The 222580-nt window shown below is 53.4% G+C and carries 217 protein-coding genes and 1 tRNA gene (1 of these 218 running past the window's edge); 31 read left to right on the top strand and 187 right to left on the bottom strand.

Annotation, left to right across the window (positions count from 1 at the left end; all coding sequences use genetic code 11):
* The 16 genes from KIH86_RS16490 to yneA form a co-directional block, all read right to left on the bottom strand.
* Positions 1 to 977, bottom strand: partial view of a ThiF family adenylyltransferase gene (locus tag KIH86_RS16490; RefSeq protein ID WP_223087499.1) — the 5' portion only. The gene continues 94 nt to the left of window position 1, outside the view; only the first 977 of its 1071 coding nucleotides appear in the window; its start codon is at positions 975 to 977; the stop codon falls past the left edge of the window.
* Positions 978 to 1257: 280 nt separating this feature from the next.
* On the bottom strand, positions 1258 to 2811 hold the full coding sequence (locus KIH86_RS16495) for an ABC-F family ATP-binding cassette domain-containing protein (protein WP_223087497.1): 1554 nt from the start codon (positions 2809 to 2811) through the stop codon (positions 1258 to 1260).
* A gap of 159 nt (positions 2812 to 2970) precedes the next feature.
* Positions 2971 to 4521: a serine/threonine protein kinase gene (locus KIH86_RS16500; RefSeq protein WP_223087494.1), complete on the bottom strand. Its 1551-nt coding sequence runs from the start codon at positions 4519 to 4521 to the stop codon at positions 2971 to 2973.
* Between the two features lie 199 nt (positions 4522 to 4720).
* Positions 4721 to 5788, bottom strand: a complete 1068-nt coding sequence (locus tag KIH86_RS16505) for an SAM-dependent methyltransferase (protein ID WP_223087492.1) — start codon at positions 5786 to 5788, stop codon at positions 4721 to 4723.
* Positions 5785 to 6567: an ABC transporter ATP-binding protein gene (locus tag KIH86_RS16510; RefSeq protein WP_223087490.1), complete on the bottom strand. Its 783-nt coding sequence runs from the start codon at positions 6565 to 6567 to the stop codon at positions 5785 to 5787. The genes KIH86_RS16505 and KIH86_RS16510 overlap by 4 nt, the downstream gene beginning before the upstream one ends.
* Positions 6564 to 6902 carry a thioredoxin family protein gene (locus KIH86_RS16515; RefSeq protein WP_223087486.1) on the bottom strand — a complete coding sequence of 113 codons (339 nt, stop codon included), beginning with the start codon at positions 6900 to 6902 and terminating at the stop codon, positions 6564 to 6566. Before KIH86_RS16515 ends, KIH86_RS16510 begins: the two co-directional genes overlap by 4 nt.
* A complete protein-coding gene (locus tag KIH86_RS16520; protein ID WP_223087484.1) occupies positions 6899 to 7255 on the bottom strand; it encodes a cyclic-phosphate processing receiver domain-containing protein in 357 nt (118 codons plus the stop codon). The genes KIH86_RS16515 and KIH86_RS16520 overlap by 4 nt, the downstream gene beginning before the upstream one ends.
* 14 nt (positions 7256 to 7269) lie before the next feature.
* A complete protein-coding gene (locus KIH86_RS16525) occupies positions 7270 to 8121 on the bottom strand; it encodes a deoxyribonuclease IV (protein ID WP_223087482.1) in 852 nt (283 codons plus the stop codon).
* Positions 8111 to 8926, bottom strand: a complete 816-nt coding sequence (locus KIH86_RS16530; RefSeq protein ID WP_223087479.1) for an Fpg/Nei family DNA glycosylase — start codon at positions 8924 to 8926, stop codon at positions 8111 to 8113. The genes KIH86_RS16525 and KIH86_RS16530 overlap by 11 nt, the downstream gene beginning before the upstream one ends.
* Positions 8927 to 8965: 39 nt before the next feature.
* On the bottom strand, positions 8966 to 9757 hold the full coding sequence (locus KIH86_RS16535) for an HAD-IIA family hydrolase (protein WP_223087477.1): 792 nt from the start codon (positions 9755 to 9757) through the stop codon (positions 8966 to 8968).
* Between the two features lie 182 nt (positions 9758 to 9939).
* Complete coding sequence (gene rnz, locus KIH86_RS16540; protein ID WP_223087474.1) at positions 9940 to 10866, bottom strand: ribonuclease Z; 927 nt, start codon at positions 10864 to 10866, stop codon at positions 9940 to 9942.
* Positions 10867 to 11080: 214 nt separating this feature from the next.
* Positions 11081 to 14518 (bottom strand): methionine synthase, encoded by a 3438-nt coding sequence (metH, locus tag KIH86_RS16545; RefSeq protein ID WP_223087471.1) that lies wholly within the window; start codon positions 14516 to 14518, stop codon positions 11081 to 11083.
* Positions 14519 to 14807: 289 nt separating this feature from the next.
* Positions 14808 to 15593 (bottom strand): HAD family hydrolase, encoded by a 786-nt coding sequence (locus tag KIH86_RS16550; RefSeq protein ID WP_223087469.1) that lies wholly within the window; start codon positions 15591 to 15593, stop codon positions 14808 to 14810.
* Positions 15594 to 15640: 47 nt separating this feature from the next.
* Positions 15641 to 16168, bottom strand: a complete 528-nt coding sequence (locus KIH86_RS16555; protein ID WP_223087466.1) for a hypothetical protein — start codon at positions 16166 to 16168, stop codon at positions 15641 to 15643.
* A 49-nt stretch (positions 16169 to 16217) separates the two neighbouring features.
* The gene (locus tag KIH86_RS16560) at positions 16218 to 16427 is read right to left on the bottom strand and encodes a DUF896 domain-containing protein (protein WP_223087463.1); all 210 of its coding nucleotides are present in this window, start codon (positions 16425 to 16427) and stop codon (positions 16218 to 16220) included.
* Between the two features lie 152 nt (positions 16428 to 16579).
* Positions 16580 to 16987, bottom strand: a complete 408-nt coding sequence (gene yneA, locus KIH86_RS16565; RefSeq protein WP_223087460.1) for a cell division suppressor protein YneA — start codon at positions 16985 to 16987, stop codon at positions 16580 to 16582.
* A 398-nt stretch (positions 16988 to 17385) separates the two neighbouring features.
* Between yneA and lexA the strand changes: the two genes are divergently transcribed.
* The 4 genes from lexA (at position 17386) to KIH86_RS16585 (ending at position 20041) form a co-directional block, all read left to right on the top strand.
* Positions 17386 to 18012, top strand: a complete 627-nt coding sequence (gene lexA, locus KIH86_RS16570) for a transcriptional repressor LexA (RefSeq protein WP_223087457.1) — start codon at positions 17386 to 17388, stop codon at positions 18010 to 18012.
* A 178-nt stretch (positions 18013 to 18190) separates the two neighbouring features.
* Positions 18191 to 18529 carry a L,D-transpeptidase gene (locus KIH86_RS16575; RefSeq protein WP_223087454.1) on the top strand — a complete coding sequence of 113 codons (339 nt, stop codon included), beginning with the start codon at positions 18191 to 18193 and terminating at the stop codon, positions 18527 to 18529.
* Positions 18530 to 18814: 285 nt separating this feature from the next.
* Positions 18815 to 19123 carry a hypothetical protein gene (locus KIH86_RS16580; protein ID WP_223087452.1) on the top strand — a complete coding sequence of 103 codons (309 nt, stop codon included), beginning with the start codon at positions 18815 to 18817 and terminating at the stop codon, positions 19121 to 19123.
* Positions 19124 to 19861: 738 nt separating this feature from the next.
* Entirely contained in the window at positions 19862 to 20041 is a 180-nt protein-coding gene (locus tag KIH86_RS16585; protein WP_223087450.1) for a hypothetical protein, read from the top strand.
* A gap of 475 nt (positions 20042 to 20516) precedes the next feature.
* On the opposite strand, the gene glnA is transcribed toward KIH86_RS16585, so the two are convergent.
* From glnA to KIH86_RS16635, 10 genes are all read right to left on the bottom strand, one after another.
* Positions 20517 to 21845, bottom strand: coding sequence for a type I glutamate--ammonia ligase (glnA, locus tag KIH86_RS16590; protein WP_223087447.1), 1329 nt, complete (start codon positions 21843 to 21845; stop codon positions 20517 to 20519).
* 30 nt (positions 21846 to 21875) lie between these two features.
* A complete protein-coding gene (locus KIH86_RS16595; RefSeq protein WP_019910684.1) occupies positions 21876 to 22286 on the bottom strand; it encodes a MerR family transcriptional regulator in 411 nt (136 codons plus the stop codon).
* Positions 22287 to 22369: 83 nt separating this feature from the next.
* Positions 22370 to 23623 carry a methionine gamma-lyase family protein gene (locus KIH86_RS16600; RefSeq protein ID WP_223087445.1) on the bottom strand — a complete coding sequence of 418 codons (1254 nt, stop codon included), beginning with the start codon at positions 23621 to 23623 and terminating at the stop codon, positions 22370 to 22372.
* A 151-nt stretch (positions 23624 to 23774) separates the two neighbouring features.
* A complete protein-coding gene (gene hflX / locus KIH86_RS16605; protein WP_223087443.1) occupies positions 23775 to 25094 on the bottom strand; it encodes a GTPase HflX in 1320 nt (439 codons plus the stop codon).
* A 42-nt stretch (positions 25095 to 25136) separates the two neighbouring features.
* Positions 25137 to 26102, bottom strand: a complete 966-nt coding sequence (locus tag KIH86_RS16610; protein ID WP_223087440.1) for an AAA family ATPase — start codon at positions 26100 to 26102, stop codon at positions 25137 to 25139.
* A 95-nt stretch (positions 26103 to 26197) separates the two neighbouring features.
* Positions 26198 to 26845 (bottom strand): YdcF family protein, encoded by a 648-nt coding sequence (locus KIH86_RS16615; protein ID WP_223087437.1) that lies wholly within the window; start codon positions 26843 to 26845, stop codon positions 26198 to 26200.
* 3 nt (positions 26846 to 26848) lie between these two features.
* On the bottom strand, positions 26849 to 27406 hold the full coding sequence (locus tag KIH86_RS16620) for a DUF402 domain-containing protein (RefSeq protein ID WP_223087434.1): 558 nt from the start codon (positions 27404 to 27406) through the stop codon (positions 26849 to 26851).
* 275 nt (positions 27407 to 27681) lie between these two features.
* Positions 27682 to 30339 carry a transglycosylase domain-containing protein gene (locus KIH86_RS16625; protein ID WP_223087762.1) on the bottom strand — a complete coding sequence of 886 codons (2658 nt, stop codon included), beginning with the start codon at positions 30337 to 30339 and terminating at the stop codon, positions 27682 to 27684.
* A 214-nt stretch (positions 30340 to 30553) separates the two neighbouring features.
* Positions 30554 to 30796, bottom strand: coding sequence for an RNA chaperone Hfq (hfq, locus tag KIH86_RS16630; protein ID WP_223087431.1), 243 nt, complete (start codon positions 30794 to 30796; stop codon positions 30554 to 30556).
* Positions 30797 to 31114: 318 nt separating this feature from the next.
* Complete coding sequence (locus KIH86_RS16635; RefSeq protein ID WP_223110568.1) at positions 31115 to 31327, bottom strand: hypothetical protein; 213 nt, start codon at positions 31325 to 31327, stop codon at positions 31115 to 31117.
* A 303-nt stretch (positions 31328 to 31630) separates the two neighbouring features.
* Here KIH86_RS16635 and KIH86_RS16640 point away from each other — a divergent pair, with 303 nt between their 5' ends.
* Genes KIH86_RS16640 through KIH86_RS30150 form a run of 4 tightly spaced genes read left to right on the top strand, consistent with a single transcriptional unit; the run spans position 31631 to position 33324 of the window.
* Entirely contained in the window at positions 31631 to 32104 is a 474-nt protein-coding gene (locus KIH86_RS16640; RefSeq protein WP_223087426.1) for a DUF2975 domain-containing protein, read from the top strand.
* A 10-nt stretch (positions 32105 to 32114) separates the two neighbouring features.
* Positions 32115 to 32333 carry a helix-turn-helix domain-containing protein gene (locus KIH86_RS16645; RefSeq protein ID WP_223087423.1) on the top strand — a complete coding sequence of 73 codons (219 nt, stop codon included), beginning with the start codon at positions 32115 to 32117 and terminating at the stop codon, positions 32331 to 32333.
* Positions 32334 to 32375: 42 nt separating this feature from the next.
* Entirely contained in the window at positions 32376 to 33167 is a 792-nt protein-coding gene (locus KIH86_RS16650) for a DUF817 domain-containing protein (RefSeq protein ID WP_223087420.1), read from the top strand.
* Positions 33168 to 33183: 16 nt separating this feature from the next.
* Positions 33184 to 33324 (top strand): DUF5808 domain-containing protein, encoded by a 141-nt coding sequence (locus tag KIH86_RS30150; RefSeq protein WP_223087416.1) that lies wholly within the window; start codon positions 33184 to 33186, stop codon positions 33322 to 33324.
* Between the two features lie 59 nt (positions 33325 to 33383).
* On the opposite strand, the gene miaA is transcribed toward KIH86_RS30150, so the two are convergent.
* From miaA to KIH86_RS16715, 12 genes are all read right to left on the bottom strand, one after another.
* The gene (gene miaA / locus KIH86_RS16660; RefSeq protein ID WP_223087414.1) at positions 33384 to 34331 is read right to left on the bottom strand and encodes a tRNA (adenosine(37)-N6)-dimethylallyltransferase MiaA; all 948 of its coding nucleotides are present in this window, start codon (positions 34329 to 34331) and stop codon (positions 33384 to 33386) included.
* Positions 34315 to 35100 carry a class I SAM-dependent methyltransferase gene (locus KIH86_RS16665; protein ID WP_223087411.1) on the bottom strand — a complete coding sequence of 262 codons (786 nt, stop codon included), beginning with the start codon at positions 35098 to 35100 and terminating at the stop codon, positions 34315 to 34317. Before KIH86_RS16665 ends, miaA begins: the two co-directional genes overlap by 17 nt.
* A 44-nt stretch (positions 35101 to 35144) precedes the next feature.
* Positions 35145 to 37310: a DNA mismatch repair endonuclease MutL gene (gene mutL, locus KIH86_RS16670; protein WP_223087409.1), complete on the bottom strand. Its 2166-nt coding sequence runs from the start codon at positions 37308 to 37310 to the stop codon at positions 35145 to 35147.
* A gap of 27 nt (positions 37311 to 37337) precedes the next feature.
* A complete protein-coding gene (mutS, locus tag KIH86_RS16675; protein ID WP_223087407.1) occupies positions 37338 to 40220 on the bottom strand; it encodes a DNA mismatch repair protein MutS in 2883 nt (960 codons plus the stop codon).
* A gap of 266 nt (positions 40221 to 40486) precedes the next feature.
* Positions 40487 to 41968: a putative amidoligase domain-containing protein gene (locus tag KIH86_RS16680; protein ID WP_223087404.1), complete on the bottom strand. Its 1482-nt coding sequence runs from the start codon at positions 41966 to 41968 to the stop codon at positions 40487 to 40489.
* A 186-nt stretch (positions 41969 to 42154) separates the two neighbouring features.
* On the bottom strand, positions 42155 to 42712 hold the full coding sequence (locus KIH86_RS16685; RefSeq protein ID WP_223087402.1) for an outer spore coat protein CotE: 558 nt from the start codon (positions 42710 to 42712) through the stop codon (positions 42155 to 42157).
* 277 nt (positions 42713 to 42989) lie between these two features.
* Complete coding sequence (locus tag KIH86_RS16690) at positions 42990 to 43976, bottom strand: aromatic acid exporter family protein (RefSeq protein WP_223087399.1); 987 nt, start codon at positions 43974 to 43976, stop codon at positions 42990 to 42992.
* 174 nt (positions 43977 to 44150) lie between these two features.
* The gene (locus KIH86_RS16695; RefSeq protein ID WP_223087397.1) at positions 44151 to 44996 is read right to left on the bottom strand and encodes an ABC transporter permease; all 846 of its coding nucleotides are present in this window, start codon (positions 44994 to 44996) and stop codon (positions 44151 to 44153) included.
* Between the two features lie 22 nt (positions 44997 to 45018).
* Positions 45019 to 45804 carry an ABC transporter ATP-binding protein gene (locus KIH86_RS16700; protein WP_223087394.1) on the bottom strand — a complete coding sequence of 262 codons (786 nt, stop codon included), beginning with the start codon at positions 45802 to 45804 and terminating at the stop codon, positions 45019 to 45021.
* Positions 45805 to 45853: 49 nt separating this feature from the next.
* Positions 45854 to 46879, bottom strand: a complete 1026-nt coding sequence (locus tag KIH86_RS16705; protein ID WP_223087392.1) for an ABC transporter substrate-binding protein — start codon at positions 46877 to 46879, stop codon at positions 45854 to 45856.
* A gap of 175 nt (positions 46880 to 47054) precedes the next feature.
* Positions 47055 to 47507 (bottom strand): VOC family protein, encoded by a 453-nt coding sequence (locus tag KIH86_RS16710; protein WP_223087390.1) that lies wholly within the window; start codon positions 47505 to 47507, stop codon positions 47055 to 47057.
* A gap of 23 nt (positions 47508 to 47530) precedes the next feature.
* Positions 47531 to 48208 (bottom strand): hypothetical protein, encoded by a 678-nt coding sequence (locus tag KIH86_RS16715; RefSeq protein WP_223087388.1) that lies wholly within the window; start codon positions 48206 to 48208, stop codon positions 47531 to 47533.
* A gap of 95 nt (positions 48209 to 48303) precedes the next feature.
* Here KIH86_RS16715 and KIH86_RS16720 point away from each other — a divergent pair, with 95 nt between their 5' ends.
* Entirely contained in the window at positions 48304 to 48543 is a 240-nt protein-coding gene (locus tag KIH86_RS16720; protein WP_223087386.1) for a hypothetical protein, read from the top strand.
* Positions 48544 to 48646: 103 nt separating this feature from the next.
* Here KIH86_RS16720 and KIH86_RS16725 read toward each other — a convergent pair whose 3' ends face one another.
* The 5 genes from KIH86_RS16725 to KIH86_RS16745 all read right to left on the bottom strand — a co-directional run bounded on the left by KIH86_RS16725 (position 48647) and on the right by KIH86_RS16745 (position 52764).
* Positions 48647 to 48784: a hypothetical protein gene (locus KIH86_RS16725; RefSeq protein WP_223087383.1), complete on the bottom strand. Its 138-nt coding sequence runs from the start codon at positions 48782 to 48784 to the stop codon at positions 48647 to 48649.
* A gap of 258 nt (positions 48785 to 49042) precedes the next feature.
* Positions 49043 to 50125 carry a ribosome small subunit-dependent GTPase A gene (gene rsgA / locus KIH86_RS16730; protein WP_223087381.1) on the bottom strand — a complete coding sequence of 361 codons (1083 nt, stop codon included), beginning with the start codon at positions 50123 to 50125 and terminating at the stop codon, positions 49043 to 49045.
* Between the two features lie 489 nt (positions 50126 to 50614).
* Positions 50615 to 51286 (bottom strand): HAD family hydrolase, encoded by a 672-nt coding sequence (locus KIH86_RS16735; protein WP_223087379.1) that lies wholly within the window; start codon positions 51284 to 51286, stop codon positions 50615 to 50617.
* A gap of 298 nt (positions 51287 to 51584) precedes the next feature.
* The gene (locus KIH86_RS16740; RefSeq protein WP_223087375.1) at positions 51585 to 52040 is read right to left on the bottom strand and encodes a DUF3939 domain-containing protein; all 456 of its coding nucleotides are present in this window, start codon (positions 52038 to 52040) and stop codon (positions 51585 to 51587) included.
* A gap of 127 nt (positions 52041 to 52167) precedes the next feature.
* Positions 52168 to 52764, bottom strand: a complete 597-nt coding sequence (locus tag KIH86_RS16745) for a DUF2087 domain-containing protein (RefSeq protein ID WP_223087372.1) — start codon at positions 52762 to 52764, stop codon at positions 52168 to 52170.
* 215 nt (positions 52765 to 52979) lie between these two features.
* On the opposite strand from KIH86_RS16745, the gene KIH86_RS16750 reads away from it, so the two are divergent.
* The 3 genes from KIH86_RS16750 (at position 52980) to KIH86_RS16760 (ending at position 55063) form a co-directional block, all read left to right on the top strand.
* Positions 52980 to 53981, top strand: coding sequence for a YpdA family putative bacillithiol disulfide reductase (locus KIH86_RS16750; RefSeq protein ID WP_223087370.1), 1002 nt, complete (start codon positions 52980 to 52982; stop codon positions 53979 to 53981).
* 2 nt (positions 53982 to 53983) lie between these two features.
* Entirely contained in the window at positions 53984 to 54427 is a 444-nt protein-coding gene (locus KIH86_RS16755; protein WP_223087366.1) for a DUF441 domain-containing protein, read from the top strand.
* Positions 54428 to 54547: 120 nt separating this feature from the next.
* Positions 54548 to 55063 (top strand): ADP-heptose synthase, encoded by a 516-nt coding sequence (locus KIH86_RS16760; protein ID WP_223087364.1) that lies wholly within the window; start codon positions 54548 to 54550, stop codon positions 55061 to 55063.
* Positions 55064 to 55197: 134 nt separating this feature from the next.
* On the opposite strand, the gene KIH86_RS16765 is transcribed toward KIH86_RS16760, so the two are convergent.
* Complete coding sequence (locus KIH86_RS16765) at positions 55198 to 55545, bottom strand: HesB/YadR/YfhF family protein (RefSeq protein ID WP_223087362.1); 348 nt, start codon at positions 55543 to 55545, stop codon at positions 55198 to 55200.
* Positions 55546 to 56152: 607 nt separating this feature from the next.
* On the opposite strand from KIH86_RS16765, the gene KIH86_RS16770 reads away from it, so the two are divergent.
* Both KIH86_RS16770 and KIH86_RS16775 read left to right on the top strand, forming a co-directional pair.
* Positions 56153 to 57895: an ABC transporter ATP-binding protein gene (locus KIH86_RS16770; RefSeq protein WP_223087358.1), complete on the top strand. Its 1743-nt coding sequence runs from the start codon at positions 56153 to 56155 to the stop codon at positions 57893 to 57895.
* A gap of 72 nt (positions 57896 to 57967) precedes the next feature.
* Positions 57968 to 60085 carry an ABC transporter ATP-binding protein gene (locus KIH86_RS16775; protein ID WP_223087354.1) on the top strand — a complete coding sequence of 706 codons (2118 nt, stop codon included), beginning with the start codon at positions 57968 to 57970 and terminating at the stop codon, positions 60083 to 60085.
* A gap of 228 nt (positions 60086 to 60313) precedes the next feature.
* Here KIH86_RS16775 and KIH86_RS16780 read toward each other — a convergent pair whose 3' ends face one another.
* From KIH86_RS16780 to KIH86_RS16795, 4 genes are all read right to left on the bottom strand, one after another.
* Positions 60314 to 61591, bottom strand: coding sequence for an ABC transporter substrate-binding protein (locus KIH86_RS16780; RefSeq protein ID WP_223087352.1), 1278 nt, complete (start codon positions 61589 to 61591; stop codon positions 60314 to 60316).
* Positions 61592 to 61953: 362 nt separating this feature from the next.
* Positions 61954 to 62472, bottom strand: coding sequence for a hypothetical protein (locus tag KIH86_RS16785; RefSeq protein ID WP_223087349.1), 519 nt, complete (start codon positions 62470 to 62472; stop codon positions 61954 to 61956).
* Positions 62473 to 62715: 243 nt separating this feature from the next.
* Positions 62716 to 63063, bottom strand: coding sequence for a four-helix bundle copper-binding protein (locus KIH86_RS16790; protein WP_223087346.1), 348 nt, complete (start codon positions 63061 to 63063; stop codon positions 62716 to 62718).
* Positions 63064 to 63175: 112 nt separating this feature from the next.
* Entirely contained in the window at positions 63176 to 64180 is a 1005-nt protein-coding gene (locus KIH86_RS16795) for a CobW family GTP-binding protein (RefSeq protein ID WP_223087344.1), read from the bottom strand.
* A gap of 220 nt (positions 64181 to 64400) precedes the next feature.
* Between KIH86_RS16795 and KIH86_RS16800 the strand changes: the two genes are divergently transcribed.
* From KIH86_RS16800 to KIH86_RS16820, 5 genes are all read left to right on the top strand, one after another.
* On the top strand, positions 64401 to 64916 hold the full coding sequence (locus KIH86_RS16800; protein ID WP_223087340.1) for a MogA/MoaB family molybdenum cofactor biosynthesis protein: 516 nt from the start codon (positions 64401 to 64403) through the stop codon (positions 64914 to 64916).
* Positions 64917 to 65134: 218 nt separating this feature from the next.
* Positions 65135 to 66172 (top strand): ArsR/SmtB family transcription factor, encoded by a 1038-nt coding sequence (locus tag KIH86_RS16805; RefSeq protein ID WP_223087337.1) that lies wholly within the window; start codon positions 65135 to 65137, stop codon positions 66170 to 66172.
* Between the two features lie 47 nt (positions 66173 to 66219).
* Complete coding sequence (locus tag KIH86_RS16810; RefSeq protein WP_223087334.1) at positions 66220 to 67017, top strand: ABC transporter permease; 798 nt, start codon at positions 66220 to 66222, stop codon at positions 67015 to 67017.
* Between the two features lie 92 nt (positions 67018 to 67109).
* Positions 67110 to 68129, top strand: a complete 1020-nt coding sequence (locus KIH86_RS16815; protein WP_235775457.1) for an ABC transporter ATP-binding protein — start codon at positions 67110 to 67112, stop codon at positions 68127 to 68129.
* Complete coding sequence (locus KIH86_RS16820) at positions 68129 to 68944, top strand: ABC transporter permease (protein ID WP_223087330.1); 816 nt, start codon at positions 68129 to 68131, stop codon at positions 68942 to 68944. Before KIH86_RS16815 ends, KIH86_RS16820 begins: the two co-directional genes overlap by 1 nt.
* 88 nt (positions 68945 to 69032) lie before the next feature.
* On the opposite strand, the gene KIH86_RS16825 is transcribed toward KIH86_RS16820, so the two are convergent.
* The 10 genes from KIH86_RS16825 to KIH86_RS29980 all read right to left on the bottom strand — a co-directional run bounded on the left by KIH86_RS16825 (position 69033) and on the right by KIH86_RS29980 (position 82888).
* On the bottom strand, positions 69033 to 70358 hold the full coding sequence (locus KIH86_RS16825; protein ID WP_223087327.1) for a nitrogenase component 1: 1326 nt from the start codon (positions 70356 to 70358) through the stop codon (positions 69033 to 69035).
* Entirely contained in the window at positions 70342 to 71823 is a 1482-nt protein-coding gene (locus tag KIH86_RS16830) for a nitrogenase component 1 (RefSeq protein WP_223087325.1), read from the bottom strand. Before KIH86_RS16830 ends, KIH86_RS16825 begins: the two co-directional genes overlap by 17 nt.
* A 19-nt stretch (positions 71824 to 71842) precedes the next feature.
* On the bottom strand, positions 71843 to 72649 hold the full coding sequence (locus tag KIH86_RS16835; RefSeq protein ID WP_223087323.1) for an ABC transporter ATP-binding protein: 807 nt from the start codon (positions 72647 to 72649) through the stop codon (positions 71843 to 71845).
* A complete protein-coding gene (locus KIH86_RS16840) occupies positions 72646 to 73638 on the bottom strand; it encodes an ABC transporter permease (RefSeq protein WP_223087320.1) in 993 nt (330 codons plus the stop codon). Before KIH86_RS16840 ends, KIH86_RS16835 begins: the two co-directional genes overlap by 4 nt.
* A gap of 85 nt (positions 73639 to 73723) precedes the next feature.
* Positions 73724 to 74830, bottom strand: a complete 1107-nt coding sequence (locus KIH86_RS16845; protein ID WP_223087318.1) for an ABC transporter substrate-binding protein — start codon at positions 74828 to 74830, stop codon at positions 73724 to 73726.
* Between the two features lie 62 nt (positions 74831 to 74892).
* Positions 74893 to 76215 carry an O-acetylhomoserine aminocarboxypropyltransferase/cysteine synthase family protein gene (locus KIH86_RS16850; protein ID WP_223087315.1) on the bottom strand — a complete coding sequence of 441 codons (1323 nt, stop codon included), beginning with the start codon at positions 76213 to 76215 and terminating at the stop codon, positions 74893 to 74895.
* Between the two features lie 26 nt (positions 76216 to 76241).
* Complete coding sequence (locus tag KIH86_RS16855) at positions 76242 to 76598, bottom strand: NifB/NifX family molybdenum-iron cluster-binding protein (protein ID WP_223087313.1); 357 nt, start codon at positions 76596 to 76598, stop codon at positions 76242 to 76244.
* Between the two features lie 361 nt (positions 76599 to 76959).
* Entirely contained in the window at positions 76960 to 79263 is a 2304-nt protein-coding gene (locus tag KIH86_RS16860) for a thiamine pyrophosphate-dependent enzyme (RefSeq protein WP_223087310.1), read from the bottom strand.
* 25 nt (positions 79264 to 79288) lie between these two features.
* Entirely contained in the window at positions 79289 to 80299 is a 1011-nt protein-coding gene (locus KIH86_RS16865; protein ID WP_223087307.1) for a 2-oxoacid:acceptor oxidoreductase family protein, read from the bottom strand.
* Between the two features lie 684 nt (positions 80300 to 80983).
* Positions 80984 to 82888 carry a glycosyltransferase gene (locus KIH86_RS29980; protein WP_316503349.1) on the bottom strand — a complete coding sequence of 635 codons (1905 nt, stop codon included), beginning with the start codon at positions 82886 to 82888 and terminating at the stop codon, positions 80984 to 80986.
* A gap of 201 nt (positions 82889 to 83089) precedes the next feature.
* On the opposite strand from KIH86_RS29980, the gene KIH86_RS16875 reads away from it, so the two are divergent.
* Entirely contained in the window at positions 83090 to 84472 is a 1383-nt protein-coding gene (locus KIH86_RS16875; protein WP_223087305.1) for a BclA C-terminal domain-containing protein, read from the top strand.
* Positions 84473 to 84491: 19 nt separating this feature from the next.
* Here KIH86_RS16875 and KIH86_RS16880 read toward each other — a convergent pair whose 3' ends face one another.
* Both KIH86_RS16880 and KIH86_RS16885 read right to left on the bottom strand, forming a co-directional pair.
* A complete protein-coding gene (locus KIH86_RS16880) occupies positions 84492 to 85322 on the bottom strand; it encodes a hypothetical protein (RefSeq protein WP_223087302.1) in 831 nt (276 codons plus the stop codon).
* Positions 85323 to 85342: 20 nt separating this feature from the next.
* Positions 85343 to 85657 (bottom strand): hypothetical protein, encoded by a 315-nt coding sequence (locus KIH86_RS16885; RefSeq protein WP_223087300.1) that lies wholly within the window; start codon positions 85655 to 85657, stop codon positions 85343 to 85345.
* 138 nt (positions 85658 to 85795) lie between these two features.
* Between KIH86_RS16885 and KIH86_RS16890 the strand changes: the two genes are divergently transcribed.
* A complete protein-coding gene (locus tag KIH86_RS16890; RefSeq protein WP_235775459.1) occupies positions 85796 to 86821 on the top strand; it encodes a tetratricopeptide repeat-containing glycosyltransferase family 2 protein in 1026 nt (341 codons plus the stop codon).
* A gap of 44 nt (positions 86822 to 86865) precedes the next feature.
* Here KIH86_RS16890 and KIH86_RS16895 read toward each other — a convergent pair whose 3' ends face one another.
* The 5 genes from KIH86_RS16895 to ybaK form a co-directional block, all read right to left on the bottom strand.
* The gene (locus KIH86_RS16895; protein WP_223087295.1) at positions 86866 to 88326 is read right to left on the bottom strand and encodes a nicotinate phosphoribosyltransferase; all 1461 of its coding nucleotides are present in this window, start codon (positions 88324 to 88326) and stop codon (positions 86866 to 86868) included.
* A 172-nt stretch (positions 88327 to 88498) separates the two neighbouring features.
* A complete protein-coding gene (locus KIH86_RS16900) occupies positions 88499 to 89269 on the bottom strand; it encodes an NUDIX domain-containing protein (protein WP_407672296.1) in 771 nt (256 codons plus the stop codon).
* Positions 89270 to 89502: 233 nt separating this feature from the next.
* The gene (locus KIH86_RS16905; protein WP_223087289.1) at positions 89503 to 89949 is read right to left on the bottom strand and encodes a RicAFT regulatory complex protein RicA family protein; all 447 of its coding nucleotides are present in this window, start codon (positions 89947 to 89949) and stop codon (positions 89503 to 89505) included.
* 28 nt (positions 89950 to 89977) lie between these two features.
* Positions 89978 to 91561, bottom strand: a complete 1584-nt coding sequence (miaB, locus tag KIH86_RS16910; RefSeq protein ID WP_223087286.1) for a tRNA (N6-isopentenyl adenosine(37)-C2)-methylthiotransferase MiaB — start codon at positions 91559 to 91561, stop codon at positions 89978 to 89980.
* A 331-nt stretch (positions 91562 to 91892) separates the two neighbouring features.
* Positions 91893 to 92393 carry a Cys-tRNA(Pro) deacylase gene (gene ybaK, locus KIH86_RS16915; RefSeq protein ID WP_223087284.1) on the bottom strand — a complete coding sequence of 167 codons (501 nt, stop codon included), beginning with the start codon at positions 92391 to 92393 and terminating at the stop codon, positions 91893 to 91895.
* Positions 92394 to 92527: 134 nt separating this feature from the next.
* Here ybaK and KIH86_RS16920 point away from each other — a divergent pair, with 134 nt between their 5' ends.
* Entirely contained in the window at positions 92528 to 93508 is a 981-nt protein-coding gene (locus KIH86_RS16920; protein ID WP_223087281.1) for a zinc dependent phospholipase C family protein, read from the top strand.
* 220 nt (positions 93509 to 93728) lie between these two features.
* Here KIH86_RS16920 and KIH86_RS16925 read toward each other — a convergent pair whose 3' ends face one another.
* The 98 genes from KIH86_RS16925 to KIH86_RS17410 all read right to left on the bottom strand — a co-directional run bounded on the left by KIH86_RS16925 (position 93729) and on the right by KIH86_RS17410 (position 195884).
* Positions 93729 to 95057 carry an MFS transporter gene (locus KIH86_RS16925; RefSeq protein WP_223087279.1) on the bottom strand — a complete coding sequence of 443 codons (1329 nt, stop codon included), beginning with the start codon at positions 95055 to 95057 and terminating at the stop codon, positions 93729 to 93731.
* Positions 95058 to 95350: 293 nt separating this feature from the next.
* Positions 95351 to 95923 (bottom strand): phosphate propanoyltransferase, encoded by a 573-nt coding sequence (gene pduL / locus KIH86_RS16930; protein ID WP_223087276.1) that lies wholly within the window; start codon positions 95921 to 95923, stop codon positions 95351 to 95353.
* Positions 95924 to 96085: 162 nt separating this feature from the next.
* Positions 96086 to 97066 (bottom strand): dipeptidase, encoded by a 981-nt coding sequence (locus KIH86_RS16935; RefSeq protein ID WP_223087274.1) that lies wholly within the window; start codon positions 97064 to 97066, stop codon positions 96086 to 96088.
* Between the two features lie 81 nt (positions 97067 to 97147).
* The gene (locus KIH86_RS16940; RefSeq protein WP_025335291.1) at positions 97148 to 97408 is read right to left on the bottom strand and encodes a stage V sporulation protein S; all 261 of its coding nucleotides are present in this window, start codon (positions 97406 to 97408) and stop codon (positions 97148 to 97150) included.
* A gap of 207 nt (positions 97409 to 97615) precedes the next feature.
* Complete coding sequence (locus KIH86_RS16945) at positions 97616 to 98410, bottom strand: TIGR00282 family metallophosphoesterase (RefSeq protein ID WP_223087757.1); 795 nt, start codon at positions 98408 to 98410, stop codon at positions 97616 to 97618.
* A 106-nt stretch (positions 98411 to 98516) separates the two neighbouring features.
* The gene (rny, locus tag KIH86_RS16950) at positions 98517 to 100058 is read right to left on the bottom strand and encodes a ribonuclease Y (RefSeq protein WP_223087272.1); all 1542 of its coding nucleotides are present in this window, start codon (positions 100056 to 100058) and stop codon (positions 98517 to 98519) included.
* A 310-nt stretch (positions 100059 to 100368) separates the two neighbouring features.
* Complete coding sequence (locus KIH86_RS16955; protein ID WP_223087270.1) at positions 100369 to 101103, bottom strand: regulatory protein RecX; 735 nt, start codon at positions 101101 to 101103, stop codon at positions 100369 to 100371.
* A gap of 84 nt (positions 101104 to 101187) precedes the next feature.
* The gene (gene recA, locus KIH86_RS16960; RefSeq protein ID WP_038696604.1) at positions 101188 to 102249 is read right to left on the bottom strand and encodes a recombinase RecA; all 1062 of its coding nucleotides are present in this window, start codon (positions 102247 to 102249) and stop codon (positions 101188 to 101190) included.
* 433 nt (positions 102250 to 102682) lie between these two features.
* A complete protein-coding gene (locus KIH86_RS16965; RefSeq protein ID WP_223087268.1) occupies positions 102683 to 103972 on the bottom strand; it encodes a competence/damage-inducible protein A in 1290 nt (429 codons plus the stop codon).
* Between the two features lie 131 nt (positions 103973 to 104103).
* Positions 104104 to 104691 (bottom strand): CDP-diacylglycerol--glycerol-3-phosphate 3-phosphatidyltransferase, encoded by a 588-nt coding sequence (pgsA, locus tag KIH86_RS16970; protein WP_223087265.1) that lies wholly within the window; start codon positions 104689 to 104691, stop codon positions 104104 to 104106.
* On the bottom strand, positions 104688 to 106016 hold the full coding sequence (gene rimO / locus KIH86_RS16975; protein ID WP_223087263.1) for a 30S ribosomal protein S12 methylthiotransferase RimO: 1329 nt from the start codon (positions 106014 to 106016) through the stop codon (positions 104688 to 104690). The genes pgsA and rimO overlap by 4 nt, the downstream gene beginning before the upstream one ends.
* 139 nt (positions 106017 to 106155) lie before the next feature.
* Positions 106156 to 106647 (bottom strand): YajQ family cyclic di-GMP-binding protein, encoded by a 492-nt coding sequence (locus KIH86_RS16980; protein WP_223087261.1) that lies wholly within the window; start codon positions 106645 to 106647, stop codon positions 106156 to 106158.
* A 171-nt stretch (positions 106648 to 106818) separates the two neighbouring features.
* Positions 106819 to 106980 carry a hypothetical protein gene (locus KIH86_RS16985; RefSeq protein ID WP_223087258.1) on the bottom strand — a complete coding sequence of 54 codons (162 nt, stop codon included), beginning with the start codon at positions 106978 to 106980 and terminating at the stop codon, positions 106819 to 106821.
* Positions 106981 to 107064: 84 nt separating this feature from the next.
* On the bottom strand, positions 107065 to 108039 hold the full coding sequence (locus KIH86_RS16990; RefSeq protein WP_223087255.1) for a RodZ domain-containing protein: 975 nt from the start codon (positions 108037 to 108039) through the stop codon (positions 107065 to 107067).
* A 27-nt stretch (positions 108040 to 108066) separates the two neighbouring features.
* On the bottom strand, positions 108067 to 108834 hold the full coding sequence (locus KIH86_RS16995; protein ID WP_223087252.1) for a DUF3388 domain-containing protein: 768 nt from the start codon (positions 108832 to 108834) through the stop codon (positions 108067 to 108069).
* Between the two features lie 208 nt (positions 108835 to 109042).
* Positions 109043 to 109306: a DUF3243 domain-containing protein gene (locus KIH86_RS17000; protein ID WP_223087249.1), complete on the bottom strand. Its 264-nt coding sequence runs from the start codon at positions 109304 to 109306 to the stop codon at positions 109043 to 109045.
* Between the two features lie 123 nt (positions 109307 to 109429).
* The gene (ymfI, locus tag KIH86_RS17005) at positions 109430 to 110197 is read right to left on the bottom strand and encodes an elongation factor P 5-aminopentanone reductase (protein ID WP_223087247.1); all 768 of its coding nucleotides are present in this window, start codon (positions 110195 to 110197) and stop codon (positions 109430 to 109432) included.
* Positions 110197 to 111477 (bottom strand): EF-P 5-aminopentanol modification-associated protein YfmH, encoded by a 1281-nt coding sequence (gene yfmH / locus KIH86_RS17010; RefSeq protein ID WP_223087244.1) that lies wholly within the window; start codon positions 111475 to 111477, stop codon positions 110197 to 110199. The genes ymfI and yfmH overlap by 1 nt, the downstream gene beginning before the upstream one ends.
* Before the next feature lie 3 nt (positions 111478 to 111480).
* Positions 111481 to 112761, bottom strand: a complete 1281-nt coding sequence (gene yfmF / locus KIH86_RS17015; RefSeq protein ID WP_223087242.1) for an EF-P 5-aminopentanol modification-associated protein YfmF — start codon at positions 112759 to 112761, stop codon at positions 111481 to 111483.
* A 162-nt stretch (positions 112762 to 112923) separates the two neighbouring features.
* Positions 112924 to 113772 (bottom strand): spore cortex-lytic enzyme, encoded by an 849-nt coding sequence (gene sleB, locus KIH86_RS17020; protein WP_223087239.1) that lies wholly within the window; start codon positions 113770 to 113772, stop codon positions 112924 to 112926.
* Positions 113773 to 113999: 227 nt separating this feature from the next.
* Positions 114000 to 116678 carry an FtsK/SpoIIIE family DNA translocase gene (locus tag KIH86_RS17025; RefSeq protein ID WP_235775451.1) on the bottom strand — a complete coding sequence of 893 codons (2679 nt, stop codon included), beginning with the start codon at positions 116676 to 116678 and terminating at the stop codon, positions 114000 to 114002.
* Between the two features lie 71 nt (positions 116679 to 116749).
* A complete protein-coding gene (locus KIH86_RS17030; protein WP_223087237.1) occupies positions 116750 to 116965 on the bottom strand; it encodes a YlzJ-like family protein in 216 nt (71 codons plus the stop codon).
* On the bottom strand, positions 116962 to 117744 hold the full coding sequence (locus tag KIH86_RS17035) for a ClpP family protease (RefSeq protein ID WP_316503347.1): 783 nt from the start codon (positions 117742 to 117744) through the stop codon (positions 116962 to 116964). The genes KIH86_RS17030 and KIH86_RS17035 overlap by 4 nt, the downstream gene beginning before the upstream one ends.
* A 211-nt stretch (positions 117745 to 117955) precedes the next feature.
* Positions 117956 to 119635: a ribonuclease J gene (locus tag KIH86_RS17040; RefSeq protein WP_223087235.1), complete on the bottom strand. Its 1680-nt coding sequence runs from the start codon at positions 119633 to 119635 to the stop codon at positions 117956 to 117958.
* A 577-nt stretch (positions 119636 to 120212) separates the two neighbouring features.
* On the bottom strand, positions 120213 to 121088 hold the full coding sequence (dapA, locus tag KIH86_RS17045; RefSeq protein WP_223087232.1) for a 4-hydroxy-tetrahydrodipicolinate synthase: 876 nt from the start codon (positions 121086 to 121088) through the stop codon (positions 120213 to 120215).
* 15 nt (positions 121089 to 121103) lie between these two features.
* Positions 121104 to 122324, bottom strand: a complete 1221-nt coding sequence (gene dapG / locus KIH86_RS17050) for an aspartate kinase (RefSeq protein ID WP_223087230.1) — start codon at positions 122322 to 122324, stop codon at positions 121104 to 121106.
* Between the two features lie 195 nt (positions 122325 to 122519).
* The gene (locus tag KIH86_RS17055) at positions 122520 to 123116 is read right to left on the bottom strand and encodes a dipicolinate synthase subunit B (RefSeq protein WP_223087227.1); all 597 of its coding nucleotides are present in this window, start codon (positions 123114 to 123116) and stop codon (positions 122520 to 122522) included.
* Positions 123113 to 124012, bottom strand: a complete 900-nt coding sequence (gene dpsA, locus KIH86_RS17060) for a dipicolinate synthase subunit DpsA (protein WP_223087224.1) — start codon at positions 124010 to 124012, stop codon at positions 123113 to 123115. The genes KIH86_RS17055 and dpsA overlap by 4 nt, the downstream gene beginning before the upstream one ends.
* 209 nt (positions 124013 to 124221) lie before the next feature.
* Positions 124222 to 125262, bottom strand: coding sequence for a DUF1835 domain-containing protein (locus KIH86_RS17065; RefSeq protein WP_223087222.1), 1041 nt, complete (start codon positions 125260 to 125262; stop codon positions 124222 to 124224).
* A 106-nt stretch (positions 125263 to 125368) separates the two neighbouring features.
* A complete protein-coding gene (gene dut / locus KIH86_RS17070; RefSeq protein WP_407672298.1) occupies positions 125369 to 125821 on the bottom strand; it encodes a dUTP diphosphatase in 453 nt (150 codons plus the stop codon).
* Positions 125775 to 127058, bottom strand: coding sequence for a M16 family metallopeptidase (locus KIH86_RS17075; protein ID WP_223087218.1), 1284 nt, complete (start codon positions 127056 to 127058; stop codon positions 125775 to 125777). The genes dut and KIH86_RS17075 overlap by 47 nt, the downstream gene beginning before the upstream one ends.
* A gap of 247 nt (positions 127059 to 127305) precedes the next feature.
* On the bottom strand, positions 127306 to 128292 hold the full coding sequence (locus KIH86_RS17080) for a polysaccharide deacetylase family protein (RefSeq protein ID WP_223087214.1): 987 nt from the start codon (positions 128290 to 128292) through the stop codon (positions 127306 to 127308).
* A gap of 300 nt (positions 128293 to 128592) precedes the next feature.
* On the bottom strand, positions 128593 to 130689 hold the full coding sequence (gene pnp / locus KIH86_RS17085) for a polyribonucleotide nucleotidyltransferase (RefSeq protein ID WP_223087212.1): 2097 nt from the start codon (positions 130687 to 130689) through the stop codon (positions 128593 to 128595).
* 303 nt (positions 130690 to 130992) lie between these two features.
* Positions 130993 to 131262, bottom strand: a complete 270-nt coding sequence (gene rpsO, locus KIH86_RS17090) for a 30S ribosomal protein S15 (RefSeq protein WP_025335318.1) — start codon at positions 131260 to 131262, stop codon at positions 130993 to 130995.
* Between the two features lie 202 nt (positions 131263 to 131464).
* The gene (locus KIH86_RS17095) at positions 131465 to 132418 is read right to left on the bottom strand and encodes a bifunctional riboflavin kinase/FAD synthetase (protein WP_223087210.1); all 954 of its coding nucleotides are present in this window, start codon (positions 132416 to 132418) and stop codon (positions 131465 to 131467) included.
* Positions 132419 to 132538: 120 nt separating this feature from the next.
* Positions 132539 to 133462, bottom strand: a complete 924-nt coding sequence (truB, locus tag KIH86_RS17100) for a tRNA pseudouridine(55) synthase TruB (protein ID WP_223087206.1) — start codon at positions 133460 to 133462, stop codon at positions 132539 to 132541.
* Positions 133459 to 134436: a DHH family phosphoesterase gene (locus KIH86_RS17105; RefSeq protein ID WP_223087204.1), complete on the bottom strand. Its 978-nt coding sequence runs from the start codon at positions 134434 to 134436 to the stop codon at positions 133459 to 133461. Before KIH86_RS17105 ends, truB begins: the two co-directional genes overlap by 4 nt.
* 16 nt (positions 134437 to 134452) lie before the next feature.
* Positions 134453 to 134812, bottom strand: a complete 360-nt coding sequence (rbfA, locus tag KIH86_RS17110; protein WP_223087201.1) for a 30S ribosome-binding factor RbfA — start codon at positions 134810 to 134812, stop codon at positions 134453 to 134455.
* A gap of 19 nt (positions 134813 to 134831) precedes the next feature.
* On the bottom strand, positions 134832 to 137414 hold the full coding sequence (gene infB, locus KIH86_RS17115; protein WP_407672300.1) for a translation initiation factor IF-2: 2583 nt from the start codon (positions 137412 to 137414) through the stop codon (positions 134832 to 134834).
* Positions 137415 to 137469: 55 nt separating this feature from the next.
* Positions 137470 to 137793 (bottom strand): YlxQ family RNA-binding protein, encoded by a 324-nt coding sequence (locus KIH86_RS17120; RefSeq protein WP_038696664.1) that lies wholly within the window; start codon positions 137791 to 137793, stop codon positions 137470 to 137472.
* Positions 137786 to 138097, bottom strand: coding sequence for an RNase P modulator RnpM (gene rnpM, locus KIH86_RS17125; protein ID WP_223087197.1), 312 nt, complete (start codon positions 138095 to 138097; stop codon positions 137786 to 137788). The genes KIH86_RS17120 and rnpM overlap by 8 nt, the downstream gene beginning before the upstream one ends.
* Positions 138098 to 138121: 24 nt before the next feature.
* Positions 138122 to 139219, bottom strand: a complete 1098-nt coding sequence (nusA, locus tag KIH86_RS17130) for a transcription termination factor NusA (protein ID WP_223087195.1) — start codon at positions 139217 to 139219, stop codon at positions 138122 to 138124.
* Between the two features lie 48 nt (positions 139220 to 139267).
* Complete coding sequence (rimP, locus tag KIH86_RS17135; RefSeq protein WP_223087193.1) at positions 139268 to 139729, bottom strand: ribosome maturation factor RimP; 462 nt, start codon at positions 139727 to 139729, stop codon at positions 139268 to 139270.
* Between the two features lie 428 nt (positions 139730 to 140157).
* Positions 140158 to 144483, bottom strand: coding sequence for a PolC-type DNA polymerase III (locus tag KIH86_RS17140; protein ID WP_223087189.1), 4326 nt, complete (start codon positions 144481 to 144483; stop codon positions 140158 to 140160).
* Positions 144484 to 144664: 181 nt separating this feature from the next.
* Positions 144665 to 146113, bottom strand: coding sequence for a proline--tRNA ligase (gene proS / locus KIH86_RS17145; protein WP_223087186.1), 1449 nt, complete (start codon positions 146111 to 146113; stop codon positions 144665 to 144667).
* Between the two features lie 64 nt (positions 146114 to 146177).
* Positions 146178 to 147452, bottom strand: a complete 1275-nt coding sequence (gene rseP / locus KIH86_RS17150; RefSeq protein WP_223087184.1) for an RIP metalloprotease RseP — start codon at positions 147450 to 147452, stop codon at positions 146178 to 146180.
* Positions 147453 to 147553: 101 nt separating this feature from the next.
* On the bottom strand, positions 147554 to 148693 hold the full coding sequence (locus KIH86_RS17155) for a 1-deoxy-D-xylulose-5-phosphate reductoisomerase (protein WP_223087181.1): 1140 nt from the start codon (positions 148691 to 148693) through the stop codon (positions 147554 to 147556).
* 24 nt (positions 148694 to 148717) lie between these two features.
* Entirely contained in the window at positions 148718 to 149524 is an 807-nt protein-coding gene (locus KIH86_RS17160) for a phosphatidate cytidylyltransferase (RefSeq protein ID WP_223087178.1), read from the bottom strand.
* Positions 149525 to 149544: 20 nt separating this feature from the next.
* Complete coding sequence (locus KIH86_RS17165; protein WP_223087176.1) at positions 149545 to 150312, bottom strand: isoprenyl transferase; 768 nt, start codon at positions 150310 to 150312, stop codon at positions 149545 to 149547.
* 79 nt (positions 150313 to 150391) lie between these two features.
* Complete coding sequence (gene frr / locus KIH86_RS17170) at positions 150392 to 150946, bottom strand: ribosome recycling factor (protein ID WP_223087173.1); 555 nt, start codon at positions 150944 to 150946, stop codon at positions 150392 to 150394.
* Complete coding sequence (gene pyrH / locus KIH86_RS17175; RefSeq protein ID WP_223087171.1) at positions 150946 to 151674, bottom strand: UMP kinase; 729 nt, start codon at positions 151672 to 151674, stop codon at positions 150946 to 150948. The genes frr and pyrH overlap by 1 nt, the downstream gene beginning before the upstream one ends.
* A 156-nt stretch (positions 151675 to 151830) precedes the next feature.
* A complete protein-coding gene (tsf, locus tag KIH86_RS17180; RefSeq protein ID WP_223087168.1) occupies positions 151831 to 152481 on the bottom strand; it encodes a translation elongation factor Ts in 651 nt (216 codons plus the stop codon).
* A 103-nt stretch (positions 152482 to 152584) separates the two neighbouring features.
* Positions 152585 to 153286, bottom strand: coding sequence for a 30S ribosomal protein S2 (rpsB, locus tag KIH86_RS17185; protein ID WP_223087165.1), 702 nt, complete (start codon positions 153284 to 153286; stop codon positions 152585 to 152587).
* Positions 153287 to 153545: 259 nt separating this feature from the next.
* Positions 153546 to 154238 carry an endolytic transglycosylase MltG gene (locus KIH86_RS17190; protein WP_223087162.1) on the bottom strand — a complete coding sequence of 231 codons (693 nt, stop codon included), beginning with the start codon at positions 154236 to 154238 and terminating at the stop codon, positions 153546 to 153548.
* Positions 154235 to 154786, bottom strand: coding sequence for a hypothetical protein (locus KIH86_RS17195; RefSeq protein WP_223087160.1), 552 nt, complete (start codon positions 154784 to 154786; stop codon positions 154235 to 154237). The genes KIH86_RS17190 and KIH86_RS17195 overlap by 4 nt, the downstream gene beginning before the upstream one ends.
* A 52-nt stretch (positions 154787 to 154838) precedes the next feature.
* Complete coding sequence (locus KIH86_RS17200; RefSeq protein WP_223087158.1) at positions 154839 to 155150, bottom strand: hypothetical protein; 312 nt, start codon at positions 155148 to 155150, stop codon at positions 154839 to 154841.
* A 17-nt stretch (positions 155151 to 155167) separates the two neighbouring features.
* Positions 155168 to 156574: a DUF342 domain-containing protein gene (locus KIH86_RS17205; protein WP_223087156.1), complete on the bottom strand. Its 1407-nt coding sequence runs from the start codon at positions 156572 to 156574 to the stop codon at positions 155168 to 155170.
* A 24-nt stretch (positions 156575 to 156598) separates the two neighbouring features.
* On the bottom strand, positions 156599 to 157387 hold the full coding sequence (locus KIH86_RS17210; RefSeq protein WP_223087153.1) for a FliA/WhiG family RNA polymerase sigma factor: 789 nt from the start codon (positions 157385 to 157387) through the stop codon (positions 156599 to 156601).
* An 84-nt stretch (positions 157388 to 157471) separates the two neighbouring features.
* Positions 157472 to 157888, bottom strand: a complete 417-nt coding sequence (locus tag KIH86_RS17215; RefSeq protein ID WP_316503344.1) for a hypothetical protein — start codon at positions 157886 to 157888, stop codon at positions 157472 to 157474.
* Between the two features lie 2 nt (positions 157889 to 157890).
* The gene (locus KIH86_RS17220; protein WP_223087147.1) at positions 157891 to 158388 is read right to left on the bottom strand and encodes a chemotaxis protein CheD; all 498 of its coding nucleotides are present in this window, start codon (positions 158386 to 158388) and stop codon (positions 157891 to 157893) included.
* Positions 158381 to 158974, bottom strand: a complete 594-nt coding sequence (locus KIH86_RS17225) for a chemotaxis protein CheC (protein ID WP_262416639.1) — start codon at positions 158972 to 158974, stop codon at positions 158381 to 158383. The genes KIH86_RS17220 and KIH86_RS17225 overlap by 8 nt, the downstream gene beginning before the upstream one ends.
* Positions 158975 to 159011: 37 nt before the next feature.
* Positions 159012 to 159473 (bottom strand): chemotaxis protein CheW, encoded by a 462-nt coding sequence (locus KIH86_RS17230; protein WP_223087142.1) that lies wholly within the window; start codon positions 159471 to 159473, stop codon positions 159012 to 159014.
* 26 nt (positions 159474 to 159499) lie between these two features.
* Positions 159500 to 161575 (bottom strand): chemotaxis protein CheA, encoded by a 2076-nt coding sequence (locus tag KIH86_RS17235; protein WP_223087139.1) that lies wholly within the window; start codon positions 161573 to 161575, stop codon positions 159500 to 159502.
* 33 nt (positions 161576 to 161608) lie between these two features.
* On the bottom strand, positions 161609 to 163024 hold the full coding sequence (locus KIH86_RS17240) for a protein-glutamate methylesterase/protein-glutamine glutaminase (RefSeq protein ID WP_223087136.1): 1416 nt from the start codon (positions 163022 to 163024) through the stop codon (positions 161609 to 161611).
* A 38-nt stretch (positions 163025 to 163062) separates the two neighbouring features.
* Positions 163063 to 163941 (bottom strand): MinD/ParA family protein, encoded by an 879-nt coding sequence (locus KIH86_RS17245; RefSeq protein WP_223087134.1) that lies wholly within the window; start codon positions 163939 to 163941, stop codon positions 163063 to 163065.
* Positions 163941 to 165347, bottom strand: coding sequence for a flagellar biosynthesis protein FlhF (flhF, locus tag KIH86_RS17250; RefSeq protein WP_223087132.1), 1407 nt, complete (start codon positions 165345 to 165347; stop codon positions 163941 to 163943). The genes KIH86_RS17245 and flhF overlap by 1 nt, the downstream gene beginning before the upstream one ends.
* Positions 165344 to 167377, bottom strand: a complete 2034-nt coding sequence (gene flhA, locus KIH86_RS17255; RefSeq protein ID WP_223087129.1) for a flagellar biosynthesis protein FlhA — start codon at positions 167375 to 167377, stop codon at positions 165344 to 165346. The genes flhF and flhA overlap by 4 nt, the downstream gene beginning before the upstream one ends.
* 6 nt (positions 167378 to 167383) lie before the next feature.
* Positions 167384 to 168484: a flagellar biosynthesis protein FlhB gene (gene flhB / locus KIH86_RS17260; RefSeq protein ID WP_223087127.1), complete on the bottom strand. Its 1101-nt coding sequence runs from the start codon at positions 168482 to 168484 to the stop codon at positions 167384 to 167386.
* A gap of 19 nt (positions 168485 to 168503) precedes the next feature.
* Positions 168504 to 169286: a flagellar biosynthetic protein FliR gene (gene fliR, locus KIH86_RS17265; protein WP_262416604.1), complete on the bottom strand. Its 783-nt coding sequence runs from the start codon at positions 169284 to 169286 to the stop codon at positions 168504 to 168506.
* Between the two features lie 4 nt (positions 169287 to 169290).
* The gene (fliQ, locus tag KIH86_RS17270) at positions 169291 to 169560 is read right to left on the bottom strand and encodes a flagellar biosynthesis protein FliQ (protein WP_223087125.1); all 270 of its coding nucleotides are present in this window, start codon (positions 169558 to 169560) and stop codon (positions 169291 to 169293) included.
* Positions 169561 to 169581: 21 nt separating this feature from the next.
* The gene (gene fliP / locus KIH86_RS17275; RefSeq protein ID WP_223087122.1) at positions 169582 to 170352 is read right to left on the bottom strand and encodes a flagellar type III secretion system pore protein FliP; all 771 of its coding nucleotides are present in this window, start codon (positions 170350 to 170352) and stop codon (positions 169582 to 169584) included.
* Positions 170349 to 170873, bottom strand: a complete 525-nt coding sequence (locus KIH86_RS17280) for a flagellar biosynthetic protein FliO (RefSeq protein ID WP_223087120.1) — start codon at positions 170871 to 170873, stop codon at positions 170349 to 170351. Before KIH86_RS17280 ends, fliP begins: the two co-directional genes overlap by 4 nt.
* A 9-nt stretch (positions 170874 to 170882) precedes the next feature.
* Entirely contained in the window at positions 170883 to 171248 is a 366-nt protein-coding gene (locus tag KIH86_RS17285) for a response regulator (RefSeq protein WP_019910416.1), read from the bottom strand.
* A gap of 26 nt (positions 171249 to 171274) precedes the next feature.
* Complete coding sequence (fliY, locus tag KIH86_RS17290; RefSeq protein ID WP_223087118.1) at positions 171275 to 172564, bottom strand: flagellar motor switch phosphatase FliY; 1290 nt, start codon at positions 172562 to 172564, stop codon at positions 171275 to 171277.
* Positions 172554 to 173552, bottom strand: coding sequence for a flagellar motor switch protein FliM (gene fliM, locus KIH86_RS17295; protein WP_223087116.1), 999 nt, complete (start codon positions 173550 to 173552; stop codon positions 172554 to 172556). The genes fliY and fliM overlap by 11 nt, the downstream gene beginning before the upstream one ends.
* Before the next feature lie 30 nt (positions 173553 to 173582).
* Positions 173583 to 174053, bottom strand: a complete 471-nt coding sequence (locus KIH86_RS17300; protein WP_223087114.1) for a flagellar basal body-associated FliL family protein — start codon at positions 174051 to 174053, stop codon at positions 173583 to 173585.
* Positions 174050 to 174274, bottom strand: a complete 225-nt coding sequence (locus KIH86_RS17305; protein WP_223087111.1) for a flagellar FlbD family protein — start codon at positions 174272 to 174274, stop codon at positions 174050 to 174052. Before KIH86_RS17305 ends, KIH86_RS17300 begins: the two co-directional genes overlap by 4 nt.
* Positions 174275 to 174499: 225 nt before the next feature.
* Positions 174500 to 175318: a flagellar basal body rod protein FlgG gene (gene flgG / locus KIH86_RS17310; protein WP_223087108.1), complete on the bottom strand. Its 819-nt coding sequence runs from the start codon at positions 175316 to 175318 to the stop codon at positions 174500 to 174502.
* A gap of 106 nt (positions 175319 to 175424) precedes the next feature.
* Entirely contained in the window at positions 175425 to 175817 is a 393-nt protein-coding gene (locus KIH86_RS17315) for a TIGR02530 family flagellar biosynthesis protein (protein ID WP_223087105.1), read from the bottom strand.
* Positions 175814 to 176290: a flagellar hook assembly protein FlgD gene (flgD, locus tag KIH86_RS17320; RefSeq protein ID WP_223087102.1), complete on the bottom strand. Its 477-nt coding sequence runs from the start codon at positions 176288 to 176290 to the stop codon at positions 175814 to 175816. Before flgD ends, KIH86_RS17315 begins: the two co-directional genes overlap by 4 nt.
* Before the next feature lie 25 nt (positions 176291 to 176315).
* Positions 176316 to 177788, bottom strand: a complete 1473-nt coding sequence (locus tag KIH86_RS17325; RefSeq protein ID WP_223087099.1) for a flagellar hook-length control protein FliK — start codon at positions 177786 to 177788, stop codon at positions 176316 to 176318.
* A 38-nt stretch (positions 177789 to 177826) separates the two neighbouring features.
* On the bottom strand, positions 177827 to 178762 hold the full coding sequence (locus tag KIH86_RS17330) for a MotE family protein (protein WP_223087096.1): 936 nt from the start codon (positions 178760 to 178762) through the stop codon (positions 177827 to 177829).
* 21 nt (positions 178763 to 178783) lie between these two features.
* Positions 178784 to 179227 carry a flagellar export protein FliJ gene (gene fliJ, locus KIH86_RS17335; RefSeq protein WP_223087093.1) on the bottom strand — a complete coding sequence of 148 codons (444 nt, stop codon included), beginning with the start codon at positions 179225 to 179227 and terminating at the stop codon, positions 178784 to 178786.
* Between the two features lie 10 nt (positions 179228 to 179237).
* Positions 179238 to 180551 (bottom strand): flagellar protein export ATPase FliI, encoded by a 1314-nt coding sequence (gene fliI, locus KIH86_RS17340; protein ID WP_223087745.1) that lies wholly within the window; start codon positions 180549 to 180551, stop codon positions 179238 to 179240.
* The gene (locus KIH86_RS17345) at positions 180544 to 181395 is read right to left on the bottom strand and encodes a FliH/SctL family protein (protein WP_223087091.1); all 852 of its coding nucleotides are present in this window, start codon (positions 181393 to 181395) and stop codon (positions 180544 to 180546) included. The genes fliI and KIH86_RS17345 overlap by 8 nt, the downstream gene beginning before the upstream one ends.
* Complete coding sequence (gene fliG / locus KIH86_RS17350; protein WP_223087088.1) at positions 181388 to 182404, bottom strand: flagellar motor switch protein FliG; 1017 nt, start codon at positions 182402 to 182404, stop codon at positions 181388 to 181390. The genes KIH86_RS17345 and fliG overlap by 8 nt, the downstream gene beginning before the upstream one ends.
* Before the next feature lie 4 nt (positions 182405 to 182408).
* Complete coding sequence (gene fliF, locus KIH86_RS17355; protein WP_223087086.1) at positions 182409 to 183995, bottom strand: flagellar basal-body MS-ring/collar protein FliF; 1587 nt, start codon at positions 183993 to 183995, stop codon at positions 182409 to 182411.
* A 34-nt stretch (positions 183996 to 184029) separates the two neighbouring features.
* Positions 184030 to 184311, bottom strand: a complete 282-nt coding sequence (gene fliE, locus KIH86_RS17360) for a flagellar hook-basal body complex protein FliE (RefSeq protein ID WP_268964195.1) — start codon at positions 184309 to 184311, stop codon at positions 184030 to 184032.
* A 92-nt stretch (positions 184312 to 184403) separates the two neighbouring features.
* On the bottom strand, positions 184404 to 184850 hold the full coding sequence (gene flgC, locus KIH86_RS17365; protein WP_223087084.1) for a flagellar basal body rod protein FlgC: 447 nt from the start codon (positions 184848 to 184850) through the stop codon (positions 184404 to 184406).
* 6 nt (positions 184851 to 184856) lie between these two features.
* On the bottom strand, positions 184857 to 185264 hold the full coding sequence (flgB, locus tag KIH86_RS17370) for a flagellar basal body rod protein FlgB (protein ID WP_223087082.1): 408 nt from the start codon (positions 185262 to 185264) through the stop codon (positions 184857 to 184859).
* Positions 185265 to 185608: 344 nt separating this feature from the next.
* Positions 185609 to 187012: an ATP-dependent protease ATPase subunit HslU gene (gene hslU / locus KIH86_RS17375; RefSeq protein ID WP_223087078.1), complete on the bottom strand. Its 1404-nt coding sequence runs from the start codon at positions 187010 to 187012 to the stop codon at positions 185609 to 185611.
* A gap of 28 nt (positions 187013 to 187040) precedes the next feature.
* Positions 187041 to 187589, bottom strand: a complete 549-nt coding sequence (gene hslV / locus KIH86_RS17380) for an ATP-dependent protease subunit HslV (protein ID WP_262416602.1) — start codon at positions 187587 to 187589, stop codon at positions 187041 to 187043.
* Between the two features lie 33 nt (positions 187590 to 187622).
* Positions 187623 to 189002 (bottom strand): FADH(2)-oxidizing methylenetetrahydrofolate--tRNA-(uracil(54)-C(5))-methyltransferase TrmFO, encoded by a 1380-nt coding sequence (gene trmFO / locus KIH86_RS17385; protein WP_235775453.1) that lies wholly within the window; start codon positions 189000 to 189002, stop codon positions 187623 to 187625.
* A gap of 49 nt (positions 189003 to 189051) precedes the next feature.
* Positions 189052 to 191151: a type I DNA topoisomerase gene (gene topA, locus KIH86_RS17390; RefSeq protein WP_223087076.1), complete on the bottom strand. Its 2100-nt coding sequence runs from the start codon at positions 191149 to 191151 to the stop codon at positions 189052 to 189054.
* 505 nt (positions 191152 to 191656) lie between these two features.
* Positions 191657 to 192778: a DNA-processing protein DprA gene (gene dprA / locus KIH86_RS17395; protein ID WP_223087073.1), complete on the bottom strand. Its 1122-nt coding sequence runs from the start codon at positions 192776 to 192778 to the stop codon at positions 191657 to 191659.
* A gap of 190 nt (positions 192779 to 192968) precedes the next feature.
* Positions 192969 to 193898: a succinate--CoA ligase subunit alpha gene (sucD, locus tag KIH86_RS17400; protein WP_223087070.1), complete on the bottom strand. Its 930-nt coding sequence runs from the start codon at positions 193896 to 193898 to the stop codon at positions 192969 to 192971.
* 53 nt (positions 193899 to 193951) lie between these two features.
* Entirely contained in the window at positions 193952 to 195112 is a 1161-nt protein-coding gene (gene sucC / locus KIH86_RS17405; protein WP_223087068.1) for an ADP-forming succinate--CoA ligase subunit beta, read from the bottom strand.
* Between the two features lie 298 nt (positions 195113 to 195410).
* Positions 195411 to 195884, bottom strand: coding sequence for a MarR family winged helix-turn-helix transcriptional regulator (locus tag KIH86_RS17410; RefSeq protein ID WP_223087064.1), 474 nt, complete (start codon positions 195882 to 195884; stop codon positions 195411 to 195413).
* Between the two features lie 147 nt (positions 195885 to 196031).
* On the opposite strand from KIH86_RS17410, the gene KIH86_RS17415 reads away from it, so the two are divergent.
* Together KIH86_RS17415 and KIH86_RS17420 are read left to right on the top strand one after the other, a co-directional pair.
* Positions 196032 to 196490 (top strand): organic hydroperoxide resistance protein, encoded by a 459-nt coding sequence (locus tag KIH86_RS17415; RefSeq protein ID WP_223087061.1) that lies wholly within the window; start codon positions 196032 to 196034, stop codon positions 196488 to 196490.
* Between the two features lie 118 nt (positions 196491 to 196608).
* Positions 196609 to 198336, top strand: a complete 1728-nt coding sequence (locus tag KIH86_RS17420) for a YifB family Mg chelatase-like AAA ATPase (RefSeq protein WP_223087055.1) — start codon at positions 196609 to 196611, stop codon at positions 198334 to 198336.
* A gap of 59 nt (positions 198337 to 198395) precedes the next feature.
* On the opposite strand, the gene KIH86_RS17425 is transcribed toward KIH86_RS17420, so the two are convergent.
* The 11 genes from KIH86_RS17425 to KIH86_RS17475 form a co-directional block, all read right to left on the bottom strand.
* Positions 198396 to 198776 (bottom strand): nucleoside triphosphate pyrophosphohydrolase family protein, encoded by a 381-nt coding sequence (locus KIH86_RS17425; RefSeq protein ID WP_223087053.1) that lies wholly within the window; start codon positions 198774 to 198776, stop codon positions 198396 to 198398.
* 104 nt (positions 198777 to 198880) lie between these two features.
* A complete protein-coding gene (locus KIH86_RS17430; protein WP_235775454.1) occupies positions 198881 to 199459 on the bottom strand; it encodes a phosphoesterase in 579 nt (192 codons plus the stop codon).
* Between the two features lie 99 nt (positions 199460 to 199558).
* The gene (locus tag KIH86_RS17435) at positions 199559 to 199963 is read right to left on the bottom strand and encodes a hypothetical protein (protein ID WP_223087050.1); all 405 of its coding nucleotides are present in this window, start codon (positions 199961 to 199963) and stop codon (positions 199559 to 199561) included.
* 187 nt (positions 199964 to 200150) lie between these two features.
* Complete coding sequence (locus KIH86_RS17440) at positions 200151 to 200573, bottom strand: YraN family protein (protein WP_223087045.1); 423 nt, start codon at positions 200571 to 200573, stop codon at positions 200151 to 200153.
* Positions 200570 to 200872, bottom strand: a complete 303-nt coding sequence (locus KIH86_RS17445; RefSeq protein WP_223087043.1) for an EscU/YscU/HrcU family type III secretion system export apparatus switch protein — start codon at positions 200870 to 200872, stop codon at positions 200570 to 200572. The genes KIH86_RS17440 and KIH86_RS17445 overlap by 4 nt, the downstream gene beginning before the upstream one ends.
* Positions 200869 to 202977, bottom strand: coding sequence for a DNA ligase (locus tag KIH86_RS17450; protein ID WP_223087041.1), 2109 nt, complete (start codon positions 202975 to 202977; stop codon positions 200869 to 200871). The genes KIH86_RS17445 and KIH86_RS17450 overlap by 4 nt, the downstream gene beginning before the upstream one ends.
* A gap of 109 nt (positions 202978 to 203086) precedes the next feature.
* Positions 203087 to 203710 (bottom strand): ribonuclease HII, encoded by a 624-nt coding sequence (locus tag KIH86_RS17455; RefSeq protein ID WP_223087038.1) that lies wholly within the window; start codon positions 203708 to 203710, stop codon positions 203087 to 203089.
* 221 nt (positions 203711 to 203931) lie between these two features.
* Positions 203932 to 204798, bottom strand: coding sequence for a ribosome biogenesis GTPase YlqF (gene ylqF / locus KIH86_RS17460; protein ID WP_223087036.1), 867 nt, complete (start codon positions 204796 to 204798; stop codon positions 203932 to 203934).
* 31 nt (positions 204799 to 204829) lie between these two features.
* The gene (gene lepB, locus KIH86_RS17465; protein ID WP_223087035.1) at positions 204830 to 205456 is read right to left on the bottom strand and encodes a signal peptidase I; all 627 of its coding nucleotides are present in this window, start codon (positions 205454 to 205456) and stop codon (positions 204830 to 204832) included.
* A 205-nt stretch (positions 205457 to 205661) separates the two neighbouring features.
* Entirely contained in the window at positions 205662 to 206006 is a 345-nt protein-coding gene (gene rplS / locus KIH86_RS17470; RefSeq protein ID WP_038696781.1) for a 50S ribosomal protein L19, read from the bottom strand.
* Positions 206007 to 206150: 144 nt separating this feature from the next.
* Positions 206151 to 206576 carry a hypothetical protein gene (locus KIH86_RS17475; protein WP_223110573.1) on the bottom strand — a complete coding sequence of 142 codons (426 nt, stop codon included), beginning with the start codon at positions 206574 to 206576 and terminating at the stop codon, positions 206151 to 206153.
* A 78-nt stretch (positions 206577 to 206654) separates the two neighbouring features.
* On the opposite strand from KIH86_RS17475, the gene KIH86_RS17480 reads away from it, so the two are divergent.
* Positions 206655 to 207605, top strand: a complete 951-nt coding sequence (locus tag KIH86_RS17480; protein WP_223087034.1) for a hypothetical protein — start codon at positions 206655 to 206657, stop codon at positions 207603 to 207605.
* 67 nt (positions 207606 to 207672) lie between these two features.
* On the opposite strand, the gene KIH86_RS17485 is transcribed toward KIH86_RS17480, so the two are convergent.
* A tRNA-Pro gene (locus KIH86_RS17485) sits at positions 207673 to 207746 on the bottom strand.
* 227 nt (positions 207747 to 207973) lie between these two features.
* Here KIH86_RS17485 and KIH86_RS17490 point away from each other — a divergent pair.
* Positions 207974 to 208459 carry a hypothetical protein gene (locus tag KIH86_RS17490; protein ID WP_223087033.1) on the top strand — a complete coding sequence of 162 codons (486 nt, stop codon included), beginning with the start codon at positions 207974 to 207976 and terminating at the stop codon, positions 208457 to 208459.
* 731 nt (positions 208460 to 209190) lie between these two features.
* Here KIH86_RS17490 and trmD read toward each other — a convergent pair.
* The 8 genes from trmD to KIH86_RS17530 all read right to left on the bottom strand — a co-directional run bounded on the left by trmD (position 209191) and on the right by KIH86_RS17530 (position 215782).
* Positions 209191 to 210090: a tRNA (guanosine(37)-N1)-methyltransferase TrmD gene (trmD, locus tag KIH86_RS17495; protein WP_223087733.1), complete on the bottom strand. Its 900-nt coding sequence runs from the start codon at positions 210088 to 210090 to the stop codon at positions 209191 to 209193.
* A 2-nt stretch (positions 210091 to 210092) separates the two neighbouring features.
* Positions 210093 to 210617 (bottom strand): ribosome maturation factor RimM, encoded by a 525-nt coding sequence (gene rimM, locus KIH86_RS17500; protein WP_223087032.1) that lies wholly within the window; start codon positions 210615 to 210617, stop codon positions 210093 to 210095.
* 150 nt (positions 210618 to 210767) lie between these two features.
* Positions 210768 to 210998: a KH domain-containing protein gene (locus KIH86_RS17505; RefSeq protein ID WP_038696791.1), complete on the bottom strand. Its 231-nt coding sequence runs from the start codon at positions 210996 to 210998 to the stop codon at positions 210768 to 210770.
* Positions 210999 to 211020: 22 nt separating this feature from the next.
* Positions 211021 to 211293: a 30S ribosomal protein S16 gene (gene rpsP / locus KIH86_RS17510; RefSeq protein WP_038696793.1), complete on the bottom strand. Its 273-nt coding sequence runs from the start codon at positions 211291 to 211293 to the stop codon at positions 211021 to 211023.
* Between the two features lie 326 nt (positions 211294 to 211619).
* Positions 211620 to 213011: a signal recognition particle protein gene (gene ffh, locus KIH86_RS17515; protein WP_223087031.1), complete on the bottom strand. Its 1392-nt coding sequence runs from the start codon at positions 213009 to 213011 to the stop codon at positions 211620 to 211622.
* A gap of 21 nt (positions 213012 to 213032) precedes the next feature.
* Positions 213033 to 213389, bottom strand: a complete 357-nt coding sequence (locus tag KIH86_RS17520) for a putative DNA-binding protein (protein ID WP_223087030.1) — start codon at positions 213387 to 213389, stop codon at positions 213033 to 213035.
* Positions 213390 to 213531: 142 nt separating this feature from the next.
* The gene (gene trhA / locus KIH86_RS17525; protein ID WP_223087029.1) at positions 213532 to 214179 is read right to left on the bottom strand and encodes a PAQR family membrane homeostasis protein TrhA; all 648 of its coding nucleotides are present in this window, start codon (positions 214177 to 214179) and stop codon (positions 213532 to 213534) included.
* Between the two features lie 76 nt (positions 214180 to 214255).
* Positions 214256 to 215782, bottom strand: a complete 1527-nt coding sequence (locus KIH86_RS17530) for a carboxypeptidase M32 (RefSeq protein ID WP_223087028.1) — start codon at positions 215780 to 215782, stop codon at positions 214256 to 214258.
* Positions 215783 to 215937: 155 nt separating this feature from the next.
* Here KIH86_RS17530 and KIH86_RS17535 point away from each other — a divergent pair, with 155 nt between their 5' ends.
* On the top strand, positions 215938 to 216318 hold the full coding sequence (locus tag KIH86_RS17535; RefSeq protein ID WP_223087027.1) for an iron-sulfur cluster biosynthesis family protein: 381 nt from the start codon (positions 215938 to 215940) through the stop codon (positions 216316 to 216318).
* 24 nt (positions 216319 to 216342) lie between these two features.
* Positions 216343 to 216912 (top strand): beta-class carbonic anhydrase, encoded by a 570-nt coding sequence (locus tag KIH86_RS17540; protein ID WP_223087026.1) that lies wholly within the window; start codon positions 216343 to 216345, stop codon positions 216910 to 216912.
* Between the two features lie 201 nt (positions 216913 to 217113).
* Here the strand turns inward: KIH86_RS17540 and KIH86_RS17545 are convergent, their stop codons facing one another.
* Positions 217114 to 217461, bottom strand: a complete 348-nt coding sequence (locus KIH86_RS17545) for a hypothetical protein (protein WP_223087730.1) — start codon at positions 217459 to 217461, stop codon at positions 217114 to 217116.
* Between the two features lie 196 nt (positions 217462 to 217657).
* On the bottom strand, positions 217658 to 218278 hold the full coding sequence (locus tag KIH86_RS17550) for an NUDIX hydrolase (RefSeq protein ID WP_223087025.1): 621 nt from the start codon (positions 218276 to 218278) through the stop codon (positions 217658 to 217660).
* Positions 218279 to 218453: 175 nt separating this feature from the next.
* On the opposite strand from KIH86_RS17550, the gene KIH86_RS17555 reads away from it, so the two are divergent.
* From KIH86_RS17555 to KIH86_RS17565, 3 genes are all read left to right on the top strand, one after another.
* Positions 218454 to 218897 carry a hypothetical protein gene (locus KIH86_RS17555; protein ID WP_223087020.1) on the top strand — a complete coding sequence of 148 codons (444 nt, stop codon included), beginning with the start codon at positions 218454 to 218456 and terminating at the stop codon, positions 218895 to 218897.
* A gap of 17 nt (positions 218898 to 218914) precedes the next feature.
* The gene (locus KIH86_RS17560; RefSeq protein ID WP_235775456.1) at positions 218915 to 219184 is read left to right on the top strand and encodes a DUF2653 family protein; all 270 of its coding nucleotides are present in this window, start codon (positions 218915 to 218917) and stop codon (positions 219182 to 219184) included.
* A 262-nt stretch (positions 219185 to 219446) separates the two neighbouring features.
* The gene (locus KIH86_RS17565; protein ID WP_223087016.1) at positions 219447 to 220919 is read left to right on the top strand and encodes a DUF5666 domain-containing protein; all 1473 of its coding nucleotides are present in this window, start codon (positions 219447 to 219449) and stop codon (positions 220917 to 220919) included.
* A gap of 109 nt (positions 220920 to 221028) precedes the next feature.
* Here the strand turns inward: KIH86_RS17565 and KIH86_RS17570 are convergent, their stop codons facing one another.
* Both KIH86_RS17570 and KIH86_RS17575 read right to left on the bottom strand, forming a co-directional pair.
* Positions 221029 to 221400, bottom strand: coding sequence for an LSm family protein (locus tag KIH86_RS17570; protein WP_223087013.1), 372 nt, complete (start codon positions 221398 to 221400; stop codon positions 221029 to 221031).
* 65 nt (positions 221401 to 221465) lie between these two features.
* Positions 221466 to 222464: an aldo/keto reductase gene (locus KIH86_RS17575; protein WP_223087011.1), complete on the bottom strand. Its 999-nt coding sequence runs from the start codon at positions 222462 to 222464 to the stop codon at positions 221466 to 221468.
* Positions 222465 to 222580 lie beyond the last annotated feature (116 nt).

Below are 222580 nucleotides of genomic sequence, written 5' to 3' on the forward strand. Positions count from 1 at the left end.
TAGTCCCCATCGTTAAAGGAGACGAGGTACGGATTGCTCTCCACCTTGCCAATGCCTAGCCGTTCGAGGCGGCCGGCCGTCTCCGGGAGCGACAGCTTGCCGCGTACAGCCGGACGAATCTGTACCGTATTGCGTCCGCACAGCACATCGCTCCGCTCCGTATTCGCAGCCAGCAAATAGGGATATACCGGGTCCTGGCCGCATGAAGGGCAGTTCGCCTTGCGGGCGGCCGACACCCCGATCTCCTGATATTCGTTGCTCCAGACGTCGAAAGTGAGCAGCTTGCCGCGAAGCTTGTCCTTCTTCCCGCCAAGGAGCTTGACGGCCTCCATAGTGGCATGGGAGACCACCATCTGAACCGCTTGAGGGAGAATTCCAGCCGTGTCGCAGGTGTCTCCGCCAAGCGGAACGGTGCCGAGCAGACAGTTCAGACACGGGGTCTCTCCCGGCAAGAACGTATATGAGACACCGTAGCTGGCAACACAAGCCCCGTAAATCCAGGGTATGCCTTTCTTCTGGGCGATATCGTTCAGAATAAGCCTTGTATCGAAATTATCTGTTGCATCCATAATCAGATCCACGCCTTCGGCCAGCTCTTCAAGCTCCTCAGCCCGCACATCCAGAATATGGCTCTCCACTGTTACCTCAGAGTTGATGGCCGACAGACGGGCTTTGGCAGCCGCCGCCTTGGGCGTCCGGTTGATCGCATCCTCTTCCGTGTACAGCGTCTGCCGCTGCAGATTGCTCCATTCGACATAGTCCCGGTCGACGATGATCACCCGTCCCGTTCCGCTGCGCACCAGCGTCTCAGCCATGCCGGTCCCAAGCGCGCCCGCTCCGACGATGAGCACTGCCGAATCCGCGAGACGGCGCTGGCCTTCCTTGCCGAAGGGCGCAAACCTGACCTGGCGGGAATACCGTCCGTCTCTGCCGTCGGCCACAGCAGCGGACTTCTCTCTATCGGTTTCTCTATCCATCCCGATTCTCCTCCAAACTCAAGGATAAACGCCTTACGGCGTCCTTTAGGCGCCAAACGTTTACCAAGCAATAGAAGACCTTTTATAAGCAACAACTTATAAAGTCTTATATTTTGAAAAAAGTCCGGGGTTCCGCTCATGACTTGAGCCGCCTCCCGGACTTATTATTCAGGCTGGCATCCAACCTTCATCCCATGCTTCAAATGACTACCGCGCCTTCCGGGCAGTTGGCGGTGCTATAATACATTTTAGACATTATATACGCTCCGCCCTTATCGCGCTATACGGATTGTGTGGACCATTGCTCAACGTTCCACGTCTTCGTCACCCAGTCTTCATAGAAGTCGGGTTCGTGGGAGACGAGCAGCACTGTGCCCTTATATTCTTTAAGCGCGCGCTTGAGCTCTTCCTTCGCCACGACGTCCAGATGGTTCGTCGGTTCGTCGAAGAGAATCCAGTTGCTCTCGCGCATCATCAGCTTGCAGAGCCGGACCTTCGCCTGCTCTCCCCCGCTCAGCATGTTCAGCGGACGGGTAATATGCTCGTTCTTCAGGCCGCAGCGGGCCAAATGCGCGCGCACCTCATGCTGATTCAGGCTTGAGAACTCATTCCATACGTCGTCGATCGGCGTAATGTTGCCAGCCTTGACCTCCTGCTGGAAGTAGGCGGGATTCAGGAAATCGCCAAGATAAGTCTTGCCGCTGACCGGCGGAATAACGCCGAGAATGGTCTTCAGCAGCGTTGATTTGCCCACCCCGTTGCAGCCGACAATGGCGATCTTCTCTCCCCGCTCGATCGTCATGTTCATCTTGGGAAGCAGCGGACGGTCGTAGCCGATCTCGAAATCAATGCCCTCGAACACCGTCTTGCCGCTCGCCCGGCTCTCCTTGAACTGGAACACCGGTTTGACCGCTTCTTCCGGCTTGTCGATCCGTTCCAGTCGGTCAAGCTGCTTCTCACGGCTCTTCGCCCGGCCGGATGTAGAATAACGGGCTTTGTTGCGCGCGATGAAATCCTCCTGCTTCTTGATGAACTCCTGCTGCTTCTCATAAGCCTCAATATGCTGGGTCTTGTTGATATACGCCATATCCAGGAACTTCTCATAGTTCGCTGTATACCGGGTCAGCTTGGCAAATTCCAGATGATAGACGACATTCACGACCTTGTTCATGAATTCCGAATCATGGGAAATGAGAACGAAAGCGTACGGATAATTCTTCAGGTAGTTCGTCAGCCATTCGATATGCTCCACGTCCAGATAGTTCGTCGGTTCGTCGAGCAGCAACACATTCGGCTTCTCCAGAAGCAGCTTCGCCAGCAGCACCTTCGTCCGCTGGCCCCCGCTGAGTGCGGACACGTCCCGGTCCAGGCCGATGACCGACAGACCAAGGCCGTTGGCCATTTCCTCAACCTTTACATCGATCAGATAAAAATCACCGATTTCGAGCTGCTCCTGAATTTCGCCCATCTCCTCCAGCAGCACTTCCAGCTCCTCCGGAGTGGCGTCTGCCATCTTGTCGGTGATCGACATCATTTCCTTCTCCAGCTCCAGCAGCGGCAGGAACGCATCTTTCAGTACGTCGCGCACCGTCTTGCCGGGGGTAAGGATCGTATGCTGGTCCAAATAGCCATAGCGCACTTTCGGCGTCCATTCCACCTTGCCGCTATCCTTCAGCAGCTTGCCCGTTAAAATATTCATCAGCGTCGATTTGCCGACACCGTTCGCTCCCACCAGTCCGACATGCTCTCCGGCCAGCAGCCGGAAGGATACATTCTTGAACAGCTGACGCTCCCCGAAATTATGGGCTACGTCTTCAACAGTAAGTAAACTCATCGTTTCTCTTTAAGCTCCTATCTATATTTAAAATCAGGAATAATCCGTTATGGATACAACGATTAATTTTAGCATATTTCAGATCTTTTACGAAACTAAAAAGTTCGCTTTCCATCACTTTTCATCACATTTCATTCTACTTCATGGCTGTTCCGATACCTACCGACGCTGTTTTTGAAAAAAGCGCTTTTTCTGGAACGTCGATTGATGCTCCGCCTCTTCCGCAAAGCCACATACTAAAGGCTCCATGATGCTGCGTAGAACAGCCTCCAGCGCACCGCCGCCCGCGAAGGGATCGGGCTGGCAGGGCAGCCCGTACACGTCCCGGGACTGCAGCAGCCCGCGCAGCCTGCGCTCGTCCTTGCCGCCGGCCAGTGACAGGCCGACGACAAAGCCCCCGGCATCCGGGCGCCATTCAACCCGCTCCAGCGCCTGGAGCGTCTCCTTCAGGCGCCACAGCGATGCCGAAGCGATGAGCAGGCTGACGTCGCCCAGCCTGCGGTCCTCCTCGGCCCGGCCGTACCGGCCTGTGCCGAGGTCGAGCACGGCGAAGCGGAACCCTGCGGTCAGTTCCGCGGGATCGCTGTCCGGCTGGAGCTTCAAGCAGCGGATGCCGGACAGCTCAAAGCCTGCGCCCGCGTCCGGCCCGCTGCGGACGCCGGGCGGAGCCGCCGCTTCGCGCAGGCGGCTCCAGGCGCCGGAAGCCGGGTCGCATTCGACCCAGGCGACCGGTCCGGCGCCCGACCTGGCCAGCGCATGCGCGGCGGCCAGGGAGACATGCGTCGCGCCGAGGCCCGGCGCGGCTCCCAGCACCGCGAGCCGCCGGCAAGCCTGCGGCGGCTCGGGCTGCGCTGTCAGGCCAGGCAGCGCCGGCCTGACGCTTGCGGTGCTGCCGCGGAGGCCGCTCCGCTCCCGCGGCAGCATGCCCTGTAGCGCCGCGGATGCCTCGGCGGCGCTGCCGTACCGGTCCTCCGGCCTTGGGCGAAGCAGCTTCCGCAGGAAGGGGACCAGACCGGCCGTAGTCCGGCCTTCAAGCCGCCGCTCCATGCCCGGCGACCATTCGGTGGCTGTACCGCCTGTGGCCAGGTACAGCAGCAGCGCCCCGAGACCGTAGAGATCGGAACGGGCATCGGTCTGCCCGCCGCCGTACTGCTCGGGTGCGGCAAAACCTACCGTCCCCAGCTTGACGGTATCGCTCAAGGCATCGCTGCGGTGACGGCGGGCGATGCCGAAATCGATCAGCATCAACCCGCTCTCCGGCGTCAGCATAATGTTGGAGGGCTTGAGATCGCGGTACACGATCGGTGGATGGAGACCGTGGAGATATTGCAGCACCTCCAGCAGCTCGCCCGCAAAGACAGGCAGCACGTCGGGAGGCATCTTCCCGTTCACCGATTTCAAATACCGGTCGAGGGTCACCCCTTCGATATAGTCCATGACCAGATAGGCATAGCCGTCCTCGTCCGGCGGGAAGAAGTCGGCAATCCTTGGCAGCCGTCTGTGGGACAGTCCGGTCAACAGCTCCGCCTCGGAACGCAGCGCCTCTCCATCCGGCAGCCCCGCCGTTTCCTTCACCGCCCAGCACTTGCCGGGCAGCTTGAGATCCTTCGCCTTGTGAACATGACTTTCGCCCCCGGAACCAATCATGCCGGTAATGATATACCGCCCGCCGAGCGTGGCGCCGGGCGCAAGCTTTGTCGGATAACGCATATGCAATCTCCTTCTGAGTGCGGGATTATTATGCGCACCCATTGATTATTATCATTAATATTTAATCCTATGATCTTAACTGTTCTTGCTCTGGAACCCAGTCAGACACAACAAAAAATCCCGCCAAACCGGCGCCTGTACTATAGCGCACGATTCGGCGGGATGCTTTCCCGTCATCGGTATTAATCTTTTTATCCAATTAATATTTAATCATATAAAGAGTTACTTCATCACGGTTATGAAACAGCTGCTTCACCCGCTGAATCTGCATCCGTTCGTCCTCGAACATCGCGGTAATCTCTTTGATCAGCGCCATCGGCTTCTTCGTGAGCAGCTTGATTGTCACCACTGCCGTTCCACCGGGAACGAGGCTATACAGCAGGCCGGATACCAGCTTGGCCATCAGCTTCGGATTCCAGCTCATATCGCAGACGAGGAGGTCAAATTCATTTTCCCTAAACTTGACCTCTCCGGCATTCTTGCGGAGCACCTTAAGCGCCGGATGATTCGCAAGGGAGTCATGCATCCGCGCCGGATCGACGGCGGTAACCGACAGGCCCCTCTCGAGCAGGAACGAAGTCCAGCCCCCGGGTGCAGCTCCGATATCGAGCCCCTTGCGGAAAGCCGCAAAATCGATCCCGAATTCCTTCTCCGCTTCCATCAGCTTGAATTTCGCCCGGGAGATTTGTCCGTCCTCCCGCCGGAACCGGATTGCTCCGCCGTTCCAGTCGGATAAATTGTCCTCTGGCCGGGAAATCCCGGCGTACAGGGCGCTGCCGGCCGCGTAGACCGATACGATCCAGGCCGGCTGCTGCACGGTAAACTCCGCGGCGACGCCCTCAAGCCCGGCCTGTAGCAGCTCCCGCAGCTCGCCGGGACTCTCGGTCCAGAACGAGTCATCGGTCTTGCGCGCTTGCAGGGCGATTGCTTCACCACTCAGCTCGGTCCGGCGGCTCAAATAGACCGCCAGCCGGTCCAGCGCTTCTCTGCTGCCCTCGTCCTGGAATTGAACCGGCTGAATATGCCGGAGGAAGACCGGAGGATTGTCGCCGAGTCTCCGGGTTACTTCCTCCGGTTCGGCATGCAGCGTAGCCAGGAACACTTCGCCGGGCACCAGCAGGGTGCTTTTGACAGAACCGAATAGTCGGCGCAGCTCTTCCTGCGCGTAAGGTGCGAACCCATGGTTCGCCGTACAGATAAAGCGCGAGGAAACGCCGCTTCCCTCTTGGAGCTTGGTCTGTTCTTCGTTTGGGATATGTTCGTTCAAATGGACAACCCTCTCCGTTTTATTTTGATCCAGGGACGTTCATCCTCCCATTCGATATCCACAGGCAGCTCATAGGCGGCGAGCATCAGCTCGCTGTTCAGAACCTCCCGCTTCGGTCCGGCTCCCGCCAGCTTGCCGGCGCGGATCAGCGCCACATGGGTAAAGAGTGGCACGATTTCCTCTACATGATGGGTCACATAGACTACCGTAACGTTGCGCCGGTTCAGCTTGTCTACCTCCGTGAGCATCTTCTCGCGTTCATACAAATCGAGGCCTGCGCAAGGCTCGTCCAGGATGAGCAGTTTGGGGTCCGCCATCAGGCACCGGGCCAGCATCGCCTTCTTGCGTTCGCCCTGGGACAATGTGCCAAAAGGATGCTCCGCAAGTCCGCCCATATTCATATCCTCGAGAAGACCGATCGCCTTGGCTTTGATTTCGCCGGGAATACTCTGATAGAAGCGGAGATACGCATAAGCGCCCGTAGCCACGACTTCCCAGACGGGATCACGAAGCGTCAGCTTCTCCATAAGGGATGGCCCGATATACCCGATCTCTTTGCGGACTTCGCGCAGATCGACCTGGCCGTATGTATGACCCAATACTTGTACGGTTCCGCTGCTGGGGAAGAGATAACCGGTCATCATTTCGAGCAGCGTCGTCTTGCCCGAGCCGTTCCGCCCGAGAATGACCCAGTTCTCGCCTTCCTTAATCTCAAGAGACACGTCGTCCAGTATGAGGTTGTCTTCTCTGCGCAGCGTTAAATGCTGCAATGAAATCATGATGAATTCACACTCCTTATATAAGCCAGAACCGTCTCCACCGAATGAAAGCGATAATAAACACCAGGCAGGATACTGCGGTCCCGGTTAAAAATGAGCAGCGCCGGTATACTCGAAATCCGGTAACGGTACACCAGCTCAGGAAGCATGTTGATATTACCCGATACGACCTGAATCTCTTCGGGAATCAGGCGGCACGCTACCTCCAGCATCCTTTTGGCGACCTTGCAGGTTCCGCAAAAAGGAGATTCCAGGAACACGGCTAGCGGCCTGTCCCCTTTTGAGATCAGCGCCAATAGTTCGTTCTCGTCCAGTTCATTAATGACATCGTTCATCGCGAACTCCCTCGGGCTGGTTGATTATCTTCCAGCCTCGAAAGCCGCTCATGGGGAATGGGACCGTTCACAAGAATCGTCCCGGCAGGGCAAGCTGGATACAGCGTCTCGAACATTTCTTTTCTGCCGATTACGCTTGAGGAATGAAGGTAGACTTCTTCGGGAAACAGCTGTTCAAGCACGATCATTCGCGCGGCATGACCGCCGGTATCTTCTCCCGGCCCCATTTCGTAATCCAGAGACAGAATTCCGACCTCGCATTCCCGGAGCATCAGCAGGCATTCCTCCACCGTTCGCGCAAGGGCAAAGCCCTCGGGGGCTTTGCGCCGGTCATCCATGAAGATATGAAGCATGACCCGTTCGCCCCCTACTGAAACCACGATCGTACCGTGCCCATCTCGTCCTGATGAGTGCCGTCTTCACCCTTTTCCGTCTCCAGAACCCAGGGCTTGCCGCTGAACGGCTCCGAGACCAGAAGCTCCTTAAGACCCTTCAGGCCGATCAGCCCTTTGCCGATTCTGGCATGACGGTCCTTTTTATTGCCGAACGGATACTTGGAGTCATTCAGATGAACGGCCGCCAGCTGATCCCAATATCCAAGCCGGTTTCCCTTCTCCATCAGCTCACCGCTACGCTCGGGGTTCCAAAGACCGGACGCAAAGGCATGGCATGTATCGAAGCAAAATCCGATCTTGTCCGGATAACTGCTCAGCTCGCGGACCTTGACCAGTTCTTCCAGCGTCGTGCCCTCAAATCCGCCGTTACCCGCCTGATTCTCGATCAGCAGCTTGGCGGAGCCATGCCAGGATTCCAGCGTTTCATTCATACATTGTATAATATTTTGATAGCCCTGTAACGGCTCGCAGCTCTGAAAATGTCCGAAATGAACGACAATCCCCAGCGATCCGCAGGCTTCGGCAATATCCAGATCGTTGCGGAGCGAAGCCGCCATTACGCTTCTCCCGGGTCCGGGGCCGGTGTCTGACACCGCCATGTTGGTAGGGTAAGGGGTATGCGCAATGGAGACCAAATCTTTCTCCCGGCACACAGCCGCGCATTCGCCGGCATTCCGCGCATCGACATGCTTAAGCTGAAGGCTTCGCGGGTTCTTCGGAAAATACTGAAAGCAGTTCGCCCCGTCTCTCAAGGCGCTTCGCGCTGCCTGCGCATAACCGCCCCTGATGCTGACATGTGCTCCGATAACCGGTTTAGTGCTCATGCTGGCAGTCCGGGCAATAGAACACTTTCCGTCCTGACTGTTCTTCTTTCCGGATAGTCCCGCCGCAGCGGATGCAGGCTTCGCCGCCTCTGTCGTACACCTTGCACTGGTCGTTATAGGCTCCGGTAACGGTATCGCCCGTCATAAATGGCATTTCCATATAACCGCCAATGTCCGCCGCATCGCTCAGCGTCTTGCGCGCTGCCTGATACAACCGGCCAACCGTTTCGGCAGGCATGCCCTGGATAGGCGCCGAGGGCAGAAGCCCCGCTTCGAACGCGATTTCATCGGCGTAGCAGTTTCCGATTCCCGCAACAACATTCTGGTTCACAAGCACGCTTTTAAGCGTACCGCGTCTGTTCTTCAGTCTCTGGGCGAATTTATCTTCCGTCAGCTTCCGGTCCATCATGTCCGGTCCCAGCTTGGACAGCGCCTCGTCCATCTGCTTGACGGTCAGAAGATGAAGATAACCAAGCCGCAATCCCATGATATACAAAATTCGTTCCCCAAAATGCAGCTCAATCTGCGTCGTGCGATCCGGCCGTTCCTCTTCGGTTCCGTAGAACAGCAGTCCGCCGAGCATCAGATGCAGCAGCAGTCTTTTACCGTCCTGCAAATGAAAGATCAGATGCTTCCCTCTGCGTTCCACAAATACGATCCGCGCTCCGATCAGACTCGCCTGAAACACCTCGGGTTCTACATTGAGGGACTTGTCCCTGTTCACCGTCACACCGGTAATCGGCAGGTTGATAATCTGCTGTGACAGTAGCCTGCGGTAGTTCTCCATTTCCGGATATTCCGGCATAATTACATCTTCCTCCCTGATAATGATGCAGCTCTGCCATTATACACCAAGCAGCGTACGCAATTCAGCCAAATCGCCGCAAATCTCGTCCGGTGTTACGCCGGTAAGCTCCTTGTAATGATCCAGATTGCCGATCGTCGTCACGCCGGTCAGGACGAGAATCGTCCGGCAGCCCGCATTGGCGCCCGCCGCAATATCCGTCCGCATGTTGTCGCCTACGACCACCGCATCCAATGGCTCGATCCCGAGCCGGGCGGCCGCGTAAGACACCAAATGGCGCTCCGGCTTGCCGATCACAACCGGAACCACACCTGTTGCGGCCTCGATTGCCGCTCCGAGCGTACCCGCACCCGGCACCATCCCGTCGTCGGAAGGCAGCATGAGGTCCGGATTCGTCAGCACAAAGCTCGCACCCTCCGTAATCCATCTGGCCGCTCTGGCCAGCGAATGGTATGTAAACGAACGGTCAATCCCCTGGATGATATACTGCGGCTTCTCTTCCACAAGCTTAAGACCCGCTTCGAGGCAAGCCTGCCTAAGCCCCTCTTCCCCCAGTATCGCCACGGACGAACCGGGTGATTCTTCCGCTACGTATGCGGCTGCCGCCAGCGAAGATGTGCAGATTTCCCGCTCATGCGCTTCGATGCCCATCGACCGAAGATGCTCCGCCACACCGGACGGGGTCCGGGAGGAATTGTTGGTCACGAACAGAAACGGAATCCCCTTGGCTCTGAGCCCGGATATCAGCATATCCGCCCCGGGAATCATAACTCCGCCGTGAAACAGCGTACCGTCCAGATCCAGGAGCAATCCTTTGATTTCACTACTCATACATTTCACCTCTCCCATCTTGCACAGTTCATTCACGGGATTAAATGTCCACATACTCCGAACATAATCCGCAGTTTCTCTGACATCTACCGCCATGAGCAAGCCGAAGACCATCAAAAGTCGACGCCTGCCGCGGCTTTTGACAGCGGCCTGTCATTTCCTGCGCTTTCCCGGAAAATAATTCAGTCCGTCATCACCGGAAACAGCCGGAATTCCTCTGCCAGCAGCGTATTCGGAAATACCGTTCGCGCCTCATCCAGCAGCGGCAGCAGCTCATCCATCGAGCCGTAGCGTGAGCTGAAATGGGTCAGAATAAGCTGCCTGGCTCCCGCTTCCTTCGCCGTTTCAGCCGCCTGAATCGTCGTGCTATGATAGTATTCATGGGCCATTTTTGACAGTTCATGCTTGAAGGTAGCTTCGTGAATCAGCAGATCCGCTTCATGCGCCAGCGGGACAGTGTTTCCGCATGGACGTGTATCACCGAGCACGGTTACGATCCTGCCCTTCTTCGGCTGACTCAGCACTTCGGACGCTTTGATAACCGTGCCGTCCTCCAGACTGACATCTTGGCCGCTTTTCAGCACGCCGTACAGCGGACCCGGTTTCAGGCCATAGCTTCTCAGAAGCTCCGCATTCAGGCTGCCTGGCCGGTCCTTCTCGGTCACCCGGTATCCGTAGCTGTCAATCCGATGCTCCAGAAGAGCGGCTTCCACCTTGAAGTGATCGTCTTCGAAGATCTGTCCACCCGTATGCTCCACCACTTCCAGCTTATACGGGATACGGGATTGACTGACGGACATCGACAATTCGATGAAGCTCTTCAGTCCCGGAGGGCCATATACCGTAAGAGGAGCCGTGCCGCCCTGATAGGCTCTGCTGCTGAGCAGGCCCGGAAGGCCAAAGATATGATCCCCGTGCAAATGGGTAATGAACAGCTTCTCCAGCTTCCCGAGCCGAAGCGGTGAGCGCAGCACCTGATGCTGAGTCCCCTCGCCGCAATCGAACATCCAGAAGCTTCTTCGCTCCTCGAGCAGCCGGAGTGCGACGGACGTCACGTTCCGTAGAAGAGTCGGGACGCCCGCGTTCGTGCCCAGAAAATAGATTTCCATGTTACCCCTCCTTTCCTTCTGTCTATTGTCACTAAATAACGATTGTCACTAAATAACCCCACAAAGTGGGGCCAATGCTTCGAGGCTGATTCAGCTTAGAATCTTGGCGGGACTCCTGACAGCCTGCGCATTCTTCATGTCTAAAAAAGCCTCCCGGATACGGGAGGCTGCAATAGCGGACAGAATCCTGCTGGTTCACGTGCCGCCCTGTTGATCAGGCTTTTTCCACATTAAAATACTGGGCCTGCGGGTGGGCGAACACCATGGCGGATACCGAAGCCTCCGGCTCCATCATAAAGCCTTCGGTCAGCTGGACGCCGATATCTTCAGGCGACATCAGCCGGAACAGCGGCTCCTGGTCCTCCAGATCCGGACAGGCCGGGTAACCGAATGACACCCGGATTCCCTGATAGCGGGCTCCGTGACGCTGCTTCATCGTCATATCCGCCGGGTCCGGGAAGCCCCAGATGTCACGCATCATATGATGGACGCGCTCCGCAAGACCTTCCGCAATTTCAAGCGCCATCGCCTGAAGTGCGTGGGAACGCAGATAATCGCCTCTGGCCTTCAGCTCCTCGCCCTGCTCCCGGATTCCCTGTCCGGCCGTCACGACCATAAAGCCGACATAATCCATGATACCGCTGTCCACCGGCTTCAAGAAGTCCGATAGACAGAGATACGGCTCGACTTGCTGTCTCGGGAACGTGAAGGTATGAAGCACCTTGCTTGTATCCTCCGGATCGTAGATCAGAATGTCATTGCCTCTGGACTGTGCCGGGAAGAACCGGTACATGGCGTTTGGAGCAATCGTACCGTTAACGGTAGCTTCATGCAGAAGGTTGTCCACCGTCTCCTTCAGTTCAACAGCCCGAGGATCGCCGGATGCCAGCAGACCTTCAACGGAGCCTTTGAGCCCCAGATGGTGGCCCAGCAGCATCTGCATGTTCACATACGGTATAACATGACCAAGCGGGTAGTTCCGCAGCACATGCCGCTCCAAATCCGGCGGTACAAATACCGGAACGTCCGTTGCGATGCTCGAACGCTCCACCCGGGTCAGCTTCGGCAGCTCCGACGCCGGCTTCTCGGCGACGACGCGTTCTTTCTCTGTCTGCAGTTCCTCGACCATCTTGGCCCGCTCATCCGCATTCATGAGCTTGTTGGCCAGATCCAGACCATCCATCGCATCCTTCGCATACAGCACCAGACCGTCATATTCCGGTGAAATCCGTGTCTTGGTGAACTTACGAGTCAATGCCGCTCCTCCAACCATAATCGGTACATCGATTCCGGCGGAACGCAAATCCTGAGCGGTCAGAACCATCTGCTGCGCCGATTTCACAAGGAGGCCGGACAGGCCGATGGCGTCAGCCTTCTCGCGGCGGAACGCTTCAATGATCGTCTCCGGTGGTACTTTTATACCCAAATTGACGATTTGGTAACCATTGTTGGAGAGAATGATCTCCACGAGGTTTTTGCCGATGTCATGCACGTCGCCTTTCACGGTAGCGAGCAAAATTTTACCCTTGACCGAGGTTTCGTTCTTCTCCATAAATTGCTCCAAATGTGCGACGGAGGCCTTCATGACTTCTGCGCTCTGCAGCACCTCGGCTACGATCAGCTCGTTATTGTTGAACAGCCGGCCTACTTCCGACATACCTTCCATCAGCGGGCCGTTAATAATTTCAAGCGCGCCGTATTTCTTCAGCGCTTCGTCCAAGTCGGGTACAAGCCCTTCTTTGCTGCCTTCCACAACATAAGAAGCAAGACGCTCCTCCAGAGTCAGATTGGAGATTTTCTCCTTCTTCTCGACCTTCTTCCCCCGGAAAGCAGCTACGAATTCGGCAAGCGTCTCGTCATTCGTATTATAGATCAATTCCTCCGCCAGGCGGCGCTCTTCTTCCGGAATGGAGGCGTATCGTTCTACCTTCTCGGTATTAACGATGGCATAGTCCAGTCCGGCCTTGGTGCACTCGTACAGAAAGACCGAGTTCAGCACTTCGCGTCCCGCTTCGGGAAGACCGAATGACACATTGCTGATGCCCAGAATCGTATGCACGCCGGGCAGCGCTTCTTTGATCAGCCGGATACCATCGATCGTCTCTTTGGCAGACCCGATGTACTGTTCATCTCCCGTTCCGACCGGGAAGACCAGTGTGTCGAAAATAAGATCCTCCGGATGAAGGCCATATTTGTTCACCAGCAGCTCATAGGAACGCTTGGCGACATCAAGCTTGTCCACCGCTTTGATCGCCTGTCCATTCTCATCAATGGTGCCGACGACAACGGCCGCGCCATACTTATGAATGAGCGGGGTGACATGCTCGAATTTTTCTTCACCATCTTCAAGATTAATGGAGTTAATAATCGCCTTGCCTTGGCTGTATTGCAGCGCCAGATCAATGACCTGCGGATCGGTGGTATCAATCATCAGCGGAACCTTGACCTTCTTGACGACCAGCTCCAGAAAAGACTTCATGTCTTCGGCTTCATCACGGTCCGGGTCCTGGACGCAGACGTCGACGACCTGTGCTCCGCTCTTGACCTGGGCGCGGGCGATTTCGGAGGCTTCTTCGTATTTCCCTTCGACGATCAGCCGTTTGAACTTCCGCGAACCCAGCACGTTGGTTCTTTCGCCCACCATGTATGGACGATTATCCTGTTCCACATAGACGGGATCGATCCCGGATAGCGCGGGCGGATGGCTGCCTTCCAGCAGCCGAGGCGGATATGCTTCGAGCGCTTCAGCCATCGCCTTGATATGCGCTGGCGTTGTGCCGCAGCAGCCTCCGGCAATATTCAGCCAGCCTTTCTCGGCAAAGGCCGAAATTTTGCGGGCCAGGGAATCTGGCGATTCATGGTAGTTGCCGTTCTCATCGGGCAGTCCCGCGTTCGGATAGCAGCTGACCGCAACCGAAGACATTGCGGCCAGCGAACGGATATGATCACGCATAAACTCCGGCCCAGTCGCACAGTTCAAACCGATAGAGATCGGGTTCAGATGCTCAAGGGAAATATAGAAAGCTTCAATATTTTGTCCGGCAAGCGTCGTTCCCATGGGCTCAATCGTCCCGGAAATCATGATTGGCAGGGTGACGCCCGTCTTGTGAAAAGCATCACGGATTCCGATGCTTCCTGCTTTGACATTCAGCGTATCCTGCGAGGTCTCCAGCAGCAGCGCATCAACGCCGCCTTCAATGAGAGCTACCGCCTGCTCTTCATAGCTTGCCGTAAGCTCAGCGAACGTCACACCGCCCGTAACGGACAGCGTCTTCGTAGTAGGGCCCATCGCTCCGATAACGTAGCGGGGCCGTTCTTCCGTACTGTAGCGGTCAGCCGCTTCTCTCGCTATTGCCGCAGCCGCGAGGTTGATTTCACGCGACCTCTGCGGAATCTCATATTCGGCAAGTACCACAGAAGTAGCGCCGAATGTATTGGTTTCAATCAGGTCGGCTCCTGCTTCCAGGTATGCCTCATGTATCCGGCCAATGACTTCCGGATGAGTCAGCACCAGCATTTCGTTGCAGCCTTCAAGCTCTTCTCCGCCGAAGTCGTCGGCGGTAAGCGGAACCTGCTGAATCATCGTCCCCATGGCTCCGTCCATTATTAAGATGCGCTTCGCCAGCGCTTCCGAAAGTGTAGGTTTTGCCAACTTCAAATCCCCCTAGTCAAACATTAGAGTAAGTTTAGCAGAATAAAGGGAATTCGAAAAGTCTCCCGGCCACTCTGCAGCCCGCCGCGATCCGGGGGCATTTCGTTTTCTGGTTAATGACATCGCACGTAAGTCCTGCGTTAATAAATTTCTTTATATTATACACGGTTTCGAAGCATATGAAAGCAGGAAAACGAAACTTACCATAGAACAGCAGGGCTGTAGAAGACAAAAAGAACCTCACCTCATTATTGAGGCTCGGTCCCTTTATTTTACATCACAAATAGATTTATAAGGAATCCACAAGCGGCAGCAGTTCAGTCAAATGCTTAATCTCGTAATCCGGAACGATTTCCGGATCTGCCGGTTTGTTGGTGCGGTTAATCCAGACTGTCGTCAGACCGGCAGCCAGACCGCCGCGAATATCGGTTGTCAGCTTGTCCCCGACCATGACGCCTTGTTCAGGCTTGATGTCCAGACGTTCCAGCGCATGTGCAAAAATCGATGGGTCCGGCTTGCCTTTGCCGAAGTTTCCGGAGATCACGATATGATCAAAGAACGGAGTCAGCTCAGGGACGCCATTCAGCTTCTCCTGCTGAAGCGCCGGGCAGCCGTTCGTCAGCAGCAGAAGCTTCACTTTACCTTGGAGCGCCTTCAGTACTTCCAGCGTTTCTTCATAGATGTACGGACGGCTGCGGCGTTCAGCAGCGAAGCGGGCTGCAAGGGTCTCAGCCAGAGCCTCGTCTTCTATCCCCAAAGAGGAAAGGCCGCGTCGCCATGATTCTTTCCGGTAGACAGGAGCCAATTGCTCCAGCTTCCGGAATTCCGGCTGTTCGCCGGCAGTGAAGTTGGCCCAAAGCGCCTCAAACGGGTTGATGCCGATCATTTGGGTAAACGGGAACGTCTCGTAAGATTCGTACAAATAACGTGCTTCCTTGCGTACAGCGGTCTCCAGCAGTTTGGGATCGATGTTGTCGCCTGCAGCCAAACAAGCCTGCTCAAAAGCTTCCTCGATGCTTCGTTCATCCCATAAAAGCGTATCATCCAGATCAAATAGTACAGCGGCTATCGGCATTTCCTCCACTACTTCCTCTCTACATCCAGATTAAACGATGACTTAACTTACTCTTTCTCTAACGGAATATGGTGCAGCTTGGCAAACTGCTCCATGCGTTCACCCATGGCATCCGTATCGTAACGGTTGATCAGCCTGGAGAAGGCCCACTGTCCCCGCTTGCCTTTTGGCTTGATGCGCAAAGAAGCGCGGGATACGATAATCTTCTCGATATCGCCGGCCTCCAGAATCCGCATCCGGTTGAACTTGAAGGTGGAAACCCGGGAACGTTCAACTTTGAGATAAGGGCGTCGGAAGTAGATTAAGGCTGCGAGAGCGAAATATAGCACTACCCCAATCCAGCTCATCACCCCGCCGTTCTTCGAACCGGCTGATGCCGAGTCAAGCTGGGCAATTAAGGCATACAGAAGGCCGAGCGTCACTAGGACGACCGGGAACATAATATTTCTTCCTTTAAATACATCGCTTTGAGCCTGCGAACGGGTGGCAGAGATCGATTCCTTGCCTTCTTTTTTTCTTTTCTGGTTAAGCTGCTGTGAATTGCGTTGAACCATTCTTTCCCAAGAACGGGCCATTTCCTTTCCTCCTAGTCATCCTAAAATATCTATGAAAGGACGGGTCTCCTTAGTGCAGAGGCTTGCTGCCGTTCCCATCATTTCCGTTGTCATCCACAATCTCAATGGATTCAAGCTGAGCGCGGAAGTTGCGGCGCACATTGCCCAAGTAAATCTCGCGGAGCTTGGCGCGTTCAGCCAGTTCTTCCTCGTTAAGGCCTACGCTTTTCTGCTTGCGGGCAAGCTCATTAATCCGGTTAACCAGTTCATCTATATTCAAGACATTCCCTCCTGTCGAAACACGCGATTAGTCATTCTAACTTTGCCATGATAAAAAGAGCTTGTCAAGGCGATCCCCTGAAAGCTCTTCAACATCATTTATCCGGTTGTGGATTCGTAATAAATCGCTAACTGTCGGAGGAATCAAATACCTTACTGCTGGTAAAGAGGAACCGAAAGCACCTGGCCAGCCTGAAGTTCACTGCCTTTCAAATGGTTGTACTGTCGTATCGCCTTGATATAGACTACTGTTCTCATATTCGATGGTTTGTACTCCTGAGCGATACCCCACAGTGTGTCTCCCGCCTCTACAACGACCTTCTGTTGCTGCTCCGGCGATCGCTCTGAACTGGCGAACACCTGGTTCACAAGCGTGAACCCGGAAATAATCATTAGAAGAATCAAGGAAAGCTTGAACATATGAATACGGTTCAGCGCAGTGCCCTTATTATCTCTTCGGTAAGAGACGGATCTGTTGCCTTTGGTCGAAGAGTGGGTTTCCAGCTTAATTACCGGTGCAGATTCTTCCTTATAAATGCTCTTATATGTACCATATCTCATGGGTATCATCCTCCAAACACTTGTTCTTACTTGCAAAAATAATATAGCACGAACATGTGTTTCGATCAAGAGGTTTTTCGAACGAATGTTCCCTTAATTTTTCGAACAATTAATAAGGGTGATTTCTTCTATATAAGGCAGAGGCGTAAACTTATTCGCAACTTGTAATGGACGCGATTTGGACAAGATAACTTATTACTTGGTTATTCAACTTTCGCAGCAATCGAATACAATCCATGAAGATGGTACTGTAGACAGATACACTCATTCTGATCTACATACTCTTGCTTGAAGTCACTCCATGGGATTGATCAAATGCCAATTTAGAACTTATGTTTGTGCGAACGAAGGTTCTGTGTTATAATTTTCCCAAACATTACTACATGGGGTGTATTCCGATGTCAAAGATCTCGAGTCGCCAATTGGCGATCCTGGAGTTTATACGCAACGAAGTCCGCAGCAAGGGGTACCCGCCGTCAGTCCGGGAAATCGGCGAAGCCGTTGGACTAGCCTCCAGTTCGACCGTTCACGGTCATCTGGACCGACTGGAGAAGAAAGGCTTGATCCGCCGCGACCCGACGAAACCCCGGGCCATTGAATTGTTGGGCCAGGACGAATCCGAAAATGTTCATCAATTTGTCCAGACTGTCGCAAGAGTGCCGGTTGTCGGCAAAGTAACCGCAGGTGTGCCGATTACGGCGACAGAGAACATCGAAGATTACTTTCCCCTTCCTACCCACTATGTTGGGGACAACAAAGTTTTCATGCTCTCCGTAGCAGGTGACAGCATGATCGAAGCCGGCATTATGAATGGCGATTATGTCATCGTTCGTCAGCAGCAGACCGCAGATAACGGCGATATCGTCGTAGCCATGACCGAGGAAGACGAAGCAACAGTCAAGACTTTCTATAAGGAACGGGATCATATTCGACTCCAACCGGAGAACCCGTCCTACGAACCGCTTCGTTTGAACCGGGTTACGATTCTCGGCAAGGTTATCGGTCTTTTCCGTGATATTCATTGAGTTTGTAATAGCAGCAGAGCGTAAAGGCAGTGCCGTATAACGGCGCTGCCTTTTTCGATACAATTACCCGAACAGCTATCCATACCAATGACTCATTCAATGGGGATATTTCGTTCGTTTCCCGAAAATGCAGCCAATCCCCAAAGCCTGCATAAGATGATGAAAAGGGGGAATCCGTATGCCCAATTACCGCATTATTGTCGACCTGTCCGAACATATGCTGTATCTCCTGGATCAGGACACGGTTATTCGAGGCTTTCCCATTGGTACAGGTAAAATGCTGACCGTAACCCCGGTCGGTGAATATACCATCATCAGCAAGCAGCCCAATCCTGGCGGACCCTTTGGGGCGTATTGGCTCGGGCTATCCAGACCGCATTACGGAATACACGGCACGAACAACCCGGCCTCCATCGGAGGCAACGTGTCGCATGGCTGCATCCGCATGTATAATCAGGATGTGCTGGAGTTGGCCCACACCGTACCTCTTTATACCCGGGTAACCATCCGAAAGTAAGGCGAGTGTAATCCGTAAGAGAACCTTTTATGATTAACCTGTGCCACAGTTCCTAAGCTCAACCGAAAAGCCGCCTGATGGCGGTTTTTTAACTGTGACATTCAAAATTGCCAATTCATGATCTTCAACAGAGCCTTGCTCTCCATTCCGGACCCGCCTTCCCATCACGCTTCCCGGTTTCTTCATTTTCCGATTAACAGAACGCTCTGAATAAGCATAAGATATGTTACGGAGGATGCGCTCAATATCCATTTTCAAGACTATGCTCAGGGAGGAAGGAACATAATGGCTCCTCTCGGTAACCGCAACAATTCAGGCTCCAAGAAGAAAAGCACAGCGTCGACAGTCAAAAAAAGTAAAGGGCTTGAGGTGGCGGTGGCCGCATTATTGTTGACAGGTAAGCTTAAAGTCGATTCCGTACAATTGTTTACCGATGCATCTCTTTTCGTCAGCCTGGTGGGGAAATACAAAACATTAGGCGATATGAGCGATAGCAATGTCGATAAGCTGGTTAACTTTATGAACGATAATGGCAATTTGACATTGAACGATTTAGTGGCAGCACTTAAAAAGCAAACCGGGAATAACAAATAACTTCAAAAAGAAGGTGTCTCCGCATGAGCAGTTTTGATGGTGAAGGTTTTGCCGTGAACATTCTTCTGATCATTGTGATTACATTGCTTATAATGGGATCGACAGATATTGAGGATTTGACCGGCGCCCCTACCTCTCCCTGATGCTCCCCGGTTCAGTCCAGGCTAACCTCCTATTCATCCCTCATAATCGTTCGGCCAACATGTTTATCCCTCACTTCAAGGTGGTCAAGCCCATTTTTCTTGCGAGATCATATAACCGATACCCATTTCACATCAACACATCGCATCGTAAAAAGAAGAAATGCACCCTGAGAATTCCATTGGAAACCCTAAAGGGAAGCTCCATTGTGATTCGTAAGGGTGCATTTTCTACTAACGAATACTAACTAACCCGATTAATACAGCGTCAAATATTGACCCGCGTCAATACTATCGTTGATTCGGGTGACCTATTCGAGATTCGATCCGGCGGATTTCACAGTCTGATCAGTCTTCTGTTTCTGGTTGCTCGATCACCTCGGTTACACCCTGAAGGATCGCCGCCTCCTGCCCTGGATGCTAGGCAGCAGAGCGGATATGATGGCGCAGATTTCCTGTACCGGGTGTCGAGGGTCAAGCTCCCTAACGACTTTTGGGCATATGTTGGCAAAGCTAATCCCTTCCATTCGAACTAATGTTCTAAAGGTAATAAGCCCCTTCGTGTCGAATAGTAGCGAAAGAAGGGAGGTGCACTTATATGGACAAGGATCTAATTTCGAAACTCATCGATGAAATCACGGCTGAAGTTGTTGACAAGAACAAGAGCGCTCTCGAAGAAGATGGAACTATTCCCCAAACTGTTGAGCAGACAGTTCGTCTGTCGGCCCTTACGACAATTAAAATACTTGAGAAGCTCGAGCTTATCGATAAAGGTTAAATCATCAACATCGCTTTGTCTGAGTTTTGCTGCTCTTCATTTATCGCCATAATGGTCGCCCGAGTAACATCAGGGTGCTGGGCGGCCAATTCTTATTTCACAATCTCCCTGATCGGTGCCTCGACTCCGGTATCAGTTCGTTCTTGCAGCATCCTCCTATGTTCAATCTCCTGTCGCTCAACACAAAAAGCCCCGCCGGAATGGCGAGACTTTTCGGAAGTAGTACCTAAAAACGCACAGGAGCGCCTCGGACACGGGAGCATGAGCATCACAGCAGATGTCTACTCTCACATTCCCAAGAAAATTGAAGCCGCAAGTATTGATAAATTCGAAGCACACATGAGTAAATCCTCGAACAGCCCTCAAAAATTTTGTGGGCGTTTTGTGGGCACATCATTTTACAACCCCTAACCCAAGTTCCACACCCACACAGCAAAAAACCCTCAGAGCGTTACGGCCCCAAGGGTCTCGTCCTTTAATACAGCGTCAAATATTGATTCCGCTCCCAGTCATGAACCTGGGTCCGGTAAATGTCCCATTCAATTTCCTTCAGCTCATAAAAATGAGCCAGCGCATGCTCACCGAGAGCATCGGTAACCACAGGGTTGCGGATCAGCTCGTTCAGCGCTTCCTTCAGATCGGCCGGCAGACTCGGAATGCCTTCCTCGATACGCTCTTCTTCGGACATCACGTAGATATTCCGGTCGATCGGAGCAGGCAGATCCATCTGGCGTTTAACGCCGTCGAGACCGGCTTTCAGCATAACAGCCAGAGCCAGGTAAGGGTTGGCCGCAGGGTCCGGGTTACGAACCTCCACCCGTGTGCTGAGGCCTCTGGATGCCGGAATACGGATCATCGGGCTGCGGTTGCTGGCGGACCAGGCTACATAGCAAGGTGCTTCATAACCGGGAACCAGACGTTTATACGAGTTGACGGTCGGGTTCGTAATCGCTGCCATAGCGCGGGCATGCTTCAGCAGACCGGCCATGTAGCTGCGGGCGATGCTGCTCAAGCCCAATTCGTCGCTCTCGTCGTAGAACGTGTTCTCACTGCCCTTGAACAGGGACTGGTGGCAGTGCATACCCGATCCGTTCATTCCGAAGAGTGGCTTCGGCATGAAGGTAGCATGCAGTCCATGCTGACGGGCTACTGTCTTCACAACAAGCTTGAACGTCTGAATCTGGTCAGCGGCCTTGATTGCATTTGCATATTTAAAGTCGATCTCATGCTGACCATAAGCAACCTCGTGGTGGGAGGCTTCGATTTCAAAGCCCATTTCCTCGAGTGTAAGTACGATTTCTCTGCGGCAGTTCTCGCCCAGATCCATCGGAGCCAGATCGAAATATCCGCCCTGATCATTAAGCTCAGTGGTCGGGTTGCCTTTCTCGTCCGTCTGGAACAGGAAGAACTCGGGTTCAGGACCGACATTCATCGCGGTGAAGCCCATTTCTTCCGCTTCCTTCAGGCAGCGCTTCAAAATACCGCGCGGGTCTCCGGCGAACGGAGTTCCGTCCGGCATGTAAATGTCGCAGATGAGCCGCGCAACGCGGTCCTGCGCAACCCAAGGGAAAATAACCCAAGTGTCGAGATCGGGATATAAATACATATCGGATTCTTCGATGCGCACATAACCTTCAATGGAAGAACCGTCGAACATCATCTTGTTGTCCAGCGCCTTCTCCAGCTGGCTTACCGGAATCTCCACGTTCTTGATCGTACCAAGCAGATCCGTGAATTGAAGACGAATGAACCGGACGTTCTCTTCCTTCGCAATGCGCAAAATATCTTCTTTACTAAAGCTCACTATACCCTCTCCCTTTCGCGCTTCTGTGAATTATTTATTGAAAAACCGGGATAGCTCTCCTTGAATAAGCGAAACCTGGCCCGGTCTCTTCCCGGACACCAGCTCCTGCTTCAGCAGGCGGTGCAGCTGGGAATCGGACAGCTCGCGCCGCCGGACCTCCGTATCGGGAGTAATGACGGTCGCCTCTTCAGATTCCTTCGATACCGGATTCATCACCTGCTTGATTCCGGCAATGTTGACACCTTTTTCAATCAAAGCTTTAATTTCGAGCAGACGCTCCACATCGTTAAAAGAAAATAACCGCTGATTGCCCGAAGTACGGGCGGGTACGATCAGACTATGCTGTTCATAATAGCGGATTTGCCGCGCAGATAAATCGGTAAGTTTCATTACTATACCAATTGGAAATAATGCCATATTTCTGCGGATTTCATCACCCATGACTCATCCAACCTTCCAATGATCTTTTTCTCATCTCATTGTACATTTGGTTATATGGCGTGTCAATGGTGTGTTAGGAATACTCACAATAATTTACGATCCCGCATGCTCTGCAGAGCCATAAGTACACCGTACTTCACATGTGAATAGGTCAGCCCGCCCTGCATATAACCGATATAAGGGGCCCGGATCGGCGCATCTGCCGACAGCTCCAGACTTCCGCCCTGAATGAACGTGCCTGCCGCCATGATAACAGGATGCTCATATCCCGGCATGTCCCAAGGCTCCGGAACGACATGGCTGTCGACGGCGGCAGCCTTCTGAATGCCCTGTACAAAGGCGATCAAATGCTCCGGCCCGTCGAAAGCCACAGCCTGAATGAGATCCGTTCGGGGCTCGTTCCAGGCCGGCTTCGTCTTGAAGCCGCAGCGGGCGAACACGGACGCGGCGAAGATGCTTCCCTTGATAGCCTGTCCAACTGTGTGCGGCGCCATGAACAGCCCCTGATACAGCCCCCGCGTCGTGCCCAGCATCGCGCCGACTTCCCCGCCGATTCCCGGCGCCGTCAGCCGGTAGGCCGACAGCTCCACAAGCTCGCGGCGCCCGCAAATATAGCCGCCTGTCTCCGCCAGACCGCCCCCCGGATTCTTGATGAGGGAACCGGCCATCAGATCGACGCCGACCTGTGTCGGCTCCAGTTCTTCGGTAAATTCTCCATAGCAGTTGTCTACGAAGACGATAGCCTGCGGCGCCAGCTCTTTGATACGGACTGCCATTTCGCCGATCTGGGCCACCGAGAAGGAGGACCGCCAGTCATACCCGCGCGAGCGCTGGATGCCTACAACCTTCGTACGGGGCGTTAAAGCCCTCTCAACCGCAGTCCAATCCACATCACCCGCTTCTGAGAGAGCCACTTCCCCGTAAGTAATACCGAAGTCAGCCAGGGAACCGGTCCCGTCACCGGGCTTGCCGATTACCTTGTGAAGTGTGTCGTACGGTGTTCCGGTTATATAGAGAAGCTCGTCTCCAGGTCTGAGAACGCCGAACAGTGCGGTTGAGAGCGTATGCGTTCCCGAGGCAAAATGCGGCCGTACGAGAGCCGCTTCCGCTCCGAACACATCGGCATAGACGAGATCCAGCACCTCCCTCCCTCTGTCGTTATAAGCATAACCGGTAGAGCCCGCGAAATGAAAATCGCTGACCTGATGCCGCTGAAATGCCTGAATGACCTTCCATTGATTGTGATCTACAATCCGGTCCAGCATACGGACCGCTTCCTGAATCTCCAGTTCGGCCGCTTCCGCCGCCTGTAAAATATCTTCTGCAAACCCTGCCATCTTCCCCATTCGCTCCTAACATCTACATTCCATGGTGTTAACAGGACAAGGTAGAACTATGCCAGCCTGTCCTGCTGTAGTGTACACACCGGTCACGATTATCCAGATATCCCCTGGTAATCACGCCGCTGCCGAATTATGAGCTTCCCAGTTACTCCTGAACGTTACCGGCAGCTTCCTGCGAGCCTGTCTCGTCTTTGAAGTCGGACAGCATATAGCCCCATTTCTCATAATCGTCTTTGTTGACCCGAACCGTGTAGATCACATCGTCGCCTTCAAACGTCTGATCGACAACATCTCCCACCCGGTACAGAAGCGAAGACAGGTCCCCTCGGCTCGGGGGAATCCGAAAGCTCAACGTATCGCCTGACAACTCCGATTGGACCGTATCGGTTATCCGTTCCAAATCATCCTGGTTAAAAGCACTAACCTTCAAATACCCAGGGCCTGACGGGAGCATTTCAAGCTGTTCCGGACTGCATAGATCGATTTTGTTGAAAAGGACGATCTGCGTCTTGTCCGCTGCGCCCAAATCCTGCAGGATCGATGCCACAACCTTCATCTGCTCATCCCGCATCGGGGAGGAGGCATCCACCACATGAAGCACCAGATTTGCCTCATTCACCTCTTCCAGCGTGGCCCGGAACGATGCGACGAGATCATGCGGAAGGTTCTGAATGAAACCAACAGTATCCGTCAGAACGACGCTTTTGCCTCCCGGCAGCTCCAGAAGACGTGAAGTCGGGTCCAGCGTTGCAAACAGCTGGTTCTGGATATAAACATCCGCGTCAGTCAGCTGCTTAAGAAGGGTGGACTTCCCGGCATTCGTATAGCCGACAAGAGCGACCTGCACAACACCGCTCTTACGCCGGCGCTCGCGGTGAAGATTCCGGGTCTTGACAACTTCTTCGAGCTGGCGCTTCAACTCCCCGATCCGGTCGCGGATATGCCGGCGGTCGGTCTCCAGCTTGCTCTCACCGGGACCGCGTGTGCCGATCCCGCCGCCAAGACGGGACAGATTCTTGCCATGTCCCGACAGGCGGGGAAGCAAATACGACAGCTGGGCCAGCTCGACCTGAATGATGCCTTCGCGCGTCTTGGCACGTCCCGCGAAGATGTCGAGGATCAGCTGGGTGCGGTCGATAATCTTGAGGTCCAGCGCCTCCTCCAGGTTCCGCACCTGAGCGCCGGACAGCTCCTGGTCAAATATCGCCGTATTGGCACCGAGGCCATCAGCGGCCATCCGGAGCTCTTCCACCTTCCCCTTCCCGATAAACCACCTGGAGTCGGGCGTCTCCCGGTTCTGGCGAAGCACCTCCAGCACTTCCACACCGGCGGTCTCCGCCAACTGTACAAGCTCCTGTAGCGAATATTCCGGATCTATGCCGGTCCGCTTCACCTCATCGGTAACAAGACTGACCAGAATCGCCCTGTCCTGAATGTCCATATTCGTATCGTATGTCGTCGTCATCTGCATTCTCCTCTTGCGGATTGCGGCTCATCCGCCTCCGCATTATAGTTTAAAGTCCTCGGTCCGCAGCGTCATAAGCTCCTGCCTGCCGGGGCTTGCATGCTCGTACTGGTTGAGCAGCCTGACCGCCTGGCTCCTAACCGCCTTCTCGATTGAATTCCGCACATAACGGGCATTGCTGAACGCATGCGGGCTCTCATCCTTCTCCTGCAGCAGCCACTGCTTCAGCTTCACCATCGCCTGCGGCATCAGGATATAATCCCTCTCCTTGGCCATGAGCTCCGCGATCTGAAGAAGCTGATCAATTGAGTAATCGGGAAATTCAACCTGGATGGGAAACCGCGACGGAAGCCCCGGATTGCTCATGAGAAAATAATCGATCTCGCTGGAGTAGCCGGCAAGGATAAGCACGAACTGGCTGCGGTGATCCTCCATCGCTTTGACCAGTGTATCGATCGCTTCCTTGCCGAAATCCTTATCGCCCCCGCGGGCCAGACTATAGGCTTCGTCAATGAATAGTATGCCGCCAAGCGCCTTTTTTACAAGGTCGCGGGTTTTTTGGGCCGTATGCCCGATGTATTCACCTACTAGGTCTGCCCGCTCCACTTCGATCAAATGCCCCTTGGAGAGCACACCCATCCGCTGAAACAGCTTGGCGACAATTCGGGCGACCGTCGTCTTGCCGGTGCCGGGATTCCCCTTAAACACCATATGATAAGCCTGGCCGCCGCTTGCGAGTCCGGCTTCGCTCCGCATCTGCGCCACCTGCAGCAGAGCGTATATCTCAAACACTAGCTCCTTGATATTGTCCAATCCCACCAGTGCATCCAGCTCCCGCCCGATCTCCTGGAACAGGCCGGTATGGGCGGAGCTTTTGGCTGGCGCCGGTTCGCTGAGCGCGGATGTGCCCCCCACCGCCGGAGCATCATGGCTCCGCAGGACAATATTGATTTGACGCGACGGTCTGCCCTCATCCCGTTCGCTTGAAGCCGCGCTGCGTACACTCATAGTTTCACCTCGTCACTTAAGGCTGACTGCTCTACATCAGTCTATTCCCGGTAGCGAGATGATATTAGAAGAATTGCACTTTTGTCCTGCCCGGCTCAGAACGTCTCCTGGAGCTTCCATTTCGTATACGCGAGAATCTCCCTTGTCTTATATTTAAACATAGACATCGTTTCAGATTCAGTTAATCCAAGTTCCGGTTGATCGTATCCGAGGTACCGGGCAATCTCCAGAGCCCGTCTTCCGTGAAACGTGTGCGTCACAATAACCGCCGAAGTCCATCCTTCCTGCTGCATGATCGTCCGACTGTACAGCAAATTCTCATAGGTTGAGGTTGCCTCGTTCTCCACCCGGATTGCGCTGTCTTGAATCCCTTGTGAAATCAAATAATTCCGCATACCCTGTCCCTCGGTATACCGGTATCCAGCACGGTCCAGTCCTCCGGTCACGATAATATGCTCATATGCGCCCTGCTTGTACAATTTAATTGCATAATCGAGACGTTCCCGGAGTCCCGGGCTGGGCTGATCCCCCCACATCGCCATTCCCAGAACAATGCCGGCATCCGCTTTGCGCATCGGCTCGGTTGTCCGGGCTCCATTGATCAGAATCAGAATGTAAGCGCTCCATATCAAGCCCGCAGTTAAAATAAGGGCAACCAAAAGGAGCGGCCCTCTGCGATAACGTCTTCGGGGCCGGCTCATAAATGGCCGTATCGGACTTGTGGGTGTCATATCCCATTTCATAGCTTAGGTCTTCCTCCTGAATTCGCCATGATGAAACAGTTCGGCCCGGTGCTTCAAAGAGAGTGTGAAATAAGGGAAGGCGTGGGAGTCGATCCCCCGCATTATACTGCGGGCCGTGTCCCAGGCCAGATGGTATTCACTGTCGGTTATATCTCCGCGCTCCAGCGCTTCCTCCAGCTCATCCTCATCCAGTAGAAACACTTCCCCGTTCCACAGCACCACCACATCAAGATACAAATCGTCGAACCAGGGAACCCCCTGATCGGTGACGCCCTGAACCTTGCACGTATCGATATACCACTGAATAATGTTCTGCCGCTCGTCGAACATCGCGGTGACAATATAGTGGCTGTCTTTCGGAAAATACTGAAGCCATGAATAGCCCTTGTCCGCAATGCGGTATGTATGCCGTCCATAGCTTTTCCACAGCGGCTCTTTCAATCCATAGATAGTGTAAAGGGTAATGTAACCGCTGAATTCCCGGGTTTCCACGTAGCGGCAGGCGAACCCGCGCCGGGTAATTCGGCGCCAATTGGCACGGTCTCCGAATTTACGTTTCATATAATAATCCTCTCGGGGTATGTTGACTCCAGCTTACCACATTTAGGAGACGCACTCAAAACCCAAAGAAAAAGAAAGACGTTCACTGAACTTGTCTTGTCGGAGATATTGCCGAATCTTCTTTAGCGGTTATTTTACTTGCAATATCAGGATGTCAAATCTTTGGAGCTTATACGTTCTGAATGTTATAAAAAAGGCTCCGCCTCCGGACTTCCTGCCTGCATGGAAGACTCCGGCTGCGGAACCGCTACTTCTTCGTGATGCTTCTGCTGCTCTTACTGGGCCACGGGCGCTCCATCGGCTGCACCCGTTACATTCTGGGTGTCGGTTTCAGGAGCGGTCACACCGCCCGCCGGAGCCCCGTCAGCGGGATTGGCAGCAGGTGACGGAGACGGCGTGGTCGTAACCGGAAGCTGCTCCCCTCCCTGGCTGCCATTGCTATTGCCGTTGTTGCTGTTGCCATTTCCGTTTCCATTGCCATTACTGCTACCATTCCCATTTGCGTTGCCATTTCCATTGCCCTCGACGTTCCCGCCGCCATTCCCGTTGCCGTTGTTCGACCCGCTGCCATTGTCGCTGCCAGGAGCGCTCTGCTCCGGACCGCCTCCCGTGCCTTGATCAGGCGATGGAGTTGGCTCCTCGGATGGTGACGGAGAAGGTGAAGGCTCAACCGACGGCTCTGTCCCTTCAATCAGAACGGAAACGGTGTTGGAAGGATCGCTCTCCGTCCCTGTGTCAGGATCATAGACCGTTACATAGTACTCATAGGTCAATCCCGCCATCGCGCCGATGTCGGCCGCATTCGGTGACAGTGTGCTGACAAGCTGGGTGAAGTCTGCCTCCGACGTTTCTTTCCGGTACACGCGGTATTCTTTGCCGTCTCCCGTAACCGGATTCCAGGACAGATTAACGGTGCCGGTCGAAGCGTCATAGGCTCCAGTCAGCCCAGTTACCGCCAGAACCTGTTCGGGAGCCTGTTCGCTTGGCTTTGGAATATTCAGATTATCCGGTTTCGGGAAAGATTTCTCCGGATAATTCTTCACAACCTCGCCCATAACCTTGCCCCAGAACGCCGCGGCCAGCGGACTGCTGTTCTTCAGCAAATGCTTGCGGTCGGGATTGTCATAGCCCATCCAGACTGCTGCGGTAAGCTCCGGCGTATAGCCGACGAACCAGACGTCGCGGTTGGAGCTCACGCCGCTGTATCCGCTTTGGGTCGTACCCGTCTTGCCTGCAACCGGACGGTCGATTTTGGCTTTCTTGCCCGTACCGCTCTGCACGACCTGCTGCATCATTTCGGTCATCTGGTAAGCGGTGCTCTCCTTCATGACCCGCTCGGCGGTCGTGTTGGCTTTGTAGGCCGTTTCACCCGTGCTGTCCGCAATCGACTTGATCGCATAAGCCTGCCGCTCCTCACCGCCTGTTGCAAAGGCTGTATAGGCTTGAGCCATCTCAAGCGTGTTTGTTCCCTTCTCCATGCCGCCAAGCGCAAGTGAAAGGTTGCGGTCATTGTCGCCTACGCCGATTCCAAGCTTCTTGGCGAAATCATAGCCGGTTCCAACCCCGATCTGGCTCAGCAGCCATACAGCCGGAATATTCTCGGACTTCGTCAGCGCCTCGCTCATGCTGATGGTGTTCGAATACCCGTGAAGGTTGGTCGGACAGTAATCGCCGAAGCACTGCTTCGCGTTGCTGATCTGGGAGTCCATCGAGAACTTGCCGGACTCAATCGCTGGCGCATAGGACACGATCGGCTTGATCGATGATCCCGGCGAGCGGCGGCTGTCATTCACGCGGCTGAAGCCCTTCTTCTCATAGTTGCGTCCGCCCATCAGCGCCACAATACCGCCGGTTTCCTGGTTAATGATAACCATGGAGCCTTGAACCGGCTCGTCATCAACGCTCTTCTCGAAATTGTCAGCGTCGGCAAAAGCGTTCTCGACCGTCGTCTGGGCGTCCTTATCCATCGTGGTATAGATTTTGTAACCGCCTATATTCAGATCGTCTTCAGTCAGTCCATACTTGTTCTCGGCTTCGTCGATAACGTAGTCGATGAACGCCTGATACTTCTGCTTCGTGGCCGGCGGCTTATAGTTATAATTAATCACCTTCGCCTGATTCATTTCTTCCTGCGTAATGTAGCCCTGTTCATTCATCAGCTGGAGCACAACTCCGCGCCGCTCTTTGGAGAGCTCGGGATTGCGCAGCGGATTATAGCGGGAAGGTCCCTTCGGCATAGCCGCAAGCGTGGCGATCTGCCATAGCTTCAGCTGATTCAGGTCGCTAACCCCGAAATAATGCACGGAAGCAGCCTTGATTCCATAAATCGTGCCTCCGAAGTTGATCCGGTTCAAATACAGCGTAATGATTTCATCCTTCGTCTTGTGTCGCTCAAGCGCCATCGCAATCGACATTTCCGTCGCTTTGCGGAAGAAGGTTTTGTCCCGGGTCAAAAAGATGTTCTTGGCGAGCTGCTGTGTAATGGTACTGCCGCCTTCCACCATGCTGCGCGCAACGACGTCCTTGACCGCCGCGCGGCCGATCGACCACAGGTCGACCCCCTGGTGCTCGTAGAAACGTCTATCCTCGGTTGCTACGAATGCATCCTTGATGATTTGGGGGATCTTGTCGCTCTCGACCGGATCGCTCTTCTCCAGAGCCAGCTCGGCAATTTGATTCGCATTCCGGTCATAAATCTTCGTGGTCGGATTGACTGTCAGCTTGCCTTCATTTTCGGTCAGAAGCTTTTCTCCGTTAATAGTTACAAACAAATAGCCTCCTAGCGCACAAAAAATAGCTAATGCTGCAGTGAAAAACAATGTCCAAAGTACCTTTTTTCTGCTAAGCTTTCTCTTCTTCTTTGGTTTTGGCGGTTCTCCCCCTCCTCCGGACTTCCGGTGACGGTTCGACCGCAAAATTTCGTCGTTCGACATACTGCCTCCTGACTCCCCAATTGGCCATGCCATTGGCAAGGCCCTCTTTTTTTCTCTTGTTTCTATGCGTCTGCGGGGACCGCTATTTGTAATATGGGCAGAAATATCATTTCAATGAAAAGAACAACCTTGTTCAGGTTGCTCTCCCATGCCCTTCTATTCAAACGTTCCTCAAGCGAAAAGGTTTCGTTAACCAACTCCCGTTGCCGGGTAATTATTCTTCTGCCCCGCCGCTGTCCTGCATCAAAGATACGCTGCGCTGCGGCGTAAAGGTCGAGATCGCATGCTTGTACACCATCTGTTGACGGCCGTCGCTGTCGATCACGATTGTAAAATTGTCAAAGGCTTTAATGATCCCGCGGATCTGGAACCCGTTGGTCAAATATACAGTAGCAGGGATATTTTCTTTGCGAAGTTGGTTCAAGAACGTATCTTGGATGTTAATGGACTTGTTCATATGCCGTACCCCCAATGGTTCAATTAGATTGTTCAGAAAGTATATTCAACACCTGTGTGAAACTTTCCTGCTATTATATCACGTATTCTACAACAAGGAAAACACGCTTTAAGAGCGTGTAATTGAAGACAAGAATATAAATTTGATAATGAGATTGTTCCGGTACTTATTTGTATGTATTAGCCCCGTATCTCCTCCATCTCTATCCAGTTCCAACTCCCACTAGCTCAGCTAAAAATCTCAGGTTACCAGTCTACTGCCAATACTACCCTTTTACCCTGCCGGTCGTCAAACGGATCAGACAAGCCGTCTGCTCCATTATCTGCGTTTCCAGGTCGGCTGATGTTCTTCACGTTCCCATCCCTCCAAAATAACGGCGGTTTCCGGCGGATTTCCGGGCCTCCAGGCGATATAATGCTCGTCAGCCAGTTCCTGAAGCGCAGCCCTGATCTGAACGGAGCGGCGGCTGGATTTGCGAATGAGCTGCCTCATTGGCGGAAGCACACCAAAATGCTGGCGGTGGAAATACATGATCCTCAGGATCTTGCGGGCATTATCCGACAGCATGTCTCATAGGTGACAGCCTCCTGATCTCCACAACCTTCCGGCCTGCTCGCATATGCATAACACCCCCGACACAGGAACGTTTGTTTGTATTATATGCGAACTGACCTTCTTTATTCAATGGGAATTTATCCTCCCAAATTAACCCCGGGCTGTATTAATAATCTTGCTCTTCTTCCGCCAGACCATCATAATCGATAATTATTTATTGTAATTCGATAAATCATCTGCTATTATCAATTCACCAACCCTTATGTGAGGTGCATTTTTATGAAACAGGAGTCAGTCTTTTTAAAAATGGCTGTGTTTCTTATGGGAATTCCGATTCTTGCGTTATGTGTATTTGGATTGCCTTCCATATTAAAGGAAGCAGCAGAACATTTTCCGGCCAACTGGCTCTACCCTTTAATATCGATAATGTATGCGTCAGCGATTCCCTTCTTCATCGCATTGATTCAGGCCCTTCGACTATTAAGCTATATTGACAAGAACAACGCCTTCTCGGAATTATCCGTAACCGCATTAAAGAATATCAAATTCTGTGCTGTCACAATCAGTGTCTTGTATACGGCTGGCATGCCGTTCTTCTATCTCATAGCAGAGAAAGATGACGCTCCGGGTCTCATAGTCCTCGGATTGGTCATTATTTTTGCATCCGTTGTGATCGCGGTCTTTGCTGCCGTTCTTCAGAAGCTCCTAAACAATGCCATCGATATAAAATCGGAAAATGAGTTAACGGTCTGAGGTGAAGACAATGGCGATTATCATCAATATTGACGTGATGCTGGCGAAAAGAAAAATGAGCGTGACCGAGCTGTCGGACCGGGTAGGAATCACTATGGCCAATCTTTCGATTCTGAAAAACGGAAAGGCAAAGGCGATTCGAATATCCACTTTGGAGGCAATATGCAAGGCTTTAGACTGCCAACCCGGCGATCTTTTGGAGTACCGAAGTGATGAAGACACTCTTTAATCAGGATCTGCGCATTTGCAGAAATGTCCTGGGGAGCATAAAATGAAAGCATTCATACAATTGATTCGTTTTGGCCGTGAGCAGGCCTTGTCCTGTTTGTTTCCGGTCGTTATTTTCACCTCATTGGCGATCACTCAGCATCTGCCGCTTCCCTTCCTGCCTCGGTATGACTGGCTGCTGATTATCTGCCTTCTGATGCAGTGGCTAATGGTGCATTCCGGGCTAGAAACAAGAGATGAACTAAAGGTTATTACCATGTTCCATCTTATTGGACTTGCTCTGGAGCTGTTCAAAGTACATATGGGCTCCTGGTCTTATCCGGGGGAAGGGTATTTCAAAATATTTGGAGTACCTCTCTACAGCGGATTTATGTATGCGAGCGTAGCAAGTTATTTGTGCCAGGCATGGAGGCGGTTTGAGGTCGAACTGGTCAAGTGGCCGCCGTTATGGGTCGTTGTACCTCTTGCAGCAATGATCTATTTGAACTTCTTCACCCATCATTATTGGATTGACGTTCGTTGGTGGTTATCCGGACTTGTATTGATCGTCTTTGGGCAATCATGGGTCACCTACAAAGTGGGTGGAATTCGTTACCGTATGCCGCTTGCCCTTTCTTTTGGACTGATCGGATTCTTTATATGGATCGCTGAAAATATCGCAACTTTCTTTGGAGCCTGGCAATATCCGAACCAAACCGAAGCATGGAGTCTCGTTCATCTGGGCAAGGTGAGTTCATGGTTACTATTGGTGATTGTCAGTTTTCTTATTGTAGCGACGTTAAAGCAGGTAAAGGGAAAAATTCCGCCAGGATCGGATTCCAAATCTCTCTTATAAAGGTTGGATTGATCGTATGTCATTCAAAAAAGTGAATTTGTTTGTTCCAAAGGACTCCGGAATCGGATGGACTCTTAATATACGCCATCCTCTCACTTGGTTCGTTCTCGCTGCTCTGTTTGTAATCGCGGTGATATGTTCCTTTTATATCAAGTAATCGGAGAAAATAAAGCGCCCCGCCAACCAATCAAGGTTAGCGGGGCGTATTTATACGGTTTATCCCAGTGAAGCTGCTATTATGGACCGGATCATGGTAAAATTCCCGGAAAAATCGGTCCCTTCGCCAACGTCGACCCAGTGAATATCCTTCATGTGGCGGAACCAGGAGAGCTGTCTTTTGGCAAAGCGCCGGGTATCCCTCTTAAGCAGCGTTACCGATTCGTCATAGGTCATTTCGCCTGCGAGATAGGCGGCGATCTCTTTGTAGCCCAGTCCCTGCATGGATACGAGGCTCCTGCCGCAGCCGCGTTCCAAGAGAGCCTTCACCTCGTCAACAAGTCCGTCCGCCAGCATTTCGTCGATACGCTCTTCGATTCGCCGATACAGCAATTGACGGTCCATGCTCAAACCGATCAGGCAGAGGTCATAGGGCGACTCCGGCTTGACGGCTGCCGGAGACTGGGAGAGCGGGGTATTCGTCTGCCGGAAAATTTCAAGCGCCCGGATAATCCGCCGGCGGTCATTCGGATGAAGCCTCGCGGCGCTCTCCGGATCGACCTCCGCCAGCCTTGCGTGCAGCGCAAGCGCACCGTACTCATCGGCGTACCGGTCCATTTCGCTGCGGAACGCCTCATCCGCCACCGCCTCCGAGAAACGGAAGCCGTAGCAGAGCGATTCGATGTACAGGCCCGTTCCGCCTACAATGAACGGCAGCTTCCCTCTTCCGCTGATTTCACTGATCAGCCTGCGTCCTTCAGACTGAAATTCGGCAACCGAATACGGCTCCCTCGGGTCCAGTACATCGATCAGATGATGAGGAATCCCCTCCATCTCCTCCTGCCTGATCTTGGCCGTGCCGATATCCATCCCGCGGTACACCTGCATGGAATCTCCGGAGATGATTTCGGCATTGAGTGCGGAGGCAAGGCTGAGGCTGAGCCGCGTCTTGCCGACAGCGGTCGGACCCAACAGCACAAGCAGCCTCGGTTTAGCTTCGGTTGTCAATGACGATCACCCCATACGATGTTTTATTGCCTTGCCGAAGCTGCTCATGAAAGCCGAGCCGGTTGAATTCGCCGCTGCCCCGTTTCTCCTTCAGCACGACAGACTTGCGGGCGACCCGCAGCGCCTCGGCCACGCTTCCCTCTGAAAGCGCGGAGCTGTCGGCAAAGGAACGCAGGGGCGAGATCGCTGCGGAATCATGCAGCGGCTCCCGGAACATCGGGTCAAAATAGACGATGTCGACGCTCCGGTCGGGGAGACTGCGCAAATAATCCAGATGGCCGCTGTTCACAACCTTAATCCGTCGTAAAGCGGAATCGACCTCGGGAAGACCGGAATCGTAGCTAGCCATGCCTTCGGTCAGCAATGCATACAAGGGGAGCGAGCTTTCAAGTGCGGTCACGCTTGTCTCCTTGCCGCCGGAGACCGCTAGCACCAGTGAATCAGCGCCAAGACCCGCTGTACAGTCCAGCACGCTGTCACCCCGAGCCATCCCGGCCGCAGCCGCCAGCGGATCAGTCTCTCCCTTTATAACTCTCTTAGCCCGGACAAACCCCATGCTGGGATGGAAATGAAGCGGGGCCTTCCCGCTGCGCAGCAGCCGGACTTCCTGATGAAGGACGATGAGCAGATCATCGTAATGGTACTCCTCGAGAAGCTTCGCAACGGAAGCGCTGCCGCGCGGAGCGTAAGGGACGCCAAGACGCCCGGCTAAAGCACGGGCGCGCTCGGCAACCTCCGGTTTCGGGCGTTCGCCCGTCGAAATAATCATGGTACCTCCGTTATCAAGCAAATGCGCCTGTTGTTAATATGATGCTACATGACCCTTTTGAACAGCTTCTCCAGATCATAAGGCGAGAAGGAGATGAGAATCGGGCGGCCATGCGGACAGGTGTAAGGCTGGCGGCAAGCCGCGAGCCGGTCCAGCAGGCTCATCGCCTCCTGTTCGGTCTGCTTCTGGTTGGCTTTGATCGAAGCTTTGCAGGAGCAGAGAATCGAAGATTTCTCGCGCAGCTTCGCCAGATCGATATTCCGCTCGCTAAGGACCCACTCCGCCATCTCTTCGACGATTTCCTTCTCCTCCCCTTTGGGGAACCAATATGGGAGAGAACGCACCAGAAAAGTCTGTCCGCCAAAGTGCTCCAGATAGACGCCGGCCTGCTGGAACCAGTTCAGCCGCTCGCTGAGCTTCTGGCTCTCCGACGGCGTGAATTCCAGCGTAATCGGCAGCAGAAGTTCCTGCGAAGCCTCCGCAGGACGTCCAAACTTCTCATAGTAATACTCATAATTGACCCGTTCATGGGCGGCATGCTGGTCGATCAAATACAGCCCTTCCTCATTCTGGGCTATAATATACGTTCCGTGATGCTGACCGATATAGCTCAGCTCCGGGAACGGCGGCAGCGATGACGGGCTCTCGGGCGCAGGCGCGTACAGCTCCCGTCCCGCCTGGGGCGGCAGACTGCTGCGCCCTGCGGCAGCCGGGCCAGAAGCCCGGTAACCGCCGCCGTATGCCGAAGCATCGCGAACCCCGGGCGCGGAATTGCCGCCGGAGGAGCTGTATGGCGCTCTGTAGCTTCCGTTCTCCCGTGTCTGGAAGGCGCCGCCGGTCCCTGATGACGTAGCCGCGCGTTCAAGCAAGCCGGATGGCTCACCGGCAGCCGGAGAGTCAACCGGCCGGCTGGTCTGAGCCGAATCGGAAGCGGCGCTAATAGAGCCGGTAGAGCCGGAATACGAACCGCCGGCGCCCCTGTCATCCATCAGCTCCCGCCGGGACCCGCTTGGCAATCCGGCTGCCGGTCCGGCCGTGACATCCTGTCTTTCTGGCAGATCGAACGGTCTTCCGGCTTCGGCCCCTCTGTTGTCGGCATTCACCGTATCTTGTGAATCAGCGGCCGCCTGCGAAACCGGTTTGGTGAACGAGAACTGCTCCTGTATAAAGGAAGTGCTGCCCTTCGGTCCAATCGTCTCTCTTCCGGGACGGGGAATAAGATTCTCTCCCAGCAGCACCTTGCGGAGCTGCTGCTCCACGAACTGATACAGCTCGTTCTCCTTGCTGAACCGTACCTCCAGCTTGGCTGGATGCACATTGACATCCACCAGGGAAGGATGCATATCAAGCTTAAGCACAAGCAGCGGATACCGGTTGATCGGCAGCAGGGTATGGTAAGCCCGCATAATGGCTGCATTGAGCCCCCCGCTGCGGATGTAACGCCCGCCGACGATCGTCGTAACCGCGTTGCGGTTGGCGCGCGTCCACTCCGGGCGGCTAATATAGCCGGAAATCCGGTAGTCGGGGTCCTCCGCCTCAACGGGAAGCATCGCCTTGGCCGCCGATGTGCCGTATACGGCTGCGATCACCTGCAGCAGATCGCCCCCGCCCAGCGTATGCAGCAGCTGGTTGCCGTTATGGCGCAGCGTGAACGAAATCTGGGGGTAGGCAAGGGCCGTCCGGTACATGGTATCCGAGATATGTCCGAGCTCCGTCTGGATGCTCTTCATATACTTGAGACGCGCGGGCGTATTGTAGAACAGCTCCCGGACCGTCATCTCCGTGCCTTTGCCGGAGGCTGACGGCTCGTTCGCCATCAGCTTGCCGCCTTCGATCTCAAGCAGCTGCCCTTTGCCGTCGTCCGTGCTTGCCGTAAGCAGCGACACCTTCGCCACGGCGGCGATACTTGGCAGCGCCTCGCCCCGGAAGCCGAGGCTCGTGATCTGGAACAAGTCCCGGCCATTCTCGATTTTGCTGGTGGCGTGGCGGTAAAAGGCGGTCTCGCAGTCCTCCGGGTCGATGCCGGAGCCATTGTCCTTGACCTTGATGCTCTGCAGCCCGCCTTCTTCAATGGACACCTCGATGCGGGTGCTTCCCGCATCAATAGCGTTCTCCACCAGCTCCTTGACCACTGATGCCGGACGCTCCACTACCTCGCCGGCCGCTATCTGGTTGGCAATATGCTCGTCCAGCACATGGATTCTGGCCATTTCCGGACCGCCTCTCTTCCTCTCAAATCATGATTTCACACGAATTTTCATTTTCAATTCGTTCAACAGCTGCATCGCCTGCAGCGGCGTCATGTTCATCAGGTCCGCCGCTCCGACGGCAGCCATAATATCATCCGCAACCGTATGGTCGCGCTGTCCGGCTCCCTTGCGGCCGCGCCGCGGCTCCTCGTCACCGAAGATCGAGAGCTGAACCACTTCGCCACTCTGCTCGCTGCCGAGATCGGAATCGGGAGCAGACGAATGAGACGAATGGTATGCATTCCGGGACGACGGCTCCGGCGTCCGTGATTCATTACCCTTGGAGGGACTAGCATCCGGCAGCGCGCCCTGAGCCGCCAATGCGCCTGAACTTCCGGTCCGTGCAGCGCCAATCGGCTCTAGTGAAGAAGAAGCGGCAGCCGACCCTGCGTCTCCCTCCGAGACGATTCCCGCAGCCGCTTCACGGATCGCAGTCTCACCGACTGAGATTCCAGACCTGCTCTGAATTCCGCCAGCGGGAGAGGCCTGTCCCATATCTTGAAGAAGACCATAGGCCCGGTCGATGATGCTGCCCGGCAGGCCGGCAAGCCGCGCGCAGTAGATTCCGTAACTGCTGTCCGCCGCACCCGGTATCAGCTTCCGCAGGAAATGAACCTTGTCTCCGCTCTCCTGAACAGCCATGGAATAGTTCCGCAGCCCTTCCAGCATTTCTTCCAGATGGGCCAGCTCATGAAAATGCGTCGATACCAGCGCCTTACAACCGATCACATCATGTACATATTCGATGACCGCCTGGGCAATTGCCATGCCCTCGCCCGTGGAGGTGCCCCGGCCCAGCTCGTCGATGATAATAAGGCTGCGCGGCGTCGCCTGCTCCGTCATCAGCTGGATGTCGGCCATCTCGACCATGAACGTGCTCTGGCCGCCGATCAGATCGTCTGCGGCACCGATCCGCGTGAATACCCGGTCGATCACCGGAATTTCCGCCTTGTCGGCAGGCACGAAGCAGCCGATTTGCGCCAGAATGCAGATAAGGGCGACCTGGCGCATGTAGGTGCTTTTTCCCGCCATGTTCGGACCGGTAATGAGCAGGATACGGCCGCTTTGCTTCGATAGAGTACTGCTGTTCGCAATGAATGAGGTATCCTTCAGAACCGCTTCAACAACCGGATGGCGTCCGCCTTCGACATGCAGATCATAGCCATCGGTCAGCGTCGGCTTCACGAACCGCTGCTCGGCGCTGACAGCAGCCAGACTCTGGTACACGTCAATCTCCGCAACCTTCTCTGCAAGACTCTGAAGCCTTGGAATTTGTGTGCACAGCCGGTCTCTCAGCTCGGTGAACAGCGTATACTCCAGGTCCGTCATCTTGTCCTGGGCTTCAAGGATCAGCGCTTCCTTCTCCTTCAGCTCCGGTGTGACGAACCGCTCCGCGTTCGCCAGCGTCTGCTTGCGCTCATACCGTCCTTCCGGAAGAACGGACAGGTTGCTGCGCGTAATTTCTATATAATAGCCGAATACCTTGTTGTAGCCGATCTTCAGCGACTTGATGCCGGTTGCCTGCCGCTCCTTCGCTTCCAGCTCGGCAATCCAGCGTTTGCCGCTGCTGCCGGCCTCCCGGAGGTCGTCAAGCCGCTCATGATAGCCCGGCCGGATAATGCCGCCGTCCCGAACAGATACCGGCGGATCTTCGATGATCGCCTTCTCGATGTCCTCCCGCAGGTCGGCGCATTCGTCAATGGCTTCCCCCAGCTCCCTAAGTGTGGAAGAAGCGGAGGCGAGACACAGCTCTTTAAGCGCGGGAATCTGCGCCAGGGACAGCTTCAGCGCGTTCAAATCACGGCCGTTGGCGCTGCCGTAAGCCACCCGGCCCGTCAGCCGTTCCAAATCATAGATTTCCTTCAGAGCGAGCCGCAGGTCCTCCCGCAGAATGAACTGATTGTACAGATGTTCCACAGCCTCAAGACGCCGTTCGATCTGGTGCCGCTGCAGCAGCGGCTTGTCGATTCGCCGCCGCAGCAGCCGCGCGCCCATCGAGGTCTCCGTGCGGTCCAGCAGCCAGAGCAGCGAGCCCTTCTTGGAGCGTTCCCGGACCGTCTCGGTCAGCTCCAGATTCCGCCGCGTGAAGGGATCGAGAATCATGAAGTTGCCCGGTTCATATGAGGAAATATGACTGAGCTGTCCCAGCGAACGCCGCTGGGTCTCATTCAGATATGAGATCAGAATCGAAAGGCATTGCGCGCGTTCCTGTTCCAGCCGCGCCCAGGCGGCCTCACCGAACTGTTCGCGCGCTTTCGGCTCATCCTTCTTCTCCCAAGGTGTATAGACAACCGGCTTGGCGCCGGGGAGCGACTCGCCCTGAAGTCGTTCCAGCAGCTTCGCATCCCCGATCATTTCGGCTGGCTCGTAAGTGCCGATTTCGCCGCGAAGCCCCTCTTCGCTCGCAGGCGAAGAAGTGACATAGAGCTCGCCGGTCGTTAAATCACAGGCAGCCAGCGCCGTCATGCCATCCAGCTCGGTGACGCATACGAGGTAATTGTTGCTCTTGTCGGCCAGCGTCCGGCCTTCCATCACCGTACCGGGCGTCACGACCCGGACGATATCCCGCCGGACCATGCCTTTTGTTGTCGCCGGATCGTCAAGCTGCTCGCAAATGGCGACCTTGTAGCCCTTCTCGATCAGGCGCTGGATATAACCCTCAGCCGAATGATAAGGCACGCCGCACATCGGAATGCGCTCGTCGCCTCCTCCTTCGCGGCCGGTCAATGTAATTTCCAGCTCTTTGGATGCCAGCAGAGCGTCGTCAAAGAACATTTCATAGAAATCGCCCAGCCGGAAAAAAAGGAAGGCATCCTTCGCCCCTTCCTTTACCTTCAAATACTGTTCGATCATCGGTGTATATTTTGCCATCGGGTACCTCCAGGCCATTACATGCTTATCTGCTCATTATAACAGAACTTCCCGGACAGGGGGAATCCGAAAGCGAAACAAATGTTCTTCTTGTTCATGCCACAACAAAGCGAACCCGCTCGCTAGGCGGGTCCGCATCTGTTCTTCTGTAACCGTCTCTCTTTCAAACAAGCGTCGTGAACGAAACGTCGCAGCGTTTATCAAAAGATCAATACACAGATTGTACACGTCCAAGCTGCCAGTCTTAACCAAGCGGCGGTAAAACCCTAGCGCGACGGGCTGAATATACTCTCCGCGCTCCGGTCAAGGTCCTTCACCCGGTCGAATTCGAGGCGCCACAGTTCCCGGATGTTCCGGGACTCCTCCCACCGCCGGCCCTCCTCGACCATCCGGAGCAGCGGCTCCGCATCCCCGCGGAGCCCGGCGTATTCCGGCAGCGTCCGCAGCTGCCGGATCAGCGGAGCCGCTGCTGCGCGCAGCGTCTTCCTGCCGCCGCCGTAATAGGCGGCGTGCACCGGCTCGCGGTCCAGCGGCCGCAGCGGCAGGGCCTCATACCGGCTCACAATGAGGTGAGCCAGCGCGATCACTCCCCGGGCGATGTCCGGGGAGACCAGGAAGCTCGGCAGGGTCCGGTACTCGAAGCCGCCATGCGGCTGGAGCCGGAAATCGCCGAGCGTCCCGTAGCGGGGACGGCGGCCGGAGGCGCGCTCGTCCTCCAGCAGTGCAACCGGCAGCGCGAGATAGTTATCGAGCGCGCGCAGCAGCGGCGCCGTCAGCACGACGCCGCTGAAGTGCAAATGCCCGCCGAGGGCCCAGCCCCTCAGCGGCATCCCCCCGGCCCGCCAGCCGATGCCGGGGCCGGGAATGAGCCGGTCCGCGAGCATCGCCGCGGACCGCAGCTGCGCCATCAGCGCGCGCGGCGCGGCGCGCGGGCCGGGGCGCAGCTCGGCGACCGGGAACACGCCGCGCGTTCCCGGGGGACCGGCGTCGCAGCCTGCCGCGCCGCCCAGGGGCAGATGCCGCGACGCAGGGACGACGCGGCCGGTGTCCTCCCGGAGCAGGATGAACTCCGGGTCCATGCCCATCAGCAGGTCCGGCCGATTTGGACCCTCCCCTGCCAGCGCCAGGCGCAGAGCTTCATCCGCCTGGCGGTAAGGTTCGGGTAATGCCCGGCCCTTCGCTGAGACGAGAGGAGAAATGCCTGTCACGGTGTAGTGGCCCTCGCCACCGGCGGTAATGAGAACCTCCCCGCTATCCAGCCCGAGGCCGTACAAGGCTTTGACGGCAAGGCTGCCGAGCCGTTTGAACAACCTGCCCCGTTCCCCTGTAACTGTAACAGCCGGTGTGTCTTCCTCTGTGCCCGGGCTTGGGACACCGCGAGACGAGAGTGTAGGCTGTCCCCATATCGATTGAAAGGACATGCGGTCCATTCCCGTTCCAAGAAGTGCCGTTCCGAGCGGCTGCAGGTTGAAGACCGCAGTTCGATACCGCTGGCGAAAGATATCCTCCCTATGGGATTCCTTAGCCCGGTCCTGCCGAACTCGCTCTTCCCCGGCCGCACCCGACATCCGGCGGTTACCCTTCGACCGCGAACCGCCTGCCGAGACGAATTCGGCATGAATCCCCGCCCTCTGCAGCCGCCGTTCCCGGCCCCCGGGCGACAGCGAGAGGTATACGTCCAGTCCTTCGTTCATCCCGTCTCCCCCATGCAGAAAATATACGGAAGCTGCTTTTGCGAATAAGGCCATCTTCTTCGGCGGGCAGCTGCCCAAAATAGACAGGCCCAGTCCGAAAATTATTCAAAAAAAGGAGGGCATCCGCCCTCTACGTCCCCGCTCCCGGTTCATATGATACTGCATATCCGTTTCCGCTCTCGCCGGCACGGAGATACCCGTACCGGGCAGCGGGAGACGCCGGCGGGCGTCAAAGCCGTCTTACAGCTCATCGTCCAGCGCGTCGGGGTCCAGATCCTCATAGTCGAAGCCTTCGGACTCGTAGTCGTAGTCCTTGTCTTCCGGGTCGCTCTCGGCATCACTGACGTATACGCGGAGCTTCGTCTCCGCGACCAATTCGGCCTCGAATTCCCGTTCGACCCGAATTGTGACACTGCCGCCTCCCGAGGTTACACCCGCTTCTACACAGTTCGGTTCCTGCGTTGCGTCCGCAGATACCTCGACGGTGGAAGCCCGGTGTTTCGGATCGAGATAGGAGAGCGGAATTGGCTCCACATAGGAGACCGTCTCCTTCGCTACCTCGGTCTGTTTGTTCTTGTCATACGAATACCAGATGTTGATATCGTAAGTACCGATCACCTCGATTCCGTTTCCGGCGGCAACCGCTTCGTACTGGTGGTTGATAATCCAAGCCCCCAAAATACTCGTCGGATGATGTGGCGGAGTTACGGTATGGGTTACGGTGGAGAACTTACGACCCTTGCCGCAAATCGCTTTCGTAATGATCTCCCTTGTTTGGCGTTTATGGCCTAATGACATCTTTGAACCTCCTCCATACAATCATTCACTATGAAGTGTATGCAGGGCAAAGGCCTAGAGTGACAACTATTTTTGGATAAGTTCGAGAAGTCACTCAAACCCTTGCCGTTCAAGGAAAAAGCAGCGGTAGCGCTGTGCCCGGGAGGGGGAAATTCGTTATCCCGCTGCTTCTCATTTCTGCCAGACCGCGAGGAAGGCCGCTCTTTCCCTGTACAGGAAAAAGCGGCCTTCCTCTTGTCAGCCGATTATTAATAGATAATGAAGACGGGGCTTACGCCTACCGGCTCCCCGCATTCTCCGCAGCGGTCTGCCGGCCGGAAGCGATGGGGGCCTTATACTGCTTCGCGATCTTCAAATAGAGCGCCAGCTCCCGGCAGAGCTGGAGGATGGCGGAGCGGACCTCGAATTCCTCCCGCGAGGAGGGCAGGGTCATTTCCTTGAAGCTTTCCTCAAGCTCGGTCAACAGGCCCTCCGTCCTTCCTGTATACCCCTCGTTAAGCACATCCTGGCTCAGCTGCTCGAACAGCTCGGCGACCATTTTGCCATGAGGCAGATGCTGATACACCTGCGAGAGCAGCTGCAGCATATTCTGGATGGATTCGAGCTGCTCCTTCCGCATATAGAAGTAGACATTCCATGCCTCATCCGGATGAATGACGCTGTTCTCCATTTCCCGGGCCGCAGCCGTCAGACCGCGCTGAATCGTGCTTCCCGCCTGAATCAGCTCCTTGCCGTCCCATACGTACTGCGGGTCCCGCAGTGATTTGGCGAACTGCCGGAATATTACGGAGAACATACCGTCCACTTCTTTGCGGATTCCGTACATCATCTGATCCGATTTAGGCATATAGATCAGGTTGCAGAGTCCGGCCGATCCTAGGCCAATAATGAGCAGTTCCACCTGTTGGAGGATGATTCCAAAGTTCAGCTCAGCTTGTCCGAACACGCGAAACACGATAACGGAGCTTGTCACGATGCCTTCCTTGAAGCCTGAACGGACGATAAGCGGAAACCCCAGCAGAACGAACAGGCCGAGGACCCAGTATTCGAAGCCGAATATTGCAAAAAGAGCGCAGCCGATCAGCAGCCCGACCAGCGAGGCGATAAAACGCGCCGTTATCGTCCGAAGACTCCGCTTTCTCGTCACCTCCACGCCCAGAATGGCCAGCAGCCCGGCGCTCTGCGCATTCGGAATGTGAACAGCTGCAGCCAGAAGAACAGACAGCAGCGTCGCCGCCGCCGTCTTGATGATGCGAAATCCCATGAATAATACCCCGCCTTGTCACTTTTTCGATCCGTACCGGATGTTGGAACGTCCTTTCGATCAAGATCATGGTACTTGATTTTCAGAAAAGTCACAATACTTGACGCAAAGCGGACCCGGCGTAACCGGAACAAGAATGGATTTCGCTTCTTATTAAGGCCCGAAATACTCGGATCAGCGCCGGGTCAGCAGCAGTTTCTCGAAGTAAACGACGACTTGATACATGAGCGTGGCGACAATGGCGATGACGAGCAGGCTGGACATAACCAGTGTGAAATTGAACACCTGGAATCCGTAGATGATCAAGTATCCCAGACCCGATTTCGCCACCAGAAATTCACCGACAATGACGCCGACCCAGGACATGCCGACATTGACCTTCAGTGTCGAGATGATCGCAGGGAACGACGCCGGAAGAATGACTTTGCTGAAGACCTGACCCCGCCCTCCTCCGAACGACCGGATCACCCTCACATAATTGGGATCGACTCCCTGGAAGCTGTTGTACACAACCAGCGTCGTGACGATGACCGTGATGGAGAGCGTCGTCATGACAATCGCTGTAAAACCCGCTCCGAACATCACGATAAAGATTGGGCCGAGCGCCACCTTCGGCATGCTGTTGAAGACAACCATGTAGGGATCGAGCACAGCCGACAGAAACGGCGACCACCAGATCAAAGCGGCCAGCAGCGTTCCCACAAGCGTCCCAAGGACAAAGCCGGCCGCCGTCTCCCAGACAGTGATCCCCAGATGATGCCACAGGCTTCCGTCAAGCGCGCTCTTCAGCAGCTGGTCCCATACTCTTGACGGACTGCTGAACAACAGCCGGTCAATCCATCCCTGCCGTGCGGCAACTTCCCATAAACCGAAGAACAGGAGCAGCAGTCCGGTCTGGACGAGCCGGACGTTTCTGCGATGCTTCCGCTTGCCGCGAAGATAATCGACATGCTCGGAGGCCAGCCAGTCGCTGGCGGACGCTCTCGCCGTGCCACTCCCGCTCAGAATCTCCTGCTTCATGTTCCGCTCCTCCTTTCATTGGCTAGCCAGCCGAACCGCCGGCTCCCTCCGTCTCCATTTCTCTCCAGACGGAATGGAACAGCTCGGCGAATCCCGGCTGGTCCCGGGCATACAGCGGCGGCGTATCCGCGATGCTTCGGGGGATATCGAAGACACGGCGGATTCTCCCCGGATTCCGTCCCATCAGAATGACCCTGCTGCTTACTGCAATTGCCTCGGATAAATCATGGGTAACCAGCAGTGCTGTCTTCCCCCTGCTCCGGAGAGTCTCCGACACAAGATCCTCAAGCTGGAGCTTGATCTGGTAATCCAACGCGGAGAATGGCTCATCAAGCAGCAGCAGCTCCGGGTCGGTAGCCAGCGTCCGCACGAGAGCCACCCGCTGGCGCATACCGCCGGAGAGCTGGCCGGGGAAGGAGTCTTCCTTCCCCTTTAGTCCCATTTCGGCCAGCAGCGCTGCCGTCTTGGCACGTTCTTCCGCGTTCGGCCTGCCGGTCAATTCAAGTCCGAGCAGCGCGTTCTCCAGAATCGTCCGCCACGGGAAGAGATAGTCCTGCTGCAGCATGTACCCGGTGCAAGGCGAAGGACCAAGGACCGGAGAGCCGTTCACCCGCACCTCTCCCTTTGATGGCTTAAGCAGGCCGGAGATGATGGAGAGAAGCGTTGTTTTGCCGCAGCCGCTCGGTCCGACCAGGCTGACGAACTCTCCTTTTTCGATAACAAGTTCGATATTCTCCAGCGCCAAAGAAGCGTTCCGGTCCTCCAGATATGCATGTGAGACTGAGCGCAGTTCGACTACCGGCGGCATGGCGGCTTCCTCCTTTTCATGGCGCATTGTTGACTTCAAGACTCTGTCTTTATTTGTCTCCCTTTACCTCAGACAACGCCTTCTCCGCGAACGAGTTGTTGACGATTTTGGCGGACGGAACGCGTTCCTTCAGCTCACCCGCATTTTCCATGACATCCAGGAGATTGTTCCATTCCGCATCGTCGATGACAGGGTTCAGCGCGTACGTGTCCTGATCCTTATACCGCTTGATCGCCGAGACGAGAATATCCTTATCCGTATCCTTGAAGTATGTCATTACGGCATCCGCAATCTCCTCCGGACTGTGGGACTTCACCCAATTCTGGGCTTCTTGCAGGGCATTCGTAAATTTCTGCACCGTCTTGTCGTTCTTGCTTATAAAGCTGTTCTTCGCCATGAACACGGTGTAAGGCAAATATCCGCTCTCGACCCCGAATGATGCCACGACCTTGCCCCGTCCCTCCCGCTCGAAGATCGACGCCTGCGGCTCGAACAGCTGCACATAATCGCCCGTACCCGATGCAAAAGCTCCCGCGATATTCGCAAAATCAATATTCTGGATCAGAGTCAAATCCTTGGATGAATCGATCCCTTTCTTCTTCAGCGTGAAATCTCCGGCCATCTGCGGCATGCCGCCTTTGCGCTGGCCCAGGAAGGTCGATCCCTTCAATTCGCTCCAATCAAAATTCGACTGCTCCTTGCGGGCGAACAGGAAGGTGCCGTCGCGCTGTGTCAGTTGGGCAAAGTTGATCACCGGATCGTCGCTGCCCTGCTGATAGACATAAATCGACGTCTCCGAGCCCACCAGCGCCACATCGATCGCTCCTGACAGCAGCGCCGTCATCGTCTTGTCTCCCCCGGGAATCGTCTGAAGCTCGACATCCAGCCCCTCATCCTTGAAAAAACCTTGAGACAACGCCACATATTCGGGCGCATAGAACACGGATCTCGTTACCTCTCCGACCTTCACCTTAATTGAGGCTGACTCGCTCTTCCCGCCGCAGCCGGCGAGCATGGAGACGGCCATCCCGACCGCAAGCGCCAGCGCCGCGGCTCTGTACCCTTTACGCATCATGCGTCTCTCCTCTCTCCCCTGCCCTTGCGGGGGCTGACGCTTCCGAATATCGGATAGGAGTCATGCTCTCCCCCGGAGCTGGATAATCCAGCATATGCAGATGCCCAGTAATCGGTTATAAAAAAAGACGGCCCGGCCATGTCGGCCAAACCGTCTGCATTTTGAAATCGGTCTATCAGTCGTTCTCAAGCAGCTCCACCAGCACCTTCAGCTCATCGAACGTGTCCATATACGCGTATCTTCCGCCCGTATACTCCCCTTTTTGAATAAGCGGCATGCCATTATTCTCCAAGAGTGCGATTTTCTCCTTCATACCCTTGATGCCAAAGGCGATATGGTGAACGCCCTCCCCCTGCTTGTCCAGAAATTCTCGCCAGGTGGAAGGTCCCTCATCCGGCTGAATCAGCTCGATTTGCAGCTGACCCATATCGAAGAAGGCGAGTTTCGCCCGTGCCGGCGTCGGTTCACCAACATATTCCGTCTGCGCAAGGTCCGCTGTGTCCGTCCAGAAGGATTCCGGCTTGGGAACACCGAAGAAATCGGCGTAGCTCCGGGAGGTCTGCTCCACATCCTTGACAATAATACCGATCTGGGTAACAAACTGCGTGCCTAACCATCCATTATCCATGTACCTCACCTCATATAATTGGTCTATCTGACATCTGCTTTTCCGTCCGGCTCCCAATGCAGCAGCCAATCCAGAAAAATCGAGCAGAACAGCTCCTTGTCCACCGTCGATGCCGATACCCAGTCCTGTCCCTCTCCACAGCTCATCCGGAGAAGCCAACCGCAGCAGCGGCTGCCCAGAAAGGAAGCGTACTGAAATGTCCAGTCCCTGCCCTGTCTGGAGCCAATGCGCAGCTCGCCCGAAGTGCGTGGAGAACGGACGGTGAACGCGAACCGGATCGAGAGCCGTGAGTCTCCGGTAGTCCGCTTCACATAGCGGCACAGCTGGAGAATAGAGCCGGACGCCCGGTTCAGAATTTCCCTGTACTGCATTTTGGACATGAGCAGCGCGGGGTCTTCCCTCCCTCCGAATGGAGCTTCAGGGAGAATGATGCCCTCCAGAATGGCTTCTCTGATCGCTTGTTCATGGCCGGGATCATCCAGCGCATGACATTCAGGCTCCACTCTCCCCTTGCGGAGAATGATCACTTGCCGGGGATTGACATATATAAGCAGGTCGCAGTCCTTGTCCCCGCTTCGGTAATGCAGGCGGCAGACCCGCCTAATATCCGATTGTTCGGATGGCAGTTCACTGCTTCTTATAAGCTTGTCTCCTTCAGGCATCAGAAACCGCAAATATTTCATCGATTGTTCTTCTATCACTGAGATCGTATCCTTCCGATCTTGAATCTACCAATCTTTATGTTATCATAAGCTAATTTTAAGGTAAAATTAAGAAAAGAGAGGTATTATNTCTAATGAGAATGCTGATTACTTTCCAGAACAAGAGTGTTCCGGTATATTTTACTACAGATAACAAACAGCCAACTCAAAAAGTACTCAAACTGCTCACAAGCACGCTGGATCTCAAAATCAACAAAGGGAAAAACGCCCTCAAGAAATGCCTGAACTCCCTGATCAGCATCGAGATCAAAGGCTCCGAAGCTATCCTGCACAGCTTCAGCGAAGACGACACATTGGCACTGTCTCTCTATTAAAGATGAACTTAATCCCTTGAATATGCTAGTTTAATAAAAAAGCATCCTTCCGCCCGGAAGAATGCTTTTTTATTTGACCTGATTGTCTCCGTAGACATTCGCATCATGATCCGGTTCGATGAATCCGACTCTCCGCCTTCTCCGCCTTCTGAATCCGAAGCTGAAACAGCTTGACCAAGTTGACCTTCGTCTGCTCGTGACAGTTGTCCAATTTTTTGATTATGAAACGGTCAATGGACATGTCAATCGCTCCTTTTTCTGATCTGCAGAAGAGACAGGAAAGAATTTCCTGATCATCTGGTAATCCCTATATAACCTCGTCCGTCACATTTTAAACGAGGGCTTAACGGGTCCGGTATTGCACACTCAACGGTTAAGAGGCAGCGATACTCCATATCTAGAGGCAATACCGGAGATAAGAACGCTCCCATTCAAAGATATAGGAGAGAACGTCTGGAGGAAGCGGACATCCTGCGTAAAAAAATATTTTGGAGACCGTTCATTCATCCATTTCGGCGCGCCAGTCGTACTTCCGGGCGTGTGAGCCGGAGCTTTTGGTTCCGGCCGCTGCTGCCCCCTTGCGTTTGAGGCGCGATTCTTTCGACGCCTGAAATCGCAGCTCGCGCTGGGTCTTCCGGTAGCTCCGGAGCCGCTTCTCCGGCAGCTCCCCGCTCTCCACCGCCTCGCGGACTGCGCAGCCTTCCTCATGTTCATGGCGGCAATCGGTGAAGCGGCAGCCCTCCGACAGCCGCGCGATATCGGCAAATGCCAGATCCAGGCCGCCTTCATCCTCCCACAGCTGAAGCTCCCGCATGCCGGGCGTGTCGATGATGATGCCTCCGTCCGGCAGCAGGAACAGCTCCCGCCGCGTCGTCGTATGCCGTCCCCGGCTGTCATCCTCCCGGACCTCGCCGGTCTGCTGGAGTTCCTCTCCGCTTAGCCAATTGACGAGCGTCGATTTGCCGCAGCCCGAGGAGCCGGTAAGCGTGGCAGTTCTTCCCTCTCCGATATAGGGCATCAATTCGGCCCGTCCCAAGTCTTTCACGGCGCTGACCGCCAGCACGGGCACACCGGGAGCGGTAAGCTCCATCTCGCGCAGCTTGGACTCGGGATCATCGCACAGATCCGCTTTCGTCAGGACAATAACAGGCGACGCTCCGCTGTTCCAGGCCATAATCAAATACCGCTCCATCCGGCGGATATTGTAATCATCGTTCAAGGCGCTGACCAGGAAGAGGGTGTCGACATTGGCGGCGACGATCTGCTCCCGGGGCTGACTTCCGGCGGCCCTTCTTGAAATCTGGCTGCGCCGTTCCAGCACATGCTGAAGAATATACGGTCCGGCTTCCGATTTTCTCACCTCCGTCCAATCCCCGATTGCCGGGTAATCGCCGAAGGTCTCCAGCGAATGTCTCAGCTTGCCGGATAGCTCACCCCAGCCTTCGCCTTCCTCCGTCACGACCCGATAACGGCTTCCGAAGTCGCCGATGATGCGGGCAGGGATTGTTCCTTCGGACCGTTCTCCATTCCGGTTCCATTGCTCTTTCCATTGTTCATTCCAACCATATTTCTCTAAATTCATGTAATACCTCCATTGGTTGTGAGTTTCGAGTATTTTTCTTATTCCTTCATCGTACTTCCGGGAATCCGCACGCCAAAAAGCCCGCCGGACCTTTCGGTTCCGGCGGGCTTCTCCAACCGCTCCCGCGTTTACGCGCTTATGGAGCGGGCCGCTACAGCTTCTTCTCACGCGGATGGGAAGAATTGAAATCTCCCGAAGCTCACGCGAATGGCACGAGAAAGACGGGGATCAATCTCCCCCGCTTCCCCGGCCGCAAAAAAAGCCGCCGGAACCTGGATACGGTTCCGGCGGCTTCATGTAAGCGCGGCGAGTCAGCCGCAGCGTCTAATCAGCGTGAACGGCCTATTCCCGGAAGAGTCGTATCCCAATCAATAACAACTGGCAACAGTTTGACCATTTGAACTGTCATTACGACATCCACTCCTTCCGGTAATTAATGGAACTATCATAAACGGGAAGACCTTGTGTTGTCAACCTGCCCTTCCTGCTTCACAGAATTTCTTTGAGCTCGCAGAGCTCATCGATCGTCCGCCACGGGCGAACGTCCAGCTTCTCGTCCCAGGGATGATTACGCCGCAGCCAGATCCCCTGCATGCCGGTGCGTCCCGCTCCCCAAATGTCGTTCACGGGATGATCGCCTATGAACAGCGTTTCATCCGCAGCATAGCCAAGCTTCTCCAGTGCAAGACGGTAAATCGCCTCATCCGGCTTGGTGATTCCGGCCTCGCCAGAGATCACAATGGTGTTGAAGTAACCTTCAAGTTTCAACAGTTCGATTTTCCCCCGTTGAATGTCGCTTTTTCCATTCGTGACAAGCCCGAGGGGATAGCTTCTGCCTTTCAAATAGTCCAGACATTCCACCGCATCCTTCATCAGTGCGCCGTGTCCGGCATAATGAATATCGTAAAATCCCCTGATTTCCTCTGCTGCGACGGGCTCTTTCCAGGGCAGCACCTCACTGAGCTCACGGAAAAAACCGTCTTTATCCCTGTAACCGTCCGCATCGCGGACGATCATGTCCTCGACCAGAGCAAGCTGCTCTTCAAGATTCATATGCCCAAAATAGTGCGAAATGAATTGTGTGCCGAAGCTGCGGAACGTGGCATCACGATCCATCAGCGTATTGTCCAGATCAAATAAAAGTGCTTTTGCGGTTCCCATTCTTCCGATTCTCCCTGCCTTCGTTCTGTTCTCCAGCCTTCGCAGGATGGATTCTCATAGGCATTATACTGGAAAATCAGGCAGATTGTCAGGCGTGTTCCGTGCAAAAGGTGCTTTGTGCAAGTTTGGTATCTCAAATCTCGCTGATCCATTCGCAGCCGCCATTTTGTTAACGCTTCCATTAATAAGTGCCGGAGAAACTGTTCCTAAGTGCCCGTTCGTTACATAACCCGATTCGTTAACCCGATTGCGAGGAACCCCGCAGACGCCGGTTAAAGCGCAGCGAGAGGGCTCCCATTCATTTGAAATGATCGGACCGATGGGTCAGCATCAGCTCTTCCTCGGTAATATACAACGGAAACGGCGGAAGCTCCTTCAAATAGCGCTCGCTGGCCAGAAGGCGGCAGTGAACCTCGGGAAGCGGCGCCTCCTCGAGCAGGGGCAGTTTACCGGTGTCACTGAAATAGCTGTCCACAGCCGTTTGCACCAGATCAAGGAAGTAGGGAATTTCCCTCTCCCCTTCGTCAAAAATTTCAAACGTTTCGCGGGACATATAGAACTTCTGATCCGACACGCCTCCCAAATACCGGGTCAGACGGGAGAGGTCGATGCTCTTGTCGTCTTTGAGCAGCACGGTCCGGTTAATCTTCGGAGGCATGTCATTCTCGAATTGGCGTACAGCTTGTTTAACTTCCGGCAAGGTGACGGTGATTCGGGTCGGAGCGGCTTCTTTCTTGAACCTTTTGAAGATCATGCGAAAGACTCCTTTCTTGTCTGCCAGATTTAATATCTATAACGCTTTCAATTCCAGTTTATGCAATTCCGAAAATTTTAATCAATCATAATTAACCCGTCACAGAAACGTTCGAAACTTTAGAACATTATTTGACGGATTCCCATTTCGTCCACATCTCCCGCGGATTCAGCTCATAGATCTCATTCTCTCTATACATGAACTGGTGCATGATAAACTCCCGGCGTATCGTCGCGAAATCTTCGTGATAAGCTTTGATAAAAGTGTTGATCTCCTTCTCGCTGTAACTCACCCCCTGCTGCAGCTGTTCCACCATATGCTGAAGAGCAATAAGCTTCTTCTTGTACTGCGCCGGAATCTGCCGAAGCTTGCCGTCCTTCGAGAAAAAGTTGCGGATCACCGACTCCTGCAGACTTTGATTCTTGCTGATCTCATCCATTTCTTCCACCCCCTTATCGAAAATAAAAGATAGCGAAGCTGCGCTCCCCTTCCGGATAAACTCCGGGTTGAGCTTGAAATACACGGTGTTCTTATCCCTCCGTTCCAGGATCATCGCAGCGGCACGCAGCTTGGCCGCGTGATGGGTTACCGTTGGCTGGGACAGCCCGAGCGCTTCCGCCAGTGCCTGCCCGTGCATCTCGCCTTTGGACAGCAAGAGCAGCATCCGCATGCGGGTAGGGTCAGCCAGCGCTTTATGATAATTGACAATTTTATCGAGCTGCATGATAGCACTCCTCATTAAACAATTATGTTATTAGATATATATCTAATTATATTACACTCCTCAGGCTAAGGCAACTATTCATCCTTCGTCTGCTCCTTACTCCTGGCTTTGCCCTGGCAAACGGGCGGTATTTGCGGTACGATTTAGGTTGCGATACCGGGCGTATTCTCAGCGTATACTTTAGAACAAGAAAAGAACGGGAGGTCATTTCACATATGCATGATGTCATCATTATCGGAGCGGGACCGTGCGGGCTGTCCGCCGCAATCGAGTGCCGGCGGCTCGGACTGTCCGCCATTATCGTCGAGAAGCATTTTATCGTCCACTCCATTTATCAATATCCGACGAATATGCAGTTCTTCAGCACAGCGGAGCTGCTGGAGATCGGGGGTGTTCCTTTTACATCGCCCCATGATAAGCCTTACCGGCATGAGGCTCTGGTCTATTACCGGAAGGCCGCAGAGCTGCATGAGCTGGACATCGCGGCGTATGAGGAAGCTCTCTCCATCGAGAAGCTTGGGGACGGAATCTTTGCCGTACATACGGAGAACCGGCGCGGCGAACGCAAGACCCGGCGGGGCTCGGCTGTCATCATTTCGACCGGCTATTTCGATCAGCCGAACTGGATCGGCATACCGGGAGAAGAATTGCCCAAGGTTACGCATTATTTCGGAGAAGCCCATCCTTATACCGGCATGAAGATCGCGATAATCGGGGGCAGCAATTCGGCGGTTGATGCGGCTCTTGAGCTGATGCGGGTCGGAGCAGAAGTAGATATGATTTACCGTGGCGACAGCATTTCCGCCAATATCAAGCCTTGGGTTCGCCCGGTCTTCGAAAGCATGGTCGACAAAGGCCGGATCAGGCTGCATCTGTCCGCCCGAGTGACGGAAGTAACACCGTCCGCCGTTCAGATCACACCAGCGGACGGGAGAGCCTTCCAGCTTGAGAACGACTTCGTGCTCGCGATGACCGGCTTCCGCCCGGACCGTGGGCTCGTCACCGATCTGGGCGTCACTATGGATAACGAGATGGATAAGCCGGTCTTCGACCCGGCCACGATGGAGACGAATGTCCAGGGCGTGTATGTCGCGGGCGTTATCGCCTCCGGACGCAATGCGAACGAGATCTTTATCGAGACCGGACGGCGGCATGGCGCGCTGATCGCCGAACATCTGGCATCGAGGCGTCCAGCCCGTGCCGGGGAAAGCCGATAGATATGGACTATATCTCACTCCTTCTGCTCGGGTTCGCCGGACTCGGAATCGTGAGCAGCAATTCCACCGTTACCATTGCGATGCTGGTGCTTCTGCTCCTGAAGCTGCTTGGACTTCAGCAAACCTTTCCGTGGCTGGAGAAATACGGCCTTACGGCAGGGATTATCATTCTGCTTATCGGTGTAATGACGCCCCTCGCAAGCGGCCGTATTTCGCTGCAGACGATCGGTCAGGCCTTTCTGCACTGGAAATCGCTGTCTGCAATCGGGATCGGCATGCTGGTCGCTTACCTGGGCGGCCGGGGCTCAACTCTGCTGGGGAGTCAGCCGACGATCGTGGCAGGTCTTCTGATCGGAACGGTTCTTGGTGTTGCGCTGTTCAAGGGCGTTCCGGTCGGGCCTCTGATCGCCGCCGGTATTCTCTCTCTGATTATCGGCAGAGGATGATGCGCCCCCTGGGTCACCGGGCTTGAAGCGCCCGGTGGGCAGGGGCTTATTGACTTTTGTTCCGTACAGTGTTTTGATAATTTTATTACTGGCAGTACCCCGAACTTCAGGAGGATAATGATGTCTAGACAATTTATGACGGAAGCCGTTATGATGGCAATTTACGGCCAGTTGCTGGTTCCCGGCAGCTCTGTGGAATATATTGTGCCCTACACGACCATTCTGGAGCTGTACGAGCTTAGGGACAGCGATGAGCCGCTGATGAACATTCCGGATGAAGACCGGCATGTGAAGGTCAAGATCGGCGAATTGATCGCGTATTTCGAGGAGCCGCTCAACCAGAAGAAGATCCGGAGATGCCTGACCGTTCCCTGGGCGAAGAGTCCGGCCATCGTGCTCGGCGAGCAGGCGAGAGTTACCGTCATCAATAGTGTGGACAACGCAAGCTACGGCGAAACTTTCGATCCTATCGAGACCGAGCTTCTCCTGGCTTCCCAACGGGAAAAGATTCCGATTCTGACCGACCAGATCGAGCTGATTCACCGGATCATCGACGGAGGCGTACCCGTTACGGTGTATGATATCGATGATTTTGAATTTGCGATGGAGGAAGAGACCTTCCGCAGTTCGCACTGACCCTGATCTCCACCACCGACAGGACGCGGATACGAACCAGGCCCCAGCCGATTATGGCTGGGGCCTGGTTCATTATGCAATTGGTCCGGTATTGCAATCACCGGTACAATCTGCGGATATGGGCTGCACGTCCTTCAAGTGCGAACCGCACTCTCCGTCTCGGCGGCGTTTCCGTTCTGCGCTCCCCCCGAAACAGGGTCATAACGGTATTCGATATCATCCTCATCCTTGTCATAGAGGATCGACAAATCATGGCCTTCCATGTACCAGAGATCCTGTTCCTCCATGTAGAACATGATCCCTTCCAATTCGGCTGCGAGTCCCGGACGTCCCGGAGGCTCTACCGCAATTCCGAGCGAGAAGCCCGGATGCAGTCCGCCGCCCGAGCTGTACCGCGGGAACAGGCGGATGCTTGATCCGTTATCCAGGCCGAGCTCCCGTTTGAACCAGCCAGCCGCTTCAGAACTTACGGAAATACTCATCTATCATCCATCTCCTTTGTCAATCTGAACAAGACTATGCCCTTTAAGGTGGCAGTTGGTGGAAACCGCGAATTGGGTGAACCCAAATTCCGGACCTTCTTCGACATTACATCACTCGATGCGCCACAAGGGATTGTATGAATGTCTGTTAACTTTATCATACCCCAATCCCGCCTCTATTCCAACTTCCTGTAATCATCCGTTTGTCAATTCAATTCATGATTGCTCGAAAAATGGTTTGACATTTCTGGAGGCGGAAGTGTAAACTCATGAGTAGCGAAACGTCTTCAAGTAATTACCAAAATTCTAACGAAAGGGTGATCTTAGTGTTTAACAATATGGATACTTATCGCACTATTGTCGGCAGCTTTATCCAATTGAATACTAAGTCAGCCCTGCAGATGGAACCCTTCTTGAACACGCATTGACGATGCTGTTCACTGCTCAAGAAGAGTAATCTGTTTCACGCCGGTGCTGTCAACGCACCGTGCGCATGATACGTCCTTGCAACCAAGGCATATCGTCCGTTAGCGGATGATATGCCTTTTTTTGTTGACCGCTATCCCCTTTGCCGACACAACCTCTACCTGAAAGGAAGGGATTCTTCATGTTTTCCGTGTTAAAAGATCTTGGCTGGTTCTTCAGCCGGGAGAAAAAGCGCTACTTGATCGGACTTATCATTCTGATCGTGGCCGGCGTCTTTGAACTGCTTCCCCCGCGTCTCTTGGGGAGCGCTATTGATGAAATCGTACGCGGCTCCATTACCTCCGGCTCGCTGGCCCGGTACATTGCTATGATACTGGCTCTGCTGCTTCTCATTTACTGGATGACGTACATATGGATGCACAATCTGTTCGGAGGCTCCAACCTCGTCGAACGGCTGCTGCGTTCCCGTTTCATGGGACGCCTGATGACGATGACGCCATCTTTCTTTGAGAAGAACCGTACCGGCGACCTGATGGCCCGTGCCACCAACGATATCCGTGCCGTCTCCGTCACCGTAGGCTTCGGCATGCTGACCCTTGTCGACTCCACCGTGTTCTTCTCCGTTGTATTGCTCGCCATGGGCTTTCTTGTCAGCTGGAAGCTGACGCTCGCCGCGGTGCTGCCACTGCCCTTAATTGCCATCGCCATGGCCTTATACGGCAAAGCCATCCACGACCGCTACACACTGGCGCAAGACGCGTTCGGCGATATGAACGACCAGGTGCTGGAGTCGGTTTCCGGCATTCGCGTCATCCGCGCCTATGTCCAGGAACGGCATGACGAGAAGCGGTTCGCGGACATTACGGATGATGTGTACCGCAAAAATATGGCCGTCGCCCGTGTGGACTCCTTCTTCGAGCCCACCATTCGCTTCTGCGTCGGACTGAGCTATATCATCGGACTGACTTACGGTATCTACCTTGTCTTCCGGAATCAAATTACACTTGGCGATCTCGTGTCCTTCAATATGTATCTCGGGATGATCGTGTGGCCGATGTTCGCCATCGGCGAACTCATCAACATCATGCAGCGGGGCGGCGCCTCACTGGAACGGATTGATGAGACGCTGAATTCCGTGCCTGACGTGCGGGACCCGGAAGTGACTGTTCCGGTTGCTTCGCCGGATAAGATTCAATTTAACCATGTGACGTTTCGCTACCCTACGTCAACCATTGATAATCTGATCGACATCAGCCTGACGCTGCATAAGGGCCAGACACTCGGCATCGTCGGGCGGACCGGCAGCGGCAAGTCCACGCTGCTCAAGCAGCTGCTGCATGAATATCCGGCAGGCACCGGCACTCTTACCATCTCGGACGTTCCGATCCAGGACATTTCGCTGGACAGTCTGCACAGCTGGATGGGCTATGTGCCGCAGGAGCAAATCCTGTTCTCCAAGACCGTCCGCGAGAACATACAGTTCGGACTTGATGGTGCAAGCGACGACAAGATCCTTGAAGCGGTATCCACCGCCGCCTTCCTGGGAGATTTGGAGACGCTGGAGAGCGGGCTGGACACTCTTGTCGGCGAACGCGGCGTCTCCCTCTCCGGAGGCCAGAAGCAGCGGGTTTCGCTGTCCCGGGCATTCATCGCCAAGCCGGAAATTTTGATCCTGGACGATGCCTTGTCCGCGGTAGATGCCCGGACTGAAGCGCAGATCGTCGAGAACATCCGCTCCCGGCGGGCGGGCAAGACCACCCTGATCTCCACTCACCGCTTGTCCGCAATCGAACACGCCGATCAGATCGTCGTGCTTGACGGGGGCATGATAACCGAGCGGGGAACCCATCAGGAGCTGCTTGCCAAGGGGGGCTGGTACCGTGAGCAGTACGAACGCCAGCAGCTGGAGAATAACTTGTCCTAAATAACGTAGCTGCTGTCCGAAGCAGCTTCCCGAACTACGAATTCGACCGATTCTTGAGGAGGTGCCATCACCTTGAAACCTAATACAGGCAGGCGTCTATTGCAGTACGCCCTGCAAGCCAAAACCACATTTATCGCTGCGCTGCTGCTGCTCTCCATCGGAGTGGCGGCAGAGCTCGCCGGCCCTTTCATTGCCCGGAGCATGATCGACAACCACATGCTGGCGATTGAGAAGCCTTACTATCAGACCCAGAACGCAGAAGGAGCCGTATCCTACAACGGCGTCTATTACAAACGGGGCGACCGGTTCGAAGCCGGCGAGGCGCAAGGCCCGGAGATCCGCCTGGTCCAGATCGGGCGCAGCTTCTATTTCATCAATGAGCCCGTGAAGTCGCTGTCCGGAGACCGGACTTATTCGGACGGTCAGGTGGTTATTCGTGACGGGGGCGAGACCGCCAGCTATCCGGCTGTGAAGCTCTCGACGAATGATGTATTCGCATTTTACAAGCCCGAGTTTCCCGGTATTTATCAGCTGGTCGGTATGTACGGTCTGTTCCTCGTCATCTCGATCTTTGCCGAATTCGGCAAGACGTATTGGCTGCAATCCTCGGCCAACCAGGTTGTCCGTAAGCTGCGTACGGATGTATATGCGCATATTCAGCGGCTTCCGGTATATTTCTTCGACAATCTGCCCGCCGGCAAAGTCGTTTCCCGGGTCACCAACGACACCGAGGCGATCAAAGAGCTGTTCATCGCGGTGCTGTCGAATTTCGCTTCCGGCATCATTAACATCATCGGTGTGTATATCGCGCTGTTCCTGCTGGATTTCCGACTGGGCCTGATCAGTTTGTTCATCGCGCCGATCATCGTCGTCTGGATCATTCTGTATCGTAAAGTTGCAACCAAGTACAACACAATCATCCGCTCGCGTCTGAGCGAGATCAACGCCATTATCAACGAGTCGATTCAGGGCATGTCCATTATCCGGATTTTCCGCCGCCAGAAGGAGCGGATGGCCGAATTCGAGACCTTGAACGAGGATTACCTGAAATACCAGGACAAAATGCTTAATTTGAACTCGCTGACCTCCCACAACCTGGTAGGATCGCTGCGCAACTTCGCCTTCGTGCTTGTGCTCCTGTACTTCGGATTCGGCAGCCTGGGCGGCGGCACAATCGTATCGCTCGGTGTTCTATACGCCTTCGTCGACGTGCTCGGACGCATGTTCCAGCCGATTATCGGCATGGTCAACCAGCTTGCCAACCTCGATACCTCCATGGTATCCGCAGGCCGTGTGTTCAAGCTTATGGACGAACCGGGCGAGCCTGTCACAGACGGTGAAATGCCGCGCTATAAAGGTGATGTCGTGTTCGAGGACGTTTCCTTTGCCTATAAAAAAGATTATGTCCTGCGTGACATCTCCTTTGCAGCTCGCCCAGGCGAGACGGTCGCGCTTGTGGGGCACACAGGCTCCGGCAAAAGCTCAATCATCAATCTGCTGTTCCGTTTCTACGACCCGCAGAAGGGCTCGATCTATATCGACGGCAAGAAGACAACCGATATTCCGAAGCAGTGGCTGCGCAAGCATATGGGCATCGTGCTTCAGGACCCTTACCTCTTCACGGGTACGATCGCGTCCAACGTCAGTCTGGGCGATGAACGCATCTCCCGGGAGCGCATAGAAGCCGCGCTTCGCGAGGTAGGTGCAGACCGGCTGCTGGCCCATCTGCCGCAGGGCTTCGACGAACCTGTCGTCGAGAAAGGCAGTACGCTCTCGGCCGGCCAGCGCCAGCTGATCTCCTTCGCCCGGGCGCTCGCTTTTGATCCGGCGATTCTGATTCTGGACGAGGCGACGTCCAATATCGACACCGAGACGGAGAGCATCATCCAGCAGGCGCTGGAGGTCCTGAAGCAAGGGCGGACCACCTTTATCATCGCCCATCGCCTCTCCACCATCCGCAGCGCGGACCAGATCCTCGTCCTGCACCGCGGCGAGATTGTCGAGCGCGGCAGCCACGACGAGCTGATGGCGCTCGGCGGCCGGTATCGGCGCATGTATGAGCTGCAGAGCGGTTCCTCCGCGATGGCGGAACTGTCAGCTGCCGATGCAGCGCATGCGGCCAGTAACAAGCCGGATCGTCAAGGTTCTCCGGCTGCGACCGCTGAGGCTGCGGCTGCAGCCAAGGCATAGCCGGCGCTGCAGTCCGCGAACCGGCAGGGATAAGACTCTGCCGGCAATGATCTAGCTGCCAGATCGGGCGGAGCGCCGGAGAAGGCATGACAGAAAGAGCTGCTCCAAAATGTAGACTAATCTACACTTTGAGCAGCTCTTTTCTTTGTTCCAATGACAGCGTGCTTCCCGAGTACTAATAGCTGACGGGGTGCCCAGCTGTCATTTGTTTTTCATATCATAGTCACGTTACTTGCTGCGGCCATTTCTCCACTTCTTATTCAATTCTTCCATAATATCGTCAAAGCTCTTGCTATTAACCCCAGTGCCCGATAGGATGATCTCTCTTTTATAATCCGGAAGCCACATTCCGACCATTCCATCAGAATCAATTTGCTCTACGGATTTCTTGGCCGGACTGGTCACGCCCGATGAGCTCTCGTCAAGCTCAAAATTACGTAGATCGGACAGCGCAGCAGGCCAATCAGCGGTTTTGACTGAAGAAATCCCGTCTGCCGTTTTGTAATACCCGGATTCATTGAGAAACCAGTCCAGCCAAGCTCTTGCCGCATCTTTGTTGCTGCTGTGCTTATTGATGGCCACAGAATATCCGCCATAGCTTAACGGAATATTCTTGCCATTCACCTCAAAAGAGAAAGGTAAAAACCCGATATCCCCGGCTTTCGGAGCAATGGATCTAATATATGCCAACCCGGAAGAGTCCAGGTGCATCGCACCAACATTGCCGTGGGCCAATTCACCCATTCCCGATTGATCGGTCATGGGATCTTTCTCGATTAGCCCTTGTCTCGCGAGTTCATAGAGCAGCTTGTAAGTCTCATAATATGGAGTACCCGGCGAAAAAGGGCTGTCGCTATCCGGCATTGTGACGCTGTAATAATCGGGCTGCTTGCTGAGCGCCATGGCATGAAATTCCCAATTAAGCAAAGTCCAGCCGTTCGAGTAATTCGTGGAATACGGAATGGCATGCGTGCTCTTCTTGATCTTGTTCATCTCATCTAAGAACCGGTCGGGCTCTATTGAAACGGAGGATAAACCTGCACTTGAGAACACTTCTTTATTGTAGACAATTCCAGGGATCGCAATGGAAAAGGGAATCCCGTAGGTTAATCCGTTGCAGGAGTGGTCCTCTGCGTGATAATACGTTTTCTCAAGTTTGGTTGTCTCACCCAGCGGTTCAAAGAAATCCGGAAGATCAGCGGTTTTGATATTTCTGGGAATGAACAATACATCCCCGTATTCATTCGCATTCATCCGCAGTCTCATCATGCCCTCGTAGTCGCTCAGCGCTTCAAATTTCACATTGACATCCGGGTACTTTTGATTAAATCTTGCTCTATAATCCTCAAACCATGTATCTGTAACATCTGTACGATCGGTAATAACGGTAATATCACCATTTATAATGCCATCATCTGAGAGAGATCCTCCTGGTTCCTCCTTACAAGCGGTGATCATGAGCAGGCTACAGCAGACAAGGACAACGGGAATGAGCTTGATTAGCATGCAATACCTCCAGATTCAATGGTGTGAAAAAATGGCTGCCATTATATGATCAGCATTTTGGCATTATCCGCCGATTGAAAGCGCTTTATAGATGGATTAAAAATGTTATCAATAACAAAACTATCGATAGTAGATGTATTTGTTATTTCCAAATCCATAATACCACACACTCAATAACTACCCTGTTATAAAGATCATTCCTATCTACAAAAAGAAAATCCCGAAATAATTGCATAACATAGCAATCGCTGAAAATAACAAAAAGAGGCGTCTGAAGGAGCAATAAATGACTCCTAGACACCTCTTTGGGATAGACGAGGGAAGTTTCCCTCTCTCTACGGAGAATGGATGCGACTCCTTCGTCAATGATGCCGCCGCTTCAGATCAGCCGCGGGATAATGGCCGAGCAGTTCCTCCTCGTCCAGCTTGCCTTCCAGTCCAAGCTTCCGGTACAGCTCGGTGCAGTAGCCCTGGAGCTTGAGTTCAAGTGCTCCCGCTTTGTTCTTGAAGCGCTTCAGCTCCCGAATGATCCCGGCCCGCCCCGATGGCGTGAACGTATCCTGAATACGCTCTTTGAAATAATCATGCACAATATAATTCCGCTGCTTCCACACATGATGAAGCTGGGCTGTCTCTTCTTCCGAGAATGAGAAATGATGTTGGATTTCCTTGATGAGCTGGCCGAGTGAGTTGCCGAGCTTGCGTTGATATAAATCCGCCAAATCTGCTTCGGACGGCAGGGTTCCCTGCGACAGCTTCGTCAGCAGAAGCAGATTGGTCAGCTGCTGTTCGATCGCTTGGCAGTAATAGACGGCCAGTCCGAAATAGGCGAACAGCTCTTTGGATTGTTCACTCTCCGTTGATTGCGTATCCTCCTTCATCTGCCCTCCGTTTATTTGTTCTATAGTGATGGCTGTGTTGATGTTCTATATGTAACCTGGTAGGTCTGAATGGAAGCGAAGAGAATTGCTTACTACATAAAACTTCGCCGGACCATTCGTTTTCTCCTCCATACAGTAGAAAAAAACGGCAAGAAGATTCGGATTAAGCAGAGGAAGGCCGGCTTCAACCGAAGCCGGCCTTCCTCTGCTGCCTCTATCGGTCAATCGGTCTTCTGCATCTATTTATACCGGAACGGCTGTGGCTTCACTGACCTGACGGCAAATTTCGGCGCATCTCAGGCAGGCTTCGATGCAGTCACGGCAGTGTGTCTGCTCATAACGTTCGCATTCAGCGGCTGTGGCTTCACACACCTCTGCACAAAGAAGGCAAATTTCGGTGACGAACGGACTTTGCCGGGTCATTGCTTCGATTGCAAACGCACATATATCGGCGCATTCCCGGTCCATCCGGATACATTCCTGCAAACGTGCAAGGTCATATTGTTTCAGGCTGGAGACATAGCTAAAGTTACAGGCATTCATACATTTCAAGCATGCTTCAATGCAGTCCTGGTAATGAATTCGGGTCATAGCCTTTAACCTCCTGCAATCTATTGTAGTATGCCTTAGTATTAACCTTCGACTGTTCTACCGAATCAATCCGCAAGCCATACCGCCCCCGTACAAGTAAGCTCATTCCGACTTACAGATTGCGTCTAACCGCCGCAGGCCGGTTCGGCAGACGCCCTTCCAATCTTCGCAATTTCCTTCTCAAATCCTGTGCCGAAAAATGCTCCCCAATGAATACTGCAACATCGGCAACTTCGCCCTGCGGAGTAATTTTCAAAAAATCCGTCTCCCGGTAGGCGTATTGAAACAGAAACCGTCCGGATGTATCGCTGAAGGTCAGCACGCCTTTGGCTCTGTATACATCATTCGGCAAATCCTTGATAAATGCCTCAAATGCCTCGCTGTTCACCGGGCGCTCAAAATAATGGGTATAGGCCATCACATGATCATGCGAAGCGCGCGGTTCTTCCTGATGCTCCGTATCTGCGCTGTCAACCTCTTGTCCAAACTGTCCCGCAGCAGCGGCTTTCTCCAGCTCTTCCATCATTTTCCTGATCTCGACGTCACATTGTACTGCGGGAACGATCTCGGCATACGCGTTCCATTTGCGGACCAGATTCCGGACTTCCTCCGCTTCCTCCGGCGTTACCCGATCCTGTTTGTTCAGAATCAGCAGCGAGGCGCAGCGGATCTGCTCCTGCATCAGCCGATAGGTCGCGCCTTTCTGCTCTCTGTACAGTCCGAGCAAGTGCGCGGTGTCAACGACTGTAATCAAGCCTTTCAACTCGACCTTGCTGTACAGCGATGTCTCCGTTACATTGTCGATAATGTCAAGCGGGTTCGCCGCACCCGTTGCTTCGATAACAACGACATCCGGTGCATCTCTCTTGACCAGCGTCGTCAGCTCCATGCTGAGATCCGCGCTCGCGGAACAACAAATACAGCCAGCCAGCAATTCAGCCATCGGAACGGAGCGGTCCACCAGCATGCCGTCAAAGTTCACTTCCCCTAGCTCGTTCATCACCACGGCCGGAAGAAGATGCTGCTCCTTCCAATCATCCAGCAGCCGGTGCAGCAGCGTCGTCTTGCCGCTTCCCAGAAACCCGGACAAAATATAAACCGGAACCGTTTTATCCATTCCTAATTCTCCCTTGATTCTGTTATCACTCTTCATTCCTGTGTTAAAAGTTTACTACACCGCAAATCCCCCTGCAAGCCGACAGATTACATTGTAATTGCTTTTTTGGATATTATTATGTAATTTTATTGACTGAGCCTTTCCTTGTATTGCATGCTTGTCCTGCCAGTCCTATGATAAAATCAGCAAGGTTACACACTAACGCCAAGGAGTGAGCTCAATGAACTCAGTCGAACAGCATCGGCGCGAAGCACCGTCTTCCGTCAACTGTTTTGTTGTTACAGTTTCGGACACCCGCACGCCGGAGACAGACAAAGGAGGTCAACTGGCCGAGGCTTTGCTCGTGGAAGGCGGCTATACGGTCTCCGGAAGAGCAATCGTCAAAGACGATTATGACGAGATTCGCGAACTGTTATATAAATGCACAGCGGATGATCAGATCGAAGCCGTTGTGCTGACGGGGGGCACAGGGATCGCTCCGAGAGACTGTACCTATGAAGCGGTGGAATCCCTGCTGGACAAAGAACTTCCTGGCTTCGGGGAGATCTTCCGATACCTGAGCTTTGCGGAAGACATCGGAACCGCAGCCATCCTCAGCAGAGCGATTGCAGGCACCATCGGGCGAACGGCGGTGTTCTCCGTTCCGGGATCGGTTGGCGCGGTCAAGCTGGCTTTGACCCGATTGATTGTTCCGGAGCTCAAGCATGTTATGCGCGAGTTGTATAAAGCCAACTAAACAAGAGGCTCATTAGGCTCTACATTTCGACAATTGAATACAAAAACCGCACTCCCGGAACGGACAGGCTGCATAACAGATTCACGAAATGCACCGCTGTGACGGGAGTATTTTTCGCACCATTCACTTGACGTCACGACACTATCCACATATAATATTGAACACTTTTCGCGAAAGTGCGATTTGATTAACCAGATGGTTAATCAGAAAGGAACTGGATGAGCTCATCTCTGCAACACAAAATCAAAACGGTAGTCAGCCCTTTTCATGAACTGCTCTGCTGTCTGCATGTACTGACACAGCCCGGGCATCATCCGGGGCGTCTGGCTTGGGCCAACGCGTCACTTCAGTCGCTTCAGCAGCTTTCCCCGGGCCTTGTGGATGAAATCCGGGAAATCGGCCGGCGGACTGACGACTGGGGCGCATTGCTTGATCTGGCGGATGCCTCGGGAAAACCCAGAACCTGCGAGGAAGGAACTAAAGAGCTGCTCGCTCTGCCGGATGCAGAACTTGTTCATTTGACGCTGAATGGAAAAGTCCCGGTTAGCACTGTACTGCTGTGGATGAAGGGCGAACGGGGTGTGACGGAGGAAGGCCTGGAAGCAGACGGGATTGATCTCCTGGAGAACCTGGACAGCTTCCGATTACGTCTTGCCGCGACATTGAGGAAGGTTGAGGCAGAACTTTTTCGGGATGAATGGAAGGTTATCGAGCCTTTTTTACAAGCTGCGGCCGGAGATTTCTTGTGTGAAGCCGATCGTTCCCCCGAGCGGGCGCTAAATTCCCTTCACCCCAGGCTTCGCGCGGAAAAAGGAACGATTACTGCCCAGAAAGCGCGGGCCTATCTGTTCGACTATGAGACCCTGGAGCATATTTACATCTTCCCGAGTACCTTTATTGCGCCTCACCTGCTCCTCGGCATCCATGGCAATGATGTCTTCCTTCCGCTTGCGGTAGAAATTCCCGGGCCCGGATCCTCGGACTCGCCGCCGGCCGACCTGCTGCTGCGCTACAAAGCGCTTTCCGACGAGACGCGTCTGCGCATAATCCGCCTTCTCTGGAGAAATCCGCACTGTACGAAGCAGCTCGCGCCCATTCTTGGCATATCCGAGGCTGCTGTATCCAAGCATTTGAAGCTGCTTTCCGAGGCAGGACTTGTGCAATCCAGAAGACGGGGCAGCTACCAGTTCTACTCGGCGGTTAAAGAGGAGCTGGAGATGCTGATCGTTATGCAGCGGCAGTATTTGGAGCAATAAAAATCTTTATCATGAAAAGGCCGGGCCGTCTGAAAGGAGTTAAATGCATGTGGCATACCGCCATGGCGACGCTGCTGCGCAACCAGAGATCCAATCTGCGCGCCTATCCCTGGACTTTTACGCTGGGCCATATCATTGACGGCGTTTATCTGGTGCTTGTTTCGTATTTTTCATATGTGTATCTCATCAAGGGGGATATCGATTCCAGGTTCGCCGTTTATACAGGAACTACGGACTACGTGACATTTGCCATCATCGGAGGAGCGCTAAGCCTGTTATCGATCAGCATGATGATGAACGTATCCCGGGCGCTGATTACCGAGTGGCGGGAAGGGACGCTTGAGACGGTGCTGCTCTCGCCTTCGAGCCGTTTCGGCTACTTTGCAGGAACCGCCGTGCAGCAGCTCTACCGCTGTATGCTGGAGCTGACGGCTGCTCTGATCGTTGGAGTAATCGCCGGTCTGCGGCTGCCCGATGCGGAGTTTCTGCCCGTTCTGACCGGACTTCTGCTGTACCTGCTCTCCTGCTTCTCGATGGGACTTCTGCTTGGCTGCGTCATGCTGTATACACGGGATACCTATTTTGTGCAAAATACGCTCTTTGCGCTCACCTCGCTGCTCTGCGGATTTCAGTTCCCTAGAGAGTATTTGCCGGCCACCCTTCAAAATGCGGGCGAGGTGTTTCCGCTGACGGGTGCGCTTCAAGGTCTCAGACAGAGTCTGCTGACCGGTCAAATGCCGTCTGGTGGCAGCCTCCTCCATGTTCTTCTGCTCTCCGCCCTCTATATTCTGATTGCTCTTCCGGCGGGAAAGCGAATCGAACGGCGGATGTTCGACCGTTACTGATTGAAACAAAACGGATTGAAACAGAACGGACTGAAGCAGAACGGCGTATGGACTGATTTTTTTAAGAAAGGCTGTGCAGAAACATGATACATATGCAGGACGTGAGCAAGAGCTACGTTACCAAAGAGCGGCTGAGCCGTTTTCGTACCCGCAAGGTTGTCACCGAGGCTGTCAAATCGCTGTCACTATCCATAGCCCCGGGTCAAATTACCGGACTGCTCGGACTCAACGGAGCCGGCAAGACGACTACCATCCGCATGCTCTCCACACTGCTCGACCCGACAGAGGGACAGATCGAAGTAGACGGTCTGGATATGAGAACGTCCCGAAAGGCCATTCAGCGGAAGATCAATATGATCGCGGGCGGCGAACGCATGCTGTACTGGCGGCTCACCGGCCGGGAGAACTTACAGTACTTCGGGGCATTGTACGATCTGGATTCCCGCCTGCTCCGTGTAAGGAGCGAAGAGCTGCTTAAGGAAGTAGGCTTAAGCGATGCGGCGGACCGCCCGGTGGAGCAGTATTCCAAGGGGATGAAGCAGCGGCTCCAGATTGCAAGAGGGCTCATCAACGATCCGGATTACCTGTTTCTTGACGAGCCTACGCTCGGGCTGGACGCCCCCATTGCGCGCCAACTGCGCAGCATGGTTCGCAGATTGGCCAGAGAACAGGGCAAAGGCATTCTCCTTACCAGCCATTACCTCCAGGAGGTGGAGGAGCTGTGCGACACTGTCTATGTGCTGAACCGCGGCAGCCTGATTATGTGCGATACGCCGGAACGCATAACAACGCAGGTCGCCGGACTCCAGACCGCCCATTTTCAGCTTGAGGGCTGGTATGACGAACTGCTGCCCGCTCTGCACGACTACCTGCATGCCGAAATCGGACTCGATGCCCGCGATCTGTCCAATTTGCGGCTTTCCGGAAGCGCCGCTGAGCCGGGGCATGACGAAGGCGTGCGGCTCAGTCTCAAAAGCCGTTCCGCCGACAAGCTGATCGCAGGGCTTCTCCCCTGGACGGCGACTCACGGGGTGAAGGTGCTCTCCTTCACGGCAGAGAAGCCCTGTCTTGAGGACGCGATCATTCTGCTGTCCGAAGGAGGACGGCCTTGATGCTGCGGAGCAATCTCCAACACCTGACCGCGGAAATCCGCAAACAGCATTCGAATCGAACCAAAGGTAAGGCGGCGCTGTTCTCCATGCTGCTGTGGCCGGCGTTGACTCTGCTGACCTCTTATTACGCGATGAAGCCTTACCGTGCAGGAGCAGGCTCCGAGCTTGCAAGTGCCATCACAGGCGGAAATGTCCCTCTGTTTCTGCTGAGCGGATATTTGGTGTTCCAGCTGTATTGGACGACGGTCCAGGCGGCGTGGCTGTTCGAGCTGGAGCGGAAGGAAGGAACGCTTGAATTGATTTTTCTGTCGCCTTCCTCCAAGATGGCTTTCTTGTTCGGTCGATCCATTTACGCTCTGCTGGGCGGGATATGGATGTTCGCGGGCTTCTCGCTTCTGACCTTTCTCTTCATTGCGGACTTCACCGTTATCGACTGGGCACGGCTTATCCCTGTTATACTGTTGATCGTTGTTTCGGCCGTGATCTGGGGGGCGATGCTGAGCGCAGTGTCCCTGTTCTCACGCGATTCCGGCATTCTGTATTACGTCTTTCAGACGCCGATGGAGCTGTTCGGCGGCGTGCGCATCCCTCCATCCGTCTTCCCGGTATGGGCCAAGGGTCTGTCCCTTCTGTTCCCTGTAACCTACAGTCTTGTTCTGCTGCGAGGCGCGCTGTACGGGACGACAGACGGAGATTGGAATGTTGCGCTCGCCATTCAAATCATCGCCGATCTTCTCCTTGTTCTGATAACCCGCTATCTGCTCGCCAAAGCGGAACGCTTCGCCCGGATAAGAGGCAGTTTAGGCTTATTTTGAGAAAAAGGGGCATTCCCGGACGACGGATATAACCGTTCGACGGGAGTGCCCCTATTTTTCAAATCCACACTCAATGACTACGATAGCTTTAACGGTAAGTGTTCAGAACACGATCGTAGATATCCTCGATCAGTCGCAGCCCGCCGTTGAATCCGGCGTAACCGCCGTTCAGAATCAACCGGTAAGTGATTGGCACGCCAACGGGCAGCAGATCGCCCCGGATTTCCGTCGCCAAATCCCGCTCCCAGCCGCTGCCCAGAATAAGAGCGCGCTGCTTCGGCGCCGATTGGCGGATCTTCTCCTGAATGTCGCCGCCGTCCACCGAGAACTCCACCTTCGCCGACCTTCTGTCAGAAATGGACGCGAACTGCTGTCTGATGCCTTCCCGGTAGGATTCGGGCGTATCATCGACAATGTACTGCGTCTCCGCCGGAATGATGCCCAGCTCGTTCAGCAGAAATTTCGACAATCCGACAGCATAGGTTGCATCAAGAATCGTATAGAATACACGCGGAATACCGTAGCGGAACTCCAGCATGAAATCGGCCGTGCGCTCGATATGTGTATAGAACTTGTATTCTTCGTTGCTGATGAACGCTTCCGCCTGCTCTACATCCACGCTCTCACCAAAAGCAGCGATTTCCCGCAGGAACCGTCCCGTCTCCGCCCCGCCCACCGGCAAATAAGGGAAATGATAGAACGGCGTTCCGTATTTCCGCTTCAGCAGCTTTGCGGTCTTTAGGCCCGGCCATGCAGAGATAACGATATTGAACTCGGCGCGCGGAATCGTCAGCCATTCGGATACGCCTTCCGATTCAGGCCCGAATAGAATGTTCGGTGTAAGGCCAATGCCGCTCAGGAGCCGCTTGATCTCCTGCAAATTGCCAATCCAGTAAGGGTCCTGATACGGTATGGACGCGAATACATTGACCAGACCCGGAATCACCTGATCCTTATTCTCGGCGTACCGGTCAACATACTGCTCGATAATGGCTTTGAGAATCAGATCATGGCTGACATAGTTATTGCTCTTGAAGCCGCCGGTTTCCGCAAATACGATAGGGCGGCCTTCGTTCTGAAAATCTCTGGTCACCTGCCCCACATCATCGCCCACGATATCGGAGGTACAGCCGGTCAACACGACGAATAAATCGGCGTCGATCACCTTGAACGCCCCTTCAATGACACCGCGCAGCTTTTTCTCTCCGCCGAAGACGACTTCCGATTCGCTGGAGTTCGTGCAGGGAATGGTGCTGCCTCCGGCATAGCCCTCACCCTGGCCGAGCAGGCCGTGAATCTTCGTGCTGCATCCCGGTCCGGCGTGGACGACGGGGACGGCGCGCTTGATCGCGATTACCGACTGCTGTACACCAAGCGCGCAGGAATAACGGGGCTGCTCAATAAGCTTTGACATGCGCGTTACCTCCCAGGAAGGTGTACGGGTCCTGCTCCAGCCACCATTTGGTGTATGGCATGGAGCTGTGCTTCGCCAGATTGGTCACAAATTCCTTGTTATCCAGCGTTTCCAAAATCCGTTCGGCGTAATTGAGCAAGCCTTGATAGCCCCAGCTAAAATGCTCGTCGCCGATCAGAAGTGTCGGAATGCCCAGTTTGGCGCCCCATAGCGTCATGCCGCCGTGCCGGGCGATCATCAAATCCGGACGGACACGGTTCAAAATGTTGACCAGCTCGTAAGCCTGCTTGTTGCAGACGTTGTAGCTTTGTACATCTCCATAGGTTTTGACTGTATGATCCAGCATGTCGGCTGCGGGACTTTCGTTATCATAGATGGGATCATGATGAAAAATAGCCGCGCCTTGCACGTCGATTCCCAGCTCGCGGAGCAGGGCAATCAGCGCGTGGCCATGGGCGGACCCCGCCGTCAGATAGCAAGTCGTCCCGGTCAGCTTGGCACGGTATTCCTCCAGCTTCGGAAGCACCGCCGCTCTCTCTTCGAGGATAATCTCTTCGATTACATCTTCGCGGCCCAGCACCCGGCCGAGTTCCCGCATCCAGGCGTCGGTTCCCGCCAAGCCATAGGCCATCGGAGCCTTGATCTCGGGAACTCCGTAGACCTGCTCCAACGCTGCTCCCATGTAGGTGCCGAGCGTCGGGCAAACCTGAATGGTCGCCGCAGCCTCCGAAATCGTCTCAAGCTGGCTGACCGTAGAGAACGGGACGATATAATTTGCCTCGTAACCGAGTCTTTCCAGCAGCTTCGAGAAGACATCACTGCCCCAGAAGTTGATAATATTCACCTTGTTGGTCTTCTTGGTCGGCGGCTTCACAAGCCCGCGCACAACGGAGTGATAGGCGGAGTCGAACCCGGAGGTCCAGATCTTGGATCGGAACCCTTCACAGACACAGTTCACGACCGGGATGCCGAGCTCCTCAGTCAATTTGGTCGTGACGCTCTCTACATCTTCGCCGACGATGCCAGAGGCGCAGGAAGTTGTAATGAAGATAGCATTCGGGCTTACCCGCTCAAAGGCCAGGCGGATGGTCTTCTCAAGCTTGTTCAGTGCACCGAAGACCGTATCCATTTCATCAATATTGGTGTTAAAGTAACGGCCGATCGTCGGCGGCAGCTCCCGTTCCATCTGTCCGACACGATAAACAAAATTAAACCCGGCAAAATCGCCGGCGCAGCCGACAGGCGCGTGATTGACAACAGCGGCGTCGCGGATCATCGACAATTGGCAGAAGGCATTCCCTGAACCGCAGCCCATGCACTGGCTGAAGGAACGGCTGCCGTCCTTCAGGCAGCCTTCGTTCGAGCAGCCGACCAATTCTCCGGCCGTTCCCGCGAAGCCGGTAATCGAGCCCAAGCGTTTTTCGCGAATCGGGACCTCGGACAAGTTGAGATTGACTTTGGGCATAATCTATTCCCCTTTATGTTTACAAGTAATATTCAAGTGCTCGGCTCGTACCTCCAAAATGGAGGGATTCCAGAATTTTCGAACGGTAAGCGATGAAATCCGGACTATTCCGGTCGCGCGGACGTTCCAATTCGACATCGATTACTTCCTTGATCTTCCCCGGACCCGGTGTCATGACGACGATCCGGTCGCTGAGGTAGACCGCTTCATCGACATCATGCGTGACCAGCAGCATCGTTGTGCCCCGCAGCTTCCACAGCCGCAGCAATTCATCCTGGAGGTTCATCCGGGTAAAAGCATCCAGAGCGCCGAGCGGCTCGTCAAGCATCAGCACCTTGGGCTGATTGATCAGCGCTCGCGCCAGCGAAGCGCGCTGGGCCATACCGCCCGACACTTGATGCGGATACGCTCCGCCGAAGTCCTTCAGGCCTACCAGCTCCAGATATTGCTCCGGCTTGCCGGCGTTCTGTTTGTAGATTTTCCGGGCCTTCAGCCCGGAGGCGATATTTTGCCGCAGCGTCATCCATGGAAAAAGATTCGCCTGCTGAAAGACGTAGCCCCGCTCGTAATTCGTTCCTTTAATCGGAACGCCGTCAAGCGCCAGCTCTCCGGCGGCGCATTCGTCCAGGCCGGCAATCAGCCGCATCAAGGTCGTCTTGCCGCAGCCGCTCGGGCCAATGAACGACACGAAGCTGCCGGCCTCAATCTCCAGACTTACATCGGTCAGTGCCTCCACCCGGCTGCCTGAATCGTCGGTGTAAACGCGGCTTACCCGATCGATGGTTACGGTACCCGCCGGCTTGCCCCATTCGGTCTGCACACTCATTTGACCAATCCTTTCTGCCAGCGAAGCACTCTGTCCCTGACGCGGAAGATGATCGCCATCACAATGGAAAAGGCAATCGCCATAATAATGATCGACGCATACACCTTGGCATAATTGGACCAGCCCTTGGCCCAATTGATATACCAGCCGAGTCCCGCCTTGGCCCCGATCATTTCGGATACGACAAGAGTGGCGAATGAAATGCCGGTCGCCGTGTAGATGCCGGTAAAGATCGAAGGCATTGCCCCCGGAATGGCAACGCGGAAGATCAGAAACCGTTCATCCGCTCCAAGTGTACGGGCCGCTTCGAAATAGGTCTTCTGTACATTGGCTATGCCGACACCGGTCATGAAGGCGACCGGGAAGGCGACCGCTATTACGATCAGCAGCACTCCGGCGTAAAAGCTGGACGGCACGATAATCATAACAATCGGAATCAGCGCCGTAGCAGGCACCACTCCCATGAACTTGATAACGGGAAACATCCAGTAGCTCCACTTCTGATACCAGCCGATCAGCACTCCAAGCACAATACCTATGATCGAACCGATCACGAAGCCTACGGCCAGAAGCCGCACCGAGTAAGCAGTGCTCAGCAGCAGCGTACTCCAGTCTTCCTTCATGACCGAAATAATTTGCGCCGGCCCTGGCACGAACGGCAGCGGCAGAATATTCAACTTCGTAGACAGCGTATCCCATAACGCGACGAGCAGCCCCGCCGCCGTATAAAAGGGCGAGTCATGCAGCGCCTTCGCACGCCTCTTCTCACTGAGCGGCGCCAAGCCTGCTCGCAGCGCATACAGGACAACTGCCACAGTCAGCACATATCGGTAAGGTACCGAATCCACATCCTGACTTGTCGGCAGAAGCAGGCTTAAGCCGAGTGCTACCGCAAAAGCCACAGCAGGCAGCGACGTTTTAACCGAAGCTGGAAGGCTGAAAGATCTGCGGGTGCTCTCGAGTCTCAAATTTCGATCCACAATACTCATGTTTGCTTCCCTCCAAACCCGGCCGTTCTTCCCGTATTCGCGAGCTGCGAATTGTCAGATGAAGAACGGCACGGAATTCGAGCTATTATTTGCCGGAATTCAAAATATCGGAATAAGCATCATTCGCAAATTTCTCCGGATCCGTATCCTTTTTCAAGAAACCGGTCTTGCTGAATTGCCCTACGAAATAGCGAATGTCATCCTTGGCAGCGTCAGTCGTGTAATTAAAGTGATAACTCTTGATCAGATCGGTTACAAGCGCCAGATCATCGGTGGCGACATACTTCTTCTCGATCTCGATTTTGGCAGCCTCTTCAGGGTTCTGGGCAATCCAGGCTGTAGCCTTCTGATAAGCGCGCGCGATCGCCTGAACCTTCTCCGGGTTATCCTTGATCTGTTTACCGGAGGCATACAGGAAGCAGCAGCTCTTGCCAGCGAAGATCGGATCGGTGGAAATGTCGGAGAGCACCGTGTAGCCATTGTTATTCTCAGCCAGCTTGCCGAACGGGTCCCAGGCGGCGTAGACGTCGATCTCGCCTTTCTTGACACCCTCCTGAAGCTGATCCAGCGGATACGCCCGCCATTCCACGTCTTTCTGCGGATCAAGGCCCGCGTTGCTGAGTACCACGCTTGCTACCGCCATCGGAACTCCGCCGATCTCGTCGACCCCGATTCTCTTGCCTTTCAGATCGGCGGCCGATTTAATGCTGGAGCCCGGAGGCACAACCAGCTTGATGCAGCCGTGATGCAGCCCGCCGATCACCTTCAGGTCAAGACCTTGCTGGATGGATGTGAACCATACGAAGTCGCCGTTCGTTACCGTGAATTCACCTGTTGCAAGTCCGGCCTTCATGGAATCCATCGAGCCGCTGACCAGTTCAACATCCAATCCCTCTTCGGCAAAGAAGCCTTTCTCATATGCAATATAGCTTGGCGCTCCGCACACGGCGCCGCTCAGTGCCTGTATCTTCAGCTTGCCGAACTTATACGAGGCCGGCTTCGCCGCCGCAGCCGTGCTTGCGGCGGACGCCGACGGTGATCCGGCGGTACTTGCACTCTGTGTTGCCGTATGATTCGCGTGATCCTCCTTGTTAGTTGCATTTGTTGCTGATTGATTATTCCCGCAAGCGGTGATTGCCACCAAGGCTGCCGTAACCAGCAGTATGGCTGGCAGCTTTATTTTGTTCCTCATGATCCCTAGATCCTCCCTATTTGTGCTTGTTTCTTCTCTGTTTTTAATTTAGATGTGTTTCTCTATACTACTGCTTTGACAAAAGCCTGATTGAATGCTTGCTCCAGATCGGCAATCAAGTCTTCGGCAGATTCCAGCCCAATGGATAGCCGCACGGTCTCTGGTTTAATTCCGGCCAGTGCCTGCTCCTCCGGATTCAATTCTCCATGGGTCGTCTTTGGCGAATTGATGATAAGAGAACGGGCATCCCCTACATTGGCGTGATAACTGAACAGCTTCACTGAGTTAAGGAAGACCTTCAGCTGCTCTTCATCTCCCTTGAAGCCGAAGGAGAATATCGATCCGGCGCCTTTGGGGAAGTATTTCTCCGCCAGCTCACGGTACGGATTTCCTTCCGCAGCGGGATGGCTTACCCAGCTTACCTTATCGTTCTGTTCCAGGTATTTCACAACTTTCAGGGTGTTCGCAATTTGCTTATCGACCCGTTCAGTCAAAGTCACCAACCCTTGAATCAGAAGGAAAGCGTCGAACGGGCTCAGTGCCGCCCCGAAATAGGCCAGGTAGCTAAGCCGGATTCTGGTTGTGAACGGTGCGTCGGGGAAGACCTCCAGAGTGCTGCGCTCCCGGCCGGTAGCCTGATCCCGCAGAAGAAACTGTGGCTCTTCAAATTGGGGGAACTTGCCGTTTGCCCAGTTGAACTTGCCGTTCTCCACAATTACTCCGCCGATTGTCGTGCCATGGCCGCCGATCGCCTTGGTCGCTGAGTAGATGATAATATCAGCTCCATGGGAGAACGAATCGAACAGGTATGGCGTCCCGAAAGTATTATCAATAACCAGAGGAAGTCCGTTGTCATGCGCAATTTCGGCAATGGCTTCCACGTCCAGGATCGTTGCATTAGGGTTGCTGATGCTCTCGATCAGTATCGCTTTCGTGTCCGGTCCGATCGCCCGCCGGAAAGACTGAGGATCATCCGAATCCTCTACAAACTCCACTTTGACACCGAACTTCGGGAACAGATGCTTGATTGCGTCAAAGGTACCGCCATATAGTCTGGGCGTCGTCAGAATCGTTCCGCCACCTTCCGCCAGGTTCAGCAGCGTATATGCTACTGCAGCCATACCGGATGCGACCGCGACCGCTCCCGTGCCCTTGTCCAAAGCCGTCAATCGCTGCTCCAGCACCGCTACGGTCGGGTTGCCGATCCGGGTATACAGATAGCCGGCTTCCTCCATACCGAACAGCTTCTCTGCCCGCTCGACGCTGCCAAGATCATAGGATGCCGTCTGATAGATCGGCACCGCTACCGCATATTGATGCTCGCTGGAATCATAACCCGCTCTAACCTTCAACGTGTCAAAGCCCAAAGGCTGTTGTTCCGTCATTTCAAATCCCCACTTCCCTGAATAAATTATTCTCTTGTCAAAATCGAACCCCTATTGGACTGAAGAAACCGGGTCAATCGATTCAGCGCCTTGTCTATGGGGGCCTCTACAGCCAGCGCCGTAACGCCGAATTGGCTCAATGCCCCGATCGCTCCTCGCCCAATTTGTGCCGCAAGCACGCAGCCGCAGTCGGACAATTCCTCCGCCATTGTACGCAGCCTGTTAGGCTCATGCCCCTCTTGAATTCGATCAGGCACAACCACTCTGCTCTCAATGAACATATATTCTCCTGCCTCAGAAATCTCATAGATCAGGAATCGGCTGCATCGGCCGAAATGCTCATCCACGGTATAACCGTCGGAGCTGCCAACCGCCACTTTCACCTGTATCTCCCCCCTTCCTGCCTTGCGTCGTTCTCGCTTGTACTACATTTTTCAGATGACCGTATGTCTTTGTGTATGGGCCCCCTTCACCGTTAAAAAACAAAAGAGGCCCCTGTAAAAATCAGGGGCCTCCATTGATATGGTCGGCATGTGAAGTTGTTCACAACAATTCTTATTACTATATTTCCAATTGAATTACTATGCTTTAAATATAGCGAATTCACTACGATACTTCAATCCTTATTCCGTGAATAAACTGTGATATTTTCAGAATAAGGGAGCATTCTCACTTCAGAACTTATTAAAGCAAACGGCAGACCCCATAGGGCCCGCCGCTGCAAAATCTATCACACGTCGTTTCTTACAGCTCCGGATGCTCGTGCTTCGCTTTCAGACGGCTCCAGCGGCGCTCGACTTCTTCCTTGAAGCTGTTCAGCGCGGGCTCGTTCTCTTCCTTCAGCAGGTGGCGAGTCTTGCCCATTCCTTTGAGCCATTCCGTTACGTCAACCCGTTTCTCCTTCTCTTCCGGGTTATACGTAATCGTGGTGACTCCCTGTTCCACTTCATACAGCGGGAAGAAGCAGGAGTCCACAGCCAGAGATACGAGCTTCGTGCCCAGATGATCGTCTGTCATCCAGTTCAGCGGGCAAGCCGACAGGATTTTGCCGTAAGCCAGACCTTCGTTCTGAGCATACCACTGAGCCTTGGCGGCTTTCTTCACCAGATCCTGCGGGAAGGCTTCGCAGCCCGTAAAGACGTAAGGAACATTCGTTGCCGCCATAATCTGCGGCGTATCCTTATGCTGCGTTACTTTACCTTTCTGGGTCTTGCCGATGCTCGATGTGGATGTACGATGTCCGATCGGCGTCGAATACGACTGCTGGGCGCCGGTGTTCATGTAGCCCTCATTGTCATATTCCACGATGATCATCTTATGTCCGCGGAGCGCGGCGCCGATTGCCGGTCCCATACCGATATCCATACCACCGTCGCCGGTTACCATGACGAATGTGAAATCATCTTTCAGGCCGAGTTCGTCCAGCTCGCCGCGGCGCTTGCGTTCCCAGAACATTTCCACGACACCGGACATCGTTGCTGCCCCGTTCTGGAACAGGTTATGGATGAACGTCGATTTATGGGAGGAATACGGATATCCCGTTGTTGTTACGTAAGCGCAGCCTGTATGGTACAGAGCCACAATATCGCCTTCAATACCTTTGAAGAACAACTCCAGACCGGAGAAGATGCCGCATCCCGGACAAGTACCATGCCCCGGAGACAAGCGCTTCGGCTTCACGGTCAGACTGCGCAGCGGCGGAACCTTGACCTTCAGCTTGCCGGTTTCTTCATCCTTGTCAACCGTAATCAGGCCAGTCTTCAGCGACTCGAAGTTCAGCGGCTTAATCACCCGTTTCGGCGCGCTTTCCGGAGTTCCCGGATTGTGGCCGTAGTAGTCGAACGGAACCTTAACTTCGCCCGTCTCTGCCGCTTCGATCGCCAGCTGGAACAGGTTATGGCCGTCTTCGGAGAAGAAGTCCTTGCCGCCTACGCCGTAGATCCGGCTGATGACCTTGGTTGTTGTATTGCCATATGTGAACAGAGCGGCTTTGATTTCGTTAACCATGTTGCCGCCATGAGCGCCGAACGAATCCGCGCGGTCGCCTACGGTAACCGCCTTGACGTTCTTCAAAGCTTCAGCAATCTGCTTCTGCGGGAACGGACGGATAATATTCGGAGACAGCGCACCCGCCTTCACTCCCTGATTGCGAAGCTGATCAACGACGTCCTTGATGATTTCCGAGGCGGAGTTCAGCAGGAATACCGCAACTTCGGCGTCTTCCATCCGGTATTGCTCCAGAATCGGATAGTGCCGCCCTGTCAGCTCGGCGTATTCCTTGGCGATTTCTTCAAATACATCACCGGCGTTGTACATAGCCACGGACTGCTGGTATTTGTTATTGATGTAATCCGGTTCGTTCATGTACGGGCCTACGGAAATCGGGTTCTCGCGGTCGAGTGTATCGTCGTACCCCTTCGGCTGCGGTCCGATGAAACTCTGCACATCCTCACGCTTCGCGATAGCCTGTACACGGCGCTTCTGGTGAGAGGTGAAATAGCCGTCCATCGCCACAAGCACAGGCAGACGCACCTTGGCATGCTCGGCGAGCTTAATGGCCATAATATTCATATCGTATACGGACTGGGGATCACGGCACATCAGAATCGGCCAGCCTGTGTTCAAGGCAAAGTACAGGTCCGAATGGTCGCCGTGAATGTTCAGCGGTCCGGAAATGGAGCGGCAGATCAGGTTCATGACCATCGGCATCCGCGTGCCGGACTGTACCGGAAGCTGCTCCAGCATGTACAGGTAGCCCTGTGCGCTGGTAGCGTTGAATACGCGGCCGCCAGCTGTCGAGGCGCCATAGCAGATGCCTGCGGAGCTGTGCTCGCCGTCGGAAGGAACCAGCATGATATCATGCTGTCCGCTGGCTTTCATCGTATCAAGGAATTGGGCAACCTCTGTGGATGGGGAAATCGGGAAGTACCCCATGACGTGATAATTGATCTGGTGGGCAGCATAAGCCGCCATTTCATTGCCGGATTCATATAAAAATTTCTGCTCCACTTTGGCAGAGCCGACTTCTTTTTCATAATCGATTGCCATTTCTCTTCCACCTTTCTCTCGAAATTCAGATCTGTTCGACTAGATCGAAGCTGTGACGAACTGTATTCGCTTCAGCGAAGCCTTCCTTCTCACGAACGCGGGAGAGCGCTGAGGTCGGGCAAGCTTCCACGCATTTCAGGCAGCCCTTGCAGTACTGGTAATCGATCCCTTTCAGGAACATCATCGATCTGCCCTTCTTATTAACCGTCTCTTCCCACACGAAGCACATGTCTGGACACACGGTATCGCACTCTGCGCAGTTGATGCAGGATTCGTTATCATACTTCGGAATAAGTCCCGAACGGGATATGCTGAGATCTTTCAGGAAGGTCGTGCCTGGATTGACAATGGTGCCGCCCATCGGCTGGGTTTCGTAGCCAAGCGGCGAAGTGTCGGAACGGACGAACTCCGGCATGCTCTCACCTTCCGGAAGCTCAAAGGTCAAGAATTTCACTTCGTTGTAGCCTCTGTCGAATGTGGTGATGGCCGACTGTACCGCCTGGGGATATTTCTTGCCGAGCGATTTCTCGATAACGGCCTTCATCGTATCGGGATCGAGGAACGGGCAGAGACGGAACAGTCCGCCCAGCATGGCCATATTAACACGGTTCTTCTCTTCCAGCGCGATGATCGTGGCGTCAACCACGGCGATCGTACCGGCCGTAACGCCCAGCAGTTCCTTCAGTTCCTCGGGCGACTTGGAGGAGTTCACCAGCACGGTGCTGTCAGCTTGAATGCCGCTAGTCACGTTGACGATCTTGCCCAGCGATTCATGGAAGACGCCAACGACATGAGGACGTTCGACCGGCGAGGTGTCGCGGATCGGAGTGTTGAGGTCGCAGAAGCGGATATGCGCCTTAACCGGGGAGCCCTTCTTCTCCGAGCCATAGGACGAGAAGCTGACGCCGTTCATGTTGGCGCCTACGACTCCGGCTTCTGCCAGCATCTTGCCGGCAAGGTTCGCTCCAAGACCTCCTATGGATTCAAGACGGATCTCGAAGAACCCGAGTTCATTAACTTTCGGTAATTGTACCACCGACATAACCCCTTTCTTCTGTGTCAGCTAGAATAACATCCTGATTGACTTTTTCAAAATTGTACCCTGATACCCGCCGCGGACGAAGTGATAAATCTTGCACAACGCGTCCATTTGGAATCAATAAAACTGATGGACAAGCCATATTTCACTTATATGCGGAAGGATGGTGTAACAGCAAGAGGAAGAAAGCTTCCACCAAAATCGATAATTATGTCTAAAATGTGTCTTCCGCTGCACTGTGACATTTGTTACCTATAATCTAACTAGAAAAATAAAATTTAAGATGTTAAATTTGTCACATTGAGGATGATCAAAATCACATTATATGAAAGAAAAAAATCAAGCCGCTAATCGCATGGCAAAAAAACGCATAAAAATGCCTCTTCCCTACCCCATTTCGGAGGTTTAAAGAGGCAAAATTGAAAGTGCAGATTTCTCTGCCGGAAAATAAATGTAACGATCATTGATTTTCACAAAAAAATCAAAATATTTGCGGGGTGCCAAGGCCTTGACCGCGGCCGAACGGTTTCGCATCCCTTGGCTAGAGATTAAAGCCGCTTAAGCCGCAATCATTCTGCCTGAACCACGCTCTAATGATTCGATAAATAGAACCGGACAATTCTCATTGTTAAACGTCGCCAATTACTGGCCTCCGCTTGTTGATATTCGACCCGGATGAGATCAATCCTTAAGGCCTTCATTTCTCTTCAATAGCTTCTCAAAATACTGTTTATTGTACAGCATGCTTGGATGATTCGGTTCGTAGCAAAGAGCCTTTTCATTACAATCATTGGCTTTTTCATGCTGGCCGAGCCTGTCATAGCATACACACAGCTGTAAATAGGGAAGCCAAGTCCAGCTGGCCTGATCGATCAGAGCTCCGGTTTGAGGCGGTTCCCCCAGATTGGTTGCCGCTTCAAACCAGTAGACAGCTTGATGGATCTTGTTCTCCGCCAGAAACTGAGAACCCAAATCGCAGCATATTTCCGCCCTTGGCCGGTCAAGCGTCATCGAATAAAACAAGGTTGCCTGACTTTTCTCGCGTTGCTGCTGCTTCGCATAACAGTCCGCCAGCTTGCGGCAAGCGGCAATTTGATCCTCGATCCACCCTTCCCGGGTATCCAGAAACTTTTCATATTGAACAATCGCTTCATCCAGTTTTCCATGATCCTTAAGTTCATTGGCGTAATAGTACAGATCGCGAGGCGCAAAAACCACTCCCCGCTGCTCAAGCTTCCGGTAAATTTGCAAATTCCGGTCGGTATGCGCCTTTTGTTTGGCATGGGAGACTGCAATATCGCTTTGTATAATGTGACCGCTCACTTGCAAATACTCGTGCACCGCGCCAATCCATTGAAAATGCCGGGATCTCTTGACCAACCGGTTCCGCTTAAGCGACACTGTCGGCTGTCCCTTGTCCCCGAAAGCCAAATTGTAGGACATCATCACGCTGTCGACCTCGCTGCCCAGACTTGCCTTGAGCGAGAGAAACGCCAGACGGTCCTCCTCCCGGAGCACATCATCCGCGTCTAGCCAGAAAATATAGTCTTTTGTTGCCTTGCTGAAAGCAAAGTTCCGGGCGGCTGCAAAATCGTCATGCCACTCATAATCCACAATTTGATCTGTATACAGGCGCGCCTTCTCCTTGGTCCGATCCTTCGAGCCGGTGTCGACAATTATGATTTCATCCGCAATGCCTTGTACGGAAGCAAGACATCGGGGAAGCGCCTCCTCTTCATCTTTGACGATCATGCACAGGCTGATGGTTAGTGCGGGAGGCGTGCCGCCATGCACGGAATGCATGAAGAGCTCTGCTCCTTTCAGGTCGGATTCCCGGTAAATATGATAGGCGGGATAACGAGTATCGACGAACATCGGGATTGCCAAAGCTGCTGCGCGGATACAGAAATGACGGTCTTCTCCCCAGAAGGAGATGTTCGGCAGCCTGCGGTAACGCACTCCCTTCTCGAGTGCCTCCCGGCTGATCAGGGTGCAGGCGCCAAGTCCGCCGACTTCATGAACTCCGGGTGTGTGCATTCGTTCAAGAAAACGGGCGTTCATCTCAGCCGCTTCCTGTTCGCCTGGAGGACGACCCGCTCTTTGATAGAACAAATATTCATCCATCATCCAAACCTGGGGCAGAGGATCGCTTCCAGGCTGCCAACGGGTCCAAAAGATGTTGGAAATGATCTCCTTGTTCTCATTTAGCAGCCGCTGAAGCGTGTCAGGGTAGAGCAGAAGATCGGAATCGATCAGCATTAACGAATCATAATCCTGCGCAAGCGCGTACTCAATGATGGTGTCTTTCATTCTTCCCACTTTCTCAGCCAGTTCATGAGTCCAATGATGGGTGTTCTCATCACGGAGATAAGACATTACGGAAGAGTTTCTCCAGACAAACGCCGAGGGATGCTTAATCTGAAAGTCTGCGAGAAGCTTGCGCGACTCTTCCTCATCGTTGTCATCAACGAACAGATAGTCAACAACCAGGTTCTCCATATTCAGCGAATCCAGCGATTTCAGGAAACAGGCCAGAATTTCCGGCTTCTGTCTGACTGGACTAGCAATCAGAATTCTCTTATTCACGGCTGGGCAGCATTCCTTTCAAGTCTGATGATTGGTGATAATCCATCATAATATACCGATTTAGGATATTCAGGACTGTAGATAAAGTACTCGCATAATTATTTGCGGCGATGCTAAATGGGCATCTGTACTTACCCTTTTACTTAAGCGAGGCATAATATAGCTGTTGAAAGACATTTTACGAGTAGGAGGTAATTGTTCTTGTCACAACCCAATCTCCCAAATATAACACCGTCGATAACACTGAGCAGGGATGATGCGGTTAATCTGATACTGTCTTCCATTGCGATGGAGGAGCTCAGTTTAAGCCACATTCTCAATGCGGAAGGCGAGAAGCTGCAATATGTTCTGGGAACGATTCCCGGGGTCACCGGGACGCAGCCCACGATCAACGAATTGCTGGAAGTCAACCAGAGCGTCCGTTCAACATTGGACAGCGCTGTTCGCAATCAAATGTTTCTCCAGGCCAAAATGGAAAATGCGATGCAGATTCCGACTTTGCAGGGTCCAACCGGTCCGACGGGACCGACAGGACCATCAGGCGGCCCTGTAGGACCAACCGGACCTGCAGGAGCTGTGGGCGCCACAGGACCAACCGGAGCTACGGGGACCACCGGAGCCGCCGGAAATGTCGGTGCCACCGGAGCCACCGGCGCTACAGGAGCCGGATTATCCGGAATTGTCACCTATAATGCCGCTGTTGCGCCCGGTTACCCGCTTGGTCAGGTTGTATTCTACAACGGCAGCACGTATATGGTCGTCAGCGCGCCTCCGGTTGGCCTTCCCGGCTCATCGCCCAGCTATACGCTGATCGCTGCTGCCGGCGCAACCGGCGCTGCGGGTCCTGCCGGTCCGATCGGTCCCACCGGTTCGACCGGAGCTACGGGCGCAACCGGTATCGGTCTTAGCGGAGCTGTCGCGTACAATCCCGTTCTCGCCCCCTCGTATCCAGTGGGACAGGTCGTTACTTACAACGGAAGCACCTATATTGTGACCACTGCGCCTCCCACTGGCACGCCCGGCACGTCGCCTGATTATTTGCTGCTGGCGGCTAACGGAGCCACAGGCCCTACAGGAGCAACAGGCACGAACGGTGCCACAGGAGCAACAGGAGCGACAGGAGAAACGGGAGCAACGGGTCTCCAAGGCCCCGCCGGACCTGCAGGAAGCACGGGTGCCACCGGAACCAGCGTTACGAGCAACTATGCTTTTGCCCAGAATGCATCAGGCACAATCGCCGTTCTGCTCGGCTCGGGGCTCGTCACACTGCCTGACAATCAGAATATTCCTGCCGGAATTACCATCAATGGTACGAACGATACCCTCACCGTTACGAATGCCGGCAACTATTTCATCAGCTACAGAATCAATATGACGGCCTCTTTGCTTACTTCGTCCCGCATTCTGCTGAACGGCAGCTCGGTCCCTTCCACCGCCACCGCATCGCTGGCAACGACAATTCTTCAGGCACAGACCATCATTCCGATAGCGGCGGGGAACACCATTTCGCTGCAGATCAGTTCAACTGTTTCGGTAGGCCTGCAAGCCCCTGGCGCCACTTTGACAATTATTCGTCTAACATAATTCCTGGGGACATCATCAGTCACGGTTTCCGCTGGAAGCCGTGGCTGCATGTTTTATTGCTTGAGTACCTCTGTCCTGGTTGCTGTTCGCTTACCGTACATATTCCTGCTCGAATAAACGGGGGGGATGGGATTCGATCCGGCTTGTTCCTGATGTTCAGGGACCGGTTTAACAGACTTTGCAGCCGGTGTAATACCTCTGTTACCATGATTCGCTGGTTTGCATCCCTTAGCACCAAAGGAAGCATAGCCCGGTTTAATCGCAGTATCCATTCCTGTTTCAAAAGATCGCTGGTTGAAGCATCTTTCGTACGATGAGGGTGATGCGAGATTTCAACCCAATTGGTAAACATGAAGAGCTCATGCAGGATACCGAGCATATTAATAAGCTGCAGCTGTATTGAAGCGGCATATTTCCCTCCATCAAGTTGCGCTTCCCATTCGATCAGCCCGATGATCGATTCGATTAACCTGACTCCGGAATTGCTTATTCGGTCATACGAACATTCAAGGGACGAGTCTGCACCTGCCGAAAGCGGCAGACCGTACGAATCATTTTCTCTGAATTCGAGCCACGCCCGGTCTTCCTTCTTCCTGCGCAACAAGCGCCGGTTCAACAATACAGAGTCGACAAAAGTTAGCAGAGAATGATTGTAGTTCATCACTTCCTTTAGATCGACCTTGAAGCTGGTTAGGCGTTGATGACGAATAATGCCGTTAATCTGATCCGCTTCGGCACAGAGGAGGATATCTAACGCCTCTTCTTGACGAATCTCCGCTTCGCGCATGCGGAAGAACGCCTCATTCGCCTTTATCGTAGAGGAGTGAACGGAATACTTAATGGCTTCCATATAGCCCTCCTTATGCCGCATTATTCTTCCCAGTCTTCCTCGCAGGTTTCTGTCCCCTTCTCCAGCTTCAGAATATCGGTGAACTTGAATTGAAGAAGGATTTGATTGGCGACAATCCCTCTGAGGACGCGCTCTACACTTTCATTGACTTGAAGAATCTCTTTCAGCGAGTTGGCCTTTTGACTCAGCATATATTGAATTTTCTCCGCTTCGGCGTTAAGTATATGGGAAAAGCTGATCTCCTCCATCGCGATGGAGGTTAGCAATAAATGAATGACATCCTGGCGCTTTAGAGAAATATCAGGCTTTATATCCGGAATATTGGGCAGAGACATATAGTGTTCACCTCATTTCTGCATGATCAAGAAGTCATCATGGAACATATTATGTAACTGGGCGCAAAGCGTTCGTACACACCTTCTTTTCTATTGCGCATTCGATCTGAATAAATCTGACAATGAGGTGTATGCTTGGTGAAGAAGCCCTCCATTTCCCTGTGCATGATTGTGAAGGATGAAGCCAGCTCTCTGGACAGATGTTTAAAAAGCGCCGTTCGTTATGTGGATGAAATTATTATTGTGGATACGGGATCAACTGACGGAACTCCGGATATCGCCAGAACCTTCACCCCCTCGGTTATACCCTTTCCGTGGAACGAAAGCTTCTCCGATGCTCGGAACTTTGGGCTAAGCCAGGCAAATGGAGACTGGATCATGTGGCTGGATGCCGATGAGATTATGGAGTGCGATGATGACCCAAGGCTGTTAAGGGAACTGAGCGACAGCAAGGAATTGCTGCTCTCTGTCCGAACCGTCCAATATATGGGGATGGAGCCTGACTTAAATCAGGCCTTTCAGATGGCCCAGACCCGGTTGTTCCGCAATCATGCGGGCTTTAGATTTCTGTACAGCATTCACGAGATGCTGAATGCCGAGGCGGTGCTGTCCCGCACCGCACGTCATGCGCCGATTCCTCTTGTGCCGATTACCGTGCATCACTATGGATATATGGATCAGGAAGCCGCCCGGAAGCATACCGTAGAGCGGAATTTGCGGATGTTGGAGCAGGCGGATGCTTCATCGGAGAAGCATCCCTGGCTGGAATATCATCTGGCCGGTGAATATTACAGGGGGAAGCAATACGAGAAGGCATATGAATTCGTGAATCAATCGATTCTGCGGTTTATCGAGAGCGGACAGATTCCGCCTTCCATGCTGTACCAGTTGAAGTATGCATGCGCGCTGGCAAGCGGGAACGAACAGAGCGTATGCAATTCGATCAATAAAGCGATCCAGCTATATCCCGATTACGTGGATTTGCATTACTACAAAGGAGTGATTCTATTTAAAGCGGGATGTTTTGAAGAGGCGCTCGCCACCTTCGAGCACTGCCTCTCCTTGGGGGATAATCGAATCCGTCATCTTACCGAGTACGGGGTGGGGGGTGACAAGGCTGCAAGCTACATCAAGCTCTGCCAGGAGAGGATTGGTTCCGATTAGAAGCGCGGCTTCCCCTTTCATTCTTACAAAGTGTCAAACCGTGCTCAGTCCCTGTCCGCCAACAGATGATCCTTGATGAGCTCCTGCTTCCGGCTCCAGACCGTTTCGCTTAAGTTTACGCGGTACACCTCGGGGTTCAGCTTGCGCAAATATTCCGGCCAGAACAAATCGAGCTGCTCCCGGTGATAGGCGCGGATCTCTTCAAGGCTTGGCAGTTGATAGACACGTAAGCCGTTCTGATAGACAGGCTCCAGCATGGGCAGCGCCGTGTAATGTTCAACCGTCTTCTGCAGGTAGGGATGCAGCGGGTTAAAGAGCTTCAGCGGCTTCCCATCCTTCGGGCTGTGCTCTTCGGGATAGCTGATGTAATCCGCCAGCGATTTGCCCTTTGGACCGATGATGCGGAAGACGTCTTTTTTGCCGGGAGTGGTCACTTTCTCAGGGTTGGAGGAAATCTTGATCGTCGGGATCATCTCACCGTTCTCCGCTTCGATTTCGACAAGCTTGTACACGCCTCCCAGGGCAGGCTGGTCCGAGGCTGTAATGAGCTGCGTGCCAACGCCCCAGGAATCGATCCGGGCACCCTGCAGCTTCAGGTTCGAGATGGTATTCTCGTCAAGATCATTGCTGGCAACGATTTTGACGTATGGGAGATCGGCTTCGTCCAGCATTTTGCGCGCTTGAATCGATAGATAGGCCAGGTCCCCGCTGTCAAGCCGGATCGCGTTCATGCGTTTGCCCATGGCTTCCAGCTTCTTCGCCGTTTCGATAGCGCGGGGAACGCCGCTTCTGAGTGTATCGAACGTGTCGACGAGCAGCGTTACACCTTCAGGCATCACCTTGGCATAGATGTCGAACGCCTCCTGCTCACTGCCGAAGCTCTGCACCCAGGAATGGGCATGCGTACCCTTCGCGGGGATGCCGAACATCCGGCCGGCCAGCAGATTCGAAGTTGCGTCGAACCCTGCGACATACGCCGCCCGCGTCCCCCAGATTGCCGCATCTGCTTCCTGGGCTCTGCGCGTCCCGAATTCCATCAGAATATCGTTACCGGCCACCAGCTTGATCCGGGCCGCCTTCGTTGCAATCAGCGTCTGGTAATTCATGAAATTTAGGATGGCCGTCTCTACAAGTTGGGCCTCCATTATCGTGCCTTCGACACGTATTAACGGTTCCTCCGGAAAGACAAGGGCTCCTTCTTTCATGGAATGGATGCTGCCCTGAAAATGAAACTGCAGCAGCTCCTCCAGAAACGCCGGATCGTAATTCTCCTCCTGCTCAGACAGGTAGCGGACATCTTCCTCCGTGAACCGGAGGCCGTCGATATAATTCACAATCCGCTCCAGACCGGCGAACACGGCGAATCCATTCCCGAAGGGAAGCTTGCGGAAATAGGCTTCAAAGACCGCGCGCCGCTTGTGCGAGCCGTTCACCCAATGGGCGTACATCATGTTGATCTCGTATTTATCCGTATGCAGAGCAAGCTCTCTGTTCAACTGATTCATCTCCTGTCGTCACAAACGCCGTTCTTTATCTCTAAAATAAGGCGGAAAAAGCGGCTGGCCGCCGCTTCTTATCCAGTGTTCTATGAAAGGGCAGCCGAATACAGGGAGCAAAGGAAGCGCCCCGTACGACCCGGCTGTAGGCCGTAAGCTGTTAGTATGGCCAAATCCGCCATTACGTATAAATCGACAGCAGCGGCTGATGGTCTGTGAACATGTAGAGCTGCGCTGGCCGCTGTGAGTATTGATTCGAGCTGAGCGGGTTGCCCTCGCTGTCCCGCACCTCCTGAAGAATGCCCTGACGGCTTCTTGTCGAAGTGATCTTGCGGATAAAGTTCGGCTCCTTGAATTCGGGAACCACCGTCTGGATCACCTGATACAGCTCGCTGAGCGTGAAATGCGGAGGCAAAAACTGCTTCGCAATCGTCGTCTGAAGCATCTGCTGCTGAATCCGCAGGTAAGCGTCGGTAATAATGTCGTGATGGTCGAAGGCGAGATCCAGCTCCTCAAGCGCCTCTCTCAAGGTGAACAGCCCAACCTCTCCTGCGTCGTCCGAGGCCTGCCGCTGCTCCAGCATCCACTCTTCCACGAGTGCGAAGAAGGCATGGCTGATAATCCAGCCGCGAGGGTCTCTCCCCGGCGTACTGTAGACGCCAAGATACTCCAAATGTCCTCCATCCACACCGGTTTCTTCCTTCAGTTCGCGTTTCGCCGCATCGTAGATCGATTCATTCTCCTGGCAAAAGCCGCCCGGTAGCGCCCATTTACCTTCACACGGCCATTTCTTCCGCCGGACCAGCATGACCTTGAGCTCGCGCAGGGGCAGCGTCTTGGTGACGGTCTTTCGCTCTCTCTTCGTCAAAGTAAACATAACAATATCCGCCGGGACCCCGTCCGGTGTCCGGTATTTTTTGGGATTATAGTGTTGTTCTCCGTTCTGGCTCACCATCAATCATCCTTTACCGCTGCTAAATTATATTCGTATCCTTAAATGTTACCAAAACTAAACTTCCAAAAGCAATAACCTTCTGTCGAATTAAAAGAAGCCTACTCCCGAGACTGTTATCCTGAATCCCCTTGACAGCGCCTTCTTATAAAAATGACCCTGCGGCTTGGCACAAGCGCAGGGTCTTTCACCGGATGGTCAGGTTCGCTTGCGTCCGGTCTCGCTTATTTATGTTAATCGCCGCATTTCGATGGGGGTGTGTCTTTCCCTGTCTCGACATTGATCTTCTCCGATACGGTGTCCCGAATGACGGAGACGACCAGTTGAAGCAGATCATTGATGTCGGTCTGGCTTTGCTGGAAATCGGCCACCAGCGGAATGCTGTCGATCTCATCCTGAAGCTCGTTGATCTCAGCCTCGATCCTCTCCACCATGGTCTTGTTGCCGAGGCTCTCGAAGGCTACGATCTCCTTCTGCTTCTTCTTGATTTGGGATATCAGCCCCTGCACGCGGGCATGGTTCTGAATCTTCTCTTCCGCCTTCTGAAAATGCCGTACTTCTTCGCTGGTCGAGATCAACGAGGCAAGCTCGCCGGCCTTGGCCATAATGTCATCGCGGCCGATCATTTCACGGGAATCATCGATTCCGTATTGATTGTTGCGGCCTCTCTCCTCTGTCATGCCGATCCCTCCATCTCTTGTTGTGAACTCACAGGACATAGGCCGCCTCAGCCGCGTATTCCCCTTTGATGTACCAGGTTTTGGTATCGGTAATCCTGACATGGACGAAGGTGCCGATCAGCTCTTTTGGTCCTTCGAAATGCACCAGCTTGTTGGTACGCGTCCGTCCGGACAGAACATTCGCGTTATTCTTGCTCTCGCCTTCGACCAGAATCTCGACCGTCCGGCCCAGCATCCGGTCGTTGCCGGCGCGGCTCTGTTCGCTCAGCAGCGCATTCAGGCGGTGGAGACGTTCACTCTTGACCTCGTCAGGCACATTGTCCTCCATCGCGGCGGCCGGAGTGCCCTCGCGGGGCGAATAGATAAACGTATAGGCCATATCAAAGCCGACCTCGCGAACAAGCGACATCGTCTCTTCGAACTGCTGCTCTGTCTCTCCGGGGAAGCCGACAATAATGTCGGTTGACAGCACAAGGTCCCTGACGGTAGCCTTCAGCTTGCGGACAAGCTCCAGATACGTTTCACGGCTGTACTTGCGGCTCATCCGCTTCAGGATGGCGTTGCTGCCGGATTGAACGGGCAGATGGATGCTCTCCATCAAATTGCCGCCTTTGCCGAGCACCTGCACCAGCTTGTCGTCAAAGTCGCGCGGATGGGAAGTCATGAATCGGATGCGAGGAATATCGATCTTCCGAAGGTCATCCATAAGATCGCCGAACGTATAATCCAGATCTGTGAAATCCTTGCCGTAGGCGTTCACGTTCTGTCCGAGCAGGGTTACTTCCTTGAAGCCCTGCCGGGCCAGTTCTCTCAGCTCGGCGATGACATCCTCGGGTCTTCGGCTGCGCTCTTTGCCCCTTGTATACGGAACGATACAATAAGTGCAGAACTTATCGCATCCGTACATGATATTGACCCAGGCGCGCATGCCTTCCCGTTTCTTGGGCAGATTCTCGATAATGTCGCCTTCCTTGGACCAGACCTCTACAACGAGCTCCTTGCTGAACACAGCTTCCTTAATCAGTTCGGGAAGACGGTGAATGTTATGGGTGCCGAAAATCATATCGACGAAGCCATGCTTCGCCATGATGCGGTTAACGACGCCCTCTTCCTGGGACATGCAGCCGCAGACGCCGAGCAGCAGACCCGGCTTCTCCGTCTTGAGATGCTTGAGATGACCAAGCTCGCCGAACACCTTATCCTCCGCGTTCTCCCGGATGGCGCAGGTGTTGAGCAGAATGATGTCAGCCTGATTCCGGTCTTCCGTGCTCCGGTAACCCATCTGCTCCAGAAGACCCTTCATCGTCTCGGTGTCATGTTCATTCATCTGGCAGCCGTAGGTAGTGATGGAGTAGAGCTTGCCTTCTCCAAAGCTTCTCATATCCTCGGGAATGGCAAAATCATAATGAACCTCGATCTCTTCCTTCCCGCGGCGTTTGCCTTCTCTATAGTCGGGCTGGCTGTTCACCTGAATCGTCCGGCCCTTGATGCGGAACGTGGTCTTGCCTTCTTCTTCGGCGATCACCTTGGCTCCGCTGAAATTGAAGTATTGGGAATAATCCTTGGCGCCCTTGCCGGATTTTAAGTCCGGTGAGCGGTTCTCCTTGGTCATGGGGTCCACACATCCTTATCTGAATCGTACTTAGCGACTAGCGCGGTATCGAATTGCACTATGAACGCCTTGTGGCGTTCTTTAAACAGCGGCTGCGGCAGCATAGGCAGACCGTTGGCAGCGCGGGCGCTATTGAATTCGTTTAGTTTTAAATATATCATATTTATGGCTTAAAATCTTTACCAGGCCTGCCCTTGTGTCCTGACTTGTGACAAGTTCATTCTTCTTGCGCGAACCGGTATCGGGCTGATCTGCTGATCTGCTTTAAAAAGATGAAGCAGCCGCCGGCTCTGCCGGTGACCGCTTGTTATTTTCATCCATATATTAAACTTTAGTCGGTGCCCGAAGTGTCGTGTCCCTTCACAATTCCGGCAAAGAGCGCGGACACCGCATTGGCTAGCTGCTCCGGCGGCAGTTCAATCTGCATGCCGATCTTGCCTGCGCTGACCGCTATTAGTTGCAGCTTCTCCGCACTGTCGTCGATAAAGGTGGGATACAGCTTCTTCATACCGACTGGCGAGCAGCCGCCCCTGATGTAGCCTGTCCATTTCAGAAGCTCCTTCACGGGCAGCATCTCGATCTTCTTCTCGCCCGCTGCCTTGGCCGCTTTCTTGAGGTCCAGCTCCTCCGCGGCAGGAATAACAAAGACATACAGATTGCTGCCGCTGTGAGCGACCAGCGTCTTGTATACCTGCTCTACCGATCTTCCTACCTTCTCTGCTACTGCCGTGGCATGAATTTGTCCGTCCTCGCTGTCGTATGCCAATATGCCGTAGGATATCCCTTTAGCGTCCAGAAGACGCATGGCATTCGTCTTGACTGCTGCTTTCATGCTTCGTCTGACCCCCGTTCCTTAGTCCTGACTCTAATTTAACACAATACCGCTGCATGAAGGCAAACGGATTAATTTATCCCTAATGTTTCACAGGTATAATGGAGGAATAACAGGATAAAGGAGGAATCAAGGTGCCCAATCTGTGGATGCATATCGAATACGGAAGACAGCTTGAACGCGATCTGCAAGGCAGCCGGCTGTTCCCGGCCTCTTTGCAGCGGTGGCGGCAGCTGTACCAGTTGGGATGTCAGGGACCGGATCTCTTGTATTACTATGGTTTTCTCCCTTGGAAAAAAGACATCCAGGCCGGTCTCCTTGGCGACCTCTTTCATGGCAGTGACTGCGGTCCGGTTCTGATGGAATTCTGGGACCGGGTGCTGGAACTCCCGGATGCGCAGCGGGAACAGGCTTCAGCCTATTTCGCCGGATTCGTGACGCATCATCTGCTGGACCGCAACCTCCATCCCTACATCAATTGGAAAGCCGGTTATAAGTACAGGGACCATCAGCGGTTCGAAATCTTGCTGGACACCGTCTTCCTGGCCTGGCTTAACGGCGGGCGCACATGGGAGCTGGCGGGCTGGAAGCAGATCGATGCTGGCCCTGAGCTTCCCGCCTCCATCGTCTCCATTCTGCATGACACGGCGACCTCGCACTACACGGAAGCCGCAGCCTTTCCGCAGTCCGGCTGGCAGGAAGCCTACCGGGACGTGGTGCTGGCGCAGCGCCTGTTATTCGACCCGCATGGCTGGAAGAAAAAAATCGTGCGCGGAACGAATGCCGGACTGTTCTACCGCAAGCCAAATCCGGCCGAGACGAAGCTTGATGTTCTGAATGAACGCAAGGCTCCCTGGCGGCACTCAGCCTTGTATTCCGAAGTCCGGACGGAAAGCGTTCCGGAGCTGTGGGAGCTGGCGCTTGCGGAGGGCCGCGCCGTTCTCGGGGCGCTCTCAGGCTGGCTGTCCGCCCATAATCCCGCCGAAGCGAACAACCGGCGCGAGCACTTCCGGAGCCTGCTGGGCAACCGCTCCTATGACACCGGCAAGGATTGCGCCTCCAACCTGATCAATCAGTACGCAGAGCCCATTTGGGAGAGCGCAGCCAGCAGCTGAAGGTCCATTCATCCCCTGCAACTGTATTCTCCTCGTGCTGGATCTGTTTAAATAAGATTTCCAAGGAATAAATGAGTCAGGCAGCGATTCTCCCGTTGTTGGAGGATCGCTGTTTTGCGTTTTGGCACAAACAAAGCTGCCCCAAACCGCCATTTCATGGCTCATGGGACAGCTTCTTATGGCATTGCCTCTATGCGTATTTCCTTCTTCTGTATGCCCCTTACGATACGAATCCTTCCGCCCCGTCCGCATCGTCTCTAAGCCCATACGAATCAGCTTCGGACTTCACAAGGCCGTCCTTCTTCCCCTGCTCCACATTCACTTTAGAAACGATCGCAATGCCAAGTCCGAAGAACAAGAGCAGCGACAGAATCCCGAGACGCGGACTTCCGGTCAGCTGTCCGACGAGTCCGAAGACGAAGGGGCCGAAGATGGAGGAGAATTTGCTCGTGATATTCACGAAGCCGAACAGCTCTCCGGTCCGGTGAGCCGGCATAAGATCGCTGAGCATGGCGCGTGAAATTGATTGGCTCCCTCCCTGGACAAGCCCTACCAGGATGGCTAGTGCATAGAAGTGAACGGCTTTGGTCATGCCGAATCCGAGCGCCACGATCAGCACATAGACCAGCAGTGAAGCGATCAGCGTCCGCTTCGCCCCGAAGCGGCCCGCCGCCCTGCCGAGCAGCAGGGTGCTGGGAATGCCGACGAACTGTGTAATCAGCAGTGCTATAATCAAATCGCTCGTTCCGATGCCAATAGTCGCGCCGTAAATCGTCGCCATCAGAATGATCGTGTTGATGCCGTCATTGTAGAACCAGAAAGCTGCAATCAGCTTGAACAGCTGCGGATAGCGACGGATATCCCGGTATGTTCCTGCGATCCGTTTGATCCCTGCCTGCATATAGCCAATCGCGCCAAGCTTATCCTCGCTCTGTCTGGGCAGATTCGGCACTCTCCGCATAATCGGCAGCGCGAACACGAGCCACCACAGCCCTACGGATACGAACGCCAGACGCGTACCGGCCAACGAATCACTGAGGCCCAGCACCGAAGGCATCTGGATCATCACCAGATTCACGGCCAGCAGCAGTCCACCGCCCACATAACCGGCTGCATATCCTCTGGCCGAAATCTCGTCGCGCCTCTCCGAAGGCACCAGGTCGGGCAGCATTGAATCATAGAAGGAATTGCTCCCTGCAAACCCGATTGTAGACAGCACCAGAAGCGCGGAAGCCACCAGCCAATCACCCCGTTCCACCAGAGCGAAGCAGACGGTCGAAACCATACCGAGCAGCGAGAAGCAGGTTAGCAGGCTCGTTTTTTTGCCCGACAGATCCGAAACCGCACCTAGCACCGGCGACAGCAGAGCTACAAGCGCCATCCCCACCGCATGCGTATAGGCCAGGTAAGAGGCTGCGGTATTCTTGTCCAGTCCATCGGCGGCGACGGAGCTGTAGAAAATGGGAAGCACCGCAGCCAGCACCGTTGTCGCATAGGCGGAATTGGCCCAATCGTACATAATCCAGGCCCTGACGGCTTTTTTATTCACGCTCTCACCTTTCTTTCAGCCGCTTCTCAAAGAGTATCTCCAGTGAAACCGGCAGTTTGCCTCTATTATACCGAAGAAAGTCCATGTTCAAAGGCAGAAATGATTTTCGCAATATTAAATATCACTTCATATCATCGTAATCGGTCTGAGGCTCAGGCAAAAGCGTGGATGTCATCTAGCAGGCAGCTGTCAAACGCCAAAAACCAAAAAAGCGGGGGATTGCTCCCCCGCCTGGCCTAGTAACTTGTACATGTAATAATGGATGCTATATAGGATACCGTACAGGTACCGGATTAGTCGACGATTTCGGCGGTATCGCCATTGCTTGCGCCTGCAGCATTCGCTTCGTCGGTATCAATATGCATATCGAGTGCAAAGCTCTCGGATACGCGCGCGATAACATTTTCCAGCACAAGACCGCGTTCTCCGCCAAGACGAACCTTCAGCAGCTGCTTGTCGGCAATGCCCCATTTTTCAGCATCGGATGTATGAAAATGAATGTGACGGGCTGCCACGATAACGCCCTTCTCCAGTTCAATCTCGCCCGCCGGTCCCTTCAGCGTAACGCCAGGGGTTCCATCGATCTTGCCAGATTCGCGGACAGGTGCTTTCACGCCGATCGCAAATGCGTCGGTACGGGAAATTTCAACCTGGGATGCAGGACGAGCCGGTCCCAGAATTCTCACTTTATCAAATTTGCCTTTGCTGCCGATAACCGCTACGGTTTCATTGGCTGCAAATTGTCCGGGTTGGGAGAGCGGTTTGAATTCGGTCAGCTTATAGCCAGGTCCGAACAACGCCTCCACATGTTCTTGCGTAAGGTGAATATGTCTGGCCGACACACCTACGGGTACTGTCTTACTCATCGTAAGTCACTCCTTGTATTTTCTCTATAATTTGTACAAGCCATTGATCATTATACTCCTATTTCAACCAAAATAAAAAGGAACCTATACACGATAGGCCTCCTTATAATTAATAGTTCGCATTTTCGTCAATGGATGATATTGTCTATTCTGGAGCCCCGCTTATGGAGACGCTGGCAAATTTTTATGTAAATATGAAAAAGCGTTCCCGTGCATCCATCCTCTGACCAGCTCTTCCGGGTAACGGGCCAACAGATGTTCCACAAGCGCCGGATAGCACTCGGGATGCTCCAGACCGGAAACCCAGGCATCGATACCGTCAAAGTCCGACCCGAACATGAGGTGCTTCTCTCCCCCCAGGCTGCATACATGCTCGACATGCCTCAGCAGATCCGAAATCGCCGCTGTGCCTTGTTCAGTGACGAACGGAGGGAAGAACGTCAGACCCATTCGCCCGTCCATCAAAATGATGGCCCGTATCTGCTCATCCGTCAAATTACGGGCATGCCCGCAGACTGCCTTTGCATTGGAATGGGAAGCAATGAACGGACGGGTGGCCAGCTCCGTGAGCTCCCAGAATCCCGCCTCCGACAGATGGGAGACATCGAGCAGCATGCCTTTCCGGTTGCACCATTCGACCAGCTGTCGACCTTTGTTCGTCAAACGGCCATTCCTCTGCTCCAGCACGCCGTCCGCCGCCCAATTCGCATAATTCCAGGTAAGGCCAAGCAGCCGCACTCCCAGGTCGTAGGCCGCCTCTACATAGAACAAATTGCCCTCCAATCCGTCTGCGCCCTCTATCGATAAAAGGCCCCAGAGCGTGTTGCTCCCGGGCGATCTCCCGATCGTCTCCACCTCCTCCCTCCAACGAAGATGCTGTACCCCTCCCTGCTCCAGCACCTGCCGGCGAAACCGTTCAATCTGGCCCAGAATAAGCTCAAATTTCGGTATCCCCCATTTTTGCGACAGGTAGACGGCGAAGCACTGCAGTACAACGCCACCAGACTTTAGTCTTTCCCCCGAGGCGTCCAATGGGCCTCCATTCACGAAATTGGTCTCCGGATTTTCCAGCAGGCGGCTGAGCACATCGCAATGAAAATCCGCTACTGCGACTTTTGGCAGACTTGATTCCGGCTTGTTCATAAGAGTTGTCCTCCTTATGCTTCCATAGCAAAAAGCCTGTCTACATCACGTAAACAGGCTCTTCGCTTGAATTCTCTATCTCTATCTCGGCTCAACGATTAATTTAATGGCTGTGCGGTCTTCTCCATCAATAACAATGTCAGTAAACGCAGGAATGCAGATCAGGTCAACACCGCTTGGAGCAACAAAGCCCCGGGCTATCGCTACTGCTTTGATCGCTTGGTTCAGAGCCCCAGCCCCGATGGCCTGTAGTTCGGCCGCCCCACGCTCGCGAAGAACACCTGCTAATGCACCGGCAACGGAATTCGGATTGGATTTAGCTGATACTTTTAATACATCCATAGTAAGTACCTCCCCTGGGAAAAAGAATAGGTGTTCTTCCACTACTTTAGATGTTATTCGCGCGGCAATGAAAAATTCCTTCTTTTTTAAGTCCCTTCACAGAAATTGGTACAAAAGATGCGAGTGATTGATATAACAAAGATCACACTTCTCAACAACCGACCAAATTCGTCCTATAGTCCCAACCCGGCGCCGCTCACCCTTGCTCTAGTTCATTACCCACTCGTCTTCACGCATTCGAATCTTCTCAAGCTTCTTGGCTTTCCCGGTGTCCTCATCCAGCTCGGCGAACAATCCATGGAGCATCCATTTCCCCTCATCGACGACAAAACGGGACGGGAGTTGGGTTGTGAACTTATAGAGTACCGCATCTTTCTCCATACCCAAAATTCCTTCTCTTGAACCAACCATGCCCGCATCCGTCAAATAAGCCGTTCCCCCAGGCAGAATCACATCGTCATTGCTCTGCACATGGGTATGAGTACCTACGACAATAGAAGCGCGTCCGTCCATGAACCAGCCCATGGCAATCTTCTCGGACGTAGCTTCAGCATGAAAATCGATCAGAATGCACTTATGATTGCGTCTGAGCTCATCCACAATTTCCTCTCCAATCCGGAAAGGGCAGTCGATCGCGGGTAAAAAGGTTCGGCCCTGCAGGTTGACGATTGCGAGCTGCTTGCCATTTCCTTTCACAACCGTATACCCCTGACCCGGTGTCCCAGGCGGGAAGTTGGCCGGCCGCACCATGCGGGGCTCATCGTCGATAAAATCGAAAATCCCCTTGTTGTCCCAGGTATGATTGCCCATGGTGATCCCGTGAACACCCCAGTTGAAGAACTCATTCGCGATCGCGGAGGTGATGCCGCGGCCGGACGCTGCATTCTCGCCGTTTACAATAATGATATGCGGTTGATACTTCTCCTTAAGAAGCGGCAGCGTTTCCTTAAGCGCCTTGCGTCCGGTGTTGCCGACAACGTCTCCAATAAACAGAACTTTAATTGTAATCTCCTCCTACTATGTGTGCAGCCAACCGGCTTTGGAAGCCGGCAATAATCTAAAGTTAAAGAAAAGTGACACCGTAGAGGCGCCACTTTTCTGATTATACCTATTTAGCGTACTCAACTGCCCGTGTCTCGCGAATAACGGTGACTTTGATATGACCCGGGTAATCCAGTTCATTTTCAATCGTCTTCGTAATATCACGCGCCAGACGGAAAGCTTCGGCATCGTCGATCTTATCCGGCTGAACCATGACGCGCACCTCGCGTCCGGCTTGGATCGCATAAGACTTCTCGACGCCCTCGAAGGATTCGGAAATCTCTTCCAGCTTCTCCAGACGCTTGATGTAGGTTTCCAGTGTCTCCCGGCGTGCGCCCGGTCTTGCTGCAGACAAGGCGTCTGCTGCTCCGACCAGCATAGCGATAACCGAGGTCGCTTCGGCATCCCCGTGATGGGATGCGATACTGTTGATGACAACAGGATGTTCTTTGTATTTCTTCGCAAGCTCCACGCCGATTTCGACGTGTGAACCTTCCACTTCATGATCCAGCGCTTTGCCGATATCATGCAGCAATCCCGCCCGTTTGGCTAGCACGATGTCTTCCCCAAGCTCACCGGCCATCAGTCCGGTCAAATAAGCAACCTCCATGGAGTGCTTCAGTACGTTCTGACCGTAGCTCGTACGGAATTTCAATCGACCGAGAATCTTGATCAGATCCGGGTGCAGGCCGTGAACACCAACCTCAAAGGTTGCCTGTTCGCCGTATTCCCGAATACGCTCATCGACTTCCTTGCGGGATTTCTCCACCATTTCCTCAATACGAGCTGGATGAATGCGCCCGTCCGCCACCAGCTTCTCAAGCGCAGTACGCGCCACTTCGCGACGGATCGGATCGAATCCCGACAGGATAACCGCTTCCGGCGTATCATCGATAATCAGGTCAATACCGGTAAGGGTCTCAAGCGCGCGAATATTACGGCCTTCACGTCCGATAATCCGGCCCTTCATTTCCTCATTCGGAAGTGTAACGACGGATACCGTCGTTTCTGCCACATGATCGGCGGCACAGCGCTGAATGGCCAGCGTAATGATTTCACGGGACTTCTTATCCGCTTCTTCCTTGGCCTGCTGCTCGATATCCTTGATCATCTGGGCGGTTTCATGACGGACTTCCTGTTCTACATTGGAGAGGATAATGCTTCTGGCGTCTTCCATGCTCAGGTTCGAGATGCGTTCCAGCTCGGTAACCTGATTTTTGTAAATGACATCGATTTGCTGCTGGGTTTCATCAATTCGTTTCTCTTTGTTAGCCACTTGTTCTTCTTTTCGTTCAAGCGATTCCATTTTTTTATCCAGCGATTCTTCCTTTTGCAGCAACCGTCTTTCCTGACGTTGGATTTCATTCCGACGTTCACGAGTTTCCTTCTCAGCCTCGGTACGGATTCTGTGGACTTCGTCCTTAGCCTCCAACACCGTTTCCTTCTTCAACGCTTCCGCTTCCTTCTTCGCGTTCTCCACGATCAGGGCGGCGGCTTGTTCCGCGCTGGAAATTTTAGCTTCTGCAAGGGATTTCCGAATAAAATAACCGAACCCAAAGAATAATGTCGCTACAACGAGAACGATGATGATCCAGATCCAGGTAGCCATCTGTTTCACCTCCTCGTTGGTTCCTCCAAGGCATTCCTTGGGATTTGTGCAGTTGTCAAACTATCCGTTCATCACCATACAAAAAACCGGTAAATTCACCGATTGCCGAACTGCACATGCATCACATGCACACTGCCCGCCGCATCCGGCGATTACATATCATATGAGTTGACACGTGAATCAAACTTGAAAATGATACCCTTTTTTGGGAAGGAAAAAGGATTCAATATCATGCCGATTCATGTTATATTCTATAGTTTATAAAAAGACATTGTCAAGAGAGTCGATACCAGGCTCAAAGTCAAGGAGATCATTCGAATTCATTCAGTTCCTCGAATTCTTCCCCTCCCGCTTCATTCTCCTTAAGGGAATTCAACACGCTTCGGACCATTTCGCCGGAATATCCCCGTCTCATCAGAAAAGCTCCGGTCTTCCGTCTCTTATCCATGAGGTCCCCGCGGACCGTATTCCATTTCTTGGCGCCGAGCTGCATTGCGCTCTCTTTCTCCTGCTCCGGACTAATCTCGCCCAACGCTTCGGCAATCGTCTCTTTCGCGATCCCTTTGCCGCGCAGTTCCTGTCTCACCCACAGCTTGCCCCTACGGTGGCTTGTCACCCGCTGCTCCGCCCATTGTCTCGCGTACTGTTCATCATCGATCAGACGTTCCCGGATTAACCGGTCCAGAACTTCCTCGATAACAGTCTCCCCGATTTCCTTCTGGCGTAAACGCCGGATCATCTCCAGCGCTGTCCGGGGCTTGCGCTCCAGATACCGAAGTCCTTCCACATAGGCCCTCTGTTTCTCATCGGCCAGAACGACTTCTTCCAGCTCTTCCTTGGTGAACAATCTGCCGGTGATCATCCGGTACTTGATCATGATATCTTCATGAACGCTCAGCCGATAAGGGCCGAAATGCAGCAGATAACGGTATCCGGATTTGAGCTCTTTCTCCACCTTGGTTATCATCAGTTCCTCGCCATCCGGGAACTCCGACAGCACGTTCTCCTCCTGATGGTCATCCTCGGCTTCCAGCTGTATCGTCATGATGTGTATCCTCCGCTACATTCATAGTTATTCTACAAAAGAAGGCGCCCTTGTCAGGACAAGGGCGCCTGTATATCCATCGGATTATTCGATTTCCAGCAGCGCCTGTTCTTCCTCTTTCTCCGCTTGCAGTTCCGATTCTGTCGGAGCCGCTACAAGAGTGCTGAGATTGCTCGCTTCACGAATCTTGTTCTCAATCGTAAGGGCCAGGTTCTGATTCTCTTTCAGGAACTGCTTCGCGTTCTCACGGCCTTGGCCTAAACGCTCGCCTTCATAGGAATACCAGGCCCCGCTCTTGTTGACGATATCCATTTCCGTTCCGATATCTACAAGACTGCCTTCTCTCGAAATACCTTCGCCATACATGATATCGATGTCTGCCTGCTTGAATGGCGGAGCGACCTTGTTCTTCACAACCTTGATTCGGGTGCGGTTACCTACGATGTCGTTGCCCATCTTGATGCTCTCTACGCGCCGTACGTCAAGACGGATGGTCGAATAGAATTTCAACGCGCGTCCGCCCGGTGTCGTTTCCGGGTTGCCGAACATAACGCCGATCTTCTCGCGAAGCTGGTTAATGAAGATGGCGATCGTCTTCGATTTGTTGATCGATCCGGACAGCTTGCGAAGAGCCTGGGACATCAGACGAGCCTGAAGACCGACATGGGAATCTCCCATCTCGCCTTCAATTTCCGCCTTCGGCACAAGTGCCGCTACAGAGTCGACGACAATGATATCAACCGCGCCACTGCGTACCAGCGCTTCGGCGATTTCCAGCGCCTGTTCGCCTGTATCCGGCTGGGACAGCAGCAGTTCGTCGATATTGACGCCCAATTTGCTGGCATAGCTTGGGTCCAATGCATGCTCCGCGTCAATAAACGCGGCTTGTCCGCCAGCCTTCTGCACTTCTGCAATGGCATGCAGGGCAACTGTCGTCTTACCCGATGATTCCGGTCCGTACACTTCAATGATCCGGCCCTTCGGAAGTCCGCCGATTCCAAGTGCAATATCAAGAGCCAGCGATCCGCTTGGTACGATTTCGACCTGCATATGAGTCGACTCGCCCAACTTCATAATGGAACCTTTACCGAATTGTTTCTCTATTTGACGAAGCGCCATTTCCAGCGCCGCACGACGATCTGACAATCAGATCACATCCTTTTCTCTATTTATATAATAAAAAATCTCATTAAACACGTTGCAAGAAGGGCAACATCTGTTCCTATAGCTCTATTGTACCTTGTTTTGGAGGGTTTGCCAAGCATTTTTTCGAACATACATTCGTTTTTTTGAACTTCGCGCAAACATTTCCCTTTTATTGCTAATTATCATTTTATGCCTTGAACAAGCTCGCCGCCGGCCGGAAACGAATCTCTCCCAAGCATCGTCACTCATATCTAATCATCGAGAATAAACAACGACGCGGCAACTAATAGACAATAGCGTTTACGGGCAAATGCAATTCCAATTCTAGACGCAGAGCCTATGAATTCATATTTACTAATGCAAAAACCGCGGCAAAGAGAGTTCAATGCCACGGTTCTTCCGCAATATATTTATTATATATGACCCGGAGGAGTTATTTCAAGCCTGGACTGCCTGACGGAGTAACTGCCCCGCGTTCCACAAGCCGCCGCCACAGGCGGTACAGAATCGCCTTTACAGAATTGATCCGAATGCTCTGCCGATCGCCTCTCAGCTTCAGCTCGTACACATCCGTTCGGCCATTCCGCTCGGATATGCCGATGTAGACAAGACCAACCGGCTTCCGTTCGGAATGACCCGGTCCGGCGACACCGGTCACCGACAAGCCGAAATCGCTGTCCACGGTGATCCGGACCTGCTCCGCCAGAACCTGGGCCACCTCCCGGCTGACTGCCCCTGGAGCATTCTCCCCCTCGAGATAATCCTGCGGGACATTCAGCAGCTTCATCTTCATTTCATTGGAATAGCACACAATGCCGCCATGAAAAACCGATGAGCTGCCGGGAATGCTGGTCAGGCTCTCCATCAGCATGCCGCCAGTACAGCTCTCTGCGCAGCTGACCGTAATTCCGGCATCCGCCATCCAGTCCACCAGCACCTGTTCAAGCGGAGCATCAAAATCGGCGTACAAATGGTCAGGAAGGATATCCCGGATTTTCTCTTCCAGCGCATCCAGCTTCTCCATTGCCTCATTGTGAGATGACGCCTTGGTGGAAATCCGGACCGTGACTTCGCCTTCCTTGGCGTAAGGGGCAAGCGTGGGATCATTCTGGCCGTGGATCAGGTCGATCAGCTTGTCTTCCAGCAGGGATTCCCCGATACCGGCGAACTTAAGCATTTTGGAGTACAGCGGCATTTCATCGGTTAGAGCATGCTGAAGCAGCCAAGGTTTCGCCTTGTTCGCGAACATAGGCTTCATCTCCCGAGGCGGGCCTGGCAGAACGACATAGTATTTGTCCTGGTCCTTAATGGCCACGCCTACCGCCAGACCGGTTTCATTAGGCAGCGGAGCCGAATCGTCAATGACCAGAGCCTGCTTGCGGTTGTTCTCGGTCATGCTGACGCCGCGATCGCTGAAGAAGCGCTCCACATGTTCCATCGCCGCCCGTTCGAGATGAAGTCCCCGGTTAAGGGACGCGGCCAGCGCTTCCTTCGTCAGATCGTCTTCAGTCGGCCCGATTCCGCCGGTGAAAAGAATAAGATCCGCCCGAGTCTTGGCGATCTCGATGGCCTGCTGCAGCCGGCTGTTGTTGTCCCCTACAACGGTTTGAAAGTACACATCAATACCGAGAGCGGCAAGCTCTACGGAGAGGAACTGGGCATTGCTGTTCACAATTTGCCCCAGCAGCAGCTCGGTTCCGACCGCAATAATTTCTGCTTTCATAATCTTTCGCCTCCCATGATTATCCGCCGATACCGGCATACAAGAACGGGGCAGTCAGGACGATGTCCCGCTGCCCCGATTCAGCCTGGTCTCAGACGTTATAAGCTTGCTGCCTCACCGTGAACCCTGAATCAGGTATGGTGCAATTGAAGCAGCTCCTTGTTCTTCACAAAATAATCGATTCCCGAATAGATGGTGATGAGCGCCGCAGCCCAAATGGCGATCGTGTCAAAGGGGATGCCTACGAACTCGAGCGGGAAATTGTTAAGGAGCAGCAGCGAGATCGCAACGATTTGCACGACCGTCTTCGCCTTTCCCCATTTGCTCGCCGCGACAACCTTCCCATCGAGCAGCGCGACCTGCCGGAGTCCGGTTACGGCAAATTCCCGGCTGATGATGACGATGGCAATCCAGGAATCGCATCTTCCCAGTTCAACAAGCGAGATCAGGACAGCCGTAACAAGCAGCTTATCCGCCAGCGGATCGAGCAGCTTGCCGAGATTGGTCACCATATTATACTTGCGGGCAATGTATCCGTCGATGCCATCCGTACTTGCTGCGAGCAGAAAGATAACGGCTGCAATCAGATGGTTCACCGGCAGTTGAAATGAGCCCCAGTGCAGCGGCTCCGGGTAAATATTCAGATCGACCAGCAGAAAAAACATCATGATCGGGATCAGACAGATGCGGGCGAATGTAATGCGATTGGGTAAATTCACTGAAGTTCCTCCCCTGACAAATCATATTCAAAAGCGTGGGTGATCCGGACCTTCGTCATTTCCCCGATGCCGAGATTGCTGCCCTTTACAAACACCTCTCCGTCGATCTCCGGTGCGTCGTACTGCGAACGGCCCACATACACATCGCTGCGTCCGTCATAACGTTCCACCAGGACGTCCAGAACCTGTCCCACAAACCGGCCGCCGCGATTCTTTGACACCTCACGCTGCAGCTCCATCAAGGTATTGGCCCGCCATTCCTTCACGTCCTCCGGCACCTGGTTCGGCAGACGGGAGGCAGGCGTTCCCTCCTCCATGGAATATGTAAATACGCCGAGCCGGTCAAAGCCGATTTCGCTCACAAAATCGCAAAGGCGCTGGAAATCCTCTTCAGTCTCCCCGGGAAATCCGACGATCAGCGAGGTGCGCAGCGACACTTCGGGAATCGCTTCCCGGATGCGCGCTACCAGCTCACGGGTGTCGCGCTGCCTGCCTGGCCTCCGCATCCGTTTCAGGATGGAGTCTTCGCTGTGCTGCAGCGGCATGTCCACATACTTGCAAATTTTCGGATTGGCCGCCATCGCCTGGATCAGTTCCTCGGTAAAGAAACCGGGGTATGCATAATGCAGCCTGACCCATTCGATTCCTTCCACCTCACTCACCCGGTTCAACAGCTCGGGAAGCTTGAACTCACCGTACAAGTCCGTACCGTAATTGGTGGAATCCTGAGCGATAAGGCTGACTTCCTTCACGCCTTGCGAAGCCAGAGTACTGACTTCTGCAATGACGGATTCCATGGAGCGGCTGCGGAACGCCCCCCGCATAAGGGGGATGCTGCAGAAGGTGCAGTTATTGTCGCATCCCTCCGCAATCTTCACATAGGTTGTGAACCGGGGCGTCGACACCTTGCGGGGAAGCGCCTCCTCATAATTGAACACCGGGTTGCCGACCCATACCGGACGCCGTCCTCTGACGGCCTCGTCCACAATCTGCACGATATTATGGAAGTCGCCAGTGCCGACAATCCCGTCGATTTCCGGCATTTCCTCCATCAGCTCGGCCTTGTAGCGCTGGGTCAGGCAGCCCGAGACGATCAGCGCTTTGAGATTCGCACTCTCCTTCAGCTCCGCGAGTTCCAGAATCGTATTGACCGACTGTTCCTTCGCCGCATCAATAAAACCGCAAGTATTAACAATAATGACGGTCGCTTCTTCTTTTTCCTCCACGAGCGTGTATCCGCGTTCATGAACCAACCCGGACATAATTTCCGAGTCGACCAGATTCTTCTCGCATCCAAGCGTTACGATGTTGATTTTTTCTGTCATGGTCATCCCCCAATAATGAAACCCTTATCCCTACCCACATTTTCTCAACAAGTATAATATAGCCGCATTTGCGCTGTCAAAAACACGCAGAACCCCGCAGAGCCTGCCAGCTTCAGGTCATCTGCGGGGGAGAATGAGATCATTTCATATTGGTATATTGCAGGTCCAGCGGAAGATCCGCATTATTGAGGACCTTGATGATCTGCTGAAGATCGTCGCGGCTCTTGCCGCTGACCCGGATCTGGTCACCCTGAATCTGACTCTTGACCTTAAGCTTGGAATCGCGGATGAGCACATTGATCTTCTTGGCGTTATCCTGATCAATTCCCTGCTTCAGTCCAAGCCGCTGGCGAACCGTACCAAGCGCCGCCGGCTCGATTTTGCCGAAATCCAGGTTCTTCAGGGTAATTCCTCTCTTCACCATCTTGGATTGCAGAATATCGATTACCGCATTCAGTTTATACTCGTCGTCGGATACGATAATCAGCGCATCCTTTTCCAGCTTGAGGCTGCTCTTGCTGCCCTTGAAGTCGAAGCGGTTCTGAATTTCTTTCTCCGTCTGATGGATCGCGTTGGTTAGTTCCTGAATGTCCATTTTGGATACAATGTCGAATGAGCTTTCCGAAGCCATCGTTTCACGCCCTTTGCTACAAGTTTCAGTTTTTATTATATGAAAAAGATGAGGACAAGTCTAACGGCCATGTATCTGTCATCCTATTTATAATAAAAAAAGCCTCCCCCAAGGATGATCACCCTTGCCCGGGAGGCGTGCTGCTGTCAATCATGATATGAAATGCATCTGTCATCTGCTCCGTGCCGGAGCGCGGAACATGTCCAGGATACCCAGCAGAATATGCGCCAGTCCGAACCCCAATATTCCGTAACCCCAGGTACTTGGCGTCATATAGTATCCGAGCAGACTGACAATGATTCCAAGTGCGGTTACGATCCAACTAACCGTCATCGATTATACACCTCGCTTCAATGGATGAACTGCCAGATAATCATAGGTTCTCCATCTCTGCCGAGTCTATACAACCAGTCCGTATTATTGGCCGGTGCTTGTTCCGTTATCCTGAGTGCCTGTTGTACCGGTACCGCCGGCAGTATCCGCGCCACCGGCAGCCGAACCGTCATCCAGTTTCAGCAGAATGCGCGACGTGGACTTGCCGTCTGTTACCGTCTGGCCATTTACCGTGATCTGTGTAGCGGGAGAATATCCCGATTTGATGTACATGCCCTGGCTGTCAAGCGTAAAATTCAGCGTATTCCCGGATTCAGTGCTTCCGTAGCTAAGTTTCTCACCCTGTGAGTTCGTACCGCGGTATACTTCGAGCCAGCTCTTGCCGGTTGCAGTTATAACAACCTGCGGATTCGCGCCCGACACCTTGAAGATCGTCGTCTTGCCAGACTTTCCGTCCTGAACGACTGTACCGCTTCCCGCTGCAGGGGATGGGGATACAGACGGGGAAGGAGAAGGAGACGCTTCACCCGACGGAAGCGCAGATTCCCCCGCTGCTCCAGCTGAAGGAGAAGGCGTTGCTCCCCCGCCTGCGCCAGCCGAAGCCGTTGCAGGAGAAGGCACCTGCGTACTGGTGGTAATCGGACTTACGTCCGTCTGCTTGTCATTCGATTTACCCCAATCAGAAGCGTACATATAAATGACCACTACAATCAATACGGGAAAAATCCACATCAGCAGCGTCGGGAGCCATTTCGGGTTCCGCCCGCTTTCAGGTCTGCGACTCCGGCTCTGAAGCACGGACTCCATCGTCGAGGACTCCTGTACAGGCGCGGGGACGCTTCCCGGCTCCTGCATCAGCTCGTCGGGATTGAGGCCGACCGCCTCTGCATAGGTCTTGATAAATGCACGTACATAGAAGCTTCCGGGGAGCACCTTGTAATCTCCCGCCTCGATCGCTTCCAGATATTTTTTGCGGATTTTTGTTACCTCTTGAACGTCGTCAAGACTCATGCCTTTTTGCAGACGAGCCTCTTTCAACTGCCGGCCCAGTTCCGACATGCTATGACCTCCTCGTTGTATATGTTGTTACAGATCGTCGCTGTAGCTGCCGGTAAACGTATCGTATACAATTTCCTCACTCGGCGAGTTGCGAAGCTCGATCAGAATGTCAAAATCATCGTACGTATACTCGGATTCCCGGACAAAAATGTCGGGATGCTCGATGACTTTCACACTCGGCATAGCCATAATCTCTTTCAGGAGATTGTAATGCTTCTCATTGGAACGAATCGTGCTGACGATGCCATCTATGATGAATACATTGTGCGGGTTCATTTCATCCTCGGCCAATTGGCTGCGCACCGTCTGACGGAGCATGGTCGAAGACACGAAGGTCCAACGTTTCATGGCGCATACGCTGCCGGCGATGATCGATTCCGTCTTGCCGACTCTCGGCATACCGCGGAGACCGATAACCTGGCTGCCTTCACGCTTGAACAGCTCCCCCAGGAAGTCGACAAGAAGCCCAAGCTCGTCGCGGGTGAACCGGAACGTCTTGCGGTCATCCGAGTCCCTGTCAATGTAACGGCCATGCCGGACAGCCAAAATGTCGACCAGCCGTGGAGCACGCAGGGCCGTAACCGTAATGTTCTCCACCTTCTTGAGCATGTCGCCCATAAGGCTGATCTTCTCGTCGTCGTCCGTTTCAAGCAGCATTCCCCGGGTCTTGCCTTCTACACCGTTGATGGTCAGGATGTTGACTTCCAGCATCCCGAGCATGGAGGCGATGTCTCCAAGAAGCCCGGGCCGATTCTTATGTATCTTGTATTCCATGTACCACTGTTTGTATTCCAACTTGTACACCTCGTATTGTGAATTGACGCTCTTCCGCCGTTTGCCGTAATTCTTCACAATCCGACAAACCTCTCTGTTACACGGGTCATGTTAATGATATATAAAAAAAAAATGAAAGGCAAGGTCAAAGCCCGGATTGCATCTAGAAGAAATACCCAGAGGCGTTCTCACCGCATAGAAAAGCTCCCCAAAGGGGAGCTCTCCCAGGTTATGCGTTTTGCTTGGCGAGCTTGACCATGAGGGAAGCGATGGTCTGGCGCTGACTGTCGTCGCCTACATCCCACAGTTCCTTGATCGCCCGGTTTGAAGCGTTCTGCGGGTCGACTTTCTTGTCGAGAAACTCCCCGATTTCGAAAGCCAGCTTGGAAATGGTGTCCTCGCTCATGCCGACTTTTTCGGCCTGGATGACCCGTTCACCCAAAAATCTCTTCCAGGTGTCGTAGTTCTTGATGACAGTCGATTCCGTTGACATATGAAATCCTCCTTCGTGGCTGGACGGCACGCTGAAGCGCCCGTCTGCAAATTAAGATTTATAAGCAACAGCTTTAATATGCCCTCAAGAAGCATCCGTAATCCTGGTTGTTTCCGGTAAACATCAAGTAATCCAGCCGCCGTTCGGACTGATAATCTGACCGTTGATATACCCCGACTCGGGCAGCGCCAAAAAATACACCAGCGAGGAAATTTCATCAGGCAGCGCCAAACGACCGGCCGGGATTTCCTCCTCCAGCATCCGCATCTCATCTTCGGCCAGATTGTCCAGCATGGAAGTGCGGACGGCTCCCGGAGCTACGGCGTTCACCGTAACCCCTGAAGGAGCCAGCTCGCGGGCCAGCGCCTTCGTAAAAGCATTGACCCCGCCCTTGCTGGCTGAATACGCGACCTCGCAGGAAGCGCCCGAGATCCCCCATACAGAGGATACGTTGATGATCCTGCCGTACCTCTGGGACACCATATAGGGCATGAAAATTTGACTGCACAGAAAGGTGCCTTTTAAATTGACCGCCATCACGTCATCCCAATCTTCTTCGGTAAGGTCGGCGAGCATTCCGTAATGGGATCTGCCCGCGTTATTGACCAGAATGTCCGGCTGCATCCCGTTCACCGCGAGCCTTTCGGCCATACGCTGCAGTTGGCTTTTATCCCGAAGATCGGCCGATACCGTCATCACCTGAGCTCCGGCTTCCATACATTTTCTGGCAACTTCATTGGCCGCCTCATGGGAATTCATGTAGTGAATGACAACCTTCATCCTTGCAGAGGCAAAGCGTTCAGCGATCGCTCCACCGATTCCCCCGCTTCCTCCTGTTACCAGCACTGTCGTTTCTCCAAGCGGCTTGCCGCTTCCTCCCCAGCCTTCCACTACGGATTCACCACCACCGATACCGCCAGTTGATTCCAGTCGATGTGGGAACGCAAGCGTTCGTTGACTTCCTGAAGCGTGATCGATTCATACTGCGGCAGCACATCGAAGAAATCCCCGCCTCTGAACTGATAGCGTGTAAATTCATGCGCAATGCTCTCGGGTGAGTTCAGCATCCGCAAATATCCGCCAATCTTCTTGTTTCGGGCCCGGGTAAAATCGGATTCATTGAACCCGGACGCAAGCAGCGGCTCAATCTCCTCCCGAATCCGCTTCAGCAGCAGCTCAGGGTCCTTCGTATCTCCGCCTATTGCCGAGAATGCGTACTGCGGGGAGCTGTTGTATTCATGACCGAAGCTGTCGGTGATCAGTTCCTCGTCATACAGCTTCTGATACAGAGCGGTGCTGCTGCCAAGGAGAAGATCAAGCATCAGTTTCGTGACAAGGTCCCGGCGGACAGCATCTTTTCCGGTCAGACCGGTTTCTTGTTCCTTAAATCCAAACAGGCATTTGGGCATCGATACAGGCAGCTTGTTCTCCAGCCGTTTCTGACCGACCTCCACAGGCTCCTCGGCAAAAATGCGCTCGATCTCGCCCTGGTTCTCATAGGCTTTGCGCGCCTGATTGTTCCGCACCAGATCAAGAACCGCCTGGGGATCAACGCCTCCCACGATGAACAGCAGCATATTGCTCGGATGATAGAACGCGTTGTAGCAGGTGTATAGCGTCTCTTTTGTAATTGTGGAGATGGATTCCACCGTGCCCGCGATATCGATCCGGACCGGATTGACCGAATACATCGCTTCGATTAGTCCGAAATAGACCCGCCAATCCGGATTGTCGGCATACATGTTGATCTCCTGGCCGATAATCCCTTTCTCCTTCTCAACATTCTGGTCGGTGAAGTAAGGCCGCTGCACAAAATCGATGAGTGTCTCCAGATTGGTCTCAATCTTCTCCGTAGCGGAGAATAAATACACGGTCTGTTCAAAGCTTGTGAAAGCGTTGGCTGACGCACCGTTAGAGGCAAATGTCGCAAAAATATCCCCTTCCGGCTCTTCGAACATTTTATGCTCCAAAAAGTGGGCGATGCCATCAGGCACCGAGATTTCTTCCCCGCCTGCTACCTTGAAATGGTTATCAACCGAACCGTAGTTGGTCGCAAATGTGGCATAGGTCTTCTTGAAATCCGGCTTCGGCAGCACGAATACCTTCAGTCCGTTATCCAGCTCTTCCGCATACAGCGTCTCCTGGAGCCGTTCGTAATGGATCTGTTCCATCCGCTATTCCTCCTTCTGCCCTGTCAGGAAATAAATCGTGTCCAGTTGAACCGTTTCGGCGGCCCGTTTCACGTCCTCCGCCCCTGTAGCCTCAATCTGATTCATCAGTTCTTCGGCGCTCCGGTCCTTCCCGGACAACTGCCGGTTGAAGTCGTAGGAGATCATTTCAAAAGCGGAGTCCTGAAGCTCGGACAGCAGATTGCGGATCATCGCCTTCGTCTGACTTAGCTCCAGATCGCTGATCTGGCCGCCCTGAATATCCTCAAGCTGCTTGCGGATGATGTCGACCGCTTTGGCGTAATTCGGAATTTCGATGCCCGATTGAATCGTTGCGATGCCCTTATGTCCGTCATACCGGGAGGATGCATAATAAGCGAGGCTCTCTTTCTCCCGCACATTCACGAACAGCTTGGAATGCGGGTAGCCACCAAGAATCCCGTTGTACATCAGCATATGTGCGTAGCGGTCATCGCCGTACGTAATCGAGGTTCGCAGCCCCATATTGAGCTTGCCCTGTCCGACCTCCATCACTTCTTCGATGGTTTGCACCTCAGACACGTTCTTGGGTGTGAAGCGAGACTGAAAAGGGGCATCCTTGCGGCTGCCTAGTCCAAAATAGCGGGCCACCAGCTTCTCCACTTCTTCCGGCGTCGTGTCTCCGACCACATACAAATCAAGAATTGCACTGTTCAGCCAGGACTCATACGTCTTGTAGAGCGAATCCGGTGATATGGCGTCCAAATCTTTGCGCTGTCCAAGCGCATTAAGCCGGTACGGCTCATTCCGGCACATTTCCTCCAGACAGCGTTCGGCAGCGTAACGAATCTTATCGTTCACGATGGATTCGAGCTTCTTGCGGACGGTCTCGCGTTCGGTGTGCACATAGGAAGACCGGAAGCTTCCGTTCTCCAGAGCGGGCTTGGTCAGCACTTCACCCAGGAAAGCGAAGGATTGCTCCAGCAGATTCTCGGAAGAGGACACGAAGGAGTCGTTAATGGTGTCCATGCGGAACTGGATGATCTGATAATCTCCCCGTTTGTAGACATCAAATCCGAAGCCTGCTCCGTACAGCTCCTCAAGACGCTCCCGGAACCGGGTCGTCTCCGGATAACTGACCGTACCGCGGCGCAATACAAAGGGAACAAGAGCGGTAGAGGTTACCGTCTCCTCGGCAAGCGGAACGCCGGCATACAGTGAAATCGCATAAGTCTTAAACGTCTTGGTCGGCAGGACATGAATCCGGATGCCGCCTGCGTCGCTATGATGGAACACTTGATTGGTCAAGTCCAAAACTCCTTTTCGGCTTGAATGGGATGCCTATATTCCAAGTTTATGAAGTAGTATTCATTCTAAACCATTCCAAAGTAAGGAAGCAACCGGCGGAAATCGGCCGGTTGCTTCCTTGGTGCCGCTCAGTCCGTGGCGACCGGACGGGGCGGTTTAAACTTACATGCAGAAGATGTGCTGGCCGATCGTCTTCACCTGCGGCCGGGACCAGATCCATTTTGAAGTCGCGGTTTTAGGATTGAAATAATACAGGCAGCCACCTGAAGGGTCCCAGCCGTTCAGCGCCTGCTGGACAGCCTTACGGGCTGTCTCGTTAGGCTCCAGATAAATCTGGCCGTCGGCTACGGCTGTGAAGGCGCCTGGCTGAAAAATTACACCCGACGGCGTATTCGGGAAGCTCGGTGACTTGACGCGATTTAAAATGACCGCCGCCACCGCCACCTGGCCCTCAAAGGGCTCGCCGCGGGATTCCCCATATACGGCGTTCGCCATAATCTTCAGATCGTTCTCGGACAATCCCATGGAGTTGCCGGACGACAGCTCGGCTGTAGCGGTATTGGTATTGTTGTTGGAGGTATTGGTTTTGCCGGCCGTTGTTGTTCCCTCCGAAGGCTCGGTCGGACGCCATGCCTTGGTGGCGTTATAGAGCCTCAGCTTCGTCTTGGCGCCGACGACACCGTCTGCCACCATTCCGAATTTCCACTGGAACCATTTTACCGATTCCAGAGTGGAACTGCCGAAGTCACTGTCGATTTTACCGTTATAATAACCCAAATACTTGAGGCGTCCCTGCAGTTCATATACATCCTGCCCGGTCGCGCCGTATTTGAGCGGCACCGTACCGAATACGGGAATGGCCGATTCTTCTGTGGTTGCCGCTTCTGAAGAAGCATCTTTCCTCAGCTCTGAACCAACAGTGTTCCTGGGGGCCGAGAAGTGTTCCACCAGCGGCGCCGACGCCACGGTCAGGGCAAGTACGGCGATTATCCATAGCTTCTGATTCTTCATTGGGCTTCGCTCTACCTTTCTCTTGTAAGTTCTGCATGGATGGCTACCGTTATTATGACGACACAGCGGTCATCCTATGCACTCCCTCCAAGAGAGACGTGAAGAAGCCGAAGGAGCTGGGGTTATCCTAGGGTACAGCTTGAGAGCGAACGCTTAAGAGCGGGCGACAAAAAGGCGTCCTCTCTTAAGCAGAGAAAGAACGCCTGACTAATGCTTTGTTGAACCGCTTAGGAGCTAATCCGGTTCTGCTGATATTGCTCCAGCGATATCAGCACCTCGCGGGGCTTGCTTCCCTCATAAGGCCCGATTACCCCCCGTGCCTCCATGGAATCGATCAGCCTGGCAGCCCGTGTGTATCCGACGCGCATCCGGCGCTGCAGCAGGGAGACTGATGCCTGCTTGGCCTCCAGTACGATCTGTACCGCCTGATCGTACAATTCGTCCTGCGGCTCTTCAGCCTCCGAGGACGTATCATCAATCTCAGGTACGATCGACTCATCATATTCCGCCTCGCCCTGGCTGCTGACATAATGAACGATCGCCTCCACTTCCGCGTCGCTCATGAAGGCGCCTTGAACGCGAATCGGTTTGGAGGAGCCCATTGGCATAAAGAGCATATCGCCGCGGCCGAGCAGCTTCTCCGCACCCGCCATATCGAGAATCGTCCGGGAGTCCACCTGCGAGGACACACCGAAAGCGATGCGGGACGGGATATTTGCTTTGATAACACCGGTAATAACGTCTACTGACGGACGCTGGGTGGCGATTATCAGGTGAATGCCGGCCGCGCGCGCCATCTGGGCGAGTCGGCATATGGCGTCCTCGACATCACCGGCGGCAACCATCATCAGATCGGCCAACTCGTCCACTATAACGACGATGTAAGGCAGCACAGCGGCAGGATTATCCTTCATCAGCTGATTATAGCCTTCCACATTGCGCGTTCCCGATTTGGAGAACAGCTCGTACCGCTTCTCCATTTCGACCACGATCTTCTTAAGTGCGAGGCTTGCCCGTTTCGGATCGGTGACCACGGGAGCCATGAGGTGAGGGATGCCGTTATATACATTCAGCTCGACCATCTTGGGGTCAACCATCAGAAATTTGACTTCATCCGGCTTCGCCTTGTACAGAATGCTCGTAATGATTCCGTTGATGCAGACCGATTTGCCGGAGCCTGTAGCGCCCGCAACCAGAAGGTGGGGCATACGCGCCAGATTGCCGATAATGGTCTGGCCCGAAATATCGCGGCCGAAGGCGATCGTCAGCTTCGATTCCGCCTCCTGAAAAATCTGGGTCTCCATCACTTCTCGCATGGTGACCAGTGACACCTCCGGATTCGGCACCTCGATCCCGATCGCGGACTTGCCCGGGATTGGCGCTTCCATCCGGATGTCCTTCGCCGCAAGCGCCAGTGCGATGTCGTCCGTCAGATTGACGATCCGGCTGACCTTGACCCCGATATCAGGCTGGATTTCATAGCGGGTAACCGCCGGTCCCCGGACGACTTCCAGAACCTTGGCGCGTACATTAAAGCTCTCAAGCGTCGCCTCGAGCTTGCGGGCCGTCTGCATATAGTCGCTCTGATCGCTGCCTTTTCCGCCGTTGTTCGGCTTGGACAGCAGACGGAAAGGAGGCAGCTTGTATGGCTTAGGCTTCGGCTTCGGCACTGGATCAGGCCCTTCAGCTCCTGGCACTGGCTCTGCAATTCCGGACGCCGAGGCGGCATCCATTGTTCCGCCCGCTTCCGCTGCCAATGAGCCGGGCTCCTCAGGCGCGAGTCCAGGATCGCCGAAGTCATCCGGCATCTGCTCCACATTCGGCTCCGGATCGACGGTGCGAAGGCTGCCGCGGGCCGTAGGCGAGAATTCGCCCCATTCCTCCCGCTCTTCATCGCTCAGCCCTTCCGAACGGATATGCTCGAAGAAATCGCGGATAATCGGCGTGACCCCTTCCAGATCACCTTCCTCCGGAATGAAATCGTCGAAATCATCAAAGTCATCATTCGAAGGTTCCGTAAACCCTGACATGATCGGGATGACCTCAGTCGGCGGCGCAGGCTCATCCTCCAATTCCGGATCAAGCTCCACCCGCTCCCGGGATGATTTGCGCTGTATCAGCCTCTCGAAGAATTGAGGAGCCTTGCGGCTTGGCAGCGAAGACTCCTGCTCCTCTTCGTCTTCTTCTTCATGCTCCTCTTCGTCATCTTTCCGCGATCTGCCTCTGCTTCCTGATGTCCGGCTTGCTACAGGAACAGCCTTCGGCCGATTGGCCGCCCTTTTCTTCAATTCTCGAGCAAGCTTCACAAGCCGGACACGCAGCAAACCGAATAGCTCAATATAGGAGAGATTCGTCACCAGCATGAAGCTGATCGCCAGCATTACGATCATGATCAACTTCGCGCCAAGTGTACCGAACAGCAGCAGCAGCAGAGCGAATGACAGCCCGCCGGCATAACCGCCGCCGATATCTTTGCCCAGCATGTATACGCTGTCGCTTTCCCCGCCAGGCATCAGAGCCGCCGACAGATCCTTCTGGGTCTGGGAAATTACATTATTGGGATGCAGCATCGAAACGGGGCCAAGCTTCTGCTCCATTGTCGAAATGCTGCTCATTAGACATAGCGACACGACCAGGAGAAAAACTCCGGTATGGCGGCTCGTCCAGCTGGAAGGCCATTTGCGGAAGATCATGACGGACAATCCGTAATAAATGCCCATCAAGGGAAGCACAAAATAAAATCTGCCGAATAGATAGCCGGACAGATTAGAAAGGGATCTGCCTACAGCCGCCTCGCCGGACAGTGCGATCACCGAGAATGTAATCAGCAGAATGCCATAAATTTCGTATTTTAAGACGCTGCCGAGCAGCGCCTTCTTTTTTTTGCGTTTTTTCCGTTTTGCCACGCCAGCCACCCCCGGAACAACATTATACCATATAATGGCGTGGCGCACCTATGTTCTGTTTTTGTCTCAAATCACTGCGTTAAATTGATAATCGTCCCGGGCGCAAGTCCAGAATCCAGATAACGGTTCAGCGGACAATTCAGCAGCCGGACAATTTTGCCCCGGCCTTCATCAAGCGGTTCAACCTGCATCAGAATCCCCTGTATGAGGACCTCACGGCAAGAAGGCGGCGCTTGAATCGCCCCTTCCCAGACCTGCTCCGGCGGCATGATTGAATAGATTATCATTGCGTCAGCCCTCCGATTTCGGAAGGGGTCGACTTGAGGGCGATGAGTTCGTTCAATTTCGACATTGCGGTTCCGATGCCCCCGACTTCATCCATCAAGCCAAATGACACCGCATCCGTTCCGCCAACGGCGGTTCCGATATCGCGGTTCAGCTCACCCGTCTTGAACATCAAATCCTTGAACTGCTCCGGTGTAATGCGGGAATGGGAAGTAACGAACCGTACAACCCGTTCCTGCATCTTCTCCATATATTCGAAGGTCTGTGGGACTCCGATCACCAGTCCGTTCATCCGGATTGGATGAATTGTCATTGTCGCGCTCTCCGCTATGATGCAGTAGCTTGAAGAGACGGCGATGGGAACCCCGATGCTGTGACCTCCGCCCACCACCACGGTTACCGTAGGCTTCGATAACGAGGCGATCATTTCAGCAATCGCCAGCCCCGCCTCGACATCACCGCCAACGGTGTTCAGGATGATGAGGATGCCCTTGACGGTCTTGCTCTGCTCGGCAGCGACAAGCTGCGGGATGATATGCTCATATTTCGTCGTTTTGTTATGCGGCGGCATAACAATATGCCCTTCGATCTGGCCGATAATGGTGATGCAGTAGATCTCCGGCTCAACCGGGGGAACGGCCGTCTGTCCGAATTCCTTCATCATCCCTATCGCTCCGCTCGCCTGACCTCCGTCTCCTCCCGGATTGGCGGCTGGCGGCTGAGGTTCCGGTTCTGGCGTCTCATTCACATATACCGTCTCAATCGCTTGGTCATCTTTCATGCTCAGCTCTCCCTTTGTCTGCCAGGCCGGCTCGGGGCCGGTCCTTACGCATGGGTAATGGAATCTCCCGGTTAGTATGAGGTTCCACTCCCCGACTCTATACAAAGTCGAAGACACCAAAAAGCCTTTCCGCCACGGAAACCGTCCAATATTTCCAGGCGAAAAGGCTTATAGGATTGTCTTGTTTATTGGGCAATCAGACGCGATGATCTTACACTTCCATGATAATCGGCAGAATCATCGGTCTCCGGCGGGTCTGCTCATACAGGAAGCGGCCAAGCGAATCCTTGACGCTCGTCTTGAGCGAGGCCCACTCATTTACCTTCTCGCTCATCAGGCGTTGAAGGGTGCTGGATACGATGCGGTTCGCTTCATCGAGCAGCCCTTCCGACTCACGGACGTAGACAAATCCGCGGGAAATGATGTCTGGGCCGGAGACGATTGCTCCATTCTGCTTGCTCAGCGTAACTACAACGACCAGGATACCGTCCTGCGACAGCAGCTTGCGGTCGCGAAGCACAATATTGCCGACATCGCCGACGCCAAGACCGTCGATCAGCACATTGCCGGAAGTAACCTTACCGGCCTTGCGAGCCGATCCACCCTGAATCTCCACGACTTCACCGAGCTCTGTGATGAAGATATTGTCCGGATCCACGCCGACAGATTGAGCCAGCAGCGAATGTCTGCGCTGCATGCGGTATTCGCCGTGAATCGGGATGAAGAACTTCGGCTTCATCAGATTGAGCATCAGCTTAAGCTCTTCCTGGCTGCCGTGACCCGATACGTGCACGCCGGAGTTCGAGCCGCTGTAGATGACGTCGGCTCCGAGACGGAACAGCTCGTCGATTGTGCGGCCGATATACTTCTCATTACCCGGTACCGGGGTAGCTGCGATGATAACCGTATCGCCAGGCAAGATATCTACTTTGCGGTGGCTGGAGCGAGCCATGCGGGTAAGCGCAGACATCGGCTCTCCCTGGCTGCCTGTGCAGAGTACGACAACGCGGTTGGCAGCCATCCGGTTCATCTCTTCAGGCTCAACCAGCATGCCGTCCGGCATATGCAGATAACCGAGCTCGGAAGCGATGGACACGACGTTGACCATGCTGCGGCCGATAACGGTGATCTTGCGTCCGGTCTGCTCCGCTGCGTTGACAACCTGCTGAATGCGGTGAACGTTGGAGGCGAAGGTTGCCACAACTACGCGCTGCTCGGCTTTGCGGAAAATATCCTCCAGCACGACGCCGACGTTCTTCTCCGAAGGCGTGAAGCCCGGCTTCTCCGCGTTCGTACTGTCGGACATCAGCGCCAGAACGCCGCGCTGTCCGATTTCGGCCATGCGGTGCAGGTTCGCAAATTGACCATTGACTGGGGTATGGTCGAATTTGAAGTCGCCGGTATGGACCACATTGCCCTCCGGGGTCTCGATGCATACGCCAACGGAATCCGGAATACTGTGATTGGTGCGGAAGAATGTTACGACGAGCGTGCTTCCGAGCTTGACTTCCGAGTCTTCGTTGATCAGAATGCGCTTGGTCTCTCCAAGCAGATTGGCTTCTTTCAACTTGTTCTCTACAAGTCCGAGCGTCAGCTTCGTTCCGTATACCGGAACATTCAGATGCTTGAGAACATAAGGCAAGCCTCCGATGTGGTCTTCGTGGCCGTGTGTCAGCACAATGGCTCTTACCTTGTCACGATTCTCCGTCAAATAGGAAATATCCGGAATAACCATATCGATGCCGAGCATATCCTCTTCTGGGAACTTCAGTCCCGAATCCACGACGACTATGTCGTTACCGTATTGGACTACATACATGTTTTTTCCGATCTCACCGACTCCGCCCAAAGCGAATATCATCAGTTTATCGTTGTTGTTTTTTTTGGACAAATGAATCTAACCCTCCTAAATTAATGTTGGACGTCATATGTTATTTAAAACCAGACCTTCAATTGTACAGGCGCCTCGCGCAAGAAATAGCAGAATTATCCGCCAAAACGAACGTTATAAAGGCCTTGTGAATAACCTTAACGAGAGTCCTCCGCATACGAAGTACACTTCTGTGCAGGCGGACACCGTCTATCCGGGCAATGACACTCCACGTCCTGCTCTGTACAATTGTCAATTGTACAAATAAATGCCGGAAATGGTAAATTATGCCTACTCATCCGGACAGAGCTAGAGCGCTATCTTAATAACGGAAAAATTGCCGCATATTCAATTTTAACCGCACCCAATCACTTAAACCCATTATACATGATATTTTTGTCAAAAAACAAGTCACGGGAATCAGATAGAGATATTCTTCCCCGGGAAACGGACAAACTTGCGCTTCCCGCCTGAAATTATGAGGCAAAGCATAGAGTCCCTGGCTTCCTTTAAGTTCCCTGGCGTTTACCGGAAAATATGAGAAAAACCGGGCCCCCACGGGGACCCGGTTTATCAAATGGTACTATATTCGATTAGCTCAAAGGACAAGCTTCTTGATAAATTCGGCCTCCGACTCGTTCGGAGGAACCAGGGGGAGGCGGACGGAACCCACGCTGACTCCTTTAAGCTCCAGCGCATACTTGACTGCCGATGGATTCGGCAGCGGCTGCGGGCATTCGAACAGACCCTTAAAGACAGGGAACAGCGCCCGGTGCAGCCGGCCTGCTTCCTGAACATTGCCCTCCAGAAAGGACTGAATCATTTCGGACATGCGTCTGCCTTCGATATGGCTTGCCACGCTGATAATGCCGTGTCCCCCGACTGCCATCATCGGAAGCCCCGCGGAATCGTCACCTGAATAGACATGGAAGTCAGGTGGACAATCGGCGGCGATCAAGGCAACATGATCGACCGACGCACATTCTTTAGTCGCTACAATATTGGGAATGTGCGACAGACGTAGCGTCGTCTCTGCGCTCATGCAGATGCCCGTCCGGCTAGGAACGTTGTAGAGAATGAGCGGAAGCTTCGTCTCGCCGGCAATCGCCGAGAAATGGCGGTACAGGCCCTCCTGGTTCGGTTTGTTGTAATAAGGCACGACCAGCAGCGCGCCATCCACACCAATGGCTTCCGCTTCCCTCGTAAGCTCGATCGTATGCTTGGTGCTGTTGGAGCCGGTACCCGCGATCACCTTGCAGCGCCCTGCCGCTTTGTCCAGGACAAAGGAAAACATCTGCAGCTTCTCTTTATCGCTCAGCGTAGGCGACTCACCGGTTGTTCCGCAGACAACGAGCGCCTCCGACTTCTGCTCTTCTATCAGGTAATCGACGAGAGCGGCTGTACCCTCCCAGTCGATTTCCCCCTCCTTGTCGAAAGGAGTGACCATTGCTGTAATAAGTCTTCCAAAATCCACTCTGAATTCCTCCTGTTAACGGTGTAATTCAAACTTGGAATGCAGCGCGCGCAGGCTTTGCACCATATCTTCCTTCTTGACCAGAACCCAGATTGTCGTGTTGGAGTCGGCTGATTGCAGGATTTGGATGTTATGGGCGCTAAGCGCCTCTACGATTCGGGCCATAATGCCGGGAACACCATTGATGCCGCCCCCGATCACGGATACTTTGACGCATCCGGACAGGCTTTTGGGCCGGAGTCCGATTTCCTGGAGCGCAGCGATTGCTTTCTCCGAGTTCGAATCGAATACGGTATAGACGGCGCTTGTCGGCGTTACATTAATAAAGTCCACGCTGATGCCGTCATCCGCCATGCTCTTGAAGATTTGAAGCTGAACTCCTGTGCCGTTGCCCTCCGGACAATCGACCGAGATCTGTGTAATGTTGCTGACATAGGCGATCCCGGTAACATAGCGGTCTACAATGCCGGTTGAGATATCCTGAAACCCTTCCGGATGTGTGACCAGCGTTCCCTCGCCGTCCGAGAACGTGGAGCGCACGCGGACCGGAATCTGCGCCTGCATGGCAATCTCCACGGCGCGCGGATGAATAACCTTGGCGCCCTGATAAGCCATGTTGCAGATTTCGGTGTAGCTCACATAGGTCAGCGGCTTCGCGTCTTCCACGATGCGGGGATCGGCGGTTAGAATGCCGTTGACATCGGTGTAAATGTCGACCATATCCGCCCGGAGAGCGGCGCCGAGCGCCGTAGCGGATGTATCGCTCCCGCCACGGCCAAGGGTCGTAAAGTCGCCTTCTTCCGTCTGTCCCTGAAAGCCGGTGACGATGACGACCTTCTGGCTGCGAAGCTCCCGCTGAATCCGTTCGGGCCGCACATCGAGAATCCGGGCATTGCCGTAGCTGTTATCCGTAAGAAACCCTGCCTGGGCGCCGGTGAGCACCGTGGCAGGGATGCCTTCGCTTACAAGAAGACTGCACAGCGTCGTTGCCGATATGATTTCACCGCAGCACAGCAGTAAATCCTTTTCACGGTCGGGTAGGGCGTCTCCGTTCTGAACGACCCAGTCGAGGAGCGTGTCCGTCGCATACGGCTCACCCCGGCGGCCCATGGCGGATACAACAATAACGAGGCTATAACCGTGTTCCAGTTCCCGTTTCACATGCCGGATGACATGCTCTCTCGCCTGAGGGGTGGACAGCGAGGTGCCGCCGAATTTTTGCACTAAAATACCCATGAATAATTCCTCCAGTTAGTAAACAACAAGCTGCAACCATTTCTCGTTCGCGGGTCGATAGTCAGCTGCTTAATTATGCGTCCCCCGGCCCGCCGCTGCATAACATGCAGGGAATGCGAGAAATGGGTGACCGTCCCCCGCGAGGAGGACGGCTGGGATCTGCGGCTGCGGGAGGCAGCCTCACAGACAAATCAATTATGCTGAATGAAACCGTTCGATGATCATCGGCTGCAGCTGGGAGCCTTGAAGCGCCGCGTAGCAGGCTTCGGGAATCAGCTCCATCTTCGCTACCAATGAATTCGGCTTCGCTTGCGGGTTATCCTGTCCGAACGGAACGAAATAGATATTCTTCGTTACCAGAAGCTTCGCAATATTGGCTGCGTTCAAACCGAGTCCGTCGTTGGTCGAGATGGCTAGAACAAGCGGACGTCCGTTGCGCATTTGGCATTTGGCCGCCATCAGGACAGGTCCGTCGGTCATGGCATTGGCCAGCTTGCTAGTGGTATTTCCTGTGCAGGGTGCGATAGTCAGCACATCCAGCAGCTTGGATGGACCCAGCGGTTCCGCTTCAACAATTGTAGAAATGATATCATTCCCCGTTATATCTTTCAACTGTTTTAGCCAATTTTCCGATGTGCCGAACCGGGTGTCCGTTGACAATACGGAAGCCGAGACAATCGGAATGACATTGGCTCCCTCCTCGACAAAACGCTTGATCTGGGGCATGACCTCCGAAAAGGTGCAGTGCGAACCGGTGATCGCGTAGCCTACCGTCTTGCCTTGCCAGTTCATCCTTTATCCCCCTTTGTCAAAGACCTTTCCGATATGGACGACAGCAGCGCGCCCGCCATGATCATGCCTGCGCTCTTGGGCGCGACGATACCGGGAAGGCCCGGAGCGAGAAGGGCCGTTATTCCCCGTTTCTCCGCGTAACGAAAATCCACCCCGCCCGGTGCCGATGCCAGATCGATGATGCAGGCATGCCGCGGCAGGCGGGACAGAACTCTTGCCGTCAATATCAGATCGGGCACGGTATTGAACACATAATCCGCATCATCGACATGTTCAGACAGTCGATCTGTCATGAACGGCTTCCAGCCCATCACCTCGGCCCGTGCATAATGCTCCTGCTTCCGCACGCCAACCGATACCCTTGCCCCGAGCCCCTGCAGAGTCTTCGCCATGGTAAACCCGGTTCTCCCGAGTCCAAGCACGAGCGCGTGCGAACCGTGAATGGTGAAATCCGTATTCTGTATCGCCATTACGAGTGCGCCCTCGGCGGTCGGTATCGAATTGTAGATCGCGACATCATCGCGGTTCAGAAGCTCGACAAGATCCAGACCGGCTTCTGCGCACAGCGATTTCAGATACGATTTCGCCATCCCGGTATAGACCGTACAGTGTCCGGGCAGCGCCCGCATAAGCTCCGCATCCAGGCGCAGCGGCCCGTTCGTGTACTTGGAGCTGATGCTGCCTTCGTCATCACAGCCGACCGTTGGCAGCACCAGCACATCCGCCTGAGCGAGAAGATTACCGGACAATTCCTCCAGTTCCACCCCTTCACAGGGATACTCCCACATATCAAACCCGGCAGCGCTAACTGCCGCATCCATCTCTACACACTTCCGCATCACTTCGATTTGTCTTGCGTCTCCGCCCAGGAATACGATCCTGACGCCAGTCAGCATAAGGATGACGCTCCTTTCACCATTGCTACTTCAACCATGAAGCATCATATGCATCCGCCCGAATTTAGGTGAATGACTCAAGCGGAGCCGCATTGTCCCGTCCGCCCAACCCGTTCATGCAGACTGGAGCAGGAGTTCCAGGTTCGGCCGGCATGACCGATATCCGGGCACAAAAAAACGAGCACCACAGAGGCGCCCGCATCTTATTTTCATTCTAACCTTTCTGAGCCAGCCACCGGCATCTCCTTCTCGCTGTCCCATCGCCAGGCTGCCTGATGTCCTTCAATATGAATCCCGCCGTACCATTCATCTATTCCCTGCTTCTTCACCCGGTCAGCCCTGTTGTCCAGAACACGCTCACCCAGCTCCGTCAAGATCACCTGCCAGCCCGTAAATCCGGTAAGCTTCGCTGGCCCGCCGGCCTCTCCAGCTTCAACTTCGGATTCCGTTCCGCCGATGACCAGAAGGGCATGAGGTTCCTTAGCCAGCCCTGACAGTACATGCCAGTACTCCAAGTCTCCCATTCCCAGAATGCTCAGCCTGTCCGTTACCCGCCTAAACAAATCAAGCGGTGTACTGGCTCCCTGCCGGAGCGCACGCAATGTCTCCAGCTCTGCAATGCCCAGGCCATTTTTCAGGGATGGAAGCCTGGACAGATGAGCCTTGAATGCAGCATAAGCAAATGGAAGCCCAGCTTCCCGCAGCTCCTCCCGGTTATGTTCAAGCAAACGGGCCAAATCAATTGGATTAGCGGAGGTGTACGCCTCCCACAAACGGCTTCCAAGCCTAAGCTCGCGTACTCCAATGGGCCGCCAAGTCCGGTCCAGGCTCATCAGTTGGCTTACCGTCAGCTGACCCAACCCATGAAAAGGCTCGATCCCCGGATACTCGCCGATGCTGAGCAAGTGAAGACGCGTCTCCCCCAGATTGCGGCGGCTAAACCAGTGCAAAAGGTAAGACAGCATACTCTGGTCGAACAAATCATGCTCAAACCAAAGCACGATGTCTGAATACCGGTGGAACTCTTCAAGCCTGCTCTCCTGCTCGGCGCAGTTCGACTTGAACGTTTCCGCCGGAATTCCGATTGTCTTCTCCAGCACATGAGCACGAAGCTCCAATGCTTCTGGCACCGAAAGATCCGAAGCGAGCGGTCCGGCCGAATAGATTTCTCTCCAGGCCAGCACCTTTCCTTCAATACCGCCTTCGAGCAGCTTGTCCGAGACAGCATCTCCGTTGACAATATGCAGCATGGGAAAGCCTCCTTTTTTGTTCATTGGTTATTGACCGCCAGCAAAAAAACGGCTGCACCTTCCTTCCCAGGATGTACAGCCGCTTGGTGGTTATAGATACTGTATCTTATTTCCCCGTGTGGCCAAAGCCGCCTGCGCCCCGTTCGGTTTCGTCCAGCGTCTCCACATTGACGACTGTAACGGCGGGAACGGTCTGGAATACCATCTGGGCGATGCGTTCGTTCCGCACAATAGTGAACGACTCCTGACCCAGATTGATCAGCAGCACCTTGATTTCTCCCCGATAATCGGCGTCAATCGTGCCAGGCGAGTTCAGGCAGGTTATGCCATGCTTCAGGGCCAGCCCGCTGCGTGGGCGAATCTGCGCTTCCAGCCCGTCCGGCATCGCGATTGCGATGCCCGTCGGCACGAGCGCCCGCTGGCCGGGGGCCAGGGTAAGCTCGCCGGATACGGCGGCGAAGAGGTCATAGCCGGACGCCTGCTCCGACATTTTGCGCGGAAGATTCACATCTTCATTCCCGGGAAGCTTGAGCATTTGCACGTAAATGGACAAGATCATCTCTCCTCATTGTAGCAATTACTTTATCCGAAGTGCCGACCATTGCCGCAGACAGAGGCTGCGCGAACATCCGGTCCAGCACCTGATTGATTTCGTTCATGGTCACGTTCTGGATTTTGGCAATGACATCGTCAAGCGACTCATGGCGACCGAGCATCAGCTCGTTCTTGCCCATCCGGTTCATCCGGCTGCTGGTGCTCTCTAGACTCAGAATCAGGCTCCCCTTAAGCTGCTCCTTGCCCTTCCGGACTTCTTCTTCATCCAAGCCCTTGACCGCGAGCTCCGCCAGCATCTCCTTCGTCAGCTCCATGACATCCTTCGTCTGCTTCGGCGCCGTTCCGGCATAGACCGTGAAGAGACCGCTGTCGGCCTGGGCGCTGTGATAAGAGTACACGGAATAAGCGAGCCCTCGCTTCTCACGAATTTCCTGGAACAAGCGGGAACTCATCCCGCCGCCGATCGCGTTATTGATCAGCACCATCGCATATTGCAGCGGGTCTTCAATGGAGCAGCCCGGAAGGGACAGGCAAATATGATTCTGTTCGGTCTTCTTCCGGCGGAAGAGCAAATCGCCATGAAACTCGGGCGGTGTCGTCGGAGCGGCAATCCCGCGATTGTCGAATGAGCCGAAATATTGCTCCAGCAGCTCTAAGGCGCTGTCGTCAAAGTTGCCTACCAGACTGATCACCGTGTTGTCAACGGTATACTGAGCCTTCATGTAAGCCCGAAGATCATCCGGCGTCATTGTTTCGAGCCTTTCCTTCAGTCCCAGAATGGAAAAGGCAAGCGGGTGGCTGCCGTACGCGGCCGTCGACATGAGATCATGCACCAGATCGTCCGGAGTATCCTCATACATCGAGATTTCCTCCAGGATGACGTTCTTCTCCTTCGCCAGTTCCCCGGCGTCCAGCTTGGAACGGAAGAACATATCTGCCAGAACATCGACCGCAATCGGAAGATGCTCATCCAGCACTTTGGCGTAGTAGCACGTATATTCCTTTGACGTAAAAGCATTCACATTGCCGCCTATGGCGTCGAACCGTTCCGCAATCTGCTTGGCGTCAAAGCGGTCGGTTCCTTTGAACAGCATATGTTCGATGAAATGGGAAATTCCGTTGTTGTCAGGCGTTTCGTTTCTGGAGCCTGTCTTGACCCAAATCCCGAACGAAACGGAGCGCCCCGTCGCGATCTTCTCCATGACAACACGGAGCCCGTTTGATAATACCTTTTTTTCCACGTAAAAGATCCTCCTGGCCCATGGCTTCCCTTGCATGCAAGAATGTACGCCTGATGATATCATCCAAGGCGCCGTGCGTTTCCCGAGAATGATAAGCTGAGATAAGCGCAAAGCTTATAAAATCTTATGTCGAGCATTTTGCATAATTCCATGAAGCGATTTCAATCCGCATTCAAGCGTTCAGATCCGAATGATGCAAAATGCTGATAAAACTCGGGTGACTTATATCCTACCAGAAACATCCGTTTCACTCAACGCTTTCAGGCAAAACGCGCTCGGACGACAGCGTCTCGCTGACCGTGCCAAGCGTCAGTCCCTTCGCCCGGATACCGCGGATCATGCCACGCAGCGCCTTGGAAGAAGCGTTCGTCGGATGCATCAGCACAAGCGTACCGGGCTCCGCCTTGGTTGTGATCTTGGTGATCACCGAGTCGGGTGAAGGGTTACGCCAGTCCACTGTATCCAGAGTCCAGAGTACGGTCTTGAGTCCGAGCTCATGGGCAATTTCCACCGTCTCCTGATCAAAATCTCCGGATGGCGGCGCGAACCAGCGGTTCTCTACGTCAAGGCTCGATTTCAGCAGCGACTTTGTCTTCTCGATCTCCATGGTGGCTCTTGCCCGGCTAAGCGTGCTCATGTTCGGATGCGTGTATGCATGATTCTCGATCTCATGTCCCCGCTTCTTGATCTCAAGAGCCAGCTCGCGATTCTTGCTAAGCCAACTGCCATCCAGAAAGAAGGTGGCCTTCACCTTCTCCTGGTCCAAAATATCGAGCATCGGAATCAGGTATTCGTTCCCCCAGGCGACATTAATCATAAAAGCAACCATCGGCTTCGCCGGGTTGCCCCGGTAAATGGGCTGCACCCCCAGCTCATCCAGGGTGACAGAAGGAGGTGTCTGCTTGTATACATACGGAATCGGAGAACCTGCCGGCAGAAGCAGCGCTTTCCGGTAAGTTCCCTCAACATCCACCTCCAGCCCGTTGTAGCCCGGAATCGCCTTCCAGATCCGGTCCACCTTGGCGTCTACCGGCGCCTCCTTGAGCTGGGCCGCCCGGGCTTCGATACGGCTGCGCAGCTCGTCCCCCTTATCCGCAAACATTGCGGGCAGCGCAGAGTCTTCGCCGCGCATCCGCTGCTGCGCCAGCATATCCTTAATCGGTCCTGACGTGGTGCCAAGACCGATGATCACAGCCATACAGGCCAGCGCGACCGCAGCCTTCTCCAGTTTCATAGCCGGCTTCCTCCCACGGCTGCGAGGCGGTACCTTCAAAACAGCCAGCCGTCTGCCGCAGCCTTTTTTGTCAGCCTATGAGACAGGTTCAGCCAATATGACAAGCATGGGAAAAGAAAGCCATCTAAGCGAATACGGCAGCATATATCCAGACGTAAAAATAACTCCACGTCGTGGAGTTACGGCATCTGCGGATTTACCGCGCCTGAAAAAAGAGCCAGAATGCTTGATCCTGTCTCTTTTCTTGTACGGTCGATTTCGGGTGCCCGAAATCAAAGTCACCGTTGGCTGCTGCTGCTGTTAAGCATTGGTCTCGGCGGTAAGCACCGCTTTGCGGGACAGGTTGACACGTCCCTGCTGGTCGATCTCGGTAACCTTGACGGTAATCGTATCACCAATCGCGACAACATCCTCAACCTTGCCGACGCGCTCTGTGGAGAGCTGGGAGATGTGCACAAGCCCGTCTTTGCCCGGCAGAATTTCCACAAATGCGCCGAACTTCTCGATCCGTTTTACCGTACCGACATAGATTTCGCCTACGACAACTTCGCGAACGATGCCTTCGATAATGGAACGGGCTTTCTGGTTCATTTCATCATTCGAAGAGGCGATAAATACGCGGCCGTCCTGCTCGATGTCGATCTTCACGCCGGTTTCTTCAATGATCTTGTTGATGATCTTGCCGCCAGCTCCGATAACGTCGCGAATTTTATCCGGATTGATCTGCATAATGATGATTTTAGGCGCATATTGGGAGAGGCTCTCTCTCGGTTTCGAGATGGCTTCCATCATTTTGCTCAGGATAAACATCCGGCCTTCCTTGGCCTGCTCCAGCGCTTCCTGAAGAATCTTCCGGTCGATGCCGTCGATCTTGATATCCATCTGGATCGCCGTTACGCCTTCAGCGGTTCCCGCAACCTTGAAGTCCATATCGCCGAGATGGTCTTCCATGCCTTGAATATCGGTCAGAATGGAGACATGCTCTCCGTCCTTGATCAGACCCATAGCTACACCGGCAACCGGCGCCTTGATTGGCACGCCCGCATCCATCATCGCCAGGGTGCTGGCGCAGATGCTCGCCTGAGAGGTCGAACCGTTCGATTCCAGCACTTCGGATACAAGACGGATCGTGTACGGGAATTCCGTTTCATTCGGAATAACCTTGGACAGTGCGCGCTCGCCGAGCGCTCCATGACCGATTTCACGGCGTCCCGGTGCTCTGAGCGGACGGGCTTCGCCTACGCTAAACGGCGGGAAATTGTAATGGTGCATGAACCGCTTCGTTTCCGTCAGATCGATGCCGTCCAGAATCTGCACATCCCCGAGGGCGCCGAGCGTACATATGCTAAGTGCCTGGGTTTGACCGCGTGTGAACAGACCCGAACCGTGCGTACGTGGCAGCAGTGCGGTGTCGCACTCGATCGGGCGGATTTCGTTCAGCTTACGACCGTCCGGACGAACCTTCTCATGCGTGATGAGGCGTCTGACTTCCTCTTTGACGATGTCGTGAAGCACTTCCTTCACATCGGCAATAAGCTCAGGCGTCTCGATGTATTTCTCCGTGAAGACTTCCACGGTTTCATTGCTAATGGCATCGATGGCATCCTGACGGGCATGCTTCTCGGCGATTTTAACCGCTTCGACAAGCCGTTCCTGCGCAAAGGCGCGAACTTCGGCATTCACGTCAGCATTGACGGCATGCAGTTTGACCGCCATTTTTTCCTTACCGGCTAATTCCACCAGCTCTTCAATCTTCGCGACAATACTGCGGATTTCTTCATGACCAAACATAATTGCTTCGAGCATGATTTCTTCCGGCACTTCATTCGCTTCCGCTTCCACCATCATGATGGCGTCTTTGGTTCCCGCCACGACGAGATAGATGTCGCTTTCTTCCTGTTGGGCAATCGTCGGATTAACAACGAACTGGCCGCCGGTGCGACCTACAACAACGCCGCCGATTGGACCGCTGAATGGCACATCCGAAATGCTTAGCGCAGCCGAAGTTCCGATCATGGCTGCAATTTCAGGCGTGCAGTCCTGGTCCACACTCATCACAAGGTTCAGCACCTGTACGTCGTTGCGGAAGCCTTCCGGGAACAACGGGCGAATCGGACGGTCGGTCAGCCGGCTGGACAGAATCGCCTTCTCGCTAGGTCTTCCTTCGCGCTTGATGAAGCCGCCGGGAATTTTACCTACCGCATAAAGACGCTCTTCATAGTTGACGGTCAGCGGGAAGAAATCGAGATCCTTCGGCTCACTGGAAGCTGTTACCGTACATAGCACCGAGGTATCGCCATAGCGGACCATAACCGCAGCGTTGGCCTGCTTGGCAAGCCGCCCCGTCTCCAGAACAAGGGTTCTGCCTCCGAGCTGCATTTCTACTTGTTTTTGCATAAAGTCCCTCCTTGGATGTTCAAGATCGTGTTATCTTAGGATAGGGCTGTTCGTCCTCTCCCTATTCATTGAAGCAGCGGCTTGGCCTTGCGTTATAACGATAACTGGGTTTGTTGCAAGCAAAAAGACGGCCCGGCCTTTCGCTACAGGGAAAAGCAGCCGTCTTCCTACGTCCAAATGGCCGCATACGAATTGCTAAATTTTTCCTTAATTTTCAAAAAGCAACCCAGCTGTCCCGCTGCCGCTTCTCGGAAGCACATACGGTAAACAACCAGGCTGCTTTCTTGGTAAACTTATGGATTATTAACGACGCAATCCCAGTTTCTCGATCAAAGCACTGTAACGCTGCACGTCTTTGTTCTTCAAATAAGCGAGCAGCTTACGGCGTTGACCTACCATCTTCAGCAATCCGCGACGGGAATGATGATCCTTCTTGTGCGTACGCAGGTGGTCGGTCAGATTAACGATGTTCTCCGTAAGGATAGCAATTTGCACTTCAGGAGATCCGGTATCGGATTCGTGAGTTTTGTGCTCGTCGATCAGTTGTTGCTTGCGTTCTTGAGTCAATGCCATCCTGTTCACCTCCTTCATTATAATCGCCTGTGGCCTCGTCACCGCCCGGTGACCTCGAATGACCAAGCCAAGGTTAGAGTTGCATGGGCTCGCCCGGCAACGTTAACCAGTATAGCACTATCAGGGACAAAAGTAAACGCGCAAAGCGGAAAGAATAGGAATGATTCCGTCATACGGTTTGACTGCGCCTGTGTCAGTATTTTTAGACTTTCTTATTCTTCAAAAGATTCTCTGCCGTCTCGGCATCCTGGCGGATCTGCGAGACGAGAGCGTCGATAGAGTCGAACTTGCGCTCTGGACGGATGAACTCGACGAGTTCTACCGTCATCTCCCGGCCGTACACATCTCCGGAGAAATGGAATAAATGCACTTCGAAGCTCGGTGCCGTCACGCCTTCATGAAAAGTCGGCTTCACACCGACATTCATGACGCCCGGCAGTACGTCGCCGTCCAGATGGGCAAGAACGGCATAGACGCCCTTGGCGGGGATGACGTACCGGTCTTCCAGCCGCAAATTGGCGGTAGGGAAACCGATTGTCCGGCCCCGCTGCTCGCCATGCTCCACCACACCGCGAAGATGATAGCAGCGCCCGAACCATAGATTGGCCAGCTCCATCGCGCCAGTCTGCAGAGCCCTGCGGATGCCGGAGCTGCTCACCTTCTCACCGTTCAATTGAAACGGAGCGACGGTCTCAACCTGCATGAAATCAAGGCCCAGCTCCCGAAGCTTGTCGGCGTCGCCCTCCCCCTTGTATCCGAAACGGAAGTCAAAACCGACAACCGCCATAATGATATTCAGGGGACGCAGCATATTGGCTACAAAATCCTCCGGGCTGACCCTGGAGAGCTGGTCGCTAAACTCAACGACATACATAATATCGACGCCCATTCCTTCGAGCAGCTTCGCTTTGTCGGCAGGGGGAGTCAAATACCCTTCATAGTCGCCTTTACCCATAACATCCTTCGGATGGGGGTAGAACGTGATTACTGCTGCGGGAACGCCTTCTTCGCGGGCTTTCGATACCGCAGCGGAAATGACGCTCGCATGTCCGCGGTGCAGGCCGTCAAACTGTCCGAGAGCGGCAATCTGCGGCTCCTGCGGGATTGCTTCCGCATTCCCGGGCGGCACCGGATAGGTTAACGTTACGGTTCTCACGCTGCATTCACCTGCATTTCACTGAAATAAATAGAAATAGTGCTGCCTGTTCATCCAGGCATTTATTAACGGAGAGCCGGGGGCTCCCTGGCGAGGACACAAGCCCTTTATGCTTCGCTCTTACTTCAGGCCAGTCTCCGAGAACACCTTCACGGGTACAATCGCCCCTGTCTCCTCGCGCTCATAAATGCCAAGAAAGACGCCCATCACGTCATATAGACGAATCGGGCCCTTCTCTTGTACTTCTGGATTGACTGCTCTTGCGGACAGACGCTGTCCCTGGAGCGCCGCCGCCCGCTTCTCGTCCGATACCGTGAAGGCAGGCATATGCGAGACGGCTTCATCCGCCGGAATCAGATAATCTTGAAGCGTTCCGTTCTGGCAGTGTTCAGCGATCTGTTCCAGCGTCAGGCATCGGTCCTCCCGGATACCCGCTGACATGGTTCGCTCAAGCCTGACCATTACGCCCGGAAGCGAAAGCGCATGTCCGATGTCCACGCACAGCGTACGGATATAAGTCCCTTTGGAGCAAAGCACCCGAAACGTAATATCGGGGTATTTGCCGTTTTGGACCATATCCAGCATTTCGATTTCGTAGATTTCGACTTCCCGGCTTTTGCGTTCCACCGTTTTGCCTTCCCGGGCAAGTTCGTAGAGCCGTTTGCCGCCAACCTTGACTGCGGAGTACATCGGAGGCGTCTGCGAAATAACGCCTTTAAATGTATTTAACGTCGTTCTTACTTCTTCCTCAGTGATATGAACCTCTTCTGCCGCTTCCGTGATGGTGCCCGTAAGGTCCTCCGTATCGCTTGACACGCCGAGCCTTAATGTAGCGACATACTCTTTGGGCAGCTCCTGAATGTACTCGACAACCCGCGTCGCCCGTCCAAGGCATAGCGGCAGTACGCCGGTAACCTGGGGATCGAGCGTACCGGTATGGCCGATCCGCTTCATTCCGAGCAGACGCCGCGCTTTGGCGACGACGTCATGCGAGGTAAAGCCTGCCGGCTTGTACACGGAAAGCACGCCTTCGTAGTCGCTCATAGAAGCCGGCTGACCTCCTTCACTACATGAGGAATCGCCTGTTCCAGAGGCAGATCAACCTTCGCTCCCGCGGCTCTTGTATGGCCGCCTCCACCGAAGGTCTGCGCAAGCGCCGCGACATTAACTTTGCCCGCTGACCGGAAGCTTACCTTGACCGCCTGGTCATGAATCACCTTGAACAGCATGCCGACTTCGACGCCCTGAATATTGCGAGGATAGTTCACAATCCCTTCAAGATCTTCATTGGCCGCCCCGCAATCCAGCATGTCCTGAGGCGTCACGCTGACCCAGGCAATGTCGCCGCCCGGCGACATCTGAAGCGTCTGGAGGGCGCGGCTCAGCACTTTCACCTGAGGGAAGGTCATTTCTTCAAGCAGCGTTTCCGCCAGCTCCGGACCGTTGACGCCGAGCGACAGCAGATCCGATGCGGCTTCCATCACCTTAGGGGATGTATTCGTATATCGAAAACCGCCGGTATCCGTTAGAAGTCCCGTGTACAAGGCGGTAGCAATGTCGAGGTTCCAGGCGATATCGAATGTCTTCAGGAGATCGTACAGGATTTCCGCCGTTGCGGCGGCGTCCGGTTTGATCAGCTGGACTGCTCCATACCCGTTATTGGTGGGGTGGTGATCGATATTGACGATGGATGCTTCCGGTTCGAAGTAGCGATGGGTCAGACCCACCCGCTGAAAATCGGCGCAGTCCACGCAGATGACGTTGCTGAAGGTGCGCTCCGGAGGATTGACCGACATATCGGCAATCTTGTCCGCTTCCCACAGATATCTCATGCGCGTTGGAATCGGCCCTTCATTGAGCATACTGTATTTCTTGCCCAGACATGAGAGAAGCCAGCCCACCGCTAGGGTTGAGCTGACTGCGTCTCCATCCGGCTGAATATGCGACACTACAAGAAAATCATCATGGTCCAGCAGAAATTGCTTCGTCTGCCGGAGACTTTGTTCATAGCTCTGCATTCGCCGTCTCCTTTAGTTATTCCTGTCTTTCATCCGGGCTGCCGATCTCACCCAGCAGCTTCTCGATCCGGCTGCCATATGCGACGGATTCGTCGAACTTGAAGATCAGCTCCGGCGTATGCCGGAGACGGATCGCCTTGCCAAGTTCCGTACGAAGGAAGCCGTTCGCCTTCTCGATCGCTTTGAGCGAAGCATTCTTCTGCTCATCGTCTCCGAAGACGCTCAAGTAGACTTTGGCCTGGGAGAGATCGTTCGTGACATCGACACCCGTTACGGTGACAAAGCCAACACGCGGATCTTTGAGTTCGCCCTGAATCAGCCGGCTCAGTTCTTTCTTGATCTGTTCGCCGACACGTCCGGCTCTAATTTTGGACATAGTTCTTCACCTCTTTAAGTTAGCGCTCCACGGTTTCCATGATGAACGCTTCGATGATGTCGCCTTCCTGGACATCATTATAGCGTTCCAATGTAATGCCGCATTCATAACCCTGCGCCACTTCCTTCGCATCATCCTTAAAGCGTTTCAGGGAGTCGAGCTTGCCCTCGAACACGACGATGCCGCTGCGGATGACGCGTGTCTCCGCGTTCCGCGTGATTTTGCCGTCCGTAACCATACAACCGGCAACAGCTCCCACCTTGCTGATCTTGAAGACGTTGCGCACTTCGGCGTGTCCGATAACGCTCTCCTTGTACACCGGCTCCAGCATGCCCTTCATGGCTTGCTCGATCTCTTCGATGACATTGTAGATGATGTTGTGCAGACGGACATCGACCTTCTCCTGCTCCGCAGCAGCCTTCGTCTGGGTGTCAGGACGGACGTTGAAACCGATCACGATGGCATTGGAAGCAGCAGCCAGCGTAATGTCGGATTCGGTGATGGCGCCTGCACCGCTGTGAATGATCTTGACGCGCACGCCTTCCACTTCAATCTTGGCAAGGGAGCTCTTGAGCGCTTCGACCGAACCCTGTACGTCGCCCTTGATGATGACGTTAAGATCCTTGATCTCGCCCTCTTTGATATGCTTGAACAGATCATCCAGCGTTACGCGGCTGTTCGTGTTGAGCTCGGATTGGCGCTGCGTAATTGCGCGCTTATCGGCGATTTGACGCGCCTTCCGCTCGTCCTCGAACACCATGAACGGATCGCCGGCCTGCGGCACTTCCGTCAAACCTGTAATTTCGATCGGAGTGGAAGGTCCGGCTTCCTTCAGTCTGCGTCCCTTGTCGTTCACCATAACGCGGACGCGTCCGAAACAGTTGCCGGCAACGAAGGCGTCGCCTACCTTCAGCGTACCGTTCTGTACGAGAATGCGGGCAACCGGACCGCGGCTCTTATCCAGCTCGGCTTCGATGACGGTACCGCGCGCCCGTTTGTCCGGGTTCGCCTTGTACTCGTTAACTTCTGCAACGAGCAGAATCATTTCGAGCAGGTCTTCAAGCCCGATGCGCTGTTTGGCGGACACATTAACAAAGATCGTGTCGCCGCCCCACTCTTCCGGAACAAGCTCATAGTTGGTGAGTTCCTGCTTCACGCGGTCGGGGTCTGCACCCGGCTTGTCAATTTTGTTGACCGCTACGATGATCGGAAGCCCGGCAGCTTTGGCGTGATTGATCGCTTCAACCGTCTGCGGCATAACGCCGTCGTCGGCCGCTACGACGATAATGGTCATATCGGTAACCTGTGCTCCGCGTGCCCGCATCGCCGTAAAGGCTTCGTGACCCGGAGTATCGAGGAACGTTATTTTCTTATGATTGATTTCGACCTGATAAGCGCCGATATGCTGGGTAATGCCGCCTGCCTCGCCGCTTGTAACATTCGTCGAACGAATAGCGTCGAGCAGGGTTGTTTTACCATGGTCGACGTGACCCATGATCGTAACAACAGGAGGACGGGCCTTCAGGTCTTCCGGAGCGTCATTCTCTTCAACCGTCTCGAAGCGGTCTTCCTCTACCGGAATCTTCACTTCGACTTCAACGCCGAACTCGCCGGCGAGCAGTTGAATCGTGTCGATGTCAAGCTCCTGATTGATGGTAGCCATTACGCCCATCAGAATGAGCTTCTTGATAACCTCGGAAGCATCCTTGTGCAGCAGCTTGGCGGTCTCGCCGACCGTCATATTGCCGCGGACGATAATCTTCTTCGGCGTATTGTCGATCTTCTCGCGGCGTTCCGTCTGCTGCTGGTATCTGCCGCCGCGCTGGTTCTTGCCGCCGCGTCCGTTATTCCGGAAGCCTCCGCTCTTGCCGTCTTCAAAACGCTTCTGGCCTCCGCCACCGCCGGAACGGTTCTTGTTCCGGTCGCCGCCGCGGTTGAAGTCTCCGCCCTGCTGGGAACGGCTGTCACCTGTGCGCGGTGCTCCGCCTTGTCCCTGTGGACGGTTTCCGCCGCCGCCGAAGCCGCCTTGACGCTGGCCTCCGCCTTGTCCCTGCGGACGGCCTTCGCCCTGGCGCGGTGCTCCGCCTTGTCCTTGCGGACGACCGCCGCTGTTCTGGCGCGGTGCTCCGCCCTGTCCTTGCGGACGGCTTTCGCCCTGACGAGGTGCTCCGCCCTGTCCCTGCGGACGGCCTTCACCCTGACGAGGTGCTCCGCCTTGTCCTTGCGGACGGCCGCCGCTCTGGCGCTGTGCCCCGCCTTGTCCCTGCGGACGCTGCTGAACGGAGCCGGATTGAGATCTGCGGGAATCTTGCCCGCTTTGAGGTCTAGACGACATGGTCGATTGGTTTTGATTTGATTTGTTCATACCTACCTGCTTTTCTGTTTGATTTTTGTTGTTGCCCGGAGCATCTGCAGTTGCAGTGGCCGATTGCTGGACCGGACGGCCTCCGCTGGCGTTCTCCCTTTTCGCCGCCGCATTGCTCTTAATATCCTTAAAGAACTGTTCCACCTTCGATACGGCGTCATTCTCCATAACGCTCATATGATTATTCACCGGAACGTTCAATCGTTTCAGGATTGTTATAATTTCCTTGCTGCTCATGTTCAGCGATTTGGCATATTCGTAAACACGCAGTTTATCCTTGTTGTCTTGTTGTTTAGTCAATCATTCCACCTCCGACATTGTCTCCGAGCTGCTTGGAGATCATTTCCGCGAATCCCTTATCCGTGACCGCCAGAACGACGCGTCCGTCTTTTCCGATTGAGGCTCCAAGCAAATCCCGGTTGAATTCGATCACGAGCGGAATATTGTAGGTCCCGCATTTGTCGCGGAATTTCTTCTGGGTATTATCCGAAGCGTCTCCCGCCAGGAGAACAAGCTTCGCTTCCGCCGAACGGACCGCTTTCAGCACGCTTTCTTCGCCGGTCACCACTTTCCCGGCCCGCATCGCGAGACCGAGATTCGACAACGCCCTACTCATCGTCATCCGCAGCTTCCTTGGCGGCCAAAAACTGCTCCTCCACAGAGATAAAATCACGGGCCAGCTGCTCGTAGATTTCCTGGCTTACAGGCACCTTAAGCGCCCGGTCCAGCGCCTTGGTCTTCTGAGCGAGCTTGAAGCATTCCAGCTTACCGCAAATATAAGCACCGCGGCCTGACTTCTTGCCGGTCAGATCAATCAGCACTTCTCCACCCGGCGTTCTAACGATTCGGATCAGCTCTTTCTTCGGCATCATTTCCTGACTAGCGACGCATTTGCGCAGCGGCACTTTTTTCTGTTTCATCTACAGCCACCCGCCTTCTAAAAATTAATCGATGGAGACGGAATCCTGATGCATTTCGTCGCTGGACGTTTTGGTTCTGCCGAATTCCTGCTCCGCCTGAGTCTCGCTCTTGATATCGATCTTCCAGCCCGTCAGCTTGGCAGCAAGACGCGCGTTCTGCCCTTTGATCCCGATAGCAAGCGACAGCTGGTAATCAGGCACGATCACGCGGGCCATCTTCTCAGCCTCGAACACTTGGACTTCCAGAACCTTGGAAGGACTGAGCGCATTCGCCACATATTCCTCCACGGATTCCGAATAGCGCACGATATCGATTTTCTCGCCGCGCAGCTCCGTTACGATCGTCTGGACACGCATGCCGCGAGGACCGACGCAGGAGCCCACCGGGTCCACTTCGGTATTGCGTGAATAGACGGCGATCTTGGAGCGGAAGCCCGCTTCCCGGGCCACGGACCGGATCTCGACGACTCCGTCGAAGATTTCCGGAACTTCAAGCTCGAACAAGCGCTTCAGGAGCCCCGGATGCGTGCGGGACAGCAAAATTTGCGGACCTTTGGTCGTGTTCTCAACCTTGGTGATATAGGCCTTGATCCGCTCGCCATGCTTGAATTTCTCACCCGGCATCAGCTCGTTCAGCGGAAGCACCGCTTCGATCTTGCCAAGGTCGACATATACATTGCGAAGATCCTGGCGCTGCACGATACCGGTTACGATATCCTCTTCCTTATCGATAAACGCGTTGTAGATCAGCCCCCGTTCCGCCTCGCGGATGCGCTGCGTCACGACCTGCTTGGCCGTCTGGGCGGCGATGCGTCCGAAATCTCTCGGCGTTACTTCAAGCTCGGCCACATCCTCCAGCTGAAAATGCGGATTGATCTCGCGTGCTGCCGGAAGGGAAATCTCGGTGCGCGGATCCAGCACCTCTTCCACGATCAGCTTGCGCGCATACACCTTGATGACGCCAGTGTTGCGGTTCATATCGACGCGAACGTTCTGTGCGGCGTTGAAATTGCGTTTGTAGCTGGAGATCAGCGCCGCCTCAATCGCCTCGAACAGCACATCTTTGCTGATGCCTTTCTCTCTCTCCAGTTCATTCATAGCTTCGATAAAATCCATACTCATGAAAAATCCGGTCCCCCTTTCAAAACGTAAACAAGAAGTTTCAATTCTTTAGAAAATAATGGCCAATCTCGCGCTGGCGACTTTGGCGTACGGAACGACATGCTGTTTTTTGCCTGCGGAGATGAGCATTTCCCCGTCCTCGAACGAAAGAAGCCGGCCTTCAAATTCCTTCAGGCCCCCGATCGTCTCATAGGTGGTGACGAATACATCCTTGCCTACAGCCTTGCTCACTTCCTCCGCCTTCTTAAGCGGACGTTCGGCCCCCGGAGAGGATACCTCCAGGAAATAGGCGCCCGGAATCGGGTCGTTCTCGTCCAGCTTTGCGCTGAGGTGCTCGCTGATAACTCCGCAGTCGTCGATATCGATGCCGCCATCCTTGTCCACGAATATGCGGAGGAAGAAGTTGGAGCCTTCCTTCACATATTCGACATCCACCAGTTCGAATCCATTTTCGTCCAGATAGGGTTTCAGCATCGTTTCAACTGTGTCCTTGATTTTGGGTGCGCTCAAATACAACTAACCTCCACGTACTTGTCTTATGCTCTATGCAAGGATAAACGCCTGAGGGCATCATACAGACACCAGGCGTTTAGCGAGAAATATAAGGCTTTTAATAAGCAAAACGCTTATAAATTCTTATATTTCAATAAGAAACGGCTGCGCCGCCATCCGGCCATAATCAGGGTGCGGCATGCTGCGGCGTTGTTGCCGTCAGGGCTTCCCGTAGCCTGGAAGCACGGCAGAAACGTCCGTGTACCATCCGCTTCCCGTTAAAATATAAGATATCTCATAAGCGGGACGCTTATAACTCTTATATTTCAAAGATAAAGAGTGGGTTTCCCCACTCTCTGCGCAACGGATCTTATCTCATTATTACCAGAAAAATTATACCATAGCCTTACATCACTGACAAGTGCCGGCCCTTTACTCCCGTTCTCCTAGAAGAGGGATAACTGGTTGCTCTCCGGAAGTCCGCGGAAGCAGCCCATATTGGTCAAGAGTTCGACAATTGTCTTGCTCGCCTTGGACTTCTGCTGGAAGTCCTCGATCGACAGGAACTCACCCGCATCCTTCGCGGCCGCGATGTTCTTCGCAGCGTTCTCGCCGATCCCCGCCAGCGCGGAGAACGGTGGAATCAAGCTCTCGCCATCGACCGTAAACTTGGTCGCATCCGACCGGTACAGGTCCAGAGGCTTGAAGGTAAAGCCCCGCGCCGTCATTTCCAGCGCCATCTCCAGAATCGGAAGCAGCGCCTTCTCCTTCGGCAGCGCCTGGAACCCTTTGGCTTCGATCTCGATGATTGCCTTCAGAATGGCGTCGTAGCCCTGACAGCATAATTCGATGTCGAAATCGGCCGCCCGGACTGAGAAATAGGTCGCATAGTACTCGATCGGACGATAAAGCTTGAAGTAGGCGGTCCGAACGGCGGAAATAACGTAAGCCGCAGCATGCGCCTTCGGGAACATGTACTGGATCTTGAGGCAGGAATCGATATACCAGGCCGGAACCTTGCATTTCTTCATTTCCTCGATCCACTCCGGCGTAAGCCCCTTGCCCTTACGAACGCTCTCGGTAATTTTGAAGGCCAGGCCCGCGTCCATGCCGGCTTTGTAGATCAGATAGAGCATGATATCGTCGCGGCAGCCGATAACGGTCTTGATGTTGCAGGTGCCGTTCTTGATCAGTTCCTGGGCATTGCCGAGCCAGACGCCCGTTCCGTGGGACAGACCGGAAATCTGTAGAAGGTCGGCAAAGCTCGACGGCTTGGATTCGATGAGCATCTGGCGAACGAACTTCGTGCCCATCTCCGGCACTCCGTAGGTGGCGACCGGCGTCCGGATTTGCTCCGGGGAAACACCGAGCGATTCCGTGGAATTGAACATACTCATAACCTTTGGGTCGTTCATCGGAATAGTCGTCGGGTCGATGCCAGTCAAATCCTGAAGCATACGCATCATAGTCGGATCGTCATGCCCCAGAATATCGAGCTTCAGGAGGTTCGAGTCAAATGCGTGATAATCAAAATGGGTTGTCTTCCATTCGGCATTGACATCGTCGGCCGGATACTGCACCGGGGTGATGTCCTCAACTTCCATATAATCCGGAACGACGACAATCCCGCCCGGATGCTGGCCGGTGCTTCGTTTGACACCCGTGCAGCCTGCGGCCAGACGCTGAAGCTCCGCTCCCCGCCAGCGTTTGTGATGGTCTTCCTCGTATTTCTTGGCGAACCCGTACGCCGTCTTCTCGGCGACGGTTCCGATCGTGCCGGCACGGAAGACACTCTTCTCGCCGAACATGACCTTCGTGAAATTATGCGCCTCCGGCTGGTACTCGCCGGAGAAGTTAAGGTCGATATCGGGGACCTTGTCTCCCTTGAAGCCGAGGAATGTCTCGAAGGGGATGTCCTGGCCTTCTCCCTTCATGGGCTGCCCGCAATCCGGACACAGCTTGTCCGGAAGGTCAAATCCGCTCGGCACGCTGCCGTCGAGAAACCATTCGCTGTGCCGGCACTCGGAGTTGCGGCAAATATAGTGTGCCGGCAGCGGATTAACCTCGGAGATGCCGAGAAACATTGCGACGACGGATGAACCGACGGAGCCCCGGGAGCCGACGAGATAGCCGTCGCGGTTCGATTTTTTAACAAGCCGCTCCGAGATCAGATAGTTGGCCGAGAAGCCGTATTTGATGATCGGCGCCAGCTCCTTTTCCAATCGGGCAGTTACGACCTCGGGCAGTTCCTCGCCGTAAATCTCTCTCGCCGTCCGGTAGCAGGTCTCGCGGATCTCTTCGTCCGCCCCTTCGATGTTCGGGGTGAACAGCTCGCTCGGAAAGAGCGGGTATTCCTCGAAGCGTTCGGCCAGCTCCACCGTGTTCGTGACAACGACTTCCATTGCCTTCTCGGAGCCGAGGAACGAGAATTCCTCCAGCATCTCCTCCGTGGTCCGGAAGTGAGCGTCAGGCTTGCGCTGATCCTTAAGCGGGCTGAAACCGGTGATGCCGTGAATCGTAATATCGCGGAACAGCTTGTCGCGCGGCTCCAGGTAATGCACATTCCCGGTTGCGATTACCGGCTTGTTCAATTTCTCCCCGATCTCGCAAATCCGTCTGACGACATCCCGCAGTTCCTCGGGGCTGGCGACGAATCCTTTGTCCACCAGATGCATGTACATCGTCAGCGGCTGGATTTCCAGCACATCGTAGAACTCGGCGACCTCTATCGCCTCTTCAACCGTTTTGTTCAGCACCGTCTCGAAGAACTCGCCGCGCTCGCATCCCGAGATAACGAGAAGACCGTCGCGCAGCTCTGTCAGTTTCGACTTGGGAATGCAGGGAACCCGTTTGAAGTATTCCGTATGCGACATTGAAATCAGCTTGTACAAATTCTTCTTCCCTGTTGCATTGAGCGCATAAATCCCGCAGTGGAACGGACGGGTATTGGACAGATCGGTGCCGACATAGTCGTTGAGCCGGTCCAGCATCGTCAGTCCCTTCAGCTTCTCGGCGTCGGCCAGCAGCCCGTTCAGGATTCCTCCGAGCGCAACGGTATCGTCAACCGCCCGGTGATGGCTCTCCAGCAGCACCTTGTATTTGTCGGCCAGTGTGTTCAGCCGGTGATTCTTCATCGTCGGATGCAGCAGACGGGCAAGCTCCAACGTGTCCAGAAACGGATTCGGCAGCACCTGCCGTCCGTACTTGAGCAGCGAGGCCTGGATAAAGCCCATATCAAACCGCGCGTTGTGCGCAACCAGGACGCCATCACCGATAAATTCGACGAACTCGTCAAGAACCGGCTCCAGATCGGGAGCATCCTTGACCATTTCATCCGTGATGTTGGTCAGCTGCTGGATATGATATGGAATTTTCTCATGCGGATTAACGAAGGTTGAATACCTATCGATTTCTTGGCCGCCCTGCATCTTCACGGCCGCAAGCTCCGTTATGTTGTTGCGGGTAATCGACAGACCGGTGGTCTCGATATCGAATACGATATAAACTGCATCCTTCAGCGAAATCGGCAGCGGATTCTCGACGACGTTGACTGCATCGTTAACTACATTCGCCTCGACGCCGTACAGCATCTTGATCCCGTTCTTCTTGGCCGCTTTGGCGGCGTCAGGGTAGCATTGGACCCCGCCGTGATCGGTAACCGCGATAGCCGGATGTCCCCATTTGGCAGCTGTCTTGATATAAGCATCTACCGGTGACACAGCATCCATCGTGCTCATCGTAGTATGAAGATGAAACTCTACCCGTTTGTTGGCGGCATTGTCCTTGCGAGCAGGAGGAGCCACCACTTCAGACAGGTCTGATGGGATCATCACCAGCTCCGGTGTCTGCATGAAACGGTCGTATTCCACTCGCCCGCGGGCCTTGACCCATTTGCCGTTGGCCAGCTGGCTCATGATCTTCAGGTCATCCTTGGTCTTCGCGAACATCTTGATCTGCAATGAGTCGGTAAAGTCGGTCAGATTATAGGTGAACAGCGTGCTGCCGTTGCGCAGCTCTTTGGTGTCCAGGCCAAATATCGTTCCCTGAACGGCGATCTTCTTCTCTTCATCCTGGATTTCGATAATCGGAACCGGCTGGTCCTTGATCTCATAACCCACCTGAAGCGGAACAGCTTCTTCATCACCGCTGTCTCCCGCCGGAAGCTCGGCCTCCATCGCGGTCATCATCTGTTCGATAAATTCCCGCTGCTCCTGCTGGAGCTTCTGCTGGAATTCCTCGAACTCTTCTGCCTTGTTCTCCTTCTCTTCCAGCAGAATTTTGACGTTCAGCCGCAATCCGAAATATTTCTCATAGAATTTGACGATCGCGCCGTCGATGCCCTTCTTCTTCGCCAGATCCAGCGACATCTGGTCGCCCATCTTGAGCAGCAGATTCTCGCCTTGAAGCTCCTGATGAGACCGGGTAAGCCAGCCGTTGACCGAAGGGATTTCACGGTGAACCCACTCCAGGAACAGGCCCCAGTATTCCTGAACAATATCGGAACGGCTCACCTGATCCTCATACAGGAACAAAAAGCCGACCTTCGCGATATGCTGAAGCCGCTCCCGCATGCGGACGCAGAACGTCCGGTAAGCCTGTGCGGGCACAAGAGTCGGCTTCGCCACGACGATCATCCAGTCCCGATTGCCTCTGCTGATCTCGACCCGTTCGATATAACCGTCGAGGAAATAGGGATCGACCAGCGCGGGCGGCACTTCTCCCTGCTTCATGAGCAGCTCGAATCGTTTTCTTTTCTCCTCGCTAAATGCCATGCTTCCCCCACCTTTACATTCCCCGATAAAGCGAGGTCTATGCTGATGCATATAGGCAGGGCAAGCTTCTGAGGCTTATCCCTGCCTATATAGGTAATTGCGTCCGGTTATCTCCTGCAACTTCACAATCTATCTCTATGTTAATCGAAATCCGGATTCCCTTCCAGGGTCCCCGGCACTTTTAATAGGCTTTGGCAAAAACCACCGTATGCTGCGCCGGCTTGCCGCAGCAAATACAGGTGCTCTTCGTCTCGGCTGGCTCGAACGGAATGTTCCGGCTCGTCGCGCCGGTCTCTTCCTTCACTTTTGCCTCGCAGGCATCGTCGCCGCACCAGCCGGCCAGCGCAAAGCCGCGTTTCTCTTCCATCTCGTTCTTCAGCTCGTCCATCGTGTCTGCGGAATAGAAATGCTCTTCGCGGAATTTCAAGGCACGCTCATACATTTCCTGGTGAACCTGTTCCAGCATCTCTTTCACTTCTTCTATGAGGCGGTCCTGCTGGACAACTTTCTTCTCGCCGCTGATCCGTGATACGAGCACGCAGACGCCGTTCTCCATATCGCGGGGTCCAAGCTCCAGTCTCACCGGTACGCCGCGCATTTCATACTCATTGAACTTCCAGCCTGGCGTTACATCGGTACGATCGTCCACACGGACGCGGACACCGGCTGATTTCAGTTCCTTGAACAGTTCATCCGTGCGGGCCACAACCGCCTCGCGCGTCTTCGGCGGTCCGATCGGAATCATGATCACCTGGGTCGGGGCTACCTTCGGAGGCAGCGCAAGGCCGCGGTCATCACCGTGAACCATGATCATGGAACCGATCATTCGGGTGCTTGTTCCCCATGAAGTCGTATGCACATATTCAAGATTATTCTCGCGGCTTAAGTATTGGATGTCAAAAGCGACTGCAAACTTGGTGCCGAGGTAATGGGATGTGCCCGCCTGCACGGCTCGTCCGTCCTTCATCATCGCCTCGATCGAGAAGGTGTCCACCGCTCCGGCGAAGCGCTCGGAAGGCGTCTTCTGTCCCGTGATGACCGGAATCGCCAGATAGCCTTCTACGAAATCGCGGTAGACTTCCAGCATCCGCATCGTCTCTTCGCGGGCTTCCTCTTCGTTCTCATGGGCCGTATGGCCTTCCTGCCACAGGAATTCACTCGTCCGAAGGAACGGAAGCGTCCGCTTCTCCCAGCGCACCACGTTCGCCCACTGGTTGATCAGAACCGGAAGATCGCGGTAGGATTGAATCCATTTGGAGTACATATGGCCGATCATCGTCTCTGAAGTCGGACGAATTGCCAGACGCTCTTCCAGCTTATCTCCGCCGGCTTCCGTTACCCACGGAAGTTCCGGATTGAAGCCTTCGACATGCTCCTTCTCTTTCTGGAAAAAGCTCTCGGGAATGAACAGCGGGAAATAGGCGTTCCGGTGTCCTGTTTCTTTAAAGCGCCGGTTCATCTCTTCCTGGATATGCTCCCAGATTTCAAATCCGTCCGGTTTGAACACGATACAGCCGCGGACCGGGGAGTAGTCCATAAGGTCCGCTTTCTTGATCACATCGATATACCAACGCGAGAAGTCTTCGCCCTGCGGCGTAATTTCCGTAACAAATTGCTTGTCTTTAGCCATATAATGGTATTCCTCCCGTTAATAAGCCCTGCCCGGCAATCAACCGGACAAGGCCGAAGCAATATTAGCCGCTGATGAGCCGCAATATATCGTTGTACGTTACGGCAATCATCAGAAGAAAGAGCATAGCGAAGCCTACGAAATGAACCATTCCTTCCCTTCCGGGATCAATAGGCTTGCCGCGCAGCGCCTCCACTCCGAGAAAGACGAGACGGCTGCCGTCAAGCGCCGGAATCGGCAGAAGGTTGAAAATACCAAGATAGAGACTGAGTATCGCCGTCCAATGGGTGAGGTAGACGATGCCCTGCTGGGCAATCCGCCCTGTAAGCTCCATCGTTCCGACGGGTCCGCTCAAATCATTCATGTTGAAATTGTTGATTAGCTGACGGAATCCGAGGAAGATTTGTTCTGTCGTATCCACCATCATTTTTCCAGACAGCGTGAAGGTCTCTCCTATCCCGGCGTCCCTTGTCGGAAGCATCGGACTTATACCGACCTTACCGCCCTCCTGACCTTCCATCGTACGCGGCGTCATTGTGACTGTAAAAGTCTCGTCTCCACGCTTGATCGTCCATTCCATCGGTTTGCCCTTGGACTCGGAAGTCAGATCGATCATCTTCTGATAATCGGCGCCGATCTTCTTGCCGTTAATCGAATCGACAATATCGCCCTTCTGCAGACCTGCCGCTTCGGCGGGCATTCCTTTGGACACATCGCCTACGACCACATAAGTAGGATTCTCTACGGCGACTCCCGCCATCTGGATATAGATGCCGAACAGGATAAAGGCAAGCAGGAAGTTCATGACCGGACCTGCAAGAATGGCAATCGCACGCTGGCCGACCGTTTTGCTGCCGAACTGCCGGTCTCGCGGCGCAATCTGAATCTGCTGGCTGCCTTTGACCATCATCGCCTGCGGATGTACGGAATAAGTCTCGACCTCGCCGTCAACGTCCAGACGGATCTGCAGATCATCTTCCAGATCGACATATTGGGCCTCACCCCGGATCACATTGCGGCGGGTGTCCAGCTGATCCAGATAGATGCTCTTAATGACTTTGCCTTCCCCCAGCCGGACCGCAATGGTCTGGCCGGACGATATTTCCACAATCTCCGGATCCTCGCCTGCCATACGGGCATAGCCGCCGAACGGCAGAAGCCGCAGGGTAAATTGGGTCTCTCCCCTTTTATACGAGAACAGTTTCGGACCGAAACCGATAGCAAACTCCCGCACCAGGATACCGGCTCGTTTGGCGAAGTAATAATGCCCCCATTCATGCACGGTAACCAGGACAAAAAACATGAGCACCGTCAAAAAGACGATTCTAACCATTTCCATGTTTGGCAACCTCCTTCTGGTGAAAGACCGAAGTATGTCCTTTTAATTTATCATTATTCTCCGATCCGGCACAAGAGAATCAGCCAAGCCCTGTCAATTTGTTAAAGTTGCTCCGCAAGCCTCCGGATGCTCCGGTCGCATTCCTCGATTTCCTCGAGATTCGGGTTAAGAACAGGCGTATGTCCGGCAATCGCCTTCTCCAGAATTTCTTCGATGTGGAGAAATGAAATTTCACGGCGCAAAAAGCGCGCTACTGCAATCTCATTCGCCGCGTTGAACACCGTCGTCGCCGTTCCGCCCATTTTGCCGCATTCGATCGCCAGTCTCAGCGCCGGGTAACGTTCAAAATCCATCTCGCGAAACGTCAGTTGCCCCGCCTGTGCAAGCGACAGCCGCTGAGCCGGAGAAGGCAGTCTCTTCGGATACGTCAATGCATATTGAATCGGCACTCTCATGTCGGGATTGCCTAACTGAGCGATGATGCTGCTGTCCTTGAATCCTACAAAGGAGTGAACCACGCTCTCCGGATGCAGCAGTACGTTGATCTGCTCATAGGGGAGACCGAACAGCCAGTGGGCTTCAATCACCTCTAGACCTTTGTTGACCATGGTTGCCGAATCAATTGTGATCTTGGCGCCCATGGACCAATTCGGATGCCGGAGCGCATCTTCAACCGTTACCCCTTGCAGCTGGTCCCTCGTCCGGTCGCGGAAGGAACCGCCCGAAGCGGTTATCGTAATGGAATCAATATCGTCACGGTCTTCACCGTTCAGACATTGAAATATCGCAGAATGCTCGCTGTCGATCGGCAGCAGAGATACTCCTTTTCGCCGCACGGCTTCCGTAACCAGATGACCCGCCGTAACCAGAGTTTCCTTATTGGCCAGGCCAACATCCCTTCCCGCATCGATAGCGGCCAGGGTGGAACGAAGACCAACGCTGCCCACGACCGCCGTCACAACATAATCCGCGTCTCCTCCGGCGGCAATTTCCGCAAGTCCTTCCTCACCGTAATACAGCTTGGTGTTGCCAGGGATCTCCGGACGAATTTGCTCGGCAAGCTCACGGCTGGCAACGGATACACGGCGCGGCTTTAAGCGTTTGATCTGTTCCAGGAGCAATGCGGTATTGCTGCCTGCCGCCAGCCCGTCCACCTGAAAGCTCTCCGGATGAAGGGCCACTACATCAAGCGTCTGCGTCCCGATAGAGCCCGTAGAGCCTAAAATGCTAAGTTTCTTCAAGGAACGCGCACCTTCTTTCTCTCGCTATTGATAATACGGCAGCAGCGTCAGGATATGTATAAACGGAAAGACGATGATCCAGCTGTCGCAGCGGTCCAGGATACCGCCGTGTCCCGGGAGCAGCGTACCCGAATCCTTGATGCCGTATACTCTTTTATACGCCGATTGCACGAGATCTCCCAGCTGCCCGACGACCGCACTGACCAGGCCGATCATAATCGATTGACCAAAGGTCAGCAGACCTGAAGAAAGTGCTGCAAAGATCACGGCAATAACGATAGAGATAAGAACGCCTCCGGCTGCACCTTCCACGGTTTTGTTGGGACTGATCGCAGGCCACAGCTTGTTCCGGCCAATCGCTTTTCCCACGAAATAGGCGCCGGCATCACTGCCCCAAATGCAGCACAACAACAAGAAGGTCCAGAACAGGCCGTGTCCGTCAGGAGCGGACCGGGATACCGCCATATAGGAAAAACCGGTTCCTATGTATAGCGCACCGATGAACAGCATCGCTGCTATGCGAATATCGGTTTTATTCTTGGAGAACACTGTAATGCACAGGAACAGAAACATGAGCAGCCACACCCCTTGTACCCAGGTTAAAGGTACGGACATGTCGAGCTTCTCCCATGGAATCATAAAGCCAAGCACCGCAGCATACCCGAGAACCGCGCTTCCACTCTTAATCGAGAGGCCGGTCATTTTGACGAATTCATAATAGCCGATCAATGCCATCGCGGTCAGCAGGAGCTGGAACCACCATCCTCCGAGGAGGCATAGTCCCAAGAACAAGGCTCCGGCCACCACTCCGGTTATCAGTCGCTGCTTCAAACTTCCTCACTCCTACCTCGCTACTTAAGCCCGCCGTACCGGCGCGAGCGCCGCTGGTATTCGGCTACAGCCTGCAGCAGATGCTCCCTGCCGAATTCCGGCCAGTAGATATCGGTAAACCATAGTTCGCTGTATGCCAGCTGCCACAGCATAAAGTTGCTGAGCCGCATTTCACCGCTCGTACGAATCATCAAATCGGGATCGGGCAATCCGCCGGACAGCAGTCGGCTGTCAATCAATTGGGAATTGATATCATCAGGACTTAGCTTGCCTTCCGCTACTTCAATCGCCAATTCCCGCATGCAATCCTCGATTTCTTTGCGTCCGCCGTAATTCAGGGCAAAATTCAGAATAAGACCGGTATTCTTCTCCGTTCGCTGCACCGCTTCTTCCATCGCCTTGCGGGTATAGGACGGCAGTGCATCGCTGTCTCCCATCACTCTAACCTGGACATTCTTCTCAATCAACTCATCCAGTTCAATGGCTAGAAATTCCACCGGCAGGCGCATCAGAAAATCGACCTCTTCCTTGGGCCGCTTCCAATTCTCTGTTGAAAAAGCATACATCGTTAAAAACTCGATCCCCAACTCGTCAGCGGCAATCGTTGTGCGCTTGACCGCCTTCATGCCATTCTGATGGCCGACAATGCGGGGCAATCCGAGCCGTTTGGCCCAGCGACCGTTGCCATCCATGATGATGGCCACATGCCGGGGAATATTGTCCGGTGAAATTTCGACCGGCTGCTGCCGATCTTCCCGGCCCAGCCAAGATTGAACCCGTTTGATCATTACCGTTTCCTCCATCTTTGCTTGCGAGAAAGAGACAAACCCCACCAATTGAGGAGGGGCCTTGATCTTTTGCGCTATCTTATACTTCCATGATTTCTTTTTCTTTGGCCAGGAGTACTTTTTCGACTTCGGCGATGAACTTGTCCGTGGTCTTCTGGATATTCTCCTGATGTCCGCGGGACTCGTCTTCCGAGATGCCGTTCTTCTCCAGCTTCTTGATCTCGTCGTTGGCGTCGCGGCGGATGTTGCGGATGGCAACCTTTGCTTCTTCGCCAAACTTCTTCGTCAGCTTGACAAGCTCGCTGCGGCGCTCTTCCGTCAGCGCGGGAATCGACAAGCGAATTGTCGTGCCATCATTGGCCGGTGTCAGTCCGAGATCGGATTTCATGATTGCACGCTCGATATCGTTCAACGACGATTTATCCCATGGCTGGATCAGCAGCGTACGGGAATCCGGCGTATTGATGTTAGCCAGCTGGTTGACCGGAGTCGGCGCTCCGTAGTATTCCACTTGAATACGGTCGAGCAGCGACGGGGTCGCACGTCCGGCGCGCAGAGTCGCCAGGTCGCGTTTAAGCGACAAAATCGCTTTCTCCATGCGTTCTTCGGCGTTTTTCTTGACCGATTGCGGCATTATTCTACACTCCCTTTAACAATCGTTCCGATGCGTTCACCCAGAACGACTCGTTTGATGTTGCCCTGTTCCGTGATTGCGAACACGATAAGCGGGATATTGTTGTCCATGCAGAGAGAGGAAGCTGTGGAATCCATGACTCCCAGATTCTTGTTCAGCACATCCAGGTAGGTCAGCTGATCGTACTTCTCGGCGGTACTGTCCTTGAACGGATCAGCGGAGTAGACTCCATCCACCTTGTTCTTCGCCATCAGAATGACTTCCGCTTCGATTTCGGCTGCACGAAGCGCTGCCGTCGTATCGGTAGAGAAGAAAGGATTGCCTGTACCCGCTGCAAAAATGACAACGCGGCCCTTCTCAAGATGTCGGATGGCACGGCGGCGAATATAGGGTTCCGCGATTTGCTGCATGGAGATCGATGTCTGTACGCGAGTCGGCACGCCGCTCTGCTCCAAAGAATCCTGCAGGGCCAGCGAATTCATAACCGTTGCCAGCATGCCCATATAGTCGGCGGTCGCCCGGTCGATGCCGCTTGCACTACCGGCGATCCCTCGCCAAATATTGCCGCCGCCGCATACGATGGCAACCTGCACGCCTAGCTCGACAACTTCCTTCACCTGCTCGGCGATCGAGGTGATTGTATCCGCATCGATGCCATAACCGTTTTGTCCTGCCAGCGATTCACCACTTACCTTGAGGACTACCCTTTTAAATACCGGCTGTTCCAATTGTATACCCTCACTTTGCAAGGTGCCTTGAAGGGCCCCAGGTTGATCGTGCTTTTCTGCTCTTTGCAAAAGACGGAACACCATTTGCCCGTGTTCCGCTCTTGAAAGTTTAAGCCATATATACGGTAAGTCACGGCAGCTGCCGCGGCGCCGATATTATTGTTTCACTTGAGCCATAACTTCTTCTACGAAGTTGTCAACCTTCTTCTCCAGGCCTTCGCCCAGCTCGTAACGGACAAAGCGGCGGATGGAGATGTTCTCGCCGATCGTGCTGATCTTCTCATTGAGCAGGTTGGAGATCGTCTTGTCGGGATCTTTGATGAAGGCTTGCTCCAGCAGGCAGTGCTCTTCGTAGAACTTGTTGATGCGGCCTTCTACCATTTTCTCAATAATTTTCTCAGGCTTGCCCTCGTTCAGAGCTTGAGCCTTCAGGATTTCCTTCTCCTTCTCTACTTCTTCAGCCGGAACTTCTTCACGGCGAACGAAGCGAGGAGCTGCCGCTGCGATCTGCATGGCGATGTCGCGAGCGAAATCTTTGAATTGATCGGTCTTGCCGACGAAGTCGGTCTCGCAGTTAATTTCTACCAGCACGCCGATACGGCCGCCGGCATGGATGTAGGACTCGACAACGCCTTCGGTTGCAGCGCGTCCGGCTTTGTTGGCCGCTGCGGAAAGGCCTTTTTCGCGAAGAATTTCAATGGCTTTCGTCAGATCGCCATTTGCTTCTTCCAGAGCCTTTTTGCAATCCAGCATGCCGGCGCCGGTTCTTTCGCGAAGCTCTTTAACGGATTTTGCATCTACTGCCATGATTTAATCCCTCCAGATATTTTAAAAAAGGGCGGTGAGAAGGTTATCCACCTGCCAACCACCCTTTTCATTTAATTTCTTATTTCAGCACAGATCCGCTAGATTAAGCGGAAGTTGTGTCTTCACCTTGGTGAGCTTCCACAACCGCGTCGGCCATTTTGCCTGTCAGCAGCTTAACGGCGCGGATTGCGTCGTCGTTGCCCGGAATGACATAATCGATTTCATCCGGATCGCAGTTCGTGTCAACGATAGCTACAATCGGGATACCCAGTTTGCGGGCTTCGGCAACAGCGATACGCTCTTTGCGAGGATCGATGATGAACAGGGCGCTTGGAAGGCCCTTCATGTTCTTGATGCCGCCCAGGAACTTTTCCAGACGATCCTTCTCTTTGCGGAGAATGATGACTTCCTTCTTAGGCAGAACTTCGAATGTGCCGTCCACTTCCCAAGCTTCCAGCTTCTTCAGACGGTCGATCCGTTTCTGAATGGTCTGGAAGTTAGTCAGAGTGCCGCCCAGCCAGCGCTGGTTGATGAAGAACATGCCGGAACGTTCGGCTTCTTCTTTAACCGAGTCCTGTGCTTGTTTCTTTGTTCCGACGAACAGGACGGTACCGCCTTCTCCTGCTACACTCTTAACAAAGTTGTAAGCTTCTTCTACTTTCTTGACTGTCTTCTGCAGGTCAATAATGTAGATTCCGTTTCTTTCAGTGAAGATATAACGATCCATTTTCGGGTTCCAACGACGAGTCTGGTGACCGAAGTGTACCCCAGCTTCAAGAAGCTGTTTCATGGAGATTACTGCCATCTTCACACACCTCCTAGGTTTGGTTTATTGTGTGTCCCTCCGCCGGCTTCATCTTGCAGCAAGACTTTCTTCGAAAGAAAGCACCGCTTGCTGTAATCAGTCGACGTGTGTTTTAACACCGTCAATTAATATATCATAAGACCCGGGTAGGATGCAACTTCCAAGTGAACGTTTTTTGTCAGATTCCGTAATTCGCCGTCGGAGCCGGGAAGAGAACGAAACACCGCCCATGTGGGCGGTGTTCAGATAAGCCTACGCACTATTCTTTGATCGTGATCAGCTGCTCAATGATGGAATCCAGGCTTTGCCCGGGTTTAAAATTATATAATCCATACTGGATTCTTCGTTGAATCTGACGGTTGCCCGCAGCAATCAAGAAAGCATCCTTGTCTTTGATCACTCCGGCACCGGCTAGCAGATCGGCCACCTGGCTAAGTGTAACGCCGCTTGGGATGCGGAGGATAATGTTGGCGGAAGCCGGATTGGACGCGGCTGGTGCTGACGGCGCTACCGCTTTTGTGGGAGCCGCGGCAGACGATGCCGGTTTCTTCGCCGGCGTTGACGGTTTCGACGGCGCAGACGGAGAAGATGCTTGGACAGGCGCCGAAGGAGCTGCTCCTTGCAGCGAAGACTTGGTTCCTTGGGCAGAAGGCGCTGTCGTCGAAGATGGCGCCGGAGTTGCCGTCGGTTGTGGCGCAGTGCCGGCTTCAGCTGCTTCCTGAGTATTCTCCGGTCGAGGCGAACCATCCACGTCGCTCTGGGTCTTCCACTCTTCCTCTGTCATCAGCTTCTCGGAGGCGTCCGAGACCTTCAGATTCTGTCTGGCCGCTTCCTGAATAATCTGGCTCTTACTGGGAGTAGACATGCCTGCTGATATCATCAGCTGCAGCAACAGAGCTCCGAATACCAGCCCCGTGCCGAGACCAATCCAAAAGGAACGATTCTTGATCACACCGATTCCTCCTGCTTGGCCAATTGCAGAATCAATTGAATCTCGCCGCTCTGCATCCCGGTCTTCTTGGCGATAGCATCGATGGACTTGCCTTCCTCATGCAGCTCGAACAGCTGAGGATAACGAAGCTTGATCGTACTGACCGGCTTGGTCTTCGGTTCCGTCTCTTGATCCTTGTCCTCCGATCCTTCGCGCGGAGCCGGACCGGAAATCGCCAGCTGGAGAAGGCCATTCTCCGTTGCGGCTGTCCGGTTCTCAAGCTGGGCAATCCGGTGATGAAGGGAGTCCAGCTGGCCCTTCAGCTCACCAATCTGCTCCTGAAGGCTTGCCTGATTATTCTGGGTCTGATTCTTGATCGAACCCAATACATCCATCAGTTCCCGGTTCTCCCGCTCGACGTCGGCCATATAGAGCTCAAGAGCCGCCTCCACTTCCTTAACGGTCTGCTTATCACCGCCGCTCTCCTTATTCCGGTTACGGGAGGGTAACAAGAGCGCATACACCAAAGCACATCCGCCTAGCAGAACAATATACCCCCATGGTTGCACGTGTCTTTCTCCTTTAATTCATTTAGATGTTGTCTAACCCGGTTTGCCCGTATCAGAGCTTGAGGTCGATATTGTGGCCTTTATACGGATGCTCGGCTTCCCGGTCCTTGGCCTCTTCTTTGGCATTACCGTGCTGCTGACCCTGTCTTTCGCCTCGGCCGCGGCGGCCGTCGTCCCTAATGGCTGACTCCGCGGTCTCGTCCACTTCGGTGCTGCGCTGTCCCATCTCCTGGGATTTCTTAACATTCTGATCAGCTAACACCTGCTGCTCCTGGGCCGTGCGGTTAAAGAGATTCTGCTGATCCCTGCCAATCTCCGTCGTTTTCGGCACCGCGACTTGCAATTCAACCGGTCTGAAGCTCACGGCAATCCCCTCCCGTTTTACACATTCGGGCTCATGCTAATATCTCCGCCTGCGAAACGGAAGGTAACCCGTTCCGCCGTATCCTTAACAAACTTCGTATATCGACCGATCACAATTTTGGAACCGCCGTAGATCGTTCGCACAACCTCTACTTTGGCTCGGTCCGTATTTTCCAGCACCTGTTCAATCTCCAGAATACGTTCACGGATGCGCGCTTGCTCTTTTTGCTGCGACTGTTTGGTGGCGTTAAGCTTAATGCGCATGGCCACTTTGTCCGGTCCGAGAGTACCGCTCGCCGCCAGCTGGTCCAGAAGGTGAAGCGCCTTAGTTGTCTTGTCATCATTCTCAATAAGAACCCGAAGCTGTGTCCGAAGCTCGTTCATTTCGTTGCGCAGCTCAGGCAGCACTCCGACCTCAATGGCTGTTGCAGTCGACATCGTATTGCCAATTGTTCTTGCCACGACCTTTTCTCCAGCCTGAACGGTGCCGCCAACAATAAATCCTTTGGGCCCGTTGCAGAGCACATTTCGGCCTGCTCTTACATTGGAGTGCATGATGCTCTGCGACACGATAATATCCTGACCGGCATTAACATTTCCATCCTGAACGAACGAGACCTTAACGTCCATGCCGGCGCTGACCATTCCCTTGTTGTACCCGATAATGCCGCCCGTAATCTCAATGCTGCCTCCGGCACTCAGCTCGGCTCCCTCGACACCACCTACTACACGGATATCACCAGCCGATTTGACCGTAAATCCGGAGAGCACATTGCCCCGAATCACGACTGTGCCGACAAAATCGATATTGCCGGTCGTATAGTCCACATCGCCTTTCACTTCATATAACGGAAACACATTAACCTTGCCGTTATCCGTCAAAGACACCAGACCGTCAAGCGCCGAATACATCGACGTTTCTTCCTGATCAACTACAACGTTCTTGCCCACCTTGAAGCGGGCGGCCTTTCCGGGCTTGGCCGATATTGGATCACCAGTAACCGACACACCGGGTTCCCCGGCTTCCGGAAGAATAAGCGATGCAATCAACTGGCCCTTGCGTACATTATTGAGACGAATCAGATCCTTGTAGTCCACCCTGCCGTCAGCTTTTTCCAAAGGTCTCAAGCCGTCGTCTTCCATATTAAAGTGCAGATCCACTCTGCCGTCATTTCCATGGTGCGGAGGTCTTCCAAGCGCAATCGTAACCTTGCCGGACATGTATTCCTCCGGATGATTGACGAAACGATCGATAATCTCCCACTGGATGCCGTAACGCACATTATTTTTCTCTAAAAAAGCACCCATCTCGTCAACCGTACAGGAAAAACCTTCCTCCCGCTTAAAGAACTCCAGATAGGCTGTATCTTTGTCCTCCGAAAAGCTGATATTGAAATAATCGTTCAGTGCAGAATGGACGACCATTTTCCCCCTCCTCAACCGCTATGGCTAGTCATTTTGCATCAACAAATCCCGGTTCTTTTCAAGCGTTCCCCGCAGCCTGAGAATTGCCTTGGAATGCAGCTGAGAAATTCGTGATGGAGATAGGGACATCACTTCAGCAATTTCGCTCAGGGATAAATCTTCATAATATAAAAGGGACACGACGGTCCTTTCTTTCACGGTTAGTTTCTCTATACCTTTGGTTATCGTTTCCCGCAAATAAAACTCATTGACCTTACGGTCGGGGTTCTTGGCCTTATCATCAACCAGTACCGACATTCGGGTCTCCGATTCCTCTTCCCGGATCGGGTCCTCAAGCGAGCAAAGCGTCATTACGGATACATCTTGAAGCATGTTCTGAAATTCCTGCTCACTCACATTCAAATACTGGCTCATTTCCTCATCGCTTACGGATCTCAGATATTTTTGTTCCAGCTGCTGGTAAGCATCTTCAATTCTTTTGGCTTTCTCGCGAACGGAGCGCGGTACCCAGTCGCCCTGGCGAAGCGAATCAAGAATAGCGCCGCGAACACGCCAGGAGGCATAGGTTTGAAATTGCAACCCTCTTTTGTAATCAAACTTCTCGACCGCATCAATTAATCCCATAACGCCATTACTCGCTAAATCATCCTTGGATACGTTCTTGGGCAGGCCTATGGCCAATCGCCCAGAGACATAATCAACGATGTGGAGATACTTCTCGATCAGCATTTTTTTGGCCTCAGGATCGCCCTGTTCCTTCCATTGTTCCCAGAGTTCCTGATGCTCCAATTGAGAAGCTTTATGCTCGTTCAACGGCTTTCACCCTTCCCAAAGTGTAGTCGGCGAGTGGGCGGACCAGGTGCATCGAAGCGTTCAGCAGTACCCTGCTTCACCCGCTTATTCTTCTTCTTTCAGGTGACGAACGGCTTTTGCCAATTCTTCCGGATCTTTCATCGAAACCAGTTTGGGAGGCTGAAGAGGCTTGAAATCGCTGCTGTCCTGGCCCGCGACCGCCGGTTTGGGTTTGAGCAAATCCTTCAGTTCCTCTTCCTCATCCGGAGTGGATAAATCCACGGCCCCTCCGAGTGAGTCGGAATCGCCGCCGGATGATGAGAAGCCGCCAGGAGTTGCGGAATCTTTAACAATAAAACCCAATACCCACCTTAAGACGAAGGCAAGCAGAAACCAGAGTATAAATCCGAATAATCCCCGATACAGGCTGGTCAGGAGCAAGTTATTCTGCAATGAAACCAAGAAAGTAAAGGCAAAACCCACCAAGCCGCAGATTAAGTTCAGTAAGATTGTTCCAATCATCATTATAATTCCTTAACGCCCTTTTGCACACTGCGAATGTACAGCAACCCCGAACTGCAGGCAATTTCTATAGTGCGCCCGTAGTTGCCGCCCGTATCTTCAGCAATCAGCGGAATATTCAACTTCTCCAGAGCCAGCTTGCAGGATTCCACATTTCTTGGACCGATACGCATCGTATCATTTCCTCCGGCGAAAGCGAACATTTGAGAGCCTCCTGCCATCTTGGCGATAATTCTACCTTGGGCTGCCCCCAATTGCAGCAGACGATTAAGCAGTTCGGGGATTGCGGTATCCGCAAACTTGGCAATATTGAGCGTCCCTTCTCGGGCGATTTCGGAAGATGGAAGCATGACATGCGCCATACCACCGACTTTTTTGCCGGGATCGTACATGGTAAGGCCTACACATGAACCAAGACCGGTCGTTCGAATGATGTTGTCTTGAATGCCTACGTTGAGATCAGCCATACCTACCTTGATTACGCTTTGTTCTTCAATCATTCTCAAACGGCACTCCCAGGGACTTGAAGATTTTCGGGAATGACTCCGGGTCGGGGATCAGAAAAAACTGGCCTTCAATTTCATCCTTGCCCTCCAGAAAAGTCGTATCAATCAGCAGTGCGTCGTCGCCCATTTGGCCGAACTGCAGAAGCCCATAGCTCAAAATTGCTCCCGCCATATCCATAGCCAGTGCCGGAACGGTCGGGTACATGGTGAGAGAAGTAAAGTCAGCAAGCGACGAAAGGTAGGAACCGGCCAAAATATTGCCGATCTCGTTGAGCGCCGACAGCTCCATTTCGCTCAGTTCTTCCTCTGAGACCTCGGAGATACCCGCCACCCGGTTTAATAAGCTGCGAGCAGCATCAGGAGTTAGTATAAAGAACAAATTGCCCGGTGCTTCGCCCTCTACCCGCAGAAAGACGGCATAGACCAGCTCTTCCGCTCCTCCGACTTTGTCTGCGATTTCTTCAAAGCCCAGCAGTTGAACTTTGGGGACCGCCATGTCTATCGGTTTGTTCAGGAGCTGGGACAAAGCGGTAGCTGCATTCCCGGCTCCGATATTTCCGACTTCCTTCAGCACGTCCATCTTGAAGTCTTTCTGATGCTTGAACAGTTCCACGGAATTAACCCTCTAAACTTTCCAGCTGCACGATCTCGCTCTTATTGAGAACTTCCGCAAGGTTAAGCATGATCAGCAGACGGTCATCTCCGATTTTGGCCACTCCGTCCAGATACTTGGCTTTGATACCTCCGACTACTTCAGGCGGACTATCAATTGAATCGCGGTTCAGGTCGATGACATCATTGGCAGAGTCCACAATAAAGCCGACTTCCATTTCATTTACGTTGACGATGATCACCCGGGTCTGGTCGGTATGCTCCGACTCCTCAAGCCCGAATCTTCCGCGAAGATCGATGACCGGAATCACCACTCCCCGCAAATTGATTACCCCTTTAATGAAAGAATAAGTCTTGGGAACGCGGGTAATCGGCATCATGCGCTCAATCGTCTGCACCTTATCGACTTCAATTCCATATTCCTCGGTACCCAGTTTAAAGACAATCACTTTGATATCTTCAGCCATTTGATGAACCTCCCTATGGATTTCCCTTATTTAATAAAAGCGTTGGGATCGACAATCAATGCAACCTGTCCATCGCCGAGAATCGTGCCGCCCGAAATGCCCTGGACTTCCGGCAGGTATTTGCCCAAATTCTTGATAACAATTTCATTCTGGCCGATAAAGTCGGACACGGTGAGCGCCGCAAGCTTGTCTCCTTTGCGAATCACGACGATCTCCGTCTCATCTTCCGTGCTCTCATCATACTCCGGCACCGCAAAAATAGCGCCTAGCGACAGAAGAGGAATATGGGAGCCCCGGAATTCAACCATTTTGGAGCCGTGAACGTTCCGGATCTGCGCACGCTTGATAATACCGGTCTCTACGATGGAAGAGAGCGGGATCGCATATTTCTCGGAGCCGATCCGCACCAACATGGCAGCGATAATGGACAAGGTCAGCGGAAGCTGTACAGAGAAATTGGTTCCCTTGCCCTGCGTCGAGTAAATGGTGACGTTGCCTCCGAGGGAAGTGATCTTCGCCTTAACGACATCGAGTCCGACACCGCGTCCCGAAATATCGGAGATAACCTCCGCCGTACTGAAGCCGGCCGCGAACAGCAGTTGATGAACTTCACTATCGCTCATCGACGCCGCTTGGTCGGCGGTTACGACACCTTTTTTCAAAGCTGATTTCAGCACTTTCTCGCGCGAGATGCCTGCGCCGTCATCCTGAATTTCGATGAAGACATGATTGCCGCTGTGGAAGGCGCGTAGATGAATGGTGCCTGTCTCCGACTTGCCGGAAGCGATGCGGTCCGCTATTGGCTCCACCCCATGGTCCAGTGCATTGCGGAGCAAGTGAACGAGCGGGTCGCCGATCTCATCGACAACCGTCCGGTCAAGTTCCGTTTCGGCTCCTGTAATAACGAGGTCTACCTTTTTATCCAATGACTTGGCCAGGTCTCTGACCATCCGCGGGAACCGGTTGAACACCGTATCGACGGGAACCATCCGGAGCTTCATCACAATATTCTGAAGATCACCGCTTACCCGGCTCAAGTGCTCAACCGTCTCAATCAGCTCCGTGTTCTGAGTGTCCGAAGACAGCTGCTCCAGACGAACGCGATCGATCAGCAGCTCACTGAGCAAATTCATCAGAACGTCCAGCCGGTCAATATCGACGCGGATCGTTCGCGATGGGGTACCGCCCGTCTTGGCCGGCGCCTTCTTGGCCTCTTCTTTCGGAGCAGCAGATGTCTGCGTCCCAGCTGCCTTGGGCGCTTGCGGCTGCGATGCCTGGGCGGCAGGAGCGGGAGCTTCAGCCGCAGCGGCAACCGCAGGCTGTCCAAGCTGTTCCAGCGATTCCAGATCAAGCGCCACTGACGTTACGGTGTCGACCTCGGAGACGCCCATAATCATGCTCTTCATTTCATCAGCCGTCTTCTGGGTTATGTAATAGAGCGAAAAACTGAACTCGAACTTTTCCTGTTCAATGTCCTGAACGGAAGGGAAGGATTTGACGACTTCGCCGTAACGCTCCAGCAGTTCAAAAACCATATAAGCCCGGACTGCGCGAAGCTGACAATCACTGCGCAGTTGAACTTCGATGAACATCACCTGATGACCTTCCTGCACGGACTGCTTCAGGACAGAGAGCTGAAATTCATCCAGAAGCGCGCGTCCTTCGGACGGATCGGATACAGCGGCACTCGCTGCCGGAGCCGATCCTTGGGCAGAAGGATTCTCTCCGCGGACGATCGCCTGCAAGGAAGAGACGATAGCGCTAACGTCCGCCTTACCGTCTCCTCCGCCTGTGATATCCTGCACCATGGATTCCAGTGCATCAAGGCTCTTGAATAAGGTGTCGAAGATAAAATCCTGCATCGCCAGCTTCTCGTTACGGACAAGGTCGAGCACATTCTCCATTTGATGCGTCAATGATGCCAGATCTTCAAAGCCCATAGTCGCCGCCATGCCTTTCAAGGTATGGGCGGAGCGGAAGATCACCTGCACGATGCTGAGATCGTTAGGACTCGCCTCCAGGCTCATCATATTTTCATTCAACGCTTGCAGATGATCGTTCGACTCATCAATAAACATGGATAAATATTGATTCATGTCCATGTTCAGACACCTACCCTTCACGTTCGCTTTTCGTTATTTAACGACTTGAACCAGCTTTGGTGCTATGTCTTGCAAAGGTAAAATATAGCTGACGCATTTCAGTTCGACGGCGGAGCGGGGCATGCCGTAGACTACACAGGTCTCTTCACTCTCCGCAAAGGTCGAGGTGACACCCGAATCATAAAGGGATTTCATCATCTTCGCTCCATCGCTTCCCATTCCGGTCATGATAACCGCATGCCGCTCAAGTGAAGTAAGCGAGAGCAGCGATTCGAAAAGGGTATCGACAGATGGACGATGACCGTTGCGAGCCTCTTCCTTCGTCAGGTTGATGGAAAGCTGCCCGGCCGAGGATTCAGCCACCTTCATATGAAAGCCTCCCGGCGCGATATATGCCGCTCCTTTTCGGAGTACCATCCCTTGCTCGGCTTCCATGACCTCCAGTGGACTGAAGGTGTTCAGCCGCTGAGCCAGCGATTTGGTGAAATTAGGCGGCATATGCTGAACAATAAGGATCGGAGCCGGAAAATCCGCCGGAATCTTCTCCAGAAAAGCCTTCAAAGCTCTTGGCCCGCCTGTTGAGCATCCAACTGCCACCAGCTTGTTCAGCTCTCTTCCGCCAATCCTTCTATCCCGCGAGCCAGCAGCAGGAGTTCCTCCTGCCGTTGCATGCTCATCTGCAGCTGCCTTCGGCTTAACCAGCTCATTCTTGGTTGACTGGGCTTGCTTGATACCGCCCGGCGACGGCGGCTTCAGCTTGGAAGCTTCCGGTCTCGCCGGCTTGACCGTCCGGCTGGCCGGAGCCGGATTATCCGGTTTGGTAGACGCCAGTTTGCTTCCCGGAGCCGGAATATCGACCTTCGCATCCTTACGGAAACTTCCGGCAAGAGTACCGGGCGTCTCCCTGGGGATTGTTGACGAAGGGGTCCCAAGTTTCCCTGCCGGTTTATCTGCCGGCGATTGCGGCGCAGGGGATGGCACAGGCGCTGCTGCTGCCGGCGCTTCGGGAGTGAGCAGCGCCGAAGCTGATCGCGCCTCTCTTCTCTCGCGGGCCAGCATGGCTTCGTTCATTTGCTCTCTCAGAGAATCCCCAACACTGTTAATATCATTGGAGTTGGAGATGGAAGGCTTGCGGATAAAGTCGAATGCCCCGCTCTCCAGAGCCATGATCGTCTCCTTCATTCCTTCCTCGTTAATGCCGGATAGCATAATAACGGGCAAGGGATGATGCGTCATAATCAAGCGAAGCGCTTCAAGACCGTTCATTTCCGGCATCTCAACATCCATGGTTACGAGATCCGGCTTAAGCTCATTCACTTTCTCCACTGCTTCCCGGCCATTAACGGCGGTGGCTGCAACTTGAAACTCTTGGTCTTGTTCAATTAAATCGGAAATGATCTTGCGCATAAATGCCGAATCATCCACAACCAATACACGATATGGCTTCATATCATTTCCACCTTTGTCTTAAAGTCGGAACATGTCGTCTATTTTCGGCGAAGCCACCTACTGATAAATCCCTTAATTCCCTCACTGGAGGTACTAGCATACGACCTGTCAGAAGATAAATATTTCATCGCAAGCTTGTGAACATCCTTGGATGCTGTACTATGCGGATATGCCATCGAAAAAGGAATCTGTTTCTTAACTGCTTGTACAACATGGACATCGCTGCGAATATAACCGAGAAAAGAGATGTCCATCTGCAAAAACCGCTTGGCGGCCATCCGGATCTTATCGCTTGTCGCAGTCGCTTCCCGGATATCGGAGGCTTGATTCACAATCAGTCTGAAACCGACCTCTGGATGACTGTTATGAACCACCTTCATCAGCGCATAAGCATCGGTGATCGCTGTCGGTTCCGGTGTCGTTACGACAAGGCATTCGTCGGCGGATACGATGAACTTCATGGTCTCTTTGGACAATCCGGCGCCGGTATCAAACAGTACATAATCCATCTCTTCCGATATAACGGATATCTGTGAAGTGAAATAGTCCAGGTCATTATCTGAAAGGGAGAATAATTCCTCCATTCCCGAACCGCCTGCAATGAACGGGAGCTGATTCGGGCCCAGCTGAATGATCTCTTCAATAGGAGCTTCCCGGCCTAAAAGGTGATACAGATTATATTTGGGCGACACTCCCATCAGCACGTCCAGGTTGGCCATGCCGATGTCGGCATCGAACAGCAACACTTTTTTTTCCATACTTTTGAGCGTCAGAGCAAAATTCAAGGTGAAATTCGATTTGCCGACGCCTCCTTTACCGCTGCATACGGTAATAATGCGGGCTGAATCACTTTTCCCCTCGCTAAGCTTACGATTCTGTCCGGCGGCAATGTCTCTCAGCGACTGGGCTTGATCCATTACGTATCCCCCGCACCAAGCAGCAGATTGCTCAAAATTGCGCTGTTAGGCATCAACAGATCATCCGGCACTGTCTGACCATTCGTCACATAGGCCAATGAGAGTGGGAAATCATGTAGAAGATTAAACATCGGACCATAGGTTCCGGTTTCATCAAGCTTGGTCATGATCACTTTGTCAAGCCGATACTTGCTGAAATGTTCCGTAATCAGCTTCATGTCCTTCGTCTTAGAAGTAAGACTTAGCACGAGATAGGTTTCACTCTTCAGCGTCGGAGCCAACAGGCTTTGAAGCTCCGCTACCAGCATTTCGTTCCGGAAATTCCGCCCTGCTGTATCCATAAGAATCAGATCGCAGCTCTCAAGCCTTGACATTGCCCGCTGCAGATCACCGGGTGATTGGACAACCTCGAGAGGCACGTTCAGAATAGATGCATAAGTGCGAAGCTGCTCAACGGCTGAGATCCGGTACGTATCGGAAGTGATCATACCGACCTTCCGTCCATGACGGAACATCTGATCCGCTGCCAGCTTGGCCAAAGTCGTCGTCTTCCCGACCCCTGTAGGTCCTGCCACATATAGCAGTCTCGTATCGTGGGCAATGCCGCTGCCAATTCTTGGGGTAATGAAATCCATCACGATTCCGCTGAGAGATTCTACAAAGTGCTCCGCCCCCCACATCCTTCCGGCGTCATTCCAGGCATCCAGCACACTGTCGATCCACTGATCCGCCAACCGGCTGTCGACTTCCTGATCCAGAAGCCGCTCTCTTAGGGGGACTAAAGGCTCCGGCAAATCTCTTGAAATCGGAGACTGTCTGGCGAGCCTTTCCATCCACTGCTTCATTTCTTTAATTTCTGCAAGCACTGCCTGCTCGTTCGTAGGCGAGGCGGTTTCTTTACCGAATGATGCGGTTACTTCACTTGCTGTACCGGTGATTTCCCGCTCCTGTGAAGTGCCGCGCTGATCATTCGTCTTAATTAGATCAGCGGCATCTTCAATTCGGGAGCGGTCAGGTGCGGCTTCCTTCTCTTCCAGGACCGCAACCCCACCTCTTTGCTCCGATTCCTGGCTCAGCGCGGCTGCGATTTCTGCAAAGCTTCGCGGTGCAGATTCAACGGTCTTCGCTGTGCCAGCATCGGCCGCTGCTTCGTACGCCCTGCGATATGCCGTCGGCACGCCGCTTCTGGGTATTGTAGAGGAAGCGTTCGCTTTAACAGGCGCCGCTTGCTTCGGCTCATTCTCGACGGCGGCTACCACTTCTATTTTCTTTTTCTTGAACATTCCCATGAAACCGCCGGTCTTAATTTCCTTGGTGCTTAATATGACGGCGTCGCTTCCCAGCTCGGTGCGGATCGAATGCATGGCGTCAGGCATGTTATCCACCACATAACGCTTCACTCTCACAGGTTCACCACCCCTACGCTTTGAATTTCAATATTGGGTTCCAGTTCACTGTAGGACAATACCGGAATATCCTGCATGGTCCGTTCAATGACCTGCCGCAGGTACATCCGGATAGTAGGAGATGTCAGCACGATAGGCTGCTGACCGGATTGCAAGAGCCGGTTGATTTGCTCCGTCAGGCGCTGGTATACCGTCTGTGTCGAGACAGGGTCCAGAGCGAGGTAGCTTCCGTGCTCCGATTGCTGAACGCTTTCTGCAATCTTTTTCTCGAGCGACGGGCCGACCGTAATTACGCGCAGCGTTTCTCCAGGTTGGGAGAACTGCTGGGTGATTTGTCTGGAGAGTGCCTGTCTTACATACTCTGTCAGCACATCCGGGTCTTTCGTATAGGTCCCATAATCGGCGAGCGTCTCGAAAATAGTAACAAGGTCCCTGATCGAAATTTTTTCCTTCAACAGCTTGGCGAGCACCTTCTGCAGGTCTCCGATGGTCAGTACGGACGGAATAAGCTCGTCCACCAGAACCGGGTAATTCTCCCGGACGTTGTCCACCAGCAGCTTCGTCTCCTGGCGGCCAATCAGCTCGTGTCCATAACGCTTGATGAGCTCGGTCAGATGAGTGGCTACTACGGAAGGCGGATCTACGACGGTATATCCTGCCATCTCCGCCCGGTCTTTGACAGATTCGTCAATCCACAATGCCGGCAATCCGAACGATGGTTCTATGGTTTCGATACCGCTAATCGAATCGTCATCGTACCCGGGACTCATTGCCAAGTAGTGGTTAAGTAATAATTCACCACCGCCGACCTGATTTCCTTTAATTTTGATGACATATTCATTCGGTTTTAGTTGAATATTGTCGCGAATTCGAATAACAGGGACGACAAGTCCCATTTCAAGTGCACATTGCCGTCGAATCATGATGATCCGGTCCAGAAGGTCTCCCCCCTGCTGCGTATCGGCAAGCGGAATAAGACCGTATCCGAACTCGAATTCGATAGGGTCAACATTAAGCAGGCTGACAACGCTCTCCGGGCTGCGTACTTCTTCGATCTGCTTCTCTTCGACAAGCTGCTCCTCCGCAATCGCTTTGCGGCTCAAGTTCTGCGTCATCCGGTATGCCGAGAAAGCCAATAGTGCTGCAAGCGGCAGTGTACTGATGGCGTGGATCGGTGTAAACAGCCCCAGGAAAGCAACAGTGACGGCAACAATATAGAGAAGCTTCGGATAAGACAACAATTGCCCTGTCAAATCTTCCGCAAGATTGCCTTCCGAAGAAGCCCGGGTAACGATCAGCCCGGATGCGGTCGAAATGAGCAGAGCAGGAATTTGACTGACGAGACCATCCCCGATTGTCAGGAGGGAATATGTCGACAATGCATCTTGGAAGGAAAGGCCGTGAATAGCCATCCCAATTATGAAACCGCCGATCAGGTTAATAAACAGAATGACGATACTGGCGATAGCGTCGCCCTTGACGAACTTACTCGCACCATCCATCGCACCGTAGAAATCCGCTTCGCGTTCAATTGTATTCCGGCGCTCCCTTGCTTGCTGCTCATTGATCAAGCCTGCATTCAAGTCGGCGTCAATACTCATCTGCTTACCCGGCATCGCGTCGAGCGTGAATCTTGCACCGACTTCAGCTACACGCTCCGAGCCTTTGGTAATAACGATGAACTGTACGACAACCAGAATCAGAAAGACGATAAATCCGATTGCGATCTGACCTCTTGCGATCCAGCCTCCGAATGTGGCCACAACCGAACCGGCTTTTCCGTTAGCCAGAATCAGCTTGGTTGTGGAAAGGTTAAGTGCGAGACGGAATAGCGTTGTAATGAGCAGCAGGGATGGAAAGACGGAGAACTGCAGCGCATCCTTCGTGTTCATTGCAACCAGCAATATGGTCAGTGCTATGGAAATATTAATAACGAGCAGAAAATCGAGCAGCCATGTAGGAATCGGAAGAATCATCATCAGCACAATGCCGATTATACCAAGAAGAACTGTTAAATCCTTTGCTTTCAATGCTTCCTACCTCCCGTTGGATCTTGGTCTGCCCTTAATTTTATATACATAAGCCAACACTTCGGCAACCGCCTGGAACAGATCGGCGGGAACCGAGTCCCCGATCTCCGCCCGCTGAAACAGTGCCCGTGCAAGCGGCTTGTTTTCCATCGTAATAATGCCATGTTCCTTGGCCAGTTCACGAATGCGAAGCGCAACAAAATCCTGGCCTTTGGCCACAATTTGCGGAGCTTCCATGGTTGAACCGTCATACTTCAGTGCGACTGCAAAGTGAGTCGGGTTGGTTATGATCACATCGGCCTTCGGAACTTCTTGCATCATTCGCTGCATGGCCATCCGGCGCTGACGTTCTCTGATCTTCCCTTTGATCTGCGGGTCGCCTTCCATGTTCTTGTATTCGTCTTTGACTTCCTGCTTGGTCATCTTCAGACTTTTTTCATGTTCATAGCGCTGGTACATATAGTCCAGAACGGCCATAATCAGCAGTGCAGCTCCGATCTTGATTCCTAAATTTAGCATCATTTTTGCAGCAAAGTGCATAATGGCTTCAACATCCACATGGGAGAGTGCAAAAAACTCCTTTTTCTTTCCCCAAAGCGTGCTGTAGACGAGATAACCGATGATAATCAATTTAAAAATCGATTTGAACATTTCCACCAAAGAACGCATGGAAAAAATGTTCTTCAAACCTTTGAGGGGGTTGAGCTTGCTGAATTTCGGCGTCAGCCCTTCACCGACCATCTTGAACCCGATCTGACTCACTTCGGAGATAAGAGCCAGGACCAGGGTAATCAGAAATAGCGGCGCCAATATGACCAGAATCTGGATTCCGTACTGCCTCATCATGTTCAGCACATTGTCCGGGGTCACTTCCATCGTCAGCCTGTTCATCAGAATATCCCTGAACAAGGAAACGACACGTTCCTTTAAAAAGCCTCCGAAAATGAGCAAAGAGGATACCGCAGCAAGCAGAACAATAGCTCCGGACATCTCGTGGCTTTTGGCAACCTGACCTTTCTTCCGGGCATCTGTACGCTTTTTGGCGGTAGGTTTCTCCGTCTTGTCGCCGCCGAACATTTGAAGGTCGAATTGATACCGATTGCGCATTCGTCCCTCCCAGTCCGGCTTAAGCGCCCATAATCGTAAGCAGATTGCGCATGGATTCAAACATGATGTTGAACAGATTTTGAAACAGAACAGCCATGGTCGGCATGAGCAGCATGAGAAGAGCCAGACCGACTATGATTTTCAAGGGCACGCCTATGACAAAGACATTGTATTGAGGAGCGGTTCTTGCCAAGAAGGCGAGACCGATATCCGTCAGGAACAATGCGGTTACAAGGGGCGCCGACATTTGAAGCGCAAGCATGAATGCCTGTCCAAACGTACGAATAAGAAAATCCGACAGGCTGCCGTCCATCATTTTCGAAAGTATTGAATTGTCTAAAGGAACCCAGTTATAGCTGCTGACAATGGCATCAATCAAATAGTGATGACCGTTCATTCCCAAGAAGAGCAATAAAGCGATCATATATTTGAAATTGCCTAGCAAAGGCGCTGACACGCCAGTCATCGGGTCAATAACATTCGCAATGGCGAAACCGATCTGCATATCAATAAAGGAACCGGCTGTCTGAATCATCATGAACATCAAGTATCCAATAAAACCAAGCAGCAGGCCGATCAGCACCTCACGGACAATCAGCAATACAAGGTTCAAATCCTCTTGAACAACAATACCTGTTCCTCTGGCAGTGAAAACGACCAATGAAACAAAAAAAGACAGGCCTATCTTGAACGACATCGGAATGTTGCGTGAAGAAAACACGGGAACTACAACAAAAAAAGCTGTAATTCGACAAAAGATAAGCATAAAGACAGGTAGTCCCTGCAAAATGGAGTTTATCATAACGTCAACCGATGTACATATACAGATTTCCCAATATATGGGATGTGAAGTCGATAAGCTTGGTTAAAATCCATGGCCCGAACAAGAGCAAAGCCAGCAACACAGCCACGATCTTCGGAACAAAAGCCAGCGTCTGCTCCTGTATTTGAGTCGTGGCTTGAAAGATGCTGATAAGTAGTCCGACAACAAGGCCAAAAATGAGCATTGGCGCACTTATTTCCAGCATCAAATATACCGCTTGGCCCGCAAGCCCGATTATAAACTCCGTACTCATGGATATCGCCTCCTTCTTTCGTCAAGTGCCGTAGCTGAGAAGCAGCGACTTGACGACAAGATACCAGCCGTCTACAAGCACGAACAGCATGATTTTGAAAGGCAATGAGATCATAACCGGCGGAAGCATCATCATCCCCATGGCCATCAGCGTACTGGACACAACCACATCGATAATTAGAAAAGGAATGAATATCAAGAATCCCATTTGAAAAGCCGTCTTCATCTCACTCATCGCATAGGAAGGAATGAGAACTGTCAACGGGATATCCTTGTAAGTATTGGGCTTGTGCTCCCCTGTAAAGCCGTTATATTTCATGAACAGGAGCAGATCCTTCTCATGCGTATACTTGAACATGAATTGCTTCATGGGGTCCTCAGCCTTCTTCAAAGCTTCCGTCTGCGTAATCTCGCCTTTGATATAAGGCTGAAGCGCAACCTGATTCACGGTCGACAGTGTAGGCGACATGATGAACAGCGTCAGAAACAGGGCCATCCCGACTAACACCTGGTTTGGCGGCATCTGCTGAGTGCCAAGCGATGTCCGGACGAATCCGAGGACGATGACGATTCGAGTGAAGCTTGTCATCATCACCAGAAACGCGGGTGCGACGCTCAATACGGTAATAAGTAAAATAATGGATACCGAGCTCGTCCCGCTCTGCGAGCCCTCTCCCCCAACCTGAATATCGATATTCGGAATCGGATCAGCTGCAGCCGCATGGATCGGTCGCAGAACCAGAATACTAATCAGACCGATAAGCAGGAAGGTGAGCAGAATTTTCTTCTTCATGTCTCCTCCTGCCTGTTCTTCTTGTCATCCTCGTCCAACAGCTCTTCTAATTCCTTCTTTCGGTCGGGAGCGGAGCGCAGTTTGGATTGAAGCATTTCGTAGAACGAAGTGTTATCGTTCAGGTTAATTTCCTCCGACGACACCTTGCCCTGAAACTTCCCTTTCAGTTTATCTCCGACAGTCTTGATTAAACTTCCGGCAGATGTGGACTGTTCTTCGAATGCCGCCATTATGACCGCCGCTTCCTCGGGATCGGTTATTTTGTCCAACATGGTGACATTTTCTCCCACCCCGATGATATATAGGCTTTCGCCAATCTCAATGACCTGAAGCGATTTGCTGGGACCAAGTCCGACTGCTCCAAGAGTTCTTATGGACCGGTTGCTCATCCAGCTTTGATTACGCCGTCCAAGAAACCGGATGAGCAGCACGATAATGACAAGGATAACAATGAGAACCAGGATTACATTGATTAAATTCAATGCTGTGCTTCCACCGTCAAAGCCAGAGTTGCTGGGCATGGAAAGCTCCTAAACGCCGAGCGTTTTGTTAATGGCTTCGATAACGCGGTCAGCTTGGAAAGGCTTGACGATAAAGTCCTTGGCACCGGCTTGAATGGCGTCGATTACCATCGCCTGCTGACCCATAGCGGAGCACATGATGACCTTCGCGTTGGCGTCAACTTTTTTAATTTCCTTCAAAGCGGCGATGCCATCCATTTCAGGCATTGTAATATCCATTGTAATCAAGTCGGGACGCAGTTCTTTGAATTTCTCAATCGCTTGGGAACCGTCCTGGGCTTCTCCTACCACTTCAAACCCGTTCTTGGACAAAATATCGCGAATCATCATTCTCATAAAAGCAGCATCGTCTACGATTAAAATTCGGTTAGCCATTTAAGAAAATCCTCCCTAATTTTTGCTTATTGTAATTTTTGCATCCGGTCCCATTGGCTTACAATATCCGTTACGCGAACCCCGAAGTTCTCGTCGATTACCACTACTTCACCTTTGGCAATCAGCTTGTTGTTCACCAGGATATCTACAGGCTCGCCGGCGAGCTTATCCAGCTCGATGATTGAGCCTTGAGACATTTCAAGAATATCCTTAATTTGCTTCTGGGTCCTTCCTAATTCTACGGTGACCTTCAGGGGAATGTCCATCAATAAGTTTAAATTATTTTCGTCTACGTTGCCGTACACGTTCCCGTTCAAATTGCCAAACTGCACCGGCTGTACATTTACGTTCCGGCTTGGCGGTGCGGCGGGAGGAGGGGTCTGCGCAGCTTGCGGATAAGGCGTCGCTTGCGGCGGCATTCCGTATGGCGGCATCCCTCCGGGCATTCCGTAAGGCGGCGTTCCATACGGCGGATAATAATAACCGCCTTCAGGCATTCCCGGATACGGAGGCTGCCCTTGCGGAGGCGTCTGAGCTTCAGGCGCGTTTGCTTGCGGCGTCTGCTGCGCAGGAGCCTGTGCCGGCTGTGAAGGCGCCGGAGGTGCTTCGACCGCAGCGGCCGGTTCCTCACTGGCTGCATCTCCGATCAGCATAGATACCATGTTCTTGGAGAAAGCAACTGGCAGAAGCTGCATGATGGTGGAATCGATCAAATCCCCGATGGTGAGGCGGAACGAGATTTTGATCAATGTCTCCTCTTCAGGAAGACTTCCAACCCCTTCTCCGCTTGACATATTCAAGATATCAATGCCTGGAGGCGAGATATTGACGAACCGGTTAAAGATCGTAGACATCGAGGTAGCGGACGAACCCATCATCTGGTTCATCGCTTCCTGGACCGCACTGATGTGAATCTCGTTCAGTTCCTCATCCTTTGGTTCACCGTTTCCTCCGAGCATGAGATCCGCAATAACTTGAGCATCGCGGATTTTAATTACAAGGGAGTTGATTCCCTGGAAGCCATCAACATATTGAACATGTACGGCAACATGCGGCTTGGGAAAAGCCACTTCAAATTCACTCCGTGTAATAATCGAAACCTGCGGTGTTGTAATATCTACTTTTTTACCCAGCAGGGTAGATAAAGCTGTAGCCGCGCTGCCAAAGGTGATATTCCCGATTTCACCCAATGCGTCCTGTTCAAAAGGCGTCAGAAAGTCATCCACAGTCTTCGCAGCTGGCGCATCTGAACCCTCGGCCGATTGTTTTAAAAGAGCGTCGATTTCTTCCTGGGATAAATAGTCCTTACTCGTCAAGCTCTTCAACTCCTTCATTGACAATCTCGTCAATCTGTACAGCGACCCGGTCTTTGACTACTCCCGGGCTTCCGATAAACTTCAGCCTGTCGCCAACCTTAACCGACAAACCGGTTTCAACAGTCCGGTTCAGTGAAATCACGTCGCCTATGCCCAGACCCAAAAACTCGGAGACTGATATTTTCGACTCGCCAAGCTCTGCTACGATTGGAAGCTGCGCTCTCGTTACGTTGGTACGAATGGCTTGAATTTCTTCATCGTCTCTCGTCTTCTTCTCGGAGACAAACCATTGATGCACCGAGAGTCTTGCCATAATCGGCTCAAGTACAACATGTGGAATACAAAGGTTGATCATGCCGGTCGTATCCCCGATCTTCGTGCTGAGGGATATCAGGGCAATGGTCTCATTGGGGGACACAATCTGCATAAACTGCGGATTGGTCTCAAGAGCCTCCAAACGCGGCTCAATATCCAGAACGGTCTTCCACGCCTCCTGAAGGCTTTCAAAGCAACGGCTAAATATGCGCTCCATTATGGTCGTTTCGATCTCGGTCAGGGTGTTTACCTTGGTAGGTGCGGTTCCAATTCCGCCCAACAGCCTGTCCAGCATGGCAAAGGCGATATTGGGGTGAACCTCCATAACCATTCGGCCTTCCAAAGGCTCAGCCTCAAAGATGTTCAATATCGTCATCTTGGGGATGGAACGGATGAATTCATCATAAGGCAGCTGTTCGACCTGGACCACATTGATCTGAACAAACGTCCGCAGCTGCGCTGAAAAATACGTCGTAAGATACCGGGCGAAGTTCTCATGAATCCGAGTGAGGCTTCGAATATGATCCTTAGAGAAACGCAATGCCCGTTTGAAATCATAGGAGCGGATTTTTCGCTGAGTTTCTTCTTTTTTTAGTTCGTCTGCGTCCATCTCGCCGGATGAAAGGGCGGCAAGCAGAGCGTCAATTTCATTTTGTGACAGTACATCAACCACTCAATCACCCCCTTGACTGCTGTAATCACATTACATGGATGCCAATATATAATTGGTTATTTCTACCTGAGTTAGCTTACCCTCGGGCAGAGTCTTATTGATTTGATTAAGCAGCTTGCTGCACAGCTGATCCTTGCCTGCGGCTCCGTTAAGTTCCTGTGGCTTAACATCAGCCAGCGTCTTGATAATCAGCGGTTTGATTTTGATATCCTTGATTTTCTCAAACTCTTCTTTCGCCTTTGCCGTGTCCAGCTGGAATGCGAAGTTTATTTGAACGATATAATCGGGGTCTGCGAGGTTAGTCTTGATCTCTGAGATTTCGGAAGTCAGCTCAACGATTTGATCGGCTGTCAAATTCTTGGTCTCGACCTGCTGAGCCACTTCATTTACAGGATTGTTGGTATCATCAGGAAATATTTTGTTCATTAACAGAAAAGCGGCGACCACGATCAAAGTAATTGCGAGTAAAATCGTAATCAGCCAAGGCAGCATCTTTTTCATGAAAGCTCCTCCAGTGTTTGGACTTTAATGGTAGCGGAATACGCGCCGATATCCTTATTGTAGTCCCTGATTTTGGCTATAACTTCATCGACTTTTTCAAGAACAATCAGCCTTTTGCCCGTTACCAGCGTGATATAGGTGTCCGGGTTTTCCTCCACCATTTCTACCAGAAGGGCATTAAGCCACATTGGTGATCCGTTTAGTCGTGTTACCGAGATCATACAAGGCCTCCTATGTCAGAAGAAGCGCGCGTCTCTATCAGACTCCGCAGCATTTCTGGTAAATAGTAAAACGGATTATCAGAGTGCGGCTTGTCTCCATTATCCGGCCAAAGGAAGCTTCGACCGGATAATGAAGATAATGCTATAAAAAAGCGAAACGAATCTATTATAATGCAAAACCGGCAACAGCGTATACTTAAATCTTCCCGGCTTTATTGAACCTGATTAGCGCTTCAGATTAACGACTTCCTGAAGCACTTCATCTGAAGTCGTGATAATGCGGGAATTGGCCTGGAAACCGCGCTGAGCGACAATCATTTCCGTGAACTCACCTGTCAGGTCAACGTTTGACATTTCGAGCTGGCCTGCGACGATAGCGCCGGTTCCCGATTCTGTGTTATTGGCAGTTGTAGGTTCAAGCGCGCCGTCTGCGTTAGCATTCATTGTCATGCGATACAGATTGCCGCCGATCTTCTCAAGTCCTCCAGGATTGCTTACCTTGGCAACGCCGATTTGAGCGCCGGTTGTTGTTGTACCGTCACTCATAGTCTGCATAATAGTACCGTCATTGGCAATGGAGAAGGCCGTTACGTCATCACCCAGTACAATAGCTTCGCCCGAAGAATCGACTACATGAAGACCATCCGAGTTAACCAGGTTCCGGCTCGCATCAACATGGAAATCGCCCGCGCGTGTCAGGAACGGAGTCTCTTGGTCGCCATTAAGCTTCACAAGAAAGAAACCGTCGCCGTCGATCCGTAAATCGGTAGGGTTATTGGTAGTTTGAGCACTGCCTGCCAGATGCAGCGTGTCTATCGATCCGATGCTTACGCCGAGACCGATCTGCTTGGCGTTAACACCGCCTGCTCCGCCATCTGTCGGAGCGCTAACACCGGAAGTCGTCTGGCTCATGATATCCTTGAACATTACCCGCGAGGATTTGAAACCGGTCGTGTTGACGTTGGCGATGTTATTGCCGATTACGTCCAGCTTCGTTTGGAAGCCGCGCATGCCTGAAACACCGGAGTACATTGATCTTAGCATTTAATAGATCCTCCTATTGGTGGAGCCCATTTAGGCTCCCGGATGTATAGTATTGAACCGCGTCTGTCGGTCGGCGGTTCTCCGGCATTCCGTTAGGGCCAGCCGGTTAAGAAATAACTACAGTACTGTCAATTTGCGTAAAAACATTGTTCTTCATAGAATTTCCATCCAAAGCTGTCACAACGGTGCGATTGGGGATGTTAACAATGAATGCCAAATCCTTCATCAAGATTAGCGATTCCTTGCTTCCTTTTGCAGCCGCTTTTTCGACCGCCGAGTTAATCTGGTCCAATTGTTGAACGCCGAGCTGAATCCCCCGCTGCTCGAGACGCTTGGCAGCATGATTGCTGAATTTCAGCATATTTTGCTGCAGCATGCTCTCGAAGGAGACTTCGCTCGATTTAGCCGCAGTTTGGTTACTGCTGCTGCCCGGGCGCGAAACGACTCCCGGATGGCGAATGCCGGTGTACATTTGGCCGACTGTCATTTTTTCATTCATGAGGATGACCCGCTTTCCTGAGAAGCTGCGGTATCCGCATTCTGTATCTTCGTAATATCAGTCAGGGCAATCTTATCCTTGCCTACAATCGCATATTGAACGCCGCTGGTGACAACGATCGAATCTACGGTTCCTGACGCTTCCTGGGAAGTCGAGGTGTCAATCCAGCTGACATTTTTCCCGATTAAACCGGAAACCGCGCCAAGTGATTGATTCAGCGTGTTAAGCTGGTTTGAAATATTCATCAGTTGCTCTACCGACGAGAATTGCGCCATCTGAGCAATAAACTCTTTGTCTTCCATCGGCTGCATGGGGTCCTGATTCTGAAGCTGGGTAATCAAGATCTTCAGGAACTGATCCTTGCCGAGTGTCGAACTGCCCGTTTTGCTGGTAGCAGAGTTGAGATTGGCTACGTTCGATGCCGAATAGTTCGGCCAGACATTCGAAGTGGAAATGATGCTATCCGTGGACAAATGTGTTCACCTCCTCTATATAAACTTAGGCTTCAGCCGAGAATTGGCCTGCATGACTCTGAAGATTCTCTCTTTCGGTTACACGCCATTCCTTCCATTCCGCATCAAGTTCTGCGGTGAGGATGGCATCCTCGCTTTGAACCTTGCGCTCCTTGGAGCGCCGTTCGGAATTCTGTTGTCCACCGGAGCCAGACTGGCGTCCTTCCTGGAACAGCTGGGATTGCGGTGAAGCTGTGTTCTGTGTGACTTCCAACTTCTCAACCTGCAGTCCTTGCGATTGCAGCGCTGCACGAAGCTGGGACATCTGATTCTCAAGCAGGCTCTTCGCGCTGGAATGCTCCGTCATAAATTGCGCGACGATTTGACCGTTCTGAAGAGTGATCTTTACGTCAACCTGACCCAGATTCTCCGGAAACAAGGAGATTGTCGCCTCGGCAACTCCATCCTTCTTGATGATTTCAAACTTACCGGTAATAAGCTTGGTCATTTCTTCATGGAACTTTCGAACAGGTACCGGCTGTTGAATCTCTGCTTTCACCGATCCGGTAATGCCGTCTTTCATAAGCAGTTGACCCGCAGTAACGACTTTGCTATCATCCTGCGTACCTTTACTCGAATCATCCTGATTGAGTGTTCCGTCTTGTCCGCTTGAGGATTCCTTTGCAGCTGTGCTCAGACTAGCCTTAAGCTCCTGAAGCAGTGCAGCCGGGTCCGAATTATCAGTGGAGGAGACGGCGGTTTCAGCCTGTTTGCCGGCAGCATTGGCAGCAACCGGATTCCGGTTCCCCTGCAAGACTTGAGCCGGAAGACTGTCAACTTTAACATTTTTGCCCTGCTGCAGCTGGTCAACTTCTTTGGCAACGAGCGCCTGCGCTGGTACAGCGGATTGTTCAACCGGGTTCTGCTGCGTCTCTCCCATGTAGGGTTCAACAATTGAAGCAAATCTTGCAAGCAATTTCTGAGCCTGAAGATTAGCAGTCTCATTCCCTGCTGAAGTTGCTTCCTTAAGAACAGCAGCCAGGTTGTTCAGCTGATCTTGAACAGCAAATCTTAATGTTGCCGGATTCCCTGCAAGAGCAGTTAATTCGGTCTGTTGTTCAGGCTCGGCCTGATCATTGCCCGACAGCACCGCAACCGCTTGTGTAAGCCAGCCTTGAAGTGCAGCCAACAAAGCTGGATCCGATTCGATTGCATCATCCAGCTTCCCAAGCTCCGGAATGATTTCCTCAACCAGATCTCCAAGAGTTGTCGGCTCAGCATCGCTGCTCTGATTGCTGTTGCTCCCACCCTGCAGAACAGCTGCAAGGCTTTGCAGATTGATCGCCGATTCGCTCAGCTTCCCGTCCGGGTTTTGGTTGCCCAGGGTCTGAATCAGCGTTTGAGAGAATAAACCTGCTGCTGACGTTCCCTGAACATTGGTCTGATTAGCAGTGCCCGCCCCGGAAGCTTTGCCTGTCATTCCTTTACCTAAAGACATCATTTGAAATACAAGACTCATTTTTGATTTCACCTCCTTTCAAGTGCGAGTTGATGCTTCTACTTGCCGCCCATCAGTCTGTTTACAATCTTGGCCGTCTCGCCGTTGGTGTCATTCTTGGTCATCTCCGACAGAATCGAAGATCTCACGCTGTCGCTTACCGAACTCAGGATCGTGACCACCTTATCCGGGCTGATGCTGTACATGGAAGCCAGCAGCTTGGCCGCCTCGGTCGCAGGCATCGATGTGAAAGTCTGGCTTAGAGTCGCCTTGTCAAGATTTCCGCTGCTTGTCGTTCCTGTTGATGCTGACGACTGCTGATTAAGTCTTGATTGAAGGGCTGCAATAGCCATATCGGAAGAATTGACCGTTTCCTTTAGCTTTACTGAGACATCCGCCGCCGTTTTGGGATCCATTTTTTGCAGGATCGCCAATTTGTTCTCGCTACTCATTCCGCTAAGCAGCTGAACAACCTCATCCGTAGTCATATTCTTCATGATGTTGGCTGCGTTTGACGGCTTCATTCCCGCATAGAGCTTGGTCATATCAGCGATAGATTTTGCATGAGGATCTTCCGTAGGCGAAGGCGTAGGCGCACTCGCGCTTTGAGCAGACTGCAAGGATTGGATCTGATCCTGCAAACTCTTGACCTGCTGATCTTGAGCCGTCTTCTGCTCTGTGAGCTGCTTAACCTTGGCCTCTTGCTCCGAGAGCTGACTCTTCAGCTTTTTGATCGTGGAAGCGGAACTTTCAGCCTGATTATCCTCCGTCCCCGCTTTATCTGCCGCTGTTGGTTCCGGATCGGGAATCCATTTCTCCACAATCGGAATTTTATTGGCTATTTTTAACATGTCATTTCGATAATCCATATTAAAGAGTGCCAGCAGAACGCCGATCAGCACGAGCGTAAACAGAATTGGAATCATCAGAAAAAGAAACCGCTCAAATTTGCCTGCCGACCCTTCGTTCTCCAGTTCCATATCGTTCTGTGCCAAAGGTTTCAAGACCTCCAAATCTTACAGGGACTTCATCGCGAAGCGGACTGTGGCCATCTCGTCCAAATCATTCTGTTCCCGCAAGTTCATATTGTGCTGGAAAAGGGAAAGCGCCTTTTCTCTGGCTTTGAGCCACACCTTTTCGTCGACCGCCTTCTCATTGAGTTCATCCTGCTTACGCACGACTTCTTGATGCGCTGCGTTGATTTGCTCATGCTTGTTGACGATGCAGTTGTCCAGAAACTCAACGTAATCCTGCAATTCCCTGATTTTATTCATGGGTGAACATTGCTCTGCCGCCGCCTGAACTTGAAGCAGCATTTCATTACGCTGTGCCGTTAGTTCAGCCAGACTTTTCTCCTGTGCCTGAAGCTCGCCTAGAGCACTGGACAGCATCCATTCAGCTTGTGTACGCTCATTGCCCTTCAAATCGACGACCTTCTGGAAATTATAATGAAATTTCATAAATTATCATTCAACTCCTTGAGAACTGGGAGATTAGGTCTTGCTGGACTTCGGAAAGGGTTGTCTTCTCGTCAACTTTTTGTCTGGTGAACTCCCAAATACTGTCTATATAATGGATCGACTCATCAATTTGAGCGTTGGACCCTCTCTGATAGGCTCCGATATTAATTAAATCTTCCGATTCCTTATAAACAGCCATTAATCGTTTCACATTTTCCGCCGCCGCGATCTGGTCCCTTGGCGCAATGTCCTTCATAACCCGGCTAATGCTTGACAGCACGTCGATCGCCGGAAAATGTCCCCGGTTCGCGATGCTGCGATTCAGAACGATATGACCATCCAGAATACCGCGCACCGCATCGGCAATCGGCTCGTTCATGTCATCCCCGTCGACAAGCACGGTGTAAAAAGCCGTAATCGAACCGGTTGGACCGGTCCCCGCACGTTCAAGCAGCTTCGGAAGACTTGCGAACACCGACGGAGTGTAGCCTCTCATAGCCGGAGGTTCGCCGACCGCCAATCCCACTTCCCGCTGAGCCATGGCATACCGCGTGACTGAGTCCATCATGAGCATGACGTTCAAACCGCGGTCCCGAAAGTACTCTGCGATTGTCGTTGCGATCAAGGCTCCCTTAATACGGATTAGAGCAGGTTGGTCTGAAGTCGCTACGATGACGACTGAACGCTGAAGCCCTTCAGGACCCAAATCGCGCTCTATGAAATCCAGCACCTCTCTGCCACGTTCACCAACCAGGGCGATCACATTGACATCTGCGGAGGTATTTCGGGCAATCATCCCCATTAATGTACTTTTCCCGACGCCTGATCCTGCAAAAATACCAACACGCTGGCCCTTGCCAATCGTTAGCAGACCGTCAATGGCACGGACACCGATGCTGATCGGCTCCTGCACTCTCGGGCGGTTGAGCGGATTGGAAGGCGCGTTAAAGGTGGAGTTGTATGGCATTCTCGCCGGGATAAGCGAACCGTCCAAGGGTTGTCCAAGTCCGTCAAGCACTTTTCCAAGGAGCTCGGAGCCCACCTGAACGTTCAACGGTTTGCCTGTTCCAACGACATCACAGCCCGGTCCAATTGCCTGGAGCTCACCAAGCGGCATCAGAAGCACTTTATTGTCGCGAAAGCCGACAACCTCCGCCTTCAGCGGCTTGCTTCCTTTTGCCGGGTAGATATAACAGACATCGCCTATGCTGGCGTCCGGGCCTTCAGATTCCACCATCAGCCCGATTACCTGCGTAACCTTACCGTTAATGCGAACGGGATCAAAGCCTCTCAACTGCTCTTTGTATTTGCGGGTATCAAGCATGCTCTTCACCATTTCTGTGATCCTCATTGTCAAGCGCCACTCTGATCAGTTCTTTCTTGATTTCCTGCAACTGGGTGTCGATTCGAGCGTCCACACTTCCAAATGAAGACCGAATCACGCAGCCGTGATCCTTGACCGTCGAGTCAGGAAGAATTTGAAGCTCTGCCTGGGAGTCGATGGCCAGTGTAAGCTCCTCGCGAGCCGCGTTAACAAAAGTGAACTGGCTTGGTGCGACGCACAAGGAGATAATTCCCTGCTCCCGTTTGCGGGCTAGGTTTCTTCTTATCAGTTCGATGGTAAATGCGGGCTCAATGGTCAGTTGCTTCTCAACTATTTTCTCGGCGATATCGCAGCTAAGCTCCACCAAAAAAGGCTCCGCTTCCTGAATGATCAAATCTCTTGCCTTATACGCCTCAGTCAGAACCGCCTGCGCTTCTTCCATTACAATGGCAAGCTTCTCGCGCATCTCTTTCTCGGCTTCCAACAGCCCTTCCTCATAACCATTGCGAAAAGCTTCGGCCTTAGCCGCTTCAACCAGGTTCTCATCCTGATCTCTACGGCTCTGCCACCACTCTTCCGCTTCGGCGCGGGCGGCTTCGATCATCCGCTCCGCTTCCATGGAAGCACTCCGCACTTGATCCTCTGCAAATTCTTTGGCGTCATGCAGAATTTGTCTCCGGGACTGCTCCGCAGCCTCGTAATCGGGATCTATATGAGCTGCGGAAGCATGATCATCGGACTGATGGTTCTCTTCTTCCTGAATGCCGGCATGCTGCCTGGCTAACTCCAGCCTTTTCAGCACATCAACTGGAACGTATTGGGAGTGTTTGATCAGTTTAGACAATAATGTCATCTCCTCCGCCGCGGGCAATTATAATCTCACCCGATTCTTCCAGTCTTCGAATCGTGCCTACGATGCGGGTCTGTGCCTCTTCAACATCACGCAGCCGTACCGGCCCCATGTATTCCATCTCTTCGCGGAATGTTTCCGCCATCCGTTTGGACATGTTGCGGAAGATAACATCCCGGACTTCTTCGCTGGCGACCTTGAGTGCAAGCTGCAGATCGGAATTCTCGATATCCCGGATGATCCGTTGAATGGACCGGTTATCCACATTGACGATATCTTCGAACACGAACATCCGTTTCTTGATCTCTTCCGCGAGCTCCGGATCTTGAATTTCCAGTGAATCCAGAATCGTGCGCTCGGTTCCCCGGTCGACGCCGTTCAAAATTTGAACGATCGATTCGATGCCGCCGGCATTTGTATAATCCTGGGTTACGGTAGCAGACAGCTTCTGTTCGAGCACTCTTTCGACCTGGGAGATTACTTCCGGCGAAGTGCTGTCCATGACTGCAATTCTTCTCGCAACCTCCGCCTGCTTCTCTTGAGGCAACGAAGACAGAATGGATGCGGCCTGATCGAACTGCAGATAGGACAACACGAGAGCGATGGTCTGAACATTCTCGTTCTGGATAAAGTTCAGAATCTGATTCGGATCTGCCTTTCGAGCGAAGTCGAAAGGTCTAACCTGTAGAGTAGCGGTAAGCCTGTTGATAACTTCCAGCGCTTTCTGCTGGCCCAACGCCTTCTCCAAAATTTCCTTGGCGTAGTTGATCCCGCCTTGAGAAATATACTCCTGAGCGAGGCAAATCTGATGAAACTCCGACATGATCAATTCTTTCTCACCGCTGTCCACCTTGCGAACGTTGGCAATCTCAAGCGTGAGCTGCTCAATTTCCTCGTCTCTTAAATGTTTGAAGATTTGGGCTGAAACTTCAGGCCCCAAAGTAATAAGCAGTATCGCTGCTTTTTGTCGGCCGCTTAGACCCTGCTGTGCAGCCTTTGCCATAGGTTCACCTCTGTTCGTCTGCAAGCCATGTGCGCAGCAGGTTTACGAATTCTTCCGGCTTTTTCTTGGCCAGGCCTTCAAGCTGCTTGCGTACTTGGCTTTCGTTCGTTACGCTCTCGAGATTGATAGACGGGAACTCCGTCGGCATTTGAAGAGGCTCGTCGTCGACTTCCTCTTCCTCATTGTTGCGGCGGCGGCGTAAGAAGAAGTATCCTGCACCCGCGCCGAGCAGCAACGCTGCTCCAGCGATCGCCCAAATCATCCATTTCGCCAAACCGCCAGCAGTCTGTGCCGAAGTATTTACACCAACAGGCTGCACGGAGACCGAAACTTTTTTCGTTAAATCAGCGTCTGTATAAGTGACTCCCGAATCCGCAAGCGATGCTCTGACAATATTGACCAGAACCGTACGAATCGCATCCGTTGTTGCGGTATCCAAACTTGTTTGGCCATCGGGTGGTTCAACTGCAACATTTATGGTTAAATCTTTTACAGTATATGGCGTTGCTATGATATCCTTCGTAATTCGGTTGACCTCGTAGTTTCGCGTCTCGGAGGATTCCTCGGATGTACTGTTCCCGGTATTGCTGCTAGTTGGATAACCCGATACATCTCCAGAGCCTGTTCCCGCCACCCCGCCATCTGTGTTGCCTGTTCCCGAATAAGTGTTGCTGATGATCTGCGAGCTGATTTCGAGGCCTTTCATATTCTCGGTGTCAACAGGCGTTACGAGATCTTCTTTCCGGCTTTCTTTATCAAAATTAAGCTTGGAGAAGACCAGAACATCAACTTTGTCGGGTCCTGTCAGATTGGCAAGAAAAGCTTTAACATTCTTCTTGACTTCATCTTCAAATTTCTTCTGAAGAGCGAAGTTTTCTTCGACTTGGTTGGATACGCCGTTCTGGCCGCCCTTGGCTGAAGGCATAAGCTCCGTTTCGTCGTTTGTGATAGTAATATTATCGATCGGCAGGTTCGGAATGGCAGTCTTCACCAAATTGAAGTAACCGTCGATATTGTCCTGATTCGGCCGGAACCCCGGCTTGAACGAGAGGACTACGGATGCCGAAGCTTTCTCCTGGTCATCCTGGGTTGCGAACACGGTTTCCTTCGGCAGATTGACGAGTACCTTGGCGTCCTTGACTCCCTGCATTTTCTGGAGCAGTTGCTGGACCTCACCGTTAAGCGCGTTGTTATACTTCACATTAAACTCGCTGTCGGTTGTGCCGATCATGGATGAACTCTGATCAAAAACCTTGAAACCGATCGATCCGTCCTGAACGATTCCTTGCGAGCCGACATCCACTTTCACCCGAGCGGCGTCGGTACTCGGAACGGAAATACTGTGACCGTCTGCACTCAGCTTATAGCTGATTCCGGAGGAATCCAGGTAGTTGATAACCCCGGCTGCGTCGGTGCTGTCCAAGTCCTGAAAGGCGACTTCATATTCGGTTCGGGTGAGCCGCATCGTAACAGCGATAATGATAATAATCATGATCAACAGCGTCGAAAAGAACAGAACCTTCTGCTTAACGCTGAATTTGTTCCAATACTGGGTTAACCTGTCCCTGTATTGGGCGAATCTTTCATTCACAGTGTCACCTCATCCGAAACCAAGCTGGGATTATTTAGATCTGCGTTCTCATAATTTCCTGATAGGCTTCAATGACTTTGTTTCGGACCTGAGTAGTCAGCTGAAGACTGAGAAGAGCCTGCTGAGAGGAAATCATCGCTTCGTCCACATTCACTTCTCCCAAAACAAACTTGTTATTCATGTCTTTCGCATTCTGTTCCTGTGCAGCCACCTGATTCAGGGCATCTTCAAGATAAGCGCCAAAGCCTTTTGATTCGCCATCCGAGAGCCCTACCGAAGGCTGGGTTTCAGAAGTCTTCATCTTAAGAGGGGTAATGACCTGCTGTCCAATCGCAATATTCAACTTCTCTCCTCCTTATATCATTAGTTGCAGCCTGAACCGCATTTCTCTGTTATTCTCTTATCAGATTATTTGCCAATTTCAAGTGCCTTTGAAACCATTGCCTTGCTCGCATTAAACATCGTTACATTGGCGTCATAGGAGCGCGAAGCGGATAGCATGTCCACCATTTCTTTGGTCGTATCCACATTCGGCATATACACATATCCATTTTCATCGGCGTCCGGGTGGGTCGGATTATAGACCGGCTTCAACGGAGACGAGTCTTCCGTGATTGCACGAACGCGAACCCCCTGAGTCTCACCGTTCATTTTCGAATGGAGGATGTTGGAGAAGCTGTCGTTTTTCACCGATTCCAGCTCAACCATCTTTCTCCGATAGGGTACAGGCTTGCCGTCGACAACTGAGGCTCGTGTTGTTTCGGCGTTGGCAATGTTGGATGAAATGACGTCCATCCGCAGCCTTTGAGCGGTTAATGCCGAAGCGCTGATTCCAAAACTGCTGCCAAAATTCATGCTCTACTATCTCCCTTCAATAGCCGATCGCATCATGGTAATCTGATTGTTAAGCAGCGATACGTATGAATTGTAGCGAAGCTGGTTCTCTGCGCTCAGGGCCATTTCCCGGTCGATGTCAACATTGTTGTCGTTGTTGTTCATGGACGTTTCTGTGTCGGTTTGAGTGACCGGTGTTGGAACCGAACCCGCATTGCCGAACTGGATGTGACGAGGATTGGTTGTTTTGGCGTTCAGAGTTGGCTTAATGCCTTTCTCTTCCTGCTGCAGCAAAGTTTCGAACGAAACATCGGAACGTTTAAAACCGGGTGTATCGACATTTGCAACATTATTCGCCAGCGCGCTTTGTCGCAACGTGGCGGCGTCGATTCCTGTCTGCAGCCTTTGAAAGCTGATGCTGTTGAGCAATCCCATGTTTTTCTCCTTTCCAAATTCTCATCATGAAAAGAATTCCACATTACTTTCTGAAATCCTTCTGTATCGACAAAAATTGATAAAAAAAGCGACCTTTCCCGGATTTTCTCCGAAAAATATGCGATCGACATCTTCCAAACACTATGAAACTCGAATTGGTATATATTGATTCTCTTAGAATTTGTATAATATTACAATAAGAAAATAGCCCTATCTTTTTTTAAAAGAAAGGACTTTGCGATCTTTTTACCCATTTTATGTTNCCGAAAATTCCCTTAATTTAGACATCAAACTCCCATTAACCGTTACTTCTTACCTAGAACGCGGGTCGAACTGTAGAGAAATCAAAGAATATACTGGCTTAAGTCGCGATCTTGCGCGATATCTGCCAGTTTTTCCCGGACATACTCCGGCGTAATAACCATTTTATCGAGTGTCAACTCCGGAGCCTCGAAAGACAAATCCTCCAGAAGTTTTTCCAAAATGGTATGCAGCCGGCGCGCACCGATGTTCTCCATGTTCTGATTGACCGTAGCGGCGATTTTGGCAATCTCGAATATGGCTTCGTCCTGGAACTCAATCTCGATATCTTCAGTTGCCAGCAAATGCTCATACTGTTTCGTCAGTGCGTTCTTGGGTTCCTTCAGTATCGAAACGAAATCCTCCAGCGTCAGGCTGCTCAGTTCTACACGGATCGGAAAGCGGCCTTGCAGCTCGGGAATTAAATCGGAAGGTTTGGCAACATGGAACGCACCCGCCGCAACAAACAGCACATAATCGGTTTTGACAGGTCCGTACTTGGTCATGATGGTAGAGCCTTCGACGATCGGCAGAATGTCACGCTGCACGCCCTCTCGGGAAACGTCAGGACCGGCGCCTTTTCCCTGGCTGGCCACTTTGTCGATCTCATCGATAAAAATGATGCCGGACTGCTCCGCACGCGCTACGGATTCCTGAATGACATCATCCATATCGATCAGCTTGTTCGCTTCATCCTGGGTCAACACCTTGCGCGCTTCCCGAATCGGAAGCTTGCGTTTCTTGGTCCGCTTCGGCAGAAGGTTCCCGAACATCTCCTGCATGTTCATGCCCATCTGATCATTGCCCTGTCCGGCAAACATATCGAGCATTGTAGGGGAAGTATCTTCCACGTCGATTTCAATGATATCGTCTTCGAGCTGTCCGGCCAGCAGCTTGAAACGGATGCCCCTGCGCTGTTCCGTAATCGATGCATCACTATCCGTATCGTCGGCTTTCGCTTCTTCCTGAGAGTTAGCCCCTCCGAACAGCATCTCGAACGGATTGCGCTGATTCTTGCCCTTGGATGAGGAAGGAGCCAGAATGCGCACGATGCGCTCATTGGCCAGTTCCTCTGCCCGGTCCTTCACCTTCTCGGTCCGCTCCAGCTTCACCATGCGGATCGCCGTCTCGACAAGATCCCTGACCATGGATTCCACATCGCGGCCGACATATCCCACTTCAGTAAATTTTGTGGCTTCCACTTTGACAAAAGGCGCATTGACCAGCTTCGCGAGCCGTCTCGCGATCTCGGTCTTACCCACACCGGTAGGTCCGATCATCAGAATGTTCTTTGGCACAATTTCGTCCCTGACATCTTCCGGAAGACGTTCCCGCCGGAACCGGTTGCGCAGAGCGACAGCCATCGATTTCTTGGCCTGCTTCTGGCCGACAATATACTTATCCAGCTCGGCAACGATCTGCCGAGGAGTGAGCGATTGGTTCGCCATGTCGATTTTCCACCTCTCCTGAAGTCGGTTATGCCTTCAACTCTTCGACAATAATATTGGAATTCGTATACACGCATATCTCCGATGCAATCACAAGCGCTTCTCTTGCAATTTCGGCTGCACTCAGGTTGGTCGCATGGCGCTTCAGCGCCCGGGCCGAGGAGAGGGCGAAGTTTCCTCCGGAGCCGATAGCCAGCACATCGTCATCCGGCTCGATGATTTCTCCCCCGCCGGAGATAAGCAGCATGCCGTTCTTGTCCATCACGATCATGAGCGCCTCCAGCTTGCGCAGAACGCGGTCCTGACGCCAATCCTTGGCCAGCTCTACCGCCGCCCGCTGCAGATTGCCGTGATGCTCCTCCAGCTTCCCTTCGAACTTCTCGAACAGCGTGATGGCATCCGCCACCGAGCCGGCAAAACCGGCAATAACCTGTCCTCTGTACAGCCGCCGGACCTTCTTGGCCGTCGTCTTCATAATCACATTCTCGCCAAAGGTGACCTGCCCGTCGCCTGCGATGGCGGCCCCTCCATTATGGCGTACCGCACAGATTGTCGTTGCATGAAATTCCGGAATCATGCTCTTACCTCCCTTAATCGCCTGCACATTGGTTTAGCTGTTCTGCAAGGCATCCTCATTCACAGTATGCGGCAATCCCGTCTTCCCTGCAAATTCGGCCAGACTGTCCAACGCCCGGTGTGCCAGCATCTCATTCTTCTCCTTTTTGTTGCGGATCTTGCGTTCCGGTTTGGGCAGAAGGCCAAAGTTGGCATTCATCGGCTGGAAATGCTCCGGATCGGCCGACGTAATGTAAGCCGGCATGCTGCCGATCACCGTATCCTCCGGGAAGACCAGCAGTTCCTCGCCAAGAGCGGCTCTCGCCGCATTGATTCCGGCGATAAGGCCGGAGGCGGCCGATTCCACGTAGCCCTCAACCCCTGTCATCTGGCCTGCAAAGAACAGCTGTCCGCGCGCTTTCATCTGATATGTCGGATGCAGCAGCTTCGGTGAATTGATGAACGTATTGCGGTGCATGACACCGTAACGGACATATTCCGCATTTTCAAGTCCGGGAATTAGCGAGAACACCCGCTTCTGCTCACCCCACTTCAGATGTGTCTGAAAGCCGACGAGATTATAGAGCGTTCCGGCCGCATTATCCTGGCGGAGCTGTACGACTGCGTAGGGAAGCTTCCCTGTATGAGGATTGAGCAGGCCGACTGGCTTCATCGGTCCGAACAGAGCCGTCTGCTTGCCGCGTTTCATCATGATCTCGATCGGCATGCAGCCTTCAAAGTAGATTTCCTTCTCAAAGTCCTTGAGCGCTGCCGTCTCCGCATTGACCAGGGCTTCATAGAACACATCGAACTCTTCTTCGCTCATCGGACAATTCAGATAAGCGGCTTCACCCTTGTCATATCTGGAAGCCAGGTAGACTTTGCTCATGTCGATGGATTCTTTCTCGACAATCGGCGCCGCCGCATCGTAGAAGTAGAAATACTCTTCGCCTAGCAGCTCTTTGATTTCCGCGGACAGTGAAGGGGATGTCAACGGTCCGGTGGCTATGACTACAATCCCCTCCTCCGGTATATGCGGAAGTTCTTCATTTATAACTTCGACGAGCGGATGATGACTCAACCGCTCAGTGATTTCGCCTGAGAAGCCGTCACGGTCAACGGCAAGCGCACCGCCCGCAGGGACTGCATGCTTATCTGCCGAGCCCAGGACCAGCGAGCCAAGACGTCTCATTTCTTCCTTGAGAACGCCTACCGCATTTCCGAGGCCATTGGCCCGCAGCGAGTTGCTGCACACGAGTTCGGCGAATTTATCCGTATGGTGGGCCGGTGTCTTCACAACCGGTCTCATTTCATACAGCCGCACCGGCACTCCGCGCGAAGCGATCTGCCAGGCCGCCTCGCTTCCGGCCAATCCTGCACCAATGACGGTGACCGGCTTCGCCGAGCCGGATGTATCCTGCAATTGTTCTGTCAACTTGATACAACCTCCGTTAACTCTTGATGATGGACAGGAATCGGACGTCTTATTCCGCCGCTTCCTCCTCATTCTCTTCCAGCAATTCACTGTGGTCACAGGATGTACACTGAAGCTTCACGCCCTGCTTATTCCGTTTCTCAATCATCCATGAGCCGCATTCCGGACAAGGTTTCGCTGACGGCTTATCCCACGAGACGAAATCGCACTCGGGATAGCGGTCGCATCCGTAGAAGACCCGGCCTTTTTTGCTACGGCGCTCCACTACCTTGCCTTCGTGGCATTTCGGGCATTCTACCCCGATGTCCTTGATGATCGGCTTGGTATTGCGACAATCAGGAAAGCCGGAGCAAGCCAGAAACTTGCCGAAACGGCCCAGTTTATACACCATCGGCTTGCCGCATTTCTCACAGACCTCATCGGAGACCTCGTCGACAATCTCGATCTCTTTCATTTCTTCTTCCGCAACTTCCAGACGCTTCTCGAAGGATTCGTAAAACTCGCCCAGCACCTTTACCCAATCCTCGGAGCCTTCTTCCACATGGTCCAGATCACCTTCCATATGAGCCGTAAACTCGACATCCAGAATTTCCGGGAAGAACTGCTCCATCTGCTCGATTATCAGCTCTCCGAGCTCCGTCGGCATGAACTTCTTCTCTTCGATCGCGACATAGCCGCGTTTCTGGATCGTCTCTAGGGTCGGGGCGTACGTACTCGGACGGCCAATGCCCAGTTCCTCCAGCGTTTTCACGAGTCGGGCTTCCGTATATCGCGGAGGCGGCTGTGTGAAATGCTGCTTCGGGTCGATTTCCTGAACGGCAAGCTTATCCCCCGATTGAAGCTGAGGCAAATACTTTTCTTCTTCAGTCGTTCCGTCGTCGTTCCCTTCCACATAGACCTTCATAAAGCCAGGGAACGATACTTTGGAGCCGACAGCCCGGAAAATGGCATCGCTTGCCGAGATATCCACAGACAGCGTATCGAGTACGGCGGAAGCCATCTGACTGGAGACAAAGCGTTCCCAGATCAGCTTATACAGTCTGAATTGGTCGCGGCTGGTGAATTCCTTGACGGAATCCGGTTCCCGCAGGGCCGAAGTCGGACGGATCGCTTCATGCGCGTCCTGGGCTCCTGCCGCTTTCTTCGAATACTGGCGAGGACTCTCCGGCAGGAAATTCCCGCCGTACTTGCCCGTAATCAGCTCACGCGCTTCATCCTGAGCCGTTGTCGAAATCCGGGTGGAGTCGGTACGCATATATGTGATGAGACCAACAGTTCCTTCCTTGCCAAGCTCCACGCCTTCATACAGCTGCTGAGCGACGGACATTGTCTTGGCCGCCCTGAAGCCGAGCTTGCGGGCCGCCTCTTGCTGAAGGGAACTTGTCGTAAACGGTGCCGACGGGTGGCGCTGTCTTTCCTTCTCCTTCACTTCGGAGACGATAAAGTCAGAGCCTTCAATTGCTTTTAAAACTTCCTGTACGTCGCTCTCCTTGCCCAGTTCCAATTTCTCGCCCTTCAGCTTATAGAACTTGGCGTCGAACAGAGAATCCCGAATCGCAAGCTTGGCCGTAATTGTCCAGTACTCCTCCGGAACAAATGCCGAGATTTCATTTTCACGATCCATAATGATCTTGACGGCAACAGACTGAACGCGTCCGGCGGAAAGGCCTTTTTTGACTTTCTTCCATAGAAGAGGGCTGATCTTGTAGCCTACCAGCCGGTCCAGAATACGTCTCGCCTGTTGGGCATTAACCAGATCCATGTTGATTTTGCGCGGGGTCTTGAACGCATCCTTCACTGCCTGTTTGGTAATTTCGTTGAAGACAACCCGGCAATCCTGAGTGTCGTCCAGTTCGAGAGCATGCGCCAGATGCCAGGCGATCGCTTCTCCTTCGCGGTCCGGGTCAGCCGCCAGATAAACTTTTTTAACTTTTTTGCTTGCATCCTTAAGCTCTTTCAGCACAGAGCCTTTCCCGCGAATGGTAATGTATTTGGGATTGAAGCTGTTCTCGACTTCCACGCCGATCTGGCTCTTGGGCAGGTCGCGAACATGACCCATCGAAGCTTTCACGATATATTTGCTGCCTAAATATTTGCCAATCGTCTTCGCCTTCGCCGGCGACTCGACAATGACCAAAGAATCCGCCACAGAATCGTCCTCCTAAAAGTTTTATAGCATTACTTCGTTGAAATCACTTCGTAAAACTGGCTTCGAAAGCACTCGCTTAATTTTGATAGCGCTGCTTCGCTGAAATTACTTCGTAAAATTGGCTTCGGAAGCATCCGCTAAGTTTTATAGCATTACTTCGTTGATATCACTTCGTAAAAACCGGCTTCGAAAGCATCCGCTAGTTATTTTCGCGTAATCTCCATGCTCGCTTCGTAAAATTTACTTCGGATGTATGCACTCAAATTGTTAGCCATACTTCTCAGAAACCGCTTTGCAGAAAACTGCGATAGCACTAACAGAAATAAAAACAATATCTTCCGAACTCAGTTTTTCAGTCGCCGGTCGTCAACCGCACAATTAACCGACCGACGGATCGGATGCTGCACACTTGATTGCGATCTATTGACTAAGCGTTACTAGCGCTGGTTCTCCCTCTCATCCTGTCCGGTTTGCGTTTCTAAAGCGGATTAAAAATTCAGGTTCCCTATCCTATCACTTTGTATACCGAACCAGGTAGGGTTGTTACCGCTTTTTTTACGATTAAAGATAACAGAACCGAATGCAAATGTCCAAAATCGAGCCCGGTCTTCTCCAGAAGCTCATCCAGCGTGCATGGCTCCTGATGCAGTATATGGTATAGGCGAAGCTCGGCACTTGTCAAATTCTTTTCCGGCTGAAGAGGATGGGAATCCTTATGTAAGACCGAAGAAACATCACTATTTTTCTCTTTTTCAGGAATATAATGGCTGTAAAGATCAAGGATATCCCGCACTTCCGTAACAAGCCCGGCCCCCTGTTTAAGCAGGTCAAGCGTCCCCCGGCTCTTGGGAGAGGTTATTGGGCCTGGAACAGCAAATACCTCGCGGTTGTATTCAAGCGCTGCGGCTGCTGTGATCAAAGAACCGCTGCGGCTGTCCGCTTCCACGACGAGAGTTCCAAGCGTCAACCCGGCGATAATCCGGTTGCGCTGCGGGAATAACCCCGGATGACTCTTCGTCCCAAGCGGATATTCCGTAACGACCAGTCCATGGCGGACAATCTGTTCCATAAGCTCCCGGTTCTCCGGAGGGTACACCTTATTCATCGGCGTCGCAATCACCGCCACAGTTCCTCCGGCCCGCTGCAAGGCAGCCTCATGACATACGCTGTCAATTCCGCGTGCCAATCCGCTGACAACGGTCAAACCCCCATCCGCCAATTCTTCGGCAAGCACAGCTCCTACCCTTCGGCCGTACGCGGTTGGAACCCGGGTACCGACGATGGCGATTCCCGGAGCGTGCATAAGCTCTACACGGCCGCGGTAGTACAGTACCCATGGGGGCTGAGCGATCTCCCTTAATCGAGCGGGATAGTCTTCGTCCAGCAAGGTCATGATGCCGATCCCGGCGTCCCCGTTCAGATGGATTCGCCCCCTGATCCATTCAGGAGTGAAGTGACCGGCGAGTTTTGCCGATAATATAGGCTTTAATCCGATATCTTCCCAATCCTCTTGTTTGAGCTCAAACGCCAAATCCGACAAAAATCCCGCCTTGCGGATTTTGTCGATGCTCTTCCAGCCGATCCCTTCCACCTCATGTAGTCCGAGCAGAATGTCCCGTGTATTCATATGCCATGCTCTCCTTATCCGGAAGGCGCACCTTCCCTATTTTGGTCCAAGCTCTAAGCAAAAGCAAGACTGCTGCGTCACACGAACGGGCCACACAGCAAAAAAGCAACCTTTTATCCCCATCAGGAAATAAAAGGTTGCTTACCTTTGCCGCTATTATACCTGAAATCCGTTGAAACGGACAGCGTAATCAGTGAGACGTACAGACGTTGAGAATTCCTTTCTCCTCCAGAACTCTAACCAGTGTGGAGCCCATTTCGGCAGGAGTCGGCGCGACGGTAATTCCGCAGCCCTCCAGCACGGCAATTTTTTCGACAGCTGTGCCTTTGCCTCCGGAAATGATAGCGCCCGCATGCCCCATTCTTTTGCCCGGAGGCGCGGTCGTGCCGCCGATAAAGCCGACAACCGGCTTGGTCATATGCTCGCGGACCCAATCGGCAGCTTCTTCCTCTGCTGTACCGCCGATTTCACCTATCATGATAACCGCCTTCGTCTGCGGGTCCTCATTGAACCTTTTTAAAATATCGATAAACTCCGTGCCCTTGACCGGATCGCCGCCAATTCCGACAGCCGTCGATTGGCCGATGCCGCGGGCCGTCAGTTGATGCACAGCCTCGTACGTCAGCGTTCCGCTGCGTGAAACAACGCCTACGTATCCCGGCATATGAATGTAGCCCGGCATAATGCCGATTTTACACTCGCCCGGCGTTATGACACCTGGACAATTCGGTCCGATCAGCACGGTAGAGCGGCCCTCCATGTACCGTTTCACCTTGACCATATCCAGCACCGGAATGCCCTCGGTTATACAGATGACAAGTTCCAGCCCGGCGTCCACAGCCTCCATGATCGAGTCCGCGGCAAAAGCCGGCGGCACATAAATAACACTCGCAGTCGCACCTGTGGCGGTCTTGGCTTCGATCACCGTGTTGTAGATCGGCAGGGATTTTTTGTGCCCATTGTCCAGCTCAATTTCAGCAAACGTCCCGCCTTTGCCCGGTGTAACGCCGCCCACCATCTGTGTACCGTATTCCAAAGCGCCCTTCGTGTGAAAAAGTCCCGTTGATCCCGTGATTCCCTGGGTAATCACTTTCGTATTTTTATCGACAAGAATGCTCATGACCGTTCACATCCTATTCTTTTAGTAAATACGCCGAATATGCCCAGTATGGGTTATTGCACGAGTGCAACGATCTTACGGGCGCCATCTGCCATGGAATCGGCCGATACGATGTGGAGTCCCGAACCGGACAATATTTGTTTGCCCAGCTCCACATTGGTTCCTTCCAGACGGACGACGAGCGGCTTGGTCAGGCCGAGCTGGCGCGCCGCCTTCACTACTCCACTTGCGATGACGTCGCACCGCATGATCCCGCCAAAGATATTGATAAAAATGCCCTTAACCTTGACGTCGGACAAAATAATCTTGAACGCTTCCGTGACCTTCTCCGCAGTGGCGCCGCCCCCGACATCGAGGAAATTGGCAGGCTCGCCGCCATAGTATTTAATAATATCCATCGTGGCCATTGCGAGGCCCGCTCCATTTACCATGCATCCGATATTACCGTCAAGCGCAATGTAACTGAGGTCAAATTGAGATGCCTCGATTTCCTTCTCGTTCTCTTCACTCGGATCGCGGAGCGCTACAATATCCTTGTGCCGGAACAGTGCGTTGGAATCAAAATTCAGCTTGGCATCCAGGGCCAGTATATTACCATCTGCTGTAACGACGAGCGGGTTGATCTCCGCTATGGAGCAGTCTTTATCGACAAAAGCCAAATAGAGCGCTTGCATAAACTTGACCGCTTTCCCCACCAACTCGTTCGGAATGGATATATTGTAGGCCAGTCTTCGCGCTTGAAAGACCTGCAGTCCGACAGCCGGGTCCACAATCTCCTTGAAAATCTTCTCCGGATGCTCCGCCGCCACTTCTTCGATTTCCGTTCCGCCTTCTTCGGAGCCCATAAGGACGATCCGTCCAGTCCCCCGGTCGACGACAAGTCCGAGATAATACTCCTTCACTATCTGGCAGCCTTCTTCAATGAGAAGCCGATTGACCTGCTTGCCCACAGGACCAGTCTGATGCGTCACCAGCGTCTTGCCCAGAATTTCGCCGCCATAGTCGCGGACTTCCTCCAGACTCTTCGCCACCTTGACGCCGCCTGCCTTGCCTCTACCGCCAGCATGGATCTGCGCCTTGACCACGGCAACCGGACCACCCAATTCCTGTGCGGCGACCACAGCTTCCTCCACTGTGTAAGCGACTTTTCCATTCGGGACTGCAACCCCATAGCCCCTAAGCACTTCTTTGCCCTGATACTCATGAATGTTCATTCGGGAAGCCTCCTAATGTGTGGCGAACAGCGCAGCTGTCTTATACGCTTGTTTCGCTTATACGTTTGGATTGCCGCTGAGTCGGGTCTTAGGATTGCTGCATCCTGTATTCCTGTAACACACGGGAAGAAACCGGTTGTTTCCCCCGTATGCTGACAATGAAAAACACTGTCAAATTAGGAAACCCAGAATATTGTAACATGAATTTAAAACGCTTTCCTTAAAAATATTCACATATTGTACACAAAATTTCGCATGATTTCATGCCGAAATGCGATTGATTTTATTGAAATTCCATTCACAGCTTCTCAGCAACATTCGCCTGATGCACACGATCCAGCAAAGAACGGAACTGTCCCAACAGTTCAGCAAATTCATTCTTCTCCATCGTCATTTCCTCTGCCATCATGGAAGGAATGCATGTCGCTTCATCCCGAAGCGCCCATCCTTCACCGGTCGGCGAGACCAGCACCTTACGCTCATCTTCCAGAGAGCGCTCCCGCACAATCAATCCGGCGGCCTGCAGACGTTTGAGAAGCGGAGTAAGCGTACCGGAATCCAGATACAGTGCCGTGCCCAGTTCCTTCACCGTACACTGCCGTTTCTCCCAGAGTACTAACATCACGAGATATTGGGAATACGTAAGTCCGAGCTTGTCCAGCAAGGGCTGGTACAGCTTGGTGATCTCACGAGAACACGCATAGATGGTAAAGCACAACTGATTCTCCAGCAGCAGTTCCGGGATCGGGTTCGAATTAGATGATTGGTTCATCTGGTAAGTCACCTGCTTTCTTGGTTTGATTTTATCACAAATTGCGGGTAATTTCTTGTTAATTGCGAAAAAATAATTTGACACAACTTATTTTTGTGTTAAATTAGATTGTGTAAAATATAATTGTTAAAAGGAGATTGATATCATATGATGACCATCCAGCAAAAAATGTACGAAACGACCGTAAAAGCTGTCGGAGGCCGCAGCGGCTATGTGGAATCCTCTTCCCCCGAATTCTCGCAAAAAATCTCCACACCGCGCGAAATGGGCGGAGCCGGAGGAGAAGGCACCAATCCGGAGCAGCTGTTCGCCGCAGGCTATTCCGCTTGCTTCGACAGCGCGCTGAACATGGTTGCCCGCCAAAGCCGCATCAAGATTGAAGGCAGCGAAGTAACGGCGACCGTCAGCTTCGGCAAGGTGGAAGACGGCGGCTTCGGCATTGCAGTCAAGCTGGATGTGCTGGTCAAGGGCGTTGACCACGACACAGCCGTAACCCTCGTTAACGGCGCACATGCCGCATGCCCATACTCGCGAGCCACTCGCGGCAACATTGCCGTCGACATCAACGTACTGGAAGAAGAACATTCCTTCGGCGGAGGGTATTGATTTCGACTCTTTCACGATTATAATGGAAGAAGATTAATCTTTGGAAAATGAGGAAGCACCTCTTGACCGAAGCCCGGCGCATTTGTTGCGCGCCGACTTTGGATAAGGGGTGTTTGTTATGTATGGACAACTGAACAGCGCGTGCCTGTACGGCATCGAAGGCGTCATGATCAGCGTAGAAATCGATATTGCCAATGGGCTGCCGCAGACCCACATAATCGGCCTGCCGGACTCCGCGATCCGCGAATCGGCGCTGAGAGTCCGCTCCGCCGTCCGCAATTGCGGCTTCCGCTACCCGCAGCAGCGGATTACCATCAACCTGGCTCCGGCCGATCTGCGCAAGGAAGGCTCCGCCTTCGACCTGGCTATTGCGGTCGGCATCCTGACAACGAGCGGCCAGCTGGTGATGCCTTCCGCGAAGCAAATGCTGCTGATCGGCGAACTGGCTCTCGACGGCAGTCTAAGACCTGTCACTGGTGTGTTGCCGATGGTGGAAGCCGCTCGTCGCGGAGGATTTGAGGCCGTTCTGCTGCCGAAGAAGAACGCTGCGGAAGCAGCTCTCATCAGCGGGATGAAGGTGTACGCAGCCAACCACATTAACCAGCTTCGGGACGTGGCTGTGGAGCCGAAACGCGAACCCGTAGTAATGACGAATCAAGAAGCCGTTACTTGCGTAATCCCGCCCTCAGACAATCCGGCTTCGTCAATTAGCGAGGATAAGGCAGACCTGACTGCGGCGCTACCTTTCCCGGTTACAGTGGATGGTACTCCTGCTCCGAAGGAACCGGTAACGGCCTATTCATTGGAGCATCTTCGCTACATCTCTTCGCCCATTATCACGGAGCCGGCCAATGCCGAAGAGGCGATGAAGGAAGACTACAGCGATGTAACCGGCCAGCATCATGTGAAGCGGGCGCTGACGATAGCCGCCGCCGGAATGCACAATATTCTGCTGATTGGTCCGCCCGGAACCGGCAAGACCATGATGATCAAGAGACTTCCCGGAATTCTCCCCGCCTTATCCGACAGCGAAGCGCTTGAGGTAACGAAGATCTTCAGCGCAGCCGGCAAGCTGATCGACGCCCGGCAGGGCTTGATCCGGGACAGGCCCTTCCGTTCTCCGCATCACACCATATCAGGAGCAGGACTGATCGGCGGCGGAAGCGTTCCGAAGCCCGGTGAGGTAAGTCTTGCCCACCGGGGCATTCTGTTCCTCGATGAGCTTCCGGAATTCTCACGCAGCGTTCTCGAAGTGCTGCGCCAGCCGCTGGAGGATCATATCGTAACGATCAGCCGGGCGAGAGCCGCCTTTACGTTCCCGGCCAGAATGATGCTGGCTGCTTCAATGAATCCTTGTCACTGCGGTTTTCTCGGCAGCGGACATCCGGCGCAGCGCTGCACTTGCAGTCCCGCACGCATCGCCCAATACCGGGGACGTTTATCTGGTCCACTGCTTGACCGGATCGATCTTCAGGTTGAGGTCCCTCGCCCTAGAGACTGGGACAAAAAAGAGGCCTCCGCCGGCTTGTCGACCGCCGATATGCGATCACAAGTAGAAGAAGCCCATCGCATCCAGGCCGCCCGTTACATAAAGCTCCCTATTTCCTGGAACAGCGAGCTGTACGGCGCCGCCCTGAAGCGCCATGCCGATCCCGGCCCTGACGGCTTACAGATGCTGCATGACCTTTTGGAGAATCTCGGACTTAGCATGCGTTCGTATGACCGGATTCTCAAGCTGTCCCGGACCATCGCCGATCTGGAAGGTGCGGAACATATTGCCGCGGAACATATCGCAGAGGCGCTGCAATACCGCAATCTAGACAAGCCTCCGGGCGGTGAGGATTAAGTCGAATCACATAAGTCATATGCAGCAAACTAAGCTTGCCACATCACTCTTGGAATCGCTCAAATGGTCTTGCCGCCGTGGCGGTGCGGCCGCGTTGCATTATACGCCATCTTCTCCTGTATGGCCCGATCGAGATCAATGCCGTAATAAGCGCATGCATCCATCACCCGGATAACCACATCCGCCAGCTCGGATGGTATACCACAAGGCTTCCAGGTTTCATCAACCGGTTCCCGGGAGGTCAGAATCTTACCGTCACTCTTCTTCTCATACCAGGTGGATTCCGGAGCGGCGCCGTTCCGGTAATCCTCCAGCGCTTCTGAGAGCTCGCTGTGCATAAGTGCAATCACTTCACCGAAGGTGCGTCCGCCTCCATCATACCAGCCCTTGTCCAGCGCAGTTTGATGAACCTTGGCGCTTAACTCATTCATAGTCGGCATATTCTATATACTCCCTTTTTGCATAATTCGGATCTATCGTTTTACAGCCTATTATTAGCCTATTATTATAGAAGAAAAAATTCACGGCATCACGCAGCATCCCTTTAAACGCCCTCATCGGCCCGATCTTCTGCCCAGTCTTCGCCTGAAGACTCGGCTGTTTTTAAGATGTCCATCATGTTCTCAAATGAGACCGGACGGTAGTCCCACAGCTCGACACTGACATTGAAATGCTGTATGCCTTCGTATTTCTGGCCATGGATATGCCCGTGCACATTGACATAAGGCATGTGACGGTTCATATAGAGCGGCTCATGAGTCAGTAGAAAAAAATCCTTATAGATAAGCCCATGCTCGCTCACTTCATCAAAGCCGGCATCAAGCCACCAGCTTCGGGAACGGCCGCGGTCATGGTTGCCGAGAATCAGCGTGATACGTCCGTTCAGACGTTTAACTATGTCCGCTGTGTCGCTTTTATTCATAAAAGAAAAATCCCCTAAATGGAACACCTGATCTCCGGCTCCAACCGTTTCATTCCAAGCTGCGATCATGGCTTCATTCATATGAGACACATCGCGAAAAGGACGGGATTCATAATCCATAATCGCCCTGTGCCCGAAATGATGATCCGAAGTAAAGAACACGTTTGCCACTGTAAAGGTCACCTCTGTTTCGTTGTTCATATCTGTTTGACCGCATATAAAAAATAAGGAGTCGTCGATCCGCAAGCGCTCCCCCGTTTTCAATCAACGATTTCGCTTACCGTCTCATACGACGTCCTATCAATGACGTTTATTATGCCTCCGGCTGCCATTTGTCCTCATTAATTCTGCGATGGCAGGTACAGCTTCATTGTCGACAAGCCACTGTCTCATCACTTTAATTGCCTCGATTTGTCCTGCACCGTCATCCCGCCAAGTTAACAGCTCAATAACCTGAATAATCAGCATCATCAGACTGGCGTTATTACTCTGCGTTTGGTCGGCCCGGATTTTTTGGATCAGAGCCTCGTTCTTCCAATCTATTAATATCTCTTCGGCAATGGCCGGACGCATAACAGTAAAGGTATGATGACATGAGGCGCAGTTGATGGAAAGAACCGGTTCGCCGCCAAATTTGACCCTGATTTCCTGCCCGCACTGATGGCAAGCAAACTTCACTTGTATATCAAAGGGTTGTTGACTCACTCGGACAGCCTCCTCCCGGGTGTATTGGAAAGGTTACACTATTGTATACCCATTTCCGATCAAGACTGACCCAAAGCTGCCAATTAAGGCTTTCATTTCGGCATGGTTACAAGCACTGTAGGCATAATCACTCTTCTACCTCCAGAGACGGATTTGCACTTTTTGTCATAGATCGCTGTTAGCGTCTTCAAAAAGCGTCGGGTATGTGATGCAGCGAGTCAATACTCATATCCGGATAAAAGCGAACTGCGATGGCATCGAAAGCAACAGGCCGGTTATCCTTGCGGGAAAGGTGCAGATAGACCGCGGCAGTCCGGCGGACCTGTTCCCGCTTACGGGGGTCCACCGCCTCTTCCGGTGTTCCGAGAACGCCGGACCCGCTGCGGCTGCGAACCTCGACAAAGATAAGAACCCCGGACTTCTCCGCGATGATATCGATTTCTCCTGTCCGGCACCGCCAGTTCCGCTCCAGCACGGTGTAGCCCCGGGAAGACAAATACAATACCGCCGCCTCTTCCGCAGCTTGCCCTTTTTGCCTGCGGGTGTACGTTTCCCCGGCAGCCCCGTTATGATTGTCGCCCGATCTTCGGGATGCTCCCGGGTTACTCATTGCCTCTCCCGATTCCTCGCAGCGGTATCGCTTTGGTAGACATAGCTTAAAATTTCGGCTACCAGCTGATACAGCTCTGGGGGAATCTGCTGGTCAAGATCCAGCTTGGACAGGACTTCTACTAAAGCTGCGTCCTCCTGGACGGTGACGCCGCCTTCTTTGGCTCGCTTCAGGATCTCCTCGGCGACATATCCCCTGCCTTTGGCAATGATAACCGGCGCATCCGTCTCGCCCGGCGTATATTTTAAGGCAACCGCTTTTTTCAGCAGACTGCGGCTGCGGTCTTCAGGCTCGTTCATACCCGGTAATCCACTCCTCTATAGGAATCGGGAATATAATCGGAGGACGTTCCGTGGACTTTCACCAGAGCATCACCGTTCCTGACAGGGAGCGGCTCGGCTTTAAGCGACAAGAGCTGATAGCCAATCCCTTCCACCGCCGTCTGAATCTGGTCACGGGTCGATTCGAACAAATCCCGGGCCCATGACTCATCATTATGCAGCTTCAGGCTTACGATCCGGTCTACCACCTGCACATCCACAAGCGTCCGGCCTATGGCCTGCATATCCAGATCGAACCAGAGCCGGCAGTTCGACGCATCCAGTTCACCTTTGCGCCCTCTTCTGGACTGGATGTGCACGGAGGCCGTCTCCGTTCCGTCCGGCCCCTTGAGCGGCAGGAACAGGGTGACCTGGGCAAAGGGAGCCGTCCGGTCCGTATTCATCAGCAGCTGCTGGCCGGTAAGATTCTGCACCAGCTGCCCTGCCGTCTCCTTCAGCGCAGGCGGCAGCACGCCCGTATCCAGGGCCTGAAGCAGCAGGCCCTTCACGGTATCCGCTGCGCGGGCGGCGCTATCCTGCGCCGCGCCGCCCGATGCTTCAGCGTGCTGCGCGCCGAAGCGCACCGCCAGCTGCTCGTGCTCCGCACCGAGCAGCTTCAGCACCTTCGCCACCCAAGCTCCGCTCTGGGCGGCCTGATCCGGCTGCGGCTGCCCTGCCGCCGCAGCATTCTGCCCGGCGACATCCGGCCGGGCCGTTTCCGCCCCCGCCGAGCTATGCGGCGAGGTGGCGCTGGCGAGCTGCGGAAGGGTATCACGCAGCTCGCTGAGCACGCCCTGCAGCTTCGCCAGCAGGGCCTCGGGCCGCGCGGGAGCAGGGCGCGCGGCTTCCTCCCCGGCCGGCCTTGCCTGGCCGGGGGCGGTATTGTCCTGCGGGGCAGCGCCGTCCCGCAGGCGCGGGTTCTCGGCCGCCGCTGTGCGGGCGGCCGCTCCTTCGGGCGGCGGATCAGCGTCCGCCGCCGGCAGAGTGCCGGCTTCAGGCGGAATTCCGCCATCGCCGGCCTTCACCGCAGCAGAGGCTGGGCCTGCTGCTGCACTCGCCGCCGCGTTCCCCGCGGCGGGCTGGGCTGCGCCCTCCGGAACGGGCGCAGGTGCCTGGCCGCCGGTAGGAGCGGCGGCGGTTCCGCCGGCAGATGTCTCCGTGTCTGCCGGCGGCATCCCGGCAAGCGCTGCGCCGTTTGCAGGCTGCTGCCTGCCGGCGGGATCAGTCAGTCGGGATGCCGGAGCATTGGAACCGCCTTCCACCGTGTGCGGAGCATTCGGGCTCGCGGGTTTTCCATTGGCAGCCGTATCCTCGGGTCCATCTTGAACTCCCTGGGCAGCCGGATTCCCAGTCCCCGACGCGCTGCCCGGTTTGGCTTCCCGAAGTGTCGCCGTCGCCGTCTCAGGAGCCTCGCCAGCAGCTTGTCCGTTCAGTTGTGACGGGCTGCTCTGGGTCGTCTGCGGCTTCGCACCATCGCCCTCGTTCTCCAATTGCCCGATCAATTGCATGACCTGCTCCTCCAAATTGGACAGCAGCTCATGCAGCGGAGGGCCGAACACGGCCTGTTGAATACCCTTCACACTCTCCGGGGTGACGGGCAATCCCCTTTTCAGCGAAATCACCGCAGACTCCAACCATTCCTGAACCGGAACAGCCGAAGGCTTGGCATCCAGAATCGTCTTCAGCTGCGCAGCCGTCTCCTTCGTTAAAGGCAGACCTCCGGACTGCATAGCCTGAACGATATCCCTCCCTCCTTTCACATCGGTCAGCCCGAGCGTTTCCAGCGCTTCTCCCATCGTAAGCCCAGCGGCAACCGAATTGCCGGATTGGTACGGCTTCAACACCGGCAGCCCTTCCTCATTCGGAGGAGCCACTTGGAGCGTCATCGCCTGCCCTGCCTGAACCGGAGCTTCCAATTCGGCGCGGACCGGAGTCCCCTGGATCTGGACTACCGCCTCTTTGCCGGAATCGGATACGCTGAGGACGACACCGCGGACAACCTGACCTTCTTTCAAATCCAGCGCCTTCGCTTCTCCTGGCTTAGTATCACCTAATAAACCGCGAATCAAAGATCCGATATTCATTACAGCCTGCCTCCTTCCCCATTTACTCTCTGATACTAATATCGGATGAAAGCGTCCGTTTGGAGAGTCCCGGTATCCGGATCATGTCTACTTCTAGCAATATCGGATCTCAGAACAGTGCGATCTGCTCGGTCAGAATGTTCCCCAAAAAGCTGCGTCTATGCATTGGTGACGGTCCGAATTCGACAATTCGTTCCCGGTGCAGCTTCGTGGCATATCCCTTATGTATAGCGATCCCGTAACCGGGATACATCTCTTCCCATAACCCTTCACACAGCCGGTCGCGAGTCACTTTGGCCACGATCGATGCCGCGGCGATGGACTGGCTGTTCGCATCACCCTTAATGATCGACTGCTGCGGCAGTTTGATGTCGATCTTCTCGGCATCCACCAGCATATAATCCGGTGAAGTTTCAAGGCGCTCAACGGCCAGCTTCATGGCGAGCCTGGAAGCCTGTTTGATGTTGATCTCATCAATAACGGTTGCATCCACATGCCCGACCCCTACGGCAACAGCCTGCTCCATAATCAGTTCGAACAGCGCGTCCCGTTTCTTGGCTGACAGCTTCTTGGAATCATCTACTCCGTCAATGATCAGCCCCTCCGGTAAAATCACCGCGGCCGCCACTACATCACCGAACAAACAGCCTCTTCCCACCTCGTCCACACCGGCAATATGCCGATAGGAGCTGCCCCAAACTTCTTTTTCATATTGCAGCATATCCAATTCCATTTCCTTCACCCGCTTGCCTTTTCTTACGCAATCCGCGTTATTTGTACAGCTTACCACAGGCCGCGCCCGGCGGCATCCCCCAAATCTCCCGGCTTTCAAGTAAAATTGACCAATCGTCGATTCCGTCCAACGCAAAAAAAGAACCGCCGATCTTCATCGGCCGGTTCTTCCGGCTTGGGGTAATTTAAGCCCCGTGCATTTATTAGATTTAAAGAACTGTCTTAATTACCGGGAGCTTCAAGTGAGAAACGGCCCAGCTTGCCGGCCCGAAGTTCGTGAAGAAGCGTTCGGGAAGCTTTCTCCAGATCCACTCTGCCTCCGCTGACCAGACAGCCCCGTTTCCGGCCAATCGCTTCCATTACGGTCACGATTTCATCCGGATTATCAAGATCCTCCGGAAGCTTCTCAATGCCATAACGCTCCTTGAAGCGGTCTCCGTAATCCTTCATCAGGAATTTAATCGCATAGAACGCGATGTCCTCGACGTTGAGAATCTCTTCACGAATTGCACCGGTGATGGCCAATCGATAGCCTACCATCTGATCTTCAAACCTGGGCCACAAAATACCCGGAGTATCGAGCAGCTCCAGATCGCCCCCGGTTTTGATCCATTGCTGTCCCTTGGTCACGCCAGGCCGGTCACCCGTTGCCGCGATATTTCTCCCGGCCATCCGGTTGATCAGCGTCGACTTGCCTACATTGGGAATACCTACAATGAGTGCGCGCATGGCACGCGGGTTCATTCCCTTGGCAATCTGCCGGTCAATCTTCTCCTTCAGAAGCAGACGCACCTGATCCGGTATTTCCTTCACTCCACTGCCTGTCGAGGCATCGACCGGATGCGCCACATGACCTTCTGAGCGAAAATAGGCCAGCCACCTCTTGGTTGCCTCGGCGTCCGCCAAATCGCTTTTATTCAGAATAATCAGCCTAGGCTTATCCTTCAAAATATCGTCAATCATCGGATTGCGGCTCGACAGCGGAAGGCGGGCATCAAGAAGTTCGATGGCAACATCAATCAGCTTCAGCTTATCCTCGATTTGCCTTCTGGCCTTGGTCATATGACCCGGAAACCATTGTATGGTCACTGCCCGTCGCCTCCTTTGAATGTTGCCAAAATTAATGTTTGATCCATTCCATATCGGATACCGGCCAGAAAATCACGTCGGCCCGTCCGACAATATCCCCGAGCGGTACATAGCCGATCATCCGGCTGTCCGTGCTGTCCGAACGGTTGTCGCCCATGACAAACACATGTCCCTCCGGCACTGTACCGTCCTTGAATTCTACATTAGGAAAGTCTTTGTCATTGTACAGCCTGTTATTCTTGTGAGCATCGTCAATGGCACCCTGGATATAGGTCTCGTCCACAGTTTTTCCATTAACCGTAACAACGTCGCCCTGAACCTTGACAGTATCTCCGGCTACCCCGATTACCCGTTTAATGAAATCCCTGCCCTCCGACGGCACATGAAAGACGATAACCTCGCCCCGCTTCGGAGACCGCATATCGTACAAAATCTCATTAACAATAACCCGTTCGCCAGTATGAAAATTCGGCTGCATGGACGGTCCGTCCACAATGAACGGCTTGAATAACAGCCAACGAATCAGAATGACCAGTACCAAGGCAATTGCGATCGCTTTTACCCATTCCAGGGCTTCATTCTTCTTCTTCTTGGGGGGAGTATCCTGTACCTGATCTTCTCCCTCTCCCTGTCCACCCTGCTGCAAATCCTGCTGCATGGTTCACCGTCCTCTCGTTAACTCAACCTAAACTGCCGCAAAATTAAGAAGAAACGGATGCGCCGGCCTGCTGTGGCGGCACCCGTTTCTCATCATCCATTGAAGGAGCATAGTTGTAAGCCGAAGCAGCACATCCATCAGGCTTATCTTCATATTGCTAAACGAAAGGGGCTTGAATTCAAGCCCCTTCCCTCTGCCGCCTGGATTAGCGACGAATTTCTTTAATTCTTGCAGCTTTACCGCGCAGTTCACGCAGGTAGTACAGCTTAGCGCGACGAACTTTGCCGTGGCGAGTTACTTCGATCTTATCAATCTTCGGCGAGTTGATCGGGAATGTTCTTTCCACGCCAACGCCGTAAGAAATCTTACGAACCGTAAAAGTCTCGCTGATTCCGCCGCCGCGGCGCTTGATTACAACGCCTTCGAACAGCTGGATACGTTCGCGGCTACCCTCGATAACCTTAACGTGTACCTTCAGAGTATCGCCAGCGCGAAAACTCGGGATATCCTTGCGGAGCTGCTCTTTCGTAATCTCTTGCAAAATATTCATTAAGGACTTCCTCCTTCCGTACAGGTGTTCATGCCTCTTCCGGAGAATCTCATTCTCCTTCATCATCCGCAGCGGACCACCGTATTCCACACAACAAAAATAATTCTAGCATATCGAAATGCTGAAATCAACCTTTTTATCCTGTTAAAGAGGAAGCATATCCCGTTTTCTGGCTTTATCGCGGCAGTCTTTGCACAGACCTGTCACCGTTCCATCGTCCTGCGCATAAAAAATCAGCTTCCCGTTTTTCTTTTTACAGCTTGAGCAGGGCTGCTCTTCGGAATGCTTCCTGGCCCTGCGGTGCGCGTCAAGAGGGATGACATTGTTCTTTCGCTTCTGCGCATTCCTTGAACTTCTAAACCGGGTTACAGCATACACGGCAGCGACAGCCAGCACAATCAGGAGGAATACAAGATATCGCATCGCAGGTTTCCTTTCTATAGGGGCTTTAGTTATTATTATACGGGAATTGTTTTTTATGAAACAAGTTTTTCCGCTATTTGTGGATGTATCCTCGACTTTGGTCCAGTGGATTTCCAGTCCCGGGTCTCTGTTTGATTTATTTCCCACCCGATATAATGAACGCATACATAACCGGATGACACCATGACAATCAGAACGAATGAGAAGCCAAGGGGGCAATTATCAATGAAACACAAATGGAGCACGGCAGCCATTGCCGGTATCGTAACGGCTCTGCTTCTGTCGGGCTGCACGCCGCTGCCTGGTAAGAGTGCGGAAGACAAGCAGGAAAGTTCGGGTAACAGCATAGAAGAAGCAGCCCGATCGATAGGCGAGACGGTTAGTCAAGGAGTAAGCAACGCCGTGGACAGCGCGGCAAAGGTTGCCCGGAACACATCGGATCTCGCGGTGGACCGCCTAAACGCTTCCGGAATGAAGAAGGAAATCGTCTACAGCACTAAGGTCGGCAGCGGAACGGCATTGAGAGTTGAAAATTCGGTCGGCGATATTGAAGTGAAACGAAGCAGCGGGTCCCAGCTAAAAATTTCCGCGACCGTCACCGCATATAAAACCATTAGCCGCCAGGATCATCGTCAGGAAATTCTGGACCATGCGGTCGTGGAAGCCAAAGAATCCGGCGGGGAGTGGACCGTTTCTACCCATTCCAGCGAGGATGCGGATACCGATTTGTGGACCTGGGCCAACCGGGAATACGACACCTCCGACCTTACCATATCGTATGTTATCGAAGTGCCCGATAGTCTGAATCAATTCACCATCCGAAGTGATGTAGGCCGGATCAATACACGGGGATTAACCGGTGCTTATGACGTTACAAGCGAGGTTGGCAGCATCGATGTCAACGACGCTCATATTGCCGGCGATTCCATCATTAATACGGATACGGGTGCAATCACCCTGGATCTCTCCGGGCTTGACAGCGACTCCAAGTTAAAAGTCAACTCTGAAGTCGGCAGCATCACCGCCTCCCTGGCCTCATCCGTGAAATGCACGCTTGAAGCTCATGCTGAGCTTGGCGGCGTCCACGGTGTTTCCTCCGGAAAAAGCGACATTAACGGCGGCGGTGCATTAGTGACTCTGAACTCCTCGGTCGGATCAATAAAAGTATCTAAATGAGCATGCAATCTCGATAAATGGAACAAAGAAACCGCATTCCGGTTGGAATGCGGTTTCTTGTGAACGATCGGAGTAGCGGGATTCGAACCCACGGCCTCACCCACCCCAAGGGTGCGCGCTACCAGACTGCGCCATACCCCGATATACTTTCACTGGCCCCTCAGAGCCGGAAAATTACTCGCAAGGAATATTATAACGCAGAGCGGCAGCTGCGCGCAAGATCATTTGGCCAATTGAATTGGCAAGTTCATTCGTCATCGGCGTTTTGGCGATTAATACAGCATGCTGTATATTGTTTATGTTGATTAAAGGATAATGTTTCCTTGTTGTCGAACTCCGCAATACACCACAAAAAAGGAGAATCGACAATGAATGACAAAGTAAAAGGACTCATCTTGGGTTTATCCATCGGCTCTTTGCTTACCGGAGCGACAGCATTCGCAGCAACTGGAATCAACATCAACGTTGTAACTAAAAAGTTAAGTATCTATCTCGATGGAACCAAGAAGACTTCGGCAACCGGGTTCATTTACAAAGGTACGACATACATTCCGGTTAAAAGCGCTGGAACAGCAATCGGCAAACAGGTAGGGTTATACGGTGATGGTTTATACATAGGCAAGCAGCCAACGGTAAAAGTATCGGCGTCTCAAGCTGTGGAATTAGTTCAGCAAAAATACGGCCCCTTCTCATCGGTTTACACTGTAGAAGTTGACAGTGAGACATCAACTACATACACAGTCCATGTTTACGAGGTCGTGATTGATGATCAGACAACTGGTGTAGGACATACCGCAACTTATAATTGGTACGATGTCGATAAATATACCGGGACCATCACTCCAATGTTTTAGGTCACATCATCGAGAGCTTAACATCCTCTAGTCTCAGACCTTGTATATGCAAATCTCCATCTTCAGAGAAATTTTCAAAATAATTCTTCAATATCTACTTAAATTTTGTAGAATTCCAGAATCGGCTGTGCTATACTGTGTCTACAAGGAAAGGAGGTGCGTTCACATTAGTAATGACATGTTGAACGTATCCCTTACCCGGACCATTGGCTAACTAACAGGCTTTTGGTGGCGCGGGATACGGTTCAGAAATGAAGCGCCTCGGGTAGAAAGACCGTCTTCGGACGGTCTTTTTTATTGCCTTTTTCATGGGGGCATCCCGATTTATATGCAAAAAAACCGCCAATGCGAACGTTGTTCACATTTGGCGGTTCTCGAGGTATGGTTTCTCTGCTCACTATAGCAGGGGATCATGCCCTTACGATTTGCGGTTCGTGTAAAAATCAATGATATCGCTAACCGTGCGGAGCGGCTCCGCTTCCTTCTGGATCGGGTTCGGGTCCGGCTTGTATTCATCGTGTGTCTTCGTCGTCATCTCTTTAGTTCATCCTTTCGCTGGTTCAGCCTTTTCTGTCGTTTACGGCGTCTCTATTAATTACCCCAAGTTCGGGGATCTTGACACCTTAACATTATATGAATGAGATGAACGTTTTATGACGGCGGATTCTCCTTGCCCAGCCCCAATTTATCTCCCGATCCTTCGGTGCGCCATTCACTTGAAATCCAACTAGCTACGTTGAAGAAACGTCTTTGTCCTTCTTTTCTATTTCGGTCTTCAACCGCTCCAGCACTTTCCGGTCTCCCGCGCTAAGCTCCGCATGTTCCAGCAGATCCGGTCTACGCTCAAACGTACGTCTTAGTGACTGCTCCCGCCGCCAGGTCTCAATATTGGCGTGATGACCGCTCAGCAGCATATCCGGCACCTTCCAGCCCCTAAATTCCGGGGGACGGGTATAATGCGGGTATTCCAGCAGTCCTGTGCTGAAGGAATCGGTAACCGCGGATGTCTCATTGCCGAGCGCGCCGGGCTGAAGACGAACTACTGCGTCGATGACCGTCAACGCCGGAAGCTCGCCTCCGGTCAGGACATAGTCTCCAATGGATAGCTCGTCCGTAACCAAATGCTCCCGGATTCGTTCATCATAGCCCTCGTAATGGCCGCAGATGAAGATCAGATGCTGTTCCTTCGAGAGTTCCTCCGCAATCCGCTGGTCAAAGGGACGGCCCTGAGGGCACATGAGAATAATCCGCGGCTTGGCATCAGCGTCCGGAACCCCATCAGTATTGGCGGCATATTCCGCAGTCTCCGCCGGGAGAGCCGCTTCCAAATCTACTGTTTCTCCCGAGCTTTCCGCAGCTTCCGGAGAAACTACTGCTTCCGGAACTCCGGCAGCTTGGCGCTCTCCCAGCACATGCTCCACCGCAGCGAAGATCGGGTCCGGCTTCAGCACCATCCCCCCTCCTCCGCCGTACGGTGTATCATCGACGCTGCCATGCTTGTTGCCGGAGAAGTCCCGGAAATTCACCGCCTGAAGGCGGGCAATCCCTTTATCCCTTGCCTTGCCCAGGATGCTCGTTCCGAACACAGCTTCACACATCTCCGGAAAAAGCGTCAGCACATCGATCCGTATCATCACAGCAGTCCTTCCATTAGATGGACGGTAACCTTTTTGCCCGGGACATCCACATCGAGAACTACATCGTCAATTACCGGGATCAGCAAATCCTGTCCCTTCGGCCGTTTCACAACCCACACATCATTCGCTCCGGGTGTTAAAATTTCAGTGACCACCCCAAGCTTACCGTCATCCGGATTATCGCTGTACACTTCACAACCGATAATATCGTGAAAATAATACTCGTTGTCCGGCAGCTCCACCCGATCCTCGGCCGTCACCTTGATGAGACTGCCTTTGTATTTTTCTACCTGGTTGATATTGTCGTAGCCTTTCAGCTTCACGATGTACATCCCTTTATGCTCCCGGGACGATTCCACTGTGACTTCCAGCCGCTCCTTGCCGTCCTCCGGCGTAATCAGCAGCTGGCTTCCCGGCACAAACCGGACTTCCGGAAAATCCGTTCGCGACAATATTTTGATTTCACCGCGTATTCCATGTGTATTGACCAGCTTGCCGACGGTTAACAACGTATCCGACATAACATCCGCTCCCTTGCCTGTTCTCTTCTATTTATAACGTTCCCCCGCACCTGCCGTCTATGCTGCAAGGAACGGGATTCTCATGAATTTTGGATTTAGCAAAAAGGAGCCGGAATCTGGCGATCCCCGGCCCCTCTTTATGGTTACCGATCAGGACAAAATGTCCACGGTAACGCGCTTATCGCTCTTGACTGCTGCTGATGTTACGACGGTTCGTAGCGCCTTGGCGATCCTGCCCTGCTTGCCAATGACCTTGCCGACATCATCGGGATGAACCGACAATTCATAGACAATAAGGTGATCCTTCTCCACCGCCCGCACCGTCACATCTTCCGGATGATCCACTAAAGCCTTAGCAATAACTGCAACTAATTCTTCCATAGAGGACCCTCGCAATCAGTCATTATTTCTGCAGCTTCGACTCATGGAATTTCTTCATAACGCCCGCTTTGCTGAGCAGGTTGCGGACCGTATCGGATGCTTGCGCACCGGTTTGAAGCCATTTCAGAGCTTTTTCCTCATCGATGTTCACTACTGCCGGTTGTGCAACCGGGTTATAGTAACCGATCTCCTCGATGAAACGACCGTCACGAGGGGAACGGGAATCGGAAACTACTACACGATAGAAAGGCGCTTTATGAGCACCCATACGTTTCAGACGGATACGTACTGCCACGAAATTCACCTCCTTATAAGAGTATCGATCCCTCCCAACCCCTCCCTTCCAAGGGAGGGCCCCAAGGGCTGCCGCCCTCTGGACACCCGCTAATGGCAATTGGCGTTGGCGTTCAGCTCGGTGGGACCTTGGTGGGTGGAGTGCTTGGATCGCTTGCCGTCCCTGTCGGGACACGCTTTACTGCGAATCTATCTAGTCACGGGTTTCAAACCCACAAACCAACAACCTCTAAAGATTTAAAACCTTCCGATCAACCTATGTTGTACAATGGTTAATCCGGACAAACCTAAAACCTTGAATGCTTAAACCTTCAATGCCGCTAAGACTTAACGGAACGGGAACTTCATTCCCTTGCCGCCGAGAGCTTTCAACTGCTTCATGGCGTTCTTCTTGCCCTTGCCTCCGCCGCCCATACCGCCCATCATACCGGAGAACTGCTTCATCATGCGGCGCATTTCGTCGAACTGCTTGATGAGACGGTTCACCTCGGCGAGCGAGGTTCCGCTGCCGGCGGCAATCCGCTTGCGGCGGTTATGGTTGATGATTTCAGGCTGGGCTTTCTCCTGCTTCGTCATGGAATGAACGATCGCCTCGACACGGCCCATCTGCTTGTCGTCAACCTTGAGGTCCTTCATGCCCTTCGCCTTGTTCATGCCCGGGAGCATGTCAAGTATCTGATCGATCGGCCCCAGCTTCTTGACCTGGTCCATCTGCTCCAGGAAATCGTCGAACGTAAATTCCGCGTTGCGCATCTTACGTTCCATTTCCTTCGCTTTGTCGGCATCGATGTTCGCCTGCGCCTTCTCGATCAGCGACAGCATGTCGCCCATACCGAGAATCCGCGATGCCATCCGCTCCGGATGGAACGGCTCCAGCGCATCGATCTTCTCGCCAAGCGCGGCGAATTTGATCGGGCAGCCGGTAACGGCTTTGACCGACAGCGCGGCGCCGCCTCGCGTATCGCCGTCCAGCTTCGTCAGCACGACGCCCGTAAGCTCAAGCTGCTTGTTAAAGCTGTCCGCGACGTTCACGGCATCCTGACCGGTCATGGCGTCCACGACGAGAAGCACTTCGTCTGGCTTGACCTCGGCGTGAATCTGCTTCAGCTCTTCCATCAACTCTTCGTCGATATGGAGACGACCAGCGGTATCGATGATGACATAATCGTAATTGTCATCCTTGGCCTGCTGCAGCGCCTGCTTCGCGATCTCGACCGGGCTTACCTTGTCGCCAAGCGAGAACACCGGCACCTTGATCTGCTCACCAAGAACCTGCAGCTGCTTGATCGCAGCCGGACGATAAATGTCGCCAGCCACGAGAAGCGGCCGGTGATTGCTCTTCTGCAGCAGCTTGGCCAGCTTGCCGGAGGTCGTCGTCTTACCGGCGCCCTGAAGGCCCGCCATCATAATAACGGTCGGCGGCTTGTTCGCCTTGGCCAGCTTCGCCTGGGTGCCGCCCATCAGTTCCGTCAACTCCTTGTTGACGATATCGATGATGACCATGCCAGGGGTGAAGCTCTCCATGACTTCCTTGCCAACAGCCTTCTCTTTCACCTTGGCGACGAAGTCCTTGACGACTTTGAAGTTAACGTCCGCTTCCAGCAGGGCCAGACGCACTTCGCGCATCGCTTCGTTTACGTCATCTTCGGACACCTTGCCTTTGCCGCGCAGCTTGCTGAACACGTTCTGCAGTCTTCCGGTTAATCCTTCAAATGCCATAGGCTGCCTTCTCCCTTCAAGCTACTCCAGCTTCTCCAAAGAATCCACAATTTCATTAAGGCGCTGTCCATAAGGTTCCGGCAGCGCCGCCTCATTCCGGATTGTACGTAATTCCCCGAAATACCGGGTCCTGATTTCATGCTTCGATAATAACCCAAGCTTCGTCTCGTAATTCTCCAGCACCTGCTCGGCGCGCTTGATATGCTCGTACACGGCCTGCCGGCTGATCTCAAATTCCGCCGCGATCTCCCCAAGGGAGAAGTCATCGTGGAAATAATATTTCAGAAACGTCTGCTGCTTATCGGTAAGCAGAGGTTCGTAGAATGCAAATAGCAGATTGATCCGGTTCGTCTTCTCCAGTCGATTACCCTGACTCATCAAGGGCACTCCCTTCGTCAAGGAAAAACACTTTACACCAATTCAACGTCCCTTATCATACCGAAAACAAAGAAAGATGTCAAGCACTTTTGCTTGTCATCTTTACCTTGTCGTTTTGCGCGTATTATCGGCCCCTGGATCCTTACCGGATCGGCAGCAGATAGAGCAGCACCGCGAAGAAATGGGTGACGCTTCCGAGCAGCACGAATACATGCCAGACCGCATGGTGATAAGGGAACGCCCGCCATACATAGAATATGGTTCCGAGCGTATACAGAACGCCGCCGGCCATCAGAAGCGACATGCCGTCCTGTGCCACAGCCGCCGTCAGCGGTCCCCAGGCGATCACAATCAGCCAGCCCATCGCGATGTAGAAGATTGTGGACATGAAGAGAAATCTTTTGGTGAAAAATGCCTTGAACAATACGCCGAAGAAGGCGATGCCCCAGATGATCCCGAACAAGCTCCAGCCAAGCGTTCCCCGGATGGCGACCAGCAGAAACGGCGTATAGCTGCCGGCGATGAACAAATAGATGGAGGAATGGTCGAAGAACTCGAACAGATCCTTCACCTTGCCCTCCTTCAGGCTGTGCACAATCGTCGAATTCAGGTAGAGCAGCAGCATCGACGTGCCGTAGATGGAGAAGCTCACGACATGCCAGGCCGTCCCTCTCATGCTGGAGAAGACAATGAGCAGCACCAGTGCGGCGACGCTCAGCACAGCGCCGATACCATGCGTCACTGCGTTTACGACCTCTTCCTTTCGGCTATAGGTGTACGTATTCGCCATATCCTCTCTCCTTTCACTGACGGTTTTCTTCTATTATATCTTTTGCAAATTTGATAATCCACCGGCGCAGGAACGATTAATGGTCTTCCAGATGGTAAATATCGCTGTACTTCTGCTCCAGATAATCCGCCAGGTAGTCGGGGTTCAGCGGCTCACCGGTAACGCGTTCGATAATCTGCGACGGGGTTTCGCTCATGCCGTACCGGTATATGGCATTCGACAGCCATTCCTTGATCGGCAGCAGGTTGCCCGAGGCAATCAGCGAATCGAATTCCGGCAGCTCTTTCCGAAGCGTATTCAGGAACTGCGCCGCGTACATATTGCCCAGAGAGTAGGAAGCGAAATAGCCGAAATCCCCGCCCGACCAATGAACATCCTGGAGCACGCCCAGACTGTTGGTAGGCGGAACGATCCCCAGGTACTCCTTGTACTTGGCATTCCACACTTCAGGGAGATCCTTGACCTGCAGCCCTTCATTAAAAATCTGCTTCTCGATCTCATAACGGATAATAATATGTAGGTTGTACGTCAGTTCGTCCGCATCAATCCGGATCAGCGTGTTCTCCACCCGGTTAATCGCCCGGTAGAAATCCTCCATGTCAACTTCTGCAAAATTCTCCGGAAAATGCGATTGAAGATCGCTGTAATACCGCTGCCAGAAAGCCCGGCTGCGCCCGATCATATTCTCCCACAGCCGGGACTGGGATTCGTGAATCCCCATCGAGGCTCCCTGCGCGAGCGGTGTACCAACGAGATCCTTCGAGATATTCTGCTCATAGAGTGCATGTCCGCCTTCATGCAGACAGCTGAACACGGAGCTGGTCACGTTATCCGGCACATAGTTCGTCGTTATGCGAACGTCGCCGGGATTCAGACCTGTAGCGAACGGATGCACACTTTCATCCAGACGGCCTGCTTCAAAGTCATAGCCCATCTGTTTCAAAAGAAATAACCCGAATTCCTCCTGCCGGACAGACGGGAATTCTCCCTCTAGGAAAGAAGCGTCCGGTTGATGAGGGGATGCGGCGATTTTCTCCGCAAGCGGGACAAGCCGCTTTCTCAGCTTGCCGAAAATTTCGTCGAGCTTCTCAACGGTGAGATCGGGCTCGTACATATCGAGCAGAGTGTCATAACGGGTTCCCTTCACGCCCCAGCTGTCAATGAATTCCTGTTTGAAAGCCACGATCTTGCTTAGGAAGGGTTCAAATGAGGCAAAATCATTCTCCGCCTTGGCCGACTCCCACATCGTCTCGGAATGAGCAGCCAGTACGGCGTACTCTTCATACTTCTCGGGAGGGATACTCTTGCTCCGTTCATATTCTTTGCGGCAGTCTTCGACGATCTTCCGCTGAGCGGCCGATAGCTGGGCGTTCGCCTCCGGCTGGCTGAACAGCTCCGCGAACCGTCCCATTTCTGGTGATGTCTCCAGCTTGAAGTGCTCGCCGCTCAGCATTCCGATCGTCTTGGCGCGGACCTCCGCCCCCTTGCGCGGCGCGCCCGTCCGCAAATCCCAATGCAGCAGTCCGATCGCTTCGCGGTACCCGCTCATCTTGGCCAGCAGAACGGCGAAATCATTCCACTGTTCCTGTAATTGATGTTCCATCTTTTTACACCCGCTTTCTGTAAAATCATGCTACTCTTGATGATACTTTTTTAAGTGGGTATAATCAACTAACGAAGCGACTTGAGGCCGCTCGATATACAGATGAGGCCTTTCGCGCCATGCGGAGGGAACGCCAACTGAGGAGTGTGGACTGCATGAAGATCCGGATTACACCGCTTGCGGAGCGAAAGCTGAGGGAAAGGCTTGGAATCCTGCCGGGAACGTTCAAGCTTCTGTACGATACGGGACATGCCTGCGGCTGCGACGGAATTAACGTACTGCTGATTCTGGATAAGCCTGACATAGGCGACCTGCACGTCGAAGCCGGCGGACTGCCTTTTGTCGTGAACACCCAGCACGAAATTTTCTATGAAGAACAGTTGAAGCTGGATGCGGACGAGCATATGACCTCATTTGTACTGACCAGCGATTCCCAGCTATACGGGAAGAACATTCAACTTCGCGACCTGCGCGGACTGGAGCTCAGCGAATATCATTCGCACTCCTCTTGTGAGATTCTTCCCCGTTCGAACTAATTTAATTAGGAGGTTACACGTACCATGAGCCAAGTCTCCGACATTATGGAGTTCAATGCACAGTTTGTAGAGAACAAGGAATATGAAGCCTATTTGACCAGCCGGTTCCCCGACAAAAAGCTGTTGATCATCACCTGCATGGACACACGGCTCGTGGAGCTGCTTCCGAAAGCGATGAATTTTAAAAACGGTGACGTCAAAATCGTCAAAACAGCCGGCGCCATTATCTCCTCCCCTTTCGGGAGCGTGATGCGCAGCGTCATGGTCGCTCTGTATGAGCTGAATGCCTTCGAGGTCATTGTCGTCGGTCACCATGGCTGCGGCATGGCCTCCCTCAATGCGGATCATATGATCCAGTCGATCAAGGATCGCGGCGTCTCGGATCAGGTGCTGGACACGCTGGAGCATTCGGGGATCAAGCTGACCGAGTGGCTGCGCGGGTTTGACAGTACAAAAGACGGGGTAATTCAGACTGTGGGGATGATTAAGCATCACCCGTTGCTCCCCCCGGGTGTCCCCGTTCATGGCATGATTATGGACCCGGCTACCGGCGCCCTGGAGCTTGTCACGGAAGGGTACGCCAGCAACGATTGACATCTCTCTGTACTGCTGCTTGCGCGGGCATTGTGCCCGCGCCTTTTTTTGCCGAAAATGATGCAGCGATAGAAGATCAGCCGATATAACTCAGCATAAAAAACCCGGCACCGCTGTCGGCACCGGGCTGCTTGCTCAAAATCCGTATCATATAGCGGGACGATGCTGTTCGAAGACAGCCATCTTGCATAGGGCAAAAGACTATTGCTTGATGACGATGACGCCATGAGGCGGTCTTCCAGTGCTCTGAATCAGCGCGATTTCAAAGTCGGACAGAATGCGGTCCACCAGAATAAACGATGAAGTAACATTGTTAAAGCTAAATCTTCTCAAGTCCGCTACGCTTTGGCTGCCGCGGAATACACGGAATGAACCTTGAAAGTTAATCCGGGAGAACAGAATAAGCGTAACTTGAGATCTCACCACTTCATTGCGAATCCGGAAGCTGGACAGAACATTGTCAAACCGAAATACGCGAAGATCACGAACGGCAATTCCCTTGCGTCTGAAGACAATCCGGCGGTTGGTGAAATTGATGCCGGACCACATGGAGAGACTTACTCTACTGAATCCCAACTATATCACTCCCTTTCTTTAAGGTTGATATAGTTTATTGCAGATTGCAGAGAAAGGTATCGGGCAAATTATAGTAGCGAATCGTTTGTTTTTTCGGATTCCGCTCTGGCCTAACAGTAAGAGTAAGTCTACAACAATTGATTGCACTTTGAGTCGCTGTTTGCCCAAGCTATAAATGAGAGAACAGCAGCCGGTAGTATTCCTCCGTATTCGGGGTGAAGCTGTCGATTGTCACGACCCTCTCCTCCTCAAGAATCTCTCCCGTATTCTCGTCCTCGATAATTCCTTGAATTCTCAAGCTTTCGATCTCTCCGGATTCCAGCTGTTGAAATGCCGCAACATCCACAAAGAACAATCCGGAAATTTCCTCCCGCTGAAAATCATAAGCCTCCAGTGGCTGGGGCGAGACATACAAAAAGACTTGGCTGAATTCATTGTCTATGATACCTGGCGACGGACGGCTCTCTTCGGTACATACACCGCAGTACGCTAGCTGGTCAAACGGTATATCCAGTCCCAGCTCCTCTTTCAGCTCCCGAACGCCGTCTTCCACCGTCTCTCCAGCCTGCAAATGTCCGGCGCATGAGGTATCCAGCTTTCCGGGAAAGGTATCCTTATCCTTGTGCCGGAGCTGAAACAGCAGGCTGCCCTTCTCGCCGATCTCCGGATTCAGCACCCAGCAGTGAAACGTTTGATGCCAGAGCCCTCTGGCGTGTGCGTTCTCCCGGGTGTCGGTTCCGATCGGATTGCGGTGCTCGTCATAAATATCGAACCGTTCGGTTGGCGGCATGACTTCATCTCCCTGATGACTAGTATGGTCCCTTCATTCTCCAACAGAAAGACCAGTATGTCCACCTCGGGATTTCATCGCGCAGCTTAAATTTTTATCATTTAAAAATGAAACCATCAGAACACTTCCCCGTATTACCGGACAAGACATTACTACAGGAGGTCAATTCCAATCCATGAAATTTATCAAGAGCGCAATGCTGGTCGTTATGGCTTTTACACTCTTCTTCGGGGCAGCCGCACCGGATTACGCTGATGCCCGCCGCGGCGGCGGTGGCTTCAAGTCAGGTGTTCAGGGATATAAATCGACGCCTAACAAATCGACACAGAGCAGCACATATAAAAGCGATTCAACCAAAAGCTCCTCGTACTCAAGCACAGCCGCGACGACGGCCAAGCGGGGATTTTTCAGCGGCGGGAGCTTCTTTAAAGGCATGATGATCGGCGGTCTGGCCGGCATGCTGTTCGGCGGTTTGTTCGGAGGCATGGGCTTCTTCGGCAACATCCTTGGCTTTGCGGTGAACATGCTGGCCATTTATCTCGTAGTGATGCTCGTCCTCTCGCTGTTCCGCCGCAGAAATGAACGCAGAAGATATGAAGAACGGAGCGATCGCTACTAATGCCGACCGTTCTCAGCATGGATGAAATCATCAACGCCATATGCCTTCATTTGGCGGAGCGCAAGGGCGTCAACGTTCGGGACGTTCAGGTGGAGCTAAGCTGGGATGAGGATACCGGCTTCACCGCCGAGGTGTTGACCCAGGGACGAAGCCAGTACCTGGTGGCCTCGAACATCGTTGAGGCGGTACTCCGATATCTTCACACCGAGTACAATATCCGCGCTTATCCGGAGGATGTCCGGCTGGAGCTGGAGGATGAAATCATCGCCGTCGTGAACGAAAATTAAAGACAATGAATAAATTCATGAGATATTCAAATTCAAATGTACGATAAAATTCAGAGTTTATAAGAAGGCAGTCTGAACCGGCTTTAAGCGGTCAGGCTGCTTTTTTAGTGTGGATGGACTCGAAATCATACGTTTTCCTCCCGTTCAGGAGCCTGCCTGCATTCAACTTACTTTCAGCTGGCTTTCAACTAACCTTCAGCTTTTTTTGGTATATTATGCCGGAAATCGCAGGCAGATGTCATAAGGAGGGAGAATCCAAACAATGGTACACAGAAAGCCCCTGCTGCTGTGGGGAGCATTGCTTGTCCTTACGCTGCTCACAGGCTGCGGGAAGGATGAGGCGGAAGCTGTTCAGCAGAGCCCTGCCCCGACGCCGGCAGCCAGCGCGAAGCCTTACAGCGACAGCTTCATCGGACGAATCGATTCCATCGCCGGCAGCGAACTGACGCTGACGAAGGCGGCGGACGATGAAGTGAACGGCGGAACACAATCCGGGGATAGCGCCAATGACGTAGGAATGCTGCAGCAAGGTTCGGGAGCCGTCACCGGCGGGTCCGCTTCCGCCAAATCCGGCGGCAGGGACCCGGCAGCGGCTTCAGCAACTGGCGAAGCGGCTTCGATGAACACAGGAAATGGCGAAACAGGTGAAATATCAGAAGCGGATAACAACGGTAATTCCTCATTCACCGGAGAGCAGATCACGGTTACGGTGAATGATAGCACGGAGTATGCAGGTTCCGGCAGCGGCACGGAAGCTGCATTCGGACTCGCCGATCTGAAAGCCGGCGATATTGTCAGGGTTACCCTGACGGACGGCACGCTTTTGGCCGTACGGATCGAGCAGCTGCAGCCGCAGGGCGGCGGCATGCTGCCGGCAGCCTCGCCGGGCGCCGCAGCACAGGCGACGCCTTCGGCGACTCCGGCCGCTACGCCAGCGGCCGGCAAGGGAACGCCGCCGCCATCCGGCGCGGGCGGCAAGGGCGCTCCGCCGGCCGGCGACAAGGCCGGCGGCTCCGGCACGCCGCCGAGCGGAATGCCCGCCGGCGGCAAAGGAGGCGCCCCTGGCAGCAGGGGCGCGGGCGGCTCGCCGCCAAGCGACACTCCGGCCGGGAACCGGGCCGGAGCGGGCCAGGCGGCGAGCGCGAAGCCGGCCGCGACTGCGAAAGCGGCCGCAACCCCGGCCGCCGGGGCGCAGGCGGCCACCGCGAAGCCGGCCGCATCTCCGGTGGCGGCGGCGAACCCCGGGCAGGCTCCCGCTGCCAGCCCGGGCAAGGCCGAAGCTCCCGGCGGCGCGAACGCCATGAGCTTCGGCAAGATCAAGAGCATCGGGGACGGGACGATCACGGTGTATACCGCCGAAGCGCCCTCCGCTCCGCAGGGCGGATCGGCAGTAGGCGGCGCGGATGCAGCGGGAAGCCCGATGCCTCTCCCCAGCGGCAGCCCGCCTGCTGCCGGCGAAGGTCAGTCCGCCGCTGGCGAGGGCTCATCCGCCGCTGGAGGACCGCGCGGCGGACAGCCGAGCTTCACCAGCGAGACGGTTACTCTTACCGTGAACGCCTCGACGAAGCTCATCTCCGTCACCATTACAGATGGCAAGCGGGCAGAGACGGAGATCACTTTAGGTGATCTGAAAGCCGGGGATGTCGTTCAATACGTGCTGAAGAGCGGCTCAAAGATTGCGGATAGCATTACACTCACCGATACAGGAACCGGCGGTAACAACGGAAACAATTAATTGTGGAGTTCCTAAGACGGCCCATACGTCCACGAGACTCCAGATGGCACAAAGGCAAGAAGCCCCTCACCGCAAGGTGAAGGGGCTTCTCTCCTGTTGATGTACAGGCCTAAATCAGCGAAATCGCCAGCAGATTGAACAGAACAAGCGGCAGAAGAGCGCTGCCTGCCGGATTGACCGGGAAATGGGTTGGATGAAAGGGAGACGGGAAGAATGCGCGAGCAGGCGGCGCCGGCATGGTCGTTGTCGTTGTGGTCGTCGTTGCTTCATACATAACCGTTAAGTACAGATGACCCGCATCAAGTCCGGCAATGCAGCCTTCATACACTTCGCCGTCGATCGTCTGAACCCTTACCTTACGATTCATATAATGCTTCAGCGAGCCGTGCATTTGGTCGCGCACTTTTCTCACATGATGGACCGAGGCCGAGTCGGCCTGATAAATCAGATTCTGTGTGCCGGGATACATGGACATGGACATAAGCTCAATCCTTTCGGAGCTGGATTTTGCTACTATCCTATGCATTTGCCCAGCGCCCTGTTCCGCTATTTGAATCGAAATGCCCTTGGTTCGTTAAACCAGAAGCTTCCGTCTCCGGTAAAATCCTGATACGGACTCGGCGACACTGAATCGATCGCCGCCAAATCCTCCGGCGTTAAGCTCACCTCAAGCGCCTTCAGATTATCCTCAAGCTGCTTCTCGTTGCGGATACCGACAACCGGAATGACGCCCGGACGGTGCAGCAACCAGGCCAGCGCCAGCTGGCTCAGCCGGATGTTCTTTCCTTCGGCAATTTGCGCGAGCTTCTCCACCTTCTCCAGCTTGGTCCGATTATCCGGAGAATCCGGGTTCATCCGCTCTCCCCGTGAATTGTCCGGAATCGGTTGTCCGAGGCGGTATTTGCCGGACAGCCAGCCGCCATCGAGCGGCGAATAAGCCAAAGTTGCCAGGCCGTGACGGACACTGACGGGCAGAATTTCCTGATCGATATAACGGTTGAACAGACTGTATGACGGCTGATTAGTGATGAAGCGTTCCAGGTTCATCCGGTCGCTTGTCCACAGTGATTCCACGATTCTCCATGCTTCGAAATTGGAGCAGCCGATATAGCGCACCTTCCCTTGGGCGACCAGATCATCCAGCGCCCGCAGCGTTTCATCGAGTGGCGTATGCGGATCGGGGCGATGCACCTGGTACAGATCGATATAGTCGGTTCCGAGCCGCTTCAGGCTGGCTTCGACCTGGCGCATGATCCGGTAGCGGCTTGCGCCTTCGCCATTGGGTCCCTCAGCCGTGCGCACCTTGAACTTCGTCGCCAGAATGACCTGATCCCGGCGTCCCTTCACAGCTTTGCCGATGATTTCCTCGCTTGAGCCTTTGCCATAAGTGTCGGCCGTATCAAGGAAGTTAACGCCTGAATCGAGCACCCGGCTAATGATCTCAAGCGAGCTCTTCTCGTTCATATCCCATTCACCGTACGTCATCGTTCCCAGACAGAGCCGGGAAACCTCCAGTCCGCTTCTTCCCAAATAGGTGTATTCCATATGAACCTCCTTAGCTTGTTCGGGTGTTAGTTAACCAATTGCAAAACAGCACTATTCCCAGCATAAAGAATTCACTTCGGGATAGCTAGGACTGGATAGGAAAATCGTCGATATTA

The organism is Paenibacillus sinensis, from assembly GCF_019904155.1.
Lineage (GTDB): Bacteria > Bacillota > Bacilli > Paenibacillales > Paenibacillaceae > Paenibacillus_AQ > Paenibacillus_AQ sinensis.

What these genes read in the sequence shown, in the direction of transcription:
- KIH86_RS17415 (WP_223087061.1), top strand. Translation starts at nt 196,032, where the DNA reads ATGATGACCATCCAGCAAAAAATGTACGAAACGACCGTAAAAGCTGTC.
- flhB (WP_223087127.1), bottom strand. Translation starts at nt 168,484, where the DNA reads ATGCGCAATCGGTATCAATTCGACCTTCAAATGTTCGGCGGCGACAAG.
- KIH86_RS17280 (WP_223087120.1), bottom strand. Translation starts at nt 170,873, where the DNA reads ATGCCCAGCAACTCTGGCTTTGACGGTGGAAGCACAGCATTGAATTTA.
- KIH86_RS16520 (WP_223087484.1), bottom strand. Translation starts at nt 7,255, where the DNA reads ATGCTTCATATCTTCATGGATGACCGGCGCAAAGCCCCCGAGGGCTTT.
- KIH86_RS16610 (WP_223087440.1), bottom strand. Translation starts at nt 26,102, where the DNA reads ATGAGTGTACGCAGCGCGGCTTCAAGCGAACGGGATGAGGGCAGACCG.
- KIH86_RS16840 (WP_223087320.1), bottom strand. Translation starts at nt 73,638, where the DNA reads ATGAGTATTGTGGATCGAAATTTGAGACTCGAGAGCACCCGCAGATCT.
- KIH86_RS17455 (WP_223087038.1), bottom strand. Translation starts at nt 203,710, where the DNA reads ATGGAATTGGATATGCTGCAATATGAAAAAGAAGTTTGGGGCAGCTCC.
- dapG (WP_223087230.1), bottom strand. Translation starts at nt 122,324, where the DNA reads ATGGGTATTTTAGTGCAAAAATTCGGCGGCACCTCGCTGTCCACCCCT.
- KIH86_RS16575 (WP_223087454.1), top strand. Translation starts at nt 18,191, where the DNA reads ATGCCCAATTACCGCATTATTGTCGACCTGTCCGAACATATGCTGTAT.
- KIH86_RS16990 (WP_223087255.1), bottom strand. Translation starts at nt 108,039, where the DNA reads ATGTCGGAACTGGGCCGGCAGTTGAAAGAGGCTCGTCTGCAAAAAGGC.
- KIH86_RS16820 (WP_223087330.1), top strand. Translation starts at nt 68,129, where the DNA reads ATGCTGCGGAGCAATCTCCAACACCTGACCGCGGAAATCCGCAAACAG.
- KIH86_RS17235 (WP_223087139.1), bottom strand. Translation starts at nt 161,575, where the DNA reads ATGGACATGAATCAATATTTATCCATGTTTATTGATGAGTCGAACGAT.
- KIH86_RS16695 (WP_223087397.1), bottom strand. Translation starts at nt 44,996, where the DNA reads ATGAAGCAGGAGATTCTGAGCGGGAGTGGCACGGCGAGAGCGTCCGCC.
- frr (WP_223087173.1), bottom strand. Translation starts at nt 150,946, where the DNA reads ATGCCGCAATCGGTCAAGAAAAACGCCGAAGAACGCATGGAGAAAGCG.
- lepB (WP_223087035.1), bottom strand. Translation starts at nt 205,456, where the DNA reads ATGCAGCAGGATTTGCAGCAGGGTGGACAGGGAGAGGGAGAAGATCAG.
- KIH86_RS16615 (WP_223087437.1), bottom strand. Translation starts at nt 26,845, where the DNA reads ATGAAATGGGATATGACACCCACAAGTCCGATACGGCCATTTATGAGC.
- KIH86_RS16685 (WP_223087402.1), bottom strand. Translation starts at nt 42,712, where the DNA reads ATGTCATTAGGCCATAAACGCCAAACAAGGGAGATCATTACGAAAGCG.
- KIH86_RS16740 (WP_223087375.1), bottom strand. Translation starts at nt 52,040, where the DNA reads ATGATCTTCAAAAGGTTCAAGAAAGAAGCCGCTCCGACCCGAATCACC.
- KIH86_RS17550 (WP_223087025.1), bottom strand. Translation starts at nt 218,278, where the DNA reads ATGCCGCCAACCGAACGGTTCGATATTTATGACGAGCACCGCAATCCG.
- KIH86_RS17540 (WP_223087026.1), top strand. Translation starts at nt 216,343, where the DNA reads ATGAGCCAAGTCTCCGACATTATGGAGTTCAATGCACAGTTTGTAGAG.
- KIH86_RS17105 (WP_223087204.1), bottom strand. Translation starts at nt 134,436, where the DNA reads ATGCAGAGCTATGAACAAAGTCTCCGGCAGACGAAGCAATTTCTGCTG.
- KIH86_RS17080 (WP_223087214.1), bottom strand. Translation starts at nt 128,292, where the DNA reads ATGAAACTGGAGAAGGCTGCGGTCGCGCTGGCCTGTATGGCTGTGATC.
- KIH86_RS16600 (WP_223087445.1), bottom strand. Translation starts at nt 23,623, where the DNA reads ATGGCAGGGTTTGCAGAAGATATTTTACAGGCGGCGGAAGCGGCCGAA.
- yfmH (WP_223087244.1), bottom strand. Translation starts at nt 111,477, where the DNA reads ATGGAACAGATCCATTACGAACGGCTCCAGGAGACGCTGTATGCGGAA.
- KIH86_RS17420 (WP_223087055.1), top strand. Translation starts at nt 196,609, where the DNA reads ATGTATGGACAACTGAACAGCGCGTGCCTGTACGGCATCGAAGGCGTC.
- sucD (WP_223087070.1), bottom strand. Translation starts at nt 193,898, where the DNA reads ATGAGCATTCTTGTCGATAAAAATACGAAAGTGATTACCCAGGGAATC.
- rpsO (WP_025335318.1), bottom strand. Translation starts at nt 131,262, where the DNA reads ATGGCATTGACTCAAGAACGCAAGCAACAACTGATCGACGAGCACAAA.
- KIH86_RS17030 (WP_223087237.1), bottom strand. Translation starts at nt 116,965, where the DNA reads ATGATAATCTATTCAATCATGCCGCCGGAGCAGGTCTGGGAAGGGGCG.
- KIH86_RS16725 (WP_223087383.1), bottom strand. Translation starts at nt 48,784, where the DNA reads ATGTCCATTGACCGTTTCATAATCAAAAAATTGGACAACTGTCACGAG.
- KIH86_RS16690 (WP_223087399.1), bottom strand. Translation starts at nt 43,976, where the DNA reads ATGGGATTTCGCATCATCAAGACGGCGGCGGCGACGCTGCTGTCTGTT.
- KIH86_RS17215 (WP_316503344.1), bottom strand. Translation starts at nt 157,888, where the DNA reads ATGATTGGAACAATCTTACTGAACTTAATCTGCGGCTTGGTGGGTTTT.
- yneA (WP_223087460.1), bottom strand. Translation starts at nt 16,987, where the DNA reads ATGAGATATGGTACATATAAGAGCATTTATAAGGAAGAATCTGCACCG.
- KIH86_RS17505 (WP_038696791.1), bottom strand. Translation starts at nt 210,998, where the DNA reads ATGGAAGAATTAGTTGCAGTTATTGCTAAGGCTTTAGTGGATCATCCG.
- KIH86_RS17555 (WP_223087020.1), top strand. Translation starts at nt 218,454, where the DNA reads ATGAAATTTATCAAGAGCGCAATGCTGGTCGTTATGGCTTTTACACTC.
- KIH86_RS16810 (WP_223087334.1), top strand. Translation starts at nt 66,220, where the DNA reads ATGTGGCATACCGCCATGGCGACGCTGCTGCGCAACCAGAGATCCAAT.
- KIH86_RS17285 (WP_019910416.1), bottom strand. Translation starts at nt 171,248, where the DNA reads ATGGCTAACCGAATTTTAATCGTAGACGATGCTGCTTTTATGAGAATG.
- mutL (WP_223087409.1), bottom strand. Translation starts at nt 37,310, where the DNA reads ATGGCCAGAATCCATGTGCTGGACGAGCATATTGCCAACCAGATAGCG.
- KIH86_RS16765 (WP_223087362.1), bottom strand. Translation starts at nt 55,545, where the DNA reads ATGAGTATTTCCGTAAGTTCTGAAGCGGCTGGCTGGTTCAAACGGGAG.
- rsgA (WP_223087381.1), bottom strand. Translation starts at nt 50,125, where the DNA reads ATGAATTTAGAGAAATATGGTTGGAATGAACAATGGAAAGAGCAATGG.
- KIH86_RS17410 (WP_223087064.1), bottom strand. Translation starts at nt 195,884, where the DNA reads ATGAACCAATCATCTAATTCGAACCCGATCCCGGAACTGCTGCTGGAG.
- trhA (WP_223087029.1), bottom strand. Translation starts at nt 214,179, where the DNA reads ATGGCGAATACGTACACCTATAGCCGAAAGGAAGAGGTCGTAAACGCA.
- KIH86_RS16795 (WP_223087344.1), bottom strand. Translation starts at nt 64,180, where the DNA reads ATGGATAAAACGGTTCCGGTTTATATTTTGTCCGGGTTTCTGGGAAGC.
- KIH86_RS17545 (WP_223087730.1), bottom strand. Translation starts at nt 217,461, where the DNA reads ATGTGGTCCGGCATCAATTTCACCAACCGCCGGATTGTCTTCAGACGC.
- KIH86_RS17000 (WP_223087249.1), bottom strand. Translation starts at nt 109,306, where the DNA reads ATGTCAACGGAATCGACTGTCATCAAGAACTACGACACCTGGAAGAGA.
- KIH86_RS16710 (WP_223087390.1), bottom strand. Translation starts at nt 47,507, where the DNA reads ATGGATAATGGATGGTTAGGCACGCAGTTTGTTACCCAGATCGGTATT.
- KIH86_RS16815 (WP_235775457.1), top strand. Translation starts at nt 67,110, where the DNA reads ATGCAGGACGTGAGCAAGAGCTACGTTACCAAAGAGCGGCTGAGCCGT.
- KIH86_RS16680 (WP_223087404.1), bottom strand. Translation starts at nt 41,968, where the DNA reads ATGGCCTTATTCGCAAAAGCAGCTTCCGTATATTTTCTGCATGGGGGA.
- KIH86_RS17240 (WP_223087136.1), bottom strand. Translation starts at nt 163,024, where the DNA reads ATGAAGCCATATCGTGTATTGGTTGTGGATGATTCGGCATTTATGCGC.
- pnp (WP_223087212.1), bottom strand. Translation starts at nt 130,689, where the DNA reads ATGCAAAAACAAGTAGAAATGCAGCTCGGAGGCAGAACCCTTGTTCTG.
- KIH86_RS17065 (WP_223087222.1), bottom strand. Translation starts at nt 125,262, where the DNA reads ATGCTGCATATTGTCAACGGAGATGCTGTCTCGGACAAGCTGCTCGAA.
- tsf (WP_223087168.1), bottom strand. Translation starts at nt 152,481, where the DNA reads ATGGCAGTAGATGCAAAATCCGTTAAAGAGCTTCGCGAAAGAACCGGC.
- KIH86_RS16650 (WP_223087420.1), top strand. Translation starts at nt 32,376, where the DNA reads ATGAAAGCATTCATACAATTGATTCGTTTTGGCCGTGAGCAGGCCTTG.
- hfq (WP_223087431.1), bottom strand. Translation starts at nt 30,796, where the DNA reads ATGAACAAGTCCATTAACATCCAAGATACGTTCTTGAACCAACTTCGC.
- KIH86_RS17480 (WP_223087034.1), top strand. Translation starts at nt 206,655, where the DNA reads ATGAAACACAAATGGAGCACGGCAGCCATTGCCGGTATCGTAACGGCT.
- KIH86_RS17565 (WP_223087016.1), top strand. Translation starts at nt 219,447, where the DNA reads ATGGTACACAGAAAGCCCCTGCTGCTGTGGGGAGCATTGCTTGTCCTT.
- KIH86_RS17140 (WP_223087189.1), bottom strand. Translation starts at nt 144,483, where the DNA reads ATGGCATTTAGCGAGGAGAAAAGAAAACGATTCGAGCTGCTCATGAAG.
- infB (WP_407672300.1), bottom strand. Translation starts at nt 137,414, where the DNA reads ATGAGCAGCAAGGAAATTATAACAATCCTGAAACGATTGAACGTTCCG.
- rimM (WP_223087032.1), bottom strand. Translation starts at nt 210,617, where the DNA reads ATGTCGGATACGTTGTTAACCGTCGGCAAGCTGGTCAATACACATGGA.
- KIH86_RS16720 (WP_223087386.1), top strand. Translation starts at nt 48,304, where the DNA reads ATGAGAATGCTGATTACTTTCCAGAACAAGAGTGTTCCGGTATATTTT.
- KIH86_RS16905 (WP_223087289.1), bottom strand. Translation starts at nt 89,949, where the DNA reads ATGACAGAGGAGAGAGGCCGCAACAATCAATACGGAATCGATGATTCC.
- KIH86_RS16665 (WP_223087411.1), bottom strand. Translation starts at nt 35,100, where the DNA reads ATGATTATTTCGACGGGCGAACGCCCGAAACCGGAGGTTGCCGAGCGC.
- ybaK (WP_223087284.1), bottom strand. Translation starts at nt 92,393, where the DNA reads ATGAAAGCAGCAGTCAAGACGAATGCCATGCGTCTTCTGGACGCTAAA.
- KIH86_RS16895 (WP_223087295.1), bottom strand. Translation starts at nt 88,326, where the DNA reads ATGAATCAGTTGAACAGAGAGCTTGCTCTGCATACGGATAAATACGAG.
- mutS (WP_223087407.1), bottom strand. Translation starts at nt 40,220, where the DNA reads ATGGCAAAATATACACCGATGATCGAACAGTATTTGAAGGTAAAGGAA.
- KIH86_RS17530 (WP_223087028.1), bottom strand. Translation starts at nt 215,782, where the DNA reads ATGGAACATCAATTACAGGAACAGTGGAATGATTTCGCCGTTCTGCTG.
- KIH86_RS17560 (WP_235775456.1), top strand. Translation starts at nt 218,915, where the DNA reads ATGGATGAAATCATCAACGCCATATGCCTTCATTTGGCGGAGCGCAAG.
- fliI (WP_223087745.1), bottom strand. Translation starts at nt 180,551, where the DNA reads ATGCTTGATACCCGCAAATACAAAGAGCAGTTGAGAGGCTTTGATCCC.
- KIH86_RS17575 (WP_223087011.1), bottom strand. Translation starts at nt 222,464, where the DNA reads ATGGAATACACCTATTTGGGAAGAAGCGGACTGGAGGTTTCCCGGCTC.
- KIH86_RS16860 (WP_223087310.1), bottom strand. Translation starts at nt 79,263, where the DNA reads ATGGCAATCGATTATGAAAAAGAAGTCGGCTCTGCCAAAGTGGAGCAG.
- KIH86_RS17220 (WP_223087147.1), bottom strand. Translation starts at nt 158,388, where the DNA reads ATGATTGAAGAACAAAGCGTAATCAAGGTAGGTATGGCTGATCTCAAC.
- KIH86_RS16525 (WP_223087482.1), bottom strand. Translation starts at nt 8,121, where the DNA reads ATGAGCACTAAACCGGTTATCGGAGCACATGTCAGCATCAGGGGCGGT.
- KIH86_RS16635 (WP_223110568.1), bottom strand. Translation starts at nt 31,327, where the DNA reads ATGTATTTCCACCGCCAGCATTTTGGTGTGCTTCCGCCAATGAGGCAG.
- KIH86_RS16935 (WP_223087274.1), bottom strand. Translation starts at nt 97,066, where the DNA reads ATGAACAAGCCGGAATCAAGTCTGCCAAAAGTCGCAGTAGCGGATTTT.
- hslV (WP_262416602.1), bottom strand. Translation starts at nt 187,589, where the DNA reads ATGATTCCGGAATTTCATGCAACGACAATCTGTGCGGTACGCCATAAT.
- rpsB (WP_223087165.1), bottom strand. Translation starts at nt 153,286, where the DNA reads ATGGCAGTAATCTCCATGAAACAGCTTCTTGAAGCTGGGGTACACTTC.
- rbfA (WP_223087201.1), bottom strand. Translation starts at nt 134,812, where the DNA reads ATGTCCAAAATTAGAGCCGGACGTGTCGGCGAACAGATCAAGAAAGAA.
- KIH86_RS17205 (WP_223087156.1), bottom strand. Translation starts at nt 156,574, where the DNA reads ATGGTCGTCCATTCTGCACTGAACGATTATTTCAATATCAGCTTTTCG.
- KIH86_RS16980 (WP_223087261.1), bottom strand. Translation starts at nt 106,647, where the DNA reads ATGGCTTCGGAAAGCTCATTCGACATTGTATCCAAAATGGACATTCAG.
- dut (WP_407672298.1), bottom strand. Translation starts at nt 125,821, where the DNA reads ATGATCTTGTCCATTTACGTGCAAATGCTCAAGCTTCCCGGGAATGAA.
- KIH86_RS16580 (WP_223087452.1), top strand. Translation starts at nt 18,815, where the DNA reads ATGGCTCCTCTCGGTAACCGCAACAATTCAGGCTCCAAGAAGAAAAGC.
- KIH86_RS16555 (WP_223087466.1), bottom strand. Translation starts at nt 16,168, where the DNA reads ATGGCCCGTTCTTGGGAAAGAATGGTTCAACGCAATTCACAGCAGCTT.
- sucC (WP_223087068.1), bottom strand. Translation starts at nt 195,112, where the DNA reads ATGAACATTCATGAGTATCAGGGCAAAGAAGTGCTTAGGGGCTATGGG.
- KIH86_RS16880 (WP_223087302.1), bottom strand. Translation starts at nt 85,322, where the DNA reads ATGGAAGCCATTAAGTATTCCGTTCACTCCTCTACGATAAAGGCGAAT.
- KIH86_RS16625 (WP_223087762.1), bottom strand. Translation starts at nt 30,339, where the DNA reads ATGTCGAACGACGAAATTTTGCGGTCGAACCGTCACCGGAAGTCCGGA.
- KIH86_RS17305 (WP_223087111.1), bottom strand. Translation starts at nt 174,274, where the DNA reads ATGATCTCGGTAACACGACTAAACGGATCACCAATGTGGCTTAATGCC.
- truB (WP_223087206.1), bottom strand. Translation starts at nt 133,462, where the DNA reads ATGAGCGACTACGAAGGCGTGCTTTCCGTGTACAAGCCGGCAGGCTTT.
- KIH86_RS16620 (WP_223087434.1), bottom strand. Translation starts at nt 27,406, where the DNA reads ATGAAACGTAAATTCGGAGACCGTGCCAATTGGCGCCGAATTACCCGG.
- KIH86_RS16735 (WP_223087379.1), bottom strand. Translation starts at nt 51,286, where the DNA reads ATGGGAACCGCAAAAGCACTTTTATTTGATCTGGACAATACGCTGATG.
- rnpM (WP_223087197.1), bottom strand. Translation starts at nt 138,097, where the DNA reads ATGAAACAGAAAAAAGTGCCGCTGCGCAAATGCGTCGCTAGTCAGGAA.
- KIH86_RS16640 (WP_223087426.1), top strand. Translation starts at nt 31,631, where the DNA reads ATGAAACAGGAGTCAGTCTTTTTAAAAATGGCTGTGTTTCTTATGGGA.
- rimO (WP_223087263.1), bottom strand. Translation starts at nt 106,016, where the DNA reads ATGACAGAAAAAATCAACATCGTAACGCTTGGATGCGAGAAGAATCTG.
- KIH86_RS16830 (WP_223087325.1), bottom strand. Translation starts at nt 71,823, where the DNA reads ATGCCCAAAGTCAATCTCAACTTGTCCGAGGTCCCGATTCGCGAAAAA.
- rnz (WP_223087474.1), bottom strand. Translation starts at nt 10,866, where the DNA reads ATGGAAATCTATTTTCTGGGCACGAACGCGGGCGTCCCGACTCTTCTA.
- KIH86_RS16585 (WP_223087450.1), top strand. Translation starts at nt 19,862, where the DNA reads ATGGACAAGGATCTAATTTCGAAACTCATCGATGAAATCACGGCTGAA.
- KIH86_RS17055 (WP_223087227.1), bottom strand. Translation starts at nt 123,116, where the DNA reads ATGAACTGGCAAGGCAAGACGGTAGGCTACGCGATCACCGGTTCGCAC.
- KIH86_RS16800 (WP_223087340.1), top strand. Translation starts at nt 64,401, where the DNA reads ATGAACTCAGTCGAACAGCATCGGCGCGAAGCACCGTCTTCCGTCAAC.
- KIH86_RS17425 (WP_223087053.1), bottom strand. Translation starts at nt 198,776, where the DNA reads ATGCCGACTATGAATGAGTTAAGCGCCAAGGTTCATCAAACTGCGCTG.
- KIH86_RS17230 (WP_223087142.1), bottom strand. Translation starts at nt 159,473, where the DNA reads ATGGCTGAAGATATCAAAGTGATTGTCTTTAAACTGGGTACCGAGGAA.
- fliJ (WP_223087093.1), bottom strand. Translation starts at nt 179,227, where the DNA reads ATGAAATTTCATTATAATTTCCAGAAGGTCGTCGATTTGAAGGGCAAT.
- KIH86_RS17120 (WP_038696664.1), bottom strand. Translation starts at nt 137,793, where the DNA reads ATGAGTAGGGCGTTGTCGAATCTCGGTCTCGCGATGCGGGCCGGGAAA.
- fliG (WP_223087088.1), bottom strand. Translation starts at nt 182,404, where the DNA reads ATGGCAAAGGCTGCACAGCAGGGTCTAAGCGGCCGACAAAAAGCAGCG.
- KIH86_RS16705 (WP_223087392.1), bottom strand. Translation starts at nt 46,879, where the DNA reads ATGATGCGTAAAGGGTACAGAGCCGCGGCGCTGGCGCTTGCGGTCGGG.
- KIH86_RS16510 (WP_223087490.1), bottom strand. Translation starts at nt 6,567, where the DNA reads ATGATTTCATTGCAGCATTTAACGCTGCGCAGAGAAGACAACCTCATA.
- hflX (WP_223087443.1), bottom strand. Translation starts at nt 25,094, where the DNA reads ATGACGACGACATACGATACGAATATGGACATTCAGGACAGGGCGATT.
- KIH86_RS16770 (WP_223087358.1), top strand. Translation starts at nt 56,153, where the DNA reads ATGTTTTCCGTGTTAAAAGATCTTGGCTGGTTCTTCAGCCGGGAGAAA.
- KIH86_RS17315 (WP_223087105.1), bottom strand. Translation starts at nt 175,817, where the DNA reads ATGAATGAAAAAATGACAGTCGGCCAAATGTACACCGGCATTCGCCAT.
- KIH86_RS17440 (WP_223087045.1), bottom strand. Translation starts at nt 200,573, where the DNA reads ATGAGTAACCCGGGAGCATCCCGAAGATCGGGCGACAATCATAACGGG.
- KIH86_RS16515 (WP_223087486.1), bottom strand. Translation starts at nt 6,902, where the DNA reads ATGAACGATGTCATTAATGAACTGGACGAGAACGAACTATTGGCGCTG.
- KIH86_RS16755 (WP_223087366.1), top strand. Translation starts at nt 53,984, where the DNA reads ATGGACTATATCTCACTCCTTCTGCTCGGGTTCGCCGGACTCGGAATC.
- fliQ (WP_223087125.1), bottom strand. Translation starts at nt 169,560, where the DNA reads ATGAGTACGGAGTTTATAATCGGGCTTGCGGGCCAAGCGGTATATTTG.
- miaB (WP_223087286.1), bottom strand. Translation starts at nt 91,561, where the DNA reads ATGACCAAGGAGAACCGCTCACCGGACTTAAAATCCGGCAAGGGCGCC.
- lexA (WP_223087457.1), top strand. Translation starts at nt 17,386, where the DNA reads ATGTCAAAGATCTCGAGTCGCCAATTGGCGATCCTGGAGTTTATACGC.
- flgB (WP_223087082.1), bottom strand. Translation starts at nt 185,264, where the DNA reads ATGGGATTGCTCAACAGCATCAGCTTTCAAAGGCTGCAGACAGGAATC.
- KIH86_RS16790 (WP_223087346.1), bottom strand. Translation starts at nt 63,063, where the DNA reads ATGACCCGAATTCATTACCAGGACTGCATTGAAGCATGCTTGAAATGT.
- KIH86_RS16955 (WP_223087270.1), bottom strand. Translation starts at nt 101,103, where the DNA reads ATGACGATACAGCTGGAAGCCGAGGATGACCATCAGGAGGAGAACGTG.
- sleB (WP_223087239.1), bottom strand. Translation starts at nt 113,772, where the DNA reads ATGAAGAATCAGAAGCTATGGATAATCGCCGTACTTGCCCTGACCGTG.
- fliP (WP_223087122.1), bottom strand. Translation starts at nt 170,352, where the DNA reads ATGAAGAAGAAAATTCTGCTCACCTTCCTGCTTATCGGTCTGATTAGT.
- dpsA (WP_223087224.1), bottom strand. Translation starts at nt 124,012, where the DNA reads ATGCTGACTGGCGTCAGGATCGTATTCCTGGGCGGAGACGCAAGACAA.
- KIH86_RS16845 (WP_223087318.1), bottom strand. Translation starts at nt 74,830, where the DNA reads ATGAGGAACAAAATAAAGCTGCCAGCCATACTGCTGGTTACGGCAGCC.
- nusA (WP_223087195.1), bottom strand. Translation starts at nt 139,219, where the DNA reads ATGAGTATGGATTTTATCGAAGCTATGAATGAACTGGAGAGAGAGAAA.
- KIH86_RS17450 (WP_223087041.1), bottom strand. Translation starts at nt 202,977, where the DNA reads ATGAATATCGGATCTTTGATTCGCGGTTTATTAGGTGATACTAAGCCA.
- KIH86_RS17245 (WP_223087134.1), bottom strand. Translation starts at nt 163,941, where the DNA reads ATGGATCAAGCCCAGTCGCTGAGAGACATTGCCGCCGGACAGAATCGT.
- KIH86_RS16495 (WP_223087497.1), bottom strand. Translation starts at nt 2,811, where the DNA reads ATGAGTTTACTTACTGTTGAAGACGTAGCCCATAATTTCGGGGAGCGT.
- KIH86_RS16500 (WP_223087494.1), bottom strand. Translation starts at nt 4,521, where the DNA reads ATGCGTTATCCGACAAAGCTTGCGCCCGGCGCCACGCTCGGCGGGCGG.
- KIH86_RS16700 (WP_223087394.1), bottom strand. Translation starts at nt 45,804, where the DNA reads ATGCCGCCGGTAGTCGAACTGCGCTCAGTCTCACATGCATATCTGGAG.
- KIH86_RS17430 (WP_235775454.1), bottom strand. Translation starts at nt 199,459, where the DNA reads ATGAACAACGAAACAGAGGTGACCTTTACAGTGGCAAACGTGTTCTTT.
- rseP (WP_223087184.1), bottom strand. Translation starts at nt 147,452, where the DNA reads ATGGAAATGGTTAGAATCGTCTTTTTGACGGTGCTCATGTTTTTTGTC.
- KIH86_RS17445 (WP_223087043.1), bottom strand. Translation starts at nt 200,872, where the DNA reads ATGAACGAGCCTGAAGACCGCAGCCGCAGTCTGCTGAAAAAAGCGGTT.
- KIH86_RS17325 (WP_223087099.1), bottom strand. Translation starts at nt 177,788, where the DNA reads ATGAGTCTTGTATTTCAAATGATGTCTTTAGGTAAAGGAATGACAGGC.
- flgC (WP_223087084.1), bottom strand. Translation starts at nt 184,850, where the DNA reads ATGAATTTTGGCAGCAGTTTTGGAATCAGCGCTTCGGCATTAACCGCT.
- KIH86_RS16550 (WP_223087469.1), bottom strand. Translation starts at nt 15,593, where the DNA reads ATGCCGATAGCCGCTGTACTATTTGATCTGGATGATACGCTTTTATGG.
- KIH86_RS16850 (WP_223087315.1), bottom strand. Translation starts at nt 76,215, where the DNA reads ATGACGGAACAACAGCCTTTGGGCTTTGACACGTTGAAGGTTAGAGCG.
- KIH86_RS17165 (WP_223087176.1), bottom strand. Translation starts at nt 150,312, where the DNA reads ATGATCAAACGGGTTCAATCTTGGCTGGGCCGGGAAGATCGGCAGCAG.
- KIH86_RS17520 (WP_223087030.1), bottom strand. Translation starts at nt 213,389, where the DNA reads ATGAGTCAGGGTAATCGACTGGAGAAGACGAACCGGATCAATCTGCTA.
- KIH86_RS16805 (WP_223087337.1), top strand. Translation starts at nt 65,135, where the DNA reads ATGAGCTCATCTCTGCAACACAAAATCAAAACGGTAGTCAGCCCTTTT.
- KIH86_RS17535 (WP_223087027.1), top strand. Translation starts at nt 215,938, where the DNA reads ATGAAGATCCGGATTACACCGCTTGCGGAGCGAAAGCTGAGGGAAAGG.
- rny (WP_223087272.1), bottom strand. Translation starts at nt 100,058, where the DNA reads ATGGCTACCTGGATCTGGATCATCATCGTTCTCGTTGTAGCGACATTA.
- KIH86_RS16595 (WP_019910684.1), bottom strand. Translation starts at nt 22,286, where the DNA reads ATGGGTGATGAAATCCGCAGAAATATGGCATTATTTCCAATTGGTATA.
- KIH86_RS17035 (WP_316503347.1), bottom strand. Translation starts at nt 117,744, where the DNA reads ATGAAAGATGACCAAGCGATTGAGACGGTATATGTGAATGAGACGCCA.
- KIH86_RS16885 (WP_223087300.1), bottom strand. Translation starts at nt 85,657, where the DNA reads ATGTCTCTGCCCAATATTCCGGATATAAAGCCTGATATTTCTCTAAAG.
- dprA (WP_223087073.1), bottom strand. Translation starts at nt 192,778, where the DNA reads ATGAATACACGGGACATTCTGCTCGGACTACATGAGGTGGAAGGGATC.
- KIH86_RS16750 (WP_223087370.1), top strand. Translation starts at nt 52,980, where the DNA reads ATGCATGATGTCATCATTATCGGAGCGGGACCGTGCGGGCTGTCCGCC.
- KIH86_RS16745 (WP_223087372.1), bottom strand. Translation starts at nt 52,764, where the DNA reads ATGCAGCTCGATAAAATTGTCAATTATCATAAAGCGCTGGCTGACCCT.
- fliR (WP_262416604.1), bottom strand. Translation starts at nt 169,286, where the DNA reads ATGATAAACTCCATTTTGCAGGGACTACCTGTCTTTATGCTTATCTTT.
- ffh (WP_223087031.1), bottom strand. Translation starts at nt 213,011, where the DNA reads ATGGCATTTGAAGGATTAACCGGAAGACTGCAGAACGTGTTCAGCAAG.
- KIH86_RS16785 (WP_223087349.1), bottom strand. Translation starts at nt 62,472, where the DNA reads ATGAAGGAGGATACGCAATCAACGGAGAGTGAACAATCCAAAGAGCTG.
- pduL (WP_223087276.1), bottom strand. Translation starts at nt 95,923, where the DNA reads ATGAGTAAGACAGTACCCGTAGGTGTGTCGGCCAGACATATTCACCTT.
- KIH86_RS30150 (WP_223087416.1), top strand. Translation starts at nt 33,184, where the DNA reads ATGTCATTCAAAAAAGTGAATTTGTTTGTTCCAAAGGACTCCGGAATC.
- KIH86_RS17300 (WP_223087114.1), bottom strand. Translation starts at nt 174,053, where the DNA reads ATGAAAAAGATGCTGCCTTGGCTGATTACGATTTTACTCGCAATTACT.
- flgG (WP_223087108.1), bottom strand. Translation starts at nt 175,318, where the DNA reads ATGCTAAGATCAATGTACTCCGGTGTTTCAGGCATGCGCGGCTTCCAA.
- KIH86_RS16985 (WP_223087258.1), bottom strand. Translation starts at nt 106,980, where the DNA reads ATGACGGTTAGTTGGATCGTAACCGCACTTGGAATCATTGTCAGTCTG.
- KIH86_RS16760 (WP_223087364.1), top strand. Translation starts at nt 54,548, where the DNA reads ATGTCTAGACAATTTATGACGGAAGCCGTTATGATGGCAATTTACGGC.
- KIH86_RS16530 (WP_223087479.1), bottom strand. Translation starts at nt 8,926, where the DNA reads ATGCCGGAATATCCGGAAATGGAGAACTACCGCAGGCTACTGTCACAG.
- rplS (WP_038696781.1), bottom strand. Translation starts at nt 206,006, where the DNA reads ATGAATATTTTGCAAGAGATTACGAAAGAGCAGCTCCGCAAGGATATC.
- KIH86_RS16825 (WP_223087327.1), bottom strand. Translation starts at nt 70,358, where the DNA reads ATGTCAAAGCTTATTGAGCAGCCCCGTTATTCCTGCGCGCTTGGTGTA.
- KIH86_RS16645 (WP_223087423.1), top strand. Translation starts at nt 32,115, where the DNA reads ATGGCGATTATCATCAATATTGACGTGATGCTGGCGAAAAGAAAAATG.
- KIH86_RS17225 (WP_262416639.1), bottom strand. Translation starts at nt 158,974, where the DNA reads ATGGACGTGCTGAAGGAAGTCGGAAATATCGGAGCCGGGAATGCAGCT.
- KIH86_RS17490 (WP_223087033.1), top strand. Translation starts at nt 207,974, where the DNA reads ATGAATGACAAAGTAAAAGGACTCATCTTGGGTTTATCCATCGGCTCT.
- KIH86_RS16535 (WP_223087477.1), bottom strand. Translation starts at nt 9,757, where the DNA reads ATGAGTAGTGAAATCAAAGGATTGCTCCTGGATCTGGACGGTACGCTG.
- KIH86_RS16780 (WP_223087352.1), bottom strand. Translation starts at nt 61,591, where the DNA reads ATGCTAATCAAGCTCATTCCCGTTGTCCTTGTCTGCTGTAGCCTGCTC.
- hslU (WP_223087078.1), bottom strand. Translation starts at nt 187,012, where the DNA reads ATGGCGAACCAATCGCTCACTCCTCGGCAGATCGTTGCCGAGCTGGAT.
- KIH86_RS16965 (WP_223087268.1), bottom strand. Translation starts at nt 103,972, where the DNA reads ATGAAAGCAGAAATTATTGCGGTCGGAACCGAGCTGCTGCTGGGGCAA.
- KIH86_RS17570 (WP_223087013.1), bottom strand. Translation starts at nt 221,400, where the DNA reads ATGTCCATGTCCATGTATCCCGGCACACAGAATCTGATTTATCAGGCC.
- KIH86_RS16940 (WP_025335291.1), bottom strand. Translation starts at nt 97,408, where the DNA reads ATGGATGTATTAAAAGTATCAGCTAAATCCAATCCGAATTCCGTTGCC.
- KIH86_RS16835 (WP_223087323.1), bottom strand. Translation starts at nt 72,649, where the DNA reads ATGAGTGTGCAGACCGAATGGGGCAAGCCGGCGGGTACCGTAACCATC.
- proS (WP_223087186.1), bottom strand. Translation starts at nt 146,113, where the DNA reads ATGGCTAAAGACAAGCAATTTGTTACGGAAATTACGCCGCAGGGCGAA.